A 222,411-nucleotide genomic window follows, 5' to 3' on the forward strand; every position below is an offset into this window, starting at 1 on the left:
CGATCTTCGGTCTCGCCGCCTCCCTGTTCATCCAGCGCCGCCGGGTCTGGGTGCGGGCCACCACCGGTGACGACGGCCTCACCGTCGTCGAGATGGCCGGCCTCGGCCGCAGCGAGTCCGCGAAGGTGCCCGAGGAACTGGGCGACCTCGCCGGGATCCTCTACGACCGCGCCCCCGGGGCGGCCGCCCCCGAGGACACCGACGACGACCCCTCCGATACCCCCGACCCCCAAGCCGTACCTGCCGAAGGGGCTGAGAAGTGACTCTCGCCGCCGCAACCGATCTGGCCGCCGCCACCAACGAGAACCTGGCCAGTATCAGCAACACGCTGATCTACTCGTCGATGGCCGTCTACACCCTGGCCTTCTTCGCGTACATCGCCGAGTGGCTCCTCGGCAGCCGCAGCAAGGTCGGCCGCACGGCCGCCGCGCTCACCCCGGCCAAGACAGCCAAGACCGCGGCACCCGCCGTCACCGTCACCAAGGGCGGCTCCACGGCCGTACTGGAGCGGCCGAAGGTCGTCGTACGGGCCGCCGCCGGGCAGCGCGACGTGCCGGACGGGCCCGGCGCGCACGGCGGCGACGAACAGGGCGACCTCTACGGGCGTATCGCCATCTCCCTCACCGTCCTCGCCTTCCTCGTCGAGTTCGGCGGGGTGCTCACGCGGGCCCTCTCGGTGCAGCGGGCGCCGTGGGGCAACATGTACGAGTTCAACATCACCTTCTCCACGGTCGCCGTCGGCGTGTACCTCGGGCTGCTCGCGCTGAAGAAGAACGTGCGCTGGCTCGGGCTGTTCCTGATCACCACGGTCCTCCTCGACCTCGGTCTCGCCGTCACTGTCTTGTACACCGCCAGTGACCAGTTGGTTCCCGCTCTTCACTCGTACTGGCTGTACATCCACGTCTCCACGGCGATCTTCTGCGGCGCGGTGTTCTACGTCGGGGCGGTCTCCACGCTGCTGTACCTGTTCAAGGACAGCTACGAGACCAAGCTCGCGAACGGCGGCACGCCCGGCCGCTTCGCCAACTCCGTCCTGGACCGGCTGCCGTCCTCGGCGTCCCTCGACAAGTTCTCGTACCGCGTCAACGCCGCCGTCTTCCCGCTGTGGACGTTCACGATCATCGCGGGCGCCATCTGGGCGGGCGACGCGTGGGGCCGCTACTGGGGCTGGGACCCCAAGGAGACCTGGTCCTTCATCACCTGGGTCGCCTACGCCTGCTACCTGCACGCCCGCGCCACGGCCGGCTGGAAGGGCCGCAAGGCCGCCTACCTGGCGCTGGTCGCCTTCGGCTGCTGGCTGTTCAACTACTACGGCGTCAACATCTTCGTCTCCGGCAAGCACTCCTACGCCGGCGTCTGAGCCGCCGCGCGGACCGGCGCCGCCCACGGGTGCGCGCCGGGTCCCGCGGGGTCAGGCTGGTGTCATGACCGGTTCGATAGAACAGGGCACCAGCCAGACTCACGGGAACACGCACATCCTGCACTTCCTGGTGCGGCTGCCCCGTCCGATGGCCGCCGTCTGGCCCTACCTGGCCACCGAGGACGGCCTCGCGTCCTGGTGCACCCCGGTCGAGGCGCTCGAACCCCGGCTCGGCGGCACGGCCGATCTGGGCGAGCTGGGCAGCGGGCGGATCACCGCCTGGGACGTGGACCGGGTCGCCGAGTACACGGGGGACCGGGGCCGCGTCCGGTTCCACCTGGAACGGGACGGTGAGAACGGGGCCGCGCTGCGCTTCACCCACGAGTTCCAGGGCGAGGCCGAGACGGAACAGCGCTGGCGGTCCCGCTTCGAGCGGCTGATCGCGCACTTGGAGGGCGGCTGACGGCGGCTGAGGGCGGCTGAGCCCGACCGCGGCGCGAACGGGGTCTCACTCCCCGATGTCCTCGTTCCACAGATCGGGACGGCGGGCGACGAAGTCACGCATCAGCCCGACGCACTCCGGATCGTCGAGGAGCACGATCTCCACGCCGTGCTCGGCCAGCCAGTCCTGCCCGCCCCGGAAGGTGACCGCCTCGCCGATCACCACCCGCGAGATGCCGAACTGCCGGACCAGCCCCGAGCAGTACCAGCACGGCGACAGCGTCGTCACCATGGTCGTGCCCCGGTAGGACCGCTGCCGCCCCGCCGCCCGGAACGCGGCCGTCTCCGCGTGCAGCGACGGGTCGCCGTCCTGCACGCGCCGGTTGTTGCCCCGCCCGAGCAGCGCCCCGTCGGCCCCGTACAGCGCGGCGCCGACGGGGATGCCGCCCTCGTCGAGCCCCGCCCGCGCCTCCGCGAGCGCGACCCCCAGCCACCGCCGCGCCTGTGCCTGATCCATGCCCTCACTGTCCTGTGCCCGGACGCCGACGGCAACGGCGCGAAAATCCCGAGCCCCGCGCCAGGCTCGCCGCTACGCTCGCCCGCACGCCCGTGCCCGGCGAGAGGAGCAGCCCGTGCGTCCCCTGCTCTACCTCGACGTCGACGGCCCGCTGAACCCGTACGCCGCCAAGCCCGAGCGGCGGCCGGACGGGTACACGACCCACCGGATGAAGCCCGAGGGCTGGCCGGCGCGGCACCGCGACACCCCCGCACACCGGGTCAAGCCGCTGAGGGTGTGGCTGCACCCCGGCCACGGGAGCCGGCTGCGGGACCTGGCGGAGCGGTACGAGCTGGTGTGGGCGACGACCTGGGGCGCGGAGGCCAACACCTTCATCGCGCCCGTCCTCGGGCTGCCCGAGCTTCCCGTCGTGGAGTGGCCCGGCACGGACGGCGGGCGGGTGGACGGCACGTTCTGGAAGACCGGGCCGCTGGTCGCGCACGCGCGGGGCCGGCCGTTCGCGTGGGTCGACGACGAACTCGGCCGGGCCGATCAGGACTTCGTCGCCGCGCGCCACGGCGCCCCCGCGCTGCTGCACCGCGTCGACGCCCGACTCGGGCTGCGGGAGCCGGACTTCGCCGCGCTGGCCGCCTTCGCGGCGGAGGCGCGGTGGTAATTCGGTGGCGGGCCGATCATCGGCCGTGTTGGGTTGTCGGGCCCGGACCGTCGCACGGACGCCGGGGGTGAGGAGTGCTGGTGGGACGTCTGGGGCGGGCCTGGCGAGTGGCCGAACTGCGGCAGCGGGGCGGGGTGCTGGCGGCCTTCGTGGCCGCCTGCTGCGAGGACGACGGGCGGGCGCGTGCGGCGCGGGACCTGGGGGCGCGCCTGGCCGCGTACGGGCCGGCCGACCGGTGGAAGGCCGAGGAGGCCGTGGCGACGCTGGAGCGGTGGGCCGGCGACCTCGCCGATCACCCGTACCGTCCGGCCGCGCCCCGCCCCGACGAGGCCGACCGGCAGACGCGCGACCACTTCAAGGACATCCAGCACGAGCGACTGACGACCGCGGCCCGCGACTGGCGGTCGGGGACGAAGCTCTCCCTCGACGTCTACCTCAGCCAGCTGCGCCGGGTGCGCGGCCTCGACCCCTGCGTCCGGGAGGACGTGTACTACCTCTACGGCCGCGGCACGATGGCCCTGGACCTCGGCGACCGCGCGACCGCGGCACGCGAGACGGCCCGTCTGCGGGCGCTGCGGGACGCGCACGCCTGCTAGGGCGCGGTGCCCGGTCCGCGCACCGCGAGCCAGATCCGGTCCGGCAGGACGCGTGCCGCCTCGTCGAGGTCGACGTCGCCCATGTCGGACAGCCAGCGGCGTGCGGTCGCGACGACGGGGCCGAGGACCAGGCTCTCGAACAGCGGCCCCGGAAGGTCGGCGAGCTCGCCGGACGCGACGCGCGGCGCCACCCACTGGGCGAGCGGCGACAGCCTGGCCTCCTGCGCGTCCCTCAGCTCCCTGGCCCGGGCCATGCCGTGCCGGTTGGTGTCGGAGGCGTGCAGGAACAGGGCCGCGTCCCGGTGCTCCCGGATGAAGTCGAAGTACGCCTCCGTCAGCGCGCGGATGCCGCCGCGGGCGTCGTCGTCTCCCGTGAGGGCGGTGACCATCCGGCCCAGCAGCACGCCCAGCCAGCGGTCGGCGAGCGCGGTGAACAGGCCGTCGAGGCTGCCGAAGTGGTGGTACAGGCTGCCGAGGCTGACCCCGCTGCGCTCCCGTACGGCCTTGACGGTGAACCCCTGGAGGCCCTCGGCGACGTACGCCTCGAGCGCGGCGTCCAGAAGCCGCTCGGCGGTGATCTCACCGCGCTGCTGCTTGGGGCTCATGGACGGCTGTCCCTCGGGGTGCGTCGTGACGGGTGGCCGGATCCGCATCCTAGTCCAGAACGGATTTCTAGAGAAGTTTTCTAGAAATGGGTTCCAATCCTGGTAGTCATGGGCTCACACTGTGTGCCTGCCACCGAGGCGCCCGGGGGGACGCCTCGGTGGCGCGGTCGTCCCGCCGCCGGGCGGGAACAGCAAGGGAGCCGAGAGATGACCGAAGTGGAACTGGTGGCCGCGGCACTGGCCGCGGGGGCGTCGGCGGGCCTCACGGACACCGCGCGCGGCGCCGTGACGGACCTGTACACCTCGCTCCGGGAGGCCGTACGGCGCTGCCTGGACCGGGGCGCGGTGCCCGGCGCGCGTGTCCTGGACGCGCCCGACGCGGACACCGGGGCTTGGCAGTCGCGGCTGGTCGCCGTGCTGTCGGACTCCGGGCTTGAACGAGATCCGGCCGTCCTCGCCCTGGCCCGTGCCCTGCTCGACGAGACGAGGAAGCCGGGCCGGATCACCGTGAACGCCTCGAACGCGCGCGGCGTGCAGATCGGCGACAACAACCAGCAGCACAACGCGTTCTGACCGGACCGCCCGCCATGTCCGACGACCAGCGCCGCACCGACGTCCGCGCCCCCGGCACCCGGGGCATGCAGGTCGGCGACCACAACACCCAGCACAACACGTTCGTGCTCACCGCCGGTGCCCTGGCGGTGGCCGCCGTCGTCGGCACGGCGGTGCTCACGTTCACGCTCCAGCGGTGGGACGACGACAAGCCCACGCCGGGCCCCACCGCCACCCTCTCCGCGCGGCGTCCCACTCCTCCCGAGGAGCCCTCACGGACCCCCACGCAGACCCCCACCACGGCGCCGCCGTCCACGCCGGCCGTGACGGACGACCCCGGCGAGGGCCCGTCCGGCAGCCCCTCCTTCGATCCGGCGACGCTGGACGACGAGGACACCGACCGCACGCCGGTCACGGTGGCCGCGCTGCTGCCGGCCTCCTTCACCGACGCCAAAGGCGTGCGCTACACGAGGAACAGCGGGTCGGTCATGACCTGCGGCAGCCTGAGCTGGAACAGCGAGGCGACGGCCGCCCTCGCCTCCGCCGGCTGTGTCGACAGCCCGGTGGTCAGCGGCACGTACGTCGACACAGCCCAGAACGTCCTCGTGGCGGTGGAGGTGATGGCGCTGCCCGACCAGGCCACCGCCGTCGCCGCCCACGCCCGGCTCAAGGACGACAACACCGGGGGCTGGCGCTACCGATGCCCGGTCAGCGGCACCGGATCCGACGTGTGCGGGAAAGACGCTCTCTCCCGCGCCACCCAGTTCGGGTACACCGCGTGGAAGCACCGGTACCTGATCTCGGCGGTGGCCGTCTACGTCGATCTGCGGCAGGACGACAGCGTCAAGTCCTGGCTGGTGTCGGCGTCCCAGCGGGGCTCCACCGCGGCCGGCCCGGAGAACCACCCGGCGAACAACCCCTGAGCGCGGCCCCGGTCACGGCTCGTCGCGCCGGGTGCCGTCCTCGTCCTCGTCGGGCGTCTTCCCGTCCTCGCCCAGGGACTTCAGGAAGTCCGGGTTGTCGTCGGGTGCCACCCACTGCTGCCGCCGGCGGTCCCGTACGCCCGACCAGCCGTCGGCGGCCGGACTGCGCCTCTTGCCCGCGATCAGCCACGAGATCGAGCCGACCAGCGGGAAGACGAGCACGAGGATGGCCCACAGCGGCTTGGGCATGTGGCGGATGTCCTTTTCCTCCGTGCTGATGCAGTCGATGAACGCGTACACGCTCAGCGCCAGTGGCACGAGGAACATCAGCACCCGGAGCATGGGCCCTCTCCAGTGGAACGGTCGTCGGGCCGGGGGCGCGGCCCCCGGGTTCAGGGCCAGGGTAGCCGCTCGGGGATACTTGACCCCATGGCTTACGACGATCTTCGATCCCTGCTCAGGGCCCTCGAGCGGGAAGGCGACCTCAAGCGCGTGAAGGCGGAGGTCGATCCGTACCTGGAGGTCGGGGAGATCGTCGACCGGGTGCAGAAGTCCGGCGGCCCCGCGCTCCTCTTCGAGAACGTGAAGGGCTCCTCGATGCCCCTCGCGATGAACGTCTTCGGCACGGACCGCCGGCTGCTGAAGGCCCTGGGCCTGAAGTCGTACGCGGACATCTCCGACAGGATCGGCGGGCTGCTCAAGCCCGAACTGCCGCACGGGTTCGTTGGGGTGCGCGAGGCGTTCGGCAAGCTGGGCGCGATGGCGCACGTCCCGCCGAAGAAGGTCAAGGACGCCCCCGTCCAGGAGGTCGTGCTCACCGGCGACGACGTCGACCTGGACCGGCTGCCCGCCCTGTTCACCTGGCCCAAGGACGGCGGCTCCTTCTTCAACCTGGGGCTCACGCACACCAAGGACCCGGAGACGGGCATCCGCAACCTCGGGCTCTACCGGCTCCAGCGGCACGACAAGCGCACCATCGGCATGCACTGGCAGATCCACAAGGACAGCCGCAACCACTACCAGGTGGCGGCCCGCAGCGGCGAGCGCCTGCCCGTCGCGATCGCCTTCGGCTGCCCGCCCGCCGTGACGTACGCCTCCACCGCCCCGCTGCCCGGCGACATCGACGAGTACCTGTTCGCCGGGTTCGTCGCGGGCAAGCGGATCGAGATGGTGGACTGCAAGACCGTTCCGCTGCAGGTGCCCGCGCAGGCCGAGGTCGTCCTAGAGGGCTGGCTGGAGCCGGGCGAGATGCTGCCCGAGGGGCCGTTCGGCGACCACACCGGCTTCTACACCCCGCAGGAGCCGTTCCCGGCGCTCACCATCGACTGTGTGACGATGCGCAGGCGGCCGCTGCTGCAGTCCATCGTGGTGGGCCGCCCGCCCACCGAGGACGGGCCGCTGGGCCGTGCGACGGAACGCTTCTTCCTCCCCCTGCTGAAGATCATCGTGCCGGACATCGTGGACTACCACCTGCCCGAGGCCGGCGGCTTCCACAACTGCGCGATCGTCTCGATCGACAAGAAGTACCCCAAGCACGCCCAGAAGGTCATGCACGCCGTGTGGGGCGCCCACATGATGTCCCTGACCAAGCTGATCGTGGTCGTGGACTCCGACTGCGACGTCCACGATCTGCACGAGGTCGCCTGGCGGGCCCTGGGGAACACCGACTACGCCCGGGACCTCACGGTCGTCGAGGGTCCCGTCGACCATCTCGACCACGCCTCCTACCAGCAGTTCTGGGGCGGCAAGGCGGGCATCGACGCCACGCGGAAGTGGCCCGAGGAGGGCTACACCCGCGACGGCGGCTGGCCGGACATGGTGGAGTCCGACCCGGAGACGGCGGCGAAGGTCGACCGCCGCTGGAAGGAGTACGGCCTGTGAGCAGCGCCTCCGCCGCGATTCCGCAGCCCGGACGCACCAAGGCGTTCCTGCGCCTGGTCATGATCGAACACTCGGTGTTCGCGCTGCCCTTCGCCTACATCGCCGCGCTGACCGCGATGTTCGAGTGGGACCGCAACATCCACTGGGGCCGGCTGCTCCTGGTGACGATCTGCATGGTCGGGCTGCGCACCTTCGCGATGGCCGTGAACCGGATCATCGACCGCGAGATCGACGCCCGCAATCCCCGTACCGCCCACCGCGAGCTGGTCACCGGCGCGATGTCGGTGCGGCACGCCTGGACCGGCGCCCTGATCGCCCTCGTCGTCTTCCTGGGGTCGGCGGCGCTGCTGAACCCGCTGTGCCTGGCGCTCGCCCCGATCGCGGTCGTACCGATGGTGGTCTACCCGTACGGCAAGCGGTTCACGAACTTCCCGCAGGCCATCCTGGGTCTCGCCCAGGCGATGGGCCCGATCGGCGGCTGGCTGGCCATCACCGGCTCCTGGTCGTGGGACGCGGTGATCCTGGGTCTCGCCGTCGGCGTCTGGATCGGCGGCTTCGACCTCATCTACGCCTGCCAGGACGTGGAGACGGACCGCGAGATCGGCGTCCGGTCGGTGCCGGCCCGCTTCGGCATCCCGGCGGCGATCTGGGGCGCCCGCGTCTGCCACACCGTCACCACCGCCCTGTTCGTCTGGTACGGCGTCGCGACCGGCGCCGGCGCGTTCTTCTGGCTGGGCGCGCTGATCGTGGCCGGTGCCTTCGTCTACGAGCACTCGATCGTGCGCCCGCACGACCTGTCCCGGCTGAACCGGGCGTTCTTCAGCGTCAACGGGTTCATCGGGATCGCCCTGTTCGTGTGCGCGCTGCTGGACCTGCTGGTGCGCGGGCTGACCGTCTGACCCCGCCCGTCAGACGGGCAGTTCCCCGCGGGGGCCGGTGTCCCGGCGGCGCAGCACGAACGCCGCCGCCACACCGGCCACCAGCCCCACCAGGTGCCCCTGCCAGCTGACGCCGGACTGGGTCGGGGCGAGGCCCGCCAGCATGGAGCCGCCCCACAGGGCGGCCACCAGCACGCCGACGAGCACGCCGAGCGGGCGGCGCTCCACGAAGCCGGTGACCAGCAGGAAGCCGAAGAGGCCGAAGATCAGGCCGGAGGCGCCCGCCGTGTTGGTGCCGGACGGCGATATCAGCCACACGCCCAGTCCGTCGGCGACCACGACGAGGGCGCACACCGCGGTGAACCGGCGGATGCCGCCGAGCGCGGCGAGGAAACCCAGGACCAGCAGCGGCACGGTGTTCGCCGCGACATGGGCGAAGCCGAAGTGGACGAACGCCGCCGGGACCACGTCCACCAGCTCGGACGGGGTCCGCGGGACGATCCCGAAGCCGTCCAGCGCGTGTCCGCTCACCACGTCGACGAGCTCCAGCAGCCACAGCAGCGCGACCCAGCCCAGCATGAGCTTGGCCGCGGACAGCACACGCTCCCCGCGCGACCCCGCGCGCACCGCGTCCCGCACACCTGTCATGGCAACCCCACCGTCCGACTCGTCCCCGAACGGGAACGCCTGGGCCCCCTTGGTCGGTTCCCACCCCGTGCCGCCGGATAGGCTCGGTGTCGTGAACCCAGCCAAGCCAGGAGAGACGGCCCGAACGCCTTGGATCGTAGGGGTGTCCGGCGCTTCCGGCACCCCATACGCCGCCGCGGTGCTGCGTGCGCTCCTCGACGCGGGGGAGAGCGTCGACCTGGTGGTCAGCCGGGCCTCGCGGCTCACCCTGCTCGATGAGACCGGGATCTCCTTCCGGGACGCCCACTGGCGTGACGACCTGCGCGAATGGCTCGCGCGAGGCGCCGACGGCAAGCCCGGCACCTTCGAGACGGACCTCACCGACGTGCGGTACTGGCCGGCGGGGGACCTGGCCGCGGGGCCGTCCTCCGGGTCGTACGCCACGAAGGGCATGCTCGTCGTGCCCGCCTCGACCGCCTGTGTGGCCGGTGTCGCGCTCGGGCTCTCCAAGGACCTGCTCCAGCGCGCCGCCAGCGTCACGCTGAAGGAGGGCCGCCGGCTCGTCGTCGCCGTTCGGGAGACCCCTTTGAACGGGCAGACGCTGCGGCACCTCGTCACCCTCGACGACGCGGGCGCCGTCGTCGTACCCGCCTCGCCCGCCTTCTACGCGGGGGCCACGCACATCCAGGACCTGGTGGACTTCGTGGCCGGACGCGTCCTCGACGCGGCGGGGGTGGAGCACCGGCTCTACCGCCGCTGGAAGGGCGAGCTCGGCGGTGGCGCCCGCCCCGCCTGAGCGGGCCATCACCTCAGGCAGCAGTACGGCAGCAATCACGTCAGACCTCTTCAGCGGAAGGCTTCGAATCGCATGGACGCGGTGGACAGGCAGCTCATCCAGGCCCTGAGGGAGAACGGCCGGGCCTCCTACGCGGAGCTGGGGCGCCTCGTCGGACTGTCGGGACCCAGCGTCACCGACCGCATCAACCGGCTGGAGGCGGCCGGCGTCATCACCGGGTACCGGGCCACCGTCGACGCCTCCTCGCTGGGCCTCGGCGTCACCGCCCTGATCGGCATCTCGCTGACGGACGCCACCGACCACGAGGACGTGGCGACCCGCCTCAAGGACCTCTCCGAGGTCGAGGACTGCTGGTTCATCGCCGGGGACGACTCGTACATGCTCAAGGTGCGGGCGACCGACGTGGACGGGCTGGAGAAGATCATCCGGCGGCTCAGCGCGACCGAGGGCGTCTCCCGGACCCGCACCACCATCGTGCTCTCCACGAAGTGGGAGAACCGGGTCGGAGAGCTGCCCGAAGAGGTCTGAGGGCGCAGGCGTAACGTGGGGGCGAGCTTCGTGGAAAGGTGTTGGCATGGACGTCGGGCTCAAGCGCGAGCTGGAGGAGAAGGTCCGCTCCGGTGAGCGGCTGTCCCGCGAGGACGGCATCGCGCTGTACGAGTCGGACGACCTGGCGTGGCTCGGCGGCCTCGCCCACGAGGTGCGCACCCGCAAGAACGGCGACGTCGTGCACTTCAACGTCAACCGGCACCTCAACATGACGAACGTCTGCACGGCCTCGTGCGCGTACTGCTCCTTCCAGCGCAAGCCGGGGGAGAAGGACGCGTACACGATGCGCATCGAGGAGGCGGTCAAGCTCGCCAAGGCGATGGAGGGCGAGAACCTCACCGAGCTGCACATCGTCAACGGCCTGCACCCGAACCTGCCGTGGCGCTACTACCCGCGCTCGCTGCGGGAGCTGAAGGCCGCGCTGCCGGACGTGTCGCTGAAGGCGTTCACGGCGACGGAGATCCACCACTTCGAGACGATCTCCGGGCTGTCCGCCTCCGAGATCCTCGACGAGCTGATCGACGCCGGGCTGGAGTCCCTGACCGGCGGCGGCGCGGAGATCTTCGACTGGGAGGTCCGGCAGCACATCGTGGACCACCGCACCCACTGGGAGGACTGGTCCCGGATCCACCGCCTGGCGCACGAGAAGGGGCTCAAGACCCCGTGCACCATGCTGTACGGCCACATCGAGGAGCCCCGCCACCGCGTCGACCACGTCCTGCGGCTGCGTGAACTCCAGGACGAGACCGGCGGGTTCCAGGTCTTCATCCCGCTGCGCTACCAGCACGACTTCGTGGACGTGAAGGACGGCAAGGTCCGCAACCGCCTCCAGGCCCGTACGCAGATGGCGACCGGCGCCGAGGCGCTGAAGACGTTCGCCGTCTCGCGGCTGCTGTTCGACAACGTCCCGCACGTGAAGGTCTTCTGGGTGATGCACGGCGTGCAGACCGCCCAGCTGGCCCTCCAGCACGGGGCGGACGACATGGACGGCTCGGTCGTCGAGTACAAGATCACGCACGACGCGGACAACTTCGGCACGCCGAACAAGCTGACCCGCGACGATCTGCTGGACCTGATCCGGGACGCCGGCTTCCGCCCGGTGGAGCGCAACACGCGCTACGAGATCATCCGGGAGTACGACGGCCCGGACCCGGCGCGGCGTGAGGCTCCGCAGCCGATGAGGCTCTGATCGGCCGCGTGGCGGGCGCGGGTGCGTGGGGGCTTGTCGCGCCCCACGGCGGAGCCGCACATCGATGCGGTCCCGCGCCCCGGAGTGGGTACTCGTGGCCGTATGGCTGGGAAGGCACCCGAGGAGGGCTTCACGGCGGAGCCCTTCGTTCCTGAGCGAGGTGGGCTGCCCGCGCTTCGGCGGGCCGCCGCGGACTGCCGGGGCTGCCCGCTGCACCGGGACGCCACGCAGACGGTTTTCGGTGCCGGTGACGCCCACGCGCGGGTGATGCTCGTGGGGGAGCAGCCCGGGGATCAGGAGGACCGGCAGGGGAAGCCCTTCGTGGGGCCCGCCGGGAGGCTTCTCGACCGGGCGCTCGCCGAGGCCGGGATCGACCCCGGCCAGGCGTATGTCACCAACGCCGTCAAGCACTTCAAGTTCACCCGCGCCGAGCCGCGCAAGCGCCGTATCCACAAGGCGCCGACACTGCGGGAGGCGACGGCGTGCGGGCCGTGGCTGGCCGCCGAACTGGCCGTCGTGGAGCCGGAGCTGATCGTGGTCCTCGGCGCCACCGCCGGGAAGGCGCTGCTCGGCTCCTCGTTCCGGGTCACGCGGGTGCGCGGGACGGTGCTGGAGGAGGAGATCTACGGGCGCAGGGAGCGACTGGTGCCCACGGTCCACCCCTCGTCCGTGCTGCGCGCGGACGACCGGGAGGCGGCCTACGACGGGCTCCTGTCCGATCTGAAGGTGGCGGCACGCGCGCTGGGGTAAGGGTTACGATGCTTTGGTGTCCCTTACCTTCACCCTGGATCCCGCCCTCACCCCCGAGCTGCGCGACGGCGTCCTCCAGCTGTGGACCGACGTCTCCAACGCGGGCGGCTCCGTCGGGTTCGTGCCGCCGGTGACGACCGAGGCGGTGCGGCCTGAGCTGGTCAAGCACCTGGTCGCGATGGCGGAGGGCCGTACCCGGCTGCTCGTCGGGCACGACGAGGACGGACGGACCGCCGCGGCCGCCTTCCTCACCCACAACACGCACCGGCTCATGAGGCACTGGCTGTGGCTGTACACCGTGATGGTGCACCCCCGCCACCAGGGCAAGGGCTACGGCCGCGACCTGCTCGCCGCCGCCGAGGGCGCCGCTCGCGGCATCGACGGCATCGAGGCGATCCGGCTCACCTGCCGGGGCGGCCTCGGCCTGGAGAGGTTCTACGGCTCCTGCGGCTACAAGGAGGTCGGCCGCGTCCCCGGCGCGATCCGTGTCGCGCCCGGCGACGACCGCGACGACGTCATCATGCTGCTGCCGCTCGGCTGAGGGCCCCCTGCAAGATCGGGACCAGGCCGTGCTTCACTGGACGATGCCTTTGGGAATGTTCGTACCCGTTGACGGAAGAGTGGATTGAGATGCTCCGCTACACGCTGATGCGCCTCGGGGTCTTCGTGGGCTGCTTCGTGGTCGTCTGGGGCCTCGTCTACAGCGGCATCGTCCCGCGCGGCTTCGGCGCCTCCAACGGCATCTGGATGATCCTGCTCGCCCTCCTGCTCTCGGCCCCGATCAGCTTCGTGGTCCTGCGCAGGGAACGCGACCGCGCCTCCGCCGGCATCGTGCAGCGCGTCGACCGGATGAAGTCCAACCTGGAGGCGAACCGCAGCCAGGAGGACGACGTCGACGACGCCGCCCGCGCACAGGGCTGAGCCAGAGCGCGCGGCCCCGATCGCGACATGACCGCCACGGACACCCGCCTCCCGTTACCGCGCACCGCGTGGTGGCGGGAGACCGCGGTCGTGGCGGCGGCGGGCGTGCTGTGTCTGCTCGGCGGCACGATCCGGGTCGACGACACGCTCTCGGCGCCGCCCGCCGCCGCCTGGCTGGTCGCCGTCGCGTCCTGCGCGGTCCTCCCGGTGCGGCGCCACTCGCCCCTGACGGCACTGGCGGCCACGACCGCCGTGGGCGTCCTGGTCCAGCCGCTGGGACTGCTGCTGACCCCACCCATCGTGGCCCCCGCTCTCGTCGCGGCCTACGCGTACGTGCTCGCCGCCCCCGCTGAACGGCGCGCGGCCGGCGCCGTGTCCCTCGCCGCCGTCGCCGCGCTGCTGGGCGCCTCCGTGCCCCTGGCCGGAGACCTGTCGTGGAGGGACGCGGGCAGGATGGCCTCGGTCGCCGCGTCCCCGCTGGTGGCCGGTGTCCTCGGGCAGGCGGTACGCGACCGGCGGGCCTATCTGGCGGCCGTGGAGGAGCGGGCCGCGCGCGCCGAGGAGAGCCGGGAGCGCGAGGCACGCCTGCGGGTGGGCGAGGAGCGGGTGCGCATCGCCCGGGAGCTGCACGACCTCGTCGCCCACCAGATCACCCTGGCCAACGCCCAGGCCCAGGTCGCCGCCCAGTTCTTCGACACCCGCTCGGAACAGTCCCGCGCCGGTCTGCGGGACGTCGTCGAGACCACCGCGCACGCCCTCGACGAACTGCGGGCGACGGTCGGCCTGCTGCGCCAGAGCGGCGACACCGCCGCACCCGACGGCCCGGCGCCCGGCCTGTCGGAACTCCCGCAGCTCCTGGAGTCCTTCCGCCGGGCCGGACTGGAGGTGGCGGTGCGCGAAGAGGGAACGTCCCGGCCGCTGCCGCCCGGCATGGACCTCACCGCGTACCGCATCGTGCAGGAGGCGCTGACCAACGTGACCAGGCACGCCCGTACAGGCAGGGCCCGGGTGACCCTCAGCTGGCACCGCGACCGGCTCACCGTCACCGTCGCCGACGACGGGCCCGACGGCACCGCGCCCCCGGCGGCGGACCGCCCGCCCGGATACGGCCTGATCGGGATGCGGGAACGGGCCGCGGCGGTCGGCGGCCACCTCACCGCGCACCGGCGCCCCGAGGGCGGCTTCCTCGTCACCGCCGGACTCCCGCTGCCCCGGCGCCGGGAACCGGCCGTCGGCCCACAGGGGAGCGGACCGGCCGACGGGAGCCCGGCATGACGTACCGGGTGCTGCTCGCCGACGACCAGGCGCTGCTGCGCGGCGCCTTCCGGATGCTGCTGGAGAACGCCGGCGACATCACCGTGGTCGGAGAGGCAGGCGACGGCCGGGAGGCGGTACGGCTCACCCGGGAGCTGCGCCCGGACGTCGTCGTCATGGACATCCGGATGCCGGAGGTGGACGGCCTCGCCGCCACCACGGAGATCTGCGCCGACCCTGACCTGCGGGACACCCGCGTGCTGATCCTCACCACCTACGAGACCGACGAGCACGTCGCCCGGGCGCTGCGCGCGGGCGCCGGCGGGTTCATCGGCAAGGGCATCGGCGCGGAGGAACTCGCGGACGCCGTACGGACGATCGCCGCGGGGGACACCCTGCTGTCCCCGGCGGCGACGCGCTCCCTGGTCGCCCGGTTCCTGGCGACTCCGGACGACCCGCCGGCGGGCGAGTCGGAGCGGCTGGCCCTGCTCACCCCGCGCGAGCGCGAGATGGTCGCCCTGGTCGCGACCGGCCTGTCCAACCAGGAGATCGCCGAGCGGATGTTCCTCAGCCCCTTCACCGTGCGCGCCCATGTGCAGCGGGCCATGACCAAGCTGGAGGCCCGCGACCGGGCCCAACTGGTCGTCGTCGCCTACCGGACGGGCCTGGCACGGGCCATCCCGGACGCTCCTCAGTCGGGCAGCGTCAGCGCCGAGTAGGCCGGGTGGGCCGGGGGCGGGGGCAGGGCGGTGAGGCTCCGCAGTCTCGTGTCGCGCCGCTCCAGGGCCTCGGCCGTGCTGGGGAACAGGGTCGTCCCGCCGCCCCCGGCCAGCGCCTGGTTCGCGGTGACGTACGGGCGGGTGCCCTGCTCGTAGACATAAAAGGCGGCGGTGTGGTCCGTGTGCGTGACCAGGGCGCGGGCGAGCATGTAGGCGCCGGCCAGGGCCAGTCCGGTGCCCTGTCCGGTGAGGAACGAGGGCGCGTGGGCCGCGTCGCCGACCAGGGCGACGCGGCCCCGGGACCAGCGGGGCATCCGGATCTGCCCGGCCGTGTCCACGAACAGGTCGTCGGCGTCGCGCAGGGCGTCCAGCATGCGGGGGACCTCCCAGCCCGCGTCCGCGAAGACGGCGGCGAGCGCCTCCCGGTGCGGCGGGGCGCCGGGCGGCGTGGGGCGGTGGAAGGTGAGGAAGGCGTGCAGCGCCTCGTCGCCGGCCCCGGCCGCGTAGAGGGCCGCCGCCCGCCCCGGCGCGTTCCACATCGTCAACTCGTGCGACAGGCCGAGGGTGTTGGGCATGGTGTAGATGCCGAAGACGTGACCCAGGTAGTGGTGGAAGCGTTCCTCGGCGCCGAAGACGGCCCCCCGGGTCGCCGAGTGGACGCCGTCGGCACCGACCACCAGGTCGAACGTACGCCGCCGTCCGTCCCGGAACGTGACGTCCACCCCGTGCGCGCGGTCGTCGAGGGTGTCGGCGCGGTCGCCGAACAGGAACTCCACGTCGTCACGGACCCCCGCGTACAGCGCCGCGGTGAGGTCGCCGCGCCGCACCTCCAGGTGCCCGGCGCCCCCGGCCACGGCACGCGCCGGGACCGAGGCCACCTCGGTGCCGTCGGCCCGCAGGAACGTGGCGCGCCGCAGGTCGACGTGCGCCTCCCGCAGCCGCGGCAGGATCCCGGTCCGGCGGGCGACCTCCACCGCCGTACCGCGCAGATCGACCGGATAGCCGCCGTCGCGCGGGCCGCCGGACTTCTCCACGACGGTGACGGCGTGTCCGCCGCGGTGCAGCCAGTGGGCCAGGGCGAGTCCGGCGACGCCGGCTCCAGAGATCAGAACGGTGCGCCGCGCGGTCATGAGCGGACTCCCTTCCGGGTGAGACGGAGGACGATCAGGGCCAGGGCGGCGGTCAGTCCGGCGACCGCGAACCCGGTCGCGAAGGCCGACTCGGACGGCACCCCGGACACCGGGTCGGCACCGGCGCCGAGCAGTGCGGCGGCGAGCTGGGCGCCGACGGCCACCCCGATCACCCGGGTCACCACGAGCAGACTCGTCGCGATACCGGTGTCCCGGGCCGGGACGGCGGTGACGGTGCCGGACAGCAGCGCGGTCGTGGCGGCGCCCGCCGCGACCGCGGTCAGCAGCTTCGCCAGGACGAGTTGCCAGGACTCGGAGTGCCGGAAGGCCAGGGCGGTCATCGTGGCGGCGGTGACGACCGTGCCCGCGACGACCACGGCACGCGGTCCGAACCGCCGGGCCGCGACCCCGCCGACCGCGTCGCTCGCCGCACCTGCCAGCGCGCCGGGCAGCAGGAACAGACCGATGGCGGTGGTGCCCGCCGCGAACCCGTAGCCGTCGCCGGGCACCGCGAGCAGCTGCGGGACCAGGAACGCGACCATGCCGAACGCGGTCGTGACGACCAGGGTGAGCAGGACGGCCTGCACCATCGCGGGCCGGGCCAGCAGCCGCAGGTCGACCATCGGCGCGGCCGCCCGGCGTTCGACTGCCACCCAGCCGGCCGCGAGCCCGGCCACGCCCACCGCGACGGCCCCGGCCGCGAGCGGCGGCAGACTGCCGTCGGCCACGGTCACGAGTCCGACCATGAACGCCAGCAGAGTGCCGGTCAGCAGCAGCACACCGGGCCAGTCGATCCGGTCGTCCGACGCGGCCGGCGGATCGTCCGGCACGGTCCGGGCGACGACGTACGCCGCCACGGCGACCACGATCGTCGGCAGCGCGAACATCCAGTGCCAGGACAGGAGTTCGGCGATCGGTCCGGCGACCAGCGTGCCGACCGTACCGCCGCCCGTGAAGAGCGCGACGACGACGCCGACGGCCGCCTGCGACCGGTGCGCCGGGAGATGGGTGCGCACCAGGATGAAGGAGAGGGGCAGCGCGCCCACCATGGCGCCCTGCAGCAGCTGGCCGAGCAGCAGCACCGGCAGGCCGGGCGCCAGCGCGGCGAGCAGCCCGCCGGCCGACACCAGCGCCATCAGCCGGAGAAGCACCCGCTTGCCGCCGTAGCGGTCGCCGAGCTTGCCCGCGACGGGCGTGAGGACGGCGCCGGTCACCAGTAACGTGTTGGCGACCAGCGCCCCTTGGGAGGGTGTGACGCCCAACTCCCGCTGGAGCAGCGGCAGCGCGGGCTCCACCACGGACTGCAGGGCGCCGAGGGCGAGCGCGAGGACGCCGAGCGCGCCGATCGGCAGTCTGCCGAGGCGCACCGGGCCGGGCGGGTCGAGGACGGTCGTGGTCATGGGAGTCCTGTTCGCAGTCGGGAGACGCGCGGTTCTCGCGCACCTCCCACGCTCCCGCCGAGCACTTCGGCGGGCATCGTCCGCCGTGCCCGTCGTCGTCTGGTGCGTCCGGACCAAGTGCCGCCGCCCGTAGTGCGCACGCACCAGACGTCCGGGGAGGGGGAGCCCCTGGCACTACCGTCCGGTAACGCCCCGGTACACCCCCCTTACGCTGTTCCGGACCCATGGTGTGGGATGGCTTGACTCACGCCGGAGATCACGCCGGAGATCACGACGGAGATCACGCCGGGCCCGCACACGCGCCCGGCACAGCAACGCAAAGGGGGAACTGTGGCACGAGGGCGCGCGAAGGCGAGCGCACGACGCGTGGCCGAGGCGGTCGCCTCGGGCACCGATCCACGCAGGGCCGCACAGGAGGAACTGCGCCGGCAGGCGGGCGGTCGGGGAGCCCGGCAGGACGGCGGCGGCGAGTACGAGGCCCAGGGCTGGAACATCGACCCGGAGGACTTCCCGGCCGCCCGGGAGCAGGGCGGCTCGACCGCGACGGTCATGCGGCAGAAGACGGTGCCGCTGGACGAGGCCGGCGAGGCCCTCGGCCGCAGCGAACAGCAGCGCCAGGGCGGCGAGGTGGTGCACGCCATCTGCCCGATGGTGCTGCCGAAGGGCCGCTCGTTCCTCTCCATGCTGCCGGTGCTGACCCTGCTCGTCCTGGGTGCCGTCGGCGCCTCGATCGTGGGCGCCGCCGGGGCCGACGTGCTGACCAACCCCCTGTTCGGCGTGCACTACTGGGTCGTCTCGCTCGCCGCGGTCGCCTTCGTGTGGTGGCGGCAGGGCATGGTCATGGTGCCCGACGGCTCCCAGGCGCTGATCACCCGGTTCGGCAAGCTGGAGAAGGTCGTCGGACCGGGCCGGGTCGTGCTGCTGAGCCCCTGGAAGCGGGTGTCGTACATCGTCAACACCACCCGTGAGTACCCGTTCAACGCGCCGGTGCGCGAGGCACCGACCCGGGGCGGGGTGAAGGCGTCGATCGACCTGTTCATCCAGTTCCGGATCAGCGACCCCACCGAGTTCGTGTACACGCTCGGCGCGGTGCGCGGCTTCGAGGAGAAGCTGAGCAACGCCGTCAGCGAGACGATCCGCAGCCTCATCTACGAGCAGGAGGCCGCCGGCATCTACGACATGGTCGGCGAGGACACCGGCCGGCTCCTGGAGCAGCTCAACCAGCAGTTCCGCCCGGCCGTCGAGCTGACGAACGCCAACATCACCCACGCCGAGCCGTCCGACCAGCGCTACCGCATGGACCTCGCGGCACCCGAGATGGTCCGGATGGCCAAGGAGGCGTACACCCACGAGTACGCGCTCCAGCTGCGCAAGGAGCAGGACGAGGGCGACCTGAGCCGGGAGCTCGCCTCCAGCCAGGAGACGCTCTCCGCGATCCAGGCCGACATCGCCCAGTACCAGGCCCAGATGGACACGGCCGTGGAGCGCGAGACCAACCGCGCCGAGGCCCTGGCCCGCCAGCGCTACGTCCAGGCCGAGTCGGAGGCGAAGGCCAACGCGGCCCTCCTGGAGGCGCAGGCCCTCGACATCCGCGCGGTGACCGCGGCGGAGGCTCCGGAGATCCTGGAGTACCGCTACCAGCAGCAGGTCCTGGACACCCTGGAGGAGGTCGCCGACCATCTGCCCCGCCTGGTGCGCATCGGCGGCACCGCCGACGGCGCCGGCATCGACTTCCTGGAGCTGGCCCGCGAACTGATCGGCGAGCGCGGCACGGAGCTGTTCAGCGACGCCGACATGGCCGCCGTCCGGGCCCGGCTCGGCGAGGTGTCCGAGCGGATCGCCGCCCGCGAGGAGGAGATCGGCGCGCTGCTGGCCGCCGACCGGCCCACCGTGCCCGAAGTGCCCGCCGTACCCGGACCGGGCCCGTCGACCGACGACACCGAGCTGTCCGACGACACCGAGCTCTCCGAGGAGGCCGCCCAGTGAGCACCGCCCGAACCCACCGCCGGTCGGTCATCTCCGAGGCCGTCGCCCCCTGGACCGACATCGCCCGGCTGCTGCGCGGCGGCGAGGCCGACACCCTGATCCCGGTCATCATCCCCCGGCACCGCCGCCGGGTGTGGTGGATGCTGCCGCTGTGGCTCGGCGTCTACGCCCTGCTCATGGGTGTGACGCTGTCCCTGCACGCGGGCGACGCCGAGTCGTCCCCGGGGGACTTCGCCTACGGCACCCTGGCCGGCCTGTCCTACGCGGGCGGCGCCGTGCTGGTGCTGATCGGCGTCCTGTGGTGGTGGCGTTCCTCCATCGTCGAGATCGAGCAGGGCACCAACGGCGTCCTGACCCGCTACGGCGCCGTCGTCCGCACCCTCGACGCCGGCCGGCACTACCTGTGGCACCCGTGGTCCCGGGTCGACTTCGTCGTCGACACCGCCACCGAGATCCCGTACTCGGCACCCGTGATGGCCTGCCCGACGCAGGAGAACGTGCCGCTGCGCTCCATCGAGTTCTTCCTGAAGTTCCGCATCACCGACGCCGTGCTGTTCGTCCGCACGATCGGCGCGGGCAACTTCGACCTGGTGCTCTCCAGCGCCGTCCAGGACGCCATCCGCCAGCGCGCCCGCAAGATGCGCACCGAGCGGGCGTACGACCTGCGCGGCTCGGACGTCGCCGACATGCAGGAACTGCTCAACCGCCAGCTGTCCGGCTACGGCGTGCGCATCACCGGCTCCAACATCCCGGACGTGCAGCTGCCGACGCAGTACCAGCAGCACCTGGCCACCCGGGAGCGGGTCGCCAAGGAGCGCACGGCCTACGAGCAGGAGTGGGGCCTGGTCCGCAAGCGCCGCATCGACCAGCTCGGCATGGACATCGAGCGCGCCAAGAAGGTGCGCGACGCCCGGATCGTCGAGGTCAAGGCCGCGCTGAACCGGGCCCGCGAGGAGGTCGCCCAGCTGCTGGAGGAGCAGGAGACCAACGCCCAGCGGGTGCGGTTCGAGATCGAGACGCGGGGCCGCAGCGGCCTGATCGCCGCCGAGAACGAGGCCCGCGCGCAGCGCGCCCTCGCCAAGGCGTACCGCGACAACCGGGCCGTGCTCCAGTACGAGCTGGCGCGGCGCCGTCTGGAGGTGGGCGCGAAGCTCGCCGGGCGGGCCCCGCAGCCGGTGGTCGTGCGCACCGACGGCTCCAGCGCCGACACCTCGGCGCTGTCGACGCTGCTCACCGCGCAGCTGCTGCCCAGGCTGGCGGCGCTGCCGGCCGCCGAGGCGCAGCCCTGGGCGGACCGGGTGGCCCGGCTCGCCGAGGAGCGGGCCGGCGACGAGTAGGACGGCTGGTCGGCCACGGGCCGGGCGGGATCTCCCTCCCGGCCCGTACGCTGAGCGCCATGGGTGCCGTGAAGACCAAACGGATGCCACGGGCCGTCCGTGAGCAGCAGATGCTGGACGCCGCCGTGCGGACCTTCGGCCGGCGCGGGTACATGGCCGCGTCGATGGACGAGGTCGCCGAACTCGCGGGCGTCTCCAAGCCGTTGGTGTACCTCTACCTGAACTCCAAGGAAGACCTCTTCACCGCCTGCATCCGGCGGGAGTCCGCCGCGCTCGTCGCGGCCGTCAGGGCGGGTGTGCGGCCCGACCTGCCTGCCGACCGGCAGCTCTGGGACGGACTGCGGGCGTTCTTCACCCACACCTCGCACTACCCGGACGCCTGGTCCGTGCTGCACCTCCAGGCCCGCACGCACGGCGAGCCGTTCGCCTCCGAGGTGGCCGCGATGCGCGCGGACATCGTCGCGTTCGTCACGCAGTTGATCCTGGTCGCCGCCCGCGAGGCGCACCGCGATCCCGATTTCCCGGAGAGCGAGGTCGCCGGGGTCGCCGAGGCCCTGGTGGGGGCCGCCGAGTCGCTGGCCGACTGGGCCAACACCACCCCGGGCGTGAGCGCGCGCCAGGCGGCGGCCACGCTGATGAACTTCGCGTGGGCCGGCCTGGGCGACCTCCGGGAGGGGCGGCGCTGGACGCCGCCCGACGCCGCTCAGGAGGCGAGCGGGTAGACCTCTCCGGTCAGGTGGAGGCGGCCCCCGCCGCGCAGTTCGAACCGCCCGTCCCCGGCGCCGTACGTCACGGTCGCCGGCAGCAGCACCGGCGCCCGGAAGCCTGCCCGTACCCGCACCGCGTCCGGTGTGCCGTGCTCGGCCAGGCAGCGGGCGACCGTCCACATGCCGTGCGCGATGGCGCGCGGGAAGCCGAACAGGCGGGCGGTGAGCGGGTGCAGATGGATGGGGTTGCGGTCCCCGGAGGCCGCTCCGTACCGCCGACCGGTGTCCGCGGGGACCGTCCACTCGGCGGCCCCGGGCAGCGGCTCCGGCTCCGCGGCCGGCCCGGAGGGTGCCGTGCCGTCCGTGCGGTGGCGGGCGAGGTAGTGGCTGGCCGACTCCCACACGAGGCGGTCGCCGGAGTGGACCTCGGTGACCACGACGGCCTCGGTGCCCCGCCGGTGCGGCACCAGCCGTTCGACCCGCACGCCGACCTCGTACGTGCCGGACGCGGGCAGCGCGGTGTGCCGGGTGACCTCGATGGACGTGTGGACGAGCCCGAGCAGGGGCAGCGGGAACCCCCGCGCGCTCATCAGGCGCATGGCCAGCGGGAAGCCGAGCAGATGCGGGTAGGTGACGGGCAGCGTGCCGCCGTCCGCCGGGAAGCCGCACACCCGCTCGTACGCCGCGAGCCGCGCCGGATCGACGCGGACGCCGGGAAGCACGAGCCGGGTGCGGGGGAACTCCGCGTCAGGGTGCGGCCGTTTGAACGGGGACAGCACGGCGCCCCGGGCGAGCAGGGCGGGCAGCCGGGGCGCACCGGTCAGGACGGTCGTCATCACGCCCCCAGCAGGCTCTGGCCGCACACCCGGACGACCTGGCCGTTGACGGCTCCCGACGCCGGGTGCGCGAGCCAGGCGGTCGTCTCGGCGACGTCGGACGGCAGGCCGCCCTGCGCGAGGGAGTTCATGCGCCGGCCCGCCTCGCGGATGAACAGGGGGACCGCGGCGGTCATCTTCGTCTCGATGAAGCCCGGCGCGACCGCGTTCACGGTCACCCCGTGTTCGGCGAGCGCGCGCGGCGCGAGGGCGCGCACGAGGCCCGCGACACCGGCCTTGCTGGCGCCGTAGTTGGTCTGCCCGGCGTTCCCGGCGAGACCGGCGATCGACGCCGTCGCCACGATCCGCCCGCCGGCCCGCAGGGCCCCGGCCGCGAGCAGCGCGTCCGTGGTGCGCAGCACGCTGGCGAGGTTGACGTCCAGCACCGCGTTCCAGCGTTCGGCGGGCATGTTGACCAGGCGCCGGTCGCGGGTGATGCCGGCGTTGTGGACGAGGACGTCCAGCCCGTCCGGCAGCGCCGCCGCGATCCGTTCACCGGCGTCGGGCGCGGTGATGTCCAGGGCGAGGGCGGTGCCGCCGAGCCGGTCGGCCACGCGCCGGGCGTCCTGCCCGGCCTGCGGGACGTCGAGGACGACGACCCGGGCGCCGTCCCGGGCCAGGGTCTCGGCGACCGCCTCGCCGATGCCGCGGGCGGCGCCGGTGACCAGGGCGGTGCGTCCGGCGAGGGGGCGGTCCGGGTCGTCGGGCGGGGTGACCTCCTGCGGGCCGACCTCGACGACCTGGCCGCTGACGTAGGCGGACTTGGGGGACAGGAGGAAGCCGAGGGTGGACGCGGCGGCGCGGGCGTCGGTGAGCCGGACCAGGTTCACCGTCCTGCCCCGGCCGATCTCCTTGCCGAGGGAGCGGGTGAAGCCCTCCAGGGCCTGCTGGGCGGCGGCCTGGTGGTGGTCGGCGGGGTCGAGGGGCGCGCCCAGGACCACGATCCGCCCGCTCGCCGCGACCGACCGCACCACCGGGTGCAGGGCGGCGTGCACCTCGGCCAGCGTGTCGACGTCCCGGACCCCGGTGGCGTCGAGCACGACGGCGGCCGGGTGCTCGGCGGGGGCGGTGGTGAGGCCGAGGTCCGCTGCCGCGAGGTCCAGGTCGGACTTGCCGGCCGTCAAGAGCAGCCGCTCGCCGTCGAGTCCGGGCCGGTCGGGCGACCAGCGGCGCAGCGGGGCGGGCTGGGGAAGGCCCAGGCGGCGGGTGAGGAACCGGCCGGGGGCGGTCCCCGTGAAGCTGAGATAGCGGTCGGCCATGCGGGACTCCCAGTGCGCTCCGGAACTGACTCGGGAGTAAGGTTACCGGAGGTAAGTCACCGTGGACGTGAGGAGTGAGGCACATGAGCGCCCTGTTGGCCCCGGCGGTCCGGCGCGTCGCGATCATCGGCGGCACGCGCATCCCGTTCGCCCGCTCCGACGGCCCCTACGCCACCGCCTCCAACCAGGACATGCTCACCGCCGCCCTCGACGGCCTGGTCGAGCGGTACGGCCTCGAAGCGCCGGGAGCAGTCGGCGAGTTCGTCGCCGGGGCCGTCCTCAAGCACAGCCGCGACTTCAACCTCGCCCGGGAGACCGTCCTCGGCTCACGTCTCGATCCGCGCACCCCGGCGTACGACGTCCAGCAGGCGTGCGGGACCGGCCTCCAAGCGGTCGTGGCCGCCGCCAACAAGATCGCGCTCGGGCAGACCGAGGCGGCCGTCGCGGGCGGCGCCGACACGGCGAGCGACGCGCCGCTCGGGGTCAACGACCGGCTGCGCCGCATCCTCCTGGAGGCCCGCCGCGCCCGGTCCCTCGGCGGCCGGGTCAAGGCCCTGGCCGCGGTGCGGCCCTCCCACCTCGTCCCCGACATCCCGCGCAACGCCGAGCCCCGCACCGGCCTGTCCATGGGCGAGCACGCCGCCGTGACCGCCCGCGCCTGGGGCATCACCCGCGAGGCCCAGGACGAACTGGCGGCGACGAGCCACCGGCGGCTGGCCGCCGCCTACGAGCGGGGCTTCTTCCAGGACCTGGTGGTGCCCTTCCGCGGGCTCGACCGCGACCAGAACCTGCGCCCCGGCTCCACTCCGGAGAAACTCGCCGCGCTGAAGCCGGTGTTCGGCCTGGACGGGCCCGCCCCCACGATGACGGCGGGCAACTCGACGCCGCTGACCGACGGAGCCGCCGTCGTGCTGCTGGCGAGCGAGGAGTGGGCGGCCGCCCGGGACCTGGAGCCGCTGGCGTACCTCACCGCCTACGAGACGGCCGCCGTGGACTTCCCGCACGGCGACGTGGCCGACGGCGAGGACGGACTGCTCATGGCACCGGCCCACGCCGTCCCGCGCATGCTGGAGCGGGCCGGACTCGGCCTCGGCGACTTCGACCTCGTCGAGGTGCACGAGGCGTTCGCCTCCCAGGTGCTGGCCACGCTCGCGGCGTGGGAGAAGCGGGGCCTGGACCCCGTGGACCGCGCCCGGCTGAACGTCGCCGGCTCCTCCCTGGCGACCGGCCACCCCTTCGCGGCGACCGGCGCGCGGATCGTGGCGACGCTGGCCGCGCTGCTGGCCGAGCGCGGCGGCCCGGGCCGGGGGCTGATCTCGGTGTGCGCCGCGGGCGGGCAGGGCGTGACGGCGGTCCTGGAACGAAGCTGAGGGCCCCTCACATAACCCGCGAGGTTGCACATACCCGTCCCCGGACCGCCGCCGAACCCGCACAACGTCCCCACGACCGCGCCGTACGATCGCGTGCCTAACCAGCGGTAACCCGTTCCGCAGGCCTCGGCAGGTGAACACCACGGTGCGCGAGGCACGTACCTCATGCAGCAAGCGATTTCCCCCCGCTGCACGCCCGCAGGAGCCGCCCGTGTCCACCCCGCTTCCCTCCTTCGCCCCTTCGGCCGCCTTCGACGACGCCCCGGGCCCGGCCCTGGTGCGGCCGGAGACCCGGCGGCTCAACGGCGCCGTACGGGAGGCGTACGTTCCGCCCTTCGCCCCGCCCGTCACCCACGGCTCGCTGGCCGACCTGCCCTTCGACAACGCCGACGCGGTGCCGGACGCCGTGGTCCTCAGCCGCCGGGACGCCGACGGGCGCTGGACGGACGTGACGGCGGCGCAGTTCGCCGCGCAGGTGCAGGCCGTGGCGAAGGGGCTGATCGGCGAGGGGCTGATGCCCGGCGACCGGATCGCCGTCATGGCCCGCACCCGCTACGAGTGGACCCTCCTCGACTTCGCCGCCTGGGCCGCCGGACTGGTGGTGGTCCCCATCTACCCCACCTCCTCCGCCTTCCAGGCCCGCTGGATCCTCCAGGACTCCGGCGCCGTCGCCCTGATCACCGAGACCGTCGCCGAGGCGAACGCCCTCGGCCCCGAACTGGACCGCGTCCCCGACCTGCGCCGCCTGTGGGTGATGGACAAGGGGCACGTCGACCGGCTGGCGGAGGCCGGGGAGGAGCAGCCCGACGGCGAGGTCGCCGTACGGCGCGGCATGCTCGTGCCCGACACCCTGGCCACCCTCATCTACACCTCGGGCACCACCGGCCGGCCCAAGGGCTGCGCGCTGACCCACGGCAACTTCTTCGCCGAGGTCGACAACGCCGTCGAACTGCTCTACCCGATCTTCAGGGCGCGGACCAGCGACGAGGCGTCCGTGCTGCTCTTCCTGCCCATGTCCCACGTGTTCGGGCGGATGGTGGAGGTGGCCTGTGTGCGCGCCCGGGTCCGGCTGGGCCACGCCCCGAGCCTCAAGGCCGAGGACCTGCTGCCGGACCTCGCCGCGTTCCGGCCGACCTGCCTGCTGACCATCCCGTACATGCTGGAGAAGGTCTACAACTCCGCCCGCGCCAAGGCCGAGTCGGGCGGCCGGGCCTCCACCTTCGACCGGGCCGCGGGCGTCGCCGAGCGCTACGGCGAGGCGCAGGAGGCCCGCCAGTCCGGCACGGGCCCGGGCCCGGGGACCGCGCTCAAGGCGGCCCGCGCCATGTACGACCCGCTCGTCTACCGGCGCCTGCGCAACGCGATGGGCGGCCGGGTGAAGTACGCGATCTGCGGCGGCTCCCCGCTGGGCCGCCGGCTCGCGGCCTTCTACGCGGGCGCCGGCATCGAGGTCTACGAGGGCTACGGGCTCACCGAGACGACCGGCGCGGCCACCGTGACACCGCCCCTCAAGCCCCGCCTCGGCACGGTCGGCTGGCCGCTGCCCGGCACCCGGGTCCGGATCGCGGCGGACGGCGAGGTCCTGCTCTCCGGCGAGCACGTGCTGCGCGGCTACTGGGACCCGGCGGCGGGCGGCGTGGTCCCCGCGGCCGCCGACGGCTGGCTGGCCACCGGTGACATCGGCGCCCTGGACGACGAGGGCTATCTGACGATCACCGGCCGCAAGAAGGAACTGCTCATCACCGCGGGCGGCAAGAGCGTCGCCCCGGCCCCCCTGGAGAACTGGCTGCGCTCGCACCCGCTGATCTCGCAGTGCCTGGTCGTCGGCGACCGCCGCCCCTACGTCGCCGCGCTGATCACCCTCGACATGGACGGCGTCGGTCACTGGCGCCGGATGAACGGCCGGCACCCGGTCCCCGCCGAACTCCTCGTCGACGACCCGGAACTGCGGGACATCCTGCAGCGCGCCGTGGACGAGGCGAACAAGCTGGTGTCCCGGCCCGAGTCGATCCGCCGCTTCGCCGTCCTGCCGGTGGACCTCACCGAGATGGACGGGCACCTCACGCCGTCGATGAAGCTCCGCAGGGACGCGGTCATGCGGGACTTCGAGGCCGACGTGGAGGCCCTGTACGCGGGCTGAACCGCCCGCCCGACCGCTCGTGCCGCCCCCGCCCCCGCCGCGGTGGCCCCGGCCATCCGGACCCCCACACTCCCCCCCCGCTCGGAAGGCAGCAGTGAACGCTCGCACCCCCCACCATCCCGCCCTGCGCCGGGCCCGCACGGCCGTCGCGGCGTCCGCCGCCGCGCTGTCCCTCGCCGCCTGCGGTGTCGTCGACGGCATCGCGGGCTCCGACGGCTCCGAGGAGCCGCGCAAGGGCGACGACGTCACCGTCGGACTGCTCCTGCCCGACAAGGCCACCGCGCGGTTCGAACGGTTCGACCACCCACTGATCAAGAAGGAGGTCGCCTCCCTCACCCACGGCAAGGGCAAGGTCGTCTACGCCAACGCCGGGTCCAGCACGCAGCAGCAGAGCCGCCAGTTCCGGCAGCTGATCGAGGACCGGGTGGACGTGATCCTCGTGGACGCCGTCGACTCCCAGGCCATCGCACCGGACGTGCGCCGGGCCAAGGACGCCGGCATCCCCGTCATCGCCTACGACCGCCTGGCCGAGGGCCCCGTCGACGCCTACGTCTCCCACGACAACGAACTCGTCGGCGAGGTGCAGGCCCGCTCCCTCGTCCAGCGCCTCGGCTCCAAGGCGCTGACCAGCAAGGTCGTCATGATGCACGGCGACCCCGCCGACCCGAACACGGCCCGCTTCAAGCAGGGCGCGGTCACGGAGCTCAAGGGCGTCGTGAACATCGTCAAGGAGTACGACACCCGCAAGTGGGCGCCCGAGGCGGCCAAGGCCAACATGCGCAAGGCCATCGCGGCCGTCGGCGCGGACGGCATCGCCGCGGTCTACTCGGCCAACGACGGCATGGCGGGGGCCGCCATCGACGCGCTCAAGGAGGCGGGCGTCGGCCAGGTGCCGCCGGTGACCGGGCAGGACGCGAACCTGGACGCCATCCAGCGGATCGTCTCCGGGGAGCAGTACATGACGGTGTACAAGCCGTTCGAGCTGGAGGCGACCACCGCCGCCCGGATGGCCGTCTACAAGGTGCAGGGCCGCGGCGTCGCCTTCGACGCCCTGGCCCAGGACGTGGTCGACAGCCCCACCCGCGAGGACATCCCGGCCGCGCTGCTGACGGTGGTCGCGGTCACCCGCAAGAACATCGACGACACGGTCGTCCGGGACGGCGTGTACACGGTCGACCAGATCTGCACCCCCCGGTACGCGGCCGACTGCGCCGCGATCGGTCTCGGCTGACGGGACGCCGACGGGACGGGCCCGGCTCTCAGGCGGTGCCCTTGCGGGCGAGCAGGAAGGCCTGTGGGACCGTCTCGTCGAGGGCGGGGTCCGGCTCCCGGACCGTGCGCGAGTGCAGGGCGAAACCGGCCCGCGTCAGCAGCGCGGCCATGTCGTCCGGGCGGCGGCGCAGGAAGGTCAGCGCGACCGGATGCCCGAACGGCCGGTCGTGGTGCCGGTGTTCGTCCCCGGCCTGGAAGGCGACCAGCAGGGGAGCCCCCGGCGCCAGCACCCGGTGGAACTCGGCGAAGAGCTCCGGCAGCCGGTCCTCCGGGAGGTGGATGGAGGAGTAGAACGACACGGCTCCGGCCAGCGCCCCGTCCGGCAGGTCCAGCTCCAGCATCGAGCCCCGCTCGAACCGCAGTCCGGGGTTCTCCCTGCGGGCGATCGCGAGCATCGACTCCGACAGGTCGACGCCGAACACGTCCAGGCCCAGGGCGGCGAGACGGGCCGTCGTCCGGCCGGGCCCGCAGCCCAGGTCGGCCACCGGCCCGCGGCCGCTCACGAGTTCGGCGAACACCCGCAGCACGGCCCGCTCCAGGGGCCGCCGCGCCATCTCGTCCTCGAAGAGCCTGGCGTAGTCCTCGGCGATGGCGTCGTAGAAGGTGCGGGTGGCGGTCAGGAAGTCGGCTTCGGTCATGGTCCGCGACCCTAGGGGGTGTCTTGTCGATCAGGCCAGGCTCCTGATCGACAAGACACCCCCTGGCGCCAAGTGCCGGCCGGTGCGCCCTACTCGGGCCCCGGGCCCGGTCCCCTGCCGTCCGCACCGGTCCGGCCGGTGCCGCGCGCGCCGCCCAGGGCCGCGCCGGCCGCCACGCCCACCCCCATGCCCAGGCCGAGCCCGAGCGCCAGGTTGTCGAACACCGTCGTGCCGAGCACCACGCCGAGCGCCAGGCCCAGGGAGATCCCGAGGGACACACCGGTCGCCAGGGCCGTGTCCCGCTCCGGGCCGCCGCCGTTCTCACCGCTTGTCATCCGGCGATCCTCCCACGCGGCCCGCTCACGCCACTCCCATCGCCCGCAGCAGCGCGGCCGATCCCGCCGCCGCCAGCACCACGACCGGGAAGGGCGCGCCCCGCCACGCCAGGACACCGCCCACGAGCACGCCCGCTGGACGGGCCCAGCCGGCGAACCCGCCGCCCTCCGTCAGCGCTCCCGTGGCCAGCAGCGCCACGAGCAGCACCACCGCCCCGGCCGCCAGCAACTCCTGCACCCGCGCGGGCAGCGCGACCCGCCCGTGCAGCGCCGGGCCCACCAGCCGGAAGGCGTACGTCCCGGCCGCGAGCACCAGGATCACGGCGACCGTCGCCGTCGTGGAGGTCATGCCGCACCGCCCTTCCGGCCGTGGACCACCAGACCCGCGAGCGCCAGCAGCACGGGCACGCCCGCCGGGACGGCCGGGGTGACGGCCAGGGCGAGCGCGGCGCCGAGCAGCGCGGACCGGCGGACGGAGCGGTCCGTGCGCAGGGCCGGCAGCACCAGCGCCACGAGCACCGCAGGGAACGCGGCGTCGAGTCCGTACGTCGCCGTGTCGCCGAGCGCGGTGCCGGCGAGGGCGCCGGCCAGGACGCCGGTGTTCCAGGCGGCGAACAGGCCCAGGCCGTTCACCCAGAACGCGGCCCGGCGGCGGGCCGGGTCCGGCTGGGCCAGCGTGAACGCCACCGTCTCGTCGGTGACCAGGTGCGCCCCGGCCAGGCGGGCGAGCCGTCCCGGTCCCAGGACGTCCGCCACGGCGAGGCTGAAGGCGGCGGTGCGGGTGTTGAGGATCAGCCCGGTGGCCGCCGCGGCGAGCGGCCCGCCCCCGGCCAGCAGCAGCCCGACCGCGCTGAACTGCGCCGAGCCCGCGTAGACGACGAGCGACATGGCCACCGGCACCCAGAGCGGCAGCCCGCCGGCCACGGCGATCGCGCCGAAGGACACGCCCACGACCCCGCTCGCGAGCCACACGAGGGCGCTGTCGCGCACCAGGGGTGCCATCATCGGTGTTCGGAGCAGCGAACGCATGTTTCCCAGAATGAACAGACGGACCACCGTTCGTCAAGGCGAACAGGTGGACCGGCAGAGCGAACGACTGGAAGTGAGCCGATGGGTGAGCCCCTGACGTGGATCGCCGCCTCCCTGCGCCGCGAGCGCGCCCGCGCCGGGCTGTCCCTGTCCGAGCTGGCCAAACGGGCGGGCATCGCGAAGTCCACGCTGTCCCAGCTGGAGAGCGGCGGGGGGAACCCGAGCGTGGAGACGCTGTGGGCGCTCGGCGTGGCGCTCGGGGTGCCGTTCAGCGCGCTGGTGGAGCCGCCGGCCCCCGCGGTCCAGGTGATCCGGGCGGGCGAAGGGCCCACGGTGGCGTCCGAGCGCGCCGACTACGTGGCCACCCTGCTCTCCGCGAGTCCGCCGGGCGCGCGGCGGGACATCTACCACCTGCGCGCGGAGCCGGGCGCGGCCCGTGAGTCCGAGCCGCACATCCCGGGCAGCGTGGAGCACCTGATCGTCGGGGCGGGCCGGGTGAAGGCGGGGCCGCGCGGCGAGGAGGCCGAGCTGGGCCCCGGGGACTACATGACGTACCGGGGGGACGTGCCGCACGCGTACGAGGCGCTGGAGCCCGGGACGTTCTTCGTCCTCGTCATGCAGCACGTGTAGAGACGTCCGGCGGCAGGCGAAAGGCAGGAGCCCCGCCGCCTTGCGGCGCGGGGCTCCTTGGGTACTGCACTCAGTTCCGGATCAAAGCACCAGGCTCCGAGGACCGAATCAGACGGGGGTGACGTTCTCCGCCTGCGGGCCCTTCGGGCCCTGGGTCACGTCGAAGGAGACCTGCTGGTTCTCCTCCAGCGAGCGGAAGCCGCTCGCGTTGATCGCGGAGTAGTGAACGAAGACGTCGGGGCCGCCGCCTTCCTGGGCGATGAAGCCAAAGCCCTTTTCGGCGTTGAACCACTTCACGGTTCCGGTAGCCATAAGCCCTCCTTGGGCCCAAAGGGTTGCCCTGCTCCAGAACCCTGCAAGTGTGAAAACAAAGTGCCGCACAACTGCATACGTCTGAAAACGACGAGAGCCCGCGGTTACATGCTCCGCAGGCTCTGTACTGCAAGGGAAACCAAACTGCAACTTGCGGCGAGCCTAGCACGCAGGCAGCCGAAAGCAATAGAGGTCAAGATCACTTCACTCGGACGTTTGAAGATCCGTGTCAGTGGTTGACCGAAGCCGATGACCTGTTTGTCACGACCCTGAAGGCTGAACGGTACCCCATGGGGTCTAGTCTCGCGATGTGGACAATTCTCGCACCCGGCCCCGCGTGGGCCACATCCAGTTCCTCAACTGCCTGCCCCTGTACTGGGGGCTCGCGAGAACCGGCACGCTCCTCGACTTCGAGCTGACGAAGGACACCCCGGAGAAGCTCAGCGAGCAGCTCGTGCGCGGCGATCTCGACATCGGCCCGATCACGCTCGTCGAGTTCCTGCGCAACGCCGACGACCTGGTCGCCTTCCCCGACATCGCCGTCGGCTGCGACGGACCGGTGATGTCCTGCGTGATCGTCTCGCAGGTCCCCCTCGACCAGCTGGACGGCGCTCGCGTCGCCCTCGGCTCGACCTCCCGCACCTCGGTCCGGCTCGCCCAGCTGCTGCTCGCCGAGCGGTACGGCGTCCGGCCCGCCTACTACACCTGCCCGCCCGACCTCAGCCTGATGATGCAGGAGGCGGAGGCCGCGGTCCTCATCGGCGACGCGGCACTGCGGGCCAACCTGCTCGACGGCCCGCGCTACGGGCTCCAGGTGCACGACCTGGGCGCGCTCTGGAAGGAGTGGACCGGCCTGCCCTTCGTCTTCGCCGTGTGGGCGGCGCGCCGCGACTACCTGGACCGGGAACCGGACATCACCCGCAAGGTCCACGAGGCGTTCCTCGCCTCGCGCAACCTCTCCCTGGAGGAGGTCGGCAAGGTCGCGGAACAGGCGGCGCGCTGGGAGGCCTTCGACGAGAAGGTCCTGGAGCGCTATTTCACGACCCTCGACTTCCGCTTCGGCGGCCCGCAGCTCGAGGCGGTCGCGGAGTTCGCGCGCCGCGTCGGACCGACCACGGGATTTCCCGCGGACGTGAAGGTCGATCTGCTCCATCCGTGAACGCCCGGCGGCCGAAGCAGGCACCGGTGAGAAGTCACGGGTGAGGGCTTGTCGGCGGCCCTCCGCACCTCAGGAGGGCCGCGGAGGGCGTTTCGACGCCCCGCCCTTCACCCATGAGGCCCGCGCCCATCGGACTGATCCATGGGCGGCGGCGGTTCCGGTCAGCGCCGGGTGACGCGCACCCGATCCACACTAATCTGCTGCGAAGTCAGCGGGGGCGATGGGCCGTACGGGGGAGAGGTGGACGGCGATGCAGCCACTCGGCATGGACGAGCCCACGGCCGTCGGGCCGTACCGGCTCCTCGGCCGGCTCGGCTCCGGCGGCATGGGCCGGGTCTACCTCGGCCGCAGCGCGGGGGGCCGTACGGTCGCCGTCAAGATCGTGCACCCGCACCTCGCGCTCGACGAGGAGTTCCGCACCCGCTTCCGGCGCGAGGTCGAGGCGGCCCGGCGGGTGGGCGGGGCGTGGACGGCACCCGTGCTGGACGCCGACCCGGAGGCCGCGGTGCCCTGGGTCGCCACCGGCTACGCGGCCGGTCCGTCGCTGTCGGGCGCCGTCACCGACTCCGGCGCCCTGCCCGCGCCGTCCGTACGGGCCCTGGGGGCCGGACTCGCGGAGGCGCTGGCCGCGGTGCACGAGCTGGGCCTGGTGCACCGGGACGTGAAGCCGTCGAACGTGCTGCTGACCCTGGACGGCCCCCTGCTGATCGACTTCGGCATCGCGCGGGCCCTGGACGGCACCGCCTCCCTCACCTCCAGCGGCGTCTCCATCGGCTCGCCCGGCTACATGGCGCCCGAGCAGATCCTGGGCAAGGGCGTCACAGGGGCGGCCGACGTCTTCTCGCTGGGCGCCGTGCTCGCCTACGCGGCGGCCGGCGAGCCGCCGTTCTCCGGGGACACCTCGGCGGCCCTGCTCTACAAGGTCGTCCACGAGGAACCCGAACTCGACGCGCTGGACGACACCCTGCGCGAGCTGGTCGCCCGGTGCCTGGCCAAGGAGCCGGGGGCCCGCCCCACCCCGGTCGAGCTGGCCGCACGACTGGCCCCCGAGGGCGCGGCCCGGCTGGTGGCGGGCGGCTGGCTGCCCGGTCCGCTGGTCGAGCAGGTCAGCCGGGGCGCCGTACGGCTGCTGAACCTGGACGCCGCGCAGGACGCCCCGTCCGGGCCCGTGGAGTTCAGCCGGCCCGTCACCGTCGGCGAGTTCGGGCCCGCCCCGGTGATGCCCGCCCCGGTGCCCGCTCCCCGGGACGCGATGCCCACGCCCGCCGGCTCCACCGGGACGTCTGCGCCCGGCAAGCCGGGGGTGACCGTCGCCGCGCGCGGACGCCGGGTGAGCTGCACGGTGACCCTGGCCGTCGCCGGCGCCCTCGCGGCGGTCACGCTCGGGGCCGTCGCCGTCCTCGACGGGATGCCGGGCCGGGGCGCCGACGACCCGGACACCGGCGCGGGCTCCGACGCCGCCTCGTCCCGGGCGCCGGACAAGCCGCAGGGCTCCGTCCCCGCCCGCTACCTCGGCACCTGGGAGGGGAAGGCCACGGCCGTGGGCGGCTCCCTGCCCGCCGGCACCTTCCGGCTCACCGTGCACAAGGCCGAGGTCGGCGGGGAGTTGGGCAGGCTGCGCCAGACCGACCTGCTCGGCGGGGTCTGCAACGACGTCCTCACCCTGAAGGAGGTGACGGCGAAACAGCTCGTCGTCACGTCCGTGGGCGCGAAGGGCAACCACGCCGGCTGCAACCCCGAGCCGCACACCGTCCGCATCACCCCGGCGGGCGACGACCTCGTGTACCGCTCGGAGAGCTCGGCGGAGGGCGAGCCGGAGGCCCGTCTGTCGAAGACCGGCGGGGGGAGCCGCTGATGGAGGTGGGCACGCCGGTCGTCGTCGCCGTGGCCGCCCTGTGGGGCGCGCTCGCCGGAGCCCTGCTGCCCCGGGCCGCCTACCGTTTCTCCGCGCCCGACGAGGAACCGTGGCGGGCGCACTGCCCCGACGGTCACCCGGTGCCGGGATGGCTCGGCCCCGCCGGCTGCCGGCAGTGCGGGCCCCGCGCCCCGTACGGGCCGGGCGCGACCGTGCCCGTCCTCGTCACCGCCGTCGTCTGCGCCGCCCTCGCCGCCGCCACCGGCACCCGGCCCGAGCTGGGCGCCTGGCTGCTGCTGGCGCCCGGCGGCGTCCTGCTCACGCTCGTCGACCTGCGGGTGCGCCGCCTCCCCGACCCGCTCACCCTCTCCCTCGCCGGCGGCGCGCTCGCCCTCCTCGGCCTGGTCGCCGCCGTCCCCGAGCACGCCGGGCACTGGCCGACCGCCGTGGCCGCCTCCCTCGCACTCGGCGCCTTCTACTACGGCCTGCACCTGCTCAACCCCGACGGCATGGGCTTCGGCGACGTGAAACTGGCGCTCGGCGCGGGCGCGGTCCTCGGCTGGTACGGCTGGCCGACCGTCATGCTCGGCACCTTCGCCGGGTTCCTGTCCGGAGCGCTGTACGGCTGGGGCCTGGTCGCCCTGCGCCGGGCCGGCCGCAGCTCGGCGATCCCCTTCGGCCCGTTCCTGCTCGGCGGGGCGCTCGCAGGGGTGCTGATCGGGGCGTACGCGGCCTGACGTCGGCCGTGTCAGGGCCCTGGCGTACGCTGGTCCGGTCTGCCCAACCTTGACGAAAGGGACGCCCCCGGTGACCGAGAAGGCCGACCTCCAGTCTGTGCTCGACCGTGCCGCAGCCGGTGGGCGGATCACCCCGGAAGAGGCGCTCGACCTCTACCGCGACGCCCCGCTCCACGCGCTCGGCTCCGCCGCCGACGCCGTGCGCCGCCGCCGCTACGCGGGCACCGAGCACATCGCGACGTACATCATCGAGCGGAACATCAACTACACGAACGTGTGCGTCACGGCGTGCAAGTTCTGCGCCTTCTACGCCCCGCCGAAGGACACCGCCAAGGGCTGGACCCGCGACCTCGACGACATCCTGCGCCGCTGCGCGGAGACCGTCGAACTCGGCGGCACCCAGATCATGTTCCAGGGCGGCCACCACCCGGACTACGGCGTCGAGTACTACGAGAAGCACTTCGCGGCCATCAAGAAGGAGTTCCCGCAGCTCGTCATCCACAGCCTGGGGGCGAGCGAGGTCGAGCACATGGCCCGGATCTCCAAGGTGAGCGTGGAGGAGGCCATCCAGCGCATCCACGCCGCCGGCCTCGACTCCTTCGCCGGCGCCGGCGCGGAACTGCTCCCGGAGCGTCCCCGCAAGGCCATCGCACCGCTGAAGGAGTCCGGCGAGCGCTGGCTGGAGATCATGGAGACCGCCCACAACCTGGGCGTGGAGTCCACCTCCACCATGCTGATGGGCACCGGCGAGACCAACGCCGAGCGGATCGAGCACCTGCGGATGATCCGTGACGTGCAGGACCGCACGGGCGGCTTCCGCGCCTTCATCCCATACCTGTACCAGCCCATGAACAACCACCTGAAGGGCCGCACGCAGGCCACGATCTTCGAGTACCTGCGGATGATCGCGATCTCCCGGCTCTTCATGGACAACATCGCCCACATCCAGGGCTCCTGGCTGACCACCGGCCAGGACGCGGGCCAGCTGACGCTGCACTACGGCGCGGACGACCTCGGCTCGGTCATGCTGGAGGAGAACGTCGTCTCGGCGGCCGGTGCCCGGCACCGCTCCAACCTCCAGGAGATGATCGACATGATCCGCTCCGCGGGACGGGTCCCGGCCCAGCGCGCGACGACGTACGAGCACCTCGTCGTGCACGACGACCCGGCGAACGACCCCGTCGACAACCGCGTCATGTCCCACATCTCCTCGACGGCGATCGAGGGCGGGACGGCCCACCCCGAGCTGAAGATCCTCACCTCCAACTGACCTGCCCGTGCTGACCCTTCACGTCGCCGACGCCTCGCCCGGAACCGCCGTCCTGGTCGACGGCGCGCACCTCGCCGCCGTCGGCCCGTACGAGGACCTGGCCGCCGCCCACCCGGACGCCCGGCTGCGGAAGTGGCCCGGCATCCTCACACCCGGACTGCTCAACCCGTACGGCCCGGAGCTGCTGGAGCAGGCCTACCACCCCGACCCGCGCGAGGCGGACCGGCTCGGCACCGAGCCGCTGTTCGGCGAGCGCGCGCGGGACCTCCTCGGCGCGGGACCGTCCGCGCGGGCAGCCAGCGCCCGCCGCGGGGTCCAGCGCCTGCTGGCGCACGGCACGGTCGCGATCGCCGGTGAACTGCGCGGCCGTGAGGCCCTGGACGCGGTCCGCAGGGCCGGGCTCGCCCTGGCGGGACGCCCGGCCGCACTGCCCGGCCCCCCGGCGCTCTCCCCGGTGCCGCTCGTCCTGCTGCCGGCCCTCGCCGCCGGGAAGCCCGCGCGGTTCGCGGTGTTCGACGTGCCCGACCGCGCGGCCCTCGTCCGGCAGGGCGCGTCCACCTGCGTGGCCACCGTCGTGGCCGGCCGCCTGGTGCACCGCCGGCGCTGACCGCGCGGCCGTCCGGGAAGCCGCCGCGGGCGGACGGGGGAGCGGCTGCAAGAATGGGCCCGTGACGCGCGCATCCCTGGACAAGCAGCCGCATGAAGTCGCCTCGATGTTCGACGGCGTCGCGGAACGGTACGACCTGACCAACGACGTCCTCTCCCTCGGGCAGGACCGGCGATGGCGCAAGGAGGTCGCGAAGGCGGTCGACGCGCGGCCCGCGCAGAAGGTCCTGGACCTGGCGGCCGGCACCGGCACGTCGTCCCTGCCCTTCGCCCGCACCGGCGCCTACGTCGTCCCCTGCGACTTCTCCCAGGGCATGCTCCGGGTCGGCAAGCGGAACAACACCTGGCTGCCGTACACGGCGGGCGACGCGACCCGACTGCCGTTCCAGGACGACACGTTCGACGCCGTGACGATCTCCTTCGGGCTGCGCAACGTCCAGGACTTCGACACCGCGCTGCGCGAGATGTACCGGGTGACCCGGCCCGGCGGGCGCGTCGTCATCTGCGAGTTCTCGCACCCGACGTGGGCGCCGTTCCGCACCGTCTACACCGAGTACCTGATGCGCGCCCTGCCGCCGGTCGCCCGCGCGGTGTCCTCCAACCCGGACGCGTACGTCTACCTCGCCGAGTCCATCCGCGCCTGGCCCGACCAGCCGGCGCTCGCCGAGCGGCTGCGCACGGCGGGCTGGTCCAAGGTGGCCTGGCGGAACCTGACGGGCGGCGTCGTCGCCCTGCACCGCGGGTTCAAGCAGAGCTGACCATGGCGTAGGGGTCGCCGGGCTCGTCGAGCGCGCGGTGCCCGCCGCCCGACGGCGGGCGCGGCATGCGCGGCTCGCGCACGCCTCCGCCGCCCTCTCCCTCACCGAAGTCGAACCAGACGGCGACCGTCGAGTCCCGCGGCACCGGGGTGCCGGGCTGCGGATACTGACGGACGACGTAGTCGACGACGACGAGACCGAAGTCCGGCCGGTCGGGTGCGGTCAGGGACAGGCCGTGGGACTTGGCCGCCTCGCGGGCGTCCATGGCCATCAGCCCGACGAGTCGCGGGACCCGCACCTCGGGTGTCGTGGGTGTTGTGTGCACGGATGTCACCCCCAGCGGTACTCGAAGGGTAGACCGCAGGGGTGCCGTCCGGAAGCGTCACGTGGCTTTCTGTGACAGTCGGCTACTCTCCGTGTCCGGCTGGGGGGTTCAGGTCGAGCCGGTAGCAGTGCCCCCGCCGGTCGTCCGGCGTGGCGAACACCTCCGCGAGCCGCATGCCCAGCCGCCGTGTCACCGCTATCGACCGCTCGTTGCGGGCGTCCACCATCGCGACGACCCCCGGCACCCCGGCGGCCCGCACCCGCTCCAGCGTCTCCCGCGCGGCCGCCGTGACATACCCCTTGCCCCAGTGCTCCCGGGCCAGCCGCCAGCCGATCTCGATCTCCCCCGTGGGGCCCCACTCCCGCTCCCAGGGCTGGGCGCCGGTGAAGCCGACGACGCGGCCGTCCTCGTCGAGCACCGTCCACAGGCAGAAGCCGCGCTCGGCGTCGTGCCGGCGCTGGCGGGCGGTGAGCTCCTCGTAGGCGGAGAATTCGGCGGCCCGGCCGCCGTGGAACTCCATGACGTCGGGATGGGCGAAGGCCCGGTGCCAGGCCACCGCGTCCTCGTCGGTGGGCACACGCAGCCGTACAACGGGCAGAGCTCGGTTCACAGGGCAGCCCTTCAGCCGGGTGATCAATTCTGCTGCATAGACTGCCCATGTCCAGTGCCCGTCGGCACGCAGATTCCGAACCTTGGGGAGTTCCCGCCGTGACCGAGCCCCTCTCCGAAAACACCGCCGATGTCATCGTCGTCGGAGCGGGCCCAGCCGGCTCCACCACCGCGTACCACCTCGCCAAGGCCGGACTCGACGTACTGCTCCTGGAGAAGACCGAGTTCCCGCGGGAGAAGGTCTGCGGCGACGGGCTGACCCCGCGCGCCACCAAGCAGCTCGTCGCCATGGGCATCGACATCTCCGAGGAGGCCGGCTGGCTGCGCAACAAGGGCCTGCGGATCATCGGCGGCGGCGTGCGCCTCCAGCTGGACTGGCCGGATCTCGCCTCCTTCCCGGACTACGGACTCGTCCGCAAGCGCGACGACTTCGACGAGCAGCTCGCCCGCCAGGCCCAGAAGGCCGGCGCCCGGCTCTTCGAGCGCTGCAACGTCGGCGCCCCCGTCATCGACGACCGCACCGGCCGGATCACCGGCGTCCACGCCAAGCTCGGCGAGGAGAAGCGCGAGGTCACCTTCCGGGCGCCGCTCGTCGTCGCCGCCGACGGCAACTCCTCCCGGCTGTCCCTGGCGATGGGCCTGCACCGGCGCGAGGACCGCCCGATGGGCGTCGCCGTGCGGACGTACTTCGAGAGCCCCCGCCACGACGACGACTACCTGGAGTCCTGGCTGGAACTGTGGGACCGCCGGGGCCCCGAGGACCGTCTGCTGCCGGGCTACGGCTGGATCTTCGGCATGGGCGACGGCACGTCCAACGTCGGACTCGGCGTGCTCAACACCTCCGAGTCCTTCAAGGAACTCGACTGGCGCGAGGTCCTGAAGGCGTGGTGCGCCTCGATGCCGGAGGACTGGGGCTACACGCCGGAGAACATGACCGGCCCGATCCGCGGCGCCGCCCTGCCCATGGCCTTCAACCGCCAGCCGCACTACACCAAGGGCCTGCTGCTCGTCGGCGACGCCGGCGGCCTGGTGAACCCCTTCAACGGCGAGGGCATCGCCTACGCCATGGAGTCCGGGCAGATCGCCGCCGACGTCATCGTCCAGGCGCACGCCCGCTCGACCCCCGCGGGCCGGGAGATGGCCCTCCAGCGCTACCCGCGGGTCCTCAAGGACACCTACGGCGGCTACTACACGCTGGGCCGCGCCTTCGTGAAGCTCATCGGCAACCCGAAGGTCATGAAGATCGCCACCCAGCGCGGTCTGACCCACCCGATGCTGATGAGGTTCACGCTGAAGCTCCTGGCGAACCTCACGGACCCGACCGGCGGCGACGCGATGGACCGCATCATCAACGGCCTGAGCAAGGTGGCCCCGAAGGCCTGACCGGCCCCGCCCGGGGGAGACCCCGGGCACGCGTAAGGGCCGCGGCCCCCGAGCGGCTGCGGCCCTTACGGCGATCTGTACGGCTCAGAGCACGCGGACCGCGCCCGACGCCGGGTAACCCGACAGGTCCTGGATGACGACGCCCTTGGAGGGGTTGGCCGCGTCCAGGTACTGGCCGTTACCGATGTAGACGCCCACATGGTAGGCGGAACCCTTGCCGCCCCAGTAGAGGATGTCGCCGACCTGGATCTGCGACAGCGGGATGTCGGTGCCGGCCATCGACTGGTCCTGGGACACCCGCGGCAGGTCGACGCCGACCTGCTTGAAGGCGGCCTGCACCAGGCTGGAGCAGTCCCACGCGTTGGGGCCGGTGGCACCCATGACGTACGCGTCGCCGACCTGGGCCCTGAGGAACGAGACGACCGTCGCGACGCTGCCGCTCGCCGGGGCGGAGACGCTCGCGGAGGCGGACAGGGTGGCGCGCTCCGTGCTGCGGGACGCGGCGGCCTCTGCGGCGGCCTTACGGGCCTCCTCGGCCTTCTTCTTCGCCTCGGCCTTCTTCTTGGCCTGAGCGAGGTCCTTCCTGGCCTCCTCGGCCGCCGCGGCGGCGGCCGCGTCACGCTCGGCCTCGAGCTCGTAGTTCGCCGCCGCCAGCTGCGTGGCGTCCGCGGACTGGGCGAGCTGGTCCGCCAGGTCCCCCGAGAGGGTGGGCAGTTCGATGGTCTGCGTGACCGGCTCGGCGGCGTTCGCCGTGGCCGCAGCACCAGCCGCTGCCATGCTGAGCACGCCACCGGCAACACCGGCACGCATCGCGATCGTGGTCGACGCGGTGCGGCGGGGCTTCCGGTGGCTGCGTATGTGAGCGGTGTGGGACATGGGTACAACCGGTATCAGGGGCTCCTCCATACCTTCAAGAAACGTGGGCTGCGCCACAGTTGTTCAACGGACGCCCCAAATTCCCGGCGGAGCGCCCTTTATTGACGCCGTAACGGACATAGCGGGCGGCCGTCACCCTGCCCGTGATCACGGGCTTTCATCATTAAGTCCGAATTGCCCCGCGCTTACCACTGGTTGGGACCGGTGGCCAAGCCCGGTTCTCACGGACCCCTGACAGGTGTGGCAGAGGTCACGCAACGGTCACGGGCTCGTGCGCGTCCGGTGCCCGGATCGCGCCGCCGGAGTTCGTGAACGCGCGCACGCGTCCACATCGGTCCCCCTCGCTCCCTCTGATGTGTGAACGCCGTCCTCTATCAAGTCTTCCGGTCCAACTCCAATTTGCATGCACAGGAAGCCTCTTGATATGGAGACGCCCCCTCTGAGCTGCATCGACGAGCGAAAATGTCACCTCTGGTGATCACTCGGACGCTTCACGTGCGAAGATCACCGCTCATCCGTGTTCATGATCGTTCGTCAGGTGGTGGAGATCACAAAGCTTGTGCAATACCCCGTGTCGCAGATCACAGACCGGCAGGCATAAGATGCGAGGCAGTTGGGCTTGTGACCTGCTTCACATGTTCTCGATCTTCGCCGGGACCAACGGTGTTCGTGGGACCGGTGGGGCGGCCGTGAGCCCAGTGCTAACCGCCAGCAGTCAGTGCCGACTGAGAGGAGCGAGGAGCGGTGAACGCGTATGCGCCCATCCTCGTACTGGGAGCCCTCGGGGCAGGCTTTGCGATCTTCTCCGTGGTCATGGCCACGCTGATCGGTCCGAAGCGGTACAACCGGGCCAAGCTCGAGGCTTATGAGTGCGGAATCGAGCCGACCCCCACGCCGGCCGGCGGCGGGCGCTTCCCCATCAAGTACTACCTGACGGCGATGCTCTTCATCATCTTCGATATCGAGATCGTCTTCCTCTACCCCTGGGCCGTCACCTTCGACTCCCTGGGGATCTTCGGGCTCGTGGAGATGCTGCTCTTCGTGCTCACCGTCTTCGTCGCGTACGCGTACGTATGGCGGCGCGGCGGCCTGGAATGGGACTGAGGGGCCTTTAGACATGGGACTCGAAGAAAAGCTGCCGAGCGGATTCCTGCTGACCACCGTCGAACAGGCCGCGGGCTGGGTGCGCAAGGCGTCCGTCTTCCCGGCCACCTTCGGCCTCGCGTGCTGCGCCATCGAGATGATGACGACCGGCGCCGGCCGCTACGACCTGGCGCGCTTCGGCATGGAGGTCTTCCGCGGATCGCCGCGCCAGGCCGACCTGATGATCGTCGCCGGCCGGGTCAGCCAGAAGATGGCGCCGGTGCTCCGGCAGGTCTACGACCAGATGCCGAACCCCAAGTGGGTGATCTCCATGGGGGTCTGCGCCTCCTCGGGCGGCATGTTCAACAACTACGCGATCGTCCAGGGCGTCGACCACATCGTCCCGGTCGACATCTATCTCCCGGGCTGTCCGCCACGGCCCGAGATGCTGATGGACGCCATCCTCAAGCTGCACCAGAAGATCCAGGGCTCCAAGCTCGGGGTCAACGCCGAGGAAGCGGCCCGTGAGGCGGAGGAAGCGGCGCTCAAGGCCCTGCCCACGATCGAGATGAAGGGGCTGCTGCGGTGAGCGACGCCAACGGCACCAACGGGGCGAACGGGTCGAACGGGGTGAACCCCGAGAAGGACCTGTCCGCCTCCAACCTCCCCGGCCAGCGTGGCCAGGGCGGCGAGGAGATCCGCGTCCAGCGCGGCATGTTCGGCGCCGAGAGCGGCGGCGACACCTCCGGTTACGGCGGCCTGGTCCGCTCGGTCCGCCTCCCGGGACCGGCGAGCCGCCCCTACGGCGGCTGGTTCGACGAGGTCGCCGACGAGCTCGAGGGCGCGCTGGAGGAACAGGGCCTGCTGCCCGACAACGCCATCGAGAAGACGGTCGTCGACCGCGACGAACTCACCTTCCACATCGAGCGCGAGCACCTGCTCCGCGTCGCCCGCACCCTGCGCGACGACCCGGCCCTGCGCTTCGAGCTGTGCACGGGCGTGAGCGGCGTCCACTACCCGCACGACAAGGGCCGCGAGCTGCACGCCGTCTACCACCTGCGCTCGATCACCCACAACCGGCTGATCCGCCTGGAGGTCAGCGTCCCCGACAGCGACCCGCACGTCCCGTCGCTCGTCTCCGTGTATCCGACGAACGACTGGCACGAGCGCGAGACGTACGACTTCTTCGGCATCGTCTTCGACGGTCACCCCGCCCTGACGCGGATCATGATGCCGGACGACTGGCAGGGCCACCCGCAGCGCAAGGACTACCCCCTCGGCGGCATCGCCGTCGAGTACAAGGGCGCCCAGATCCCGGCTCCGGACCAGCGGAGGTCGTACTCGTGAGCACTCAGTCAGCATCCGCCCGCGAAACCACCGAGGGCACCGTCTACACCGTCACCGGTGGCGACTGGGACGAGGTCGTCGAGTCCGCGGCCAAGGCCGACGACGAGCGCATCGTCGTCAACATGGGTCCCCAGCACCCGTCCACCCACGGAGTGCTGCGCCTGATCCTGGAGATCGAGGGCGAGACGGTCACCGAGGCCCGCTGCGGCATCGGCTACCTCCACACCGGCATCGAGAAGAACCTCGAATACCGGACGTGGACGCAGGGCACGACGTTCGTGACGCGCATGGACTACTTGACGTCCTTCTTCAACGAGACCGCCTACTGTCTCGCCGTCGAGAAGCTCCTCGGCATCGAGGACCAGATCAGCGAGCGCGCCAAGATCATCCGGGTGCTCCTGATGGAGCTGAACCGGCTCTCCTCCCACCTGGTGTGCATCGCCACCGGCGGCATGGAGCTCGGCGCCACCACGATCATGATCTACGGATTCCGTGATCGTGAAATGATTCTCGACATCTACGAGCTCATCACGGGCCTGCGGATGAACCACGCGTACATCCGCCCCGGCGGACTCGCGCAGGACCTGCCGCCCGGCGCGGTGGACCACATCCGCGAGTTCGTGAAGAAGATGAAGAAGAACCTCCCGGAGTACGACAAGCTCGCCACCGGGAACCCCATCTTCAAGGCCCGTATGCAGGACGTCGGCTACCTCGACCTGGCCGGCTGCATGGCCCTCGGCGCCACCGGCCCGATCCTGCGCTCCACCGGCCTCCCGCACGACCTGCGCAAGACGCAGCCGTACAGCGGCTACGAGACCTACGACTTCGAGGTCCCCACCGCCGACTCCTGCGACTCCTACGGGCGCTTCCTGATCCGCCTGGAGGAGATGCGCCAGTCGCTCCGGATCGTCGAGCAGTGCCTGGACCGGCTGGAGCCGGGCCCGGTCATGGTCGCCGACAAGAAGATCGCCTGGCCCGCCCAGCTCGCCCTGGGACCCGACGGGCTCGGCAACTCCCTCGACCACATCAAGAAGATCATGGGCACCTCCATGGAGGCCCTGATCCACCACTTCAAGCTGGTCACCGAGGGCTTCCGCGTCCCGCCGGGACAGGTGTACGCGGCCGTCGAGTCGCCCAAGGGCGAGCTCGGGGTGCACGCCGTCTCCGACGGAGGCACCCGCCCCTTCCGGGTCCACTTCCGCGACCCGTCCTTCACCAATCTGCAGGCCATGGCGGCGATGTGCGAGGGCGGCCAGGTCGCCGACGTCATCGTCGCCGTCGCGTCCATCGACCCCGTGATGGGAGGCGTCGACCGGTGACCACCTCATCTTCCGAGCGGGGCGTCAGCCTGGGCATGCCCGAACTGCCCGCCCCCGGCTACCCGGACGACGTGCGCGCCCGGCTGGAGGCCGACGCCCGCGAGGTCGTCGCCCGCTACCCGGACTCGCGGTCCGCCCTGCTGCCGCTGCTGCACCTCGTGCAGGCGGAGGAGGGACACGTCACGCGCACCGGGATGCGGTTCTGCGCGGACGTGCTCGGCCTGACCACGGCCGAGGTCACCGCCGTCGCGACCTTCTACACCATGTACCGCCGCAAGCCCTCCGGCGACTACCAGGTGGGCGTGTGCACCAACACGCTGTGCGCGGTCATGGGCGGCGACGCCATCTTCGAGGAGCTCCAGGAGCACCTGGGCGTCGGCAACGGCGAGACCACCGGCGACGGCAAGGTCACCCTGGAGCACATCGAGTGCAACGCGGCCTGCGACTACGCCCCGGTCGTGATGGTCAACTGGGAGTTCTTCGACAACCAGACCCCCGACAGCGCCAAGCGGCTCGTCGACGACCTGCGCGCCGGCCGTGACGTGGCGCCCACGCGCGGGGCCCGCCTGTGCACCTTCAAGGAGACCGCCCGGATCCTCGCCGGCTTCCCCGACGAGCGGCCCGGTGCCGTCGAGGAGGGCGGCAGCGCCGGGGCGGCGTCGCTGGTGGGCCTGCGCCTCGCCAAGGGAGAGGCCGCGCCCGCGCGCGTGGTCCACCCGCGCGACGGCGGCCCGCACGACGAGCAGCAGGACAGGACCGTGCACCACCCGTCGCCGGCTGAACACCTCAGCTCGCACGACGCGCCGCAGGATTCGTCCGCGTCCGACCCGGCCCACCCGGCAGGGCCTGTCGCCGAGGAGGGGGAGTGATGACATTGGCACCGGAGCTGAAGGAGAACAGTCCCGAGAAGCTGCTCGCACCCGTGCTGTCGGCCTTCTGGGACGAGGACCGGTCCTGGACGCTCGACGTCTACCGCAGGCACGACGGGTACGAGGGGCTCCGCAAGGCGCTCGCCATGTCGCCGGACGACCTGATCGCCTACGTCAAGGACTCCGGTCTGCGCGGGCGCGGCGGCGCGGGATTCCCCACCGGGATGAAGTGGCAGTTCATCCCGCAGGGAGACGGAAAGCCGCACTATCTCGTTGTCAACGCCGACGAGTCGGAGCCTGGGACCTGCAAGGACATCCCGCTCCTCTTCGCGAACCCGCACAGCCTCATCGAGGGCATCGTGATCGCGTGCTACGCCATCCGGTCGTCGCACGCCTTCATCTATCTGCGGGGTGAAGTCGTCCCCGTCCTGCGGCGGTTGCACGAGGCCGTGCGCGAGGCCTACGCGGCGGGCTTCCTCGGCAAGGACATCCTGGGCAGCGGACTCGACCTCGAACTCACCGTGCACGCCGGTGCCGGCGCGTACATCTGCGGTGAGGAGACCGCACTGCTCGACTCGCTCGAAGGCCGCCGTGGTCAACCGCGACTGCGTCCTCCCTTCCCGGCCGTGGCAGGTCTCTACGCCTGCCCCACTGTGGTGAACAACGTCGAGTCGATCGCGTCGGTTCCCGCCATCCTGAACCGGGGCAAGGAGTGGTTCCGCTCGATGGGCAGCGAGAAGTCCCCGGGCTTCACGCTGTACTCGCTCAGTGGTCACGTCGCCAGCCCCGGACAGTACGAGGCCCCGCTCGGCATCACCCTGCGCCAGCTGCTCGACATGAGCGGCGGCATGCGGCCCGGGCACCGGCTGAAGTTCTGGACACCGGGCGGCTCGTCCACGCCGATGTTCACCGACGAGCACCTCGACGTCCCCCTCGACTACGAGGGGGTGGGCGCCGCCGGCTCCATGCTCGGCACCAAGGCGCTCCAGTGCTTCGACGAGACGACCTGCGTGGTCCGCGCCGTCACCCGCTGGACCGAGTTCTACGCCCACGAGTCCTGCGGCAAGTGCACGCCCTGCCGAGAAGGCACGTACTGGCTCGTGCAGTTGCTGCGCGACATCGAGGCCGGCAAGGGCGTGATGAGCGACCTCGACAAGCTGAACGACATCGCCGACAACATCAACGGCAAGTCCTTCTGCGCCCTCGGCGACGGCGCCGCCTCGCCGATCTTCTCCTCGCTGAAGTACTTCCGCGAGGAGTACGAGGAGCACATCACGGGCCGTGGCTGCCCCTTCGACCCGGCCAGGTCGACGGCCTGGGCCGACCACCGCACGGAGGTGAACGCATGACTGTGACCACCAGCGCTCCCTCCGGAGGGGGAGAGGCGGCGGTCCCGCCGGAGGACCTCGTGACGCTGACGATCGACGGCGCCGAGATCAGCGTGCCCAAGGGCACCCTGGTCATCCGGGCCGCCGAGCAGCTCGGCATCGAGATCCCGCGCTTCTGCGACCACCCGCTCCTCGACCCGGCCGGCGCCTGCCGCCAGTGCATCGTGGACGTCGAGGGTCAGCGCAAGCCGATGGCGTCCTGCACGATCACGTGCACCGACGGCATGGTCGTCAAGACGCACCTCACCTCGCCGGTCGCGGAGAAGGCCCAGAAGGGTGTGATGGAGCTCCTGCTCATCAACCACCCGCTGGACTGCCCGGTCTGCGACAAGGGCGGCGAGTGCCCGCTGCAGAACCAGGCCATGTCGCACGGCGCCGCGGAGTCCCGCTTCGAGGGCCGCAAGCGCACCTACGAGAAGCCCGTCCCGATCTCCACGCAGGTGCTGCTCGACCGCGAGCGGTGCGTGCTGTGCGCCCGCTGCACCCGGTTCTCCAACCAGGTCGCGGGCGACCCGATGATCGAGCTGGTCGAGCGCGGCGCCCTCCAGCAGGTCGGCACCGGCGAGGGCGACCCGTTCGAGTCGTACTTCTCCGGCAACACCATCCAGATCTGCCCCGTCGGCGCGCTCACCTCGGCGGCGTACCGATTCCGCTCCCGGCCCTTCGACCTGGTCTCCTCGCCGTCGGTGTGCGAGCACTGCTCGGGCGGCTGCGCCACCCGCACCGACCACCGGCGCGGCAAGGTCATGCGGCGCCTCGCGGCGGACGACCCCGAGGTCAACGAGGAGTGGATCTGCGACAAGGGGCGCTTCGCCTTCCGCTACGCCCAGCAGCGCGACCGGCTGGACACCCCGCTGGTACGCAACGCCGAGGGCGACCTCGAACCGGCGTCCTGGCCGGAGGCGCTCCAGATCGCCGCCCAGGGGCTGCTCGCCTCGCGCGGCCGGACCGGTGTGCTGACCGGCGGCCGACTCACCGTCGAGGACGCCTACGCGTACAGCAAGTTCGCGCGCGTGGCCCTCGACACCAACGACATCGACTTCCGCGCGCGGGCGCACAGCGGCGAGGAGGCCGACTTCCTCGCCGCGCAGATCGCCGGCCGCGGCCGTGACCTCGACGGCAGCGGAGTCACCTACACCTCCCTGGAGAAGGCGCCCGCCGTCCTGCTGGCCGGGTTCGAGGCCGAGGAGGAGGCACCCGGCGTCTTCCTGCGGCTGCGCAAGGCGTGGCGCAAGCACGGCCAGCGGGTCTTCTCCCTGGCCACGCACGCGACCCGGGGTCTGGAGAAGGCCGGCGGCACCCTGCTTCCCGCCGCTCCCGGCACCGAGACGAAGTGGCTGGACGCGCTGGCCGCCGGCACCGGCCTGGAGGGCCCGGGCGCCGAGGCGGCCGGGGCGCTGCGCACCGAGGGCGCCGTGATCGCCGTAGGCGAGCGGCTGGCCGCCGTCCCGGGCGGGCTCACGGCCGCCGTACGGGCCGCGGCCGCCACCGGCGCCCGGCTGGTGTGGATCCCGCGCCGGGCCGGGGAGCGGGCCGCCGTCGAGGTGGGCGCGCTGCCGTCGCTGCTGCCCGGCGGGCGTCCCGCGACCGACCCGCGCGCGCGGGACGAGGTCGCCGCCCTGTGGGGCGTCGCCGAACTCCCCTCCCGCTACGGCCGCGACACCGGCCAGATCGTGGAGGCCGCCGCGCGCGGCGAGCTCCAGGCCCTGCTGGTCGCGGGCGTCGAGGTCGCCGACCTGCCGGACCCGGCACGCGCGCGTGAGGCGCTCGCCGAGGTCGGCTTCGTGGTGTCGCTGGAGCTGCGGCCCAGCGAGGTGACCGAGCTCGCCGACGTGGTGCTGCCGGTGGCCGCCGTCGCCGAGAAGGCCGGCACCTTCCTCAACTGGGAGGGCAGGGTGCGCTTCTTCGAGGCCGCGCTGAAGCCCGACCAGATGACCCGCCGCCCGGCGCCGACCGACGCGCGCGTCCTGCAGATGCTGGCCGACGCCATGGACGTGCACCTGGGGCTGCCCGATCTGCGCACCACGCGCGCGGAGATCGACCGGCTCGGCCCCTGGGACGGTCCGCGGGCCGACCAGCCGCTGGAGATCGCCGCCCAGCTGCCGCGTCCGGCGGCCGGTGAGGCCGTCCTCGCCGGGCACCGGCTGCTGCTCGACCAGGGCCTGCTCCAGCAGGGCGACGAGGCGCTCGCCGGCACCCGGCACGCCGCCCACGCGCGCGTGTCGGCCGCCACGGCCGCCGAGGCGGGCGTGAAGAACGGCGACGCGCTCGCCGTCACCGGTCCCGCCGGCACCGTCGAACTGCCGCTGCAGATCACGGAGATGCCCGACCGGGTGGTGTGGCTGCCGCTGAACTCGGTCGGCGGGGGCGTCGCCTCCGACACCGGGGTGCTGCCCGGCTCACTCGTCCGCATCGGCCCGGCGACCCTCGCGTCCGAGGCCCCAGAGGAGGTGGAGGCATGAGCCCTTTCCTCGCCGCTGAAGACCTCTCGATGTTCGGCCGCGACCCCTGGTGGCTGGTCGTCGTCAAGGCGGTGTTCTGCTTCGCCTTCCTGATGGTGACCGTGCTGTTCTCGATCGTCTGGGAGCGCAAGGTCGTCGCCTGGATGCAGCTGCGCATCGGCCCCAACCGGCACGGCCCCTGGGGCATGCTCCAGTCGCTCGCCGACGGCATCAAGCTGATGCTCAAGGAAGACGTCATCGTCAAGCGCGCCGACAAGGTCGTGTACGTCCTCGCGCCGATCGTCGCGGCCATCCCGGCCTTCATGGCGATCGCGGTGATCCCCTTCGGCCCGGCCGGCAACGAGATCTCGATCTTCGGCCAGCGCACCACGATGCAGCTCACCGACCTGCCGATCGCGATGCTCTACATCCTGGCGGTCGCCTCGGTCGGCATCTACGGCATCGTGCTCGCGGGCTGGAGCTCCGGGTCGACGTACCCGCTGCTCGGCGGTCTGCGCTCCTGCGCGCAGATGATCTCCTACGAGATCGCGATGGGCGCCGCGTTCGCCTCCGTGTTCCTCTACTCCGGGTCGATGTCCACCTCGGCGATCGTCGAGGCGCAGCAGGACCGCTGGTACATCGTCCTGCTGCCGGTGTCGTTCCTGATCTACATCGTGACGATGGTCGGCGAGACGAACCGCGCCCCCTTCGACATGCCCGAGTCCGAGGGCGACCTGGTCGGCGGCTTCAACACCGAGTACTCGTCCATCAAGTTCGCGATGTTCATGCTCGCCGAGTACGTGAACATGGTGACGGTCTCGGCGGTGTCCGTGACGCTCTTCCTGGGCGGCTGGCGGGCCCCGTACCCGATCAGTTCCTTCTGGGAGGGCGCGAACCACGGCTGGTGGCCGCTCCTCTGGTTCGTCATCAAGGTGCAGCTGCTGCTGTTCTTCTTCATCTGGCTGCGCGGCACACTGCCCCGCGTCCGCTACGACCAGCTGATGAAGCTCGGCTGGAAGGTCCTCATCCCGGTCTCCGTCGTCTGGCTGATGCTCGTCGCGACCGTGCGGACCCTGCGCAACGAGAACTACGACTTCGCGGACATCGCCCTGTACGTCGGCGGCGGAGTCATCGCGCTGCTGCTGCTCTCCGTCGTCGCGGACCTGTTCCGCGAGCGGGGGAAGGGCGCCGCGCAACCCGCCGAGGAACCCGCCGCGTTCGACCCGATGGCCGGTGGCTTCCCCGTACCGCCGCTGCCCGGACAGGAGCTGCCGCCCGTCCCGCGGCGCCGACCGCGCCGGGAGCGGGAGCTGATTGTCAGTGGCGGGTCCGATACTCACAGTGACGGATCTCTGGATGGAAAGGAGGCGTCCGATGGCTGAGGAGCCGAAGGAGACCGGGCAGACGAAGCCCGGCTTCCAGAACCCCGTGGCCGGCTTCGGCGTGACCTTCAAGGCCATGTTCAAGAAGCGGCTGACCGAGCAGTACCCGGAGCAGCAGAAGACCACCGCTCCGCGCTTCCATGGACGGCACCAGCTCAACCGCCATCCGGACGGCCTGGAGAAGTGCGTCGGCTGCGAGCTGTGCGCCTGGGCCTGCCCCGCCGACGCCATCTACGTGGAAGGCGCCGACAACACCGACGAGGAGCGCTACTCGCCCGGTGAACGGTACGGCCGCGTCTACCAGATCAACTACGCCCGCTGCATCCTGTGCGGCCTGTGCATCGAGGCGTGCCCCACGCGTGCGCTCACGATGACCAACGAGTTCGAGCTGGCGGACTCCAGCCGCGCCAACCTCATCTACACCAAGGAGCAGCTGCTCGCCGGTCTGGAGGAGGGCATGGTCGACTCGCCCCACTCCATCTACCCCGGCACCGACGAGCAGGACTACTACCGCGGTCTGGTGACGGAGGCCGCGCCGGGCACGACCCGGCAGGTCGCGGTCTCCAAGGGCGAGGTCCCGCAGGAGGGTGCCTCGACCTTCGGCGAGGACGAGCCGGCCTCGGGGAAGGTGACCGGCCGATGAGCGCTCAGATCGCCGCCGCCTACTCCACCTCCACCGGCGAGGCCGTGCAGTTCTGGATCCTCGGCACCGTCGCCGTGCTCGGCGCCCTGTGCACCGTCTTCCTCAAGAGGGCCGTGCACAGCGCGCTCTGCCTCGCCGGCACGATGATCGTCCTCGCGGTGTTCTACCTGGCCAACGGCGCCTACTTCCTGGGCGTCGTACAGATCGTCGTCTACACCGGCGCGATCATGATGCTGTTCCTCTTCGTGGTGATGCTGGTCGGCGTGACGGCCGCGGACTCCCTGAAGGAGACCATCAAGGGCCAGCGCTGGCTGGCCCTTCTGTGTGGCCTCGGCTTCGGCATCCTGCTGTTCGCCGGCATCGGGAACGCCTCGCTGCGCCAGTTCGACGGCCTCACGCAGGCCAACGCGAACGGCAACGTGGAGGGCCTGGCCACCCTCATCTTCACGAGGTACGTCTTCGCGTTCGAGATCACCGGCGCCCTGCTGATCACCGCCGCGGTCGGCGCCATGGTGCTCACGCACCGCGAGCGCACCGAGCGCGCCAAGACCCAGCGGGAGCTGGCCGAGGAGCGCGTGCGTGCCGGCAAGCACGTCCCGCCGCTCCCGGCGCCCGGCGTCTACGCCCGGCACAACGCCGTGGACATCGCCGGTCTGCTGCCCGACGGGACCCCGTCCGACCTCACCGTCAGCAAGACGCTGCGCGAGCGCGGGCAGATCCGGGACGTGTCCTCCGAGGCGCTCAACGACCTGCGGGCGCTGGAGCAGCGTGCGGCGGAGCGCCTGGAGCGGACCGCGATCGAGCCGTCCACCTTCAAGCGTCCGGAGGAGGCGTCCAAGTGAATCCGGTCAACTACGTCTACCTCGCGGCCCTGTTGTTCACGATCGGCGCCACCGGTGTGCTGATCAGGCGCAACGCGATCGTCCTCTTCATGTGCGTCGAGCTGATGCTCAACGCCTGCAACCTCACGCTCGTGGCGTTCTCCCGGATGCACGGCAATCTGGACGGCCAGATCATCGCCTTCTTCACGATGGTCGTGGCCGCCGCGGAGGTCGTCGTCGGGCTCGCGATCATCGTGTCGCTGTTCCGTTCCCGCCACTCGGCCTCGGTCGACGACGCCAGCCTGATGAAGCTCTGAGGGGTCGGAAGAAATCGTGGAGAACCTGATTGCGCTGCTGATCGCGGCGCCCTTGCTCGGAGCGGCCGTCCTGCTGTGCGGTGGCCGGCGGCTCGACGCCGTCGGCCACTGGATCGGCACGCTCCTGTCGTTCGTCTCCTTCGCCTTCGGTGTGGTCCTCTTCGCCGACCTGCTCGGCAAGGGCGCCGAGGAGCGGACCCTGACGAGCCATCTGTTCAGCTGGATCCAGGTCGAGGGCTTCCAGGCGGACGTCGCGTTCCGCCTCGACCAGCTGTCGATGACGTTCGTCCTGCTGATCACCGGCGTCGGCTCGCTGATCCACGTGTACTCGATCGGGTACATGGAGCACGACGAGCGCCGCCGCCGCTTCTTCGGCTATCTGAACCTGTTCCTCGCGGCGATGCTGCTGCTCGTCCTCGCCGACAACTACCTGCTGCTGTACGTCGGCTGGGAGGGCGTCGGTCTCGCCTCGTACCTGCTGATCGGCTTCTGGCAGCACAAGCCCAGCGCCGCCACGGCCGCGAAGAAGGCCTTCCTGGTCAACCGCGTCGGCGACATGGGCCTGTCCATCGCGATCATGCTGATGTTCTTCTGGTTCGGCACCTTCGCGTTCGGGCCGCTGCTCGGCGGCGAGGGCGAGGCCGGTCTCGCCGGGAACGCGAGCGAGGGCAAGCTCACCGCCATCGGCCTGATGCTGCTGCTCGCCGCGTGCGGCAAGTCCGCCCAGGTGCCGCTGCAGTCCTGGCTCGGGGACGCGATGGAGGGCCCGACCCCGGTCTCGGCCCTCATCCACGCCGCGACGATGGTGACCGCGGGCGTCTACCTGATCGTCCGCTCCGGCGCCATCTTCGACGCGGCGCCCGACGCGCAGCTGGTCGTCACGATCGTCGGAGCCGTCACGCTCCTGTTCGGTGCGATCGTCGGTTGCGCGAAGGACGACATCAAGAAGGCGCTGGCCGGCTCGACCATGTCGCAGATCGGCTACATGGTCCTGGCCGCGGGCCTCGGTCCCATCGGCTACGTCTTCGCGATCATGCACCTGGTGACGCACGGCTTCTTCAAGGCCGGGCTCTTCCTCGGCGCCGGTTCCGTCATGCACGGCATGAACGACGAGGTCGACATGCGCAAGTACGGCGGCCTGCGCAAATACATGCCGGTCACGTTCATCACCTTCGGCCTCGGCTACCTCGCCATCATCGGCTTCCCGGGCCTGTCCGGCTTCTTCTCCAAGGACAAGATCATCGAGGCGGCGTTCGCCAAGGGCGGCACGGAGGGCTGGATCCTCGGCGCCTGCGCGCTGCTGGGCGCGGCCCTCACGGCGTACTACATGACGCGCGTGATGCTGATGACGTTCTTCGGGGAGGAGCGCTGGCGGCACACGAAGACCGCGTCGCCGGCCGAGCCCAGCGCGGAGCCCGCCGCCGAGACCCACGGCGAGCACGCGGAGCCGCACCCGCACGAGTCGCCCAAGGTCATGACGATCCCCATGATCGTCCTGGCGGTCGGGTCGGTGGCGGGCGGTGCGTTCTTCAGCATCGGCGACCGCTTCGTGCACTGGCTCGAGCCCATCACCGGGCACGCGCACGGCAATCCGCCGATCAGCGCGGGCACCGTCACCGGTGCGACCGTCGCGTGCATGGTCGTCGGCGTCGCCCTCGCCTGGGCCCAGTACGGCAGGCGCCCGGTCCCGGCGGTCGCCCCGCGCGGGTCGCTGCTCACCCGGGCCGCCCGGCGCGACCTGTACCAGGACGACTTCAACCACGTCGTCCTCGTCCGCGGCGGCGAGCACCTCACCCGCTCCCTGGTCTACGTCGACCACACCCTGGTCGACGGTGTCGTCAACGGCACGGCGGCCTCGGTCGGCGGCCTGTCCGGACGGATGCGCAGGCTCCAGAACGGCTTCGCGCGCTCGTACGCGGTCTCGATGTTCGGCGGTGCGGCGATCCTCGTCGCCGCGACCCTGCTGATGAGGGCGGTCTGATACCGATGTCCTTTCCCCTGCTGACAGCCACGGCGGCGCTCCCGGCGATCGGGGCGATCGCCACGGCCGCCGTGCCGGCCGCCCGGCGCACCGCCGCCAAATGGCTGGCGCTGTTCTTCTCCCTCGGCACACTCGCCCTCGCGATCGCCGTCCTGGTCCGGTTCGACCCGGACGGCGACCGCTACCAGCTCACCGAATCGCACTCCTGGATCTCCGACTTCGGGGTCCGCTACGAACTCGGCGTGGACGGCATCGGGGTGGCGCTCGTCGCGCTGACGGCGCTGCTGATCCCGTTCATCGTCCTCGCGGGCTGGCACGACGCCGACCCGCTGGAGACGGGCAGCAGGAGGTGGCGGCCGACGCAGGGCTTCTTCGCCCTGATCCTGGCCGTCGAGGCGATGGTGATCCTCTCCTTCGAGGCCACCGACGTCTTCCTCTTCTACATCTTCTTCGAGGCCATGCTCATCCCGATGTACTTCCTCATCGGAGGCTTCGGGGACCGTGCCCACGAGCACGGGGAGAAGGTGGCGTCGACCCAGCGGTCGTACGCCGCGGTGAAGTTCCTCCTCTACAACCTGGTCGGCGGACTGATCATGCTGGCCGCGGTGATCGGCCTGTACGTCGTCGCCGGGAACTTCAGCCTCCAGGAGATCGCCGAGGCCCGCGCCAACGGCTCGCTGGACATGGCGACGAACACCGAACGCTGGCTGTTCCTCGGCTTCTTCTTCGCCTTCGCGGTGAAGGCGCCACTGTGGCCGCTGCACACCTGGCTGCCGAACGCGATGCAGGAGGCCACCGCCCCGGTCGCCGTCCTCATCACGGCGGTCGTCGACAAGGTGGGCACCTTCGCGATGCTCCGCTTCTGCCTCCAGCTCTTCCCGGAGGCCAGCAAGTGGGCCACGCCGGCCATCCTGGTGCTGGCGCTGATCAGCATCGTCTACGGGGCGCTGCTCGCGGTCGGCCAGCGGGACATCAAGCGCCTGATCGCCTACGCGTCGATCTCGCACTTCGGCTTCATCATCATGGGCATCTTCGCGATGACCAGCCAGGGCCAGTCCGGGGCGACGCTCTACATGGTCAACCACGGCATCTCGACGGCCGCGCTGATGCTGGTCGCCGGATTCCTGATCTCGCGGCGCGGCTCGCGGCTCATCGCCGACTACGGCGGTGTGCAGAAGGTCGCCCCGGTGCTCGCCGGCACCTTCCTGATCGGCGGCCTCGCGACCCTCTCGCTGCCGGGTCTCGCGCCGTTCGTCAGCGAGTTCCTGGTCCTGGTCGGCACGTTCACCCGCTATCCGGCGATCGGCATCATCGCCACCTTCGGCATCGTGCTCGCCGCGCTCTACACCCTCGTCCTGTACCAGCGGACGATGACGGGCCCGGTGAAGCCGGAGGTCTCCGCGATGCCGGACCTGCGGGTGCGGGAGATCGCGGTCGTCGCCCCGCTGATCGTCCTGCTGGTCTTCCTGGGCGTCTACCCGAAGCCCGTCACGGACATCGTGAACCCGGCGGTCAAGCAGACCTTGTCCGACGTACAGAAGAAGGACCCCCAGCCCGAGGTGGAGGCGGCCAAGTGAGCGCATCAGCCGTCCACAGCCTGTGGACAACCGCGGCCGACCCGATCTCGAAGATCGACACGCCGAAGATCGAGTACGGACAGCTCTCGCCCACCCTGATCGTCGTCGGCGCGGCGCTCGTCGGGGTGCTGATCGAGGCCGTCGTCCCGCGCAGGTCCCGCTACTACGCGCAGGTGTTCACCGCCGTCGTGGCGCTCGTCGCCTCCTTCGCGGCGGTCGTGGCGCTGGCCGCCGGCGGGTACGCCACGACCAAGTCGGGCATCGCCGCCATGGGCGCGATCGCCGTCGACGGACCGGCCCTGTTCCTGCAGGGCACGATCCTGCTGACGGCCCTCGTCGGCCTGTTCACCTTCGCCGAGCGCCGGCTCGACCCGGCGGCGCACGGCAACCGCGTCGACTCCTTCGCCGCCCAGGCCGCGTCCGTGCCGGGCAGCGACAGCGAGAAGGCCGCCGTGAAGGCGGGGTTCACCACCACCGAGGTGTTCCCGCTGCTGATGTTCGCCGTCGCGGGCATGCTGATCTTCCCGTCGGCCAACGACCTGCTGACGCTGTTCATCGCGCTGGAGGTCTTCTCCCTCCCGCTGTACCTGATGTGCGCGCTCGCCCGCCGCAAGCGGCTCATGTCGCAGGAGGCCGCGGTCAAGTACTTCCTGCTGGGAGCCTTCGCGTCCGCGTTCACCCTGTTCGGCATCGCTCTGCTGTACGGCTACGCGGGCTCGGTGTCCTACGGCACGATCGCGCGGGTCGTCGACGGCACCGCCACCGACGTCAGCCCGGCCCTGGCGAACACCACGGGCAACGACGCGCTGCTGCTCATCGGCTCGGCGCTGATCGTCATGGGTCTGCTGTTCAAGGTGGGCGCGGTGCCGTTCCACATGTGGACGCCGGACGTCTACCAGGGCGCCCCGACGCCGGTGACCGGGTTCATGGCCGCGGCGACGAAGGTGGCCGCGTTCGGCGCGCTGCTGCGCCTCCTGTACGTCGTGCTGCCCGGCCTGCGCTGGGACTGGCGGCCGGTCATGTGGGCCGTGGCGATCGTCACGATGCTGGGCGGCGCGATCATCGCGATCACCCAGACCGACATCAAGCGGCTGCTGGCGTACTCGTCGATCGCGCACGCCGGCTTCATCCTCGCCGGTGTCATCGCGACCACGCCGGACGGGGTGTCGTCCGTCCTCTTCTACCTGGGCGCCTACTCGTTCGTGACGATCGGCGCGTTCGCGGTGGTGACGCTGGTGCGCGACGCCGGCGGCGAGGCGACGCACCTGTCGAAGTGGGCCGGTCTGGGCCGCCGCTCGCCGCTGGTCGCGGCGGTCTTCGCGGTGTTCCTGCTGGCCTTCGCGGGCATCCCGCTGACCTCCGGCTTCGCCGGGAAGTTCGCCGTGTTCAAGGCGGCGGCCGAGGGCGGGGCGGCCCCGCTGGTCGTGATCGGTGTGATCTCGTCCGCGATCGCCGCGTTCTTCTACATCCGGGTCATCGTGCTGATGTTCTTCAGCGAGCCGACACCCGAGGGACCGACGGTCGCGGTGCCGTCCCCGCTGACGATGACGGCGATCGGCGTCGGCGTGGCCGTCACCTTGGTGCTGGGTGTGGCGCCCCAGTACTTCCTGGACCTGGCGAGCCAGGCGGGCGTCTTCGTGCGCTGACCGAGCCCCGCGCGGACGGCCCGGCTTCCCTCGAGGGAGCCGGGCCGTTCCCGTGCCGAGGGGGTGAGCCTGTGGATAACTCGGGGGACTGTCGGCGCGGACCCCTATCGTGGAGGCAGTGGTCGAGGGACGACGGGCGGGGGACACGGCGATGGGTGCGACGGGCGTGATCAGCGAGATGCCAGCGGTGACCGAGGCGGACCGGACAGGCGACAGCGAGGCACTGGCCGCGCTCCACCGCGTCTTCGGATACGAGGCCTTCCGGGGCGAGCAGGAAGCCGTCATCGAGCATGTCGTGGCCGGTGGCGACGCCGTCGTGCTCATGCCGACCGGCGGCGGCAAGTCGCTCTGCTACCAGATCCCCTCCCTGGTCAGACCGGGCACGGGCGTGGTCGTCTCCCCGCTGATCGCCCTCATGCAGGACCAGGTGGACGCCCTGCGGGCGCTCGGCGTGCGCGCCGGGTTCATCAACTCCACGCAGGACTTCGACGAGCGCCGCGTGATGGAGGCGCAGTACGCCGCCGGCGAGCTCGACCTGCTCTACCTCGCCCCCGAGCGCCTCCGGCTCGACGCGACGCTGGACCTGCTGTCCCGCGGCAAGATCTCCGTGTTCGCCATCGACGAGGCGCACTGCGTGTCCCAGTGGGGCCACGACTTCCGCCCCGACTACCTCTCCCTGTCCCTGCTGGGCGAGCGCTGGCCGGACGTGCCGCGGATCGCGCTGACGGCGACGGCCACCCACGCCACCCACCAGGAGATCACCCAGCGGCTCGGCATGCCGGACGCCCGGCACTTCGTGGCCAGCTTCGACCGGCCCAACATCCAGTACCGGATCGTGCCCAAGGCCGACCCGAAGAAGCAGCTGCTGAGCTTCCTGCGCGAGGAGCACGCGGGCGACGCGGGCATCGTGTACTGCCTGTCCCGCAAGTCCGTCGAGGCGACCGCCGAGTTCCTCTCCCGCAACGGCATCGAGGCGATCCCGTACCACGCCGGCCTCGACGCGGGCACCCGCGCGGCGCACCAGTCCCGGTTCCTGCGCGAGGAGGGCCTGGTCGTCGTGGCGACCATCGCCTTCGGCATGGGCATCGACAAGCCGGACGTACGGTTCGTCGCCCACCTCGACCTCCCCAAGTCCGTCGAGGGCTACTACCAGGAGACCGGCCGGGCCGGGCGGGACGGCCTGCCCTCCACGGCCTGGATGGCCTACGGCCTCAACGACGTCATCCAGCAGCGCAAGATGATCCAGCTCGGCGAGGGGGACGAGGCGTTCCGGCGCCGCGCGGCCGCGCACCTGGACGCGATGCTGGCGCTGTGCGAGACGGTCCAGTGCCGGCGCGCCCAGCTGCTCGCCTACTTCGGCCAGGACCCCGACGCGGGCGCCTGCGGCAACTGCGACACCTGCCTGACGCCGCCCGAGACCTGGGAAGGCACCGTGGCCGCGCAGAAGGTGCTGTCGACGGTCGTCCGGCTGCAGCGGGAGCGGGGGCAGAAGTTCGGCGCCCTGCAGATCGTCGACATCCTGCTCGGCCGGCGCACCGCCAAGGTGATCCAGTTCGACCACGACCAGCTCTCCGTGTTCGGCATCGGCGAGGAGCTGACCGAGGGCGAGTGGCGCGGCGTCATCCGGCAGCTGCTGGCCCAGGGCCTGCTCGCCGTCGAGGGCGAGTACGGCACGCTGGTGCTGACCGAGGACAGCGGCTCGGTGCTGCGGCGGGAGCGGGAGGTGCCGCTGCGCAAGGAGCCGAAGCGACCCGCGTCCTCGCGGTCGGCGTCCGGATCCGGCCGCGGCGAGCGCAAGGCCAAAGCCGCCGTCGCCGAGCTGCCGCAGGAGCTGGTCCCGGCCTTCGAGGCCCTGCGCGCCTGGCGGGCCGAGCAGGCCCGGGAGCAGGGCGTCCCGGCCTACGTCATCTTCCACGACGCCACGCTGCGCGAGATCGCCACGGTGTGGCCGACCTCGGTGGCCGAGCTGGCCGGGATCAGCGGCGTCGGCGAGAAGAAGCGGGCGACGTACGGGGAAGGGGTGATCGAGGTCCTGGCCGGCCTGGCCGCACCGGCACCCGAGGCCGCCGCGCAGCCCACGTCGTCGGCCCCGGACGATCCCGACGACTGGCCGACGGAGGAGCCGGAGCCCGACGGCTGGGAGTGAGGACGAACGCCCAGGACGCGGCCGTCAGGACAGCGTCAGGAGTCCCGGCGCGAAGGTGATCAGCAGGGGGACCAGCGGGACCAGGGCCGCCAGGGTCGTGGTGAGGGCGCGGTCGCGGCGGCCCAGGCGCGGGCGCGGCTGCAGGAGGCGGTCGACGCGTTCGCCCAGCAGCCGGTGGGTGGAGGCGCAGGACAGCACGCCCCGGTGCTGGTTGAGCTCGATCAGGGCCAGGGCCGTCGTCAGATGGCCGCAGCGGCGGGATGCCGTGTCGTCGGCGGCCAGTTCGACCAGACGGTGCGTCTGGTCGCAGAAGTGGGCGAACAGCGGGACACGGGGGAAGCCGGTGGCGAGCGCGGTGGACAGGTGCAGCAGCCAGTCGTGGTGGGCGCGGGCGTGGCCCCGCTCATGGGTGAGGACGGCGTCGAGCTGGTGGCCGGTGAGGCGGTGCAGGGCACCCGTCGTGACGATCAGCTGCGGCGGGCTGCCCGGCATCCACCAGGCGTCCGGGTACTCGTCCTCCAGCACCAGCAGCGGGCCGCGCGTGGAGCCGAGGCCGGCCGGCAGATCGGGGGCGCGCTCGCGCAGCTGGGCCCGGGCCCGGCCGCGCCGCCTGCGCGCCTCGACCAGCTCCCGCCCGAGCATCGCCGTCGTCCATGCAGCCCCGCAGGCCAGCAGGAGGGTGAGGAGCGCGGCCCAGGCCGGGGCGGCGGAGAGGTCGTACGCCTCCGTCACGGACGCCGGCGCCGGGGCGAACAGCTGGGCGCGGGCGGTGCCGAAGACGGCGGCGGTGCCCAGGGCGAGCGCCGTCAGGCAGCACAGCAGCACGGTGGCGACGAGGCACTGCCACACCCACAGCGCGACCACGGGGTCCCGTTCCGGCCAGGCGGCCCGGGTCAGGACGCGCGGGACGGGAATGGCGGCCGTCAGGCCGACGATGCTCAGCAGGAGCAGGCAGACGGTCATGCCAGGGGCTCCGGATCCTGGTGAGGGACAGCGCGCGGACGTCGGTGCGGGGCGGTGGGACGCGGGCGCCCCGAGGGGCGCGCTCCCCACCGCCAGCCAGTATGACGGTGCGGCCCGCGGGAGTCAGCGGGAAAGCACCGACGGATCCGCGGGCGTGCTTCGCCCACCGGACCGCCCGCCATGCTCGGCCCACCCCGGCGGCCGCGCCTCAGCCGGCCACGATCCGCCCGGTGACCTCGCCCAGGCCCACCCGCACCCCGCCCGGGCCGGGGGCCCACGCGGACAGGGTGACGACGTCGCCGTCCTCCAGGAACGTGCGCTTGCCGTCGGGGAGTTCGAGCGGGTCGCGGCCGTTCCAGGTCAGCTCCAGGAGGGAGCCGCGCTCACGCTCGGTGGGGCCGCTGACCGTGCCGGAGCCGTACAGGTCGCCGGTGCGCAGGGAGGCGCCGTTCACCGTCATGTGGGCGAGCTGCTGGGCGGCGGTCCAGTACATGGTGGAGAAGGGCGGCTCGGAGACCACGTGGCCGTTGATCGCCACGGAGATACGCAGGTCGTAGCCGCCGGGTTCGGCCGCGTCGCCGGAATCGTCGAGGTACGGCAGCAGCGGGTGCGTGCGCTCCGGCGGCGCCGTCCTCGCCTCGTCCAGGGCGTCCAGCGGGGTGATCCAGGCCGACACCGACGTGGCGAAGGACTTCCCGAGGAAGGGGCCGAGGGGCACGTACTCCCACGCCTGGACGTCACGCGCCGACCAGTCGTTGAGCAGGCACAGGCCGAAGACGTGCTCACGGAAGTCGCCGAGCGGGACCGGTGTGCCCATCGCGGACGGCCTGCCCACGACGAAGCCGACCTCGGCCTCGATGTCCAGGCGGACGGACGGGCCGAAGACGGGGGCCGGGTCGGTGGGGGCCTTGCGCTGGCCCGAGGGCCGCACGACGTCCGTGCCGGAGACGACGACCGTGCCGGACCGGCCGTGGTAGCCGATCGGCAGGTGCTTCCAGTTGGGGGTGAGGGAGTCCTCGGCGTCCGGGCGGAAGATCTGGCCGACGTTCCGGGCGTGGTTCTCGGAGGCGTAGAAGTCGACGTAGTCCGCGACGTCGAACGGCAGGTGCAGCGTCACGGAGGACAGCGGGTGGAACAGGTCAGCGATGGCCTCCTGGTGCGCCGGGACCGTCACCCAGGCGGTCAGCGCCCGCCGTACGTCCGACCAGGTGGTGCGGCCCGCGGCGAGGAGCGCGTTCAGCGACTCCTGGGCGAGCAGCGGGGCGTACGGCGAGTCGAGCGCCTGGGCCGCCCCGCCCGCGTCGAGGACGTGGTCGCCGAGACGGACGCCCACCCGGCGCGCGGAGTCCGGGCCCGGGAGGGAGAAGACGCCGTACGGAAGGTTGTGCGCGCCGAAGGGGTCGCCCTCGGGGAGATCGAAGGGGGGCATGGGGTACTGCCTCACTCTCATACGCTCCGTAAGCCATGTGGTCGGGCCCACGTTACGGGTGAGGTGGCGGTCTTGGGCAGGGTGAATCCTCCGGGCAGGCGATGGGCCACCCCCAGGCAGCCGCGGTGGGCCGTCCCCCTGGCACCCCCCAGGTCGCCGCGGTGGGCCGCCTCCCGCCGCCCCCTCGTCGCGTCCCCCTCGCCGGGCGAGCGGGCCCAACTCGGCGTCCGCATCGCCCTCGAGAATCCCGCAGGGGCGAAACCGCCATAAACGGGCGCGAGTTGTGCGGGCTCGGACACAACTGGGACCGGAACCGCTGTCAACTCATGTGAACAGAGCAGCCGTCCGGTTCAGGTCGAGTCGATGGGGCTTCCTGTCCGTATTCTCTGATCATGGCCGCACCGATCGCATATTCACTCATCGCCACTGACCTGGACGGGACGCTCCTCCGAGGTGACGACACGCTCTCCGACCGGTCCCTCGCGGCACTCGCGCAGGCGGCGGTGGCCGGTGCCCAGCACCTCGTGGTGACGGGACGGCCGGCACCCAGGGTGCGGCCCCTCCTGGACCTCATGGGCAGCAGGGGACTGGCGGTGTGCGGGCAGGGCGCGCAGCTGTACGACGCCGGGCGGGACCGGCTGCTGTGGTCCATCACCCTGGAACGGGACCTGGCGGAGACCGCCCTCGGCAAGATCGAGGCCGAGGTGGGGCAGGTGTACGCGGCGGTCGACCAGGACGGTGTCGACGGGCTCACGCTCATCGAACCGGGCTATCTGATGCCCCACCCCACCCTGCCGGCCGTGCGGGTGCGGCACCGCGACGACCTGTGGTGCGAGCCGATCAGCAAGGTGCTGCTGCGCCATCCGACGCTGTCCGACGACGAGTTGGCGGCGACGGCCCGCGCGGTGGTGGGTTCGCTGGCGACGGTCACCATGTCGGGGCCGGGCACCGTCGAACTCCAGCCATGCGGCATCACGAAGGCGACGGGCCTCGCGCTCGCCGCCGAGCACCTCGGCCTGGGTCCCCACGAGACCATCGCCTTCGGGGACATGCCCAACGACATCCCCATGTTCGACTGGGCCGCGCACGGGGTGGCGATGGCCAACGCGCATCCCGAACTCAAGGCGGTCGCGGACGAGGTCACCTTGTCCAACGAGGACGACGGCATCGCCGTCGTCCTCGAGAGACTGTTCGCCTGCAGCCTGGCCGAGTTCCCCTACTAGAGGTCCCTCGACCAGAAAGTGAGAGCCGGTACGGCTCAGTAGGGGCCGTTCACGTTGTCGATCGAGCCGTAGCGCGCGGCCGCGTAGTTGCAGGCGGCCGTGATGTTCGCGACCGGGTCGAACGGGTCGTACGCGGTGCCCGGCACGTGGTACGTCGCGAAGGTCGGGTCGATGACCTGGAGGAGACCCTTGGACGGGGTGCCCGCCACGGCGTTGGAGTCCCAGTTGTTGATGGCGGCCGGGTTGCCCGAGGACTCGCGCATGATGTTGCGGTGGATGCCCTCGTAGGAGCCGGGGATCCCCTTCTGCGCCATGATGTCCAGCGCTTCGCGGATCCAGCCGTCGAGGTTGTCGGCGTACGTCTTCACGGAGGCCTGGGTGGCCTGGGCGACGGCGGACTTCTTGACGGGGGCGGACGCCGTGTTCGCCTCGGCCTTCGTCGGCGCGGCCTTCTTCGTGGACCGGACCTTCAGGTCGACACCCGGGTGGATCAGCCGCGGGTCGTCACCGATGGCCTTGCGGTTGTCCTTGTAGAGCTGCCGCCAGCCGCCCTGGGCGTCGTAGCGGTCGGCGATCCCGTACAGGGTGTCGCCCTTCTTGGTGGTGTAGCTGACGGAGCCGACCTTGGCCACGGTGGGGACCTTGGCGGGCTCGGCGGCGCTCGCGGTGGTCGCGCCCAGCAGGGGGAGCGCGAGAGCGGCGGTACCGGTTCCGGCGGCGATGACGCGCCGGGTGAACGGGCTGGTACGGGTACGGCGGTGCTTGCCTCGGGACATGGCGCTGTTCGTTCCTCTCCGGCGCCTGCGAGGTGAGCTGTCGGGTTCGGGCGGGAGATGCCCGGTCATGCCGTCGTACGACGACGTGACTTCACCCCTAGCCGTGCCGGCGCGCCATCGAGGCGTGCGGTACGGCGACTTACCTGGGTCCCCCGCTCCTGCCGTGCGAGTGCGTTGCGTAGGTGGATGACTCGGGCGGCGGCAGGATTCGGCGTCCGCCCGACAGAGCGGGAACGTATGCGAGAGCACATGTCCGGAACAAGTGCCGCAATCACCTGACGTGCTAATTGACCATGGTCTGAGGTGTATGGGGCGCTTGATCCTTTGCGGTTGCCAATTCTCAACTCGCTTTTCTGGCAAGGGGTCGACGGGCTTCGGTGGGGGAGGGGGTGACGCCGGCTCGCGTGACCCAACTCACGGCGATCACAACAGCCGCAAATCGGGCAATGACTCCAACTCCCCTGTTATTGCCTGGCCGTGAAGGGGGTGACGTCAACGCGCCTATCTGTACCTTCCGTCCGTGGAGTCCGTTTTGGGCGGGCGGAGCAAAAGGTGCGAAAGGGTGGCGGCGCGTCCGGGTCGTCGGCGCGGCAGGAACCTCGCCCTTCGTCTCGTTCGTTGAGGGGGTGCGGAGGCGTCCGGACGGCGGGGCGGGGTAGGCGGAGGCGGGGGTGCTGTGCCGGCCCGCGGTGCGGCCCCGACAGGGGCGAACCCGGTTTCGATTCGAGAGGGAGTGGGGAGCGGTCGGCTACACACAGTGACGTAACGATAGATCGGTGAATATCCACCCTTATCGGGTGATCAAAAAACATACCGACCGTGAACCGATGTCGCCCGTGGTGGACGGGTGGGCGGCATCGGTGATCGAAACGTGACCGGATACGCTGACTTGAGTGATGGCAGCGACCTATCGACAAACCGTGTAACCAGCCGAAAGACACCAGCAGACAGGAGACCCCTCGTGACCGTCGTCGGGCCGTTCGGGCTGAGCGTGCGGGACCAGGCTCTGGAAGCCGATGTCCAGGCCGGATTGGCGGCTGTCGAGGAGGGACTGCTCGAAGCCACCAAGAGTGAGGTCCCCTTCATCACCGGAGCCGCCCAGCACCTGGTGCGGGCGGGCGGGAAGCGCTTCCGGCCGCTGCTCGTGATGCTCGCCGCGCGCTTCGGGGACCCGTATGCCCCGGGGATCGTGCCGTCGGCCGTGGTGGTGGAGCTGACCCATCTGGCGACGCTGTACCACGACGACGTGATGGACGAGGCCGAGGTCCGGCGCGGGGTCGACAGCGCGAACACCCGCTGGGGGAACTCCGTCGCGGTCCTCACCGGCGACTTCCTCTTCGCGCGCGCCTCGCACATCCTGGCCGACCTCGGGCCCGAGGCCGTCCGGGTGCAGGCCGAGGCGTTCGAGCGGCTCGTCACGGGCCAGATCCTGGAGACGGCCGGGCCGCAGGACGGCCGGGACCCCGTGGAGCACTACCTCGACGTGCTGAGCGGGAAGACCGGGTCGCTGGTGGCGGTCTCCTGCCGCTTCGGCGCGATGATGTCGGGCGCCGACGAGACCGTGGTCGACGTGCTCACCCAGTACGGGGAGCGGCTCGGCGTCGCCTTCCAGCTGGCGGACGACGTCCTGGACATCGCGAGCGACTCCCACGAGTCCGGGAAGACGCCCGGCACCGATCTGCGCGAGGGCATCCCGACCCTGCCGGTGCTGCGGCTGCGGGAGCGGGCGGAGCGCCTCGGGCTGCCGGAGGACATCGCCCTGTGCGAGCTGCTGGACTCCGACCTGAGCGACGACGCCCGGCTCGCCGAGGCACTGGCCGCCCTGCGGGAGCACCCGGCACTGGAGCAGGCCCGGCGGGACACGGTCCGCTACGCCGAGGACGCGCGCGCCGCGCTGGCACCCCTGCCGCAGAACGACGCGAAGGCCGCCCTGATGGAGCTGTGCGACGCCGTGGTGCACCGCGCCGGCTGAGCCCCCTCGGCCGGCCCCCGGCCGCCGTCACTCTCCCCGTGTCACCCCTCGACCCCTACGGGTCGGGGGACGTCCACCCCTCCGGCGTCATACCGCAGGTGTACACGGAGTTGGCTCCGCAGGTTGACGAAACTCCCTGGCCGATTTGGTCAGATGGACATCACGGAAAACACCACTCCTCACCGATTCGGGTGAGAATGGCGGCTCAGGGGTGGACCTTGCCGGGTCGTGAGACTCGCGGGCGACAGACGAACGGGCGGCCGCCGCCGACGACGGAGGTAGGGCACACATGGCACCGTACGAAGTCGACGACAGTACGACCGCGGGGGAGGGCGACGACCCGCGCGCGGGCCGGCGCAAGGCCGCTCGGTACGTCGTCCCGGTCACGGTGGTGGGGATCGCGGCGGCGACGATCGGGCTGGTCCCGGCGCTCGCCGACGCCGGGGACCCGGACCTGCCGGACCTCACCGCGCAGCAACTGATCGAGAAGATCGCCAAGTCGGACGTCCAGCAGCTGTCCGGCACGTTCAAGATCACCACGGATCTGGGGCTGCCCGACCTGGGCGGTCTTGAGTCGGGTCTCACCTCCGGCCTCACCGGCTCGGGCGCGGGCGACGGCTCGTCCGCCGACCCCTCGGCGAAGCTGACCGAGCTGGCCTCCGGCACGCACACCCTGCGGATCGCCGTCGACGGCGACGACCGGCAGAAGCTGTCCCTGGTGGACAAGGCCTCCGAGTACAGCCTCATCCACAACGGCAAGGACGTCTGGGGCTACGACAGCAAGTCCGACGAGGTCTTCCACGCCACCGCAGACGAGGCCGGGCGGGAGCAGGGCAAGGGGCACGGGAAGCGCGACGAGGTTCCCGCCACCCCCAAGGAGCTCACCGAGGAGGCCCTGAAGGCGGTCGACGACACGACGTCGGTCACCGTCGACGGCACCGCGCACGTCGCCGGCCGGGACGCCTACCGGCTGCTCATCGAGCCGAAGCAGTCGGGCACCACGGTCGGCGCGATCACCGTGGCCGTGGACGCGAAGACCGGGCTGCCGCTGAAGTTCACGCTGACCCCGTCCGGCGGTGGCGCCGCCGTGGTCGACGCCGGCTTCACCCAGGTCAGCTTTGCCAAGCCGGCCGCCTCCACCTTCGACTTCACCCCGCCCAAGGGCGCGAAGGTCACGGAGGAGGGCGACCTGGACAAGGGTGCCCGGCGGCACGGCGAGGGCAGGTCCGAGGAGGACTTCCGCAAGGAGCTGGAGAGGGAGTTCGGCTCCGGGAAGCCCAAGGGCCCGAAGGGCCGCGAGGACGGTCCCGTGGTCATCGGCGAGGGCTGGAACACGGTGGCGGTCTTCGACACCGGCGGCGAGGGCGTTCCCTCGGGCTCCGAGGTCGGCGGCGACCTGGGAGGCTTCCTCGACTCCCTGGGCGACAAGGCCAACGGGAAGTTCGGCTCGGGCACGGTGTTCTCGACGCGCCTGATCAATGCCCTCGTCACCGACGACGGCAAGGTCTACGTCGGCGCGGTCGACAAGGCCACGCTCGTGAAGGCGGCCGACTCGGCCAAGTGACGCCACGAGCGGCCCGGCACCCGTGCCGGGCCGCTCTCGCACGGCATCACCGAGCGGCGCTCAGTCCGTCTGGTACGGGAAGCGGGCGAGCGGCGCGTCCTGGGCGAAGAAGGTCTTGGCCCGGCTCAGGGCCCCGGCGTCCCGCAGCACGTCCCCGGGCTTGCTGCCGTTGCCGAGCAGCACCCCGCCGAAGCGCATCCCCATGTAGGCGGCCGAGTTGTTGAGGGTGCCGATCAGCGGGTCGGCGACCACCGGCTCCTCGTGGGCGAGCGCGGTCACGCCCCAGAGCGTGCGCCCGGCCAGCGTGTCCTTGAAGTCGAGGCCGGGCGTGCGCAGCCAGCCCGACCAGTGGTCGAGGTAGCGCTTGACGTGCGCGGACACCGAGTACCAGTACAGCGGCGAGACGATCACGACGTCCGTGGCCGCGAGGGTGGCGTCTAGCAGGACGGCCGTGTTCCCCTCCGTCGGCCGCACATGGTCGCTGTCGTGGCGCAGGTCCTCGAAGTCGGGCAGCGGATGTGCCGCGAGGTCGATCCAGCGCTGTTCCACGCTCTCGGGCAGTTGCTCGGCCGCCCGGCGGGCCAGCAGCTCGGTGTTGCCGTCGGGGCGGCTGCTGCCGAGGACGAACAGGAAGCGGCGGGTCATGGGTCCCCCAGTGGGCACGCACGGAAACAGGGCGTAAAGCAATTAAGCGCCTCTGCATTATATGCGTACGCATGTAGCTGGCGTCCAGGGACCGAGCGGGCCCTCGGCCGCCTCCGCCACCGCGAGCAGTGCCGCCTCCCGCCCGTGCGCGGCCACCAGTTGGAGCCCCACAGGGCATCCGTCCGGCCCGAACCCGGCGGGAATGCTGATCGCCGGATGCCCACTCAGGTTGAACGCCCAGGTGAGCGCGGTGGAGTACCGCTCACCGGGACCCTCGTGGCCGTGCGGCGGGGTGGGGGCCGTCGGCGTCAGGAGCAGATGCGTCCGCCGGAAGAGGGCGGCGAGCCGTCGGTCGTTGCCCGCACGCAGGCGCCCGGCGGCCTCGGGGGAGAGACCGGCCTCGGACCCGCGCAGCGCGAGCCACGCCGGGGCCGGGTCGTCGAGGCGGAACGCGTCCCCCGCCTCCAGGAGCCGCACCACTCCGGCTTCGTGGAGCCGTACGGCGGCCGCGTGCGCCACCGCCACGACCTCCGGGTCGGGAGAGGCGAAGCCCAGGTCGGGGGACCAGAGGGCGGCCGGGGCGGACGCGCCAGCAGAGGGGGAGGGGGAGCAAGGCGCCGGCGAGGGTGCGTCGGCCGACACCACGGCCCAGTAGGCCGCCGCGTCCGCGGCGCTGCGCGCGAGCACGCCCGGCGCCATGAGCCCCGTGGAATCCGCGGTGGGGAAGCGCCCGTTGGTCGCCTTCAGCCCGACGACCCCGCACCAGGCGGCCGGAACGCGTACCGAACCGGCGCCGTCGTTCCCCGTGGCCAGCGGCACCAGCCCGGCCCCGACCGCCGCCGCCGAACCGGCCGACGAGCCGCCCGGCGTACGGTCGGCGCGCCAGGGGTTGACCGTACGGCCGTACCGCCCCGCCCCCCAGGTCTGCCACGGGGTGCCCGGTCCCGGCACGGACGTCGCGCCCACCGGTACGCAGCCCGCCACGAGCAGCGGCGCCGCCGTGCGCAGTCCGCCGCGGCCCTTCACCCCGATCGGCACCCCGGCCAGCGGCGGCCGTTCGCCCGCCCCGATCCGGGCGTCCACCGCGCGTGCCCACGCCCGCGCCCGCTCGTCCCACACCTCGGCGAAGGCGGACAGAGCGGGGTCGATCCGCTCGATCCGGTCGAGGGCGTCCGCGATCACGTCGACCGCGCGCACCGCGCCCGCACGGACGGCCGAGGCGATCGTCACGGCCGAGCGCGCCGAGAGGGGGCCGGGTTCCTCGGAGGTGGCGGGGCTCGACGGAGGGGACACGGGTCAGCGCCCGTGCCCCGTCAGCCGCGCCAGCGCCTCCGGCTGCCGGGGCGGGCGCGCTCCGTGCGGTCCGCCCGGAACCCCCAGCCGCCAGTCCGGCATCCACGGCACCCGGTACACGTCGATCACCGACTCGATCACCCGGATCCGCTCGGCGAGCGGACGCGGCAGCCGGCCCGGAGCGTCCGCGACCAGGACCACGCCTTCCAGGTCCAGCCCCGGTGGCGTCGCCCCGCGCCGGAAGAGGTCGAGGGCACCCGGCACGGCGGCCAGTCCGGACGCGTGGGTGCGCGCGACGAGCAGCACGGAGCGCGGGTCGTCCGGTCCGGGCCAGTCACGCCCGCAGTCCCGGCCGCCGTACACCGTCGCGAGGGTGGTGACGCCCGCCCCGCCGTGCAGACCGATCCACGCGAAGCGCCGGGGGGTGCCGGGCGGGGGCGGTGGAGGGGACGGCGGGTCGTCGGGCAGGGGGACCGGTCCGCGGAGCCAGATGTCCGGGCCCCGGCCGGACGGCCCCCGCTGTGGGCGCATGTCGGTGCGCATGCCCGTGCTCCTCCCTCGTCGCTCCACGGCCCGGCGTGAGGCATGAGAAGGCCGTGACGTGGCACAAGCTCCTGGAACGAGTCTGTGACGTCACGGTGACGCCCGCGCCGCCCGCGGCCGGAGAGACTCGACAGTACGTGTACGGCGTCGGTACGTGTACGGCGTCTCCGACGTTGATGACGTGTCCGACCTGAACGACCGCCTGCCCGGCGCATGCGAGTGAGGAAGCGATGTCTCGTCTCAGCCGCGCGATGAAGCGGGAACAGAAGCGTGCCGCGTTCGCCGAGGGATCCCTGGCGCCGGCGCCGATCGACGTGCGCGTCCCCGCCGCCGGGCCCGGCGCGGGCACCTGTGCGTCGATCGGCGGGGTGCCCGTCACCGCGGCGCCCGGCGAGGAGATCCAGCGGGCCGTGCTGACCCACCTCCAGCGGATCGCCGTGGCCGCCGGGCACCCGGTGTACGCGAGGGTCCACGACGAGCGCATCGGGTACGTGGTGCCGCTGTGCGTCGAGCAGGACGGTTCGAGCCGCTACACCGCCGAGCCCCTGCGCACGGAACCCCCGCGCCCGGCGGAGGCGCCCTTGCGGCCCGCCGAGTCGGTGAGGCCCGCCGAGCCCGCGCGTCCCGTCGAGCCCGTCCGCCCGGCCGAGCCTGTGCGGGAGCAGGATGCCGGGCTGCCCGACGAGGACCGGGCCACCCAGGTCCTGCGTCCGTCGCGGGCGCCCGAGGAGGACGCGCCTCCCACGTTCCGGCTGCGTACGCTGTCCGGCCGGACGGACGACGGGGCGCCCGGCACGGTGGCGCCCCCGCTGGGGGAGTTCGGACCGCCGCCGTCGATGGAGGCACCGGCATCGAACGCACCGGCTCCTGGCGCGACGGCTTATGGGGTGTCTGCTCCTGGGGTGTCGGCCCCGAACGCGCCGGCTCCTAACGCCCAGGCTTCGAACGCACCGGCTCCGAACGCGCCGGGTCCTGGCACGCCGACTCCTGGCGCGTCGGCCTCGAACACACAGGCTCCTGGCGCGCCGTCCCCGAACGCCTCGTCCCCCGCCGTCCCCTCGCCGGACGCCATCGCCATGGACCCGCGGCCGCTGCCGACCGCGTCTGCCGTGTCGGAGCCGCAGCCGCCGCGGGCCGTGCCCGCCGCCCCGCACGCGGTCCCGCTCCGCGTCTCCGACCCCGACCCGCAGCCCGCCCCGCCCCGCGGCTACGACGCCGTCGCCGAGACCGTGCTGGGCGACGGCACGCAGCCCGGTGCCTCCGCCGACGCCTCGCCCTTCGCGGAACCGATGGCGCGGGTGTACGACGCCGTGGGCGCTGGACGGACCGGTGAGGCGGCCGAGCTCGTGCGGCGGACCGTGGCCGAGGCGTCGGCCCTGCTGGGCACCGACCACGCCGAAGTGCTCCGGATGCGCGAACTCGCCGCCTATATCGCCTACTTGGCCGGAGAGCCCGAGCGCGCCTTCGGTCTGTCCCTCGACGTGGCGTGGGCGTACCGCCGGGCCGGGGACGCGGAGGCGGCGTACAGCGGCCTCACGGGGGCGGCCACGGCCTGGCGGGCCGTCCGCGACCCGGCCCTCGGCCAGGACCTGGGCCGGAACCTCCTCGGCCTGTGGAGCGACCTCGTGGCCGAGGGCGGTCCGGCCGCCGAGGAGGCCGAGGAACTGGAGTCGGCCCGGGCCCGTATGGACCGGCTGGCGGCACGAGCGGCCCGGGCCGGGGGAACGACCGGCTAGTCCGACAGCTCCCACACCGCGTGGGCGAGGGCGTCGCTGTTGCGGTCCAGGGCGGTGTCGTCGATGTTGGACGTCGTGTCGCAGGACGAGTGGTAGCAGCGGTCGAAGGACCGTCCCGCCGTGCCGCCCCACTTGGCGGCCTGCGCGGCGGTCTTCGTACGGCTGGCCCCGGTGAACAGCCCGCCCACCGGCACACCCGCGCTCTTGAACGGCGCGTGGTCGGAGCGGCCGTCGCCCTCGGTCTCGATCTCCGTCGGGACGCCGAGACCGGCGAAGTAGTCCTTGAACGTCTTCTCGATCGCCGGGTCGTCGTCGTAGACGAAGTAGCCGGGGTTCGGGGAGCCGATCATGTCGAAGTTCAGATAGCCGCTGATCTTCGCGCGGTTGGCGCTGGACAGGTTGTTGACGTAGTAGCGGGAGCCGACGAGCCCCAGCTCCTCCGCACCCCACCAGGCGAACCGCAGATGCTTGGCGGGCCGGTAGGCGGCCCGGGACACGGCGAGCGCGGTCTCCAGGACCGCCGCCGAACCGGAGCCGTTGTCGTTGATGCCGGGTCCTGAGGTGACGCCGTCGAGATGCGAGCCGGCCATGAGCACCTGGTTCGTGTCGCCGCCGGGCCAGTCGGCGATCAGGTTGTAGCCGGTGCGGCCGGACGCCGTGAACTGCTGGACGGTCGTCGTGTAGCCGGCGGCGTCCAGCTTGGCCTTCACGTAGTCGAGGGACGCCTTGTGGCCGGGGCGGCCGTGGGCGCGGTTGCCGCCGTTGGCGGTGGCGATGGACTGGAACTGGGCGAGGTGCGCCTTCACGTCGGCCACCGGGATGTCGGGCGCGGCGGCGAGGGCCTCGGCCCCCGGCGCCGCGCCTGCTATGGATCCGCCGGTGAGCAGGAGGGCGACCGCGACGGCACCAGCAGCCGTCGCGCGCCCGGAGACGGAGAGCTTCATGTGGGGGGCTCCCGAAGTCCAGGGGGATCCTGTGGGATGGCCACAGGGGATCCGGGTGAATGGGGTGCCTGGATGGTCAGGCGGAATCTGACTTTCCGTCAAGAGTGCCGTTCGGACAGGAAGCCCACCGGTCCGCGAGTCACTGCACGCAGAACTCGTTGCCCTCCGGGTCGGTCATCGTCACCCACTCGCCGCCCGGCTCCTTCACCCGCCGCAGGACGTTCGCCCCCAGCTTCTCCAGCCGTTCCACCTCGGCCTCGCGCCGCCCGGACGCCGCGTGGACGTCCAGGTGGAGCCGGTTCTTCACCGACTTCGCCTCCGGCACCCGCTGGAACAGCAGCCGGCGCCCCAGACCGGTCCCGCTGTCCTCGTCGTACGGGTCGTCCGGATGCCGTACGGCCACCAGGTCGCGGAACGCGAGCCGTCCGTGGAACTCGACGGTGGCCTCCCTGGGCAGCGCGCCCAGCTGCAGCAGCCGTTCGATGAGCGCGTTGTTGTCCTCGACCTCGTAGTGCAGCGCGGCGGCCCAGAAGTCGGCCTGGGCCTGCGGATTGGCGCAGTCGACGACGAGTTTCCAGTGCAGCGGCGCGGGTTCGCTCCCCGGTTCCTGAGTCATGCGACCACTTCTAGGGGGCCGCCGTCCTGAGCGCAACGGATATCGCCAGTCGGCGTAAAGCAGGCGTTTGGGCGTGGGCAGTCGTGTGAAGGGGGCGACCGGGCGGGCCGTCAGGCGTCCACGGCCGCCGAGGCCGGCTTCTCCGCGGTCCGCGGCGCGCGGTCGATGGCGGCCGCCACCCTGGCCCGCCGCGCGGAGCGCCACGCGTCCGCCGTGAGCAGCGTGAGCGCCAGCCACACCAGCGCGAACCCGGCCCACCGCTCGACCGGCATGGCCTCGTGGAAGTACAGGATGCCGAGCAGGAACTGGAAGACCGGCGCCAGGTACTGGAGCAGGCCCAGCGTCGACAGCGGCACGCGGATCGCCGCCGCGCCGAAGCAGACGAGCGGCAGGGCCGTGACGACGCCGGTGGCCGCGAGCAGGGCCATGTGCCCGGCGCCCTCCGTCGTGAACGTCGCCTTTCCCTGCGTCGACAGCCACACCAGGTAGGCCACGGCGGGCAGGAACTGGATGGCCGTCTCGGCGGCCAGCGACTCCACCCCGCCGAGATTGACCTTCTTCTTCACGAGCCCGTACGTGGCGAACGAGAAGGCGAGGGTGAGGGAGATCCACGGCGGCCGGCCGTAGCCGACCGTCAGGACGACGACGGCGGCGAAGCCGACCCCGACCGCCGCCCACTGCACGGGCCGCAGCCGTTCCTTCAGCAGCAGCACGCCCATGGCGATGGTGACGAGCGGATTGATGAAGTACCCGAGGGACGCCTCGACCACATGGCCCGAGTTCACGGACCAGATGTAGACGCCCCAGTTGACCGTGATCACCGCGGCGGCCACCGCGACCAGCGCGAGCCGCCGGGGCTGCCGCAGCAGCTCGCCCGCCCAGGCCCAGCGCCGCACGAAGGCGAGGGCAACCGCGACGAACACCAGGGACCATGCCATCCGGTGGGCGAGGATCTCGACGGCTCCGGCCGGCTTGAGCAGCGGCCAGAAGAGGGGGACGAGCCCCCACATGCCATAGGCCGCGATTCCGTTCAGCAGCCCTATGTGCCCCTCGCCCCTGGACTTCCCGGCCACGGTCCCTCCTTCGCGCTCTCACCCCGGGCACGGCGCCTGCCGCGACCTGCTCGAAGGTAACGCCGAACACCCCTGCCTGTCATGCCCGTATCGCCATACGGTCATGACAGGCAGGGGTTTCGGCAAGGGCTACGGCAGGGGCGGGCCGGAGGGGGCGCCGGCGAGAGCCGGAGTAGACCTCCGAGCGGGCCCGAGGGTCGGACCTCCGAGCGGGTCCGAGGGGCTCAGTCCTTGAGCGCGGCGGCGATCGCGTCGGCGAGCGGTGTGGTCGGGCGGCCCGCCAGGCGGGAGAGGTCACCGCTGTCGACGACGAGCTCGCCCTGGGCGATCGATGCGTCCACGCCCGCCAGGATCGCGGCGAACGGGGCGGGGAGCCCGGCGCCGGTCAGGATGCCGGTCAGCGCCTCGGCGGAGACGGGGTTCTCGGCGATCTCCCGGCCGGTCTGCCGGCTCAGCTCCGCCGCGTACTCGCCCATGCTCCAGGCGACGTCGCCGCCCAGCTCGTACGTCTTGTTCTCGTGTCCCTCGCCGGTCAGCACGGCGACGGCGGCGGCCGCGTAGTCGGCACGGGCGGCGGACGAGATACGGCCGTCACCGGCGGCGTGCGTGACGGCGTCGTGCGCCAGGACGGGAGCGAGGTTCTCGGTGTAGTTCTCGTGGTACCAGCCGTTGCGCAGCAGCACGTACGGCAGGCCCGACGCGAGCAGCATCTCCTCGGTGGCCCGGTGGTCGTCGGCGAGGGCGGCGGTCAGGGTGCCGGGCGCGCTGGTGTAGGCGAGGAGGGCGACACCGGCGGCCTCCGCGGCCTCGATGACCGTCCGGTGCTGGGCGACCCGGTCGTTGCCGACCTCGCTGCCCGAGATCAGCAGCACCTTGTCACCGGCGGCGAAAAGCCCGTCGAAGGTCTCCGGCGCGTTGTAGTCGGCGACGGCGACGCGTACGCCGCGTGCGGCGAGGTCGGCCGCCTTCTCGGGGGTGCGGGCGACGGCGCTGACCTGCTCGGCCGGCACCTTCTCCAGCAACTGCTCCACGACGTGGCGGCCCAGGTGCCCGGTGGCTCCGGTGACGACGATGCTCATGATCAGAACTCCTTGCGGGGTGCGGTGTCCTCAACCCTAGGAGGAGCGCTAACTGAAGGAAAGTACCCACTTTGAAGTAAGGTACGGGTATGGCAGTAAGTACCGGGTCGACCGTACCGAACACATCGCGCGGGTCCCGTATGGCTCCCGGCAAGTACACGGACGGCGAGGAGATGTGCCCGTACCGGCTGGTGCTGGAGCACGTCACCAGCCGCTGGGGCGTCCTCGTCCTGATGGAACTGCTCGACCGCCCGTACCGCTTCAGCGAACTGCGCCGGACGATCGGGCGCGTCAGCGAGAAGATGCTCACCCAGACGCTCCAGACCCTGGAGCGCGACGGCCTGGTCCACCGCGACGCCAAACCGGTGATCCCGCCGAGGGTCGACTACTCCCTGACCGATCTCGGCCGCGAGGCCGCGGAGCAGGTGCGCGCCCTCGCCCTGTGGACCGAGCGCCGGATGGACGACGTCGAGCGGGCGCGGGCCGCCTACGACAACCGGAAGAGCGAGGCGGCGGCCGAGCGGGACTGAGGCTCCGGGCGGCGGCGCCCGCCCGCGAGACCTACGCGCGGGACGCCGCCGAGCGGCCGAGGGTGGCCGGGAGTCGCGCGCGTCGCGTTCCCCGCCTGCCCTCGGCTCCTGCCTCGGATCGGCTCCTGCCTCGGATCGGGGACGGTCAGCCCACGACCGTCCAGGTGTCCCCGCCCGCCAGCAGCGCGGCCAGGTCGCCCTTGCCGTTCTGCTCGATCGCGGTGTCGAGCTGCTCGGCCATGAGCGTGTCGTACACCGGCCGCTCCACCGAGCGGAACACACCGATCGGCGTGTGGTGCAGGGTGTCCGGGTCGGCCAGCCGGGACAGCGCGAACGCCGTGGTCGGGGACGCGGAGTGGGCGTCGTGGACCAGGATCCGCGACTCGTTCTCCGGCGTCACCGCCACGACCTTCAGGTCGCCCGTGGCGGCGTCCCGCACGACACCGCGCGGACCTCCCCCACTCTCGGCTTCGCTCGAGCTGGAGGTGCCCCCACCCCCGAAGCGGATCGGCTGCCCGTGCTCCAGCCGGATCACCGCCTCCTCCGCCTGCTGCTTGTCCTTCAGCACCTCGAAGGCGCCGTCGTTGAAGATGTTGCAGTTCTGGTAGATCTCGATGAGCGCCGTTCCCTGGTGGGCGGCCGCCTCCCGCAGCACCTGCGTGAGGTGCTTGCGGTCGGAGTCCACCGTGCGCGCCACGAACGACGCCTCGGCGCCGAGGGCGAGCGACACCGGGTTGAAGGGCGCGTCCAGCGAGCCCATCGGCGTCGACTTGGTGATCTTGCCGAGCTCGGACGTCGGGGAGTACTGCCCCTTCGTCAGGCCGTAGATCCGGTTGTTGAACAGCAGGATCTTGAGGTTGACGTTGCGCCGAAGGGCGTGGATCAGGTGGTTGCCGCCGATCGACAGCGCGTCGCCGTCACCCGTGACCACCCACACCGACAGGTCGCGCCGTGAGGTCGCGAGCCCTGTCGCGATCGCGGGCGCCCGCCCGTGGATGGAGTGCATCCCGTACGTGTTCATGTAGTAGGGGAAGCGGGACGAGCAGCCGATGCCCGAGACGAAGACGATGTTCTCCTTGGCCAGGCCCAGTTCCGGCATGAAGCCCTGCACCGCGGCGAGGATCGCGTAGTCACCGCAGCCGGGGCACCAGCGCACCTCCTGGTCGGACTTGAAGTCCTTCATGGACTGGCGGGCCGTGGCCTTGGGGATGAGCGAGAGCGCCTCGATCGTGCCCGTGCCTTCCGGGGACGTCTCAGGCATCGATGGCCTCCTTGAGAGCCTTGGCGAGCTGTTCCGCCTTGAACGGCATGCCGTTGACCTGGTTGTACGAGTGGGCGTTCACCAGGTACTTCGCGCGGACCAGGGTGGCGAGCTGGCCGAGGTTCATCTCGGGGATCACCACCTTCTCGTACCGTGCGAGCACCGCGCCCAGGTTGCTGGGGAACGGGTTCAGGTGGCGCAGGTGGGCCTGCGCGATCGCCTCGCCCGCGGTGCGCAGCCGGCGGACCGCGGCCGTGATCGGGCCGTACGTCGACCCCCACCCCAGCACCAGGGTGCTCGCCTCGTGCGGGTCGTCGACCTCCAGGTCCGGGACCTCGATGCCGTCGATCTTGGCCTGGCGGGTGCGGACCATGAAGTCGTGGTTGGCGGGGGCGTACGAGATGTTGCCCGAGCCGTCCTCCTTCTCGATGCCGCCGATGCGGTGCTCCAGACCGGGCGTGCCCGGGACGGCCCACGGTCGGGCGAGGGTCTGCGGGTCGCGCTTGTACGGCCAGAAGACCTCGCTGCCGTCGTCCAGGGTGTGGTTCGGCCCCTGGGCGAACTGCACGGTCAGATCCGGCAGCTCGTCCAGGTCCGGGATGCGCCAGGGCTCGGAGCCGTTGGCCAGGTAACCGTCCGACAGCAGCATCACCGGCGTGCGGTACGTCAAGGCGATCCGGGCCGCCTCCAGGGCCGCGTCGAAGCAGTCCGCCGGGGTGCAGGGAGCGACCACCGGCACCGGCGCCTCGCCGTTGCGCCCGTACATCGCCTGCAGCAGGTCCGCCTGCTCGGTCTTGGTCGGCAGACCCGTCGACGGCCCGCCGCGCTGGATGTCGATGACCAGCAGCGGCAGCTCCAGCGACACCGCGAGCCCGATGGTCTCGGACTTCAGGGCCACACCCGGCCCGGACGTCGTCGTCACCGCGAGCGAACCGCCGAAGGCCGCGCCGAGCGCCGCGCCGATACCGGCGATCTCGTCCTCGGCCTGGAAGGTGCGCACACCGAAGTTCTTGTGCCGGCTCAGCTCGTGCAGGATGTCCGAGGCCGGGGTGATCGGGTACGAGCCCAGGTACAGCGGCAGGTCGGCCTGCCGGGACGCGGCGATCAGGCCGTAGGACAGGGCGAGGTTCCCGGAGATGTTCCGGTAGGTGCCGACCGGGAACGCCTTCGTCGCCGGGGCGATCTCGTACGAGACGGCGAAGTCCTCCGTCGTCTCGCCGAAGTTCCACCCCGCGCGGTAGGCGGCGATATTGGCCGCCGCGATATCGGGCTTCTTGGCGAACTTCGACTTCAGGAACCTTTCCGTGCCCTCGGTCGGCCGGTGATACATCCAGCTCAGCAGGCCCAGCGCGAACATGTTCTTGCTGCGCTCGGCCTCTTTACGGCTGAGATCGAATTCCTTCAGCGCCTCGACGGTCAGGGTCGTCAGAGGCACCGGGTGAAGGCTGTAACCGTCGAGGGAACCGTCCTCCAGGGGCGAGGTGTCATAGCCGACCTTCTGCATCGCCCGTTTGGTGAACTCGTCCGTGTTGACGATGATCTCCGCGCCCCGCGGAAGATCACCGATATTCGCCTTGAGGGCCGCGGGATTCATCGCGACCAGCACGTTCGGCGCGTCGCCGGGCGTCAGGATGTCGTGGTCGGCGAAGTGCAGCTGGAAGGACGACACACCCGGCAGGGTGCCGGCAGGGGCCCGGATCTCCGCCGGGAAGTTCGGCAGGGTCGACAGGTCGTTGCCGAAGGACGCCGTCTCCGAGGTGAACCGGTCGCCGGTGAGCTGCATACCGTCGCCCGAGTCCCCGGCGAAACGGATGATCACCCGATCCAGCCGGCGTACGTCCTTCGTCGTTCCCGCCGGTTTGCGCTGCTCTCCCACGACGGCTTCGTCGGCCTGCTCCGCTGGGCTACTGACCTGGCTGGTCACTGAACTGGACCTCCCTCGAGGCGGCTGTCTGGGCTGGCCTTCCCGCAAGCCTTCCCAGGATCAACCCTACGTCCGCAAAGGTCGCTCTCCCGGGGCCATTCGCATGACGGACTTGATGATGAAAACGTGCCCTGCCTTTGCTCCCCATGATTCACACGCCCCCCGGCGCTGGACTTGAAGACGCTTTGAGTTCTTTGTTCGGTTGCCGAATCCCTGTCGGCCGATTGCCCCGCCCGGAGTGGGCCGGCCGGACGATCGGCGCGGGCCGACCGGATGGGAGTGGGTCGGCCGGATCGGCATGGTCGGCCGTATCGGCGTGGGCCGACGGGCCGCGTCAGAGTTCGATCAGGAGTTCAGATAGGTGAGGACCGCGAGGACCCGCCGATGGTCCCCGTCGCTCGGGGACAGCCCGAGCTTGAGGAAGATGTTGCTGACGTGCTTCTCGACGGCTCCGTCGCTCACGACCAGCTGCCGGGCGATCGCCGAGTTGGTCCGGCCCTCCGCCATCAGCCCGAGCACCTCCCGCTCGCGCGGGGTGAGCCCGGCGAGCACGTCCTGCTTGCGGCTGCGGCCCAGCAGCTGGGCGACGACCTCCGGGTCGAGGGCCGTACCCCCCTGGGCCACCCGCACCACGGCGTCCACGAACTCCCTGACCTCCGCCACGCGGTCCTTCAGCAGATAGCCGACCCCGCGGCTGGAGCCGGCCAGCAGCTCGGTGGCGTACCGCTCCTCCACGTACTGCGAGAGGACGAGTACCCCGAGTCCGGGATGCGCCTTGCGCAGCTGCACGGCAGCCCGCACCCCTTCGTCCGTGTGCGTCGGCGGCATCCGGACGTCCGCCACCACCACGTCCGGCAGCTCGCCCTGCGCGTCCAGCTCCGTGATGGTCTTGATCAGCGCCGCACCGTCCCCGACCCCCGCCACCACGTCGTGCCCGCGGTCGGTCAGCAGCCGCGTCAGTCCCTCCCTCAGCAGCACCGAATCCTCGGCGATGACCACCCGCACCCTGTCCTCCACGATCCTCGGCCCCCCGTGCCCCTGGGATTCGGCCGAGCAACCCCCCGGCCCTGACGTCCTCGCGATCTCAGTATCCCGCTTGAGGCTCGCTCGCAGGGGGCCTGTGGACAACCGGCCTCGGGAACAACGGGCCTGTGGACAACTCGCGGACGCGGTTCGGGGCGCGCGCGGCCGGGGGAGGCGCACGCGGACGCCGGGCGCCCGTTCGGGACGGCCGGCGGAGGGTGCTCGGTGCTTCGTACTCGTCACACGGCGGATCCGGCCCCGCGCCAACGGTAGCCGGATCCCTCGCTCATCTCCCCGCTCGATATGCGGGGACGTTTCTATACGGTCCGTTCTGCACGGTCGACGGTCCGTTGTGCATGGCACACGGTCCGCTCCGTACGGTCCACGGCCCGCTCTACACGGTCCGCCACGGCAGTTCCGCCGTCACGCGGGTCGGCCCGCCCTTCGGGGAGTCGACCACGAGGATCCCGTCGACCGCGTCGAGCCGCTCCGCGAGCCCCGCGAGGCCCGAGCCGGACGACACGTCGGCGCCGCCGACCCCGTTGTCCACGACCTGGAGCATCAGCCGGTTCTCCACCCGCCACACGTCTACCGACGCCCAGGTGGCCCGCGCGTGCTTGCTGATGTTCTGCAGCAGCTCGGAGACCGTGAAGTAGGCGATGCCCTCGATCGCCGGCACCGGACGCCCTTCCAGATCGACCTGGACCTCCACCGGCACGGTGCAGCGCGAGGCCACCGCCGACAGGGCCGCGTCCAGCCCGCGGTCGGTCAGGACCGCCGGGTGGATGCCTCGGGCCAGGTCACGCAGCTCCTGCAGGGCCGTCTTCACCTCGCCGTGCGCCTCGTCGACCATCTTCGCCGCGGCCTGCGGGTCGTCCGTCAGCTTCTCCTTGGCGAGCCCCAGGTCCATCGCCAGGGCCACCAGGCGGGCCTGCGCCCCGTCGTGCAGATCGCGCTCGATACGGCGCAGATCGGCGGCGGCCGTGTCCACGACGGTCCCGCGGTCCGACTCCAGCTCCACCACGCGCGTCGCCAGCCGCGACGGCCCGAGCAGGCCGTGCACCATCACCCGGTCGACCGTCGTCAGCGCCCGCACGATCCACGGCGTCGCCAGGGTGAAGACGAGCCCGACCAGCGCGGTGACCGTGATCTCGAACGGGTTGTCGAGATAGATGTTGTGCGTCTCGTCGCCGAACAGCTGCAGACCGTCCTGCCCCGTCCAGGTCGGGAAGACCCAGAACCACAGCGGATACGTCAGCAGCGCCCACCCGTACGTCCAGAAGCTCACCGCGACGGCGAAGGAGAACACCGCCCACGGGAAGTTCACCACCGCGTACAGCAGCGCCCGCCAGGACGTGCCGCTCTTCAGCACCGCGCCGATCCACGCCATGAAACCGCCCCGGCGGGTCCGCAGCGGCTCCGGGTCGCCCACGTCCAGGTGGAGCAGCGCCCGCGCGCGGGTCCGCTCCAGCACACCGAAGCCCCGGCAGCCGGCGAGGGCCGCCGCCAGCACCGGCACGCCCAGGAACGTCACCAGCAGGCCCGCGCCCAGCGACACCATCGTGACGGCGTACACGAACAGCATGATGCTGATCGGCAGCCCCAGCAGGACGTATCCGAACTCCCGCCAGCTGCGCGCCTCGAACGGCGCGCGCAGGACGGCCGGCAGCCGGTGCCGCCGCTCGCCGTGCTCGGGAAGCCCGCGCTCGGGGTAGCCGAGCCCGTGCCCGTAGCCCTGTCCGTAGTCCGTGGCCATCGGCGTCGTCCGTTCTCCTCGTCCCGTCAGCCCCGTCCGGGGCTGTGCCGTCGTACCTCCACCCTCCTCGACCGCGGTTCCGCGGACCATGGAGACCGTCGGCGTCTTGAGCGGGGGGTTTTCCCTACCCCTGGGCGGCGGCACGCGGCCGCCACGGCAGCTCGGCCGTCACCGTCGTCGGACCGCCGTCCGGCGAGTCGACGACGAACAGCCCGTCCACGGCACCCAGCCGGTCCGCGAGTCCGCGCATACCCGTGCCGCCGTCCAGACGCGCGCCGCCGCGCCCGTCGTCCCGCACCTGGATGAGCAGCCGGTCGGCCCGCCGCCACACGTCCACCGACGCCGACGCGGCCGCGCTGTGCTTGCTGACGTTCTGCAGCAGCTCGGAGACGGTGAAGTAGGCGATGCCTTCGATGGCCTCCGCCGGTCTGGCCGGCAGGTCCACGGTCACCTTCACCGGCACCGTGCACCGCGACGCGACCGAGGACAGGGCGGCGTCCAGGCCCCGGTCGGTCAGCACCGCCGGGTGGATGCCGCGCGCCAGGTCACGCAGCTCCTGGAGGGCGAGCTTCACCTCGCCGTGCGCCTCCGCGACCATCTCCGCCGCCGCGTCGGGGTCCTCCAGCAGCTTCTCCTTGGCCAGGCCCAGCCCCATGGCCAGGTTGACCAGCCGGGCCTGCGCCCCGTCGTGCAGGTCCCGTTCGATGCGGCGCAGATCGGCGGCCGCCGTGTCGACGACGACGCCGCGGTCCGACTCCAGCTCGGCGATACGGCGTTCCAGCTCGTCGGAGGGCGACAGCAGGCCGCGCACCATCGCCCGGTCCGCGTTCGACAGGCCTCGCGCGATGAACGGCAGCACCGGCCAGAGCACGAACAACGACGTCAGGGTGATGACGAAGGTGAGGATGCCCCAGGGCAGCCGGATGAAGTCGTACAGGACCGTCCGCCAGCCCACCGGGTCCTTCAACGCCAGCCACAGCTGCGGGAAGAAGCCGTCCCGCCCGCCGCGCAACGGCAGCCGGCTCGGCTCGTCCACCCGCACCCCGAGCAGTGCACGCGCGCGTGCCCGCTCCAGCTTGCCCAGCTGCCGGGCACCCATCAGCCCCGCCGCGAGCAGCGGGAACCCGATCACCGTCAATGTCAGGACGGCACCGGTGAGCAGCACCGTCATCACGTAGACGAAGCCCAGCAGCGACAACGGGAAGTTCGCCAGAAGGTGGGCGATCTCCTTCCAGGTGTGCCGGTCGTAGGCGAAACGGACGGGCGGCAGCGGCGGCTGCGTGGTCCCGGAGGGCACAAAGGCGCCGCGGGAGGAGCGAGGGCGTTCGGTCATACGGGTCAGCGTGCCGCGCCCGCCGCCGTCGCGCCATGGAGTGGACCGCCTCCGCGTCCTGGGGAAAACCCCACCTCCGGGCGGAAGCACGGACCTGCAACGAGCGTGGCGGCGCCCCGTGAGGCACGGTCCTCACGTCCCGATGGGAACCAGAGGCGTGACGGGCTGCTTACGGTGTCTTTAGCAGGGCCTAGACTCCCGTGCGTACAGATCGTCGAACAGCGTCGGCAGCGGGGTTCACGGCACTGTTCACGAGATCACGGTCGCAGGACACCGGCCCGGACGGACGGGTCGGACAAGCCCGGTCCTGGGACATCGGTCACGAGGTCAGGGAGCGAGGGACGGACGTGTCGGAACAGACCGTCGTCGTCGCGGCGGATGCGTATGACGTCGTCGTCTCGGCGGACTACTTCCAGTCCTACTCGGTCGTCGGACTGCTCGCCGTCGTCGGCGTGCTGTTCGTCGCCGTCGCCTTCGGCGCGGGCCGCCTGCTGCGTCCCGTGGTCCCCACGCCCGAGAAACTCCTCACCTACGAGTGCGGCGTCGACCCCGTCGGCGAGGGCTGGGCCCACACCCAGGTCCGCTACTACGTGTACGCCTTCCTCTACGTGATCTTCGCGATCGACTCGATCTTCCTCTTCCCCTGGGCGACGGTCTTCGCCGCCCCGGGCTACGGCGCCACCACGCTCGTCGAGATGTTCGTCTTCCTGGGGTTCCTGGCCGTGGGCCTGCTCTACGCATACAAGAAGGGCGTCCTGGCATGGACGTGACGCCAGACACCAACGAGCAGCCGGTACTGCTGCCGGAGCCGAAGCGGCTGGGCGCGCTCTCCCGCCTGGCCCCGGAGCCGATGAAGGTCATCCTCAACTGGGGCCGCCGCTACTCGCTCTGGGTCTTCAACTTCGGCCTGGCCTGCTGCGCCATCGAGTTCATCGCCGCGTCGATGGCCCGCCACGACTTCATCCGGCTCGGCGTGATCCCGTTCGCCCCCGGCCCCCGGCAGGCCGACCTGATGGTCGTCTCGGGCACGGTGACCGACAAGATGGCACCGGCCGTGAAGCGCCTGTACGAGCAGATGCCCGAGCCGAAGTACGTCATCTCCTTCGGAGCCTGCTCGAACTGCGGCGGCCCCTACTGGGACTCCTACTCCGTCACCAAGGGCGTCGACCAGATCATCCCTGTCGACGTCTACGTCCCCGGCTGCCCGCCCCGCCCCGAGGCGCTCCTCCAGGGCATCCTCAAGCTCCAGGAGAAGATCGCCCAGGAGTCGCTGGGCGACCGCTACGCGACCCACCGCCCGTCCACGGCCGCCCTCCAGAGCGGCCTGGTACGGGGACCGGAGACCCCGGGCACCCGGGCGGCCGACGGCGGCGCCGGCACCGACGCCGGGGAGGCAGGGCGATGACGACGGTCGGTTGGCTGCCCACCCCGGTCGAGGAGCTGTTCGGCCCGGAGGCCACGGCCGAGGAGTCCTACGACGTCCTCACGGTCGACGTGCCGTCGGCGGCCTGGATCACCGCACTGGAGACGGCACGCGACTCCCTGGGCTGCACCTACTTCGACTGGCTCAGCGCGGTCGACGAACCCGGCACCGGCTTCCGCGTCGCCGCCCACGTGGCCGCCCTCGCGCCCATCCGCCGTCTCCTCGTCCGCACCACTGTTCCGCACGAGTCGCCCGTCCTGCCCTCCGCGGTCGGCGTCTACGCCGGCGCCGCCTGGCACGAACGCGAGACGCACGAGATGTTCGGCGTGGACTTCACCGACCACCCCGGCCTCGACCACCTCCTCCTTCCGGAGAACTTCGAGGGCCACCCCCTCCGCAAGGACTTCGTCCTGGCCGCCCGCGTCGCCAAGGCCTGGCCGGGCGCCAAGGAGCCCGGCGAGTCCGAGCACGGCGGCCCGAAGCGCCGCCAGATGCTCCCGCCCGGCGTCCCCGACCCCAACGAGTGGGGCCCGCTGAAGGGCCAGCTCCCGCCCGCCCCGGCCCGCACGGCCCGGGCCGCGGGACGCACCGCCGGAGAACGCCCCGTACGCCGCACCCGCTCCGCCGCCGAGGGCTCCGCGAGCCAGGCGGGCACGACTCCGGACGCCGTGGCGGGCACGGCGGGCGCGGCAGCGGGTGACACTCCCGCCGCCGGCACCCGGCCCCGTCGCACCCGTACGGCGGCCCAGGGCTCCGCCAGCCAGACCGCCCCGGCGACGGAGGCCGCACCCGGCAGCACCGGACCCTCGGCCGAGCCAGCCACCGCCGAGGCCCCGACCGAGCCCGGCACCTCCGAGACCCCGGCCGAGACAGGCATTGCCGAGCCCTCGACCGTCGAGCCCGGTCCTGCCGCGCCCCCGGCCCGACGGTCCCGGAGCGCGAGCGAGGGCTCGGCCTCCCAGCGCACCCCGGCCACCTCCCGGCGCTCCCGCAGCGCCTCGGAGGGCTCGGCCAGCCAGCAGCGTCCGGCACCCGAAGCGCAGGCCCCGGCGACACCGGCACCGGGCCCGGCTCCGGCGCCGGAGGACGGACCGGCTACGGCTGCCGCCGCCCCGGACGACGCCACCACCTCGGGTACGGCGGCTGCCCCGGACGACGCCACCACCTCGGGTACGACGGCTGCCCCGGACGCGGCTGCCCCGGACGCGGCAGCCCCCGGCACCGCCACCCCCCGGACTCCGCGCAGCCCGGACGCCCCTTGGCACCACGCCCGCCCGGCCTTCGAGGAACCGTCCCCCGAGGCAGAGAAGCCGACCGGACGCCGGCCCGCCGAACCGCAGCCCTCCGAACCGCAGCCCGTCGAACCACAGCCCTCCGAACGGCAGCCCTCCGAACCCCAGCCCGCCGAGCCCGAGGGCGAGCAGCAGGACGACCGGGAGGGCCAGGAGGGCCGGGTCCGCCCGGACGACCAGGAAGACCGGGAAGGCGAGGAGAACAGGGAAGACCAGGAGAACCGGGAAGGCCAGGAAGACCAGGAAGGTCAGGAAGACCGGCGCGCCCCCCGACCCGACGAAGGCACCGACCCCGCAGGAGGCCCGCGGTGAACGACGCACTCGACGTCACCCTGCGACTCCTGATCGTCTTCGTCGTCTTCCTCACCTTCCCCCTGCTCGTCGGCCAGACGGAGCACAAGGTGATGGCTCATATGCAGGGCCGCCTCGGCCCCATGTACGCCGGCGGCTTCCACGGCTGGGCCCAGCTCGTCGCGGACGGCGTCAAGTTCGCGCAGAAGGAGGACGTGGTCCCGGCCGGCGCCGACCGCCGTATCTTCCAGCTCGCGCCGGCCGTGGCCCTCCTCCCGTATCTGCTCGTCCTCCTGGCGATCCCCATCGGCCCGGGCGAGGGCGCGGTCGGCGAGGTCGTCGACGCGGGGATCTTCTTCGTCCTGGCGGTCATGGGCGTGGGCGTCCTCGGCTCGCTCATGGCCGGGTGGGCCTCTGCCAACAAGTTCTCCCTCCTCGGCGGCCTGCGGACCGCCGCCCAGCTCCTCGCCTACGAACTCCCGATGCTGCTGACCGCCGCCTCCGTCGCGATGGCGGCCGGCACGGTCTCCCTGGTCGGCATCCTCGACGCGTTCGAGTGGTGGTGGCTGCCCTGGCAGATCGTCGGCGCGATCGTCTTCTTCGTCGCCGGCCTCGCCGAACTCCAGCGCCCGCCCTTCGACATGCCGGTCGCCGACTCGGAGATCATCTTCGGCGCCTACACCGAGTACACCGGTCTGCGCTTCGCTCTCTTCCTCCTCGCCGAGTACGCCGGGATCGTCGTCCTGTGCGGGCTGACCGCCGTCCTGTTCCTGGGCGGCTGGCACGGCCCCTGGGGCGCCGACGGTCTCGGCTGGGTCTGGACCCTGCTGAAGACGGCCGTCCTCGCGTTCATCGTGATCTGGCTGCGCGTCACCTACCCCCGACTGCGCGAGGACCAGCTGCAGAAGCTCTCCTGGACCCTCCTCGTCCCTCTCTCCCTCGCCCAGATCGCCCTCACCGGCATCGTCAAGGTGGTGATCCAGTAGTCATGGCCCCCATTCCCGGCAGTGGCCTGGCCAAGGGCCTGGCCGTCACCCTCCGCACGATGACGAGGAAGTCCGTCACCGCGCAGTACCCGGACACCCAGCCGGCCCTGCCGCCCCGCAGCCGCGGAGTGATCGGCCTGTTCGAGGAGAACTGCACGGTCTGCATGCTGTGCGCCCGTGAGTGCCCGGACTGGTGCATCTACATCGACTCCCACAAGGAGACGGTCCCGCCGGCGGCACCGGGCGGCCGTGAACGCAGCCGCAACGTCCTCGACCGCTTCGCCATCGACTTCTCCCTGTGCATGTACTGCGGTATCTGCATCGAGGTGTGTCCTTTCGACGCCCTGTTCTGGTCCCCCGAGTTCGAGTACGCGGAGACCGACATCCGTGACCTCACCCACGAGCGCGACAAGCTGCGCGAGTGGATGTGGACCGTCCCCGCCCCGCCCGCCCTGGACCCCGGCGCGGAGGAGCCCAAGGAGATCGCCGCCGCCCGCAAGACGGCCGAGAAGCTGGCGGCCGCTCAGGCTGAACCGCGGACGGACCCTCAGGAGGGACAGCCGTGAGCCTCGCCGCAGCCGCCGTCACCGCCCACGCGGCCGGCACCCACGCCCTGGCCGCTCACGCGGCCCCGTCGAACGGTTCGCACGGCTTTCTCTCGCCGACGGGCGTCGAGATCACGTTCCTGCTCGTCGGCCTGGTCACCTTCGGCGCCGCCCTCGTCACCGTCACCACCCGGCAGCTGGTGCACGCCGCCCTGTGGCTGGTGGTGGCGCTCGGCGGACTCGCCGTCGAATACCTCCTGCTGACGGCCGAGTTCATTGCCTGGGTGCAGGTCCTCATCTATGTAGGATCCGTCGTCGTCCTCCTTCTGTTCGGTCTGATGCTGACCCGGGCTCCCATCGGCCGCTCCCCGGACGCCGACTCCGGGAACCGCTGGGCCGCCCTGGCGGTGGCCGCCGTCGCCGCGGTCACGCTCGTCTGGGTGGTCGTCGACGCCTTCCGCACCACCTGGATCGACCTGGACGGCCCAGCCGCCGGCTCCACCGAGGCCACCGGCGAGAGCCTCTTCCAGAACTGGGTCCTCCCCTTCGAGGGCCTGTCCGTCCTCCTCCTCGCCGCGCTGGTCGGCGCGATCGTCCTGTCCCGCAAGGCGAAGGCCGAGCCGGGCTCTCCCTCTGTGAACTCCGGAGCCGCGACCGGGAGTTCCCCATCCGTCCCGGATTCCCGTAATCACCCGATCGGGCGAAACGGGGCTTCCGAGGGAACCGGTTCGGGAGCGTCCGAGGGAACCACGCCGGCAGAGCAGGAAGGCGCCCGCTGATGCATCTCGCCTATCCCGCCGTGCTGTCGGCCCTGCTGTTCTGCACGGGCCTCTACGGCGTCCTCGCCCGCCGCAACGCGATCCTGGTCCTGATGTCGGTCGAGCTGATGCTCAACGCCGTCAACCTCAACCTGGTCGCCTTCGACATCTGGCTCAGCCGGGCCGCCGAGGACACCCTGCACTCCGGTCAGGCCCTGACCCTCTTCACGATCACCATCGCCGCCGCCGAGATCGGTATCGGCCTGGCGATCGTGCTCGCCGTCCACCGCAATCGCGGCACCTCGGACATCGATCGGCTCCGCGACACCGCCGAGGGCCACGACCCCGATCACGACAGCCCCGCCGCCGGGCAGGCCGAGAAGGCTGAGGCCACCGCGTGACCACGACCACCCTCGCCGTACTCGTCCCCCTCCTCCCCTTCCTCGGTGCCGCGGCCGGCCTGCTCCTGGGCCGTACGACCCCGGGGTTCGCCCGGCCCCTCGCCGTCCTGCCCACCCTCGCGTCGCTGGTGCTCGCCGTTGTCGTCGCCCTGCGCCAGGGCGGGGGACAGGCGATCACCGCCGCCACCGAGCTCACGCCCACCGGCTCGGTGCCGATCGAACTCGCCCTGGACGTCGACGGCTTCGCCGCGCTCGTCGTCGTACTCGTGACCGTCGTCGCGACCTGCGTGCAGGTGTACTCCACGGGCTACCTCCGCGAGGACCCCCGCTACGCGTCGTACGCCGCGCTCGTCTCCCTGTTCACCTCCGCGATGCTGCTCGTCGTCTACTCCGGTGACCTGATGGTGCTGCTGGTCGGCTGGGAGATCATGGGCATCTGCTCGTACTTCCTGGTCGGCCACTACTGGGAGACCCCCGAGGCCCGAGCCGCCTCCATCAAGGCGTTCCTGGTGACAAAACTCGGCGACGTCCCCTTCCTCATCGGCCTGTTCGCACTCGCCACCGACGCCGGGTCCTTCCGCATCACGAAGATCCTCGGCACCGTCGCAAGCGGCGGCCTCGACCACCCGACCGTCATCGCGCTGCTGCTCCTCGCGGGAGTGGCGGGCAAGTCGGCGCAGTTCCCGCTGCACACCTGGCTGCCCGACGCGATGGCCGGTCCGACGCCGGTCTCCGCACTCATCCACGCCGCGACGATGGTCGCCGCCGGCGTCTACTTCGTAGCCCGCCTCCTTCCGGTCTTCGAGGCCTCACAGGCCGCGATGGTCGTACTCGCCGTCATGGCCGCCGTCACGATGGTCGGCTCCGGCCTGGCCGCGCTCGCCCAGGACGACATCAAGCGGGTCCTCGCCTACTCGACGATCGGCCAGCTCGGGTACATGACGGGCGCCCTGGCCGTCGCCGACCGTGGCGCCGCCGTCTTCCACCTCCTCTCGCACGGAGCCTTCAAGGCCCTGCTCTTCCTCGCGGCCGGCGTGATCATCCACGCTGCCGGCACCAATTCGCTGGCCGCCATGTCCCGCATGGGCCATCTGCGCGACCGCGTCCCGGACGCCTTCTGGACGATGACCGTGGCGCTCCTCGCGCTCGCCGCGATCCCGCCGTTCAGCGGCTTCTTCTCCAAGGAGTCCGTCCTCGGCGCGGCCGAGCACGTCGCCACCGGCCACACCGAACACGCCCCCGGCGCCGCGGGCTGGACCGTCCTGATCGCCGGAGTGGTCACCGCCCTGCTCACGGCCGCGTACGCGACCCGCCTGTGGCTGCTCGCCTTCCGCGGCCGGGGCGCCGAGGCCCCCGATCACGGCAGGCAGCCGCTGACGATGACTGTGGTGCTGTGGGTGCTGGCCGTGCCCTCCCTGGCCGTCGGCGGATTCGCCTACCGCGTGCTCCCCGACTGGTTCGACGGCGACGACCTCGCCCCCACCCTCACCACGTCCGTCCTCGGCACCGGTGTCGCCCTCATCGGCGGCATCGTCACCTACGCGGCCTGGCGGCACACGACCTCGCTGGCCATGGGCGTACCGCTGGGCGCGGTCGCCGCGCACCCCGAGGGCGACGCCGGACAGGTCGAGGCCGAGGCCATCGCCAGTCACACGCCCGTGTACGGGGGAGTGGCCTACGCACTCGACCCGGCGGACCCCGGCAGGCTGCTGCTCGGCCCGCTGCACCGCCACGCCGCCGTCGGCTTCCACCTCGACGCGGTCTATCGGACGCTCTTCGTCCGCCCGGTCCAGGGCGGCGCTGCCCTCGTCCGGTTCCTCGACCGCGAGGTCGTCGACACCTACGTACGCGGCGCCGGCGCCCTTCCACGCTGGCTCGGCATCGCCGTGCGGCGCGCCCAGACCGGCAATGTGCAGACCTATGTGAGCGCGCTGCTCGCCGGCACCGTCGTCCTCGCGGTCGCCGCCGTCCTCGTCGCCACGGGAGCGTGAGCAGGCGTGATCGATATCAACGAGTCCGTGATGCAGTTCCTTCTGGCGTTCATCGTCGTCGGGCCGCTCCTCGGCGCGGCCGCCGCCCTCCTGCCGGCCCCGCCGAGGCTGAAGGGGAAGTCACCCGAGCAGGCGGTGCTCCGGCACGGTGTGACCGTGACCGGCGTGGTGCTCGTCGCGGCGATCGTCCTCGCGCTGGGCTTCGACCACGACCAGCCGTCGAAGATGCAGGCCAGCACGGACATCAGCTGGATCCCGGCACTCGACGTGCGCATCCACCTCAGCGTCGACGGCATCTCCCTCCCCCTTCTGGTCCTGACCGCGCTGCTGACCTTCCTCTGCGCGCTCTACTCGTACTTCAAGATGCCTTCCGGGCCCACCCCGAAGGCGTTCGTCGCCCTGCTGCTCCTGCTGGAAGGCGGCACCCTCGCCACCTTCGCCGTCCTCGACCTGCTGCTCTTCTTCCTCGCCTTCGAGACGGTCCTCATCCCGATGTACTTCCTCATCGCCCGCTGGGGCGGCGACGGCCGGGCCGCGGCCGCCTGGAAGTTCATCCTCTACACGCTGCTCGGCTCGGTCGTGATGCTGCTCGGCCTGCTCCTGATCGGCCTCAAGGCGGGCACGTTCGACATGGTGGCACTCGCCACTGACAACGGCCGGTCACTGACCGCGTCCGTGCAGGTCGTGGCAGTTCTGGCGATCGGTCTGGGGCTTGCGGTCAAGACGCCGATGTGGCCCCTGCACAGCTGGCTGCCCGACGCCCACACCGCGGCGCCGACCGTGGGCTCGGTGCTGCTGGCCGGCGTCCTGCTGAAGATGGGCACGTACGGGTTCGTGCGGATCCTGCTGCCTATCGCCCCGGACGGCTTCGCCGACTTCGCGCCCTACCTCGCCGCGTTCGCCGTCGTCGGCATCATCTACGGATCGCTGGCCTGCCTGGCCCTGGCCAAGCAGGGCGCGAAGGGCGACCTCAAGCGCCTCATCGCCTACTCGTCCGTCGGCCACATGGGCTTCGTCCTCCTCGGCATCGCCACGATGACCCCGACCGGCGTGAACGGCGCCCTGTTCGCCAACATCGCCCACGGCCTCATCACCGGCCTGCTGTTCTTCCTGGTCGGCGCGCTGAAGGACCGTACCGGCACGACCGACCTCGACACCCTCGCCGAGGAGACCGGCGCGGCCCTGTACGGCAAGGCCCCCCGCCTGGGCGGACTGCTCGCCTTCGCGGCGGTCGCCTCGCTGGGACTGCCCGGCCTCGCCGGGTTCTGGGGCGAGATGCTCGCCCTGTTCGGCGCGTTCGATCCCGCCGCCGGCCTCAGCCGCCCGGCCTTCCTCACCTTCATGGCGATCGGCGCCTTCGGCACCCTGCTCACCGCCGCGTACCTGCTCGTCGTGGTGCGCCGCGTGTGCATGGGCGCGGTCCCGCGGGACGCCCCGCGACTCGCCGACGTCCACAGCTACGAGTTCGCGGCCTGGACCCCGCTGGTCGCCCTCACCGTCGTCGCCGGTCTCTGGCCCAAGACCCTCCTCGGCCTCACCGACCCGGCCGTGCAGCAGCTCCTCGCAGGAGGCACCCGATGAGCTCCCCGGCCCAGCCCCTCGCCGAGTCGCTGGTCCAGTCCGTCGACTGGCTCGCCATCGCGCCCCCCACCGTCGTGGCAGCCGTGGCCCTCGCGGTCCTCGTCGCCGACCTGTTCGTCCCCGAGGGCAGGAAGGCACTGCTCGGCTGGGCGTCCGTGGCGGGACTCGCCGCCGCCGCGCTCCTGCTGCTGCCCCTCCTGGACGGCGACCGCTCCACCTTCTGCCTCACCGGCACCCCGGACGTGTGCAGCTACACCGCCGACCGCTTCACCCTCGTCATCCAGTTCCTCGTCCTCGGCGGCGCCCTCCTCGCGGCCCTCCTCTCGGTCACCGCTCTGAAGGACGCCAGGAAGGACCTGCCAGAAGGCGAGTACTGGTTCCTGCTGCTGTCCTCCGCCGCCGGAGCCGCGCTGCTGCCCGCCGCCCGCGACCTGGCGACCCTCGTCGTCGCCCTGGAGGTCGCCTCGCTGCCCGCGTTCGCCCTGGTCGGCCTCCGCCGCGGCGACCGCCGGTCCTCCGAAGCGGCCCTGAAGTTCTTCCTGTCGTCGGTCACCGCCACCGCGGTCAGCCTCATGGGCATCAGCTTCGTGTACGCCGCGACGGGCACCCTCCACCTCACCCGGCTCGCCGACCGCATCCAGGGCGTCGACGGCCAGCTCCAGACCCTCACCCAGACCGGCGTCGTCCTCACCCTGGTCGGCTTCGCCTTCAAGACGGCCGCCGTGCCCTTCCACTTCTGGGTGCCGGACACCTACGTCGGCGCGCCTCTGCCGGTCGCCGCCTATCTGTCGGTCGTCGGCAAGGCGGTCGGCTTCACCGGCCTGATCCTCGTCACCGTCGTCGCGCTGCCGTCGTACGCCGACGTCTGGGGCCCGGCGCTCGCCGCACTCGCCGCGCTCACCATGACCGTCGGCAACGTCGGTGCCCTTCGGCAGCAGGCCACGCGCGCGTACAGCGCGGTACGCCTGCTCGCCTGGTCCTCCGTCGGCCAGGCCGGCTATCTCCTCGTACCGATCGCCGCCGCCGCGTACTCCGGAGACGCCGAGCGGTCCATCGGCTCCACCGTGGCCTACGCGCTCATGTACGGCGCCGTGAACCTGGGCGCCTTCGCGGTGGCCGCACTGGTCGGCCGTACGAAGACCCTGAACCGGATCAGCGACTACCGCGGCCTGTACGCCCGCAACCCGCTCTCCGCCCTGGTCCTGGCCTTCTTCCTGCTGTGCCTCGCAGGGCTGCCGCCCGGGATCATCGGACTCTTCGCCAAGGTCACCGTCTTCTCCGCCGCCGTCGACGCGGGTCTGGGCTGGCTGGCCGTGGTGATGGCGGTCAACGTCGTAATCGCGCTGTTCTACTACCTCCAGTGGACGGCCCTGCTGTTCCGCGCCCCCGAGGGCGAAGAGGCCAGGCACCTCCCGGTCGCGCCGGTGACGGCGGCGATCGCCCTCACCGGCGTCATCGCCGTCGCTCTCTCCGGGGCACCCCAGCTCGTCCTGCGCTTCACCGACACCGGGCTCTTCTGACCCGCGGCGCCGGCACGCGCGCGTGGCCACGCCGGCACGCGCGCGTGGCCACACACCGGGGCCTCACCCGGACGGCCCTGGGGTGGTGGCGACGACCAGGGAACCCGTGACCTTCGCCTGGCGTTGACCAGTACAGAAGGGTCCACTGGACGTGACACCACGGCACCGGTGGCGTCGCAGACGACCAGTGAAGGTTCCCCTGCCGCACCACTTGGAGGGCGTACCGTGCACCGCCGGCACAACGGGCTCAGGACCGCAGTCCTCCTCGGGGGACTGTCCGCGCTCATCATCGTCATCGGCAGTTTCTTCGGCCGGATGGGGCTCGTCGTCGCGGTCCTGATCGCCCTCGGGACTAACGCCTACGCGTACTGGAACAGCGACAAGCTCGCCCTGCGCGCGATGCGGGCCCGCCCAGTCAGCGAGTTCGAGGCACCCGGGCTGTACCGGATGGTCCGCGAGCTCTCCACCCAGGCCCGCCAGCCGATGCCCCGTCTCTACATCTCCCCGACAGAGGCGCCGAACGCGTTCGCGACCGGCCGCAACCCCCGCAACGCAGCGGTGTGCTGCACCGAGGGCATCCTGCGCCTCCTCGACGAGCGGGAGCTGCGCGGTGTCATCGGCCACGAGTTGAGCCATGTGTACAACCGCGACATCCTGATCTCGTCGGTCGCCGGTGCGCTCGCCTCGGTGATCATGTTCCTGGTCAACTTCGCCTGGCTGATCCCCATCGGCCGCTCGGACGACGACGACGGACCCGGCATCCTCGGCCTGCTGCTGATCATGATCCTGGGGCCGCTGGCCGCCTCCCTCATCCAGCTGGCCATCAGCCGGTCGAGGGAGTACGAGGCGGACGCGTCCGGAGCCCAGCTCACCGGAGACCCGCTCGCTCTGGCCAGCGCCCTGCGCAAGCTGGAGACGGGCACCAAGCAGCTGCCGCTGCCGCCCGAGCCCCGCATCGAGACCGCCAGCCACATGATGATCGCGAACCCGTTCCGCCCCGGACAGGGGTTCGCGAAGATGTTCTCCACCCACCCTCCGATGGCAGAGCGCATCGCCCGACTCGAGAAGATGGCAGGCCACCTGTGAAGACCATCCTGAACGTCATCTGGCTCGTCCTGAGCGGCTTCTGGCTGTTCCTCGCCTACATGGTGGCGGGCCTCGTCCTGTGCATCACCATCATCGGCATCCCGTTCGGCATCGCGGCGTTCCGTATCGGCGTCTACGCCCTGTGGCCCTTCGGGTACACCACGCTCGAGCGGCATGACGCGGGAGCCCCCTCATGCGTCGGCAACGTGCTGTGGTTGGTCCTCGCGGGCTGGTGGCTGGCCATCGGTCACATCGTCACGGGCCTCGCCCTGTGCGTGACGATCATCGGCATCCCGTTCGGCATCGCCAACTTCAAGCTGATCCCGGTGTCGCTGTTCCCGCTCGGACGCGAGATCGTGCCGACGGACCGGCCGTTCGCGACGACCTGGTAGCGGGAGGGACGGCAGCCCGCCCGTCCACGGTCCGGGTGCGCCGCCCGCCCACAGTCAGACGGCGCCGACTGTCCACAGCCAGCCACTCAGGGGCGACTGTCGACTGTCCACAGTCCGCCGGTTGTCCACAGCCCCGGCCGGTTGTCAGTGGCGGCTTGCATCATGAACGCATGACCGAGAACGAGCAGTTGCTGACGAGGGTGGCGGCCGAGGCGCGCAACGCCCGACCGTGGGGTTGGCCTTCACTCCCCGAGCCGGTGAACGCGGCCACCTTGGCCCGCGCCGAGGCGGCCCTCGGCTTCAGCCTGCCCCCGCTCCTCGCCGACCTCTATCTCCGCATAGGCGACGGTGGGTTCGGTCCGGAGTACGGGCTGTTGCCCCTGCTCGACAACCCTCCCGCCGGCGAGCCCGCCGCCGTCCCGCAGTACCTCGCCAACCGGGAGGCCGCCCGCAGGAACCTGGACTGGCCGTGGCCCGAAGGAGTCCTGCCGATATCCCACTGGGGCTGCGCGATGTACGCCTGCGTGGACTGCCGCAGCCCCGAGGCCCCCGTCCTCCTCTTCGAGCCGAACGCCGACGACGCCGCCCACGCCTGGTACGTGGACGCCCCGAGCCTCGCCGACTGGCTGCGTGCCTGGCTCGACGGCACCGGCTGGTACGAGGAGACGAACGACGACATGGACCTGACCCCGTGGGCGGACTTCCCCCTGCGCACGGGCTCCGCGCACCCCACCACCTGAGGACCACCCACCGGGGGCGAGCCCAACCCTTGCCTCAGCCCCCTGCCCCGGCCCCCGGGGCCAGCCTGGGGTGCCCAGCACCGGGGTGCCTCCCCGCCGGCACGCCTAGCCCCGCGTGCCTTGGCCCTGGCTCGACCGCCGCCGCACCCACCACCGCACCCCGAACACGGCCACCCCCACCGCCAGCACACCCGCGCCCACGACGACCGAGACCACCGGAAGGGAGAAGGCGAGCACCACACACCCGACCAGCCCCACTGCCGGCACGACACGGGAACGCCAGGCCGCGTCGAGCGTCCAGGCCGAGGCGTTGGCCACCGCGTAGTACGCGAGCACACCGAAGGAGGAGAAGCCGATCGCACCCCTCACGTCCACCGTGGCGGCGAGGACCGCGACCACCGCGCCGACGGCCAGCTCAGCCCGGTGCGGCACCTGGAAACGGGGATGCACGGCGGCCAGGACTCCGGGCAGATGCCGGTCGCGGGCCATGGCCAGCGTCGTACGGGAGACACCCAGGATCAGCGCGAGCAGCGACCCCAGCGCCGCGACGGCCGCACCGGCCCGCACGACGGGGGCCAACCCCGGCGCTCCGGCCGCGCGCACGGCGTCGGTCAGCGGCGCACCCGCAGCCCCCAGCCCGTCAGCCCCCAGCCCGTCAGCCCCGAGCACGGAGAGGACCGCCACCGAGACGAGCGCATAAACCACCAGCGTCATGCCCAGGGCGAGCGGGATCGCCCGGGGGATCGTGTGGGCGGGGTCCCGTACCTCCTCACCCAGGGTCGCGATCCGCGCGTACCCGGCGAACGCGAAGAAGAGCAGGCCGGCCGCCTGGAGGACACCCCTCACGCCGCCCGTGGCCCCGGCCCCCAGGTGTGCGGCGTCCGACCGGCCGGAGCCCAGGCACACGACCACCACACAAGCCAGAACAGCCAGGACGACCGCCACGATCGCCCGCGTCAGCCAGGCGGACTTCTGCACGCCGCCGTAGTTCACCGCGGTCAGTGCCACCACGGCCGCGACCGCCACCGCGTGCGCCTGATCAGGCCAGACGTACGCCCCGACCGTCAACGCCATCGCCGCACAGGAGGCAGTCTTGCCGACCACGAAGGCCCAGCCCGCGAGGTACCCCCAGAACTCCCCCAGCCGCTCACGCCCGTACACGTACGTCCCGCCCGAGGCCGGGTAGCGGGCGGCCAGCCGTGCCGACGACATGGCGTTGCAGTACGCGACGACGGCGGCGACCGCGAGCCCGGCGAGGAGCCCGGAGCCTGCCGCGCGGGCGGCCGGGGCGAGTGCCGCGAAGATCCCGGCCCCGATCATCGAGCCGAGTCCGATGACGATGGCGTCCCCGACTCCGAGCGAACGCCGCAGCTCGGCAGAGGCGGGGGTGGACGGAGTCATGGCCCGACCCTACTGATCGCCGCAACCGGCAGGCGCCGCCAATACGTCCTGCTCACCAACGGAGCAGCAACAGTGTGCGAACGAGCGCGCCGGAGATCACAGTGCCTGGAGAAGTGCAGGCATGGCGCGGAGGGGCAGGTTCAGAGGTATGACGATCATCAGCTGGATCTTCCTAGGGCTGTTGGCCGGAGCCATCGCCAAGTTCCTGCTGCCGGGCCGGGACCCCGGCGGCTTCATCGGCACGACGCTCATCGGCGTCGCGGGCGCGTTCATCGGCGGCTGGATCTCGGCCCGCTGGCTGGACCACCCGATCAGCAAGGACTTCTACGACGGCGCCACATGGGTGTCGGCGATCGGCGGTTCCCTGGTGCTGCTGATCGCATACCGGATCTTCTTCGGCCACTCACGCGATTGATGCGCCGGCGTGGGCGCGAGCAGGGCGCCGCATGTACCCGGCCCGGACGAGAGAAGGGTGAGCCCCTCACGGGAGCTCACCCTTCCGACCTCGGAGCTGTGCGGCCGCACGAGCGTGCCTCTCACTCCGTCGGCTCAGCCGATCACCGGGACTGCACGATCACCGATGGTGCAGATCACCGGTAGTTCACGAACTGCAGCGCGAAGTCGAAGTCCTTGCCCTTCAGCAGGGAGATCACGGCCTGGAGGTCGTCCCGGCTCTTGGAGCTGACGCGCAGTTCGTCACCCTGGACCTGGGCCTTCACGCCCTTGGGGCCCTCGTCGCGAATGATCTTCGCCACCTTCTTCGCGTTGTCCTGGGAGATGCCCTCCTCGATGGACGCGAAGATCTTGTACTCCTTGCCCGAGAGCTGCGGCTCGCCCGCGTCCAGGGCCTTCAGCGAGATGCCGCGCTTGATCAGCTTGGACTGGAAGACGTCGAGGACGGCCTTCACCCGGTCCTCGGAGTTCGCCTCCAGCAGGATCTTCTCCCCGGACCACGAGATCGAGGCACCCACGCCCTTGAAGTCGTAGCGCTGCGAGATCTCCTTGGCGGTCTGGTTGAGGGCGTTGTCGACCTCCTGCCGCTCGACCTTCGAGACGATGTCGAAACTGGAGTCGGCCATGTCCTGTGGCTCCTTGTATCGGGGTGCGAATGGGTGCGTGTCGGCGGGCGTGGGGGTGGCCGCCGAGCCCGGGTCGGACCTCGGGCCGCATCCCGACAAGCCTAGCCACCCCGGGTCCCCCGGGTGGCGATCAATCGGGTGGCGAAGCACCCCTCGGCATCGGGTATTGTTTACGTCGTTGCCAGGGAGCACCGCCGCAGAGCGGTTCGAACGGCAGCAACCCAGGCGGTGTGCCCGAGCGGCCAAAGGGAGCAGACTGTAAATCTGCCGGCTCAGCCTTCCCAGGTTCGAATCCTGGCGCCGCCACGCTGAGAGAGACCCCCTCCGAACTGCCGAAACGCAGAGCGGAGGGGGTCTCTTCGTATGCGAACAGTGCCGTTCGAACAAGAGTCGAAATGCGCGGCTTGTCTCACCTGATCTCGGGTGAGTCCCAGGCCTGATCAGCGCGTGTCCCCCAGGCGTCCCCCGGGGGACGGGCCGCTTCCATCCCATTCCCGCAGGCCAGCCTCGATCTGGTGGTTTGCTCGGTCCTGGGCTTGCGCCAGAACCTTCGCGTAGACGCGTAGCAGCACGGCGACCGAGTGCCCGGCCCGACGTGCGACCTCCATCGGGTCCACTCCGCTGTAGAGCCAGAACGAGACCCCGGCGCACCGGAGGTCGTACGGTCGCCGGGCGAGTGGCGATGCCTCCTGTTCCGGCGTCAGCGCGTCGCCTCGGGCGCTTGCCCACACCTCGCCGTATCCCGTGTCCTGAATCACACCACCACGGTTCGTGCGGAAGAGACGGCCGTCCGGAGCTGTGCCGTAACGCTCAATGTGCCAACGGAGCATCGCGACGAAGTGGGGAGGTATGGGCACCACACGCGAGTCTCGCTGTGCTCGTGCCTTGAGGTGGCGGTCTTGGTGGGCCCGACCGTCGTCCGTCCAGTCGCGGCCAGCGTGGACGATCCCGCCACGAAGGGTGAGCTTGCCCCACCCCCTCTTCGGCAAGTGACACTGGGACGCTTTCAGCCCAACCGCCTCGGCGGGGCGCATAGACGCGTAGTACAGGCAGCCGAAGAACGCCTCAAGGTGCGCACCCCGCTCGCCCTGCCCGCGTACGGCTTCAAGCAGAGCCCGCACCTGGCGAGGGTTCGCGACGCTCGCTGGGTCGACCTCTTCGGTTGATTTCGGCGCCGACCACTTCACGGTGGACAGCGGGTTGACCGGAACGCTGAAGTAGCGCCGTTCGACCGCGAGCCCCAAGACGTCGCTGAGGCATGCCCTCTTGCGCCGCGCTGTGCGCGCGCCGGCGGAGGAACCATTGAGCAGTGTCGACAGGGCGTCCAAAGCCAGGCGTAGCGTGGCGGGGTCTTCGAGAGCGGCGACGGGCAGGGAGTTCTTCTCCAGCCAGAGGAGCGCTTCCATGACGTCGCTGGGGTGCTCTTGGGGCCAGCGGCTCTTGTTGTACGCCCAGCTATAGAGGGCGGTGCGGAGTAGGCGGGGTGAGGGTTGCCCGACGGTTGTTTTCACGAGTGCGGGGGTGATAGTGGCGAGGGCGTCGGCGTCGTTGCGGCGCGACTTGGCGGGGAGCTTGTCCCACCTGCGGTCGATGTAGGCGCGCGTGTGCTCGTACCAGGTCACGGAGCCGTGCAGCGCACGGAGTTCGGAGGCGGGGAGGCCCGTCTCCACGTCGAACTGTTCGCCCTTGCGCAGGGCGGTCATTAGCTCGGAACGACGGCCGTCAGCCTGGGCTTTGACGGTGTAGCTCTTGGAATGCTTCTGGGGGCCAACGAGCCACCGGACGCGGTAGGGCTTGGGGCGGTCACGGCGGGTTTCGATGCTGTAGATCCGGACGTCGTAGGTGAGGGGCATGGCTCTCCGGGCAGTAAGAAGCCCGCCCCGACCGGGGCGGGCTTGAGGGGAGATGTCGTCAGGCGGCGTGCTCTTCGCAGCGCTCCCACCAGGCGTCGAGGTCTGTGCGGTTGACGCGAATTTGGCCGTTGGGGAGCTTGTGAATGCGGGGTGCCTGCCCACGTGCGCGCATGCGGTAGAAGGCGGCGCGGCTCATCTTGATCTCGGCGAGCACTTCGGGGAGCTTCAGCTTCTGGGGGCTGGGCATTGCACTCCTTCGGGAAGGTGCGTTCCGGGGGTGGGAGAGTTGGCGCGACATGCCTCTGAGTCGCGACTCATCGGCACTCAACGGCGCTCAGAGGGGTCTTGAGACGCGATGAGTCGCGACTCAGGCAAATGTGGTTCGGACACGTTCAGCGTGATCCCGGTGTAGGTGACCACCTGCCGGCCGTACGCGTCACGGGGTCGGGAGCGGCTGAGCTGGGGGACTACGGAGAGCAGATTGCGGCCGAACACCTGCTTCGTGCCGGGGCGGACGCCGTTGTCCTCTGCCCAATCCCGCCAGACCGTCCACAGCGCATCCACGGGCACGCTGCACGTGGGCCCGGTGGTGCAGCGTTCACGGACGAACGCGGACGTGGGCGAGGCGGTGTCCTGCATGGTGGTGACCGCCTCACGGCTGGAAGCCGGTTCGGTGATCCTGCCCGTCTGCTGAAGCCGGGCGAGACCTTCCAGAGCCCAGTTGAGGATGCCGGGCATCTCGGCGACGAGCCGGTCGAAGAGGGTGGGGTCTTCCTTGCCCAGCCACGACACCCGCATGTTGAGCAGCACGAACCGCTTGGCGATGACGCCGGAGGAGTCGCCGAAGTGCGGCAGTTCGTTGGACAGGATCACCAGCCGTGTGGGCAGCTTGCCTGTCCATACGGGGCGGTACTTGCGGTCGATGTCGATCGTGTCCTCACCCGAGATCGTCAGCAGCCGTTCGACGACTTGGCTGTTGTCGTTGCCGGAGAGCCGGGCATCGGAGATGACCGCGAGCGGCTTGCCGATCAGGGTGGACAGACCGAAGTTCGTCCCGAGTCCGGCCAGGGTCGGTCCGGCAAGGTTCTCCTTGCCGACCAGCTCTTTAAGGACGCGGGCGATGGTGCCCTTGCCGGAACGGGACGGGCCGACCATGAGCAGGATCTTCTGCTGGTCGGTCCGACCGGACAGCACGTAGCCGAACCACTGCTGAAGCGCGGTGATGGCGTCGGGGTCCTCGGGCCAAATCTGCGACAGGAAGTGGTGCCACGTGGGCGCAGTCGCGGCGGGGTCGTAGGGGAAGGGGACGGAGACGAGGTTGAAGAACCCGGGGCTGTGCGGCAGCAACGCGCGGTCCCGGATGCGCAGCAGTCCGTTCTCACACGCCACGATCGGGCCGTCGTCCGGCTCGCCCTCGTTGTCGAGCCACACGGGTGCGTCCACGTCGGTGGGCAGCAGGGTGATGGCTCCGAGGGCGTCGAACAGGTTGCTGATCTTCTGCTTGGTGGGGGCCCAGGCGCGTTCCTCGGTCTCGCCGTCCTTGGTCGGGGCCTGGTAGACGACATGTTCCAGGCGCTCATACATGGCTTTGCGTACCTGGGCTTCGTCCAACTCGCGCCAGCAGGTACCCGTCCAGCGCATCCACGAGCCGCGCCAACGCCGGTACACCAGCTGTCCGCCCTCGCCCTGCCAGTCCGGCAGCAGTCGGCGCGCGACGGCGAGCGGGTTGGAGGGCGCGGGCAGTTCTTCCGCCCGCGGGTCAGAGTCAAAGGCAATGGGGACGCCCTTGCGGGCGGCGCCTGTCGGCTCGCCCACGGCCGTGCTGGGCGCGGCCTGTACGGCGTCCTGCGGGCCGTTGGCAGGGGTGTCGGGCCGGTGCATCATGCTGCGGCTCCCTGGCCGGTGGTGAGGCCGTTGGCGACGGCGCGGCGGGCGTAGTCCTCCGGCACGCCCACGGCGACGGCGGCGGCCACGATCTCTTCCCCGAGCGCTTCCAGGTGGCACGGTCCGGGGCATGCGGTGTGCTGCACGGCGAGGAACCGGGCCACGCCGAACGCCTGCGACCCCGCCCCCGATTCGGTGCGGGCCCGTACGAGGTTCAGGCCGCGTTCGAGACCGGTGCGCACGAACCGCTCGTTGTGGCGGCACCCGGTGGCCGCGTGGCGGCTCCAAGGGGCGCGCGGGGTGGAAGACACCACCTTCCCCCGGGCGGGGGTGGTGTCTTCCTTCACGGTCAGGGCGCGCACGGCCGACGGCAGGTCGCGCAGGCTTCCGGTGCCGTGGCCAAGCCAGCGGGCGTACTGCATGTGCGACTTGATGTCGACGCCGGGGCGCACGGCGTTGGCGGAGCGCATCACGCCCCGGTAGATCCAGTGCTGTCCGCGCGTGGTCGGCACCGTCCGGGTGACGGGCAGGGTCTCGCGTGCCCAGGCAACGGCGTCCGGGGTGTCGAGGTCGACGACGGTCAGTCCGGCGCCGCCGGGGTGGTAGCCGACGGCGACGGCCTCACGCCATGCCGGGGCCCATGCGGGCGAGGTGAGGACACGGGTGTCGAGGGTGGCGGCGGCCCACGCGTGGCAGGGTGCCGGGCACTGGCAGGGGCCCGCGCCCTTCATGTGCGGCCGTCCGCCGCAGGCGCCGCCCGCACAGCGGGCGCAGTTGCCGAACGGCACCTTTCCCGCGCGCAGCGGCAGCGGCTGCACGCCGTGCGCGGCGAGTTCCAGGGCGATGGACAGCGGCTCAGTCGGGGCGGGCGGGGTTCGGTCTCGCCGATGGTCGGTGGGTTGGGCCATGCTGGGTGTCTCCAGTCCTGTTGCAGGGTGCTGGGGGACAAGGGCGGCCCCGGTTCTTTGGCGAGATGGGGGGCCGCCCTTGGCGTGTCTAGTACGGCGGTTCGGCCCCGGCGGGGACGGCGGCGCTGAGGCGGCGGATGACCGCGTGCAGCTTGGCGTCCAGCACGGCCCACGGGTCGGGGGTAAAGGAGTTGAGCGTGACGGCGGCGGCGATGATGACGTCGCACAGTTCGTCGGCGACGTCCGCCGGGGTGTGGGTGGTGCCCTTGCGGGGGTTCTGGCCGGTCATGCCGATGTAGGCGGCGGACGCCTCCCCGGCTTCCTCGGTGACCTTCATCAGGCGCATCGCCTGTTCGTGCCGGCCGGTGCCGTTGGCTTCGTTCAGCAGTGCGGCGAGACGGCCACTGACGGGCCACAGAAGCGAACTCATGCGGTGTCCTCCGATGCGAGGGCGGGAGTGGGGCCGGGGTGGGGTTCGGCGGTGACGTAGAGGCGCATGCGCTGTCCGTCACGTGCGGGGTATCGGCGGAAACCGCCGACGTGGAAGGCGGCGGCGAGGGTGGCCGCGATCTGGTCGGCGTCGCCGGGCGGGCAGATCACGCGGATCTCGAACACGGTGGTCCCTCCGGTCAGCCGTTGAAGGTGCTGCGCTTGATCACGGCCTTGCGGATGTGGACCGTGCTTCCGTTGCGTCCGCCGCTGAGGGCGCGGGCGGGCATGCGCCAGGCGAGGACGGCGAGGGCGATCCACATCGCGGCGCCGGAGGTGAACCCGGCGGCGGCGTTGATGACTTCGCCGATGCCGTAGCCGACGCCGGCCGCGAGGGCGCCGCCCCCGAGACCGGCCCCGAGGAAGCGCTGCGCGATCGGGTCCACGAGGGGCAGCGGGGTGAGGTCGCGCGGCTCCGGCATGGGCATCGGGGGCGGGGCGAGGTGCTTGGGCATGGGGACCATGCGCCCGTAGGCGTCGGGCACCCAGACCACGGGGCCGCGTTCGGCGGCGAGTTCGACAGCCGCCGGGGCGGGCGCGTACAGGTCCAGCGATGCCGGGTCGTGCGCCGGGGCGGTGGGCGTGTCCGGCCGCAGGGCCGGGAGGTGCTCGTTCACGGGTCGGTCCCCTCTCACTTGCCGAGGGCGGAGAGGGCGTCGGCGGACGCCTGCACGAGGTTGTGGATGGGCTCGTACGCGCCGGTCCCGGCGGTGAAGAACCCGAACAGGAACAGGACGAGGGCGGCGCCGCCCCCGGTGGACTTGGTCTTGACGGCGAGGGCGGACGCGGCGCCGAACAGCAGCACGGCGGAGACGTTCAGGATCATTGGGAAGCCTTCCGGTCAGGGAGTGTCGGTGCCCGCGCGGAAGATGCGGGCCCAGCGGTTGTAGAGCCAGCGGCCGACGCGTATGCGTTTGCCGGTGGCGTGGCAGCGGCGGCAGTCCTTGCCGCGCTTCAACCGGCCTTTGCGGTCGTGCTTGAGGGCGTGGCCCATGCCCCGGCATTTGCGGCAGTTGCCGAACGGCGAGGCGGCACACACGGCGACGTAACACAGCGTGGCACCGAGCATGAGGGTGATAGCGAGCAGGGCAAGGCTCATGAGGGGCCCTTCCAGGCGGTTTCCCGGGGTTTCCGCAGGTGGGCCGCTATCCGCTAGCGGCCTGATCAGATCGGGTTTGAGGCGCTAGCGAGGCCGCTAACGTTAGCGGGGTGTGCCGCTATCGCTAGCGGCCCCGGATGCTCAGCCCGCGTCCCGCTTTCCGTCACGCTCCGCAATCGCGGTGGTGATGTGGGAGCGGTCGATGCCGCGCCGGTTGACGACCTTGCCCTTGATCCGGCGGCCCACCTGGATCGTGGCCACGCCGTGGGGCTTGAGGGCGGCGGCCAGGCCCTCGGGGTCCCATCCGCCGTAGACGTCCTCGCGCAGTTCGGCGAGCCGGGCGGCGACGGTCTCGGACCACACCTTGGGCTCATCGGCCGGGACCACGGCGAGGATGTCGGCGAGCAGGTCGTAGGCCGGGCCGGTGACGGTCTCGGGGGCCTCCCCGAGTGCGTGGCCGGAGAGCAGTCCGGCTTTCTCCCGTGCCTTGCGGGCGCGGGCGGCGATGGCTTCGGCGCCGGGAGCGTCCACGAACACGCCGGAGACGATGCGGGCGTCCGAGCCCTCGCCCACGAAGTAGTGGATGCCCTTGTCACCCCAGGCGAACATGGTCGCCCGCACCCCGCGCTTGTAGGAGGACGTGCCGAGCACCATGTCGTTCTCGGTCTGGCCCATGACCTTCAGGCACCAGCGGGCCGCAGCGTTCGCGCTGATCCCGGTGGGCAGCGACTTGGCGTCCGGGCGCTGGGTGGCCAGCAGCAGCACGATCCCGGTAGCCGGTCCCCGCTTGACCAGGTCGGTGGCGATCTCCTCCAGTTCCTTGCCGTGCTCGGGGTGCTCGAACAGCACCTGGCACTCATCCACGCCGACCACGATGGGGTGCAGGCCCAGGGAGCGCTTGTCGGCAAGGGCGCTGGTCACCTTGGACTCGGGGCAGATGTCCCGGGGCAGGGACCGGATCACCTTGGTGCGGCGCCGCAGTTCCTCCCGCAGGGCGCGGAAGTCGGCGAGGACGTAGGCGATTTCCTCGTCGTCGTCACCGGCCGCGTGGCGGTGCGAGACGTTGTTGCCGACCGGGTCGAGGTCGCCGGTGCCCTTCATGTCGTAGGTGTGCAGCTCGGCGCGCGGGTCGAGGGCGGCGATGAGCAGCAGCAGCCTGAGCAGGAACGTCTTGCCCATGCGAGGGATGGCGCCGATGACTCCGGCGATGTACATCAGGGTGATGTCGACCCAGCGTCCGCGCTGGTCGGTGCCGTAGGCGACGGGCTTGAACAGGTCGACCGTGCCGGCCTTGGCCAGCGGCCAGACCGGCTTCTTCGCCTTGGTCAGGTCCTGGTCGCCGACCCACAGCACGAGGTGCCCGGTGTGCTCCTCGGCCACCGCTTCGGGCCACACGCAGCCCAGCGGGCGGCGCAGGCCGGACGCGAGCCGGTCGCGGCGCTCGATGACGTCGGTCACGGTCACGCCGTAGGGAAGGTTGCCCGACGCACGCCAGCCGGGGCCGTCGCGGGTGATGGGGGCGGTGAACTCGAACCCGTCCCGCCCCTTGGCCTGCGCCTGGTTGATGGCCGGGATGCCCAGCGCCCCCAGCGCCCGCAGCACGATGTCCGACGTGAGCTTGGTCGCCTTGGGCAGCTCCACCGCGCGGTGGATGACCGGGTCATCGGCCTTGCGGCCGGCGAACCCGAGCGCCATCACGACCGCGCTCACCGACACCGCCTGAAGCCAGTCGGGGGCGAGCACGTACATGGCAAGCGCGGCGCCCAGTCCGACGAACATGGCCAGCACCGTAACGAGGGTGCGCAGGCGCACGCGGCCGTCGCGCTGCCGGGACAGCTTCAGGTACTCGGCGGCGTCCTCGCGGCGCACGGCGGCGAGGCGGACCGGTTCGCCCTCGCGGTCGGCCACCCACCGCATCGTGCCGCCCACGAACTTCGCGGCCCCGGTCGGGGCTTGGAGGGTGAGGCGGGCGGCGTAGACCGGAGCCCGCAGTGCGTGGTAGCCGACCGAGTGCGCGTAGTGGCGGGCCACCCATCCGGTAGCGGTCTTGAGTTCGGCGAGCGAGCGCAGCCACTCGGGAACGACCGCCCGGCGGTGCGCTCCGGCGAGCCGACCGAGGTAGCCCGGACCGGTCGCCCTGGGGGTCGGCTGGTCGACCATCACGGGCGCGGTCGGGTCGGCCGACTCCGTGCCCGACCCATCGGGCTCCGAGTCGGGCGACTGGTCGGCGCCGGGGTCGGCGATCGGGTCGGTCGACTCGGTACGGGCCAGCCGTGCCTTGTCGAGGTCGACCACCTCGCCCCCGGAGTCGGGTCGGGAGGCGGCGGCCATCTCGGCTTCCAGCCGGTTGAAGAGTTCGCTGTCGTCGTCGGGGTGCTTCACTGAGAGTCCTTCCGAACAGGAGGGGTGACGGGGCCCGGACGCTGTCTTGGTCGGTTGTGACCGGGCCCCGTCGGCTACAGGTCGAACAGGCCGCACTGTGCTTCGGGCGCGGCGGGTAGGCGCTTCCTGGCGAGCCGCGCGGCGGCGGCGTGGCAATCGGTGCACCACGCGCGCAACTCGCCGACCGGGAGGCGGGCGGCGGCGACTTCGGTGGCGAGCGGGTCGGCGGACGCGGCCATGAGCCGCACCCGGTGCCCGTGCTTGCTGGTGTAGTGGTCGTGCTCGTGTGGGCACCTTCCGTCGCCCTTGGTGTGGGGGTTGCCGCACTCGCCGCCGCACTGGCAGCGGTAGCCGGCCACCTCCATCACCGTGCGGAACAGCGCGGCGCCGACGATGGGCTGTGACCTCATGCCGCCGCTCCCGCGCCCTCGGCGAGCGTGTGGACGGGGTGCAGGGCGCGGCCATCGGTCCGCTCGGCGAGCAGAGCGTCACGAACGGTGCGGGCGGGGCGGGCGCCGCAGTGCAGCGCCTTGCGCAGCGCCTCGGCGTTGATCCCGGCGTCCGGCCAGTCGGCCGTGATAGCGCGTGCCTCGGCGAGCAGTTCGGCCAGGGTGCGCTGCGACGCCGTCGTCTTGCCCTTCGCGGGCCGCTTGCGCGGCGCCTTGCGCGTCTCCGGCTTCTGCGGCTCCGGGGCCTGCTCCGGAGCCGGGGCGGTTGGCACGTCGACTCCGGCGGGGGTGAGTTCGCCCATGCGCAGCATGACGCGCTCACGCCGGGGCGTCTTCCACCGCCAGGCGATGACGCCGTAGCGCTCGTGCAGGTCCGCGCGGGACAGCAGCCGTTCCCGTTCCAATGCGAGCGCGCGGGTGTAGGAGGTGACCTCCCACAGCGTCATGCGCCGCCACAGCGCGAACGTCTGTGCCGGAGCGAGCAGCCAGCGAGAGAACCGGATCTTTTCCATGCGGCGGCCGATGGCGGCGCCGATGCGGACGGCGTAGACGTGGGCGCCGATCTCGGAGAACACCACCCACAGCAGCGGCATCGTGCCGTGTGCCACCTTCGCGGACAGCGAGTTGCCGGCCGCGATGTTCAGCCAGCACGTGACCAGGGTCAGCACCCAGGGTACGAACCGCACCCACGCCAACGCCATGTCCAGCCGGATCAACAGCAGGTTGGCCAGGGTGAACACGGGGATGGCGATGTCGATCGCGATGGGCAGCGTGTGCGGGTTGCTGAACCCCCACCGGGCTGCGGCCAGGGACACCGCGTCGAAGGAGGAATACAGGCCCAGGGCGCCGACCGCAGCGGCAGCGATCGCGCCGACTCCGGCAAGGCCCATCTCAGGGCGGGTCAGCGGCGGCACCGCCGGACGTTCGGCGACGGGCGTTGTCTCGGTGGTCACTCCGTCACCCCCTGGCGGCGGTTCTCGGCGCGGCTGCGCTGGTTCGGCTGCGTGCGCGGGCCGTCGACCCACGGGAAAGGGCGGATGCTGTCGGCGGCGGTGAAGACGCGGATGGCGGCGCCCGCCGGGGCGTCGAGCAGGGGGTAGACCCTGCCGCGTTCCAGCGAGGCCAGGAGGCGGGCGGCATGGTGCTCACAGCCGTCCGCTCCGGCGTTGTGGTCGTCCAGCACGGTCACGACGGCCGGGCCGTCGCACGGCGTTGGGTCCTCGGGGTGAGCGGAGGGGCAACGAGTGGTGTCCGTCATGCCGCACCACCCGTCACGTCGGCCGTGCGGTTGGCCAGCGTCCGCCGCTCAGCCAGCACCCGGCGGCGGGCACGGCGGATACGGCGGGTGTCCAGCGCGGTCGGGGTGCGGTCGATGGTGATGATCTGCGCGTCGAGCAGGTCGACGTCCGCCAAGATGAGCGGAAGTTCCCGCTCGATCGCGTTCAACTCGGCAGCCGTCGGCTCGCGGTCGAAGTCGTCGGCGGTAACAACCGCCTGAGCAGCACCGATGTGCTTCATGGGTCGTGGTTCCTCTCACGAAGGAACGGCCCGACAGCGGCTCCCGGGAGGCACCCCGGGGGCCGCGCGCCGCAGATGGGAATGGGATGACGCTGCACCTCAGGTGCAGCGGGAAGAGCGGCCATGAACGAGGGGCCGCAGTGCCCCGGACCGGGCTCGAACCGGTCGGGCTGCCGTACGGGGCACGCCGGTCTTCTCCGCCTTGTTTCCGACCCCTTCGGGCAGGCGGACCACGGGTTACCGGCAGTTCCCTGTGTGAAGTTCTCAAAGATCAAGCGCTTCCTTCGAGCCCGTTTCACGGAGCCCTCCGGGCGTTTATGCAGTACCTGTTTTACAGGTACTGCATGGGGGTTCGTCAAGTGCAGTGACGGAACCTCTGGGCTTTGCGCCGGGACTTCTTGGCGCACAATCAGAATCGCCCCAGGTCAGGGGAGTTCGTTACCCCCTACGTGGACAGCTCCCGATCAGCCCACTACCGTCAAGAGCTCCCTAGATGTCCCTCGAAGGGGTGCAGATGTCCAACGAGCGGTTGCGGTCTGCTCTGTTGGCCCGGGGCATGACCGTTCAGAGCCTCGCGGAAGAGATCAAGGTCAACGCAAAGACCGTGGAGCGCTGGATCACGCAGGGAAAGGTGCCGTACCGCCGTCACCAGTACGCAACGGCAGCGGTGCTCAAGGTGGACGTGACGACGCTGTGGGAGGACTCCCGAACTCAGGACTCCGCAACTGACCTGAGCAAGGCCGAGATCGTGACTGTCTACCCCCATCGGCACGTTGTGCCGTCAGACCTCTGGCGCGAGATGTGCGAGCGCGCAACGGAGTGCATCGACATCCTCGTGTACGCCGGGATCTACCTGGCGGAAGACCCGCTCTTCTTCTCGACTTTGAAGGAGAAGGCCGAAAGCGGTGTACGCATCCGTGTCCTCATGGGCGACCCAGAGTGCGAAGCCGTCACCCGGCGCGGAATCGACGAAGGGCATCGCATCATGGGCGGCAAGATCCGCAACGCGCTGCTTAACTACCGCCCGCTGTTCACCAGCCACCCTGAGATCACCTTCCGCCTGCACGACACGGTGCTCTACAACTCGATCTACCGCGCTGATGACGAGATGTTGGCCAACACGCACGTGTACGGCATCGGCGCCTATATGGCGCCGGTATTCCACCTGCGGCAACTCCCGGGGGGCGGTCTGTTCGACACCTTCGCCAATAGCGTTGATCAGACCTGGGAAGGCGCCAGGCTAGTAACCGAACACGACATCACGGGAGCTTGAGCATGGGACGCATCGACTACCTGCACGACCCCGACGCCCCGCCGGCCAACTCCGTTGTGCCATCCGTCGTCGCGTTCGTACAGAACGACGCTGGACAGGTGCTGATGATTCAGAGGTCCGACAACGGCCGTTGGGCGCTACCGGGCGGTGGGCACGACGTGGGGGAATCCATCAGTGACACCGTCGTGCGCGAAGTCTGGGAAGAGACTGGGATCAAGGCGGAAGTCGTCGACATGTCCGGGATCTACACCGACCCCGGTCACCGGATGCAGTACGACGACGGCGAGATCCGGCAGCAGTTCAGCATCTGTTTCCGCGCCCGCCCGGTCGGCGGTGAGGTGCGGACGAGCAACGAGACGACGCAGGTCCGCTGGGTCGACCCAGCGGACCTGCTGAAGCTCGACATTCACCCCACGATGCGGCTCCGGATTGAGCACGCGATGGACCGGACGCGCCCTGCCCCCTATATCGGCTGACGCTTCGCGGCGGCGACCTGGTCGAGGACGCGCGACGTGCACGCGAGGATCTCGGGTTCAGCGCGACGGATGAACGTCCCGATCAGGCTGTCAGGCCCGTACCGTCCGGCGATCTCGTTGACTCGGTCGACAGGGTTCGTAGGCGTACCGTCCGGCGTGGTGTTCATGTCGCAGTAGCAGAGCGCGTCATTGAGGTGCGCCGCTTCCCGCGGGAACTCCTTCTCCAGCTCCTCACGCAAACCGCGCGCTTCCGCCTCCATCCAGGCGCAGGAGTGGTGGGCCACGAGGTTCACGACTCGTGGCTCAGCATCCGCGGCGTCACGGAGGTACCGGGCACCGTCGAGAGGGTGGAACCCCGTCTTGGCAAGGTCCGGCGAGTAGCCGATGTCGTGTAGGACGGCCGCAGCCTCCAACAGCTCCGCATCCTGTCCGAGGACGGGCGCGATGGTCCGCGCCCGCTCGGCGACACCCAAGCAGTGTGCCCACCGTCGCGGCAGTGGCTCGGCGAGCAGGGACTCAGCGAGGGGATAAGCCCACTCTGTCAGCTCCGACAAGCTAGGAACGCTCCTCTCGATTCGGCACGGCTCGCACTGTCCGTACCCTGCCCTGTCCTGCACTCGCCAGCACGCCAGCGGCTTCCAGCTTGTCCAGTGCCTTCGTCACGGTGGGGCGGGAGACCCCGAACCTGCCCATCAGGTCCGACGCGCTCAGAAAGGTTGCGCCCACCTTGAACCCTTCGGTGGGGATGAGGTCAGCGATGCGCTCCTCCAACGGCCGTCGGTCGACCTGCTCACCCTCACGTACGACGCGCCACCGGCCGCCCCGCACCGGCTCGGCAACCCCGTCCTTCTCCAGCACCTTGAAGGCGCGAAGCACCACTCCGCGTGAGACGTCGTGATCCCGCATGAGGTCAGCGGCAGGCGGAAGGTGCGTCATCTGCGCATCCGACTCGATCTGAGCCTTCACCACTTCCGCGACCTGCAAGTACGTATCTCGCGGACTGGCCTGCGGCACGTGGCCTCCCCTTCATGGTTCCTTGGGCTTCTGCCCAATCGTGGCATGTCGGTTGGCAGTGTCCATAGGTCTCGCCTCAGACAGAGAAACCGCACCTGCCGTCCGACGGTGACGCTGCGGCCGTCGTTACGGCTCCGGACGCTCCCCATCCACGATCCGCGGAGAACTGGATGGGCTTAGGGCGAGTGCCGAGGACGTTCTACAACTCCGAACATCTTACTCAGCTTCAATTCTTCTCTCGCGACATTGAATTCAACCCTCGTTCGAACATTCTCCCTCGCGATCAGTGCGCGCATGGCGTCCCTCTCGCGATCCGTTAGCGTCTTCGAGGAGAGGGATATTTCGAATTTTGATCGTGTCCTCTCGGACTGGGAAAGTTCTAGTACTGCGAGATTCTCGGCTAGCTCGTCATTGCCGGTTTCGAGTATTTGCGTGCAGACTCGAATGCATTCGATGGACGATCTGACCTCTTCGAGTGTCCTATTTAGTCGATGATGTACGGCGAATGCCGTATCTCCAGCGCCAAGTGCAGCGTTGAGCAGCAGTGCGAATTCGGTAATTCCGGACGCGAACGAATTCTCCCGGAATCGATTATCTCGAAGCTGCCAGGGGGTTATGTGGAGCCCCAGGAGGAATTCGTAGAGTTTTGCTGCATCGCTAGGCTTCTTGAAGCGCAGGAAGGCGTACAGCACCGTTGAGGCGTCTCCGGTGCTACCGGCGGCACATAGGAGCCGCATGGCTTCCGTCACATCTTCGACGCTTCGGAGGGCTCCGAAGCGCGCGAGAGTTCTGTCGGCGAGGAGTGGGTGACCTTTTGCGAGGCGCAACTCGGCGACCAAGGCAGGAATGTTCGCTGGCGAAAAAGTTTCAGCTAGAGAGTCCTCGACCTGCTTAAGGAAGCGATGCCATTTCCTCTGGCTTATCTCCTTGAGTGCGAGGAGGACGGTCGCTGGTGGTTTGTCGGCACATGCTCTTACGAGTGGCTCTGCTGTGCCTCGGGAGCTGGCATCGCGTAGCGCCGCCTCGATAGATGCACTGGGGGTCTCTTCTTCCACCGTGTGTTCGGGTGTGAAAAGTGCGTCCAGCAGCAATGAGACCAGACGATTACTCTCTGCTTCGGGGTCTGGGCCATTTGTGGCGCGGCTGGCAAAGAACCGAACCAGACTGCTCAATTGCAGCGCGTTGGGCTGTTTCTTGCCGGAAAGTATGTCCGACACTAGATTTCTATTTAGCGTTGCAGGCAGATCCATCTTTTCGATACCGGAGCTAATTTCCCGAAGTCCCGGAGTGCCTGCTAGGTGGTAGAGCTTGTGCAAGTCGGACAGAACTTGACGCGCTGGACCGGGGGGAACTGCCTCTTCCGTTGGCATGCCCACGCCTTTAGATCCTCGTCGTCCCACAGTCCCTCATCCCCCGCTGACACGAAGTGGCACGGTCTGTCCCGAAGCGGTGAGGCTACTGGAACTTCGCGCGGCTGACCAGCAGCTTTGCTCCATCTCAAAGCGCTTGTGGCACTGACTCGCAACTCACTCTGCGGGGTCCCGCTCAATGGACTGAGCGGGCCGCCTGAGGCGACGCGCTGTTGTGCAGCCACACGCGGAAGTGAGGATGTGGGGATGAGTAAGAGGCGGAAGCCAACGAGTGGGCGGAAGATGCGTCGTCGGGATGTGCTCCTGGCGGCCATCGGCGGTCTTTGCTCAGGCCTGGTCCGTGGGGTCATCGATCTGTTGACGTAGACCGAGGGGTGCCAACTTGGGACTTGAGCCAGTCGTCGATTCCCCCAGCGGTCCCCCAGGGCGGCGAAGGTTGGGCGTAAGCGCTGATCAGCGCGGCTGAGGCTGGCCCGCTGTAAATCTGCCGGCTCAGCCTTCCCAGGTTCGAATCCTGGCGCCGCCACACGACCGAAAGGGTCTGTGATCAGCAGCAATGCTGATCACAGACCCTTTCGTCATTCTTGCGCCGAGCGGCCCGCGCCAGCCCGAGCGGGGCAGGCGTGGGGCACCGTTCCGGCTGCTGACCGCCGTCCCTGAGGGTGGCCTCGATCTGTGCGTCGGCGTCGGCGACCACAGCGGGCCATCAGGGATTGCCGGGGCCGGCCGTTGCCATGGCCTCGGTCACCGCCTGCCGCAGTGCGCGCTGCGTGATCCAGCTGTTCTTCCTGCCGATCAGGCAGGCCACGGCGCGGCCCACCCATTCCGGGTCACCGAGGAGGTGCGGCTTCCCCTCGTCGATGAGCCGCCGCAGCAGACCCTCCAGCCGGAGGGCGTCCACCGCCCGGTACGCGCGCGTGTGCTGGTCGAAGCGCAGCTGGTCGTCCTCGTACGGGTGGCGAAGGGTCATGTGCATCCAGCCTCCCTCACGCCCGGCAACCAGTCCTTTGGGCGTGTACATGCCCCGGTGATTCGTGTTCCAGGAGTGCTTGTCCCAGGTGAGCCAGATGCCGGTCATGATCCGTGACCACGGGATCAACCGTCCCTCGGAGTCCGGCTCGTGCTGGTGGAGACCGTCCGGGCGGAACTCCACCCAGTAGGTGCCAGGACGTGTGGCGTCTCCAACTGCCCAATGCCCGCTGACCAGTTCCAACGGCCCCAGGTGTGTACCGTCCGCCTCCACGCGGGGCATTGAATCACGCGTTCTGTGACCTGTTGCGCCCATGCCCGCCACTGCCTTCGGGCCGCGTACGGGCACACTGGCCCCATGGCCACGCCACGCAGACGCTGTCCCGAATGCCGTCGAGAGATCGCCGTCGTCGGCGGGCGGTTCGCTCGGCATGATCCCCCCGGTGCGCGGCAGAGCGGGGAACTCGTGTCGTGTCCGGGATCCCGGAGGCAGACACAACTCGGTGCCGCTCAGCCCGCCTTGGACGGGTACGTCGTGCCCGACTTCCCCGGGCAGTTGCCGTTGTTCTGAGCGGCACCGAAAAGGCGTGTCTCAGTTGCCCGCCACGGACTTCACGGCCACCGACAGGGGAGCGGAGCCGCTGATCAGTTCGAGCGTCAGGCCCGCGGTCGCCGGAGTGTCGAGCAACTCCGCCAGGACGGCGGCCACATCGTCCCGGGGGATCGGGCCGCGGCCGGTGCGGGCCTCCAGGCGGACCAGGCCCGTTCCGGCGTCGTTCGTCAGCATCCCGGGCCGCAGGATCGTCCAGTCCAGGGCCTTCTGGGAGCGGACGTACTCGTCGGCCGCGCCCTTGGCGCGCAGGTAGACGTCGAAGATCTCGTCGCCCTCGTGCGCCGGGTCGGCGCCCATCGAGGAGACGACCAGGAAGCGGCGTACGCCCGCCCGGACCGCCGCATCCGCGAAGAGCACTGCCGCGCCCTTGTCCACGGTGTCCTTGCGGTCGGACCCGCTGCCCGGGCCCGCGCCGGCCGCGAACACCGCCGCGTCGGCGCCCTGGAGACACGCCGCGACCTCCTCGACGGACGCCGACTCCAGGTCCAGCACCACGGGTTCGGCACCGGCCTCCCGCAGATCGTCGCTCTGTTCGGCCTTGCGGATGATTCCCGCGACCTCGTCACCGCGCGCGGAGAGCAACTGCTCCAGCCGCAGCGCGATCTGACCATGACCACCAGCGATGACAATGCGCATGCCTTCGACCGTACGCCCGGCCGACCTCATCCGCCGCACGACTCCGGCCTGTCACCCGCAACGGCGAAGCGTCATGAGGGGACCGTACGGGTCACGACAGCTCCCCGCGCCCCTGCCTCGGCAGCCCGAGTTCGGCCGTCGCGGCCGAGTCGCAGTACTCCCGTACGGCGCTCGTGCGGGCCACCACACGGCCGCGGTGCACCACGATCCGGCTGTACGCCAGGGACAGCGCCGACGCGAGGCGCTCGCCGCGCACCGCCAGCAGTTCGGCCGGGAAGCCCGCCTCCACGCGGACCTCCGGCAGGCCGAGCGCCGCTCGCGCCGACGCGCTGACGCAGTCGTACGCGTCCTCGGGGCGCAGCCCGTGGCGCGAGGCGAGCAGATAGGCGGCCTCGAACGGGTCCCCGCGGCCCACGGGGTTGGAGACGTCCTGCAGGGCGCCGCTGCCGGCGGCGACCCGGACCCCGGCGGCGCGCAGGAGCCGTACGGGCGCCGTGCCGCGGCGTTCCGCGCCCCCGCAGCCGCCCTGGGGAAGGCACACCACCGTGATTCCGGCCGCGGCGAGCTGGTCGGCGGTGCGGGCGGCCACGTCGGCGGGCAGGCGGCCCAGGCCCCCGCAGGGGCTCAGCGTGACTCCGGGCCGCAGGCCGCCCGCCATGGCGGCGAGACGGGACAGCCGTGCCGGGTCGGTGGCGTCGGTGTGCAGGTCGACGGGGCAGCCGTGCTCGGAGGCCACCTCCAGGACGGCCTCGACGTATCCGGTCGGGTCGGGGTCCAGGTCGGGGCAGCCGCCGACGACCGAGGCGCCCATCTTCAGCGCGTCCCGCAGCACGGCGAGCCCGTCCGCCCCCGCCACACCGGTCAGCAGCCGGGGCATCGCGACGGTCGTCAACTCCGTGAGCCCGCGCAGCGAACGCCGTGCCTGGAGGACGGCGGCGAGCGCGTTCAGCTCCTGGACGTCGCCCACGCGAACGTGGGCCCGCAGCGCGGTCGCGCCGTGGCCGAGCTGGAGCAGCGCGGCCTCGGTGGCCCGGCGCTGGACGTCCTCCGCGGCGTACGACACGGGTCCGTCCCGGTCGTCGGCGGAGAGGGCGGTGTCGGCGTGGGCGTGCGGTTCGGCCGGGGCCGGCAGGAGCAGGTATCCGCCCAGGTCCACACGGGACCCGCACGCGCGTGTGCCGTCCCCGGTCAGGCTCCCGGCCGTCCCCACCGCCTCGATGCGCCCGCCGCTCAGCCGCACGTCGACGGTGCGGCCGTCGGTGAGGTGTGCGCCGCACAACAGGAGGGAGCCCGGGTCGGCGGGTCCCGGCGAGGAGGACGAGGGGGGCGGCTGGGGCTGGCTGTCGGGCATCGCGCTCCAGGGGCTCGGGCTGCGCATCGGCGCTGCGGGACCCTGCCGGGGCACTGCGCCGGGCATGCAAGATCACGCAGAGTGAGTCGAGCCTAGGGTGGCCGTGCGGCCCTGGCGCGTAGGAGCGCAATAGTCGTACCGGCGTGGTCCGTCGTGGAGCGGGGTCGCGGCACGGTCCCAGGGCGGGCGTTCGGCCCGGTGTTCGGGTGTGGGCGGGGGCCGCGAAACGGATTTGGGCGAACGGCGGCAGACCGTGTAATGTCTTCATCGCTCGCCCCAATAGCTCAGTCGGCAGAGCGTCTCCATGGTAAGGAGAAGGTCAACGGTTCGATTCCGTTTTGGGGCTCTGGTGTGAAGAGTTCCCGCCGCAAGGCGGGGCCTCATCGCATCACAGCGGTGTAGCTCAGTCGGTAGAGCAAGCGGCTCATAATCGCTGTGTCACCGGTTCAAGTCCGGTCACCGCTACTGACAGTAGCCGATTGCGGGGTCGGTCCTTCGATCGGCTACTCTTTCTTGCGTTGAATCAGTCCATCCGTTCGTCTTAGGAGCACTCACGTGGCTGCCACCGACGTCCGCCCGAAGATCACGCTGGCCTGCGTGGAGTGCAAGGAGCGGAACTACATCACCAAGAAGAACCGGCGTAACAACCCGGACCGACTGGAGATGAAGAAGCACTGCCCGCGTTGCAACGCGCACACCGCGCACCGCGAAACGCGATAAATCAGGCTCGTACGTGAGGCCGTCCCCGATCGTGGGGGCGGCCTCACGTCGTTTCCGCCCCGGTTACCGGCTGGTTCCGGCCGGTCGGGCATCGGATCAGGACACACGCGGCAGCATCAGGACCCGCAACGCCGCGTCAGGACGCACGCAGCAGCATCAGGACTCGCACAGCCGCGTCAGACGCACGCAGCAGCATCCAGACGCACGCGGCCGCGTCGGCACATTCGCAGCAGACACCAGGAGGTTCCGGGCCATGGCGCTCGACCAGTCCTTCGTGGGGCGGAGCTACCCGCCCACCGAGCCCTACGAGGTGGGGCGGGAGAAGATCCGTGAGTTCGCGGTGGCGGTGGGGGACGCCAACCCGGTCTACACGGACCCGGAGGCCGCCAAGGCGCTCGGTCACCCCGATGTGATCGCCCCGCCGACCTTCGTCTTCGCCATCACCTTCGCGGCCGCCGGGCAGGTCGTCGCCGACCCGCAGCTGGGCCTGGACTACAGCCGGGTGGTGCACGGCGACCAGAAGTTCGCCTACACCCGCCCGGTGCGGGCCGGCGACCGGCTTACCGTGACCTCGACGATCGAGGCCGTCAAGACCATGGCGGGCAACGACATCCTGGACGTCCGCGGCGAGGTCCACGACGAGGCCGGCGAGCACGTCGTGACGGCCTGGACGAAGCTCGTGGCACGCGGAGCCGAGGAAGGGCAGGGCTGAGACCGATGACGGCGAAGATCGCGTATGACGATGTCGAGGTCGGCACCGAGCTGCCCGCCCAGAGTTTTCCCGTGACCCGCGCCACGCTGGTGCAGTACGCGGGCGCCTCGGGCGACTTCAACCCGATCCACTGGAACGAGAAGTTCGCCAAGGAGGTCGGGCTCCCGGACGTCATCGCGCACGGCATGTTCACCATGGCCGAGGCGATCCGGGTGGTCACCGACTGGACCGGCGACCCGGCGGCGGTCGTCGAGTACGGCGTCCGCTTCACCAAGCCCGTCATCGTCCCGAACGACGACAAGGGCGCCACGATCGAGGTCAGCGGCAAGGTCGCGGCCAAGCTCGACGACAACAAGGTCCGTGTGGACCTGACCGTGATGAGCGCCGGGCTGAAGGTGCTCGGCATGTCCCGGGCGGTCGTCCGGCTGGCGTGACGCACGCACGCGTGTGAGTGAGGGGCGTCCCGCCTGGTGGGGCGCCCCTTTCCCGTTCGTCCGCGCATGCCTGCAGAGACCCTTGACTTAGTTAGTGATTGAGTACTAACTTTGGAGCATGGTCAGGATGAGTGCGGAGGAAAGGCGCGAGAGCGTCGTGCGGGCGGCCATGGCCGAGTTCGCGCGGGGCGGCTACTACGGCACGTCCACCGAGTCGATCGCCAAGCGGGTCGGCGTCTCGCAGCCGTATCTCTTCCGGCTCTTCCCGGGCAAGCGGGCGATCTTCCTGGCCGCCGCCGAGCAGTGCGTGGAGGACATCCACCGGATGTTCGCCGAGGCCGCCGATGGCGTGGAGGGCGAGGAGGCCCTGCGTGCCATGGGTGAGGCCTATCACCGGATGGTCTCCGAGCGGCCCGAGCGGCTGATGATGCAGATGCAGATGTTCCTCGCCGTGGCCGCCGCCGAGCAGGAGGGCGACCATGAGTTCGGTGAGGCCGTGCGGGCCGGCTGGATGCGCCTGTGGGACACCGTGCATCTGCCACTGGGGGCGGACGTCCAGGAGACGACGACGTTCATGGCGTACGGAATGCTCATCAACTGCCTGGTGGCCATGGGCTTCCCTCCTGAGCATCGGGTCTGGGCGGGCATGGAGTCCGCCCGGAGGGGCGAGAGCGGGAACGGGTCGTAGGGGAGGGCGGCGGGGATCGCCGTGCTCTTTTGCGGCCGCAAAAGTTAGTGATCAATAACTATCAAGCGGAATCGCATACTCCTGGGGGAGCGATGTCACACCGGACCGATCACAACGCGGAGGCGATGAGCCCGCGCGGGGCCGTCTGGGCCCTGGTCATCACGAGCATCGCCGGATTCATGGCGGCACTCGACAACCTCGTCGTCACCACCGCGCTGCCCTCCATCCGGGCGGACCTGGGCGGCGGACTGCACGACCTGGAATGGACGGTCAGCGCCTACACGCTCACCTTCGCCGTCCTGCTGATGTTCGGCGCGGCGCTCGGGGACCGCTTCGGCCGCCGCCGGCTCTTCCTCGTCGGAATCACGATCTTCACCGCCGCGTCCGCCGGCGCGGCCCTGGCACCCGGCATCGACTCCCTGATCGCCGCCCGCGCGGTGCAGGGCGTCGGCGCCGCGATCATGATGCCGCTCACCCTCACCCTGCTCACGGCGGCCGTGCCCGCGGCCCGGCGCGGGATGGCGTTCGGTATCTGGGGCGCGGTCAACGGCCTCGCGGTCGCGTCCGGGCCGCTCATCGGCGGCAGCCTCACCGAGCACATCTCCTGGCAGTGGATCTTCTGGCTGAACGTCCCGCTGGGCATAGCCCTGCTGCCGCTCGCCCGGCTGCGCCTCGCCGAGTCGCACGGCACCGGCGCCCCGCTCGACATCCCCGGCACCCTGCTGGCCAGCGGTGGCCTCTTCGGCATCGTGTACGGGCTGGTGCGCGGCCCCTCCGACGGCTGGACCGGGCGCCTGGTCCTGACCGGCCTGTTCGCGGGCGGGGCGCTGCTCGCCGGGTTCGTCCTCCACAGCGCCCGGGCCCGCAACGCCATGCTGCCCATGCGACTGTTCCGCTCCCGTGCCTTCGCCGGGATCAACGCGGCCAGCCTGCTGATGTTCCTCGGGATGTTCGGGTCGATCTTCCTGCTCAGCCAGTACATGCAGGGCGTGCTCGGCTACTCGCCGACCGAGGCGGGTCTGCGGATGCTCCCCTGGACCGGCATGCCCATGCTGGTCGCGCCCGTCGCGGGCATCCTGGCGGACCGCATCGGAGGCCGGCCCGTGGTCGCCACAGGGCTGTTCCTCCAGGCCGCCGGTCTCGCCTACATGGCGTCCGTGGTCACCGTCGACGTCTCCTACGCCGCCCAGCTGCCCGGCCTGATCATCAGCGGGGTCGGCATGGCGCTGTTCTTCGCACCCGCGTCCCACCTGGTCATGTCCAGCGTCCGCCCCGCGGAACAGGGCATCGCGTCCGGTGCCAACAACGCCCTGCGCGAGGTCGGCGGCGCGCTCGGCATCGCGATCATGGGCTCGATCTTCGCGGCCCAGGGCGGCTACGAGACCGGCCAGACCTTCGTCGACGGGCTGCGGCCCGCCCTGGTCACCGGCGCCGCCGTGGTGGCACTCGCCGGTGCCGCCGCCCTGTTCGTCCCGGGCCGCCGGCACGCCGTCGAGGCCGCCGCCGACGAGGCCGGGAGCCTGCCGGAGCGCGAGCTCCAGCCGGCCTCCAGATGAGCTCGCCCCACCCCGCGTCCGTCCACCGAGAAAGAGAGGACCAGCTGTGCCCACGCTTCCCTGGACCACGCCGAACCCCGTTCCGCCCGGCACCGACGTGCACGTCTTCGCCTCCCGCTTCGAGACCCGCACCCTGTGGGGAGCGTTCGCCTTCTTCCTCCGCACGCCGGGCGTGTGGCGGCAGGTGAGCCGGGCGCCCGGGGCGTACGGCGCCACGCTGAAGGCCGAGGTGTTCAAGAAGACCTTCTGGACCCTGTCCGCCTGGGAGTCGCCGGCCGCGCTGAAGGACTTCGCCCGCTCCGGCCCGCACGCCCCGACCGCCCGGGGACTGTCCGGGCAGATGCGGGACGCGACGTTCGCGCGCTGGGAGGTGCCGGGCGACGCTCTCCCGCTGGACTGGACCGAGGCGCGGCGCCGGCTCACCTGACCGGCACGCGCGCGTGGAGCCCGTCACGGCCCCGGCATCCACAGGGGTGCCGGGGCCGTCGGCACCGTCTCGTAGTCTTGGGCGCGTGCAGGTACTCCACGACGCCCCCCTCGCCCCCCTCACCACCTTCCGGCTGGGCGGCCCGGCCACCCGCCTGGTCACCGCCACCACCGACGCCGAGGTGATCGACGTCGTGCGCGAGGCGGACGCCGCGGGGACCCCGCTGCTGGTCATCGGCGGCGGGTCGAACCTGGTCATCGGCGACAAGGGTTTCGACGGCACCGCCCTCGTCATCGCCACGCGGGGCGTCGAGCTCGACGGCACCACCCTGGAGCTGGCCGCGGGCGAGGTGTGGACCGACGCCGTCGCCCGCACCGTCGAGGCCGGGCTCGCCGGCGTCGAGTGCCTCGCCGGCATCCCCGGCAGCGCGGGCGCCACCCCGATCCAGAACGTGGGGGCGTACGGCCAGGAGGTCTCCGCGACCATCACCGAGGTGATCGCCTACGACCGCCGGGCCGGCGAGACCGTCACGCTGACGAACGAGGAGTGCGCCTTCTCGTACCGCCACAGCCGCTTCAAGTCCGATCCCGAGCGCTATGTCGTCCTGCGCGTCCGGTTCGAGCTGGAGGACGCGGACGGGCTCTCCGCGCCGGTCCGGTACGCCGAGACGGCCCGCGCCCTGGGCGTGGAGGTCGGCGACCGGGTGCCGCTGGCCGCCGCGCGGGAGACCGTCCTGAAGCTGCGCGCCGGGAAGGGCATGGTGCTCGACGCCGACGACCACGACACCTGGTCGGCCGGGTCGTTCTTCACCAACCCCATCCTGACCGACGAGCAGTTCGCGGCGTTCCGCGCGCGCGTGGACGAGCGTCTCGGCGAGGGCGTGGAGCCGCCCGCGTACCCGGCGGGGGAGGGGCACACCAAGACCTCCGCGGCCTGGCTCATCGACAAGGCCGGCTTCACCAAGGGCTACGGCAGCGGCCCGGCCCGTATCTCCACCAAGCACACCCTCGCCCTCACCAACCGGGGCGATGCGACCACCGAGGACCTGCTGGCGCTGGCCCGCGAGGTCGTCGCCGGGGTCCGCGAGGCGTTCGGGATCACGCTGGTCAACGAGCCGGTGACGGTCGGCGTCAGCCTCTAGAGGCGCTGCCCGCAAGGGCGTCAGTACGCCACCCCCACGCCCTGCTTCACCGTCCTCGCGTCCTGGGTCATCGCCAGCATCGCGTGCGCCACGTCCGCGCGGCCGATGAAGCGGCCCCGGGCCGGGGTACCGCCGATCACCGTGCGGTACCCGCCGCCGACCGGCTTGTCCTGGAGCCGGGGCGGCCGGACCGACGTCCACTCCACCGAGCTGCGGGCCAGTTCCGCCTCCATCTCCCGCAGGTCGTCGTAGACGCTCCTGAGGACCCGGGAGACCACGGCGTGCATCGTCCGGTCCAGCGGGCCGTCCTGCGGCGCGGCCGGCCCGAGCGGCGCCGCGCTCACCACCAGCAGCCGGCGCGTGCCCTCGGCCTCCATGGCCCGCAGCACCGTACGCGTCAGACGCGCGGTGACCCCGGCGTCCTTGCGGGTGCGGGCGCCGAGGCCGGACAGGACCGCGTCCCGGCCGGACACCGCGGGACGCACGGCCTCCGGGTCGGTCAGATCCGCGCGGAACACCTCCAGCCCCGCCCCCGTGACCGGCAGTCGTGCGGGATCCCGTACGACCGCCGTCACCTCGTGCCCGGCGGCGAGCGCCTGGCGGACGATCTCCTGACCGATGCCTCCGGTGGCACCGAACACCGTGAGCTTCATGGCTCTCCCCGATCTCGAGACGATTGGTGGGTAAGTGTTCACTCACCCCCGCTCCGTCTCTAGAGTGGGTAAGTACTCACCCACTCGTCAACCCCCGGTAAGGTCCGCTTCGTGGAATCCGTGCAGAAGCCCGCCCGCGTCCGCATCCTCGACGCCGCCCATGACCTGCTGCTCACCGTCGGTCTCGCCCGGGCCACCACCAAGGAGATCGCCAAGGCGGCCGGATGCTCCGAGGCCGCGCTCTACAAGTACTTCGAGAGCAAGGAGGAGCTGTTCGTCCGGGTCCTCGGCGAGCGGCTGCCCCGGCTGACCCCGCTGCTCGGCACCCTCACGGCCGAGCCCGGCACCGGCACCCTGGAGGACAACCTGGCCCGCATCGCCGAGCAGGCCGCCCTCTTCTACGAGCAGAGCTTCCCGATCGCCGCCTCCCTGTACGCCGAGCCCCAGCTCAAGCGGCGGCACGACGAGGCGCTGCGCAAGATCGGCGCCGGCCCGCACGTGCCCATCGAGGCCCTCGACGCCTATCTGCGTGCCGAGCAGGCCGTGGGCCGCGTCCACGCGGGGGCCGACACCTTCGCGGCCGCCTCCCTGCTCCTCGGCGCCTGCGCCCAGCGCGCGTTCGCCTACGACGCCGGCCCGGAGGACGCCCGCCCGCCCGCGGCCGCCTTCGCCGCCCGGCTCGCACGGACCCTGCTGGACGGAATCTCCGTTGCGGCGGACGCCGCCCGCCCATGACCCTGACGCCATGAGGCATCGCACATGCGGCTGAGGCTGACCGAGTTCCGGCCCCGGACAGGGCCGCACGTCCACCGCGTCGTCCAGCCGAGGACACCCCTGCGCCACACCTCGCTGACCGCCCCCGACCCCATCGGCCTGCTGCTCGGCGACCACGACGGCCTGAGCCGGCTGGCCGCCCTGTTCTCCTTCGCCTCCCGCTCCCCGCACACGATCGTCCACGTGCCCCTGCGCGACGGCGTCCCGCCCGACGAGGGCCACGGCGAGCGGATCGACCTCGTCCTGGCCCACCGCACCCTCGGCCTGCGCCCCAGCCACTGGCCCGGACTGCGCCGCGGTCTGCGCCAGGGCACCCCGCTGACCGTCCGCACCGACGAGGCGCGCACCGCACGGGACGCGCGCGCCTGGCAGGAGAGCCGGGACCGCGACGACCTACGGCACACCACCCACGCGCGCACGCTCTTCCTGTTCGGCGGCCGGGAGGTGTTCGCCGAGTCCGCCGAGGACTGCGCCTACGCGGCCGGCTTCGGGCCCCGCCAGAAACGCGTCGCCGAAGGGCACGTCGCGTTCATGACGGGGCTGCCGCTGGTCCAGCCGCCCGGCGGCGGGCACCCCTTCGAGGTGCTGGTCTGCTTCAAGCCGTATCCGCCCTACGCCCACTTCAGACGGCCGAGCCGACCAGCCAGTCGTCCACGTCCGCCAGCAGCTTCTTCTTCGTCTCCTCGGGCGCGGCCGAGGCCCGTACGGACTGACGGGCCAGCTCCGCCAGCTCCGCGTCGCTGAAGCCGTGGTGATGCCGGGCGATCTCGTACTGGGCGGCGAGCCGTGAACCGAAGAGCAGCGGGTCGTCGGCGCCCAGGGCCATCGGCACCCCCGCCTCGAACAGGGTGCGCAGCGGGACGTCCTCGGGCTTCTCGTACACACCGAGGGCGACGTTCGACGCCGGGCACACCTCGCAGGTCACGCCCCGGTCGGCGAGGCGCTTCAGCAGCCGAGGGTCCTCCGCCGCGCGCACCCCGTGGCCGATCCGGTGCGCGTCCAGGTCGTCCAGGCAGTCCCGGACCGAGGCGGGCCCGGTCAGTTCGCCGCCGTGCGGCGCCGACAGCAGGCCGCCCTCCCGCGCGATGTGGAAGGCGCGGTCGAAGTCACGGGCCATGCCCCGGCGCTCGTCGTTGGACAGGCCGAAGCCGACGACACCCCGGTCGGCGTAGCGCACGGCGAGCCGGGCCAGCGTGCGCGCGTCCAGCGGGTGCTTCATCCGGTTCGCGGCGACCAGGACGCGCATCCCCAGCCCCGTGTCCCGCGCCGCGGTGTCGACCGCGTCCAGGATGATCTCCAGCGCCGCGATCAGCCCGCCCAGCCGGGGCGCGTACGACGTCGGGTCGACCTGGATCTCCAGCCAGCCGGAGCCGTCCCGCAGGTCCTCCTCGGCGGCCTCCCTGACCAGGCGCTGGATGTCCTCCGGCTGCCGCAGGCACGAGCGCGCGGCGTCGTACAGGCGCTGGAAGCGGAACCAGCCCCGCTCGTCCGTGGCCCGCAGTTTGGGGGACTCACCTCTGGTCAGCGCGTCGGTCAGGACCTCGGGCAGACGCACCCCGTACTTGTCGGCCAGCTCCAGCAGGGTCGTCGGCCGCATCGAGCCGGTGAAGTGCAGGTGCAGATGGGCTTTCGGCAGCTCAGAGACATCACGTACACGCTCCATTCCCAGATCCTGCCGCACGCCCGAGCGGTCCCGGTAGCGGTTTCCCCTTTAGTGGTCTTGCTCGCACAAACAAATGAGGGCACCTCCGGAGATCCGGAGGTGCCCTCGGGCGGACGGGGGACGTCAGTCCTGGGCCTCCGCCAGCAGCTTCTGGATACGGCTCACGCCCTCGACGAGGTCCTCGTCGCCGAGCGCGTACGACAGGCGCAGATAGCCCGGCGTGCCGAACGCCTCACCCGGGACGACCGCGACCTCGGCCTCCTCCAGGATCAGCTCGGCCAGCTCGACGCTGCTCCGCGGGCGCTTGCCGCGGATCTCCTTGCCGAGCAGGGCCTTCACCGACGGGTACGCGTAGAAGGCGCCCTCGGGCTCGGGGCAGACCACGCCGTCGATCTCGTTGAGCATCCGCACGATCGTCCGGCGCCGGCGGTCGAACGCCTCGCGCATCTTCGCGACGGCCTCCAGATCGCCGGAGACGGCGGCGATGGCGGCGGCCTGTGCCACGTTGGAGACGTTGGACGTGGCGTGCGACTGGAGGTTGGTCGCGGCCTTGACGACGTCCTTCGGGCCGATGACCCAGCCGACCCGCCAGCCCGTCATGGCGTAGGTCTTGGCGACGCCGTTGACGACGACGCACTTGTCGCGCAGCTCGGGGAACAGGCCCGGCAGGGAGACCGCGGCGGCCTCGCCGTACACCAGGTGCTCGTAGATCTCGTCCGTGAGGACCCACAGGCCGTGCTCGAGGGCCCAGCGGCCGATCGCCTCGGTCTCGGCCTCGGTGTAGACGGCGCCGGTCGGGTTGGACGGCGACACGAAGAGGACGACCTTCGTCTTCTCGGTGCGGGCCGCCTCCAGCTGCTCCACGGAGACGCGGTAGCCGGTCGTCTCGTCGGCGACGACCTCCACGGGGACACCGCCCGCGAGCCGGATCGACTCCGGGTACGTCGTCCAGTACGGCGCCGGGACGATGACCTCGTCGCCCGGGTCGAGGATCGCGGCGAAGGCCTCGTAGATGGCCTGCTTGCCGCCGTTGGTGACGAGGATCTGCGAGACGTCAGGCTCGTAGCCGGAGTCGCGCAGCGTCTTCGCGGCGATCGCGGCCTTCAGCTCGGGAAGACCGCCGGCCGGGGTGTAACGGTGGTACTTCGGGTTCTTGCAGGCCTCTACGGCTGCCTCGACGATGTAGTCGGGGGTGGGGAAGTCGGGCTCACCGGCGCCGAAGCCGATCACCGGACGGCCGGCGGCCTTGAGGGCCTTGGCCTTGGCGTCCACGGCGAGGGTGGCGGACTCGGAGATCGCGCCGATTCGGGCGGAGACCCGGCGCTCGGTCGGAGGGGTTGCAGCGCTCATGGCCCCATCGTTTCAGACAGGAAACGCGCCCGGCACACGGGTTTCACGGACTGAACATCCACTGAACATCCGTCCGGATCCCGCCCTCGGCCAGCGCGATCTTGTGTCCGCCGACGGCCGCTCGTCCGGCGATCCTCCGGCGGCCACGTCCCCATCGGCCACTTTCTGTTCGACGGGGCGCCCGGGACCACGTACACTCTCACCTCGTTGGCCTTCAGCAGCCGCCGTCGCACGGTGCACAGCGAGCATCCGCGCGGATGCGGTACGTTGGGGGACACACAAAGGGTCGTAGCTCAATTGGTAGAGCACTGGTCTCCAAAACCAGCGGTTGGGGGTTCAAGTCCCTCCGGCCCTGCTACACACACCTTCGCCAGGATGTGTGCGCATGTACGTACAGCAATGCACCGCCGTGCGGCTCAAACCGGGCGCGGCACGGCCACGACCCGGAATCAGGTGAGGACGAGTGACGGACGCCGTGGGCTCCATCGACATGCCTGATGCCGAGGACGAGGCGCCGGAGAAGAAGACGCGTAAGGGCGGCAAGCGCGGCAAGAAGGGCCCGCTGAAGCGGCTCGCGCTGTTCTACCGCCAGATCGTCGCGGAACTCCGGAAGGTCGTCTGGCCGACGCGCAATCAGCTGACGACGTACACCACTGTGGTGATCATCTTCGTCGTCATCATGATCGGTCTCGTGACCGTGATTGACTATGGGCTCGACCACGCAGCCAAGTACGTCTTCGGCTGAGCACAGAGCGAAGGGCGCCGCGGGTTACCGGCGCCCCTTTCGCATGTTCCACCCCTATGTATCCAGGAAGAAGCAGCCACCGTGTCTGACCAGAACCTGAACGACGCCGTCGAGCCGGACCAGTCCGTGGACGACGAGCTCGACATCGTCGAGGGCGCGGACGAGGACCTGGACGAGGTCGAGGCTGCCGACGCCGAGGCGGGCGAGCCCGCCGAGGAAGCCGCGGTGACCGCCGAGGACGCTTCGGACGACTCCGAGGAAGCCTCCGCCGACGCCGAGGACGCGGACGAGGCGACCGAGGAGGAGGCCGAGCCCGTCGACCCCGTCGCCGCCCTCCGCGAGGAGCTCCGCACCCTGCCCGGCGAGTGGTACGTGATCCACACCTACGCCGGCTACGAGAACCGCGTGAAGACCAACCTGGAGCAGCGCGCCGTCTCGCTGAACGTCGAGGACTACATCTTCCAGGCCGAGGTGCCGCAGGAAGAGGTCGTCCAGATCAAGAACGGCGACCGCAAGACGATCAAGCAGAACAAGCTGCCGGGCTACGTCCTGGTCCGCATGGACCTGACGAACGAGTCCTGGGGCGTCGTCCGCAACACGCCCGGCGTCACCGGCTTCGTGGGCAACGCCTACGACCCGTACCCGCTGACCCTGGACGAGATCGTCAAGATGCTCGCCCCGGAGGCCGAGGAGAAGGCCGCCCGCGAGGCCGCCGAGGCCGAGGGCAAGCCGGCGCCGCAGCGCAAGGTCGAGGTGCAGGTGCTCGACTTCGAGGTCGGCGACTCGGTCACCGTCACCGACGGCCCGTTCGCCACGCTGCAGGCCACGATCAACGAGATCAACGCCGACTCGAAGAAGGTCAAGGGTCTCGTCGAGATCTTCGGCCGCGAGACGCCGGTCGAGCTGAGCTTCGACCAGATCCAGAAGAACTAGCTTCTTCAGGAAGAGCTTCCGAACAGGTCAGACCGGCTGTCCCGCAGCCTGTCTGACCTGCTCGGTTTCAGGCCGCGCATCTATACCCGTTATCGTTGTGCGGTATGCCTGCGTCCAGGAACGCCATCTGGGGGCAGGTAGGACCCGAAGAGAGGAACCGGAGAGCAATGCCTCCCAAGAAGAAGAAGGTCACGGGGCTCATCAAGCTCCAGATCCAGGCCGGTGCCGCGAACCCGGCCCCGCCGGTCGGCCCCGCGCTGGGTCAGCACGGCGTCAACATCATGGAGTTCTGCAAGGCCTACAACGCCGCGACCGAGTCGCAGCGTGGCTGGGTCATCCCGGTGGAGATCACGGTCTACGAGGACCGCTCCTTCACCTTCATCACCAAGACGCCCCCGGCCGCCAAGATGATCCTCAAGGCCGCGGGCATCGAGAAGGGCTCCGGCGAGCCGCACAAGACCAAGGTCGCCAAGATCACCGAGGCGCAGGTCCGCGAGATCGCCCAGACGAAGCTGCCCGACCTCAACGCCAACGACCTGGACGCCGCGTCGAAGATCATCGCCGGCACCGCGCGTTCCATGGGCGTCACGGTCGAGGGCTGACCTCCACCCCCCGTACGACAAGCAGAACGTGGGAGGGCCTGCTCGGCCCCGACCACGACTCCTAAGAACACACAGGAGCAGTAGTGAGCAAGCGCAGCAAGTCTCTCCGCGCTGCGGACGCCAAGATCGACCGGGAGAAGCTCTACGCCCCGCTCGAGGCCGTCCGTCTCGCCAAGGAGACCTCCACGACCAAGTTCGACGGCACCGTCGAGGTCGCCTTCCGCCTGGGTGTCGACCCGCGCAAGGCCGACCAGATGGTCCGTGGCACCGTGAACCTTCCGCACGGCACCGGTAAGACCGCCCGGGTCCTGGTCTTCGCGACCGGTGACCGTGCCGAGGCCGCGCGTGCCGCGGGCGCCGACATCGTCGGTGCCGACGAGCTCATCGACGAGGTGTCGAAGGGCCGTCTGGACTTCGACGCCGTCGTCGCCACCCCGGACCTCATGGGCAAGGTCGGCCGTCTCGGCCGCGTCCTCGGCCCCCGTGGTCTGATGCCGAACCCGAAGACCGGCACCGTCACGCCGGACGTCGCCAAGGCTGTCAACGACATCAAGGGCGGCAAGATCGAGTTCCGCGTCGACAAGCACTCGAACCTGCACTTCATCATCGGCAAGACGTCGTTCGACGACACCAAGCTGGTGGAGAACTACGGCGCGGCCCTGGAGGAGATCCTCCGTCTGAAGCCGTCCGCCGCGAAGGGTCGCTACATCAAGAAGGCCGCCATCAGCACCACGATGGGCCCCGGCATTCCGGTCGACTCCAACCGCACCCGCAACCTCCTCGTCGAGGAGGACCCGGCCGCGGTCTGAGCCTTCCAGCTCACCGAAGTCGGACACGGGCCCCGCACCTTCTGGGTGCGGGGCCCGTTCCCTGTCCCCACCCGCTGTGTCCGTGCCCTGGGTTAACGTGCCTTCACGGGAACCGCACGGGGGGACGCATGACGAGCACGAGGGCACACCGGCCGGCGTCGTGGACCGCCCTGCCGGCCGCGCTGGCGGCTCTGGCCGCCTGCACCGCCCCCGACGGCTCCGCGGGCCCCGAGCGCACCGCGCCCGCCCCGGCCGTGACGGCCGCCCTGCGCCAGGCCGAGCGGTCCACCGACCGCGCCGCGTCCTCGTACGTGGAGTCCACGACCACCATGGGCTCCGCGCTCTCCATGACGGCCCGCGGCACCCTCGCCTGGCGCGGCCCTCTCACCGGCACCCTGCGCATCCGGTACACGGGCGGCAGCACGGCCGAGACGATGCGCCGCCTGGGCACGACGTCGATGGAGGCCCGCTACCTCCCCGACGCGTACTACGCGCGGATGGGCGAGCTGTTCGCCGGCAAGACCGACGGCAGGCACTGGATCCGGTACGCCTACGACGACCTGGAGCGCCTCGCGGGCAGTTCCGGCGCCGACCTCGCCGACCGGATGCGCGACACCGCGCCGCACACCTCGGTGAAGCGGCTCCTCGCGTCCTCGGACGTCCGCAGGGTCGGCGAGGAGACCGTGCGGGGCACGCGGGCCACGCACTACTCCGGCACGGTGCCGGGGGAGGGCGCGGACGCGCAGACCGTCGACATCTGGGTCGACGACCGGCACCTGCTCGTCAAGAAGGTCGAGAAGGGCCGCACGGCCACGGGGGCGCTGACCCAGACCGCCTACTACCGCGGCTACGGCGTCGGGGTCACGGTCCGCAAGCCACCGGCCGGGGACACCGCCGACCTGCAGGAACTCCTCGGGAGCGGGCCGCGGAGCTGATGCCGTAAGGGGCGATTTGCCTGACGGCGACGGCGTCCCGTACTCTCCTACAGAAGCCAAAGACCGCTGGTCGTTGCCGTGCGCTCGGATGAGGGTGCGGTGGCCGAAGGATCCGCTGATTAGCGGACGACCCGCGCAGGTGTCAGTGGAAGAACTCCCGGAGTGCGCACAGCCTGTGTGCAATACCGGTCGAGTCCGCCCCGTGCGCCTGCGCCGGGGCGTTTCGTTTTCCCCAGTCCTCCTTCGGGTCCGCGCGGTCAGAATCACCCGGAAGGAGGCCGAGACTCTATGGCGAGGCCCGACAAGGCTGCCGCAGTGGCGGAGTTGACGGAGCAGTTCCGCAACTCCAGCGCTGCCGTGCTGACCGAGTACCGCGGTCTCACCGTGGCGCAGCTCAAGACGCTGCGTCGTTCGCTCGGTGAGAACGCCCAGTACGCCGTGGTGAAGAACACGCTGACCAAGATTGCGGCCAACGAGGCCGGGATCTCGACGCTGGACGACCTGTTCAACGGTCCGACGGCTGTCGCCTTCGTCACCGGTGACCCGGTGGAGTCGGCTAAGGGTCTGCGCGACTTCGCCAAGGACAACCCGAATCTCGTCATCAAGGGCGGTGTCCTTGACGGCAAGGCGCTGTCCGCCGACGAGATCAAGAAGCTTGCGGACCTCGAGTCCCGCGAGGTTCTGCTCGCCAAGCTGGCGGGCGCTCTGAAGGGCAAGCAGACGCAGGCTGCTCAGGTCTTCCAGGCGCTCCCGTCGAAGCTCGTCCGCACCGTGGACGCGCTTCGTGCCAAGCAGGACGAGCAGGGCGGTGCCGAGTAATTCGGCTCGCACGATGACCGCCGCCGCCTGAGGCGGAGGTCGTAGCGGGCCAACGTACGCCCGCCAGCACATGTACATCCGGCACCTGCCGAATTAGTGGAAGGAAAGCCATCGTGGCTCTCACCCAGGACGAACTGCTCGCCGAGTTCGAGGGCATGACCCTCATCCAGCTCTCCGAGTTCGTGAAGGCGTTCGAGGAGAAGTTCGACGTCACTGCCGCTGCCGCCGTCGCCGTTGCCGGCCCGGCCGGTCCGGCCGCCGCCGCCGAGGCCCCGGAGGAGAAGGACGAGTTCGACGTCATCCTCACCGGTGCCGGCGACAAGAAGATCCAGGTCATCAAGGTCGTGCGTGAGCTGACCTCCCTCGGCCTGAAGGAGGCCAAGGACCTGGTCGACGGTGCGCCGAAGCCGGTTCTGGAGAAGGTCAACAAGGAGGCCGCGGACAAGGCCAAGGAGTCCCTCGAGGGCGCCGGCGCCTCCGTCGAGGTCAAGTAAGACCTTCACGAACGCAGCGGCCCGCTAGGGCTGTAACGCGAGCGTACCGAGGAGCGATCATCCATTCGGGTGGTCGCTCTTCGGCGTTCCCGGGGTGTGGCCGCGGTTGCCTTGCACCGCGTTCGTCGGGGGGTATGGTGATCTTCGTCGTGTCCCTGGTCGGCCCGGGGTTCGGGTATGAGGGCCTTGACGAACCGCACGCAGCGCGCAATTCTCAGGACGCGTCGTCACAAGGATCCGTATCCGAGGCATGGATCGGCGACGAAGAGGGCAGTATCAACGTGCGTTGAAGGCAGGCATGGCGCAGGCGTTGAGAACAATGAGGGTCTCTGAAAACCGGGACTGGACATCAGTGTGCCAAGTGGCTACACTGACCCTTTGCGCTGCCTGTTAGCTGTCCCCTGCCCGTCACCAGGGGTCTGCCCTCGCCTCAGTATCGCCGACCGGACATCTCCGACCTGGCCCAACAGCCGGATCGGACGAGGTCTGTCCCGATGTGGGAGTGAGGGGCCGGTACGCGCGTAGTGAGTCCGAGCCCTCGGAAGGACCCCCTCTTGGCCGCCTCGCGCAACGCCTCGACCGCGAATACGAACAACGGCGCCAGCACCGCCCCGCTGCGCATCTCTTTTGCAAAGATCAAGGAGCCCCTCGAGGTTCCGAACCTGCTCGCGCTGCAGACCGAGAGCTTCGACTGGCTGCTCGGCAACACCGCCTGGCAGAGTCGGGTCGAGGCGGCTCTGGAGTCCGGTCAGGACGTCCCCACCAAGTCCGGCCTCGAGGAGATCTTCGAGGAGATCTCCCCGATCGAGGACTTCTCCGGGTCGATGTCGCTGACGTTCCGCGACCACCGTTTCGAGCCCCCGAAGAACAGCATCGACGAGTGCAAGGAGCGCGACTTCACGTACGCGGCCCCGCTCTTCGTCACCGCCGAGTTCACGAACAACGAGACCGGCGAGATCAAGTCCCAGACGGTCTTCATGGGCGACTTCCCGCTCATGACCAACAAGGGCACCTTCGTCATCAACGGCACCGAGCGTGTCGTGGTGTCGCAGCTGGTCCGCTCGCCCGGCGTCTACTTCGACTCCTCCATCGACAAGACGTCCGACAAGGACATCTTCTCCGCCAAGATCATCCCGTCCCGTGGTGCCTGGCTCGAGATGGAGATCGACAAGCGCGACATGGTCGGTGTGCGCATCGACCGCAAGCGCAAGCAGTCCGTCACCGTCCTCCTGAAGGCGCTCGGCTGGACCACCGAGCAGATCCTCGAGGAGTTCGGCGAGTACGAGTCGATGCGCGCCACCCTGGAGAAGGACCACACCCAGGGCCAGGACGACGCGCTGCTCGACATCTACCGCAAGCTGCGTCCGGGCGAGCCCCCCACGCGTGAGGCCGCGCAGACGCTGCTCGAGAACCTCTACTTCAACCCCAAGCGCTACGACCTCGCCAAGGTCGGCCGCTACAAGGTCAACAAGAAGCTGGGTGCGGACGCTCCGCTGGACGCGGGCATCCTGACCGTCGAGGACGTCATCTCGACGATCAAGTACCTGGTCAAGCTGCACGCGGGCGAGACCGAGACGGTCGCCGACAGCGGTCAGAGCATCGTCGTCGAGACCGACGACATCGACCACTTCGGCAACCGTCGTCTGCGCAGCGTCGGCGAGCTCATCCAGAACCAGGTCCGTACGGGTCTGGCTCGTATGGAGCGCGTCGTGCGCGAGCGCATGACCACCCAGGACGTCGAGGCGATCACGCCGCAGACCCTGATCAACATCCGGCCGGTCGTCGCCTCCATCAAGGAGTTCTTCGGCACCAGCCAGCTGTCGCAGTTCATGGACCAGAACAACCCGCTGTCCGGGCTGACGCACAAGCGTCGTCTGTCCGCGCTCGGCCCGGGTGGTCTGTCCCGTGAGCGGGCCGGCTTCGAGGTCCGTGACGTCCACCCGTCGCACTACGGCCGCATGTGCCCGATCGAGACGCCCGAAGGCCCGAACATCGGTCTGATCGGTTCGCTCGCCTCGTACGGCCGCGTCAACGCGTTCGGGTTCGTCGAGACCCCGTACCGCAAGGTCGTCGACGGTCAGGTCACCGACGAGGTGGACTACCTGACGGCCGACGAGGAGGACCGCTTCGTCATCGCGCAGGCCAACGCCACGCTCAACGACGACATGCGGTTCGAGGAGGCCCGGGTCCTGGTCCGCCGTCGTGGCGGCGAGGTCGACTACGTCCCCGGTGACGACGTCGACTACATGGACGTGTCGCCGCGCCAGATGGTGTCGGTCGCGACCGCCATGATCCCCTTCCTCGAGCACGACGACGCCAACCGTGCCCTCATGGGCGCGAACATGATGCGTCAGGCCGTGCCGCTGATCAAGAGCGAGGCCCCGCTCGTCGGCACCGGCATGGAGTACCGCTCCGCCGTCGACGCCGGCGACGTCGTCAAGGCCGAGAAGGCCGGTGTGGTCCAGGAGGTCTCCGCGGACTACATCACCACCGCCAACGACGACGGCACGTACATCACGTACCGCCTGGCCAAGTTCGCCCGCTCCAACCAGGGCACCTCGGTCAACCAGAAGGTCATCGTCCACGAGGGCGACCGGATCATCGAGGGCCAGGTCCTGGCCGACGGTCCGGCCACCGAGAACGGCGAGATGGCCCTCGGCAAGAACCTGCTCGTGGCGTTCATGCCGTGGGAGGGTCACAACTACGAGGACGCGATCATCCTGTCGCAGCGCCTCGTGCAGGACGACGTCCTCTCCTCGATCCACATCGAGGAGCACGAGGTCGACGCCCGTGACACCAAGCTCGGCCCCGAGGAGATCACCCGGGACATCCCGAACGTCTCCGAGGAGGTCCTCGCCGACCTCGACGAGCGCGGCATCATCCGCATCGGTGCCGAGGTCATCGCCGGTGACATCCTCGTCGGCAAGGTCACGCCCAAGGGTGAGACCGAGCTGACGCCGGAGGAGCGCCTGCTCCGCGCGATCTTCGGTGAGAAGGCCCGTGAGGTCCGTGACACCTCGCTGAAGGTGCCCCACGGCGAGACCGGCAAGGTCATCGGCGTGCGCGTCTTCGACCGCGAGGAGGGCGACGAGCTTCCCCCCGGTGTGAACCAGCTGGTGCGCGTCTACGTCGCGCAGAAGCGCAAGATCACCGACGGTGACAAGCTCGCCGGCCGTCACGGCAACAAGGGCGTCATCTCCAAGATCCTGCCGATCGAGGACATGCCGTTCCTGGAGGACGGCACCCCGGTCGACATCATCCTCAACCCGCTGGGTGTCCCGTCCCGAATGAACCCGGGACAGGTCCTGGAGATCCACCTCGGCTGGCTCGCCAGCCGCGGCTGGGACGTCTCCGGCCTCGGCGAGGAGTGGGCGCAGCGCCTCCAGGCCATCGGCGCCGACCAGGTCGCCCCCGGCACCAACGTCGCGACCCCGGTCTTCGACGGTGCGCGGGAGGACGAGCTGGCGGGTCTGCTGCAGCACACCATCCCGAACCGGGACGGCGAGCGCATGGTGCAGCCGACCGGTAAGGCGCGGCTGTTCGACGGCCGCTCCGGTGAGCCGTTCCCGGACCCGATCTCCATCGGGTACATGTACATCCTGAAGCTGCACCACCTGGTCGACGACAAGCTGCACGCCCGTTCGACCGGCCCCTACTCGATGATCACCCAGCAGCCGCTGGGTGGTAAGGCCCAGTTCGGTGGCCAGCGGTTCGGCGAGATGGAGGTGTGGGCGCTGGAGGCGTACGGCGCCGCCTACGCCCTCCAGGAGCTGCTGACCATCAAGTCCGACGACGTCACCGGCCGCGTGAAGGTCTACGAGGCCATCGTCAAGGGCGAGAACATCCCCGAGCCCGGCATCCCCGAGTCCTTCAAGGTGCTCATCAAGGAGATGCAGTCGCTCTGCCTGAACGTGGAGGTGCTGTCCAGCGACGGTATGTCCATCGAGATGCGTGACACCGACGAGGACGTCTTCCGCGCTGCGGAGGAGCTCGGCATCGACCTGTCCCGGCGCGAGCCGAGCAGCGTCGAAGAGGTCTGACGGGAGTCCGGCGGGGCCCTCACCCACAGGGCCCCGCCGACCCCCAGGCCCCCGTTTCAGACCACAGACTTACAACCCTGAGAGGGATTGACGCATAGTGCTCGACGTCAACTTCTTCGATGAGCTCCGGATCGGTCTGGCCACCGCTGACGACATCCGTCAGTGGAGCCACGGCGAGGTCAAGAAGCCCGAGACCATCAACTACCGCACCCTCAAGCCCGAGAAGGACGGCCTCTTCTGCGAGAAGATCTTCGGCCCCACCCGGGACTGGGAGTGCTACTGCGGCAAGTACAAGCGTGTCCGCTTCAAGGGCATCATCTGTGAGCGCTGCGGCGTCGAGGTGACCCGCGCCAAGGTGCGCCGTGAGCGGATGGGCCACATCGAGCTGGCCGCCCCCGTCACGCACATCTGGTACTTCAAGGGTGTCCCGTCGCGCCTCGGCTACCTGCTGGACCTGGCGCCCAAGGACCTCGAGAAGGTCATCTACTTCGCGGCGTACATGATCACGTACGTCGACGAGGAGCGCCGCACCCGCGACCTGCCCTCCCTGGAGGCGCACGTCTCGGTCGAGCGCCAGCAGATCGAGAACCGCCGGGACGCCGACCTGGAGGCCCGCGCCAAGAAGCTCGAGACCGACCTGGCCGAGCTCGAGGCCGAGGGTGCCAAGGCCGACGTGCGCCGCAAGGTGCGCGAGGGTGCCGAGCGCGAGATGAAGCAGCTGCGCGACCGTGCGCAGCGCGAGATCGACCGCCTGGACGAGGTGTGGACCCGGTTCAAGAACCTCAAGGTCCAGGACCTCGAGGGTGACGAGCTCCTCTACCGCGAGCTGCGTGACCGCTTCGGCACGTACTTCGACGGCTCGATGGGTGCCGCGGCGCTGCAGAAGCGCCTGGAGTCCTTCGACCTCGACGAGGAGGCCGAGCGCCTCCGCGAGATCATCCGCACCGGCAAGGGCCAGAAGAAGACCCGTGCGCTCAAGCGCCTGAAGGTCGTCTCCGCGTTCCTGCAGACCAGCAACAGCCCCAAGGGCATGGTGCTCGACTGCGTGCCGGTCATCCCGCCGGACCTGCGTCCGATGGTGCAGCTGGACGGTGGCCGCTTCGCGACCTCCGACCTGAACGACCTGTACCGCCGTGTCATCAACCGCAACAACCGCCTGAAGCGGCTTCTCGACCTCGGCGCGCCCGAGATCATCGTGAACAACGAGAAGCGCATGCTCCAGGAGGCCGTCGACGCGCTCTTCGACAACGGCCGTCGTGGCCGGCCGGTCACCGGTCCGGGCAACCGTCCGCTGAAGTCGCTGTCCGACATGCTCAAGGGCAAGCAGGGCCGCTTCCGTCAGAACCTGCTCGGCAAGCGAGTCGACTACTCGGCGCGTTCCGTCATCGTCGTCGGCCCGCAGCTGAAGCTGCACCAGTGCGGTCTGCCCAAGGCCATGGCGCTGGAGCTCTTCAAGCCGTTCGTGATGAAGCGCCTGGTCGACCTGAACCACGCGCAGAACATCAAGAGCGCCAAGCGCATGGTGGAGCGCGGCCGCACGGTCGTGTACGACGTCCTCGAAGAGGTCATCGCCGAGCACCCGGTTCTGCTGAACCGTGCTCCCACCCTGCACCGCCTCGGCATCCAGGCCTTCGAGCCGCAGCTGGTCGAGGGCAAGGCCATCCAGATCCACCCGCTCGTCTGCACCGCGTTCAACGCGGACTTCGACGGTGACCAGATGGCCGTGCACCTGCCGCTGTCCGCGGAGGCGCAGGCCGAGGCCCGCATCCTGATGCTGTCCTCGAACAACATCCTCAAGCCCGCCGACGGCCGTCCGGTGACGATGCCGACCCAGGACATGGTCCTCGGTCTGTTCTTCCTCACCACCGACGGCGAGATGCGGGACGTGAAGGGCGAGGACCGCTCCTTCTCCTCCGTGGCCGAGGCGATCATGGCCTTCGACGCCGGCGAGCTCTCGCTCCAGTCGAAGATCGACATCCGCTTCCCGGTCGGCACCATCCCGCCGCGCGGCTGGACCCCGCCGGCGCAGGAGGAGGGCGAGCCGGAGTGGCAGCAGGGTGACTCGTTCCGTCTGCGGACGACCCTGGGCCGCGCGCTCTTCAACGAGCTGCTGCCCGAGGACTACCCGTTCGTCGACTACGAGGTCGGCAAGAAGCAGCTTTCCGAGATCGTCAACGACCTCGCCGAGCGCTACCCGAAGGTCATCGTGGCGGCGACGCTCGACAACCTGAAGGCGTCCGGCTTCTACTGGGCGACCCGTTCCGGCGTCACCGTGGCCATCTCCGACGTCGTCGTTCCCGAGGCGAAGAAGGAGATCGTCAAGGGCTACGAGGCGCAGGACGAGAAGGTCCAGAAGCAGTACGAGCGCGGTCTGATCACCAAGGACGAGCGCACGCAGGAGCTCATCGCGATCTGGACCAAGGCGACCAACGAGGTCGCCGAGGCGATGAACGACAACTTCCCGAAGACCAACCCGATCTTCATGATGGTGAACTCGGGTGCACGAGGCAACATGATGCAGATGCGTCAGATCGCCGGTATGCGTGGTCTGGTGTCGAACGCGAAGAACGAGACGATCCCGCGTCCGATCAAGGCGTCGTTCCGTGAGGGCCTGTCCGTGCTGGAGTACTTCATCTCCACGCACGGTGCCCGTAAGGGTCTGGCGGACACCGCCCTGCGTACCGCCGACTCGGGTTACCTGACCCGTCGTCTGGTGGACGTCTCGCAGGACGTCATCATCCGCGAGGAGGACTGCGGCACCGAGCGCGGTCTGAAGCTGCGGATCGCCAACCGCGGCGCCGACGGTGTGCTGCGCAAGGCGGACGACGTCGAGACCAGCGTCTACGCCCGCATGCTCGCCGAGGACGTCGTCATCGACGGCAAGGTGATCGCGCCGGCCAACGTGGACCTGGGCGACGTGCTCATCGACCAGCTGGTGCACCACGGTGTCGAGGAGGTCAAGACCCGTTCGATCCTGACCTGCGAGTCCCAGGTCGGCACCTGCGCCATGTGCTACGGCCGCTCGCTGGCCACCGGCAAGCTGGTCGACATCGGTGAGGCGGTCGGCATCATCGCCGCCCAGTCCATCGGTGAGCCCGGTACCCAGCTGACGATGCGTACCTTCCACACCGGTGGTGTGGCCGGTGACGACATCACCCAGGGTCTGCCGCGTGTCGTCGAGCTCTTCGAGGCCCGTACCCCGAAGGGTGTCGCCCCGATCTCCGAGGCCACCGGCCGCGTGCGGATCGAGGAGACCGAGAAGACCAAGAAGATCGTCGTCACCCCGGACGACGGCAGCGACGAGACGGCGTACCCGATCTCGAAGCGTGCCCGTCTCCTGGTCAGCGAGGGCGAGCACGTCGAGGTGGGTCAGAAGCTCACCGTGGGTGCCACCAACCCGCACGACGTGCTGCGCATCCTGGGTCAGCGTGCCGTCCAGGTCCACCTGGTCGGCGAGGTCCAGAAGGTCTACAACTCGCAGGGTGTGTCGATCCACGACAAGCACATCGAGATCATCATCCGGCAGATGCTCCGCCGTGTGACGATCATCGAGTCGGGCGACGCCGAGCTGCTGCCCGGCGAGCTGGTCGAGCGCTCGAAGTTCGAGACCGAGAACCGTCGTGTGGTCCAGGAGGGCGGTCACCCGGCCTCCGGCCGGCCGCAGCTCATGGGTATCACCAAGGCCTCGCTGGCCACGGAGTCCTGGCTGTCGGCGGCGTCCTTCCAGGAGACGACGCGAGTCCTCACGGACGCGGCGATCAACGCCAAGTCCGACTCGCTCATCGGCCTCAAGGAGAACGTCATCATCGGTAAGCTCATCCCGGCCGGTACGGGTCTGTCCCGCTACCGCAACATCCGGGTCGAGCCGACCGAGGAGGCCAAGGCCGCGATGTACTCGGCCGTCGGCTACGACGACATCGACTACTCGCCGTTCGGCACCGGCTCCGGCCAGGCCGTTCCGCTGGAGGACTACGACTACGGTCCGTACAACCAGTAAGCGAGCGATCGTGTGAAGGGCGGTCACCCCTCGGGGTGGCCGCCCTTCGGCGTGTCCGGGGCCGGCTCGGGGGTCTCTCAGGGGATCTCTCGGCAACTCTCAGGGTGCGACCCCGATGCCCGGACCGCCGGTTCGGCGCATGATGGAGGGACTCCGACCGTTACGGGGGAGGTGCTCCATGACTCAGCCGTCGTGGCCGCCGTGGAAGCCCTGGCAGGGGCCCGGACCGCAGCCGTGGCAGAAGGGCGCGGGCGGTGCGCCGCAGCCCTGGGCCCAGGCCGCCGCCCCCGCGATGCTCGCCTCGCACGCCGACCGTGAGCGCGCCGTGGACGTGCTCAGGGCCGGGTTCGGCGAGGGGCGCCTGGAGAAGCCCGAGTTCGAGCAGCGGGTCGCGAGGGCCTACGCGGCCCGTACGGTGGGGGAGCTGGCCCTGCTGGTGGCCGACCTGCCCCAGGGGCCCATGCCGCTGCCGGCGCCCGTCACGCCGGTGCCGCGGACCTTCCTGCCGTACGACCGGCCGCGGACCAACGGCAAGGCGGTCGGTTCGGCCGTCTGCGGGGTGCTCTGCCTGATGAGTTTCGGCCTGGCCGGCATACCGGCCGTCGTGCTGGGGCACTCGGCCCGCGCCGAGATACGGCGCACGGGGGAGAGCGGTGACGGGCTCGCCCTGACGGGGCTCGTTCTCGGCTGGCTGTCGAACGCGGCGTGGGCGGCGCTGCTGACGCTGATGATCGTGGCCGCGGCCGTGTCCGCGTGACGGTGGGCGGGTGCGCGGTGAGAGGGCTGTGACGTGGCCGGATCGACCGGACGAAGATCGTCTACGCCGTGTGGTCTTGACATCGGCCGTATGGCGATGCGGGCGAGACCCATTTGTTTTGACCGCAGCGAATGCGATAGGTACGCTCAGACCTTGTGCCTGGGGTGTGCCCTGGCTCTTGTGCGTGCCTTCAGACCGTACAGCGAGCTGTGAGCGGCCACCGTGATCTGTGCTCTTTTCGCCTCGCGGCGGGAGTCCGCCGGATTCGACACACCCGACCGCGTGGGTCGGTGACGTTCCAGGTTAGCTTCACCATTCGGCACACAGAAACCGGAGAAGTAGTGCCTACGATCCAGCAGCTGGTCCGCAAGGGCCGGCAGGACAAGGTCGAGAAGAACAAGACGCCCGCACTCGAGGGTTCCCCTCAGCGTCGTGGCGTCTGCACGCGTGTGTTCACGACCACCCCGAAGAAGCCGAACTCGGCCCTGCGTAAGGTCGCGCGTGTGCGTCTGACCAGCGGGATCGAGGTCACCGCTTACATTCCGGGTGAGGGACACAACCTGCAGGAGCACTCCATCGTGCTCGTGCGCGGCGGCCGTGTGAAGGACCTGCCGGGTGTTCGCTACAAGATCATCCGCGGCTCCCTCGACACCCAGGGTGTCAAGAACCGCAAGCAGGCCCGCAGCCGCTACGGCGCCAAGAAGGAGAAGTAAGAATGCCTCGTAAGGGCCCCGCCCCGAAGCGCCCGGTCATCATCGACCCGGTCTACGGCTCTCCTCTGGTGACCTCCCTGATCAACAAGGTGCTGCTGAACGGCAAGCGCTCCACCGCCGAGCGCATCGTCTACGGCGCCATGGAGGGTCTGCGTGAGAAGACGGGCAACGACCCGATCATCACGCTGAAGCGCGCGCTTGAGAACATCAAGCCGACCCTCGAGGTCAAGTCCCGCCGTGTCGGTGGTGCGACGTACCAGGTTCCGATCGAGGTCAAGCCCGGTCGCGCCAACACGCTCGCGCTGCGCTGGCTGGTCGGTTACTCCCGCGCCCGTCGCGAGAAGACCATGACCGAGCGTCTGCTCAACGAGCTCCTCGACGCCTCCAACGGCCTGGGTGCCGCTGTGAAGAAGCGCGAGGACACGCACAAGATGGCCGAGTCCAACAAGGCCTTCGCGCACTACCGCTGGTAGTCGCTACCCACATCGAGACCGAGAGAAGACTGAAGCCTTATGGCTACCACTTCACTTGACCTGGCCAGGGTCCGAAACATCGGGATCATGGCCCACATCGACGCGGGCAAGACGACCACCACCGAGCGGATTCTGTTCTACACCGGTGTGTCCTACAAGATCGGTGAGGTCCACGACGGCGCTGCCACCATGGACTGGATGGAGCAGGAGCAGGAGCGTGGCATCACGATCACGTCTGCTGCCACCACCTGTCACTGGCCGCTCGAAGACAACGACTACACCATCAACATCATCGACACCCCGGGGCACGTCGACTTCACCGTCGAGGTGGAGCGATCCCTGCGTGTGCTCGACGGTGCTGTGACGGTGTTCGACGGTGTCGCCGGTGTCGAGCCGCAGTCCGAGACGGTGTGGCGTCAGGCCGACCGTTACGGCGTCCCCCGCATCTGCTTCGTCAACAAGCTGGACCGTACCGGCGCCGAGTTCCACCGCTGCGTGGACATGATCTCGGACCGCCTGGGCGCCCAGCCGCTCGTCATGCAGCTCCCGATCGGCGCCGAGGCCGACTTCAAGGGCGTCGTGGACCTGGTCCGCATGAAGGCGCTCGTGTGGTCCGCCGAGGCCGCCAAGGGCGAGATGTACGACGTCGTCGACATCCCGGCCACGCACACCGAGGCCGCCGAGGAGTGGCGCGGCAAGCTGGTCGAGGCCGTCGCGGAGAACGACGAAGAGATCATGGAGCTGTACCTCGAGGGCCAGGAGCCCACCGAGGAGCAGCTGTACGCCGCGATCCGTCGCATCACCATCGCGTCCGGCAAGTCCAGCGACACCACGGTCACCCCGGTGTTCTGTGGCACCGCGTTCAAGAACAAGGGCGTCCAGCCCCTGCTCGACGCGGTCGTGCGCTACCTGCCGACCCCGCTCGACGTCGAGGCCATCGAGGGCCACGACGTGAAGGACCCCGAGCTGGTCGTCAAGCGCAAGCCGTCCGACGACGAGCCGCTGTCCGCGCTGGCGTTCAAGATCATGAGCGACCCGCACCTCGGCAAGCTCACCTTCGTCCGGGTCTACTCGGGCCGCCTGGAGTCCGGCACCGCCGTGCTGAACTCCGTCAAGGGCAAGAAGGAGCGCATCGGCAAGATCTACCGCATGCACGCGAACAAGCGTGAGGAGATCGAGTCGGTGGGCGCCGGCGACATCGTCGCCGTCATGGGCCTGAAGCAGACCACCACCGGTGAGACGCTGTCCGACGACAAGCAGCCGGTGATCCTGGAGTCCATGGACTTCCCGGCGCCGGTCATCCAGGTCGCGATCGAGCCCAAGTCCAAGGGTGACCAGGAGAAGCTGGGTGTCGCCATCCAGCGTCTCGCGGAGGAGGACCCCTCCTTCCAGGTTCACTCGGACGAGGAGACCGGCCAGACCATCATCGGCGGTATGGGCGAGCTGCACCTCGAGGTGCTGGTCGACCGTATGCGCCGTGAGTTCAAGGTCGAGGCGAACGTCGGCAAGCCGCAGGTCGCCTACCGCGAGACGATCCGCAAGGCCGTCGAGCGCGTCGACTACACGCACAAGAAGCAGACTGGTGGTACCGGCCAGTTCGCCAAGGTGCAGATCGCGATCGAGCCGATCGAGGGCGGCGACGCCTCGTACGAGTTCGTGAACAAGGTCACCGGTGGCCGTATCCCGAAGGAGTACATCCCTTCGGTCGACGCCGGTGCGCAGGAGGCCATGCAGTTCGGCATCCTCGCGGGCTACGAGATGACCGGCGTGCGCGTCACGCTGATCGACGGTGGCTACCACGAGGTCGACTCCTCCGAGCTCGCGTTCAAGATCGCCGGCTCGCAGGCCTTCAAGGAGGCCGCGCGCAAGGCCAGCCCCGTGCTGCTCGAGCCGATGATGGCCGTCGAGGTCACCACGCCCGAGGACTACATGGGCGAGGTCATCGGTGACATCAACTCCCGCCGTGGCCAGATCCAGGCCATGGAGGAGCGGGCGGGTGCTCGCGTCGTGAAGGGCCTCGTGCCCCTCTCGGAGATGTTCGGTTACGTCGGCGACCTGCGCAGCAAGACGTCCGGCCGGGCCAGCTACTCCATGCAGTTCGACTCCTACGCCGAGGTTCCGCGGAACGTCGCCGAGGAGATCATCGCGAAGGCCAAGGGCGAGTAACGCACCGCGTTCACACGCTTTAGGCTTGACTCCGGAGCCTCAGGGGGCATTCCACCGCAACAGCGGGCGGAATGCCCCCGGGCCCGGGCTTTCCAGCAAAGATCACCTGGCGCCGATGAAGCAAGGCGTTCAGAACCACTCCACAGGAGGACCCCGTGGCGAAGGCGAAGTTCGAGCGGACTAAGCCCCACGTCAACATCGGCACCATCGGTCACATCGACCACGGTAAGACGACCCTCACGGCCGCCATTACCAAGGTGCTGCACGACGCGTACCCGGACCTGAACGAGGCCTCGGCCTTCGACCAGATCGACAAGGCTCCCGAGGAGCGCCAGCGCGGTATCACCATCTCCATCGCGCACGTCGAGTACCAGACCGAGACGCGTCACTACGCCCACGTCGACTGCCCCGGTCACGCGGACTACATCAAGAACATGATCACGGGTGCGGCGCAGATGGACGGCGCCATCCTCGTGGTCGCCGCCACCGACGGCCCGATGCCGCAGACCAAGGAGCACGTGCTCCTGGCCCGCCAGGTCGGCGTTCCGTACATCGTCGTCGCCCTGAACAAGGCCGACATGGTGGACGACGAGGAGATCCTGGAGCTCGTCGAGCTCGAGGTGCGTGAGCTCCTCTCCGAGTACGAGTTCCCGGGCGACGACGTTCCCGTCGTCAAGGTCTCGGCGCTCAAGGCGCTCGAGGGCGACAAGGAGTGGGGCCAGTCGGTCCTGGACCTGATGGCCGCCGTCGACGAGGCGATCCCGCAGCCCGAGCGTGACGTCGACAAGCCGTTCCTGATGCCGATCGAGGACGTCTTCACCATCACCGGTCGCGGTACGGTCGTCACCGGCCGTATCGAGCGTGGTGTCCTCAAGGTCAACGAGACCGTCGACATCATCGGCATCAAGACCGAGAAGACCACCACCACGGTCACCGGCATCGAGATGTTCCGCAAGCTGCTCGACGAGGGCCAGGCCGGTGAGAACGTCGGTCTGCTGCTCCGCGGCATCAAGCGCGAGGACGTCGAGCGCGGCCAGGTCATCATCAAGCCCGGTTCGGTCACGCCGCACACCGAGTTCGAGGCCCAGGCCTACATCCTGTCCAAGGACGAGGGTGGCCGCCACACGCCGTTCTTCAACAACTACCGTCCGCAGTTCTACTTCCGTACGACGGACGTGACCGGCGTCGTGACCCTCCCCGAGGGCACCGAGATGGTCATGCCGGGTGACAACACCGAGATGAAGGTGGAGCTCATCCAGCCCGTCGCCATGGAAGAGGGCCTGAAGTTCGCCATCCGTGAGGGTGGCCGGACGGTCGGCGCCGGCCAGGTCACCAAGATCAACAAGTAATCTTGTCGGTCTGACCTGGTAGCTCCAGCGCGAGCACCTGAAGGGGCCCGCACGACTTCGGTCGTGCGGGCCCTTTCGCATGCCCGGAGACAGGTCCGGACGCGGTCCGTCAGGGAGTGCGGCGCAGCCCGTCGACCAGGACCGCGGCCAGCCGGCGGGCGTCGTAGCCGGGGTCGTTCTCGGCGCCGATGCAGAGGTTGCCGACGCCGCGCAGCAGGGTGAGGGCCTGGACGTCGTCGCGGATCTCGCCGGCGGCGACGGCCGCGGACAGCAGGTCGGCGCAGACGGGCACCAGGCGGTCCAGGAAGTAGTCGTGCAGGGCGGTGAAGCCGGACTGGTCGGAGCGCAGCACGGCGGCGAGGCCGTGCTTGGTGACCAGGAAGTCCACGAACAGGTCGATCCACCGCCGCAGAGCCGCGTGCGGGGTCGCGGCCTCGGCGAGCAGCGCGGGGCCGGCCTCGGCGCAGGCGTCCACCTGGTGCCGGTAGACGGCGATGATCAGGTCCGCGCGAGTCGGGAAGTGCCGGTAGAGGGTGCCCGTGCCGACGCCGGCCCGGGCGGCGATGTCACGCACCGGGGCGTCCACGCCCGAGGTGACGAAGACCGCGGCGGCCGCGTCGAGCAGCGTCTCCTTGTTGCGCCGGGCGTCCTTCCGCCGGGACGGGGCCGCGCTCGTGCCGCGCTGCTCGCTCTCGCTCACCGCGTCGCTCCTCGCTCTCTCACCGGGTCTCCGCATGGTCTCACGCAGGCGGGAACCAGCCGTCGCACGCCGGCGCTTGCAGAAACGGAACAACGTTCCGTATCGTGGGAGGCGTACCGGAACGCTGTTCCGTTTCCAGTGTAGGAGGCTCCCATGCAGTACCGCACGCTCGGCCGCACCGGCGTCCAGGTCAGCACCCTCGCGCTCGGCGCCATGAACTTCGGCGCCATCGGGCGCACCACCCAGGACGAGGCCACCGCCATCGTCGACGCGGCCCTGGAGGCCGGCGTCAACCTCATCGACACCGCCGACTTCTACGGCGAGGGCGAGTCCGAGGAGATGGTCGGCAAGGCCATCGCGGGCCGCCGCGACGACATCGTGCTGGCCACCAAGGCGACCATGCCGATCGGGGAGGAGCGCAATCATCGGGGCAGCTCCCGCCGCTGGCTCTACAAGGCCCTCGACGACAGCCTGCGCCGCCTCGGCGTGGACCACGTCGACCTGTTCCAGATCCACCGCTGGGACCCCACCACCAGCGACGAGGAGACCCTGTCGGCCCTCACCGACCTCCAGCGCGCCGGGAAGATCCGCTACTTCGGCTCCTCCACCTTCCCCGCGTACCGCATCGTGCAGGCGCAGTGGGCCGCCCGCGAGCTGCGGCTCGGCCGGTACGTCACCGAGCAGCCCAGCTACTCGATCCTCCAGCGCGGCATCGAGTCGCACGTCCTGCCGGTGACCCAGGAGTACGGCCTCGGGGTGCTCGTGTGGAGCCCGCTCGCCTCGGGCTGGCTGTCCGGCGCGGTCCGCAAGGGACGTGAGGTGACCACGAGCCGGTCGCGGATGCTGCCCGAGCGGTTCGACCTCTCGGTCCCCTCCAACCAGGCCCGCAGCAAGGCCGTGGAGCGGCTGGCCGAGGTCGCCGACCAGGCCGGTCTCACCCTGATCCAGCTGGCCCTGGGATTCGTGAACGCGCACCCCGCCGTGACCGCCGCGCTCATCGGCCCCCGCACGCTCGACCACCTGCGCTCGCAGCTCGCCGCAGCCGACACCGTGCTCCCCTCCGACGTCCTCGACGCGATCGACGAGATCGTCGCCCCCGGCACGGATCTGGCCCCGCAGGAGAAGTTCGACACGCCGCCCGCCCTGCTCGACGCGTCCCTGCGCCGCCGCTGACCGGGACGGACGGCCCTGATGTCCAGCACCCCCCGGCCGAGCTTCGGGATCATGACCGCACCCTCCCAGGTCGGCTACGACGACGTCGTGCGCGTCTGGCGCGAGGCGGACGCGCTGCCGGAGATCGAGCACGCCTGGCTCTTCGACCACCTCATGCCCATCTTCGGCGACCCCGAGGGCCCGGTGTTCGAGGGCTGGACGCTGCTCGCGGCCCTCGCGGCGCAGACCGAGCGGCTCCGGCTCGGCGTGATGGTGACCAGCAACCGGTTCCGCGCGCCCGCGCATCTGGCCAAGATCGCGACGACCGTCGACGTCGTCTCCGGCGGCCGGCTCGACTTCGGCATCGGGGTCGGCTCACGGCCCCACCCGCCGGAGGCCCGGCGCGAGTACCCCGCCCACGGGCTGCCCTTCCTGGAGCCGGCCCAGGCGGTGGAGAGCCTCGCCGAGGCGTGCACGGTGATCCGCCGGCTGTGGACCGCGGAGGAGCCGTTCGACTTCCACGGCACCCATCACCGGCTGACCGGCGCCTTCGCCGGCCTCAAGCCCGTGCAGCGACCGCACCCGCCGATCCTCGTCGGCGGCCGCGCGGCCACGACCCTGCGGGTGGCCGCCGAGCACGCGGACCTGTGGAACATCCCCGGCGGCGGGGACATCGAGGACGTGGCCGGCCGCAGCCGGCTGCTGGACCGCCACTGCATCGAGATCGGGCGTGACCCGGCCTCGCTCGTCCGCTCGGTCCACCTGCCCGTGGACGTCGGCCGGCCCGCCGCCGTGCGGGCGTCCGTCGGGCAGGCCCTCGACGCCGGCTTCCGGCACATCGTGCTCGGGCTGCCGGTGCCGTTTCCCGAGGGCATCGCCCCATGGGTGGCGGAGGAGGTGATCCGTCCGTCGGCGGGATGAGCGCGGGCTGAACACCTCGCGCGTGCACGGGTATTGACGTGCCGCTCGGCCAGACCATACCGTCCGCCCCATCCCTAATGTTTCGGTAGCGTGTTCGAAACATTCGAGAATGACGACGGGAATGGAAGCCCTCGTATGAGACCCCTTCGCTTCGCCACCGCGGCCCTCGCCACCGCAGCACTGGCCCTGCCGCTCCTGGGCGGTTCGGCGTCCGCCGCCTCGCCGGCCGGTCCCAAGGCGCCACTGCACTCCCACGCTTCACCCGACAAGCTGCGCGCGGCCGCCCCCGAAGGTTTCGTGATCGGCACGGCGGTGGCCGGCGGCGGTCACCACCTGGAGCAGGACTACCCGGACCCCTTCACGTACGACCAGGAGTACCGGAAGGTCCTGGGGCGGGAGTTCAGCTCGGTCTCGCCCGAGAACCAGATGAAGTGGGAGTACATCCATCCCGAGCGCGACCGCTACGACTTCGGGCAGGCGGACGCGATCGTCGAGTTCGCCCGCAGGAACCACCAAGTGGTGCGCGGCCACACGCTGTTGTGGCACAGCCAGAACCCCGGGTGGCTGGAGAAGGGCGACTTCACCAAGGAGGAGCTGCGCGGCATCCTGCGCGAGCACATCACCAAGGTGGTCGGCCGGTACAAGGGCAGGATCCAGCAGTGGGACGTGGCGAACGAGATCTTCGACGACCAGGGCAACCTGCGCACTCAGGACAACATCTGGATCCGTGAGCTCGGCCCCGGCGTCGTCGCGGACGCGTTCCGCTGGGCGCACAAGGCGGACCCGAAGGCGAAGCTGTTCTTCAACGACTACAACGTCGAGAGCGTCAACGCGAAGAGTGACGCGTACTACGCCCTGGTGAAGGAGCTGCGCGCGCAGCGGGTGCCGGTGCACGGCTTCTCCGTGCAGGGCCACCTGAGCACGCGCTACGGCTTCCCCGGCGACCTCGCCGACAACCTGCGCCGGTTCGACGCGCTCGGTCTGGAGACCGCGGTCACGGAGCTGGACGTCCGCATGGACGTGCCGGAGGGCTCGCTCCCGACCCCGGCCCAGGAGAAGCAGCAGGCCGAGTACTACCAGCGGATGCTGCGGGCGTGCCTGGAGGTCGACGGCTGCAACTCGTTCACCATCTGGGGCTTCACCGACAAGTACTCGTGGGTCCCGGTGTTCTTCCAGGGCGAGGGCTTCGCGACGGTCATGACGGACGACTTCGACCGCAAGCCGGCGTACTACGCGCTGCGCGACACCCTGAAGGACGCCCGTCAGGACGGCTGCGGCAAGGGCGGCCCGAAGGGCCCGAAGCACCGCGAGCACTGAGTCCTCCGAACCACCGCCCCGGCCCGGTCGTCCGCCACCGGTCCGGGGCGGTTCCATGCTCACGCGGGTGGCGCGGTGGCTTCCGTGCGCATCCGAACCGTGTCCACAGTCCGCACACGATGTCCAGATAGCGGACATTCGGGCCCGCCCCTTGGTATCCGCGAAACACAGGGGTAACACTGACAGGGTTGGGCGCCCTGTCGTATACGAGATCTGTGTACGGACGAGGGCGCCGACGTCCCGCGCGCGGCAACGGCGCCGAGCGCCCCCACCGGTGCCGTACCGGTGAAGCCGTGCCAGAAAGGGACCTGCCCCGTGACCTCGCGACCCGACCCCAAGACCTCCCTCGACCGTCTGCGCGCCGAGGTGGAGCGCCGCAACCCCGCGGAGCCCGAGTTCCACCAGGCCGCCCGAGAGGTCCTGGAGACGCTCGCGCCCGTGCTCGCCGCGCGGCCCGAGTACGCGGAGCCGGGGCTCGTGGAGCGGCTGGTCGAGCCGGAGCGGCAGATCATGTTCCGGGTCCCGTGGCAGGACGACCAGGGGCGGGTCCACGTCAACCGCGGCTTCCGCGTCGAGTTCAACAGCGCCCTCGGCCCGTACAAGGGCGGTCTGCGCTTCCACCCCTCGGTGAACCTCGGCATCATCAAGTTCCTGGGCTTCGAGCAGATCTTCAAGAACGCGCTCACCGGGCTCGGCATCGGCGGCGGCAAGGGCGGCAGCGACTTCGACCCGCAGGGCCGCAGCGACGCCGAGGTCATGCGCTTCTGCCAGTCCTTCATGAGCGAGCTGTACCGGCACATCGGCGAGTACACCGACATCCCGGCCGGTGACATCGGTGTCGGCGGCCGGGAGATCGGCTATCTGTTCGGCCAGTACCGGCGCATCACCAACCGCTGGGAGGGCGGCGTCCTCACCGGCAAGAGCGCGGGCTGGGGCGGCTCGCTGATCCGCCCGGAGGCCACCGGGTACGGCAACGTGCTCTTCACCGAGGCCATGCTGCGCGCCCGCGGCGAGGACCTGGAGGGGCAGACCGCGGTCGTCTCCGGCTCCGGCAACGTGGCGATCTACACCATCCAGAAGCTGGCCGCCCTCGGCGCCAACCCGGTCACCTGCTCCGACTCCAGCGGCTACGTCGTCGACGAGAAGGGCATCGACCTGGAGCTGCTGCGCCAGATCAAGGAGGTCGAGCGGGGCCGGGTGAGCGCGTACGCCGAACGCCGGGGCGCCTCCGCCCGGTTCGTGCCGGACGGTCGTGTCTGGGAGGTCCCGGCGGACGTGGCGCTGCCGTCGGCCACGCAGAACGAACTGAACGCCGTCGACGCCGACGCCCTGATCCGCAACGGCGTGAAGGCGGTCTCCGAGGGCGCGAACATGCCCACCACGCCCGAGGCCGTGCAGCTGTTCCAGCGGGCCGGCGTGGCCTTCGGGCCCGGCAAGGCGGCCAACGCCGGCGGGGTCGCCGTCAGCGCGCTGGAGATGACCCAGAACGCCTCCCGTACCTCGTGGAAGGCCGACCAGGTCGAGCGCGAGCTGGCGCGGATCATGAGCGACATCCACACCACCTGCGCCGAGACGGCCGAGCGCTACGGTGCCGCGGGCGACTACGTGACCGGCGCGAACATCGCCGGCTTCGAGCGGGTGGCGGACGCGATGCTGGCCCAGGGCGTCATCTGACACGCCGGGGGAGGCGCGCGCACGGCGGCCCAGGGTTTGACCTGCGTCACGCTCGGGGTATTCTCTCCGGCTCGATTGGCCAGGCCCCTGCCCCGTATGGCAGACTAGCGGGGTTGCTCGGTCGAGTGTTGATGCTGCGCGCCTCCCGCCGGGAGGACCGGAAGCGAGTCCCACAGTACTCGTCGCCCTAACTGCCATCACGGCAGCGCTGGGGCGGACGTACGGGAATCTTTCGGGAAGTGTCAGTGCGGCACCGGCCAGGCACCCGGTGGGCCTCCTAGCTCCCGGCTTGCGGTTCCGGAAGGGCCGTGTTCCCACGCAGGGATGTTCGAACAAGGGACATCTGTGTCAGCGGGAGCGCGACACGCCCGACCGCGTGGGTCGGAGGAGGTCAAGGGAACACCGGGTTCCAGAGCGTATGAGAGACAGGACTACTGAGTAGCCATGGCGGGACAGAAGATCCGCATCCGGCTCAAGGCCTACGACCACGAGGTCATCGACTCTTCGGCGAAGAAGATCGTCGAGACGGTGACTCGCACTGGTGCGTCGGTCGCGGGCCCGGTGCCGCTGCCCACTGAGAAGAACGTGTACTGCGTCATCAAGTCGCCGCACAAGTACAAGGACTCGCGCGAGCACTTCGAGATGCGCACGCACAAGCGCCTGATCGACATCCTCGACCCGACCCCCAAGACCGTTGACTCTCTGATGCGACTCGACCTCCCGGCCGGTGTCGACATCGAGATCAAGCTCTGAGGCCGGTGATCTGAACGATGGCTAAGCAGATCAAGGGCATCCTGGGCGAGAAGCTCGGCATGACGCAGGTGTGGGACGCGAACAACCGCGTCGTCCCGGTCACCGTCGTCAAGGCGGGCCCCAACGTCGTCACCCAGGTCCGTACGAACGACGTCGACGGCTACGAGTCGGTCCAGATCGCCTTCGGCGAGATCGACCCGCGCAAGGTGAACAAGCCCCTCAAGGGCCACTTCGCCAAGGCCGACGTCACCCCCCGTCGCCACCTCGTCGAGATCCGCACCGCTGACGCCTCCGAGTACACGCTCGGCCAGGAAGTCACGGCCGAGGTCTTCGAGGCCGGCGTGAAGGTCGACGTCACCGGCAAGAGCAAGGGCAAGGGCTTCGCCGGTGTCATGAAGCGTCACAACTTCAAGGGCCTCGGCGCCGGTCACGGCACCCAGCGCAAGCACCGCTCGCCCGGTTCCATCGGTGGCTGCGCCACCCCGGGCCGTGTGTTCAAGGGCCTCCGCATGGCGGGTCGCATGGGCAACGAGCGGGTCACCACCCAGAACCTGACCGTCCACGCCGTTGACGCGGAGAAGGGTCTGCTGCTCATCAAGGGCGCGGTTCCCGGTCCGAACGGCGGCCTCGTCCTGGTCCGCACCGCGGCCAAGGGGGCCTGAGGTAACCGATGAGCACTGTTGACATCCTTTCGCCTGCTGGCGACAAGGCCGGTTCCGTCGAGCTCCCCGCGGAGATCTTCGACGTAGAGAAGATCAGCGTTCCGCTGCTCCACCAGGTCGTCGTCGCCCAGCTGGCCGCTGCCCGTCAGGGCACGCACAAGACCAAGACCCGTGGCGAAGTCCGTGGTGGCGGCAAGAAGCCGTACCGCCAGAAGGGCACCGGTCGCGCCCGTCAGGGTTCGACCCGCGCGCCGCAGTTCGCCGGTGGTGGCGTCGTGCACGGTCCCGTGCCGCGTGACTACTCGCAGCGGACCCCGAAGAAGATGAAGGCCGCGGCCCTGCGCCACGCCCTCACCGACCGGGCCCGCAACAACCGCATCCACGTCGTCTCCGGCGTGATCGAGGGCGACAACCCGTCCACGAAGGCCGCGAAGAGCCTGTTCGGCAAGATCTCGGAGCGCAAGAACCTGCTCCTGGTCGTCGAGCGCGCCGACGAGGCCGCGTGGCTGTCCGCCCGCAACCTGCCCCAGGTCCACATCCTGGAGCCGGGCCAGCTGAACACGTACGACGTTCTCGTCTCGGACGACGTGGTCTTCACCCAGGCCGCGTTCGAGTCCTTCGTGTCGGGCCCGAAGGCCGATGACACCGAAGGGAGCGAGGCCTGATGGCTATCCGTCACCCCGCTATTGCCTCCAAGGCCGCGAAGAAGGCCAAGGCCGCTCGCGTCGCCAAGGCGCGCCGCCACGCCGCCGAGGGCAAGAACACCGTCGTCACCCCGGTCAGCAAGGCGTACACGGACCCCCGTGACGTCCTGCTGAAGCCGGTCGTGTCGGAGAAGAGCTACGCGCTCCTCGACGAGAACAAGTACACGTTCATCGTCGACCCGAACGCCAACAAGACCCAGATCAAGCAGGCCGTCCAGGCGGTCTTCGACGTCAAGGTCACTGGGGTCAACACGATCAACCGCGCCGGCAAGCGCAAGCGGACCCGCACCGGGTTCGGCCAGCGTGCCGCCACCAAGCGCGCGATCGTGACCCTCGCCGAGGGCGACCGTATCGACATCTTCGGCGGTCCGACCGCGTAAGCGGGTCGGATCGTCCGATATCGGACGAGGACTGAGAAATGGGAATCCGCAAGTACAAGCCGACTACGCCGGGCCGCCGTGGCTCCAGCGTCGCCGACTTCGTCGAGGTCACGCGGTCCACGCCGGAGAAGTCGCTGGTCCGCCCCCTGCACAGCAAGGGCGGCCGTAACAACGCCGGTCGTGTGACCGTTCGCCACCAGGGTGGCGGACACAAGCGCGCCTACCGCGTGATCGACTTCCGTCGTCACGACAAGGACGGCGTGCCGGCGAAGGTCGCGCACATCGAGTACGACCCCAACCGCACCGCGCGCATCGCGCTGCTGCACTACGCCGACGGCGAGAAGCGCTACATCCTCGCCCCGCGCAACCTGCAGCAGGGTGACCGCGTCGAGAACGGTCCCGGGGCCGACATCAAGCCGGGCAACAACCTGGCGCTCCGCAACATCCCGGTCGGTACCACGATCCACGCGATCGAGCTCCGTCCCGGTGGCGGCGCCAAGTTCGCCCGCTCCGCCGGTGCCTCCGTGCAGCTGCTCGCGAAGGAGGGCCAGATGGCCCACCTCCGCATGCCGTCCGGTGAGATCCGCCTGGTCGACGTGCGCTGCCGCGCCACCGTCGGCGAGGTCGGCAACGCCGAGCAGAGCAACATCAACTGGGGCAAGGCCGGCCGCAAGCGCTGGCTGGGCGTCCGCCCGACCGTTCGCGGTGTGGCGATGAACCCGGTTGACCACCCGCACGGTGGTGGTGAGGGCAAGACCTCCGGTGGTCGCCACCCGGTCTCCCCGTGGGGTCAGAAGGAAGGTCGTACTCGTGCTCCCAAGAAGGCGAGCAACAAGTACATCGTCCGCCGCCGCAAGACGAACAAGAAGCGCTAGGAGCGGGTTTAGATGCCGCGCAGTCTCAAGAAGGGGCCCTTCGTCGACGACCACCTGATCAAGAAGGTGGAAGCCCAGAACGAAGCCGGCACCAAGAACGTCATCAAGACCTGGTCCCGTCGCTCCATGATCGTGCCGGCCATGCTCGGCCACACGCTCGCGGTGCACAACGGCAAGACCCACATCCCGGTGTTCGTCACCGAGTCGATGGTCGGCCACAAGCTCGGCGAGTTCTCGCCGACGCGCACCTTCCGGGGCCACGTCAAGGACGACCGGAAGTCGAAGCGCCGCTAGTAGCGGATCGCATTCAGACACGTAAGAAACTGAAGGGACAACCATGGAAGCCAGGGCCCAGGCGCGGTACATCCGCGTCACGCCCATGAAGGCCCGCCGCGTGGTGGACCTCATCCGTGGCATGGACGCCACGGAGGCCCAGGCTGTTCTGCGATTCGCTCCGCAGGCAGCCTCCGTGCCGGTCGGCAAGGTGCTCGACAGCGCCATCGCCAACGCCGCGCACAACTACGACCACACGGACGCCTCCTCGCTGTTCATCAGCGAGGCGTACGTCGACGAGGGCCCGACCCTGAAGCGGTTCCGGCCGCGCGCCCAGGGCCGTGCCTACCGGATCCGCAAGCGGACCAGCCACATCACCGTGGTCGTCGCCAGCAAGGAAGGAACCCGGTAATGGGCCAGAAGGTTAACCCGCATGGGTTCCGGCTCGGTGTCACCACGGACTTCAAGTCCCGGTGGTACGCCGACAAGCTGTACAAGGACTACGTCAAGGAAGACGTCGCCATCCGTCGGATGATGACGTCCGGCATGGAGCGCGCCGGCATCTCGAAGGTGGAGATCGAGCGCACCCGTGACCGCGTCCGTGTGGACATCCACACCGCTCGCCCGGGCATCGTCATCGGCCGCCGCGGCGCCGAGGCCGACCGCATCCGCGGTGACCTGGAGAAGCTGACCGGCAAGCAGGTCCAGCTGAACATCCTCGAGGTCAAGAACCCGGAGACGGACGCTCAGCTGGTGGCCCAGGCCGTCGCCGAGCAGCTCTCCTCCCGCGTCTCCTTCCGCCGTGCCATGCGCAAGAGCATGCAGTCGGCGATGAAGGCCGGCGCCAAGGGCATCAAGATCCAGTGCGGTGGCCGCCTCGGTGGCGCCGAGATGTCCCGCTCGGAGTTCTACCGCGAGGGCCGCGTGCCCCTGCACACGCTCCGCGCGAACGTGGACTACGGCTTCTTCGAGGCCAAGACGACCTTCGGCCGCATCGGCGTGAAGGTCTGGATCTACAAGGGCGACGTCAAGAACATCGCCGAGGTCCGCGCCGAGAACGCCGCTGCCCGTGCGGGTAACCGCCCGGCGCGCGGCGGTGCCGACCGCCCGGCCCGTGGTGGCCGCGGTGGCGAGCGGCGCGGTCGTAAGCCGCAGCAGGCTGCCGGCGCCGAGGCCCCCAAGGCCGAGGCTCCCGCCGCCGCTCCGGCTGAGAGCACCGGAACGGAGGCCTGACCGTCATGCTGATCCCCCGTAGGGTCAAGCACCGCAAGCAGCACCACCCGAAGCGCAACGGTATGTCCAAGGGTGGAACGCAGGTTGCGTTCGGCGAGTACGGCATCCAGGCGCTGACCCCGGCCTACGTGACGAACCGCCAGATCGAGGCGGCTCGTATCGCGATGACCCGCCACATCAAGCGTGGCGGCAAGGTCTGGATCAACATCTACCCGGACCGTCCCCTCACCAAGAAGCCGGCCGAGACCCGCATGGGTTCCGGTAAGGGTTCGCCGGAGTGGTGGATCGCCAACGTCAAGCCCGGACGCGTCATGTTCGAGCTGTCGTACCCCAACGAGAAGATCGCCCGTGAGGCCCTGACTCGCGCAGCCCACAAGCTGCCGATGAAGTGCCGGATCGTCAAGCGCGAGGCAGGTGAAGCGTGATGTCGGCCGGTACCAAGGCGTCCGAGCTGCGCGAGCTGGGCAACGAGGAGCTTCTGGCGAAGCTCCGCGAGGCCAAGGAAGAGCTGTTCAACCTCCGCTTCCAGGCGGCCACGGGTCAGCTCGAGAACCACGGTCGGCTGAAGGCCGTCCGCAAGGACATCGCGCGGATCTACACCCTGATGCGCGAGCGTGAGCTGGGCATCGAAACGGTGGAGAACGCATGAGCGAGAGCAACGTGACTGAGAACAAGGAAGCTCGCGGTTTCCGCAAGACCCGTGAGGGTCTGGTCGTCAGCGACAAGATGGACAAGACCGTCGTCGTCGCCGTCGAGGACCGCGTCAAGCACGCGCTGTACGGCAAGGTCATCCGCCGTACCAACAAGCTCAAGGCGCACGACGAGCAGAACGCCGCGGGTGTCGGCGACCGCGTCCTCCTCATGGAGACCCGGCCGCTGTCCGCCACGAAGCGCTGGCGTGTCGTCGAGATCCTCGAGAAGGCCAAGTAATTCCTGCGGGACAAACCCGGCAGGTCAGTTCCGCCAGGCTCCGGGAGCCGCTCACTGAGCGGCTCCCGGGGAACCGGCAGACAAACAGGAGATAGACGTGATCCAGCAGGAGTCGCGACTGCGTGTCGCCGACAACACTGGTGCGAAGGAGATCCTTTGCATCCGTGTGCTCGGTGGCTCCGGTCGCCGCTACGCGGGCATCGGTGACGTCATCGTCGCCACCGTCAAGGACGCGATCCCCGGTGGCAACGTGAAGAAGGGTGACGTCGTCAAGGCGGTCATCGTTCGCACCGTCAAGGAGCGCCGCCGTCCGGACGGCTCGTACATCCGCTTCGACGAGAACGCCGCCGTCATTCTGAAGAACGACGGCGACCCTCGCGGCACCCGTATCTTCGGCCCCGTCGGCCGTGAGCTGCGCGAGAAGAAGTTCATGAAGATCATCTCGCTCGCGCCGGAGGTGCTGTAAGCATGAAGATCAAGAAGGGCGACCTGGTCCAGGTCATCACCGGTAAGGACAAGGGCAAGCAGGGCAAGGTCATCGCGGCCTTCCCCCGCGAGGACCGTGTCCTGGTCGAGGGTGTCAACCGGGTCAAGAAGCACACCAAGGCCGGCCCGACCGCCAGCGGTTCGCAGGCCGGCGGCATCGTCACGACCGAGGCGCCGATCCACGTCTCCAACGTCCAGCTGGTCGTTGAGAAGGACGGCAACAAGGTCGTCACGCGTGTCGGTTACCGCTTCGACGACGAGGGCAACAAGATCCGCGTTGCCAAGCGGACGGGTGAGGACATCTGATGGCTACCACCACGACTCCGCGTCTCAAGACGAAGTACCGCGAGGAGATCGCGGGCAAGCTGCGTGACGAGTTCAAGTACGAGAACGTCATGCAGATCCCCGGCCTCGTCAAGATCGTGGTCAACATGGGTGTGGGCGACGCCGCCCGCGACTCCAAGCTGATCGAGGGCGCCATCCGCGACCTCACCACGATCACCGGTCAGAAGCCGGCCGTCACCAAGGCCCGTAAGTCCATCGCGCAGTTCAAGCTGCGTGAGGGTCAGCCGATCGGTGCCCACGTCACGCTCCGTGGCGACCGCATGTGGGAGTTCCTGGACCGCACCCTGTCGCTCGCGCTGCCGCGCATCCGCGACTTCCGCGGTCTGTCCCCCAAGCAGTTCGACGGCCGTGGCAACTACACCTTCGGTCTCACGGAGCAGGTCATGTTCCACGAGATCGACCAGGACAAGATCGACCGCGTCCGGGGTATGGACATCACCGTGGTCACCACGGCGACCAACGACGCTGAGGGCCGCGCGCTCCTTCGTCACCTCGGCTTCCCCTTCAAGGAGGCGTGAGCGAGATGGCGAAGAAGGCTCTGATCGCTAAGGCTGCTCGCAAGCCCAAGTTCGGTGTGCGTGGCTACACCCGCTGCCAGCGCTGCGGCCGTCCGCACTCCGTGTACCGCAAGTTCGGCCTGTGCCGCGTGTGCCTTCGTGAGATGGCTCACCGTGGCGAGCTGCCGGGCGTGACCAAGAGCTCCTGGTAATCCCCGCTTTCAGGGATAACCAAGGCTCTCGGTAAGCAGACAGGGCGGCAGGACGCCCAGCCCGCATGCCTTAGGCTTGTGGGGTTGGGCGTCTGTCGCCGCCCGTACGACTTACTACGCCGTAGGTCCACCGCGCCGCACCCGTCCCGTCTCGGATCGGGGAGAGGGATGGCGCACCAGGAAACCCCGGCGAGAGAGGCCGAAGGCCAATTCATGACCATGACTGATCCGATCGCAGACATGCTTACGCGTCTGCGGAACGCGAACTCGGCGTACCACGACACCGTGGCGATGCCGCACTCGAAGATCAAGTCGCACATCGCGGAGATCCTCCAGCAGGAGGGCTTCATCACGGGCTGGAAGGTCGAGGACGCCGAGGTCGGCAAGAGCCTCGTTCTCGAGCTGAAGTTCGGCCCGAACCGTGAGCGCTCCATCGCGGGCATCAAGCGGATCTCCAAGCCCGGTCTCCGGGTGTACGCGAAGTCCACCAACCTGCCGAAGGTGCTCGGCGGCCTGGGCGTGGCCATCATCTCCACGTCCCACGGTCTCCTCACCGACAAGCAGGCCGGCAAGAAGGGCGTGGGTGGGGAAGTCCTCGCCTACGTCTGGTAGCAGAAGGGAACGGAGGAAACAGCTATGTCGCGCATCGGCAAGCTCCCCATCGCGGTTCCCGCCGGCGTGGACGTCACCATCGACGGCCGTACGGTCAAGGTCAAGGGCCCCAAGGGCGAGCTGACCCACACCGTCTCGGCGCCGATCGAGGTCGCCAAGGGCGAAGACGGCACCCTGTCGGTGACCCGCCCGAACGACGAGCGTCAGAACAAGGCCCTGCACGGCCTGTCCCGCACGCTGGTGGCGAACATGATCACCGGCGTGACCCAGGGTTACGTGAAGAAGCTCGAGATCAGCGGTGTCGGTTACCGCGTGACCGCCAAGGGTTCGAACCTCGAGTTCGCGCTCGGTTACAGCCACCCCATCACGGTCGAGGCCCCCGAAGGCATCACCTTCAAGGTCGAGGCGCCCACGCGTTTCTCGGTCGAGGGCATCGACAAGCAGAAGGTCGGCGAGGTCGCGGCCAACATCCGCAAGCTGCGCAAGCCCGACCCGTACAAGGCCAAGGGCGTCAAGTACGAGGGCGAAGTCATCCGCCGCAAGGTCGGAAAGGCGGGTAAGTAAGCCATGGCATACGGACAGAAGATCCTCAAGGGCGACGCCTACAAGCGCGCCGCGATCAAGCGCCGCCACATCCGGATCCGTAAGCACATCAACGGAACGGCGGAGCGTCCGCGTCTGGTCGTTACCCGCTCGAACCGCCACATCGTGGCCCAGGTGATCGACGACATCAAGGGTCACACCCTGGCGTCCGCGTCCACCCTGGACACCTCGATCCGCGGTGGCGAGGGCGACAAGTCCGCGCAGGCCAAGCAGGTCGGCGCCCTGGTCGCCGAGCGCGCCAAGGCCGCCGGTGTCGAGGCTGTCGTGTTCGACCGTGGTGGCAACCAGTACGCCGGGCGCATCGCCGCCCTGGCGGACGCCGCCCGCGAAGCCGGGCTCAAGTTCTGAGCCTGCCGTAGCTAGCGGAAACAGAGAGAGGTAAATCCAATGGCTGGACCCCAGCGCCGCGGTGGCGGTGCCGGTGGCGGCGAGCGGCGGGACCGGAAGGGCCGTGACGGCGGCGCAGCTGCCGCCGAGAAGACCGCGTACGTTGAGCGCGTTGTCGCGATCAACCGCGTCGCCAAGGTTGTGAAGGGTGGTCGTCGCTTCAGCTTCACCGCGCTGGTCGTGGTGGGCGACGGTGACGGCACCGTGGGTGTCGGTTACGGCAAGGCCAAGGAGGTGCCGGCCGCCATCGCCAAGGGTGTTGAGGAGGCCAAGAAGCACTTCTTCAAGGTCCCCCGTATCCAGGGCACCATCCCGCACCCCATCCAGGGTGAGAAGGCTGCCGGCGTCGTGCTGCTCAAGCCCGCGTCGCCCGGTACCGGTGTTATCGCCGGTGGTCCGGTGCGCGCCGTGCTCGAGTGCGCCGGTATCCACGACGTGCTGTCGAAGTCGCTCGGCTCCGACAACGCCATCAACATCGTGCACGCGACCGTGGAGGCCCTGAAGGGCCTGCAGCGTCCCGAGGAGATCGCGGCCCGCCGTGGTCTGCCGCTCGAGGACGTCGCCCCCGCGGCCCTGCTGCGTGCGCGTGCCGGGGCGGGTGCGTAATCATGGCGCAGCTGAAGATTACGCAGGTCAAGTCCTACATCGGCAGCAAGCAGAACCACCGCGACACCCTGCGCTCCCTTGGTCTCAAGGGCATCAACACGCAGGTCGTCAAGGAGGACCGCCCCGAGTTCCGCGGCATGGTGCACACCGTCCGCCACCTCGTGACGGTCGAGGAGGTCGACTGATCATGGCGGAGCAGAACCCGCTCAAGATCCACAACCTCCGTCCGGCCCCCGGTGCCAAGACCGCGAAGACCCGTGTCGGTCGTGGTGAGGCGTCGAAGGGTAAGACGGCCGGTCGTGGTACCAAGGGCACCAAGGCCCGTTACCAGGTTCCGGAGCGCTTCGAGGGTGGCCAGATGCCCCTCCACATGCGTCTCCCGAAGCTGAAGGGCTTCAAGAACCCGTTCAAGACCGAGTACCAGGTCGTCAACCTGGACAAGCTCGCCTCCCTCTACCCCGAGGGCGGCGAGGTCACGGTCGCGGACCTGGTCGAGAAGGGTGCCGTTCGCAAGAACAGCCTCGTCAAGGTGCTCGGCCAGGGCGAGATCTCCGTGGCGCTGCAGGTGACGGTCGACGCCGTCTCCGGCTCCGCCAAGGAGAAGATCACCGCCGCCGGCGGCAGCGTCACCGAGCTCGTCTGATTGCATCAGGCGTCTCGATGACTTGAGCGATCCCGACCGGGGATACCCCACAAATGGGGTATCCCCGGTTGGTCGTTCCTAGGGGGGCGGTCTCGCCGGTAAGGTGGCCTGCACTGCCCACTTTCACGGGTGCGTCACATGAGGCACTCTGAGCGGCAGTTGACCGTTAGCTAAGTCGTTCCCTATCAGTCGAACCTCAGACCGTCACCCTTGACGCAGTTGCGCGGGGGTCGCAGGAGGCACCGTGCTCACCGCGTTCGCCCGGGCGTTCAAGACGCCCGACCTGCGCAAGAAGCTGCTCTTCACGCTCGGCATCATCGTGATCTACCGGATCGGTACCCACATCCCGATCCCCGGCGTCGACTACCGGGCCGTTCAGGTCTGTATCGACCAGGCGAGCACGAACCAGGGCATCTTCGGCCTGGTCAACATGTTCAGTGGCGGCGCGCTGCTGCAGATCACGATCTTCGCGCTCGGCATCATGCCGTACATCACGGCGAGCATCATCCTGCAGCTGCTGACCGTCGTGATCCCGCGTCTGGAGGCCCTGAAGAAGGAGGGCCAGGCGGGTACCGCGAAGATCACGCAGTACACCCGCTACCTCACGGTCGCGCTCGCCATCCTCCAGGGCACCGGCCTGGTCGCCACCGCCCGCAGCGGCTCGCTGTTCCCGCAGTGCGCCGTCGCCGGCCAGATCGTCCCGGACCGCTCCATCTTCACGACCATCACGATGGTCATCACCATGACCGCCGGTACGGCCGTCGTCATGTGGCTCGGTGAGCTCATCACCGACCGCGGCATCGGCAACGGCATGTCGATCCTGATGTTCATCTCGATCGCCGCGACCTTCCCGGCCGCGCTGTGGGCCATCAAGCAGCAGGGCGACCTGGCGGACGGCTGGATCGAGTTCGGCACGGTGATCCTCGTCGGCCTGGTCATGGTCGGCCTGGTGGTCTTCGTCGAGCAGGCGCAGCGCCGCGTACCCGTCCAGTACGCGAAGCGCATGATCGGCCGCCGTTCCTACGGCGGTACGTCCACGTACATCCCGCTCAAGGTGAACCAGGCGGGTGTGATCCCCGTCATCTTCGCGTCGTCGCTGCTCTACATCCCGGCACTGATCGTGCAGTTCTCCGGATCGAACGCCGGATGGGCCGCCTGGATCCAGCAGAACCTGGCCAGTACGTCGGCCCCGGTTCACATCGCTCTGTACTTCCTGCTGATCGTCTTCTTCGCGTTCTTCTACGTGGCCATCTCGTTCAACCCCGAGGAAGTCGCGGACAACATGAAGAAGTATGGTGGCTTCATCCCGGGCATCCGGGCTGGCCGACCGACCGCTGAGTACCTGTCGTACGTACTCAACCGGATCACGTGGCCGGGCTCGCTGTACTTGGGTCTGATCGCTCTCGTGCCGACGATGGCGTTGGCTGGTTTTGGGGCAGACCAGAACTTCCCGTTCGGCGGGACCAGCATCCTCATCATCGTGGGTGTGGGTCTTGAGACGGTGAAGCAGATCGAGAGCCAGCTCCAGCAGCGCAATTACGAAGGGTTCCTCCGCTGATGCGAATCGTCCTCGTCGGGCCGCCGGGTGCCGGTAAGGGAACGCAGGCCGCGTTCCTGGCCAAGAACCTGTCGATCCCGCACATCTCCACGGGCGACCTGTTCCGCGCCAACATCAGCCAGCAGACGGACCTCGGCAAGCTCGCGAAGTCCTACATGGACGCGGGCAACCTGGTTCCGGACGAGGTCACCATCGGGATGGCCAAGGACCGCATGGAGCAGCCGGACGCCGAGAACGGCTTCCTGCTCGACGGCTTCCCGCGCAACGTGTCGCAGGCCGAGGCGCTCGACGAGATGCTCCGCTCCGAGAGCATGAAGCTCGACGCGGTGCTGGATCTCGAGGTCCCCGAGGACGAGGTCGTCAAGCGGATCGCCGGGCGGCGGATCTGCCGCAAGGACTCCGCGCACGTCTTCCACGTCACGTACAGCCGGCCGAAGCAGGAGGGCGTCTGCGACGTCTGCGGCGGCGAGCTGTACCAGCGGGACGACGACTCCGAGGAGACGGTCCGCAAGCGGCTCGAGGTCTACCACACGCAGACCGAGCCGATCATCGACTACTACAAGGCGCAGGGGCTGGTCGTGACCATCTCCGCCCTCGGCAAGGTCGAGGAGGTCACGGCTCGCGCCATGCAGGCGCTGAAGCGTGACGAGGACGCCAAGTAGGAGTCACCAGCTCGTACGGCGCAGCCGCGGTTCCCGGTCAGGGGGCCGCGGCTGCTGCGTGGGGCGGGGTGTGGCTCCGCCCTTATGGTTGAGAAAAGTCCCGCAGTCCGGTCCGAGAAAGGCCCCGCCGCCATGGTGCAGATCAAGAACCCCGAGCAGATCGCCAAGATGCGCGAGGCGGGGCTGGTCGTCGCCGCCATCCACGCGGCCACCCGGGAGGCCGCGGTGCCCGGGGCCAGCACCAAGGATCTGGACGAGGTCGCGCGCAAGGTGCTCGCCGAGCACGGTGCCAAGTCGAACTTCCTGGGGTACGGCGGCTTCCCGGCGACGATCTGCACGTCCGTGAACGACGTGGTCGTCCACGGCATCCCCTCGGAGGACGTCGTCCTCAAGGACGGCGACATCATCTCCATCGACTGCGGTGCCATCGTCGACGGCTGGCACGGCGACGCCGCCTACACGGCGTTCGTGGGCTCCGGGCACGCCCCCGAGCTGGTGGAGCTGTCCCGGGTGACCGAGGAGTCGATGTGGGCCGGCATCGCGGCCATGAAGCCGGGCAACCGCCTCGTGGACGTCTCCCGTGCCATCGAGACGTACATCCGCCGCCAGCCCAAGCCGGGCGGCGGCCGCTACGGGATCATCGAGGACTACGGCGGCCACGGCATCGGCACCGAGATGCACATGGACCCGCACCTGCTGAACTACGTGGAGCGCCGGCGCGGCAAGGGCCCCAAGCTGGTCCCCGGCTTCTGCCTGGCCATCGAGCCGATGGTCTCCCTGGGCACCCCGAAGACCGAGGTCCTCGAGGACGACTGGACGGTCATCACGACGGACGGCACCTGGTCCTCGCACTGGGAGCACTCGGTCGCCCTGACCGAGCAGGGCCCGCTGGTCCTCACGGCCCCGGACGGCGGCAAGGCCAAGCTGGCGGAGCTGGGCGTGACGGCGGCGCCCGATCCGCTGGGGTGACCGACGGCCTGAGGCCAGGACGCCGGTCGGAGGCCGGCGCAGCCGCGCGAAGCTTGTGAGGCGCCCTGGGCGCCGAGCCCGCGAGGGCGGCGTCGAGAAGGGCCAGCCGGCGGCAAGGCCAAGCTGGCGGAGCTGGGCGTGACGGCGGCGCCCGATCCGCTGGGGTGACCGACGGCTGAGGCCCGGACGCCGGTCGGATCCGCTTGCGTAAGGATCACCCCTGTGGGGCAGACTTCCCCGATTCGTCTTTCCGGGTGCGCTGACGTAGACTGACTCGTCGGCTCTCGTGTACCCGCATGTCCGCATGCGCTCGCAGAGAGTCGATCAAGGTAGTCGATTCGAAGGGCGAAGCGTGGCCAAGAAGCAAGGTGCCATCGAGATCGAGGGCACTGTCGTCGAGTCTCTTCCGAACGCCATGTTCAAGGTCGAGCTCCAGAACGGCCACCAGGTCCTGGCACACATCAGCGGCAAGATGCGTATGCACTACATCCGCATCCTCCCTGACGACCGGGTCGTGGTGGAGCTGTCTCCGTACGACCTGACGCGTGGCCGGATCGTCTACCGCTACAAGTAGATCTTGCCCGGGCCCCGGTTCTTCCGGGGCGTTGGCACTGACCCGGAGAACCTCACCCCATGAAGGTCAAGCCGAGCGTCAAGAAGATCTGCGACAAGTGCAGGGTGATCCGCCGTCACGGTCGGGTCATGGTCATCTGCGACAACCCGCGCCACAAGCAGCGCCAGGGCTGACGCACGACCACACCCCTCTGCACCGCTATCGCAGAGATTCGCGCGACGCGAGCTGAATTGTTCATACGCAGAGCCCTGGCGAGCTGTCGCCAGACACCCCCGGTTCGGAGGCCGGGGACCCAGTTCGTACCTGGTACGGCGGCTGGGAACCGGTTCTGCGGAAGACCTCCGACAACCACCAGGAGCCATTGAATGGCACGCGTTTCCGGTGTTGACATCCCGCGCGAAAAGCGCGTGGAGATCGCCCTCACCTACGTGTTCGGCATCGGCCGGACCCTTTCGCAGCAGACGCTGGCCGCCACCGGCGTCGACCCGAACACCCGCGTTCGCGACCTCTCCGAGGAGCAGCTCGTCGCGATCCGCGAGTACGTCGACAACAACATCAAGACCGAGGGTGACCTCCGTCGCGAGATCCAGGCCGACATCCGCCGCAAGGTCGAGATCGGTACCTACCAGGGTCTGCGTCACCGTCGCGGCCTGCCCGTCCGCGGTCAGCGCACCAGCACGAACGCCCGTACCCGCAAGGGCCCGCGTCGCGCCATCGCCGGCAAGAAGAAGCCGGGCAAGAAGTAGTCCGCAGCGGACACCGTCCAGCGGTCTTCGCTGTAGGACCGACCACCTCCCGTAGGAGTAATAGATGCCCCCCAAGGGTCGTCAGGGCGCTGCCAAGAAGGTGCGCCGCAAGGAAAAGAAGAACGTCGCTCACGGCCACGCGCACATCAAGAGCACGTTCAACAACACGATCGTCTCGATCACGGACCCGTCCGGCAACGTGATCTCCTGGGCCTCCGCCGGCCACGTCGGCTTCAAGGGCTCCCGGAAGTCCACGCCGTTCGCCGCGCAGATGGCCGCCGAGTCGGCTGCCCGCCGCGCCCAGGAGCACGGCATGCGCAAGGTCGACGTGTTCGTGAAGGGCCCGGGTTCCGGTCGTGAGACCGCGATCCGCTCCCTGCAGGCCACGGGCCTCGAGGTCGGCTCCATCCAGGACGTCACCCCGACCCCGCACAACGGCTGCCGTCCGCCGAAGCGCCGCCGCGTCTGATCGTCTGACGCACGCGCTTCACCGGGCTTTTCGGGCGGTACGGCTCCTCGGGGCCGTATCGCCCGTACCCTTGCAGTACCCGTCCCTCTTGCCGGGGGCGGTTTCCGTCGGGCGTCAAATAGCGGGCGTCCACGAAAGAAGGATCTGATCCACACATGCTGATCGCTCAGCGTCCCTCGTTGACCGAAGAGGTCGTCGACGAATTCCGCTCCCGGTTCGTGATCGAGCCGCTGGAGCCGGGCTTCGGCTACACCCTCGGCAACTCCCTGCGCCGCACCCTCCTCTCGTCGATCCCCGGCGCTGCTGTCACCAGCATCCGCATCGACGGTGTCCTGCACGAGTTCACCACCGTGCCGGGCGTCAAGGAGGACGTCACCGACCTGATCCTCAACATCAAGCAGCTGGTCGTCTCCTCGGAGCACGACGAGCCCGTCGTGATGTACCTGCGCAAGCAGGGCCCGGGTCTGGTCACCGCCGCCGACATCGCGCCCCCGGCCGGTGTCGAGGTGCACAACCCCGACCTCGTCCTCGCCACGCTCAACGGCAAGGGCAAGCTGGAGATGGAGCTGACGGTCGAGCGCGGCCGCGGTTACGTCTCCGCCGTGCAGAACAAGCAGGTGGGCCAGGAGATCGGCCGTATCCCGGTCGACTCCATCTACTCGCCGGTGCTGAAGGTCACGTACAAGGTCGAGGCCACGCGTGTCGAGCAGCGCACCGACTTCGACAAGCTGATCGTCGACGTCGAGACCAAGCAGGCGATGCGTCCCCGTGACGCCATGGCCTCCGCCGGTAAGACCCTGGTCGAGCTGTTCGGTCTCGCCCGCGAGCTGAACATCGACGCCGAGGGCATCGACATGGGTCCGTCCCCGACGGACGCGGCGCTGGCGGCCGACCTCGCGCTCCCGATCGAGGAGCTCGAGCTGACCGTCCGCTCGTACAACTGCCTCAAGCGCGAGGGCATCCACTCCGTGGGTGAGCTCGTGGCGCGTTCCGAGGCCGACCTGCTCGACATCCGCAACTTCGGTGCGAAGTCGATCGACGAGGTCAAGGCGAAGCTCGCGGGTATGGGCCTGGCGCTCAAGGACTCGCCTCCCGGGTTCGACCCCACCGCCGCCGCGGACGCCTTCGGGGCGGACGACGACGCGGACGCCGGGTTCGTGGAGACCGAGCAGTACTGAGAGCTCGGGCTTTCCGGTCCGTACTCGGGTGCGGGTGTGCTGTGGTTTCTCGCGCAGTTCCCCGCGCCCCTTCCGGGCACGGCCCCTTTCGGGGCCTGTGCCCGGATCTCCGACGGGCGACCGCCCGCTCGGATACTGACCCCGGTACCTGATACGGCCGGGGCAGACACACAGGAGAAAGAACATGCCGAAGCCCACCAAGGGTGCCCGTCTGGGCGGCAGCGCCGCGCACGAGAAGCTCCTCCTCGCGAACCTGGCGAAGAGCCTCTTCGAGCACGGCCGGATCACCACCACCGAGGCGAAGGCCCGCCGTCTGCGGCCGTACGCCGAGCGTCTGATCACCAAGGCGAAGAAGGGCGACCTTCACAACCGCCGTCAGGTGCTCCAGGTCATCACGGACAAGGGCATCGTCCACACGCTCTTCACCGAGATCGGCCCGCGGTACGAGAACCGTCCGGGTGGCTACACCCGGATCACCAAGGTCGGTAACCGCCGTGGCGACAACGCGCCCATGGCTGTCATCGAGCTGGTCGAGGCGCTGACGGTCGCCCAGGAGGCCACCGGTGAGGCCGAGGCCGCCACCAAGCGTGCCGCCAAGGACGCCGACGCCGCCGAGACCAAGGTCGACACGACCAAGGCCGACGAGGCTCCCGCCGAGGAGTCGAAGGACGCCTAGTCCGGGGCTGTTCGATCGCGGGTCCGTCCCTTCCGGGGGGCGGGCCCGCTTTCGTGTCGCTGAGAGGATCTACGGGTGAGTGACGAAGTGGAACCCGGGTACGTACGGCTGCGCCTCGACCTGTCGTACGACGGCACCGAGTTCTCCGGGTGGGCCAAGCAGGCCGGCGGGCGTCGGACCGTGCAGGGGGAGATCGAGGACGCGCTGCGGACCGTCACCCGGTCCGGGGGCACCACGTACGAGCTGACCGTCGCGGGGCGGACGGACGCCGGGGTGCACGCGCGCGGGCAGGTCGCCCACGTGGATCTGCCGCGCGCGGTGTGGGCCGAGCACAGCGAGAAGCTGCTCAAGCGGCTCGCCGGGCGGCTGCCCAGGGACGTGCGCGTGTGGGCGCTGCGCGAGGCGCCCGCCGGGTTCAACGCCCGGTTCTCCGCGGTGTGGCGGCGGTACGCCTACCGCGTGACCGACAACCCCGGGGGCGTCGATCCGCTGCTGCGCAACCACGTCCTGTGGCACGACTGGCCGCTCGACGTGGACGCCATGAACGAGGCGGCCCAAGGGCTCCTCGGGGAGCACGACTTCGCCGCCTACTGCAAGAAGCGGGAGGGCGCGACGACCATCCGCACTCTCCAGGAGCTGAGCCTGGTGCGCGGGGACGACGGGATCGTCACCGCGACCGTGCGGGCGGACGCCTTCTGCCACAACATGGTGCGCTCGCTCATCGGGGCGCTGCTGTTCGTGGGGGACGGGCACCGGCCCCCGGACTGGCCCGGCAAGGTGCTCGCCGCCGGTGTCCGGGACTCCGCCGTGCACGTCGTACGGCCGCACGGGCTGACCCTCGAAGAGGTCGGCTATCCGGCGGACGAGCTGCTGGCCGCGCGGAACAAGGAGGCGCGCAACAAGCGGACGCTGCCCGGCGCCGGCTGCTGCTGAGCTCAGTCCCGGTCCAAGGTGGCCAGCGTGTCGGCGAGGGCGCCGGCGGCGGAGTCGGCGTCGCGGCCGTCGCCGCGCGCGACGGCGGCGAGCTCCACGTGCAGGAACAGGGCGTGCCGGCGCTCGGCCGTCCTGCCCTGCACGTTGGCCGTGCCCTCCAGCGGGCAGCGGGCCGACCAGCCGCGGCAGACCCGCAGGCCGTCGGCCTCCAGCCGGTCGGCCAGGGCGGTGGCCTCGCCGGGTGCGCTGCCGGCCGCGCCGCCGGACACGATGGCCTCGTAGGGGCGCTCGCGGGTCCGGGAGAAGCCGTGCAGCTGCAGGCCGGGCACCCCGCGCTTCTGCAGTTCCTCGACGACCGTGTGGAAGGCGCTGTCCTCGCGGTGCGCCACGTCCGCGGAGCCGGAGCGGCCGGCCCTGCGGTGGGCGCCGGCCAGGACCAGCGCGCCGGACGGGGTGTCCTCCAGCAGCCGGACGCCCAGTTCCTCGGTGTCGCGGTCGGAGACCGGATGGGGCACCTGGACGTTCCAGCGCAGGGTCGAGTCGGCGTTCAGGTAGAGGCGTCCCCAGTGCGCGGCGTCGCCGTCGGGCTCGGTCGCGGCTATCTCGTCGTAGCGGCGGCCGGAGTCGGTGTCGGTGAGGCGGGTCACGGAGAGGCCGAGCGGGGAGAGCCGGCGCTCGGCCTCCGCCGCGTCACCGTCGAGCAGCGCGCCCACCCCGTCCGCCAGCCGCTCGCGCTCGTCGGTGCCGGGCGGGCTGTAGTGGCCGTCGGGTGCGAAGTCCGCCGTGTACGTGAGGACGCGGCTGCGCAGATCGACGAGTTCGCGGGCCTGCGGAGCCGACGGTTCCGTGCGGTCGGCGGATGCCGAGTCGCAGGACGCGAGTGCGAGGGTCAGAACCGCCGGGGCAAGAATGCGAGTGAAACGTGATGCTCTTGTGATGAATGACGGCGATTGAGATGTGAGTGGCATGTGAGTATGTCGCGGTGACATTCCGTAAGTCTCTCCGTATAGGTCGCTCGGTGGCGGTTCTGGGGGCTTTGGCGGGCCTCGTGACCGCCTGTTCCTCCTCCGAGCCGTCCGGGGCCCAGGTGAAGCCGGGGGGCCGCTCGTTCACCGTCGCCGCCGCGGGTGATGTGCTCATCCACCCCGAGCTGGTCGACCAGGCGGCCAAGGACGCCAAGAAGACCGGTGAGGGGCGGGCCGGGCTGGACTTCGGACCGCTGATGGCGGGTGTGAAGCCCATCATCAGCAAGGCCGACCTGGCCATCTGTCACATGGAGACGCCCGTCGGCACTCCCAAGGGACCCTTCGAGGGGTACCCCGAATTCCTGGTCCCCCCGCAGATCCTCACAACCCTCAAGGACGTGGGGTACGACACCTGCTCGACGGCCTCCAACCACACCTTCGACCACGGCCTCAAGGCCGTGAAGCGCACCCTGGACGCGATGGACAAGGTGGGTCTGGGACACACCGGGTCCGCGCGTACGCCCAAGGAAGCAGAGCAGATCAACATCCGGGACGTCAACGGCGTCAAGGTCGCTCACCTGGCGTTCTCGTGGGAGTCGTTCCTGAACCCCACGCCCGAGAAGCAGAAGTGGGCGTTCAACCGGCTCGGTACCGACGAGATCAAGAAGGCCGAGGCTCGCGCCCGAAAGAAGGGCGCCGAGGTCGTGATCCTCTCCGTCCACTGGGGTCTGGAGCACTACAACGAGCCCAGCGTGCCGCAGCTGGAGCTGGCCGAGCGGATCACCAAGGAGACCGGGGTCGACCTGGTGATCGGCCACCACGCGCACGTCGTGCAGCCCATCCAGAAGGTCAACGGCACCTGGGTCGCCTACAGCCTGGGCAACCAGGTGGCCCGTCACTCCTCGCCGACCGGCCTCACGGAGGAGGGCGCGATCGGCTGGTTCGAGTTCAAGGAGACGTCGGACGGCGGCTGGAAGGTCGACGCGCGCTACCGGACCACGCTGGTCGACATCCCGCCGGAGCTGGAGGCGGGGGAGAAGGCCCCCGAGGGCGCGGTCGTCGACCACCGGCTCGTGGACGTGCAGAACGCGCTGGACCACCCCGGTGACCTGTCCGAGGACCGGATGGCCCGCTACCGGCTGGCCGCCGACCGGACGCGCGGCTTCCTCTACAACCGCGGCGCACCCGGCGGCGACGGCCTCGAGCAGTTGTCCCTGGGGAAGTGACAAGGGACACAGCAAGCACTTTCGCGCCGGAGCCCAACCTCCGCGCGTGTCGGAAGTCTTTTAGAGCGACGGCGTCTCATGCCCGCGTCAGCGGTGGCTCCTGCGAGCGCCTGAGTAGTGAAGAGGCGAAGGAAACCACCGGTGACTCCAACCCAAGCTTCCGCGCGTCCCGGACGCGGCGGTCGGCGGCGCATGCGCAGACGCGCGGACATGCCGCTGCTGGGCGGCGTTCGACCGCCGATCGCGCTGCTGTGCCTGCTGATCGTCGCCCTGGCCGGGCTGACGGCGAAGGTGCTGGGCCCGGCCGGCGACCCCGTCGTGCCGAAGGCGGTGCTGGGCTCGCAGCAGCACTTCGCGGAGGACGGCGCCATCGCCCTGCGCGCGTCGATCGACGAGCGGGTCACCGATCTGAACCGCACCGCGGCCGTGCTGAACGCCGCCGGGTCCGCGGACCCGGAGCAGGTGCTGTCGGACCTGAGCAACACGTACCAGAAGTGGACCGGCACCACCGTCCTGGACCTGGAGAGCGGCAAGGTGCTCGCCGCTAGAGGAGAAACGATTCCTCTGGCCTGGCTGGACAAGGACGTGCTCCGGGGCGACAACGCCCTCACCCCGCGCATGGTCCGGCTGAAGACCGGCGACGTGCGGCTGATGACCATGGCGCTCCTCGACTGGAAGGACCGCCCGCAGCAGCTCCTCATCGCCTCCAACAGCCTGTCCGTGCCCGCCATCAACCTGGGCCCGTTCCGCTCCATGGCGGTCGTCGCCCGGGGCGGCGAGGTCCTCGCCACGGCCGGTTTCGAGCAGGCCGAGGCGCTGAACTCCGACGCCGAGCGCGACGAGCTGACCTTCCTCCAGAAGCAGATGGGCCGTCTCTCCGAGGAGGCCGCCAAGGAGACCGAGCAGGACCCGGTCAGCGCCAAGGAGCCCGGCTCACGCGGCTACCCCGGTGTCAGCGGGACCCTGCTCGGCGACTCCTACAACGGCCGGATCGCCACCGCCGGCTACGCCTCCCTCGCCTCCGCCGATCCCGAGCAGCGCAAGAGCGTCGGCGCCGGCCTCGGCCTGACCGTCGTCGCCATGCTGCCCGTCGTGCAGGAGGAGGCCGCCGGCCAGGAGCGGGAGCTGTACGGGCTGATCGCGGCGGGCGTGCTCGTCGTCGTCGGCCTGCTCGCGGCCGCCCTGCTCTGGCGGGCCGTGCAGCGCCCCCTGCTCGCCCTCTTCCTGGAGTCCCGCCGGCTCGCCCGCGGCGATCTGACCCGGCCCGTCGCCGTGCCCCGCTGGGGCGAGGCCGCCCGGGTCGGCGCCGCCCTGGAGCGGCTGCGCGCGCAGCTGGCCGGCGGGGACGTGGAGCCCTCCACGCAGCGCACCCCCCGCCGCGGCCGGCTCGGGCTGCGGGTGCCGCTCGGCCTGACGGCCGTCCTGCTCCTGCTGTGGTGCGTCCCGGTCGGGCTGCTGCTCAACCGCACGGACGCCTCGGTCAGCGTGCCCAGCACCATGGTCAACGACCAGCGCGACCGCACCGACCTGGTCGCCGACCGGGTCCGCCGGGCGCTGAACGAGGCGCAGGCCGACCTCGCGTCCATGACCCGGCTGATCGACCCGGCCGACCCCGACGCCGCCTCCGGCGCGCTGTCCGACGCCCTGCGCAAGCACACCCGCTACGCCTCCCTCTACGTCATCGACCGGGGCGGCGAGGTGATCGCGCGGGCCGGCGCCGATCCGCACGCCGCCTGGGGCGACGACGAGGAGACCAAGGGCGAGGACGCCCGCCTGATCCGGGTGACCGGCGAGGGTGGCAAGAAGCCGGTCGTCCAGGCCGCGGCCGCCGTACCGGACCACAAGGGCATGACGCTGGTCGGCGAGATCCGCGTCGAGTTCCTGAACTCGCTGCTGGCCCGGCCGGGCCTCGGCGAGGTCCGCGTGGTCGACGCCGAGGCCAGGACCATCGCCGCGAGCGACGGCTTCCTCGCCTTCGAGGACCTGCCGCGCGACGCGCTCACCGACCTCGTACGGGCCGGCGGCGTCAAGGTCGGCGCCGGACCCGTGGAGAACGGGCTGCTCATCCGCGAGGGCCGCTCCGTCACCGTCGCCGCGGCGGCCCCCTTCTCCGGCGGCGGTGTGGCCTCCGACGTCGGCTGGACCGTCGTGAGCTGGCAGAACGCCAAGCACTTCGAGATCGCCGCGTATGAGCGCGAGGACCGCAGCGTGCTCGCCGGGATGCTCGGGCTCGCCCTGATCGTGGTCTGCCTGGGCTGGATCCACCTGGTCGTGGTCCGGCCGCTGCGCGCCCTCGCGAGCAGCGCCGAGAAGCTGGCCGACGGCGACCTCAAGACCGTGCTGTACCCCCGCTACCACGACGAGGTGGGGGCCGTCGTCCGCAGCCTCGAACTGGTCCGCCAGCAGTTGCAGGCCCGCAGGCAGAACCAGGCGCGCCGGAGTGCCGAGCCCCGGCTCGGCGCCGGAGGAAGGTGACCGGACGTGCTCTACCTCTACTTCGTGCTGCTGATCGGCGGGGTCTTCCTGCTGGTCGCCGGCATCATCGAGCAGCGCAGGCACTACGCCGCCCTGCACACCATCCCCTCGCGGGTGCTGGTCAACGGCATCCGCGGCAAGTCCTCCATCACCCGGCTGTGCGCGGGCGCCCTGCGCGGCGGTGACCTGGTCACCGTGGCCAAGACGACGGGCACCGCGGCCCGCTTCATCCACCCGGACGCCACGGAGGAGCCGGTCTACCGCAAGTTCGGCATCGCCAACGTCGTCGAGCAGATCGGCATCGTCCGCAGGGCCGCCACCTACCGCCCCGACGCCCTTGTCATCGAGTGCATGGCGGTCATGCCGGCGCTGCAGGAGGTCAACCAGAGCAAGCTGATCCGCTCCACGATCGGCGTGCTGTGCAACGTCCGCGAGGACCACCTCGCCGAGATGGGCCCGACCCTGGACGACGTGGCGCGCTCGCTGTGCCGCTCCATGCCGGAGAACGGCATCTGCGTCACCGCCGAGAAGGAGCGCTTCCACATCCTGCAGGAGGAGGCGGACGCCCGGAACTGCAAGCTGATCTACGCCGACCCGGAGACCGTCAGCGACGAGGAGCTGCGCGGCTTCAGCTGGTTCACCTTCAAGGAGAACGTGGCGATCGCCCTGGTCGTCGCCGAGCTGCTGGGCGTCGAGCGCAAGGTCGCGCTGCAGGGCATGTACGACGCCCCGCCGGACCCGGGCGTGCTCTCCGTGGAGCGGTATGTCGCCCCCGACGGCAAGCGGCTCTCCTTCGCCAACGTGTTCGCGGCCAACGACCCCGAGTCGACGCTGATGAACATCAACCAGCTGCTCGACCTCGGCGCGATCCGCCGCCCGCTGAACGTCGTGATCAACTGCCGCCCGGACCGGGTGGAGCGCAACGGCCAGATGGGCGAGATCATCCCGGACCTGCAGCCGGACAACGTCTTCGTCATCGGCCACCCGTCCAAGAGCGCCATCGACGCCATCCCCGCCGACTGGCGCGACCGCGCGGTCGACCTCGGCGGCGAGCGCCGCGCGGCGGACGAGTTCATGCCGACGCTGCTGGGCCGGATGGCCGACGGCTCCTCCCTGGTCGCCATCGGCAACATCCACGGACAGGGCGAGGAGCTGCTGGAGTACCTGGCCGAGCTCCCCGCCGACGAGAGCGCGGTGGAGGAGGCCCCGGAGGCGGTGGTCAGCGCACCGCAGCAGGCCCAGCGCCTCGACCCGTACGCCTCCTACCCGACGGCCTACGAGGAGCGGTACCAGGCCACGCAGACCCAGGAGATCCCGGTGGTCCGCATCCCGCAGCAGCCGGCCGCGTCGCACGGGGACACCGCGGCGGCCTACGCCGGCGCTCCCGGTCAGCAGCGGGCGGACGGCTGGGGCGCGCGGGACGGGGCGTACGCGGCGCAGGGCGGACACGGCCAGGCGGCGGCGCCGTACGGGCAGCAGCCACCGGCGCAGCGGCAGCCGCGGCAGCCGCGGCAGCCCGGCCCCGGTCAGGGGCACGGCGCGGAGCCCGCGCCCGAGCCGCAGGCGTCCGCCTGGTTCCAGGCCCCGCCGGTGCGCCGGCCGAGCGCACCGCAGCAGCAGCCCGCGCGTCCGCAGCTGCCGCAGGGCACCGGCCCCGACGGGCACCCCGGGCAGCCCTACGGCACGGGCCGGGCGCCACGGCAGCCGCACCCCGACGAGCACCAGGGCAGGCCACCGCGCCCGCCGGCCGGCGACGGCGGACACCCCCCGCGCGCCTGACCCCGCGGGGCCGCTGCCGCGCAGGCCGCCCGCCCCGCCCACGAACCCGCACCCCTCTGTCCGGAGACCCCGTTGACCACCGCCGCCCTGACCCCCGAGATGGCCGCCCTGGGCATCGCCATCGGCCTGTTCTTCTCGCTGCTGTGCTATCTCACGACCAACCTGTCGCCCGGCGGAATGATCACGCCCGGCTGGATCGCGCTGACCCTCATCGAGGACCTCCAGCGCGCGGCCATGGTGGTCGGCGTCACCGCCCTCACCTACGGCGGCACCAAGATCATGCAGCGGCTGGTGATCCTCTACGGCAAGCGGCTGTTCGCCGCGGTGGTGCTGCTCGGCGTGCTCCTGCAGGCCACGGTGATGATCGTGCTCTCGCTGGAGTTCCCGCTGCTCTACGGCAACCAGACCCTCGGCTTCATCGTGCCGGGCCTGGTCGCCTACCAGATGGTGCGCCAACCGAAGGGGGCCACGCTGCTGGCCACCGGAACGGTGTCCCTGATGGCCTACATCGTCGTCGCCGCCGGCCTGCTGCTCGGCGTCATGCCGACCGTCTGAGATCCGAGGAGCAAACGATGGCAGGGAAGAAGAAGTCGAGGCCCGTCGTCACCGGCCTGGTGCTGCTGGCGCTGGTCGGCACCTCCGGCTACCTCACGGTGGAGCTGCGCAAGCAGGAGGACCCGGGCATCACCGAGGTGCGCAACGTGGGCGTCCTGGAGGGCGGCCGCAGCACGGGGGAGAGCGAGGGCAAGGCGACCTGGTCGCGGCTGGAGAACCCGGCGCGCTCGGTGCTGCGCGGGGCCGACGGCCAGATCAAGGCCGTCTTCACGGACGGCGCCCGCATGGCGACGCTGACCGGCCCGGCCCGCACCTTCCAGGAGCCCGCGTCCACCGCGTCCAAGGTCAGCACCACGGACTGGGTGCGGCTGATGCCGGAGAAGTGGACCAAGGGCGCCGAGAACAAGAAGTGGTTCAAGGACTGGTACGCCGAGTACAAGGACAGCAAGGAGGACGACGTCTTCGCGTTCGCCTTCCAGTACGTGGCGGGCGCCCCGGACAAGAAGGACGAGCAGGGCGTCGTCTACGCCGGTGACGCCAACTTCGGGCCGCTGAACACCACGGGCGCCGAGGGCGGCGACCTGCGTCTGGAGCAGTCCGACTTCTACGACTTCCTCCAGGTGCCCTACCCGTTCCGGGACGGCACCGTCGGGCAGCCGGAGGCGAAGCGCGCCAGGTCCATCGACTGCTCGGGCTTCATGCGCATGGTGCTGGGCTACCGGGCCCGCTTCCCGCTGATGTCCTCCGACGCCTCAGGCGACGGCCTGCCCCGCACCGCCAACGGCATGGCCCGGTCCAAGGTGGGCGTCGACATCCTGCCGCTGACCGGGATCTCCGCGAAGGACCGGCCCTCCGCGATCGACCAGCTCCAGCCGGGCGACCTCGTCTTCTTCAAGCTGGACACCCGCACCGGCGAGCGTCTGGACCACGTCGGCATGGTCCTCGGCCACGACACCGAGGGGCACCTGATCTTCGTGTCCAGCCGCGAGGAGGTCAACGGGCCCACCATCGGCGACGTCGGCGGTGTGTCCCGGCTCGACGGCAACGGCTACTACGCGAAGACGCTGCGCAGCGCCAAGCGGCTCTAGGCCGGGCCGGGGTCCCCGGCCCGGTGGAGCCCGCCGGTACGGCGGCCGGTCACTCTCCGGCCGCCGCCGACGCCTGCGCCTCGCCGCGCCGGCGGATCTGACGGAACGTGAACTCGGCGAGGTCGTCACCGGCCTTGAAGGCGGCGGTGTCCTTGTCCGTCATGTTCCGGCCGCTGGTGAAGCCCGTGATGGTGAAGTAGGCGTACCGGCCGTAGGAGTTGGAGGTCGAGCGGCAGACCGCCGCCGTGCAGAAGTCCTTGACGCCCTTGCCGGACAGCGAACGGACGATGTCCTTCTTGGTGTCGACCTTGCTCTTGGCCTTCTGGGCCTTCGCCTCGGTGTCGAAGACGGCCACGCCGACGGTCACCGCGATGCCGTCCTTGAGGTAGGAGACCCGCATGAAGCGGGTGCAGCCGCCCTCGGCGAGGATCTTCGGCAGCCCGCCCTTGGTGGCGGCCGAACAGTTCTTCGTGTCGTCCGTCGCGCCCTTCTTGTAGACCGTCTCCCCCATGGTCAGCTGGGTGCCGGGGAAGAGGATCTGGGCGCCGAGCGGGGCCGTGTCCTTGTCCTTGCCGGAGATGAAGTCCTTGGGGTCCAGCGGCGGCGGGGCGCTGGTCGGCGCGAACGACGGGACGGCCGCCGACTCGCCCGGCAGGTCCGCCGTCGAGGGCAGGCCGGAAGCCGGTGCGCCGGACGCCGAGTCGTTCCCGTTCGCCGACACCACCGCCACGGCCACGGCCGCACCGATGGCGACGGTGGCCAGTGCGCCACCGCCGATGAACAGCAGCCGGCGCCGCTTGTTGCGGGTCTCCGACGCCTCGGCCAGCGCGGCCCAGTCCGGGGTCTGGTCGGTGCCGCCGTTCCACGGCTGCTGGGAATGCGGTTTCCAGGGATCCCACTGGGACGGGGGTCCCCCCTGCTGCCCGTAGCTCATGGGGCGCATCTTAGACGGACCTCGGGTGTGCCGGTCCGCCCCAAAGGGCCCTTCGCCACCTAGCGTTCAGGGGGTGAGCGAGCGCAAAAGCGACATCTCCGGGTGGTTGGTACGACGGGCGTCCTGGCCGCTGTGGGTCGCGCTGGTCGCCGTGCTGGGGGCCCTCGTGGCGCGCACGGCCCGGCTGACCTCGCGCGGAGGGATGGACAACGCCATCGTCGTACGCGCGGCGAAGGCGTGGCTGGACGGCGGCTCGCCGTATGACGACCCCCACTTCCTCTATCTGCCGAGCGCGGTGCTGGCGGCGGCCCCGCAGGTGCTGGTTCCGCAGGACGTGCTGTGCGTGCTGGCGCCCCTCGTGGTGACCGGGTGCCTGGTGGGCGGGTGGGTCTGCGCGCTGCGGCTGCACGGCGTCCCCCTGCGCAGCCGCTTCGCGGTCCTCGGCCTGCTCGCGCTCGCGGCGGGCTTCGCCCCGTTCGCCCATCTCGTCTGGCTGGGTAACTGGACGGCGACCGCGGCCCTGGCCCTGCCCCTGGTGCTGCTGCTCGCGGAACGCGGGCGGTGGGTGGCCGCGGCGGCGGTGCTCGGCGCGGCGGTGGCGCTGAAGCCGCTGCTCGCGCCGATGGCCCTGCTGTTCGTGTTCGCCCGGCGGTGGCGGGCCCTGGGCGTGCTGGTCGCGGTGCCGGTGGCGGCCTCGGCCGGCGCGGCCCTGACACTGCCGGACCCCGCCGGGTTCTTCACCCGGACCGTGCCGTTCCTGCTCAGCGGCGACGACCGGTTCGTCCGGCTCTACGAGGCGTCCCCGGCGGCCGTGCTGCCCCGGCTGGGGGTGCCCGGGGCATTGGCCGGGGCGCTGGCGTTCGCGCTCGCCGCGGCGGGCCTGGTGTGCGCCCGACGGCGCTGGCGCGGCGGCGGGGGCCCGCTGCGGTACGCCGAGACCGGGGCGCTGCTGATGCTCTCGGCCTTCCTGGTCTCCAGGCCGTCGTACGACCACTATCTGCTGGTCCCGCTGCCGCTGCTGCTGGCGGGGCTGCCGTACGCGGCGTCGGTGACCCGCACGGTCTGGTTCTGGATGGCCCTGGTGCCGCAGCTGCCCGGGGTGACCTGGCCCTATCTGGAGGCGGGGGAGCGGCGGGCCTTCCGGGACGCCGTGACGCTGTGCGCCCTCGCGGTGACGGTGGGCCTGCACTCCTGGCGGCGGGCCGGCCTGGAGGCGGCGCCCGCCGTGCCCGTCCCGCCCTCGCGCGGGGCCGCGGCGCCGAGCAGCGCGTCCGGCGTGTGACGGGCGGACCCCGGGGGTCGACTACTCTGGACCCGGAACAGCGACGCCGGCCGTGGGCAACCCGTTTTGACCCGGCTGGGGCGCCGCAGGTATCCTGCATGTTCGTTGTGTATTGGCTTGCTCATTCTCACGGGACGGGCCCTTACACCGGTCCACCGGGCCGATGACCAGCAACCCCACGTACGCGGTATGCGTCGCCGCAGTGGCTCAGGCTGTCGTGATCGTTTCGGTGACCTGTTCAGGACCATTCACTCGAAGCGAAGGCTACGAACCGTGCGTACGTACAGCCCCAAGCCCGGCGATGTGACGCGCCAGTGGCACGTCATCGACGCTCAGGACGTCGTCCTGGGTCGTCTCGCCACCACTGCCGCGACGCTCCTCCGGGGCAAGCACAAGCCGATCTACGCGCCGCACGTCGACGCTGGTGACTTCGTCATCATCATCAACGCCGACAAGGTGCACCTCTCCGGCAACAAGCGGACCCAGAAGATGGCGTACCGCCACTCCGGCTACCCGGGTGGTCTGCGCTCCGTCCGTTACGACGAGCTCCTCGACAAGAACCCCGAGAAGGCCATCGAAAAGGCCGTCAAGGGCATGCTCCCCAAGAACACGCTGGGCCGTCAGATGCTCTCGAAGCTGAAGGTCTACAAGGGTGACCAGCACCCGCACGGCGCGCAGCAGCCGCAGCCGTACGAGATCACCCAGGTCGCGCAGTAAGTCCGGCCACCCCCTAAGACTGAAGAGAATCTGAGGAGAATCGTGGCCGAGACCACTGCCGAGCAGCCGCTCGAAGAGCTTGACATCGACAGCTACACCACCGAGTCCGAGGTTCCGGTGGAGGGCGAGTACACCTCCGAGTCCCTCGCCTCGCGCTTCGGTGAGCCCCAGCCGGCCGCCGGCCTGGGCCGTCGCAAGAACGCCATCGCCCGTGTCCGGATCGTCCCGGGCACCGGCAAGTGGAAGATCAACGGTCGCACCCTCGAGGACTACTTCCCGAACAAGGTGCACCAGCAGGAAGTCAACGAGCCCTTCAAGGTGCTCGAGCTCGAGGGCCGTTACGACGTCGTCGCCCGCATCTCCGGTGGCGGTGTCTCCGGTCAGGCCGGTGCGCTCCGTCTCGGTGTCGCCCGCGCGCTGAACGAGGCCGACGTCGACAACAACCGCGGCCCGCTGAAGAAGGCCGGCTTCCTCAAGCGCGACGACCGTGCGGTCGAGCGCAAGAAGGCCGGTCTCAAGAAGGCCCGCAAGGCCCCGCAGTACAGCAAGCGCTAAGCGCCAGCTGCCTCTGCACGTACTCCGGTACTCCGAACGCCCCGGCGGCACGCCACTGTGCCACCGGGGCGTTCGTCTTATCACCGGGCGCGGGCGTATAACGGCACAAGACGTTCAAAGGCTTGTGCGATCCGATGCCCAGGCATGGAATGCCTGGAAGCGGGAGCCACCGGCGGCAGGCGGCAGGTCGGGCCGGATCCGCTTCCCGGTTGTGAAGTTTCCTCAGGAGGACAAGTGGGACGACTCTTCGGCACGGACGGCGTGCGGGGTGTCGCCAACGCGGATCTGACGGCCGAGATGGCCCTCGGTCTCTCCGTGGCGGCGGCGCACGTACTGGCCGAGGCGGGCACCTTTGAAGGCCACCGGCCGACCGCGGTGGTCGGGAGGGACCCGCGCGCGTCCGGGGAGTTCCTGGAGGCCGCCGTGGTCGCCGGCCTCGCGAGCGCCGGGGTGGACGTCCTGCGCGTCGGTGTGCTGCCGACGCCCGCGGTGGCGTATCTCACGGGCGCGCTCGGCGCCGACCTCGGTGTCATGCTCTCCGCCAGCCACAACGCCATGCCCGACAACGGGATCAAGTTCTTCGCCCGCGGCGGCCACAAGCTCGCCGACGAACTGGAGGACAGGATCGAGTCGGTGTACGACTCGCACCGGCACGGCGAGCCGTGGGAGCGGCCGACCGGCGCGGGCGTCGGCCGGGTGCGCGACTACGACCAGGGCTTCGACGACTACGTCGGGCACCTCCTCGGCGTGCTGCCCCACCGCCTGGAGGGCCTGAAGATCGTCCTCGACGAGGCGCACGGTGCCGCGGCCGGGGTGTCACCGGAGGCGTTCCGGCGGGCCGGCGCCGAGGTCGTCACCATCGGGGCCGAGCCGGACGGGCTCAACATCAACGACGGCTGCGGATCCACCCACCTGGACAAGCTGAAGGCCGCCGTCCTCGAGCACGGCGCCGACCTCGGTGTCGCGCACGACGGCGACGCCGACCGCTGCCTGGCCGTGGACCACACCGGTGACGAGGTCGACGGCGACCAGATCCTCGCCGTGCTCGCGCTGGACATGCGGGAGCGGTCCGTGCTGCGGTCCGACACCGTGGTGGCGACCGTGATGTCCAACCTGGGCTTCAAGCTGGCGCTGGAGCGCGAGGGCCTGAAGCTGGTGCAGACGTCCGTCGGCGACCGGTACGTGCTGGAGGAGATGAAGGAGCACGGCTACGCCCTCGGCGGCGAGCAGTCCGGGCACGTCATCATCCTCGACCACGCCACCACCGGCGACGGCACGCTGACCGGACTCCTGCTCGCGGCCCGCGTCGCGCAGACGGGACGTTCGCTGCGGGAACTGGCCGGAGTCATGGACCGGTTGCCGCAGGTGCTGATCAACGTCCCCGACGTGGACAAGTCGCGGGTGAGGACGTCGGCGGAGCTCGCGACGGCCGTCACCGAGGCCGAGCGCGAACTCGGTGCCACCGGCCGGGTGCTGCTGCGTCCGTCGGGCACCGAACCGCTGGTCCGCGTGATGGTCGAGGCGGCCGACATCGAGCAGGCGCAGTCCGTGGCGGGGCGGCTGGCCGACGTCGTGAAGTCCGCGTTGGGGTAGTCGGCCGTGCCGGGTCGGGGCGGGGGGTTTCCATCCGTCGCGGGCTGACCGTTGTCCGTGGTCGGTCGCGCGGTTCCCCGCGCCCCTGACGGCGCTGTCCTACGCGGCGACTTCGCGTCGGCGTTGCTTCGACCACAGCCATTTCTGGGTCAGCAGGGTGAGGGTGCCCGCCAGGGTGATGCCCAGGAGATTCAGGAGCAGTTGCTCAGTCGAGAGCCAGGTCTGCCTGCCGTCGCCGTAGATCAGGGCCACCGACGCGTTGGCGGCGGCGGGGACCGTCGTCACCGAGATGGCGACGCCGACCAGGGCGCCGGACTTGGCGGACGTCAGGGAGAGAGTGCCCGCGGCGCCGGCCAGCACCGCCACGACGAACGAGAACCAGTCGGGGGCGTAGATGAATCCGGTGTTGGGCCGGTCCGCCTCCAGTCTGGCCTCGGTGAACAGGCCCACGGCGTCCATGAAGAAGCTGAAGCCGACCGTCACCGTCATCGCCACCGCGAAGCCCACCAGCAGCGCGATCAGCGAGCGCAGCGCCAGACGGGGCGCCCGCTGGACGATGGCCGTGGAGATCCCCGCGAGCGGGCCGAACTCCGGCCCGACCGCCATCGCGCCGACGATCAGGATCGCGTTGTCGAGCACGACACCGCAGGCCGCGATCATCGTCGCGAGGGACAGGAAGGCGAGGTAGGTGACGGAGAGGGTCGACTCCTCGTGCGTCGCCTCCGTCAGGTGCTCCCACAGCACCGCGTCCGCGCCCTCGCCCGGCGCGTCCGCCTCGGCCTCGTCGGCGCGCTTCGACAGGGACAGGTCGATGTTCTCGACGGCGATGGAGCCCTGCTTGTCGAGGCCCAACTCCTGGAGTCGGCTCAGGAGTTCGTCGCCCGCCTCACGCGCCACGTCGCAGGTGACCACGTCCCCGGCGGGGTTGCGGGCGGCGCCCGGCAGCACGACGAGATGCGTGGTGCCGACGGTGCTCTCGATCAGGCGGACCACGTCGTCCGTCGTGTCGGACGGTGTGATCAGGCGCAGGTGCAGCATGGCGGCAGAGTAGCCGTCACAGCTTGCGCAGGCTCAGGCGCTGCACCTTGTGGTCCGGGCCCTTGCGGACGACGAGGGTGGCGCGGCCGCGGGTGGGGGCGATGTTCTCCACCAGGTTGGGCTTGTTGATGGTCCGCCACATCGTGCCGGCGTAGTCCAGGGCCTCCTCCTCGGACACCTGGGTGTACTTGCGGAAGTACGACGACGGGTTCTGGAAGGCCGTCTCCCGCAGGCGCTTGAAGCGGTGCAGGTACCAGCTCTCGATGTCCTCGGTGCGGGCGTCGACGTACACGCTGAAGTCGAAGTAGTCGGCGAGACCGACGCGGGTGCGGCCGTCCTTGCCCGGCAGGGCGGGCTGGAGCACGTTCAGGCCCTCGACGATCAGGATGTCGGGGCGGCGGACCGTGAGCCGCTTGTCCGGGACGATGTCGTAGATCAGGTGCGAGTAGACGGGGGCGGTGACCTCGTCCTTGCCCGCCTTGATGTCGGCGACGAAACGGGTGAGCGCCCGCCGGTCGTACGACTCCGGGAAGCCCTTGCGGGACATCAGGCCGCGCGCCTGCAGCTCCCGGGTGGGCAGCAGGAAGCCGTCCGTGGTGACCAGTTCGACGCGCGGGTGCTCGGGCCAGCGCGACAGCAGTGCCTGGAGCAGGCGGGCCACGGTGGACTTGCCCACCGCGACCGAGCCGGCGACCCCTATGACGAAGGGTGTGCCGGACTGGGAGCCCTGCTCCCCGAGGAAGGTGTTCAGCGCGCCGCGCAGGCCGTCGGTCGCACCGACGTAGAGATTGAGCAGGCGGGAGAGCGGGAGATAGATGTCCCGCACCTCATCGAGGTCGATGACGTCACCGAGACCGCGCAGCTTCTCGACCTCCTCCGCCGTGAGCGGCAGCGGGGTCTTGTCACGCAGCGCGCTCCACTCCGAGCGGGTGAGGTCCACGTAGGGAGTCGCCTCCGGCCGCTGCCGGTGGGCGCTCCGGGGCATCGAGGAGACCGGAGAGATCACAGTCCATTGTTACGGCAGTACGAACGGACGGCAGGGTGGGATCCGTCACTCGGCGCCGATCCGGCTGCCTCCGGTCGCGGGAGCGTTCGTACCACCGTAGGAATTTCCGAAATCGGGCACGATTCGCCCCTTCGCGCTCAGGGTTCGGCCCTAAGCTGCCGCGCATGTGCGGAATCGTGGGATACGTAGGGTCGCAGCCGGCGCTCGACATCGTCATGGCCGGACTGAAGCGGCTGGAGTACCGGGGGTACGACTCGGCCGGGGTTGCCGTCCTCGCGGACGGCGGGCTGGCGGCCGGGAAGAAGGCCGGGAAGCTCGTCAACCTGGAGAAGGAGCTGACCGAGCGGCCGCTGCCGACCGGCACGACGGGCCTCGGGCACACCCGCTGGGCCACCCACGGCGGGCCGACGGACGCCAACGCCCACCCTCACCTCGACAACGCCGGGCGGGTCGCCGTCGTCCACAACGGCATCATCGAGAACTTCGCCGCCCTGCGCGCCGAGCTGACCGAGCGCGGCCACGACCTGGCTTCCGAGACCGACACCGAGGTGGTCGCCCATCTGCTCGCCGAGGAGTTCTCGGCGACGGCCGACCTCGCCGAGGCCATGCGGCTGGTGTGCCGCCGGCTCGAGGGCGCCTTCACACTGGTCGCCGTGCACGCCGACGAGCCGGACGTCGTGGTGGGCGCGCGGCGCAACTCGCCGCTCGTGGTGGGCGTCGGCGAGGGCGAGGCGTTCCTCGCGTCGGACGTCGCCGCGTTCATCGCCCACACGCGCTCGGCGATCGAGCTGGGCCAGGACCAGGTGGTCGAGCTGCGCCGGGACGGGGTGCGGGTCACCGGCTTCGACGGGCGGCCCGCCGACGTGCGGTCCTACCGGGTCGACTGGGACGCCGCCGCCGCGGAGAAGGGCGGCTACGACTACTTCATGCTCAAGGAGATCGCCGAGCAGCCCAAGGCGGTCGCCGACACCCTGCTGGGGCGCATCGACGCGGCCGGCTCGCTCCGGCTGGACGAGGTGCGGATCGGCGCCTCCGAGCTGCGCGAGGTCGACAAGGTCGTCATCGTCGCCTGCGGCACGGCCTTCCACGCCGGGCTCATCGCCAAGTACGCCATCGAGCACTGGACGCGCATCCCGTGCGAGGTGGAGCTGGCGAGCGAGTTCCGGTACCGGGACCCGATCATGGACCAGCAGACCCTGGTCGTCGCCATCTCCCAGTCCGGGGAGACCATGGACACCCTCATGGCGCTGCGGCACGCCCGCGAGCAGGGCGCCCGGGTGCTGGCGATCTGCAACACCAACGGGTCGACGATCCCACGCGAGTCCGACGCCGTGCTGTACACGCACGCCGGGCCGGAGGTGGCTGTCGCCTCGACGAAGGCGTTCCTGACGCAGCTGGTCGCCTGCTACCTGGTGGCGCTGTACCTGGGGCAGGTGCGGGGCACCAAGTGGGGCGACGAGATCCGGGCGGTCATCCGGGACCTCTCGCAGATCGCCGGCGCGGTCGACCGGGTGCTGGAGACCATGGAGCCGGTACGGGAGCTGGCGCGGAGCCTCGCCGCGAAGAACACGGTGCTGTTCCTCGGCCGGCACGTGGGCTATCCGGTCGCCCTCGAAGGCGCCCTGAAGCTGAAGGAGCTGGCCTACATGCACGCCGAGGGCTTCGCGGCGGGCGAGCTGAAGCACGGGCCGATCGCCCTGATCGAGGACGACCTGCCCGTCGTCGTGGTCGTGCCGTCGCCGCGGGGCCGGTCCGTCCTGCACGACAAGATCGTCTCCAACATCCAGGAGATCCGGGCCCGGGGCGCGCGCACCATCGTCATCGCGGAGGAGGGCGACGAGGCGGTCGTGCCGTACGCCGACCACCTCATCCGCATCCCGGCGACCCCGACGCTGCTCCAGCCGCTGGTGGCCACCGTCCCCCTGCAGGTCTTCGCCTGCGAACTGGCCACGGCCCGCGGCAACGAGGTGGACCAGCCCCGCAACCTCGCGAAGTCGGTGACGGTGGAGTAGGCGTCGGGAACCCCCCCCGGCGCGCGGGCGCACCCGCTGCCTACGCTCGTGGCCTTCCTCCTCGACACGATGGTCGCCTCGGACCTGCGGGGGAGGGGCGTCGGGACCGAGCTCGTGGCCGTCGCCGCCGAGGGGGCGCGCACGGCGGGCTGCCAGTGGCTGCACGTCGACTTCGAGGAACGGCTGCGCCCCTTCTACTTCGAGGCGTGCGGGTTCAGGCCGACCGACGCGGGGCTGATCGCCCTGCGCTGACCCGCCGCCCGCTCACCCCACCACGTCCCGCCACGCCTCCGGGACGCCCTCCGCGACGTCGTGGGCGGCCAGCGGGGCGCCGTCCGCCGCGAACCGGGCCGACAGACCGTGCAGATAGGCCCCGGCGCTCGCCGCGTCCAGCGGGGCGAGGCCCGCCGCCAGGAGGGAGCCGGCGAGGCCCGACAGGACGTCACCGCTCCCCGCCGTGGCCAGCCAGGAGGTGCCCGTCGGGTTCACCCGGACCGGGCCGGTCCCCCCGGCGCCGGCCACCAGGGTCGTGGACCCCTTCAGCAGCACGGTCGCCGTGTAGCGCGCCGCCAGCTCCCGGACCGACGCCAGCCGGGCCGCCTCGACCTCCTCGCGGGTGACGCCGAGCAGTGCCGCCGCCTCCCCGGCGTGCGGGGTCATCAGGGTCGGCGCCGTCCGCGCCCGTACCGCCTCCGGATCGGCCAGCCGCAGCCCGTCGGCGTCGATCAGCACCGGCACGTCCGTCGACAGGACCTCCGCGACCGTCGCCGCGTCGTCCCCGGCGCCCGGCCCGACCACCCAGGCCTGGACCCGCCCGGCCTTCCGCGGCCCCCGGTCCGACACCAGGGTCTCCGGGAACCGGGCGATCACCGCGTCGGCGGCCGGGCCGACGTACCGCACCGCGCCGGCCCCGCCGCGCAGGGCCCCCGACACCGCGAGTACGGCGGCCCCCGGATAGCGCACCGAACCGGCCGCGATGCCGACCACGCCCCGGCGGTACTTGTCGGACTCCGCCGCCGGCACCGGCAACAGCTGGGCCACGTCCGCGTGTTGCAGCGCCTCCAGCTCCACCGCGTCGTGCGGCAGGGCCAGCCCGATGTCGACGAGCCGCACCACACCCGCGTGTTCGCGGGCCGGGTCGATGAGCAGCCCCGGCTTGTGCGTGCCGAACGTGACGGTGAGGTCCGCCCGCACCGCCGTCCCGCGCACCTCGCCCGTGTCGGCGTCCACGCCGCTCGGCAGGTCCACCGCCACCACCGGCACCCGGGCCCGCTCCGCCGCGTGCGCGAGCGCCGCCGCCTCCGGGCGCAGCCCGCCCTTGCCGCCGATCCCGACGATGCCGTCCACGACGAGGTCGGCGCGCCCGACCAACTCCCCGCCCGCGTCGGCGCCGGCGCTGCGGCCGCCCGCCCTGCGCAGCGCGGCCAGGCCACCGGGGTGCGCCCGCTCCGGGGACAGCAGCACCGCGGTGACGCCCGCCCCGCGCCGGGCCAGCCGGGCGCCGGCGTACAGGGCGTCACCGCCGTTGTCGCCGCTGCCGACCAGCAGCACGATCCGGCGGCCGTACACCCGGCCCAGCAGGTCCGCGCAGGCCGCGGCGAGTCCGGCCGCCGCCCGCTGCATCAGCGCGCCCTCCGGGAGCCGTGCCATCAGCTCCCGTTCGGCCGCCCTCACCGTCTCCACGCCGTAAGCAGTCCGCATACGACCGAGTCTGACGCACCGGGCGCCGCCCGGCGCACCGAATCAGCCCTCGGCGATCACCACCGCCGAGGCGACCCCGGCGTCATGGCTGAGCGACACGTGCCAGGACCGCACGCCGAGTTCGGCCGCGCGGGCCGCCACCGTGCCGCGCACCCGCAGCCGGGGCCGCCCGCTGTCCTCGACGTAGACCTCGGCGTCGGTCCACAGCAGGCCCGCCGGGGCGCCGAGCGCCTTCGCCAGGGCCTCCTTGGCGGCGAAGCGCGCGGCGAGCGAGGCGATGCCCCGGCGTTCACCGCCGGCCAGCAGCAACTCGCTCTCCAGGAACAGCCGTTCGGCCAGGCCGGGCGTGCGGCGCAGCGCCGCGTCGAACCTGTCGATCTCGGCCACGTCGATGCCGACCCCGATGATGCTCATGGCGAGCACCTTACGGTTCCTCCTTCGGGTGACCCCGCCGCGCGGCGCCCCCCACCGGGCCCCGCGCACACGCTTCCCTGTGCGCATGATCAGCGGACGTATCGCCTGCCGGAGCATCGCCGTGATGCTCGCGGCGGCCTCCCTGCTGCCCGTCGGCAGCGCCTCGGCGGACCCCGAGCCCCCGGCCACCGGACCGGGTGCCGGCCTCGTACCGGGTGTCCCCCTCGACATGCTCCAGCTCGCCCCGGCCGACACCGCGGACCAGGCCCTTGCGCCGAAGGTGTACGAGCCCAGCGCCGAGGAGGACGCCGTCGAGCCGAAGGACGCCCCCGACGCGACGCACGATCTCGTCGAGTACGTCACTCCGATGGACGCCCTCGGGGGCGTGAAGTGCAGCGACGAGGACGGGCCGTACCAGCGGGAGGCCGAGCGGTGGCTCGGGCGGAAGGCCGACGGCGAGCAGTCGCCCGCCGACTGCCGGGCCATCCGCCGCTTCCAGGTCAAGCACAGGATCAAGCCGGCGATCGGCTTCGCCGGTCCCGTCACCTGGGCCACCATGCGGCTGGAGTCGGCGCGCAAGAACCCCAACGCCGCGAAGAAGTGCCCCGTGCGGGCGTACCGGGTCGCCTGCGTGGACCTCGACCGGCAGATCGCCTGGGTGCAGACGGGCCGCAAGGTCGTCTTCCAGCCGGTGTCCGTGCGCAGCGGACGCAAGGGCTACGGCACCCGCACCGGATGGCACCGGATCTACTGGCGGCACAAGAACCACGTGTCGACGCTCTACAACAGCCCGATGCCGTACGCGCAGTTCTTCGACGGCGGCCAGGCCTTCCACGGCGTCTACGGCGGCATCTTCACCGAGGTCGGCTCCATGGGCTGCGTCAACATGCGCCTGGACGACGCCCGCGCCCTGTGGAAGCTGCTGAGGAACGGCGACCGCGTCTACGTGTGGGGCCACCGCACGGAGGGCTGAGAGACACCCCCAGGGGCCCGGCACGGCGGCGCCGCCGGGCCCCTCTGAGACACTGGGGGCGCGATGAGAGAGACAGCACCACAGCGGACCGCGCCCGCGCGTGCCCGCGCCGAGATCGACCTGGCCGCCCTGCGGGCCAACGTGCGGACCCTGCGCGGCCGCGCCCCCGGCGCCGCCCTGATGGCCGTGGTCAAGGCGGACGCGTACGGCCACGGGGCGCTTCCCTGCGCCCGCGCCGCGCTGGAGGCCGGGGCGACCTGGCTGGGCACGGCCACCCCGGAGGAGGCGCTCGCGCTGCGGGCCGCCGGCATCCAGGGCGTGCGGATGATGTGCTGGCTGTGGACGCCCGGCGGACCCTGGCAGGAGGCGATCGAGGCCGACCTCGACGTCTCCGTCAGCGGCATGTGGGCGCTGCGCGAGGTCACCGCGGCCGCCCGGCGGGCCGGGACGCCCGCGAGGGTGCAGCTCAAGGCCGACACCGGCCTCGGGCGAGGCGGCTGCCAGCCCGGGGACGACTGGGCCGAACTGGTCCGCGAGGCGCTGCGCGCCGAGGCCGACGGGCTGATCCGGATCACCGGGCTGTGGTCCCACTTCGCCTGCGCCGACGAGCCGGGCCACCCCTCCATCGCCGCCCAGCTCGACCGCTTCCGGGAGATGACCGCGTACGCCGAGGAGCGGGGCGCGCGCCCCGAGGTGCGGCACATCGCGAACTCCCCGGCCACGCTCACGCTCCCCGAGAGCCACTTCGACCTGGTCCGCACCGGCATCGCGGTCTACGGCATCTCGCCGAGCCCCGAGCTGGGCAGCGCCGCCGACCTGGGGCTGCGTCCGGTGATGACGCTCTCGGCGTCGCTGGCCCTGGTCAAGCAGGTGCCCGGCGGGCACGGCGTCAGCTACGGGCACCACTACGTCACGCCGGGCGAGACCACCCTCGGTCTCGTCCCGCTCGGCTACGCCGACGGCGTCCCGCGGCACGCCTCCGGCGCCGGGCCCGTCCTGGTCGGGGGCAAGTGGCGGACGGTCGCCGGGCGGGTCGCGATGGACCAGTTCGTCGTCGACCTCGGCGGGGACGAGCCCGCGGCTGGCGAGCGGGCGGTGCTGTTCGGACCCGGCGACGGCGGGGAGCCCACGGCCGAGGACTGGGCACAGGCCGCGGGGACCATCGCCTACGAGGTGGTCACACGCATCTCCGGGCGCGTTCCCCGCGTCTATGTGGACGAGAGCCGGTAGCCGCGGCCGCCGGTTCCGCGCGAACCGCGGTGTGTGCCGCCACGCGGTTGCTACCAGTGAGTACATTCATGTGAAAGAGGAACGAGAGGGGTAACCCGTAGCGGGACCCCGCTCGCACCACGGGCACCGTCCACCACCGTCGTCACACCGGCACCGGACCCAGCGAAGAGGAGCGGTACGTGAGCGAGAGCAGCGCGGAGGCCGCCGTCGCGGCCGTCGCCTCCGCCACGGGGGCGGCCGCGAGCTGGCGCAGGGCGACCGGTCTCGCCGGCGCCGCGATAGGCGTGATCGCGGCCGGCGCGGCCGCCGGTGTCGCCATAGAGCGGATGACCGTGGGCCGGGGCATGCGCCAGAAGGCGCGTCTCGCCCTGGACTCGGCGGGACCGTACGGCTCGCTGCGCGGCATGCCCGGCAAGGCGTACGCCGACGACGGCACCGAGCTGTACTACGAGGTCGACGACGTCGACCCCGAGTCCGCACCCGCGCTCAGCCCCCGCCGGCGCCGCCTGTTCGGGCGCAAGGCGCCGGCCCCCGTCACCGTCGTCTTCAGTCACGGCTACTGCCTCAGCCAGGACTCCTGGCACTTCCAGCGGGCGGCGCTGCGGGGCGTCGTGCGCACCGTGCACTGGGACCAGCGCAGCCACGGGCGGTCCGGGCGCGGGGTGGCCCAGACGCAGGAGGGCCGGCACGTCGACATCGAGCAGCTGGGCCGGGACCTGAAGGCCGTCATCGACGCGGCGGCGCCCGAGGGGCCGCTCGTGCTGGTCGGGCACTCCATGGGCGGGATGACCGTGATGGCGCTCGCCGACCAGTACCCCGAGCTGATCCGCGAGCGCGTCGTCGCCACCGCCCTCGTCGGTACGTCGTCCGGGCGGCTCGGCGAGGTCAACTTCGGGTTGCCCGTCGCGGGGGTGAACGCCGTGCGCCGTGTGCTGCCGGGCGTCCTCAAGGCGCTGGGACAGCGGGCGGAACTGGTCGAGAAGGGGCGGCGGGCCACCGCCGACCTGTTCGCGGGCATCATCAAGCGGTACTCGTTCTCGTCGCGGGACGTGGACCCGGCCGTCGCCCGGTTCGCCGAGCGGATGATCGAGGGGACGCCGATCGACGTGGTCGCCGAGTTCTACCCGGCCTTCGCCGACCACGACAAGACCGAGGCGCTCGCCCTGTTCACCGACATGCCGGTCCTCGTACTGGCCGGTGTGGGCGACCTGGTCACGCCGAGCGAGCACAGCGAGGCCATCGCCGACCTGCTGCCCGAGGCCGAACTGGTGCTGGTGCCGGACGCCGGGCACCTGGTCATGCTGGAGCACCCGGAGGTGGTCACCGACCGCCTCGCGGACCTGCTCACCCGCGCGGGCGCCGTGCCCGCAGGGGCTACGGTTAGTGGCTATGGAAGCACCAGCAGCACCGCACAACGCGGGTGACCTTCAGCTGACCGTCACCTCCCCCGAGCAGATGCGGGAGCTCGGCCGGCGACTCGCCAAGCTGCTGCGCGCCGGCGACCTCCTGATGCTCAGCGGGGAGCTCGGCGCGGGCAAGACGACCCTGACCCGGGGGCTCGGCGAGGGCATGGGGGTCCGGGGCGCGGTGACGTCCCCGACCTTCGTGATCGCCCGGGTGCACCCGTCGCTCGGCGACGGCCCGCCGCTCGTCCACGTCGACGCCTACCGGCTGTCCGGCGGCCTGGACGAGATGGAGGACCTCGACCTGGACGTCTCGCTGCCCGAGTCCGTGGTCGTCGTGGAGTGGGGCGAGGGCAAGGTCGAGGAGCTGACCGAGGAGCGCCTCCAGGTCGTGATCCACCGGGCCGTCGGCGACACCACCGACGAGGTGCGGCAGGTGACGGTGACCGGGCTCGGCGAGCGCTGGGCGGCCGTCGACCTCAGCGTGCTGTCCGCCTGACGCCCCCGCGGGCCGGGGCCGGTCGCGAGCCCGTTCCGACAAGGTGTCGGGAAAACGTTGCGTTCGCGGTCGTGGGCGTGGTCACATGGTAGCCAGCCCGTGGTTAGGTCTGCCTAACCACGCCCGCCCCCGGCCTCAGGAGGCGTCCATGCCGGCACCGGAGAACACGACCCACGGCGAAACGCGGCCGCGGCCGTACTCGCCGACCCATGGCGTCCCGCTGTCCGTGCGCGACCTGCTGGCGGCCAACGCCGCCGCGTGGCTCGTCTCGACGCCCCCGCGCGCACCCGAGCCCGCCGAGCCCGCTGAGCCCCGGCCCGAGGCGGCCTAGGGGGTGTCCGGCCTGATCGACAAGACACCCCCTAAGCCGGTCAGGGGACCACGACCACCGGACGGCCGATCGTCGCGAACTCCCACATGGCGGTGCCGTCGCCGCGCGACTCGCGGATGCCGCCCGTCCGGGCGGTCGGGTCCGGTTGCGGGGTGCCGCCCGGCACGGTCGCGCTGAAGCCGATCGTCACGCCGTCCACCGTCGCGAACCGCACCACGTGCTCCACCGGCAGCCCGTCGGTTCCCGTGACCGAGCTGGAGCGGGACCCGACCGTGTAGGTGCCCGGTGCCGGGTCGACCGATCCGGGGGTCACCCGGAACGTCCGCTTGACCTTGTCGGCGTTCCCGACCAGCCACACCCGGTCGTCGTGCAGCGAGTAGACGACCCGCTCCCCGGTGCCGGACAGGACGGGCAGCGCCTCGGGGTCGCGGTCGTCCCGGGGGGCGTTCGAGGTGCTCACGCCGAGCGAGCCGGCGGGGCGCTCGCCCAGGTCGGGCGGGACGTTCGCGGCGGCCTGGAAGGTGAGGAAGCCGACCGCCGCGAGGGCGGCCGCCGTCAGGCCCACGACGAATCCGGAACTGCTGCCCGCCACCGTCACCACCTCAGCGTTCGCTCGCTCCACGTGATCACGCCGACCGTAGCAGTCACCCCCCGCCCGACCGGGGCGGCACTTCCGGAGCCCCGGGCGCCGTAGGCTGTTTGCGTGCTCTTGCTCGCTCTGGATACCGCCACCCCCGCCGTCACCGTCGCGCTGCACGACGGCACGGACGTCATCGCCTCCTCGAGCCAGGTGGACGCGCGCCGGCACGGAGAGCTGCTGCTGCCGGCCGTCGACCGGGTCCTCGCCGAGGCCGGTCTGAAACTGGACGCCGTCACCGGCGTCGTCGTGGGCGTCGGCCCCGGCCCCTACACCGGGCTGCGGGTCGGCCTGATGACCGCCGACACCTTCGGGCTCGTCCTCGGCGTCCCCGTGCACGGCGTGTGCACGCTGGACGGCCTCGCCTACGCCGCCGACATCGAGAAGGGCCCCTTCGTCGTGGCGACCGACGCCCGGCGCAAGGAGGTCTACTGGGCCCGGTACGCCGACTCCCGCACCCGGCTGACGGACCCGGCCGTGGACCGGCCCGCCGACATCGCCGCCGAGGTGGCCGGACTGCCGGCCGTCGGCGCCGGCGCGCTGCTCTACCCCGACACGTTCCCGCGCGCCCACGAGCCCGAGCACGTGTCGGCGGCCGCCCTGGCCGCCCTGGCCGCCGAGCGGCTGGCCGCGGGGGAGGAGCTGCCCGCGCCGCGGCCGCTGTACCTGCGCCGCCCCGACGCCCAGGTCCCCAAGAACTACAAGGTGGTCACCCCCAAGTGACCGGACCTGTGACCGACCCCGGCGGCGCCGAGGGCGCCGCGCTGCGCGAGATGCGCTGGTGGGACATCGACCCCGTGCTGGAGCTGGAGAAGGAGCTCTTCCCCGAGGACGCCTGGTCCCGGGGCATGTTCTGGTCCGAACTCGCCCACTCCCGCGGGGCCGAGGCCACCCGCCGCTACGTCGTCGCCGAGCAGGACGGGCGCCTCGTCGGCTACGCCGGGCTCGCCTCCGCCGGCGACCTGGCCGACGTGCAGACCATCGCCGTCGCCCGCGACCACTGGGGGACCGGCCTCGGCGGGCGGCTGCTGGCCGAACTGCTGCGTGCGGCCACCGAGTTCGAGTGCGCCGAGGTGATGCTGGAGTGCCGGGTGGACAACGTCCGCGCGCAGAAGCTCTACGAGCGCTTCGGCTTCGAGGCCATCGGCTTCCGGCGCGGCTACTACCAGCCGGGGAACGTGGACGCCCTGGTGATGCGACTGACCACAGCGCCCGACAGCGGCAGCGCCGCGGGTGACGACTCCGTACAAGGAACTGAGATCAATGGCTGACTCGCGGGACGAACCCCTCGTTCTGGGCATCGAGACCTCGTGCGACGAGACCGGCGTCGGCATCGTCCGCGGCACCACGCTCCTCGCCGACGCCGTGGCCTCCAGCGTCGACGAGCACGCCCGCTTCGGCGGTGTCGTGCCCGAGGTGGCCTCCCGGGCCCACCTGGAGGCCATGGTCCCGACGATCGACCGGGCGCTGAAGGAGGCGGGCGTCAGCGCCCGCGACCTCGACGGTGTCGCCGTCACGGCCGGTCCCGGCCTCGCGGGCGCGTTGCTGGTCGGCGTGTCGGCGGCCAAGGCGTACGCCTACGCGCTCGGCAAGCCGCTGTACGGCGTCAACCACCTCGCCTCGCACATCTGCGTGGACCAGCTGGAGCACGGGCCGCTTCCGGAGCCGACGATGGCGCTGCTCGTGTCCGGCGGGCACTCCTCGCTGCTGCTGTCCTCCGACATCACCTCCGACGTGCGCCCGATGGGCGCGACCATCGACGACGCGGCGGGCGAGGCGTTCGACAAGATCGCCCGCGTGCTGAACCTCGGCTTCCCCGGCGGCCCGGTCATCGACCGCTACGCCCGCGAGGGCGACCCGGAGGCGATCGCGTTCCCGCGCGGTCTGACCGGCCCGCGCGACCCGGCGTACGACTTCTCCTTCTCCGGTCTGAAGACCGCCGTCGCCCGCTGGATCGAGGCGAAGCGGGCCGCGGGCGAGGAGGTGCCCGTGCGCGACGTCGCGGCCTCCTTCCAGGAGGCGGTCGTCGACGTGCTGACCCGCAAGGCCGTACGGGCCTGCAAGGACGAGGGCGTCGACCATCTGATGATCGGCGGCGGCGTGGCCGCGAACTCCCGGCTGCGGGCGCTGGCCCAGGAGCGCTGCGAGGCGGCCGGCATCCGGCTGCGGGTGCCCCGGCCCAAGCTGTGCACGGACAACGGCGCGATGGTCGCCGCGCTCGGCGCCGAGATGGTCGCGCGCAACCGGGCGGCCTCCGACTGGGACCTGTCGGCGGACTCCTCGCTGCCGGTGACGGACCCGCACGTGCCGGGTACCGGGCACGACCATGTGCACGAGGTCGGCAAGGAGAACCTGTACTCGTGACCGTCGCCCTGATGTGGGAGGCGCGGGCGGTGCCCGGGCGGGGCGCGGACCTGCTCGCCTGGGCCCGGGCGCAGGAGCTGCCCCGGCCGCCCCTGCGCCGGGAGACCTTCCGGGCTCCGCGGGACCGGGTCCTGGTCGTCACGTGGTGGGACGCGGACGCCGACACCGAGGTGCCGGAACTGCCGGAACCGGACGGTGAGCTGGTCACGCGGGCCGTGCACCGGTGGCGGTTCGAGTCGCTCGGTACCGAGGGTTCCGGCCGGTCCGGCGACTGAGGGCGACGCCGCGCGGGACGGTCCAGCTCGAAGATTTCGTATTCGGGCTCGAATGTTCCGGGGCGCGGACTGGGTCCGAAGGGGTTCGTCACCGGGCCGGGCGGGGTTACGATCGCCGCCATGACAGCCCGTGAGACCGCCGCATCCCCGACGGCCGAGCCGGAGAACCGGCCGGCACCGCCGACGGCGCCGACGACCGGCCGGTCCGGGCGCACGGCCACGCTCGCCGAGATCGCCCGCGAGGCCGGCGTCTCGGCCCCGACTGTTTCGAAGGTCCTCAACGGCCGCGCGGACGTCGCCCCGGGCACCCGCAGCCGCGTCGAGGAACTGCTGCGCGCCCACGGCTACCGCCGCCGCCGGGCCGAGACCGGCCGCTCGCCCCTGATCGACCTGGTCTTCCACGAGCTGGAGAGCGCGTGGGCGATGGAGGTCATCCGGGGTGTCGAGAACGTGGCCCGGGACGCGGGGCTGAGCGTCGTCCTCAGCGAGAGCGCGGGGCGCCACACTCCGGGCCGGACCTGGGCCGACCAGGTCGCCGCCCGCCGCCCGCACGGCGTGATCCTCGTGCTGTCCGGCCTCGACGAGTCCCAGCGGGCGCTGCTGACCAGCCGTTCCATCCCGTTCGTGGTGATGGACCCGGCGGGTGACCCGGGCGCCGACGTGCCGTCCATCGGCGCGACCAACTGGCAGGGCGGCCTGGCCGCCACCCGCCATCTCATCGAGCTCGGGCACCGGCGGATCGGCGCCATCACCGGGCCGTCCCGGATGATGTGCAGCCGCGCCCGCCTCGACGGCTACCGCGCCGCCCTGGAGACCGCCGGACTGACGGTCGACCAGGACCTGGTCAGGACCGGCGACTTCCATCACGAGACCGGCTACCGGCAGGGCCTGGAACTGCTGCGCCGCCCGGACCGGCCCACCGCGGTCTTCGCGGGCAACGACCTGCAGGCGCTCGGCCTGTACGAGGCCGCGCGGGAGCTCGGGCTGCGGGTGCCGGAGGACCTGAGCGTGGTCGGGTTCGACGACCTGCCGGTCGCGCGCTGGGTCGGGCCGCCGCTGACGACCGTGCGGCAGCCGCTGACGGAGATGGCGGAGGCGGCGGCCAAGCTGGTGCTGGACCTCGCCAGGGAGCAGCCCACGGCGACCAGGGTGGACCTGGCGACGAGCCTGGTGGTGCGCAGCAGCACGGCTCCCGCGCCCCAGCAGTGACACCGGGCGCGAAACTTTCGGCTCCTGGCTGAGAGAAGTCTGAGAATTTCGCGAGAAAAGCCGCCCTGGACTCCCTGGCCGTAATAATTCGGACGTACGTTCCTCTTCATGAGGGGACGCGGGCGGGGAACGGACGGGGACGACGGGGGACGCGGGGGCCGGCGGGCTTCCGGGTGGAGGAAGGCGGGGATCGCCCTCGCGGCCTTACTGGCCCTGGCGATCGGGGCGGCGGCCTGGGCCTACCGGCATCTCGACGACAACATCACCGGTGTCGACATCGACCAGGCGCTGGGCGACGACCGCCCGCCCCGGACGATGACGACCCCGATGCCGTCGGCGTCACCGCTGCCGACGGAGGCGCTGAACATCCTGGTCCTCGGCTCGGACTCGCGCAGCGGCGCCGCCAACAAGAAGCTCGGCGGGGGCGACAGCGGGGGCGCCCGCTCGGACACGGCGATGGTGTTCCACATCGACGCCGGCCGCACCACGGCCACGGTCGTGAGCATCCCGCGCGACACCCTGGTCACCCGGCCGTCCTGCCCCCTGCCGTCGGGCGGGTCGACCCGGCCGGCGTACCAGGCCATGTTCAACAGCGCCTACGCGCTGGGCGGTCCGGTCTGCGCGGTCAAGACGGCCGAGTCCCTGACCGGCGTGCGGATGGACCACTACGTGGAGCTGGACTTCTCCGGGTTCGCGAAGCTGGTGGACGCCCTCGGCGGGGTCACCGTCACCACGGACGAGGACATCCACGACGAGGACAGCCATCTGGACCTCGCGGCCGGCACCCACCACCTGAACGGCAAGCAGGCACTGGCGCTGGCCCGCACCCGGCACGGCATAGGCAACGGCAGCGACCTGGGCCGCATCGAACTCCAGCAGAAGCTGGTGAAGGCCCTCCTCGACCAGATCTCCGGCACCGACCTGCTCACCGACCCCGCCAGGCTCTACCGGGTCGCCGACGCGGTGACCGGCGCCCTGACCACGGATACGGGACTCGACTCGCTGAGCGAGCTGACCGGCCTCGGGCAGAGCCTGCGGGGGCTGACGTCGGACGGCGTCAAGACCCTGACCATGCCCGTGGTGCCCGCGCCGGCCAACCACAACCGGGTGGTGGCGGACGAGCCGGAGGCGACCGAACTGTGGAAGTCGCTGCGCTGAGAAAAGATTGCTCAGGAAATCCCGCGGGACGTGTCGATCCGGGGCCCGGCCGTTCGACGCAGGGGTGAGAGGCCGGGAAAGGCCCGGCCACCGCAGCACGAGGAGTCACCATGCCCCGATACCTGTCGCTCGTGAAGATCGACGAGGCGTCCGCTCCCGCCGAGGGCCCGAGCCCCGAACTGATGCGGCGCATGGGCGAGCTGATCGAGGAGGTCACCAAGGCGGGCGTCATGCTCGACACCGCCGGGCTGCTGCCGTCCGCGCAGGGCACCCGCGTGCACTGGGAGGGCGGCCGGATCTCCGTCACCGACGGGCCCTTCACCGAGGCCAAGGAGGTCGTCGGCGGCTACGCGATCATGCAGTGCAAGGACAGGGCCGAGGCCATCGAGTGGACCACCCGGTTCCTGAAGGTGCACGAGGAGTTCTGGACCGTCACCTGCGAGGTGCGGGAGATCGCCGAGGGGTGACCGCGCCCGCTGGGCCGTCGGACGGGCAGGGTGTTCGATGGTGGGCTGTGGAGACACCGCGCACCAACGACCCCCTGCCCGCCCTCGAAACCGTGTTCCGGCTGGAGTTCCCCCGTGTCGTCGCCGCCGTCACCCGGGTCGTCCGGGACGTCGGCATCGCCGAGGAACTCGCCCAGGACGCCCTGGTCGCCGCGCTGGAGAGGTGGCCGCGCGACGGCGTGCCCGACCGGCCGGGCGCCTGGCTCACCGCCACCGCCCGGCACCGCGCCGTCGACCTGGTCCGGCGCCGGGAGAACTACGCCCGCAAGCTCCGGGAGATCGGCCGGAACCTGGAGGACGTGCCGCCGCCGGAGCCCGCCGACCCCGACGCCATCGACGACGACCTGCTCCGGCTCGTCTTCACCACCTGCCATCCCGTGCTGTCCCCGGGGGCCCGCACCGCCCTCACCCTGCGTCTGGTCGGCGGTCTGACCACAGCCGAGATCGCCCGTGCCTACCTGGCCCCCGAGGCCACCGTCGCCCAGCGTGTGGTCCGCGCCAAGCGCACCCTGGCCACCCGGAACGTCGCCTTCGAGGTGCCGTACGGGCCCGACCGCGAGGCACGGCTCGGCTCCGTCCTCGACGTCATCTACCTGATCTTCAACGAGGGGTACGCGGCGACCGCGGGCGATGACTGGCTGCGCCCCGCGCTGTGCGAGGACGCGCTGCGGCTGGCCCGGCAACTGGCCGCGCTGATGCCGAAGGAGCCCGAGGTGCACGCCCTGGCCTCGCTGCTGGAGTTCCAGGCGTCCCGCACGGCCGCCCGCACCGCCCCCGACGGCACGCCCGTGCTGCTGCGCGACCAGAACCGGCGCCGCTGGAACCGCATGCTGATCGCCCGGGGCATCACCGCCCTGGACCGGGCGGGCGCGACGGCCACGGGCGCCCCCGGCCCGTACGCCCTCCAGGCCGCCATCGCCGCCTGCCACGCGCACGCGTACCGCTACGAGGACACCGACTGGCCGACCATCGCCACGCTGTACCGGCTGCTCGCCGCCCGGGCGCCGTCGCCGGTGGTCGAGCTGAACCGGGCGGTCGCCGTGTCGATGGCCGAGGGTCCCGGGCCCGCCCTGGAGATCGTCGACGCCCTCGCGGGCGAACCGGCGCTGCGGGACTACCACCTGCTGCCGAGCGTGCGCGGCGACCTGCTCCTGCGCCTCGGCCGTACGGCGGAGGCCCGGGCGGAGTTCGAGCGCGCGGCGGCACTGACGCGCAATGAGCCGGAGCGGGAGATGCTGCTCAGGCGGGCGGCGGACGCAACTCCTCAGGACGCTGCGGGTCGATGAGCCTACGGGACAGCCCTTGGGCGGGGTGCCCCACCAGCATCGTCGGTGCCCCCGCCACCCGGGTCAGGAAGACGGTGGCCGCGTTCGGGCCCTGCGGCTTGACCTTGCGGCGCAGTTCCTCCGGCTCGACCGCCGACCCGCGCTTCTTCACCGTCAGCGTGCCCACCTGGCGCTCCCGCAGCAGCGCCTTCAGCCGCTTCAGGTTGAACGGCAGCTGGTCGGTGATCTCGTACGCGCCGGCGTACGGCGTGGGGCGCAGTTCGTCCGCCGTGATGTACGCGATCGTCGCGTCGACGAGCCCGCCGTCCAGCGCGTCGGCGACCTCGGCGACCAGATGGGCCCGGATGACGGCGCCGTCCGGCTCGTACAGATAGCGTCCGACGGGCCGCACCGCCGGGTCGGGCAGGCCGCGGGAGAGCAGTGGGCGCGGGCCCGGCAGCAGGGTGGCGCGGACGGTCCCGGGGGCCGTCCCGAACCACAGCACCGCCTCCTTGACGTCCCCGCCGTCCGAGATCCACTCGGCCTCCGCGTCGCCGGGGACCGCCTCGTGCGGGATGCCGGGCGCGACCTTCAGGGCGGCGTGGGGCGCGGTGCGGGCCGCCTCGACGGCCCAGGACAGCGGCGGCGAGTACGCCTCCGGGTCGAAGATGCGGCCACGTCCGCCGCGCCGGGCCGGGTCGACGAACACGGCGTCGAAACCGGCGGTGTCGACCTCGGTGACGTCCGCCTCGCGCACCTCGACCAGGTCCTCAAGCCCGAGCGCCGCCATGTTGGCTCGCGCCGCCGCCACCGTCACCGGGTCCCGGTCGACGGCCAGCACCCGGATGCCGGCCCGCGCGAGCGCGATCGCGTCGCCGCCGATGCCGCAGCACAGGTCCGCGACCGAGCCGATGCCCAGCTCCCGCATCCGGGCCGCCCGGTACGCCGCCACGCTCGCACGCGTCGACTGCTCGACGCCGTTCGGCGTGAAGTACATGCGCCCCGCGTCCCCGGTGCCGAACTTCGCCGCCGCCCGCTGGCGCAGCCGGGCCTGCCCGAGGGCCGCGGACACCAGCCCGGCCGGGTGCTCGCGGCGCAGCCGCGTGGCGACGGCGAGTTCGTCGGCGGGGGCGGTGTCGCGCACGGCGTCGAGGAGGGCGCGGCCCTCGGGGGCGAGCAGGGCGGTGAAGGCGTCGAGGTGGTCGTTCACCGGGTCATTGTCGGCCAGTCGGAGGATGGTCCGCTCCACGGCGGCGCTGTCGGCCCGGTCCGGGCGGGGGTGCCTGTCAGGATCCGGCTCCATGCGACTAGTAGGACAAAATGACAAAAAGGGGCTCCTGGGGATCGCGTCCTGGAGCCGTCCCGTCGCGCGCGCGGTCCGCCGGGCGCGGTTGCGGGGAGTCGTCGCCGGGCTCGCGGTGGCCGCCGTCGCCTCGGGCTGCGCGCAGGGCGCTCTCTCCGGCCCTGCGGGCGGCGCCTCCCCGGCCGCCGGAGCCGCGCCGAGCGGCTCGGCCGCACCGGCGTCGCCCCCGCCGGCCACCCGGACTCCGGTCACCCCCCGGACCCCGGCCGCCACCCCCACCCCGGACGGCAGGAAGCCGCAGTCCGCCCAGCAGGCCCACGCCGCCCGGGTCGCCGCGGCCCGGCGCTGGCGGCTCGCCAGCGTCCCCCTCGTGCCCCCGCCGCCGCCCGCCGTCAAGCCCCGGATCGCCACCCGCGAGGGCTTCGAGGTCGACGGGCACGAGGAACTGGGCCTCCCGCCGGTCTTCACGACCGTCCCCACGGACCGGAAGGTCGTCTTCCTGACCATCGACGACGGCGCCGAGAAGGACCCGGCGTTCCTGCGCATGATGAGCGACCTGAAGGTGCCGTACTCCGCCTTCCTCAGCGACTACGTCATCAAGGACGACTACGGCTACTTCCGGCGACTCCAGCGGGCGGGGGCCGTCCTGAACAACCACACCCTCCACCACCGCTATCTGCCGGCCCTGTCCTACCGGCGCCAGCAGTACGAGATCTGCGGCATGCAGGACGTCATGAGGGAGCGCTTCGGCGAGCGCCCCGCCCTGTTCCGGCCGCCCTTCGGCAACTACAACCGCGACACCCTGCGCGCGGCCCGGTCCTGCGGCGTGCGGTACGTCCCCCTGTGGAACGAGGAGGTGTTCGTCGACCGCTGGGACTACCGGGAGGAGGACCGGCGGATCCGTCCGGGTGACATCGTGCTCAGTCACTTCCGGGGCCGGGACGAGTGGAAGGGCACAATGCCCGACATGATCCGCCGGTTCCTGGACAAGGTCACGGCCGAGGGCTTCGCGGTGGCCCGGCTGGAGGACTACCTGTGACGCCGCCGCCGGGGACACGCGCGTCCGTCGCCGTGGCCCTGGCGACCGCCCTGCTCGCCGGATGCGCCGCCGGGACCGCCGCCACCGGCCCCCGCGCCGGAACCGGCCACGAGGCGACGCGCTCGGCGAAGAACGCCACGCACACCGCGCAGCCGTACCGCCGCTGGGGCCTGCGCGCCCCGCTGCCCGCGCCGCCCCCGCCGCCCGCCCGGCGGGCTCCGCACCGCCCCGGCGGCCCGCCGCCCGTCCTGCACCGCGTCCCCACCCGCGACCGGGTCGTCTTCCTCACCTACGACGACGGCGCGGAGAAGGACCCCCGCTTCGTCGACATGGTCCGCGAACTGCGGCTGCCCGTCAGCATGTTCCTCACGGACAGCGTGGTCGGCCCCGGATACGGGCACTTCGCGCGGCTGCGCGCGGTCGGCGCGTCCCTGCAGAACCACACCCTCGACCACGCCGCCCTGCGCGGACTGCCCTACGCCGGCCAGCGCGCCGAGATCTGCGGCCAGCAGCACAAGCTGCACGCCCGCTTCGGCGTCCGCCCCCGGCTCTTCCGGCCGCCCTACGGCACCTACGACGCCACCACGCTGCGCGCCGCCGCCGACTGCGGGGCCGCCGCCGTCGTGCTGTGGCGCGTGAGCATGGCGGGCGACGGACGGCTGACGTACGCGAAGGGGCCCGCACGGCTGCGCCCCGGCGACGTCGTCTCCGTGCCGTCCGGCGAGCCGGGCGGGCTGTCGCTGCGGGAGCGCACCACCCTGCTGCTGCGGGCGGTCCAGGAACGGGGGCTCACCGTGGGCCGCCTGGAGGACTACGTCTGACGTCCCGTACGCGACCTCGGACGTTCCGAGGGGGACCCTCCGCGGCGCGCCGCGCCACGGCGAATTGGCACTCCGCTTGACCGAGTGCTAATCGCGGTCATAGTCTCGGGTCTGGCACTCCCCACTGGAGAGTGCCAACCACGCGACGGGCAGGTCCGGCACCCGCGACGACGGATCGACCTGGTCGCCACCTCAGACAGTTAACCCCGTGAGATCTCCGAAGGGGGAGGTCGGATCGTGACGACCACCAGCTCCAAGGTTGCCATCAAGCCGCTTGAGGACCGCATCGTGGTCCAGCCGCTCGACGCCGAGCAGACCACCGCCTCTGGCCTGGTCATCCCGGACACCGCGAAGGAGAAGCCCCAGGAGGGCGTCATCCTCGCCGTCGGTCCGGGCCGCTTCGAGAACGGCGAGCGTCTTCCGCTCGACGTGAAGGTCGGCGACATCGTGCTGTACAGCAAGTACGGCGGCACCGAGGTGAAGTACAACGGCGAGGAGTACCTCGTCCTCTCGTCCCGCGACGTGCTCGCGGTCATCGAGAAGTAAGACGCCTCGAAGCTCTTGCTTTCAGCTGCGCCCCTGGCCCCCGAGACCACATGAGAACGGGCGCCCGGGGCGCAGTGTCTTTTTTTGAGAACCCACAGAATCCGAGAGGGCTCCCGCTGTCATGGCGAAGATCCTGAAGTTCGACGAGGACGCCCGTCGCGCCCTCGAGCGCGGCGTCAACAAGCTTGCCGACACGGTCAAGGTGACGATCGGCCCCAAGGGCCGCAACGTCGTCATCGACAAGAAGTTCGGCGCCCCCACCATCACCAACGACGGTGTGACCATCGCCCGTGAGGTCGAGGTCGAGGACCCGTACGAGAACCTCGGCGCCCAGCTGGTGAAGGAGGTGGCGACCAAGACCAACGACATCGCGGGTGACGGCACCACCACCGCCACCGTGCTCGCCCAGGCGCTGGTGCGCGAGGGCCTGAAGAACGTCGCCGCCGGTGCCTCCCCGGCGCTGCTGAAGAAGGGCATCGACGCCGCCGTCGCCGCCGTCTCCGAGGAGCTCCTCGCGACCGCGCGCCCGATCGACGAGAAGTCCGACATCGCCGCCGTCGCCGCGCTGTCCGCCCAGGACCAGCAGGTCGGCGAGCTCATCGCCGAGGCGATGGACAAGGTCGGCAAGGACGGTGTCATCACCGTCGAGGAGTCCAACACCTTCGGTCTGGAGCTGGACTTCACCGAGGGCATGGCCTTCGACAAGGGCTACCTGTCGCCGTACTTCGTGACGGACCAGGAGCGCATGGAGGCCGTCCTGGAGGACCCGTACATCCTCATCAACCAGGGCAAGATCTCCTCCATCGCCGACCTGCTGCCGCTGCTGGAGAAGGTCATCCAGACCAACGCCTCCAAGCCGCTGCTGATCATCGCCGAGGACGTCGAGGGCGAGGCCCTGTCGACCCTGGTCGTCAACAAGATCCGCGGCACCTTCAACGCGGTCGCGGTCAAGGCCCCCGGCTTCGGTGACCGCCGCAAGGCGATGCTGCAGGACATGGCGACCCTCACCGGCGCCACGGTCATCTCCGAGGAGGTCGGCCTCAAGCTCGACCAGGTCGGCATCGACATCCTCGGCTCCGCCCGCCGCGTCACCGTCACCAAGGACGACACCACGATCGTCGACGGCGCCGGCAAGTCCGAGGACGTCCAGGGCCGCGTCGCCCAGATCAAGTCCGAGATCGAGAACACCGACTCCGACTGGGACCGCGAGAAGCTCCAGGAGCGCCTCGCGAAGCTGGCCGGCGGCGTGTGCGTGATCAAGGTCGGCGCCGCCACCGAGGTGGAGCTGAAGGAGAAGAAGCACCGTCTGGAGGACGCCATCTCCGCGACCCGCGCCGCGGTCGAGGAGGGCATCGTCTCCGGTGGTGGCTCCGCGCTCGTCCACGCCGTGAAGGTCCTCGAGGGCAACCTCGGCAAGACCGGCGACGAGGCCACCGGTGTCGCCGTCGTCCGCCGCGCCGCCGTCGAGCCGCTGCGCTGGATCGCCGAGAACGCCGGCCTGGAGGGTTACGTCATCACCTCCAAGGTCGCCGAGCTCGAGAAGGGCCAGGGCTTCAACGCCGCCACCGGCGAGTACGGCGACCTGGTCAAGGCCGGCGTCATCGACCCGGTCAAGGTGACGCGCTCCGCCCTGGAGAACGCCGCCTCCATCGCCTCCCTCCTGCTCACGACCGAGACCCTGGTCGTCGAGAAGAAGGAAGAGGAGGAGCCGGCCGCCGCCGGTGGCCACGGTCACGGCCACGCCCACTGAGTGAGCGGCTCCTAGAACCACGCCGAGGGCCCGGCATCCCCGTCACGGGGGTGCCGGGCCCTCGCCGTACCTCGCCCCGGAACCGTCGCGCGGCCCACGGCGACCTACAGGGCGACGGCCGGACAACAGGGGGTGCGATGAGCCAGGTGCTCTACGGCGAACGGTCGAGGAACCCGTTCGCGCGGACCGTGGAACTGACCGGGGACGGGCTGCGCAGGGGCGGCCGTACGACACCGCTCGCCGAGCTGAACCTCGGCGCCATGGCGGAGGCGTTCCTGCGGGGGCGGTGGCTCGGCGGCGGAGGCACGGAACGGCCCCTCGAGCGGCTGCCGCAGGACGCCGGGACCGTCCCCGTCACCCGGGTCACCGGCACCAGCACACCGCTGAAGGTCCGCCGGGGCGCCGAGTTCGCGCGGGCCCTCGGCGAACTGGCCGTGCGGGAGTGCGGCGGACCGGTCGCCGTGGCCACCCTCGCCGAACGGGCGCGCGCGGAGGACGTCCCCCTGTGGATCGCGCGCCGGTACGCGCCGGGTCCCGCCGGGCCGGTGGCCGTCGCCGTGGACCGGCACCTGGTCCGCGTCGACGTCTGGGGCCCGCACGCCCCCGCCGTACGGCTGCGCGCACCCCACGGCTACCTCGGGGACGCCTCCTCGCCGGGCGCCGGCCTGGTGCTGACCGTCGGCGACCAGTACGCGCGACTGTCCCTGCGCAGGACGCTGCGCAAGTCCAAGCGCAGCGTGGAGATACAGCTGCCCGGCCGGGAGTGGACCCTGCGGCGCGCCGACGCGACCAGCTCCTGGCTGCTGCGGGACGGCGGCCGGGTCGCCCTGCTGGCCCGTCCGCCCCGCCGCCCCGACCTCGCCCCCGGCACGGTCCTGGCCCCCCTGCCGGCCGTGCGCCACGAGAGCCCCGACCCGCTGGACGCCGTCATGGCCCACGCGGTGGCGGCGTCCTTCGGCCTGGGCGACACCACGGGCTCGGCCCGCTTCCGCGCCCGGCCACGCCCCGGCGACGACGGCGACGCCACCTGGGAACTGCCCTGGTTCAGCAACCTGGGCATCGGCGGCGAAGACAACGACTCGGGCGCCGCCGACGGCTGGGGAGGCGACGGCGGCGACGGCGGAGACGGAGGCGGGGGAGACGGCGGCGGAGACGGGGGAGGCGGCGGCGACTGACGGACTCCGCCCGGCCCCGGGGCGACAAAGGCCCCGCTCCCTCGTCAGGACGGGAACGGGGCCTTCCCCTTCGCGGTCATTCGCCGAGTACCCCCAACTGCTCCATCAGTCCCGCGCGGTCGTAGATCCAGTGGCTCTCGCAGATACGGCCGTCGCGGAAGCGCTGCCAGGTCATGCCCTGCATGCTCACGTCCTGGCCGGTCGGCGGGATGCCGAGGAAGTCGCCCTTGTGGTGGCCGGTGACGGTCCAGCGGCTGCACACCCGGTCGTCCTCGGCCATCTGGTCGTGGACGGTGAACGCGATGTCGAAGGCGCCGTACCAGCCCTCCAGCACCGCGCGCATCTCGTCCCGGCCCTTGACGGGGCGCGGGTAGGACGGGTCGTGGTCCACGTAGTCGTCCGTGACGTGCTCCAGGATGCGCTCCGGGGGCCTGCGGCCCATCTCCGTGAAGAAGGTCCGCGCGGCAAGGACGTTCAGATGCTCGTCACGCACCACGTCCAGGTCCGTGAAGACCGGCGGCCCGTCGCACAGCGCCACCATCTCCTCGTAGATCCGTCCGGTCTCGGGGAGGTGCGAGTTGCGCATCGCCTCGTCGTACGACGGGAACTCCACGATCTCCACGAAGTGCGAGCCGTCGGACCGGTCGCGGCCGATGACGTCGTGCGTGGCCGTCCGCTTCCCCTTGGTCTGCTCGACCCACCTGTCCATCAACCGGTTCATCTCGTCGAACCGGTCCGTCCTGCAGTCGATGAGCTGTACGAAGGTCATGACGCCGGCGCCTCCCGGTCCCCCTGGGTGCGGCTGGACAATCTCATTGTCCTCCGCGGCCGGACCGCTCTCTACCGCGGACCGTACTTGCGGCCCGTCCGCGAGGAGATCGTGCCGAGCATGCCCCGCGGCACCAGCTTGGCCGCGCCCAGCAGCACCTTGTAGCGCGGGTCCGGGATGGACAGCGCCCGCCCCCGCGCCAGGTCCTCCAGCGCGGCCGCCGCCACCTTGTCGGCGTCCAGCCACATCCACCCGGGGATGTTGTCCGTGCCCATGCCGGCGCGCTCGTGGAACTCGGTCCGTACGAACCCCGGGCACAGCGCCATCAGCCGCACCCCGCTCCCGGCCAGGTCGCGCGCCGCGCCCTGGGTGAACTGCACGACCCACGCCTTGGACGCGCCGTACGTCCCGCGCGGCACGAACGCCGCCACCGAGGCGACGTTCACGACACCGCCCCGCCCCCGCTCGCGCATCGCCGCGGCCGCCGCCGACGTCAGCCGCAGCACCGCCTCGCAGTGCACCTTCAGCATCCGCAGCTCGTCGGCCATGGACACGTCGAGGTAGCGGCCCTTGTTGCCGAAGCCCGCGTTGTTGATCAGCAGGTCGACCGGGTTGCGGCGGTCGCCGAGGCGGGCGGCGACCGCCTCGATGCCGGTGTCCTCGGCGAGATCCGCCGTCAGCACCTCCGCCTCGACGCCGTGCCGGTCGTGCAGCTCGGTGGCCTGCTCGCGCAGCCGCTTGGTGTCCCGGGCCACCAGGACGAGGTCATGTCCGTCGGCGGCCAGCCGTCGCGCGAACGCGGCGCCCAGGCCCGCGGTCGATCCCGTGATCAATGCCGTTGTCATGGCGCAAGGTTAGTGACCCGGACCGCCCCGTTCCGCTCCTTGTCCGCCCAGTGGGCCACCGGCTCCGGCCACCTCAGGCGGCAGCCCGCCCCCGTCCTCCGGTGTGCAGGGCCGCGTCAGGAGCCGTACTTCGCCACGTACTTCTCGGCCGTCTCCACCGCCTCCGGGTGCAGCCACTCGGCCGCCGCCAGGACGCGCGGCAGCAGCGACCGCTCGGTGGTGACCGCCCGGAACTGGAACGCCACCGTCACCTCGTGGTCCGGCCGCCGGACGACCTCGATCGCGTCGCCCGCCCGGATCTCGCCCGGCTCGATCACCCGCAGATACGCCCCCGGCGCGGCCTGCGCGGTGAACCGCCTGACCCACTGCCGTTCACCCAGATGGCCCTGGAAGGTGCGGCAGGGGATACGGCCGCTCGTGACCTCCAGCAGCAGATCGGGCCCCACCCGCCAGCGCTCGCCGATCAGCGCCCCGGAGACGTCCAGACCGGACGTCGTGAGGTTCTCGCCGAACACGCCGTTGCGCAGCGGGCGCCCCAGCTCGCGCTCCCAGGCGTCGAGGTCCTCCCGCGCCACCGCGTACACGGCCTGGTCGTCGCCGCCGTGGTGCTGCCGCGAGCACACCGCGTCCCCGGCCAGCCCGCTCCCGCCGACGCCCTTCGGGCCGGGTGCCGTCACCCGCACCGGGCCTTCGACGGGGCGCTTGTCGATGCCGGTCATCCCCTCGGGGTGGTCCGTGTACGGCACCGCCTCGGAGCGGCCGAGATTCACTGACAGAAGCTTCATGGCGGCACGGTAGGCGACCGGCGGTCAAAGTGTCGACGCGATATTCGGCGTACTCCCCAAGCGCGCCTTATGCTCGATGACGTGCTCGAAGCCCGTCATCTCCGCGTCCTGCGCGCCGTCGCCACCACCGGTTCCTTCTCGGCGGCCGCCCGCGAGCTGGGCTGCACCCAGCCCGCCGTGAGCCAGCAGATGAAGGCGCTGGAGACGGCCGTCGGCACGCCGCTGCTGATCCGCACCGGCCGCGTGATGCGGCTGACCCAGGCCGGCGAGGCGCTCGTGCGGCACGCCACCGGCATCCTCGCCGGGCTCACCGCCGCCGAGGAGGAGGTCGCCGCCATCGCGGGCCTGCGCGCCGGACGGGTCCGGCTCGTCTCCTTCCCCAGCGGCAGCTCCACGCTCGTCCCGACCGCCCTCGCCGCCCTGCGCGCCGCCCACCCCGGCACCCGCGTCTCCCTGGAGGAGGCCGAGCCGCCGAAGTCGGTCGAGATGCTGCGCGAGGGCGAGTGCGACGTGGCCCTGGCCTTCCGCTACGAGAGCGCGGCCGGCGCCGAGGAGTGGGACGACCTCGTGGTGCGCCCGCTGCTCACCGATCGCCTGGTCGGGCTGGTCCCGGAGCGGCACCGGCTCGCCCGCGCGGGATCACCGGCCTCGGTGGCCATCGGCGATCTGGCGGCCGAGCCGTGGATCGCCGGGTGCCCGCGCTGCCGGGGCCAGCTCGTCGAGGTGTGCGCGAGCGCCGGCTTCACACCGCGCATCGACTTCGCCACCGACGACTACCCGGCGGTGGTCGGCCTGGTCGGCGCCGGTCTCGGCGTCGCCGTCCTGCCGCAGCTCGCCGTGGAGTCCGTACGGCCGCGCGGTGTGCGCATGGTCGCGCTGGAACCGGCGGTCCGCCGCGAGATCGTCGCCCTCACGCTGCCGGACCTCGCCCAGGTGCCGGCCGTGGCCGCGACCCTGGACCAGCTCGCCCGCGCCGCCGGGGGCCCGGTGGAGTCCCGGGCATGAGGAAGGGCACGCCATGCGTGCCCTGATTGGAGAAACGTTCCTTCAGTGGTCGGGACCCGCGTCCCCGCCGGTGGTCGACGCCGACACCAGCCGGTTGCGTGCCCGCCCCATGAGCTCCTCGCGCTCGTCCTCGGTCAAGCCGCCCCATACGCCGTACGGTTCGCGTACCGCCAGCGCGTGCGCCGCGCACTGTGCGCGCACGGGGCACCTCATGCAGACCTCCTTGGCCGAGTTCTCTCGAGCGCTCCGGGCCGCCCCGCGCTCGCCCTCCGGATGGAAGAAGAGCGAGCTGTCCACCCCGCGACATGCAGCCAGCAGCTGCCAGTCCCACAAGTCCGCGTTCGGTCCGGGAAGGCGGGAGAAATCTGCCATTGCGTGACCCCTTGTAGCCGTTCTGGGCGGATACGGTGTCTACGACCGTACATCTACGATCTAAGAAGATGAAAATATGACTCATTGCGAATCTAGCCCCAAACGCCGTGAAACAGGAAGAAAAAGGGCTAAATGGGGCACGGCTTGTGATGAAACGGGGAGGGTCCGCCCCGCATGTCTGCCCTGTGTCCGTCCCCTCACGTAGAGTGCCGAAGACGGCACATGCCCCCGTAACTCTTTCGAGTGACCGTCGTTGAGAGGGCGGAGGCGGTTGAAAGAAGAAGCGCTCGGGCAGGCGTCCGAGACGGTCGACCGCACAGGTGACATTTCGTACCAGCCTGGAGGCTCAAGGTGACGTGCATCAGCTGCGGAGGGCGGCCATGACATCCGTCCTCGTCTGCGACGACTCCCCGCTTGCCCGAGAGGCGCTCCGCCGCGCGGTCGCGACCGTGCCCGGTGTCGAGCGCGTGACGACGGCGGCCAACGGCGAGGAAGTCCTCCGCCGCTGGGGCGCCGACCGCTCGGACCTGATCCTGATGGACGTGCGCATGCCCGGTCTGGGCGGCGTGGAGACCGTACGGCGGCTGCTGTCCGCCGACCCCGGTGCGCGCATCATCATGCTCACCGTCGCCGAGGACCTGGACGGCGTGGCCCTCGCGGTCGCCGCCGGTGCCCGCGGCTATCTGCACAAGGACGCCTCGCGCGCCGAGCTGCGGGCCACGGTCACGCAGGCGCTGGCCGACCCGACCTGGCGGCTCGCCCCGCGCCGGCTGCGCTCCGCCGAGATGGGCGCCGCGCCGACGCTGACCGCGCGGGAGATCCAGGTGCTGGAGGGCATGAGTCACGGCCGCTCCAACGCGGAGATCGGCCGCGAGCTGTTCCTCTCCGAGGACACGGTCAAGACGCACGCCCGCCGGCTGTTCAAGAAGCTCGGCGCCTCGGACCGGGCCCACGCGGTGGCGCTCGGGTTCCGGTGGGGCCTGGTGCGCTGAGCGTCCCCGCCGTGGGGCCCGCGTCGTGCCGGCCGGTGGCCCCGGGTTCGTCGTGGCTGGTCGCGTGCGCGCGGCCCGGCCGCACCATGTCTCGGCCCGCGCCCCCCAGGGGCGCGGCTTCGAGGCCGGACAACGGGTCCGATCGGTGCCCGTCGCTCGTTTCGCCGCGGATGCCGCATCCTTGAGGTGTGGAGTCTCTCGGGGACGAGTCGGTCGAGCGGAAGGGGAGGGCGCAGGAGATGAGTTCCGGCGCACCTGCTCATAACGCTTCGGTGCACAACGACGGCGGCGATGCCGCGCGCGCCGCGGCCGCAGGGCACCATGGACCGATGCGCGACGACGAGGCGGCCCACGCCGCAGGGGCGATCGGTGCACTCGTCCATCGCGCGGTGGACGGGGACGAGCAGGCCACCCACGACCTTCTCGCGCATGTCCACCCGCTGGCCCTGCGGTACTGCCGCACGCGGCTGTCGCGCCTGCCGGGGGACGCCCGGCACTTCGTCGAGGACCTCGCCCAGGAGGTCTGCGTCGCCGTCCTGCTGGCGCTGCCGCGCTACAAGGACACCGGCCGCCCCTTCGAGGCGTTCGTCTTCGCCATCGCCGCGCACAAAGTCGCTGACCTGCAGCGTGCGGCGATGCGGCACCCCGGTTCCACGGCCGTCCCCTCGGACGAGATGCCCGAGCGGCCGGACGACTCGCTGGGCCCCGAGGAGCGCGCGCTGCTCAGCAGCGACGCCGAGTGGGCCAAGAAACTCCTGGCCAACCTGCCCGAGAACCAGCGGGAGCTGCTGCTGCTGCGGATCGCCGTGGGGCTGACCGCGGAGGAGACCGGCCAGATGTTGGGAATGTCACCCGGCGCCGTCCGGGTCGCCCAGCACCGGGCCCTGAGCAGACTGCGGGCACTCGCCGAGCAGTAGTCCCACCGGGTGAACGGGCGTTGCCGGGATTCCGTACGAACCTACGAAGCCGGCAGCCGCCCTGAACTGTGGAATGTGACGCCTCGGCTTCCCGTTAGCATGGACATCCGCACCGATCAAGGCCATTTGGGGAAGGTGTCATGACTGCCAACGTCGACGGAGTGCCCGCCAAATTCGCGACACTCGGGCTTACCTACGACGATGTGCTGCTGCTGCCGGGCGCCTCCGAGGTCCTGCCCAACGCGGTCGACACCTCGTCCCGCATCTCCCGGAACGTACGGGTCAACATTCCCCTGCTCTCCGCCGCCATGGACAAGGTCACCGAGGCCCGTATGGCGATCGCGATGGCCCGCCTGGGTGGTGTCGGCGTGCTGCACCGCAACCTGTCCGTCGAGGACCAGGTCAACCAGGTCGACCTGGTGAAGCGGTCCGAGTCCGGCATGGTCACCGACCCGATCACGGTGCACCCGGAGGCGACCCTCGGCGAGGCGGACGCGCTGTGCGCCAAGTTCCGCATCAGCGGCGTCCCGGTCACCGACCCCGCCGGCAAGCTGCTCGGCATCGTCACCAACCGCGACATGGCCTTCGAGACGGACCGCTCCCGCCAGGTGCGCGAGGTCATGACCCCGATGCCGCTGGTCACGGGCAAGGTCGGCATCTCCGGCGTCGAGGCCATGGAGCTGCTGCGCAGGCACAAGATCGAGAAGCTGCCGCTCGTCGACGACGAGGGCACCCTCAAGGGCCTGATCACGGTCAAGGACTTCGTCAAGGCCGAGAAGTACCCCAACGCCGCGAAGGACGCCGAGGGCCGCCTCCTCGTCGGAGCCGCCGTCGGCGCCAGCCCCGAGGCGCTGGAGCGGGCGCAGGCGCTCGCCGAGGCCGGGGTCGACTTCCTCGTGGTCGACACCTCGCACGGGCACAACAGCAACGCCCTCAGCTGGATGTCGAAGATCAAGTCCAGCGTCTCCGTCGACGTGATCGGCGGCAACGTCGCGACCCGCGACGGCGCGCAGGCCCTGATCGACGCCGGTGTCGACGGCATCAAGGTCGGTGTCGGACCGGGCTCCATCTGTACGACCCGTGTCGTCGCCGGTATCGGCGTCCCGCAGGTCACCGCCATCTACGAGGCGTCCATCGCCGCCCGCCCGGCCGGCATCCCGCTGATCGGCGACGGCGGCCTGCAGTACTCCGGTGACATCGGCAAGGCGCTCGCCGCCGGCGCCGACACCGTGATGCTGGGCTCGCTGCTCGCGGGCTGCGAGGAGTCCCCGGGCGAGCTGCTCTTCATCAACGGCAAGCAGTTCAAGTCCTACCGCGGCATGGGCTCGCTGGGCGCCATGCAGTCCCGCGGCCAGGGCAGGTCGTACTCGAAGGACCGCTACTTCCAGGCGGAGGTCTCCTCCGACGACAAGCTCGTGCCCGAGGGCGTCGAGGGCCAGGTGCCCTACCGCGGCCCGCTGGCCAACGTGCTGCACCAGCTCGTCGGCGGTCTGCGCCAGACCATGGGCTACGTCGGCGCGGCCACCATCGACGAGATGGAGTCCAAGGGCCGCTTCGTCCGCATCACCTCGGCGGGCCTGAAGGAGAGCCACCCGCACGACATCCAGATGACGGTCGAGGCGCCGAACTACAGCAACAAGTAGCCGGCCCCCGCGACAGGGCGGCTCCGGACGTATCCGGGGCCGCCCTCGTCGTGCCCGTCGGCGATACTGGAAGACGCTGCAACGCATCAGGGAAAGGCCACAGACGTGACTGAGATCGAGATCGGGCGCGGCAAGCGCGGCCGCCGGGCGTACGCCTTCGACGACATCGCCGTCGTCCCCAGCCGCCGTACGCGGGACCCGAAGGAGGTCTCGATCGCCTGGCAGATCGACGCCTACCGCTTCGAGCTGCCGTTCCTGGCCGCCCCCATGGACTCGGTCGTCTCCCCGGCCACCGCCATCCGCATCGGCGAGCTCGGCGGCCTCGGCGTGCTGAACCTCGAGGGCCTGTGGACCCGGTACGAGGACCCGCAGCCGCTGCTCGACGAGATCGCCGAGCTGCCCACGGAGGCCGCCACGCGCCGCCTCCAGGAGGTGTACGCCGCTCCGATCAAGGAGGAGCTGATCGGGCAGCGCCTCAAGGAGGTGCGGGACTCCGGCGTGGTCACGGCCGCCGCGCTCTCCCCGCAGCGCACCGCCCAGTTCTCCAAGGCGGTCGTCGACGCGGGCGTCGACATCTTCGTCATCCGCGGTACGACGGTCTCCGCGGAGCACGTGTCGTCCTCGCACGAGCCGCTGAACCTGAAGCAGTTCATCTACGAGCTCGACGTCCCGGTGATCGTCGGCGGCTGCGCCACGTACACCGCGGCCCTGCACCTGATGCGCACCGGCGCGGCGGGCGTCCTGGTCGGCTTCGGCGGCGGCGCCGCGCACACCACACGCAACGTCCTCGGCATCCGCGTCCCGATGGCCACGGCGGTCGCGGACGTGGCGGCGGCGCGGCGCGACTACATGGACGAGTCCGGCGGCCGGTACGTCCACGTCATCGCGGACGGCGGTGTCGGCTGGTCCGGTGACCTGCCCAAGGCGATCGCCTGCGGCGCGGACGCCGTGATGATGGGTTCCCCGCTGGCCCGCGCCACGGACGCGCCGGGCCGCGGCTGCCACTGGGGCATGGAGGCCGTGAACACGGAGCTGCCGCGCGGCCAGAAGGTCGACCTCGGCACGGTCGGCACGATCGAGGAGGTCCTGACCGGCCCCTCGCACACCCCCGACGGCTCCATGAACTTCTTCGGCGCCCTGCGCCGCGCCATGGCCACGACCGGCTACAGCGAGCTCAAGGAGTTCCAGCGGGTCGAGGTCACGGTGGCGGACTCCCAGCACCAGCGCTAGAGCCTTTCGTTTGGATCAGACCCCGCGAGCCCGGCATGATCCAAACGAGAGGCGCTAGCCGCACCACGCGAGGGGCCGGTCATCGACCGGCCCCTTTCGTATGCCCCGGCCTCCTCACAACCGGTGCGCCGCCCCCGTCGGGGCCGCGCCCCGGGTGTCGAGGAGGAGCTGGGCCTTCACCGACAGGCCCTGGAGGTCGTAGGTGCGGTGTTGCTGGAGGAGGATCGTCAGGTCGGCGTCGGCGGCGGCCTCGTAGAGGGAGTCGGCGCGGGGGACCGGGCGGTCGAGGACGCTCCAGGACGGCACGTACGGGTCGTGGTAGCTGATGGACGCGCCCAGTTCCAGCAGGCGGACGGCGACCTCCTGGGCGGGGGTGGACTGCTGGTCGGCGAGGTCCGGCTTGTAGGTGACGCCGAGGAGGAGGATGCGGGCGCCGCGCGCGGACTTGCCGTGCTCGTTGAGCAGGGTGGCGGCGCGCTGCACGACGTAACGGGGCATCTGGCTGTTGACCTGCTGGGCGAGTTCGACCATGCGCAGGGAGCGGCCCGTGTGGGCGGTCAGGCTCTGCGGGACGGCGTGTCCGCCGACGCCGGGGCCGGGGCGGAACGCCTGGAAGCCGAACGGCTTGGTCTCCGCGCAGCGCACGACGTCCCACAGGTCGACGCCCAGGTCGTGGCAGAGCACGGCCATCTCGTTGACCAGGGCGATGTTCACGTGCCGGAAGTTGGTCTCCAGCACCTGCACGGTCTCCGCCTCGCGCAGACCCCGCGCGCGGACCACCTTGTCGGTGAGGCGGCCGTAGAAGGCGGCCGCCGACTCGGTGCAGGCGGGGGTGAGCCCGCCGATCACCTTGGGGGTGTTGGCGGGGTGGAAGTCGCGGTTGCCGGGGTCGACGCGGCTCGGCGAGTAGGCCAGGTGGAAGTCGCGGCCGGCGCGCATCCCCGAGCCCTCCTCCAGCAGGGGCCGCAGAACCTTCTCGGTGGTGCCGGGCGGGACCGGCGACTCCAGGATGACGGTGGAGTGCGGCCGCAGCCGGGCCGCGAGGGCGCGCGCGGCGGCCTCCATCTCGCTCAGGTCGAGCGTGCCGTCCGCCCCGAGCGGCGTCGGCGAGCAGATCACGGCGGTGCGGACCCGGCCGAGCTCGGCGGGGCTGGTGGCGTGCCGGAAGCCCCCCGAGAGCATCCGGCGCAGTTCGGCGGGACTGAGAGAGGCGGCCTCCGGACCGGTGCGGTAACCGAGTGTGGGGATGCCGGCGGCGACGGCGGCCTTGGCCAGGGGCAGGCCGTACGGGCCTAGTCCGATGACGGCGAGATCTGCGGGCATACGTGGGCCGTCCTTCCCAGTAACCGACGTGGGGCTGGTGCGCAACCCCGGTGGACAGAACGAGGGAGCGCAATGTCAGACTAGGAGTAAATATGACCGATTTGCCGCATTGAATGATCGCGTTTCCGGGAGTGTTGTCCACAGGCTGGGGGTACGTGGTGGCTGAACTCGGGCAACCCGGTCAGAATTCTGAGCAGGGGGATACGAGACGGGCTTCGCCCGACGGGTGCGGCTTACGCGACCGATCATCGGGAGGCAGCGGTGAGGACAGCGACACTGGGGCCGGAGGAGCGGGCCGCGTCACTGGCGGCCATGGCCGAGCGCGAGCTGGACCTGCTGGTCGTGGGCGCCGGAGTGGTCGGCGCGGGCACGGCACTCGACGCGGTGACCCGCGGCCTGTCCACAGGACTGGTCGAGGCCCGCGACTGGGCGTCCGGCACCTCCAGCCGGTCCAGCAAGCTCATCCACGGCGGGCTGCGCTATCTGGAGATGCTCGACTTCGCGCTCGTCCGGGAGGCCCTGAAGGAGCGCGGGCTGCTCCTGGAGCGGCTGGCACCGCACCTGGTGAAGCCGGTGCCGTTCCTGTACCCGCTGCAGCACAAGGGCTGGGAGCGCCTGTACGCCGGCTCGGGCGTCGCCCTCTACGACGTGATGTCGATGGCCCGGGGCCACGGCCGGGGCCTGCCCCTGCACCGGCACCTGACCCGCCGTCACGCCCTGCGCGTGGCCCCCGCCCTGAAGAAGGACGCGCTGGTCGGCGCCCTCCAGTACTACGACGCCCAGATGGACGACGCCCGCTACGTGGCCACCCTGGTGCGCACCGCGGCGGCCTACGGCGCGAAGATCGCCAACCGCGCGCGGGTCACCTCCTTCCTGCGGGAGGGCGAGCGCGTCGTCGGGGCCCGTGTGCAGGACGCCGAGGGCGGCGGCGAGTACGAGATCCGCGCCAAGCAGGTCGTCAACGCCACCGGGGTCTGGACGGACGACACCCAGTCGATGGTCGGTGAGCGCGGCCAGTTCCACGTCCGCGCGTCCAAGGGTGTCCACCTCGTCGTGCCCAAGGACCGCATCCACTCCACGACCGGCCTGATCCTGCGCACCGAGAAGTCCGTGCTGTTCGTCATCCCCTGGGGGCGGCACTGGATCGTCGGCACCACCGACACCGACTGGGACCTCGACAAGGCCCACCCGGCGGCGTCCAGCGCCGACATCGACTATGTGCTCGACCATGTGAACGCGGTGCTGGCGATCCCCCTGACCAGGGACGACGTCGAAGGCGTGTACGCGGGGCTGAGGCCGCTGCTCGCCGGTGAGTCCGACGCCACCAGCAAGCTGTCGCGCGAGCACACCGTCGCCCACCCCGTCCCGGGCCTCGTCGTCGTGGCCGGCGGCAAGTACACGACCTACCGCGTGATGGCCAAGGACGCCGTGGACGCGGCGGTGCACGGCCTCGACATGCGGGTCGCCGAATGCGTGACGGAGGACATCCCGCTGGTGGGCGCCGAGGGCTACCGCGCCCTGTGGAACGCGCGTGCGCGCATCGCGGAGCGGACGGGCCTTCATGTGGTGCGCGTGGAGCACCTGTTGAACCGGTTCGGGTCGCTGACCGAGGAGATCCTGGAGCTCATCGCCGCCGATCCGACCCTCGGCGAACCGCTCCAGTCCGCCGACGACTACCTGCGCGCCGAGATCGTCTACGCCGCCTCCCACGAGGGCGCCCGTCATCTGGACGACGTCCTCACCCGGCGCACCCGCATCTCCATCGAGACCTTCGACCGGGGCACCCGGTGCGCCCGCGAGGCCGCCGAGTTGATGGCGCCGGTGCTGGGCTGGGACAAGGAGCAGATCGAGCGCGAGGTGGAGCACTACCAGAAGCGTGTGGAGGCCGAACGCGAGTCCCAGCGCCAGCCCGACGACCTGACCGCCGACGCGGCCCGCCTGGGAGCGCCGGACATCGTGCCGCGGTAGGGGAGGGAGAGGCGGCCGCCGAGCGTCGCGGGGGAGGCGTCCGCCGACCCGAAGTCCCCCTGCCTCCCGGCCCCTTGGGCGGCCCGGCCACCCCGGCCGGCGCCGCCCCGCCGTACGGGGCGGACCCGCGCCGCGCGGCGGTCCGGAGCCCTCGGCTCCCCGGTGCCCGGGTGGATTCGAACAAGTTGCGCCACGAGGGGCACCCTGGGCGCCGGGCGGTTGTCGGGTGAGGGACAATGGAGGCTCTGTCAGGGCGGGTTGTATGAGGGGACGCATGTCGGAGGCGGAGCGGGCGGGCACATCTCGTCAGGAGACTCGTCAGGACGACCACGAGCGTCTCCTCGCGGGGCGGTACCGGTTGGGAGGCGTGCTCGGCAGGGGCGGCATGGGCACGGTCTGGCGTGCCGTCGACGAGACGCTCGGGCGGACCGTCGCCGTCAAGGAGCTGCGCTTCCCGTCGAACATCGACGAGGAGGAGAAGCGGCGGCTCATCACCCGCACCCTGCGCGAGGCCAAGGCGATCGCCCGGATCCGCAACAACAGCGCGGTCACGGTGTACGACGTGGTCGACGAGGACGACCGGCCCTGGATCGTCATGGAGCTCGTCGAGGGCAAGTCGCTCGCCGAGGTCATCCGGGAGGACGGCCTGCTGGAGCCGAAGCGGGCGGCCCAGGTCGGCCTCGCCGTGCTGGACGTCCTGCGCTCCGCGCACCGCGAGGGCATCCTGCACCGTGACGTGAAGCCGTCCAACGTGCTGCTGGAGTCCGACACCGACCGGGTCGTGCTCACCGACTTCGGGATCGCCCAGGTCGAGGGCGACCCGTCCATCACGTCGACCGGCATGCTCGTCGGCGCCCCCTCGTACATCTCCCCGGAGCGGGCGCGCGGCCACAAGCCCGGCCCCGCCGCCGACCTGTGGTCCCTAGGCGGTCTGCTGTACGCGTCCGTCGAGGGCGCGCCGCCGTACGACAAGGGCTCCGCGATCGCGACGCTCACGGCCGTGATGACCGAGCCGCTGGAGGAGCCGAAGAACGCCGGGCCGCTGCGGGACGTCATCTACGGCCTGCTCACCAAGGACCCCGAGAAGCGGCTCGACGACGCCGGTGCGCGGAGGATGCTCAACGCCGTCATCCACGCCCCGCAGACCGACTCGGCAGCCGACGCGCCGGACGCGACCAAGGTCGTACCGCTGCCGTCGCAGTCCGACGCGCCCTCGCGCAAGGGCCGTTCGGGAGCCGGTGCCGCGGGCAAGAAGGCCGAGGAGGCCGGGGAGCGGCTGCGCGGAGCGCTGCGCTCGGTGCGCAAGGCCGCGGTGGGGGCCGGAGCGGCCGGTGCGGCGCGCACCGCGTCCGGTGAGGGGGAGGCCGGGGCCGACGCGGCCACCGGATCGCCCTCGGCGGCTGGCGACACCTCCGCGGCCACCTCCGCGGCCACGTCTTCGGCCACCTCCGCGTCCCCCGGCGCGAACGCCGCCGAGAAGGACGCCAGGACGGTCGGTGACGCCGGTTCGGGACCGAGCTCCGGCTGGCCCGTGATGACGCCGCCGGACCTGCCCGCGCGGCCCGTCCCGCGCGCCCCGCTGACCGACGTCGTACCGAAGCGGACGCTGCTGGTCATCGCGGTCGTCGTCCTGGTCGCCGTCCTCGGCGTGGTGCTGGCGCTGACGCTGGGCGACGACGGCGGCTCCGAGGCGTCGGGGAACGGCGGGGCCGGCCCGTCGGCGACCTCGAAGGGGACCCCCGACACCAAGCGCGACGACGACGAGGGCACGAAGGGCGGGGACGGCTCCACGTCCACGCCGGGCTCCGGCAAGGGCGGCGGGACCGAGCCGAGCGCCGGGTCGAGCGCGACCGCCGGCGGTGGCGGCGGGGACGGCGACGGTGACGGTCAGGGTTCCGGCGGCGCCGAGGTGGAGTCCACCCACAAGGGCGGCCAGGGGTACTCGATCGGGCTGCCGAAGGGCTGGAAGTTCCAGTCCACCGGCTCGGCCGGCGACCGGTTCACCGGGCCGAAGGGGCAGAAGCTGCTCGTGGCCTGGACGTCGACGCCCAAGGGCGACCCGGTGGCGGACTGGAAGAGCCAGGAGCGCTACATGGTGCGCTCCCAGTACAAGAAGATCCGCATAGAGCAGGTGGACTACCGGGGCTGGAACACCGCGGACTGGGAGTTCACCTACGTCGAGGGCGGCACCAAGTACCGCACGATCGACCGCGGTTTCGTCGTGAACGACCATTCCGGGTACGCCCTGATGTACACCGCGAAGGCCGCGGACTGGGACAGCGCTCTGCGCAAGGGCACATGGAAGGCGCTCACGGGCACGTTCGAGCCGAAGGCGTGAAGCGGGGGCTTCCCCTCCGGGGGGAGCCCGCGGGGGATTGCCCCGTGAGATACGGCAACCTCTCTTTGCGAGTTGCCTCCGGCACGTATCGTGAAA

The 222,411-nt window shown here is 71.0% G+C and carries 231 protein-coding genes, 5 tRNA genes, 1 pseudogene and 1 riboswitch (1 of these 238 only partly in view); of the genes and pseudogenes, 167 read left to right on the forward strand and 70 right to left on the reverse strand.

The features are described 5' to 3' along the window. The 3 genes from resB to ADL34_RS00270 form a co-directional block, all read left to right on the forward strand. Positions 1-263, forward strand: the 3' portion of a protein-coding gene (gene resB / locus ADL34_RS00260; RefSeq protein ID WP_062664288.1) for a cytochrome c biogenesis protein ResB. The gene continues 1,474 nt to the left of window position 1, outside the view; 263 of the gene's 1,737 nt are visible here — the last part of the coding sequence; the start codon falls outside the window, past its left edge; its stop codon occupies positions 261-263. Beyond that, the gene (gene ccsB / locus ADL34_RS00265; RefSeq protein ID WP_062664285.1) at positions 260-1,360 is read left to right on the forward strand and encodes a c-type cytochrome biogenesis protein CcsB; all 1,101 of its coding nucleotides are present in this window, start codon (positions 260-262) and stop codon (positions 1,358-1,360) included. The genes resB and ccsB overlap by 4 nt, the downstream gene beginning before the upstream one ends. 64 nt (positions 1,361-1,424) lie before the next feature. Further along, a complete protein-coding gene (locus ADL34_RS00270; RefSeq protein ID WP_062664283.1) occupies positions 1,425-1,823 on the forward strand; it encodes a hypothetical protein in 399 nt (132 codons plus the stop codon). Positions 1,824-1,868: 45 nt separating this feature from the next. Here ADL34_RS00270 and ADL34_RS00275 read toward each other — a convergent pair whose 3' ends face one another. After that, positions 1,869-2,318 (reverse strand): nucleoside deaminase, encoded by a 450-nt coding sequence (locus ADL34_RS00275; RefSeq protein WP_062664281.1) that lies wholly within the window; start codon positions 2,316-2,318, stop codon positions 1,869-1,871. Positions 2,319-2,433: 115 nt separating this feature from the next. On the opposite strand from ADL34_RS00275, the gene ADL34_RS00280 reads away from it, so the two are divergent. Both ADL34_RS00280 and ADL34_RS00285 read left to right on the forward strand, forming a co-directional pair. Continuing rightward, positions 2,434-2,973 (forward strand): hypothetical protein, encoded by a 540-nt coding sequence (locus tag ADL34_RS00280; protein WP_062664279.1) that lies wholly within the window; start codon positions 2,434-2,436, stop codon positions 2,971-2,973. 80 nt (positions 2,974-3,053) lie between these two features. After that, a complete protein-coding gene (locus ADL34_RS00285) occupies positions 3,054-3,569 on the forward strand; it encodes a hypothetical protein (RefSeq protein ID WP_159038879.1) in 516 nt (171 codons plus the stop codon). On the opposite strand, the gene ADL34_RS00290 is transcribed toward ADL34_RS00285, so the two are convergent. Continuing rightward, on the reverse strand, positions 3,566-4,174 hold the full coding sequence (locus ADL34_RS00290) for a TetR/AcrR family transcriptional regulator (RefSeq protein ID WP_062664275.1): 609 nt from the start codon (positions 4,172-4,174) through the stop codon (positions 3,566-3,568). The two genes, ADL34_RS00285 and ADL34_RS00290, sit on opposite strands and share 4 nt — an antisense overlap. Positions 4,175-4,381: 207 nt before the next feature. Here ADL34_RS00290 and ADL34_RS00295 point away from each other — a divergent pair, with 207 nt between their 5' ends. Both ADL34_RS00295 and ADL34_RS00300 read left to right on the forward strand, forming a co-directional pair. Continuing rightward, on the forward strand, positions 4,382-4,747 hold the full coding sequence (locus ADL34_RS00295) for an RIP homotypic interaction motif-containing protein (RefSeq protein ID WP_062664273.1): 366 nt from the start codon (positions 4,382-4,384) through the stop codon (positions 4,745-4,747). A gap of 14 nt (positions 4,748-4,761) precedes the next feature. Beyond that, a complete protein-coding gene (locus ADL34_RS00300) occupies positions 4,762-5,649 on the forward strand; it encodes a hypothetical protein (RefSeq protein WP_062664271.1) in 888 nt (295 codons plus the stop codon). Between the two features lie 12 nt (positions 5,650-5,661). Here the strand turns inward: ADL34_RS00300 and ADL34_RS00305 are convergent, their stop codons facing one another. Beyond that, on the reverse strand, positions 5,662-5,991 hold the full coding sequence (locus tag ADL34_RS00305) for a PLD nuclease N-terminal domain-containing protein (protein WP_062664269.1): 330 nt from the start codon (positions 5,989-5,991) through the stop codon (positions 5,662-5,664). A gap of 87 nt (positions 5,992-6,078) precedes the next feature. Between ADL34_RS00305 and ADL34_RS00310 the strand changes: the two genes are divergently transcribed. Together ADL34_RS00310 and mqnP are read left to right on the forward strand one after the other, a co-directional pair. Continuing rightward, positions 6,079-7,530 (forward strand): menaquinone biosynthesis decarboxylase, encoded by a 1,452-nt coding sequence (locus ADL34_RS00310; protein ID WP_062664267.1) that lies wholly within the window; start codon positions 6,079-6,081, stop codon positions 7,528-7,530. Beyond that, a complete protein-coding gene (mqnP, locus tag ADL34_RS00315; RefSeq protein ID WP_062664265.1) occupies positions 7,527-8,429 on the forward strand; it encodes a menaquinone biosynthesis prenyltransferase MqnP in 903 nt (300 codons plus the stop codon). Before ADL34_RS00310 ends, mqnP begins: the two co-directional genes overlap by 4 nt. 9 nt (positions 8,430-8,438) lie before the next feature. Here mqnP and ADL34_RS00320 read toward each other — a convergent pair whose 3' ends face one another. Next, positions 8,439-9,056, reverse strand: a complete 618-nt coding sequence (locus ADL34_RS00320) for a rhomboid family intramembrane serine protease (protein ID WP_062664263.1) — start codon at positions 9,054-9,056, stop codon at positions 8,439-8,441. Between the two features lie 91 nt (positions 9,057-9,147). On the opposite strand from ADL34_RS00320, the gene ADL34_RS00325 reads away from it, so the two are divergent. From ADL34_RS00325 to ADL34_RS00360, 8 genes are all read left to right on the forward strand, one after another. Further along, the gene (locus tag ADL34_RS00325) at positions 9,148-9,831 is read left to right on the forward strand and encodes a UbiX family flavin prenyltransferase (RefSeq protein WP_079033972.1); all 684 of its coding nucleotides are present in this window, start codon (positions 9,148-9,150) and stop codon (positions 9,829-9,831) included. A gap of 72 nt (positions 9,832-9,903) precedes the next feature. Continuing rightward, positions 9,904-10,359: an Lrp/AsnC family transcriptional regulator gene (locus ADL34_RS00330; RefSeq protein ID WP_062664259.1), complete on the forward strand. Its 456-nt coding sequence runs from the start codon at positions 9,904-9,906 to the stop codon at positions 10,357-10,359. Positions 10,360-10,405: 46 nt separating this feature from the next. Continuing rightward, a complete protein-coding gene (mqnE, locus tag ADL34_RS00335) occupies positions 10,406-11,569 on the forward strand; it encodes an aminofutalosine synthase MqnE (RefSeq protein WP_062664257.1) in 1,164 nt (387 codons plus the stop codon). 102 nt (positions 11,570-11,671) lie between these two features. Continuing rightward, complete coding sequence (locus tag ADL34_RS00340) at positions 11,672-12,319, forward strand: UdgX family uracil-DNA binding protein (RefSeq protein WP_062664255.1); 648 nt, start codon at positions 11,672-11,674, stop codon at positions 12,317-12,319. A gap of 16 nt (positions 12,320-12,335) precedes the next feature. Next, positions 12,336-12,860, forward strand: a complete 525-nt coding sequence (locus ADL34_RS00345) for a GNAT family N-acetyltransferase (RefSeq protein WP_062664253.1) — start codon at positions 12,336-12,338, stop codon at positions 12,858-12,860. Positions 12,861-12,949: 89 nt separating this feature from the next. Continuing rightward, positions 12,950-13,240, forward strand: a complete 291-nt coding sequence (locus ADL34_RS00350; RefSeq protein ID WP_062664250.1) for a DUF4229 domain-containing protein — start codon at positions 12,950-12,952, stop codon at positions 13,238-13,240. 27 nt (positions 13,241-13,267) lie between these two features. Beyond that, positions 13,268-14,515 carry a sensor histidine kinase gene (locus ADL34_RS00355; protein ID WP_062664248.1) on the forward strand — a complete coding sequence of 416 codons (1,248 nt, stop codon included), beginning with the start codon at positions 13,268-13,270 and terminating at the stop codon, positions 14,513-14,515. After that, entirely contained in the window at positions 14,512-15,213 is a 702-nt protein-coding gene (locus ADL34_RS00360; protein ID WP_062664246.1) for a response regulator transcription factor, read from the forward strand. The genes ADL34_RS00355 and ADL34_RS00360 overlap by 4 nt, the downstream gene beginning before the upstream one ends. Here ADL34_RS00360 and ADL34_RS00365 read toward each other — a convergent pair. Both ADL34_RS00365 and ADL34_RS00370 read right to left on the reverse strand, forming a co-directional pair. Further along, a complete protein-coding gene (locus ADL34_RS00365) occupies positions 15,186-16,343 on the reverse strand; it encodes an FAD-dependent monooxygenase (protein ID WP_062664244.1) in 1,158 nt (385 codons plus the stop codon). The two genes, ADL34_RS00360 and ADL34_RS00365, sit on opposite strands and share 28 nt — an antisense overlap. After that, entirely contained in the window at positions 16,340-17,743 is a 1,404-nt protein-coding gene (locus tag ADL34_RS00370) for an MFS transporter (protein WP_062664242.1), read from the reverse strand. The genes ADL34_RS00365 and ADL34_RS00370 overlap by 4 nt, the downstream gene beginning before the upstream one ends. A gap of 330 nt (positions 17,744-18,073) precedes the next feature. Between ADL34_RS00370 and ADL34_RS00375 the strand changes: the two genes are divergently transcribed. Genes ADL34_RS00375 through ADL34_RS00385 form a run of 3 tightly spaced genes read left to right on the forward strand, consistent with a single transcriptional unit; the run spans position 18,074 to position 21,788 of the window. Continuing rightward, positions 18,074-19,729 carry an SPFH domain-containing protein gene (locus tag ADL34_RS00375; RefSeq protein WP_062664240.1) on the forward strand — a complete coding sequence of 552 codons (1,656 nt, stop codon included), beginning with the start codon at positions 18,074-18,076 and terminating at the stop codon, positions 19,727-19,729. Then, complete coding sequence (locus tag ADL34_RS00380) at positions 19,726-21,066, forward strand: SPFH domain-containing protein (protein ID WP_062664236.1); 1,341 nt, start codon at positions 19,726-19,728, stop codon at positions 21,064-21,066. The genes ADL34_RS00375 and ADL34_RS00380 overlap by 4 nt, the downstream gene beginning before the upstream one ends. 59 nt (positions 21,067-21,125) lie before the next feature. After that, a complete protein-coding gene (locus ADL34_RS00385) occupies positions 21,126-21,788 on the forward strand; it encodes a TetR/AcrR family transcriptional regulator (RefSeq protein ID WP_062664234.1) in 663 nt (220 codons plus the stop codon). Here the strand turns inward: ADL34_RS00385 and ADL34_RS00390 are convergent. Then, entirely contained in the window at positions 21,770-22,609 is an 840-nt protein-coding gene (locus ADL34_RS00390; protein ID WP_062664441.1) for a MaoC family dehydratase, read from the reverse strand. The genes ADL34_RS00385 and ADL34_RS00390 overlap by 19 nt on opposite strands. Beyond that, complete coding sequence (locus ADL34_RS00395) at positions 22,609-23,907, reverse strand: 3-oxoacyl-ACP reductase (protein ID WP_062664233.1); 1,299 nt, start codon at positions 23,905-23,907, stop codon at positions 22,609-22,611. Before ADL34_RS00395 ends, ADL34_RS00390 begins: the two co-directional genes overlap by 1 nt. An 83-nt stretch (positions 23,908-23,990) precedes the next feature. Between ADL34_RS00395 and ADL34_RS00400 the strand changes: the two genes are divergently transcribed. The 3 genes from ADL34_RS00400 to ADL34_RS00410 all read left to right on the forward strand — a co-directional run bounded on the left by ADL34_RS00400 (position 23,991) and on the right by ADL34_RS00410 (position 28,648). Then, on the forward strand, positions 23,991-25,277 hold the full coding sequence (locus ADL34_RS00400) for an acetyl-CoA C-acetyltransferase (protein ID WP_062664231.1): 1,287 nt from the start codon (positions 23,991-23,993) through the stop codon (positions 25,275-25,277). 211 nt (positions 25,278-25,488) lie between these two features. Beyond that, positions 25,489-27,417, forward strand: a complete 1,929-nt coding sequence (locus ADL34_RS00405; protein WP_062664229.1) for an AMP-dependent synthetase/ligase — start codon at positions 25,489-25,491, stop codon at positions 27,415-27,417. Positions 27,418-27,511: 94 nt separating this feature from the next. Continuing rightward, positions 27,512-28,648: a sugar ABC transporter substrate-binding protein gene (locus tag ADL34_RS00410; RefSeq protein ID WP_079033971.1), complete on the forward strand. Its 1,137-nt coding sequence runs from the start codon at positions 27,512-27,514 to the stop codon at positions 28,646-28,648. Between the two features lie 28 nt (positions 28,649-28,676). Here the strand turns inward: ADL34_RS00410 and ADL34_RS00415 are convergent, their stop codons facing one another. The 4 genes from ADL34_RS00415 to ADL34_RS00430 all read right to left on the reverse strand — a co-directional run bounded on the left by ADL34_RS00415 (position 28,677) and on the right by ADL34_RS00430 (position 30,691). After that, complete coding sequence (locus ADL34_RS00415) at positions 28,677-29,327, reverse strand: class I SAM-dependent DNA methyltransferase (protein ID WP_062664227.1); 651 nt, start codon at positions 29,325-29,327, stop codon at positions 28,677-28,679. An 89-nt stretch (positions 29,328-29,416) separates the two neighbouring features. Continuing rightward, positions 29,417-29,662, reverse strand: a complete 246-nt coding sequence (locus ADL34_RS00420; protein ID WP_062664225.1) for a hypothetical protein — start codon at positions 29,660-29,662, stop codon at positions 29,417-29,419. A gap of 25 nt (positions 29,663-29,687) precedes the next feature. Then, positions 29,688-30,011 carry an AzlD domain-containing protein gene (locus ADL34_RS00425; RefSeq protein ID WP_062664223.1) on the reverse strand — a complete coding sequence of 108 codons (324 nt, stop codon included), beginning with the start codon at positions 30,009-30,011 and terminating at the stop codon, positions 29,688-29,690. Further along, complete coding sequence (locus ADL34_RS00430) at positions 30,008-30,691, reverse strand: AzlC family ABC transporter permease (protein WP_062664433.1); 684 nt, start codon at positions 30,689-30,691, stop codon at positions 30,008-30,010. Before ADL34_RS00430 ends, ADL34_RS00425 begins: the two co-directional genes overlap by 4 nt. 81 nt (positions 30,692-30,772) lie before the next feature. Between ADL34_RS00430 and ADL34_RS00435 the strand changes: the two genes are divergently transcribed. Then, positions 30,773-31,321: a helix-turn-helix domain-containing protein gene (locus tag ADL34_RS00435; protein ID WP_062664221.1), complete on the forward strand. Its 549-nt coding sequence runs from the start codon at positions 30,773-30,775 to the stop codon at positions 31,319-31,321. A gap of 108 nt (positions 31,322-31,429) precedes the next feature. On the opposite strand, the gene ADL34_RS00440 is transcribed toward ADL34_RS00435, so the two are convergent. After that, positions 31,430-31,633, reverse strand: a complete 204-nt coding sequence (locus ADL34_RS00440; RefSeq protein ID WP_003992177.1) for a cold-shock protein — start codon at positions 31,631-31,633, stop codon at positions 31,430-31,432. 310 nt (positions 31,634-31,943) lie between these two features. On the opposite strand from ADL34_RS00440, the gene ADL34_RS00445 reads away from it, so the two are divergent. The 6 genes from ADL34_RS00445 to ADL34_RS00470 all read left to right on the forward strand — a co-directional run bounded on the left by ADL34_RS00445 (position 31,944) and on the right by ADL34_RS00470 (position 38,018). Then, complete coding sequence (locus ADL34_RS00445; RefSeq protein ID WP_062664219.1) at positions 31,944-32,792, forward strand: menaquinone biosynthetic enzyme MqnA/MqnD family protein; 849 nt, start codon at positions 31,944-31,946, stop codon at positions 32,790-32,792. Positions 32,793-33,042: 250 nt separating this feature from the next. Further along, positions 33,043-34,647 carry a serine/threonine-protein kinase gene (locus ADL34_RS00450; protein ID WP_062664217.1) on the forward strand — a complete coding sequence of 535 codons (1,605 nt, stop codon included), beginning with the start codon at positions 33,043-33,045 and terminating at the stop codon, positions 34,645-34,647. Beyond that, entirely contained in the window at positions 34,647-35,384 is a 738-nt protein-coding gene (locus ADL34_RS00455) for a prepilin peptidase (protein ID WP_062664215.1), read from the forward strand. Before ADL34_RS00450 ends, ADL34_RS00455 begins: the two co-directional genes overlap by 1 nt. A 70-nt stretch (positions 35,385-35,454) precedes the next feature. Next, the gene (gene mqnC / locus ADL34_RS00460; RefSeq protein WP_062664214.1) at positions 35,455-36,654 is read left to right on the forward strand and encodes a cyclic dehypoxanthinyl futalosine synthase; all 1,200 of its coding nucleotides are present in this window, start codon (positions 35,455-35,457) and stop codon (positions 36,652-36,654) included. A gap of 7 nt (positions 36,655-36,661) precedes the next feature. Next, positions 36,662-37,261, forward strand: coding sequence for an imidazolonepropionase-like domain-containing protein (locus tag ADL34_RS00465; RefSeq protein WP_062664212.1), 600 nt, complete (start codon positions 36,662-36,664; stop codon positions 37,259-37,261). A gap of 61 nt (positions 37,262-37,322) precedes the next feature. Continuing rightward, on the forward strand, positions 37,323-38,018 hold the full coding sequence (locus ADL34_RS00470) for a demethylmenaquinone methyltransferase (protein ID WP_062664210.1): 696 nt from the start codon (positions 37,323-37,325) through the stop codon (positions 38,016-38,018). On the opposite strand, the gene ADL34_RS00475 is transcribed toward ADL34_RS00470, so the two are convergent. Beyond that, positions 38,005-38,343: a PASTA domain-containing protein gene (locus tag ADL34_RS00475; RefSeq protein ID WP_234374911.1), complete on the reverse strand. Its 339-nt coding sequence runs from the start codon at positions 38,341-38,343 to the stop codon at positions 38,005-38,007. The two genes, ADL34_RS00470 and ADL34_RS00475, sit on opposite strands and share 14 nt — an antisense overlap. An 82-nt stretch (positions 38,344-38,425) precedes the next feature. After that, positions 38,426-38,953 (reverse strand): GNAT family N-acetyltransferase, encoded by a 528-nt coding sequence (locus tag ADL34_RS00480; RefSeq protein WP_062664206.1) that lies wholly within the window; start codon positions 38,951-38,953, stop codon positions 38,426-38,428. A gap of 47 nt (positions 38,954-39,000) precedes the next feature. Between ADL34_RS00480 and ADL34_RS00485 the strand changes: the two genes are divergently transcribed. Further along, positions 39,001-40,335, forward strand: a complete 1,335-nt coding sequence (locus ADL34_RS00485) for a geranylgeranyl reductase family protein (protein WP_062664205.1) — start codon at positions 39,001-39,003, stop codon at positions 40,333-40,335. Positions 40,336-40,419: 84 nt separating this feature from the next. Here the strand turns inward: ADL34_RS00485 and ADL34_RS00490 are convergent, their stop codons facing one another. Next, the gene (locus ADL34_RS00490; protein WP_062664203.1) at positions 40,420-41,241 is read right to left on the reverse strand and encodes a C40 family peptidase; all 822 of its coding nucleotides are present in this window, start codon (positions 41,239-41,241) and stop codon (positions 40,420-40,422) included. A gap of 714 nt (positions 41,242-41,955) precedes the next feature. Here ADL34_RS00490 and ADL34_RS00495 point away from each other — a divergent pair. The 15 genes from ADL34_RS00495 to recQ all read left to right on the forward strand — a co-directional run bounded on the left by ADL34_RS00495 (position 41,956) and on the right by recQ (position 60,171). Then, positions 41,956-42,315 carry an NADH-quinone oxidoreductase subunit A gene (locus tag ADL34_RS00495; protein WP_030950624.1) on the forward strand — a complete coding sequence of 120 codons (360 nt, stop codon included), beginning with the start codon at positions 41,956-41,958 and terminating at the stop codon, positions 42,313-42,315. A gap of 13 nt (positions 42,316-42,328) precedes the next feature. Further along, positions 42,329-42,883, forward strand: coding sequence for a NuoB/complex I 20 kDa subunit family protein (locus ADL34_RS00500; RefSeq protein WP_030494814.1), 555 nt, complete (start codon positions 42,329-42,331; stop codon positions 42,881-42,883). Beyond that, positions 42,880-43,641, forward strand: a complete 762-nt coding sequence (locus ADL34_RS00505; RefSeq protein ID WP_062664202.1) for an NADH-quinone oxidoreductase subunit C — start codon at positions 42,880-42,882, stop codon at positions 43,639-43,641. Before ADL34_RS00500 ends, ADL34_RS00505 begins: the two co-directional genes overlap by 4 nt. Next, positions 43,638-44,960 carry an NADH-quinone oxidoreductase subunit D gene (locus ADL34_RS00510; protein ID WP_062664200.1) on the forward strand — a complete coding sequence of 441 codons (1,323 nt, stop codon included), beginning with the start codon at positions 43,638-43,640 and terminating at the stop codon, positions 44,958-44,960. The genes ADL34_RS00505 and ADL34_RS00510 overlap by 4 nt, the downstream gene beginning before the upstream one ends. Beyond that, on the forward strand, positions 44,957-45,829 hold the full coding sequence (gene nuoE / locus ADL34_RS00515) for an NADH-quinone oxidoreductase subunit NuoE (RefSeq protein WP_062664198.1): 873 nt from the start codon (positions 44,957-44,959) through the stop codon (positions 45,827-45,829). Before ADL34_RS00510 ends, nuoE begins: the two co-directional genes overlap by 4 nt. Beyond that, positions 45,829-47,178, forward strand: a complete 1,350-nt coding sequence (gene nuoF, locus ADL34_RS00520; RefSeq protein WP_062664196.1) for an NADH-quinone oxidoreductase subunit NuoF — start codon at positions 45,829-45,831, stop codon at positions 47,176-47,178. The genes nuoE and nuoF overlap by 1 nt, the downstream gene beginning before the upstream one ends. Beyond that, entirely contained in the window at positions 47,175-49,679 is a 2,505-nt protein-coding gene (locus ADL34_RS00525) for an NADH-quinone oxidoreductase subunit G (protein WP_062664193.1), read from the forward strand. Before nuoF ends, ADL34_RS00525 begins: the two co-directional genes overlap by 4 nt. Beyond that, a complete protein-coding gene (gene nuoH, locus ADL34_RS00530; RefSeq protein ID WP_062664191.1) occupies positions 49,676-51,040 on the forward strand; it encodes an NADH-quinone oxidoreductase subunit NuoH in 1,365 nt (454 codons plus the stop codon). Before ADL34_RS00525 ends, nuoH begins: the two co-directional genes overlap by 4 nt. After that, a complete protein-coding gene (gene nuoI, locus ADL34_RS00535) occupies positions 51,033-51,683 on the forward strand; it encodes an NADH-quinone oxidoreductase subunit NuoI (protein ID WP_062664189.1) in 651 nt (216 codons plus the stop codon). Before nuoH ends, nuoI begins: the two co-directional genes overlap by 8 nt. After that, a complete protein-coding gene (locus ADL34_RS00540; RefSeq protein ID WP_062664187.1) occupies positions 51,680-52,525 on the forward strand; it encodes an NADH-quinone oxidoreductase subunit J in 846 nt (281 codons plus the stop codon). Before nuoI ends, ADL34_RS00540 begins: the two co-directional genes overlap by 4 nt. After that, a complete protein-coding gene (nuoK, locus tag ADL34_RS00545) occupies positions 52,522-52,821 on the forward strand; it encodes an NADH-quinone oxidoreductase subunit NuoK (RefSeq protein ID WP_062664186.1) in 300 nt (99 codons plus the stop codon). Before ADL34_RS00540 ends, nuoK (ADL34_RS00545) begins: the two co-directional genes overlap by 4 nt. A 16-nt stretch (positions 52,822-52,837) precedes the next feature. Then, the gene (nuoL, locus tag ADL34_RS00550) at positions 52,838-54,802 is read left to right on the forward strand and encodes an NADH-quinone oxidoreductase subunit L (protein ID WP_062664184.1); all 1,965 of its coding nucleotides are present in this window, start codon (positions 52,838-52,840) and stop codon (positions 54,800-54,802) included. A 5-nt stretch (positions 54,803-54,807) separates the two neighbouring features. Continuing rightward, entirely contained in the window at positions 54,808-56,379 is a 1,572-nt protein-coding gene (locus ADL34_RS00555) for an NADH-quinone oxidoreductase subunit M (RefSeq protein ID WP_062664182.1), read from the forward strand. Continuing rightward, positions 56,376-58,025: an NADH-quinone oxidoreductase subunit NuoN gene (gene nuoN / locus ADL34_RS00560; protein ID WP_062664180.1), complete on the forward strand. Its 1,650-nt coding sequence runs from the start codon at positions 56,376-56,378 to the stop codon at positions 58,023-58,025. Before ADL34_RS00555 ends, nuoN begins: the two co-directional genes overlap by 4 nt. A 151-nt stretch (positions 58,026-58,176) precedes the next feature. Next, the gene (recQ, locus tag ADL34_RS00565; RefSeq protein WP_062664177.1) at positions 58,177-60,171 is read left to right on the forward strand and encodes a DNA helicase RecQ; all 1,995 of its coding nucleotides are present in this window, start codon (positions 58,177-58,179) and stop codon (positions 60,169-60,171) included. Between the two features lie 24 nt (positions 60,172-60,195). On the opposite strand, the gene ADL34_RS00570 is transcribed toward recQ, so the two are convergent. Together ADL34_RS00570 and fahA are read right to left on the reverse strand one after the other, a co-directional pair. Beyond that, positions 60,196-61,134, reverse strand: coding sequence for a M56 family metallopeptidase (locus ADL34_RS00570; protein ID WP_062664175.1), 939 nt, complete (start codon positions 61,132-61,134; stop codon positions 60,196-60,198). Positions 61,135-61,342: 208 nt separating this feature from the next. Continuing rightward, positions 61,343-62,563, reverse strand: a complete 1,221-nt coding sequence (fahA, locus tag ADL34_RS00575; RefSeq protein WP_062664173.1) for a fumarylacetoacetase — start codon at positions 62,561-62,563, stop codon at positions 61,343-61,345. 392 nt (positions 62,564-62,955) lie between these two features. On the opposite strand from fahA, the gene ADL34_RS00580 reads away from it, so the two are divergent. Next, positions 62,956-63,786 carry an HAD family hydrolase gene (locus tag ADL34_RS00580; RefSeq protein WP_062664171.1) on the forward strand — a complete coding sequence of 277 codons (831 nt, stop codon included), beginning with the start codon at positions 62,956-62,958 and terminating at the stop codon, positions 63,784-63,786. A 35-nt stretch (positions 63,787-63,821) separates the two neighbouring features. Here the strand turns inward: ADL34_RS00580 and ADL34_RS00585 are convergent, their stop codons facing one another. After that, the gene (locus tag ADL34_RS00585) at positions 63,822-64,562 is read right to left on the reverse strand and encodes a transglycosylase SLT domain-containing protein (RefSeq protein WP_062664169.1); all 741 of its coding nucleotides are present in this window, start codon (positions 64,560-64,562) and stop codon (positions 63,822-63,824) included. Between the two features lie 7 nt (positions 64,563-64,569). Beyond that, positions 64,570-64,757, reverse strand: a riboswitch (cyclic di-AMP (ydaO/yuaA leader). 766 nt (positions 64,758-65,523) lie between these two features. On the opposite strand from ADL34_RS00585, the gene ADL34_RS00590 reads away from it, so the two are divergent. Both ADL34_RS00590 and ADL34_RS00595 read left to right on the forward strand, forming a co-directional pair. Continuing rightward, positions 65,524-66,534 carry a polyprenyl synthetase family protein gene (locus ADL34_RS00590; protein ID WP_062664167.1) on the forward strand — a complete coding sequence of 337 codons (1,011 nt, stop codon included), beginning with the start codon at positions 65,524-65,526 and terminating at the stop codon, positions 66,532-66,534. A 289-nt stretch (positions 66,535-66,823) separates the two neighbouring features. After that, positions 66,824-68,098 carry a LolA family protein gene (locus ADL34_RS00595; protein WP_062664165.1) on the forward strand — a complete coding sequence of 425 codons (1,275 nt, stop codon included), beginning with the start codon at positions 66,824-66,826 and terminating at the stop codon, positions 68,096-68,098. A gap of 60 nt (positions 68,099-68,158) precedes the next feature. Here ADL34_RS00595 and ADL34_RS00600 read toward each other — a convergent pair whose 3' ends face one another. The 3 genes from ADL34_RS00600 to ADL34_RS00610 are packed head-to-tail and all read right to left on the reverse strand — an operon-like array spanning position 68,159 to position 70,579. Next, positions 68,159-68,743: a flavodoxin family protein gene (locus tag ADL34_RS00600; RefSeq protein ID WP_062664163.1), complete on the reverse strand. Its 585-nt coding sequence runs from the start codon at positions 68,741-68,743 to the stop codon at positions 68,159-68,161. 57 nt (positions 68,744-68,800) lie between these two features. Next, positions 68,801-70,036, reverse strand: coding sequence for an amidase family protein (locus ADL34_RS00605; RefSeq protein WP_234374912.1), 1,236 nt, complete (start codon positions 70,034-70,036; stop codon positions 68,801-68,803). Positions 70,037-70,039: 3 nt separating this feature from the next. Beyond that, on the reverse strand, positions 70,040-70,579 hold the full coding sequence (locus ADL34_RS00610) for a DUF6668 family protein (protein ID WP_062664159.1): 540 nt from the start codon (positions 70,577-70,579) through the stop codon (positions 70,040-70,042). Positions 70,580-70,809: 230 nt separating this feature from the next. Between ADL34_RS00610 and ADL34_RS00615 the strand changes: the two genes are divergently transcribed. Continuing rightward, the gene (locus ADL34_RS00615) at positions 70,810-72,315 is read left to right on the forward strand and encodes a tetratricopeptide repeat protein (RefSeq protein WP_062664157.1); all 1,506 of its coding nucleotides are present in this window, start codon (positions 70,810-70,812) and stop codon (positions 72,313-72,315) included. Here ADL34_RS00615 and ADL34_RS00620 read toward each other — a convergent pair. From ADL34_RS00620 to ADL34_RS00635, 4 genes are all read right to left on the reverse strand, one after another. After that, positions 72,312-73,259 carry a M28 family metallopeptidase gene (locus ADL34_RS00620; protein WP_062664155.1) on the reverse strand — a complete coding sequence of 316 codons (948 nt, stop codon included), beginning with the start codon at positions 73,257-73,259 and terminating at the stop codon, positions 72,312-72,314. The two genes, ADL34_RS00615 and ADL34_RS00620, sit on opposite strands and share 4 nt — an antisense overlap. A gap of 139 nt (positions 73,260-73,398) precedes the next feature. Next, entirely contained in the window at positions 73,399-73,875 is a 477-nt protein-coding gene (locus tag ADL34_RS00625) for a VOC family protein (protein ID WP_062664153.1), read from the reverse strand. 110 nt (positions 73,876-73,985) lie between these two features. After that, positions 73,986-74,948, reverse strand: coding sequence for an EamA family transporter RarD (rarD, locus tag ADL34_RS00630; protein ID WP_062664151.1), 963 nt, complete (start codon positions 74,946-74,948; stop codon positions 73,986-73,988). Between the two features lie 224 nt (positions 74,949-75,172). Beyond that, a complete protein-coding gene (locus ADL34_RS00635) occupies positions 75,173-76,027 on the reverse strand; it encodes an SDR family oxidoreductase (RefSeq protein ID WP_062664149.1) in 855 nt (284 codons plus the stop codon). A gap of 140 nt (positions 76,028-76,167) precedes the next feature. Here ADL34_RS00635 and ADL34_RS00640 point away from each other — a divergent pair, with 140 nt between their 5' ends. Then, the gene (locus tag ADL34_RS00640; RefSeq protein WP_062664147.1) at positions 76,168-76,557 is read left to right on the forward strand and encodes a winged helix-turn-helix transcriptional regulator; all 390 of its coding nucleotides are present in this window, start codon (positions 76,168-76,170) and stop codon (positions 76,555-76,557) included. Positions 76,558-76,702: 145 nt separating this feature from the next. Here ADL34_RS00640 and ADL34_RS00645 read toward each other — a convergent pair whose 3' ends face one another. The 5 genes from ADL34_RS00645 to ADL34_RS00665 all read right to left on the reverse strand — a co-directional run bounded on the left by ADL34_RS00645 (position 76,703) and on the right by ADL34_RS00665 (position 83,854). Next, positions 76,703-77,818: a 2-oxoacid:ferredoxin oxidoreductase subunit beta gene (locus ADL34_RS00645; RefSeq protein ID WP_062664144.1), complete on the reverse strand. Its 1,116-nt coding sequence runs from the start codon at positions 77,816-77,818 to the stop codon at positions 76,703-76,705. Beyond that, positions 77,811-79,742 carry a 2-oxoacid:acceptor oxidoreductase subunit alpha gene (locus ADL34_RS00650; protein ID WP_062664142.1) on the reverse strand — a complete coding sequence of 644 codons (1,932 nt, stop codon included), beginning with the start codon at positions 79,740-79,742 and terminating at the stop codon, positions 77,811-77,813. Before ADL34_RS00650 ends, ADL34_RS00645 begins: the two co-directional genes overlap by 8 nt. A 345-nt stretch (positions 79,743-80,087) precedes the next feature. Further along, entirely contained in the window at positions 80,088-80,747 is a 660-nt protein-coding gene (locus ADL34_RS00655; protein WP_283288202.1) for a response regulator transcription factor, read from the reverse strand. A 412-nt stretch (positions 80,748-81,159) separates the two neighbouring features. Further along, the gene (locus ADL34_RS00660) at positions 81,160-82,521 is read right to left on the reverse strand and encodes a sensor histidine kinase (protein ID WP_062664138.1); all 1,362 of its coding nucleotides are present in this window, start codon (positions 82,519-82,521) and stop codon (positions 81,160-81,162) included. A 124-nt stretch (positions 82,522-82,645) separates the two neighbouring features. Continuing rightward, positions 82,646-83,854 carry a sensor histidine kinase gene (locus ADL34_RS00665; protein ID WP_062664136.1) on the reverse strand — a complete coding sequence of 403 codons (1,209 nt, stop codon included), beginning with the start codon at positions 83,852-83,854 and terminating at the stop codon, positions 82,646-82,648. Between the two features lie 347 nt (positions 83,855-84,201). On the opposite strand from ADL34_RS00665, the gene ADL34_RS00670 reads away from it, so the two are divergent. The 13 genes from ADL34_RS00670 (at position 84,202) to ADL34_RS00730 (ending at position 96,860) form a co-directional block, all read left to right on the forward strand. After that, positions 84,202-84,624 carry an NADH-quinone oxidoreductase subunit A gene (locus ADL34_RS00670; RefSeq protein ID WP_055622584.1) on the forward strand — a complete coding sequence of 141 codons (423 nt, stop codon included), beginning with the start codon at positions 84,202-84,204 and terminating at the stop codon, positions 84,622-84,624. Next, positions 84,615-85,259 carry an NADH-quinone oxidoreductase subunit B gene (locus tag ADL34_RS00675; protein ID WP_062664134.1) on the forward strand — a complete coding sequence of 215 codons (645 nt, stop codon included), beginning with the start codon at positions 84,615-84,617 and terminating at the stop codon, positions 85,257-85,259. The genes ADL34_RS00670 and ADL34_RS00675 overlap by 10 nt, the downstream gene beginning before the upstream one ends. Further along, positions 85,256-86,881, forward strand: a complete 1,626-nt coding sequence (locus ADL34_RS00680) for an NADH-quinone oxidoreductase subunit C (protein WP_062664133.1) — start codon at positions 85,256-85,258, stop codon at positions 86,879-86,881. The genes ADL34_RS00675 and ADL34_RS00680 overlap by 4 nt, the downstream gene beginning before the upstream one ends. Next, a complete protein-coding gene (locus tag ADL34_RS00685) occupies positions 86,878-87,846 on the forward strand; it encodes a complex I subunit 1/NuoH family protein (RefSeq protein WP_062664132.1) in 969 nt (322 codons plus the stop codon). Before ADL34_RS00680 ends, ADL34_RS00685 begins: the two co-directional genes overlap by 4 nt. A 2-nt stretch (positions 87,847-87,848) precedes the next feature. Beyond that, the gene (locus tag ADL34_RS00690; RefSeq protein ID WP_062664131.1) at positions 87,849-88,412 is read left to right on the forward strand and encodes a NuoI/complex I 23 kDa subunit family protein; all 564 of its coding nucleotides are present in this window, start codon (positions 87,849-87,851) and stop codon (positions 88,410-88,412) included. After that, positions 88,409-89,170, forward strand: coding sequence for an NADH-quinone oxidoreductase subunit J (locus ADL34_RS00695; protein WP_063892238.1), 762 nt, complete (start codon positions 88,409-88,411; stop codon positions 89,168-89,170). The genes ADL34_RS00690 and ADL34_RS00695 overlap by 4 nt, the downstream gene beginning before the upstream one ends. Next, entirely contained in the window at positions 89,170-89,550 is a 381-nt protein-coding gene (gene nuoK, locus ADL34_RS00700; RefSeq protein WP_062664130.1) for an NADH-quinone oxidoreductase subunit NuoK, read from the forward strand. Before ADL34_RS00695 ends, nuoK (ADL34_RS00700) begins: the two co-directional genes overlap by 1 nt. Further along, positions 89,547-91,541, forward strand: a complete 1,995-nt coding sequence (locus tag ADL34_RS00705) for an NADH-quinone oxidoreductase subunit L (protein WP_062664128.1) — start codon at positions 89,547-89,549, stop codon at positions 91,539-91,541. The genes nuoK (ADL34_RS00700) and ADL34_RS00705 overlap by 4 nt, the downstream gene beginning before the upstream one ends. A 6-nt stretch (positions 91,542-91,547) precedes the next feature. After that, the gene (locus ADL34_RS00710) at positions 91,548-93,122 is read left to right on the forward strand and encodes an NADH-quinone oxidoreductase subunit M (RefSeq protein WP_062664127.1); all 1,575 of its coding nucleotides are present in this window, start codon (positions 91,548-91,550) and stop codon (positions 93,120-93,122) included. Next, positions 93,119-94,642, forward strand: coding sequence for an NADH-quinone oxidoreductase subunit N (locus ADL34_RS00715; RefSeq protein ID WP_062664124.1), 1,524 nt, complete (start codon positions 93,119-93,121; stop codon positions 94,640-94,642). Before ADL34_RS00710 ends, ADL34_RS00715 begins: the two co-directional genes overlap by 4 nt. Positions 94,643-94,867: 225 nt before the next feature. Then, complete coding sequence (gene htpX / locus ADL34_RS00720; protein ID WP_062664122.1) at positions 94,868-95,728, forward strand: zinc metalloprotease HtpX; 861 nt, start codon at positions 94,868-94,870, stop codon at positions 95,726-95,728. Then, the gene (locus ADL34_RS00725) at positions 95,725-96,120 is read left to right on the forward strand and encodes a YccF domain-containing protein (protein ID WP_062664121.1); all 396 of its coding nucleotides are present in this window, start codon (positions 95,725-95,727) and stop codon (positions 96,118-96,120) included. Before htpX ends, ADL34_RS00725 begins: the two co-directional genes overlap by 4 nt. Before the next feature lie 170 nt (positions 96,121-96,290). After that, the gene (locus tag ADL34_RS00730; protein ID WP_062664119.1) at positions 96,291-96,860 is read left to right on the forward strand and encodes an SMI1/KNR4 family protein; all 570 of its coding nucleotides are present in this window, start codon (positions 96,291-96,293) and stop codon (positions 96,858-96,860) included. A gap of 105 nt (positions 96,861-96,965) precedes the next feature. Here the strand turns inward: ADL34_RS00730 and ADL34_RS00735 are convergent, their stop codons facing one another. Continuing rightward, positions 96,966-98,261 (reverse strand): APC family permease, encoded by a 1,296-nt coding sequence (locus ADL34_RS00735; RefSeq protein ID WP_062664117.1) that lies wholly within the window; start codon positions 98,259-98,261, stop codon positions 96,966-96,968. 148 nt (positions 98,262-98,409) lie between these two features. Here ADL34_RS00735 and ADL34_RS00740 point away from each other — a divergent pair, with 148 nt between their 5' ends. After that, positions 98,410-98,676 (forward strand): GlsB/YeaQ/YmgE family stress response membrane protein, encoded by a 267-nt coding sequence (locus tag ADL34_RS00740; RefSeq protein ID WP_062664116.1) that lies wholly within the window; start codon positions 98,410-98,412, stop codon positions 98,674-98,676. A gap of 175 nt (positions 98,677-98,851) precedes the next feature. Here the strand turns inward: ADL34_RS00740 and ADL34_RS00745 are convergent, their stop codons facing one another. After that, positions 98,852-99,340, reverse strand: a complete 489-nt coding sequence (locus ADL34_RS00745) for a YajQ family cyclic di-GMP-binding protein (RefSeq protein ID WP_062664115.1) — start codon at positions 99,338-99,340, stop codon at positions 98,852-98,854. Between the two features lie 224 nt (positions 99,341-99,564). On the opposite strand from ADL34_RS00745, the gene ADL34_RS00750 reads away from it, so the two are divergent. After that, positions 99,565-99,646: transfer RNA gene (locus tag ADL34_RS00750), tRNA-Tyr, on the forward strand. A 134-nt stretch (positions 99,647-99,780) separates the two neighbouring features. On the opposite strand, the gene ADL34_RS00755 is transcribed toward ADL34_RS00750, so the two are convergent. The 14 genes from ADL34_RS00755 to ADL34_RS00820 form a co-directional block, all read right to left on the reverse strand. After that, complete coding sequence (locus tag ADL34_RS00755; RefSeq protein ID WP_062664113.1) at positions 99,781-101,193, reverse strand: tyrosine-type recombinase/integrase; 1,413 nt, start codon at positions 101,191-101,193, stop codon at positions 99,781-99,783. Positions 101,194-101,251: 58 nt separating this feature from the next. After that, entirely contained in the window at positions 101,252-101,440 is a 189-nt protein-coding gene (locus tag ADL34_RS00760) for a helix-turn-helix transcriptional regulator (RefSeq protein ID WP_062664112.1), read from the reverse strand. Between the two features lie 77 nt (positions 101,441-101,517). Beyond that, entirely contained in the window at positions 101,518-103,077 is a 1,560-nt protein-coding gene (locus ADL34_RS00765; protein WP_234374913.1) for a DNA primase family protein, read from the reverse strand. After that, entirely contained in the window at positions 103,074-103,985 is a 912-nt protein-coding gene (locus ADL34_RS00770) for a bifunctional DNA primase/polymerase (RefSeq protein WP_199835502.1), read from the reverse strand. Before ADL34_RS00770 ends, ADL34_RS00765 begins: the two co-directional genes overlap by 4 nt. Before the next feature lie 88 nt (positions 103,986-104,073). Beyond that, positions 104,074-104,415, reverse strand: a complete 342-nt coding sequence (locus ADL34_RS00775) for a MazG-like family protein (RefSeq protein ID WP_062664110.1) — start codon at positions 104,413-104,415, stop codon at positions 104,074-104,076. Further along, positions 104,412-104,600, reverse strand: a complete 189-nt coding sequence (locus ADL34_RS00780) for a hypothetical protein (RefSeq protein ID WP_062664107.1) — start codon at positions 104,598-104,600, stop codon at positions 104,412-104,414. Before ADL34_RS00780 ends, ADL34_RS00775 begins: the two co-directional genes overlap by 4 nt. 14 nt (positions 104,601-104,614) lie before the next feature. Then, positions 104,615-105,091: a hypothetical protein gene (locus ADL34_RS00785; RefSeq protein ID WP_062664105.1), complete on the reverse strand. Its 477-nt coding sequence runs from the start codon at positions 105,089-105,091 to the stop codon at positions 104,615-104,617. A gap of 14 nt (positions 105,092-105,105) precedes the next feature. Beyond that, a complete protein-coding gene (locus tag ADL34_RS00790; protein WP_062664103.1) occupies positions 105,106-105,300 on the reverse strand; it encodes a hypothetical protein in 195 nt (64 codons plus the stop codon). Between the two features lie 15 nt (positions 105,301-105,315). Beyond that, positions 105,316-105,573: a hypothetical protein gene (locus ADL34_RS00795; protein WP_062664101.1), complete on the reverse strand. Its 258-nt coding sequence runs from the start codon at positions 105,571-105,573 to the stop codon at positions 105,316-105,318. Positions 105,574-105,714: 141 nt separating this feature from the next. Then, positions 105,715-107,955, reverse strand: a complete 2,241-nt coding sequence (locus ADL34_RS00800; protein ID WP_199835503.1) for a cell division protein FtsK — start codon at positions 107,953-107,955, stop codon at positions 105,715-105,717. A gap of 74 nt (positions 107,956-108,029) precedes the next feature. Continuing rightward, complete coding sequence (locus ADL34_RS00805) at positions 108,030-108,365, reverse strand: hypothetical protein (protein WP_062664099.1); 336 nt, start codon at positions 108,363-108,365, stop codon at positions 108,030-108,032. After that, positions 108,362-109,357 carry a DUF2637 domain-containing protein gene (locus tag ADL34_RS00810; protein WP_420714238.1) on the reverse strand — a complete coding sequence of 332 codons (996 nt, stop codon included), beginning with the start codon at positions 109,355-109,357 and terminating at the stop codon, positions 108,362-108,364. The genes ADL34_RS00805 and ADL34_RS00810 overlap by 4 nt, the downstream gene beginning before the upstream one ends. Then, a complete protein-coding gene (locus ADL34_RS00815; protein WP_062664097.1) occupies positions 109,354-109,662 on the reverse strand; it encodes a hypothetical protein in 309 nt (102 codons plus the stop codon). The genes ADL34_RS00810 and ADL34_RS00815 overlap by 4 nt, the downstream gene beginning before the upstream one ends. Further along, on the reverse strand, positions 109,659-109,922 hold the full coding sequence (locus ADL34_RS00820) for a DUF6284 family protein (RefSeq protein ID WP_062664095.1): 264 nt from the start codon (positions 109,920-109,922) through the stop codon (positions 109,659-109,661). The genes ADL34_RS00815 and ADL34_RS00820 overlap by 4 nt, the downstream gene beginning before the upstream one ends. Positions 109,923-110,436: 514 nt before the next feature. Between ADL34_RS00820 and ADL34_RS00825 the strand changes: the two genes are divergently transcribed. Then, complete coding sequence (locus tag ADL34_RS00825) at positions 110,437-111,195, forward strand: helix-turn-helix domain-containing protein (RefSeq protein WP_062664422.1); 759 nt, start codon at positions 110,437-110,439, stop codon at positions 111,193-111,195. A gap of 2 nt (positions 111,196-111,197) precedes the next feature. Further along, the gene (locus ADL34_RS00830) at positions 111,198-111,671 is read left to right on the forward strand and encodes an NUDIX domain-containing protein (protein ID WP_062664092.1); all 474 of its coding nucleotides are present in this window, start codon (positions 111,198-111,200) and stop codon (positions 111,669-111,671) included. On the opposite strand, the gene ADL34_RS00835 is transcribed toward ADL34_RS00830, so the two are convergent. The 3 genes from ADL34_RS00835 to ADL34_RS35975 all read right to left on the reverse strand — a co-directional run bounded on the left by ADL34_RS00835 (position 111,659) and on the right by ADL34_RS35975 (position 114,001). Continuing rightward, positions 111,659-112,225 carry an HD domain-containing protein gene (locus tag ADL34_RS00835; protein ID WP_107115550.1) on the reverse strand — a complete coding sequence of 189 codons (567 nt, stop codon included), beginning with the start codon at positions 112,223-112,225 and terminating at the stop codon, positions 111,659-111,661. The genes ADL34_RS00830 and ADL34_RS00835 overlap by 13 nt on opposite strands. A gap of 1 nt (position 112,226) precedes the next feature. Then, on the reverse strand, positions 112,227-112,685 hold the full coding sequence (locus tag ADL34_RS00840) for a GntR family transcriptional regulator (protein WP_062664090.1): 459 nt from the start codon (positions 112,683-112,685) through the stop codon (positions 112,227-112,229). Between the two features lie 176 nt (positions 112,686-112,861). Continuing rightward, entirely contained in the window at positions 112,862-114,001 is a 1,140-nt protein-coding gene (locus ADL34_RS35975) for a hypothetical protein (RefSeq protein ID WP_159038880.1), read from the reverse strand. A 479-nt stretch (positions 114,002-114,480) separates the two neighbouring features. Between ADL34_RS35975 and ADL34_RS35980 the strand changes: the two genes are divergently transcribed. Next, a tRNA-OTHER gene (locus ADL34_RS35980) sits at positions 114,481-114,581 on the forward strand. Positions 114,582-114,761: 180 nt separating this feature from the next. On the opposite strand, the gene ADL34_RS00845 is transcribed toward ADL34_RS35980, so the two are convergent. Beyond that, positions 114,762-115,307 carry a hypothetical protein gene (locus ADL34_RS00845; protein ID WP_062664088.1) on the reverse strand — a complete coding sequence of 182 codons (546 nt, stop codon included), beginning with the start codon at positions 115,305-115,307 and terminating at the stop codon, positions 114,762-114,764. Positions 115,308-115,382: 75 nt separating this feature from the next. Here ADL34_RS00845 and ADL34_RS36510 point away from each other — a divergent pair, with 75 nt between their 5' ends. Then, a complete protein-coding gene (locus ADL34_RS36510; protein WP_079033677.1) occupies positions 115,383-115,595 on the forward strand; it encodes a hypothetical protein in 213 nt (70 codons plus the stop codon). A gap of 21 nt (positions 115,596-115,616) precedes the next feature. On the opposite strand, the gene ADL34_RS00850 is transcribed toward ADL34_RS36510, so the two are convergent. Together ADL34_RS00850 and ADL34_RS00855 are read right to left on the reverse strand one after the other, a co-directional pair. Next, positions 115,617-116,273 carry an SDR family oxidoreductase gene (locus tag ADL34_RS00850; RefSeq protein WP_062664086.1) on the reverse strand — a complete coding sequence of 219 codons (657 nt, stop codon included), beginning with the start codon at positions 116,271-116,273 and terminating at the stop codon, positions 115,617-115,619. A gap of 91 nt (positions 116,274-116,364) precedes the next feature. Continuing rightward, entirely contained in the window at positions 116,365-117,624 is a 1,260-nt protein-coding gene (locus ADL34_RS00855) for an amidohydrolase family protein (protein WP_062664084.1), read from the reverse strand. A gap of 273 nt (positions 117,625-117,897) precedes the next feature. Here ADL34_RS00855 and ADL34_RS00860 point away from each other — a divergent pair. The 9 genes from ADL34_RS00860 to ADL34_RS00900 all read left to right on the forward strand — a co-directional run bounded on the left by ADL34_RS00860 (position 117,898) and on the right by ADL34_RS00900 (position 123,302). Next, positions 117,898-117,970, forward strand: a tRNA-Thr gene (locus ADL34_RS00860). A gap of 46 nt (positions 117,971-118,016) precedes the next feature. Then, positions 118,017-118,089 (forward strand) — tRNA-Met (locus ADL34_RS00865). 90 nt (positions 118,090-118,179) lie between these two features. After that, entirely contained in the window at positions 118,180-118,344 is a 165-nt protein-coding gene (gene rpmG / locus ADL34_RS00870; RefSeq protein WP_003948671.1) for a 50S ribosomal protein L33, read from the forward strand. A gap of 253 nt (positions 118,345-118,597) precedes the next feature. After that, on the forward strand, positions 118,598-119,056 hold the full coding sequence (locus ADL34_RS00875) for a MaoC family dehydratase N-terminal domain-containing protein (protein WP_062664082.1): 459 nt from the start codon (positions 118,598-118,600) through the stop codon (positions 119,054-119,056). A gap of 5 nt (positions 119,057-119,061) precedes the next feature. Next, complete coding sequence (locus ADL34_RS00880) at positions 119,062-119,490, forward strand: MaoC family dehydratase (protein WP_062664080.1); 429 nt, start codon at positions 119,062-119,064, stop codon at positions 119,488-119,490. A 118-nt stretch (positions 119,491-119,608) separates the two neighbouring features. Continuing rightward, positions 119,609-120,178 carry a TetR/AcrR family transcriptional regulator gene (locus tag ADL34_RS00885; RefSeq protein WP_199835504.1) on the forward strand — a complete coding sequence of 190 codons (570 nt, stop codon included), beginning with the start codon at positions 119,609-119,611 and terminating at the stop codon, positions 120,176-120,178. 92 nt (positions 120,179-120,270) lie between these two features. After that, a complete protein-coding gene (locus tag ADL34_RS00890; RefSeq protein ID WP_062664078.1) occupies positions 120,271-121,734 on the forward strand; it encodes an MFS transporter in 1,464 nt (487 codons plus the stop codon). A 46-nt stretch (positions 121,735-121,780) separates the two neighbouring features. Continuing rightward, complete coding sequence (locus tag ADL34_RS00895; RefSeq protein ID WP_062664076.1) at positions 121,781-122,161, forward strand: DUF3291 domain-containing protein; 381 nt, start codon at positions 121,781-121,783, stop codon at positions 122,159-122,161. Between the two features lie 85 nt (positions 122,162-122,246). After that, on the forward strand, positions 122,247-123,302 hold the full coding sequence (locus ADL34_RS00900; protein WP_062664074.1) for a UDP-N-acetylmuramate dehydrogenase: 1,056 nt from the start codon (positions 122,247-122,249) through the stop codon (positions 123,300-123,302). Between the two features lie 20 nt (positions 123,303-123,322). Here ADL34_RS00900 and ADL34_RS00905 read toward each other — a convergent pair whose 3' ends face one another. Further along, positions 123,323-123,955, reverse strand: coding sequence for an NAD(P)-dependent oxidoreductase (locus ADL34_RS00905; protein WP_062664072.1), 633 nt, complete (start codon positions 123,953-123,955; stop codon positions 123,323-123,325). Positions 123,956-124,066: 111 nt separating this feature from the next. On the opposite strand from ADL34_RS00905, the gene ADL34_RS00910 reads away from it, so the two are divergent. After that, complete coding sequence (locus ADL34_RS00910; RefSeq protein WP_062664070.1) at positions 124,067-124,690, forward strand: TetR/AcrR family transcriptional regulator; 624 nt, start codon at positions 124,067-124,069, stop codon at positions 124,688-124,690. Between the two features lie 24 nt (positions 124,691-124,714). Continuing rightward, positions 124,715-125,368 (forward strand): annotated as a pseudogene (locus tag ADL34_RS34455) (hypothetical protein); the annotation flags it as partial. Here the strand turns inward: ADL34_RS34455 and ADL34_RS00915 are convergent. Both ADL34_RS00915 and ADL34_RS00920 read right to left on the reverse strand, forming a co-directional pair. Beyond that, positions 125,352-126,392: an adenosine deaminase gene (locus ADL34_RS00915; protein WP_062664068.1), complete on the reverse strand. Its 1,041-nt coding sequence runs from the start codon at positions 126,390-126,392 to the stop codon at positions 125,352-125,354. The pseudogene ADL34_RS34455 and the gene ADL34_RS00915 overlap by 17 nt on opposite strands. 123 nt (positions 126,393-126,515) lie before the next feature. Beyond that, a complete protein-coding gene (locus ADL34_RS00920) occupies positions 126,516-127,742 on the reverse strand; it encodes a pyridoxal phosphate-dependent aminotransferase (RefSeq protein ID WP_062664066.1) in 1,227 nt (408 codons plus the stop codon). Positions 127,743-128,024: 282 nt separating this feature from the next. Between ADL34_RS00920 and ADL34_RS00925 the strand changes: the two genes are divergently transcribed. The 15 genes from ADL34_RS00925 to tuf all read left to right on the forward strand — a co-directional run bounded on the left by ADL34_RS00925 (position 128,025) and on the right by tuf (position 146,574). Beyond that, positions 128,025-128,097 (forward strand) — tRNA-Trp (locus ADL34_RS00925). Positions 128,098-128,205: 108 nt separating this feature from the next. Further along, positions 128,206-128,487, forward strand: a complete 282-nt coding sequence (gene secE / locus ADL34_RS00930) for a preprotein translocase subunit SecE (protein WP_062664063.1) — start codon at positions 128,206-128,208, stop codon at positions 128,485-128,487. Positions 128,488-128,568: 81 nt separating this feature from the next. Next, complete coding sequence (gene nusG, locus ADL34_RS00935) at positions 128,569-129,420, forward strand: transcription termination/antitermination protein NusG (RefSeq protein WP_062664062.1); 852 nt, start codon at positions 128,569-128,571, stop codon at positions 129,418-129,420. A gap of 167 nt (positions 129,421-129,587) precedes the next feature. Further along, positions 129,588-130,022 (forward strand): 50S ribosomal protein L11, encoded by a 435-nt coding sequence (gene rplK / locus ADL34_RS00940; protein WP_055622551.1) that lies wholly within the window; start codon positions 129,588-129,590, stop codon positions 130,020-130,022. Positions 130,023-130,105: 83 nt separating this feature from the next. Further along, on the forward strand, positions 130,106-130,831 hold the full coding sequence (gene rplA, locus ADL34_RS00945; protein WP_062664059.1) for a 50S ribosomal protein L1: 726 nt from the start codon (positions 130,106-130,108) through the stop codon (positions 130,829-130,831). Positions 130,832-130,959: 128 nt separating this feature from the next. After that, the gene (locus tag ADL34_RS00950; RefSeq protein WP_062664057.1) at positions 130,960-131,766 is read left to right on the forward strand and encodes a hypothetical protein; all 807 of its coding nucleotides are present in this window, start codon (positions 130,960-130,962) and stop codon (positions 131,764-131,766) included. Between the two features lie 288 nt (positions 131,767-132,054). After that, positions 132,055-132,585 carry a 50S ribosomal protein L10 gene (gene rplJ, locus ADL34_RS00955; protein ID WP_055622549.1) on the forward strand — a complete coding sequence of 177 codons (531 nt, stop codon included), beginning with the start codon at positions 132,055-132,057 and terminating at the stop codon, positions 132,583-132,585. A gap of 110 nt (positions 132,586-132,695) precedes the next feature. Next, the gene (gene rplL, locus ADL34_RS00960; protein WP_107115549.1) at positions 132,696-133,079 is read left to right on the forward strand and encodes a 50S ribosomal protein L7/L12; all 384 of its coding nucleotides are present in this window, start codon (positions 132,696-132,698) and stop codon (positions 133,077-133,079) included. A gap of 554 nt (positions 133,080-133,633) precedes the next feature. Next, entirely contained in the window at positions 133,634-137,119 is a 3,486-nt protein-coding gene (rpoB, locus tag ADL34_RS00965) for a DNA-directed RNA polymerase subunit beta (RefSeq protein WP_062664055.1), read from the forward strand. Positions 137,120-137,216: 97 nt separating this feature from the next. After that, a complete protein-coding gene (locus tag ADL34_RS00970; protein ID WP_062664053.1) occupies positions 137,217-141,116 on the forward strand; it encodes a DNA-directed RNA polymerase subunit beta' in 3,900 nt (1,299 codons plus the stop codon). Between the two features lie 178 nt (positions 141,117-141,294). Continuing rightward, the gene (locus ADL34_RS00975) at positions 141,295-141,873 is read left to right on the forward strand and encodes a DUF1707 and DUF4190 domain-containing protein (RefSeq protein WP_079033968.1); all 579 of its coding nucleotides are present in this window, start codon (positions 141,295-141,297) and stop codon (positions 141,871-141,873) included. Positions 141,874-142,214: 341 nt separating this feature from the next. Beyond that, positions 142,215-142,586 (forward strand): 30S ribosomal protein S12, encoded by a 372-nt coding sequence (gene rpsL / locus ADL34_RS00980; RefSeq protein WP_003948652.1) that lies wholly within the window; start codon positions 142,215-142,217, stop codon positions 142,584-142,586. Between the two features lie 2 nt (positions 142,587-142,588). Beyond that, a complete protein-coding gene (rpsG, locus tag ADL34_RS00985; RefSeq protein WP_003992340.1) occupies positions 142,589-143,059 on the forward strand; it encodes a 30S ribosomal protein S7 in 471 nt (156 codons plus the stop codon). A 39-nt stretch (positions 143,060-143,098) separates the two neighbouring features. Beyond that, the gene (gene fusA, locus ADL34_RS00990; protein ID WP_062664051.1) at positions 143,099-145,225 is read left to right on the forward strand and encodes an elongation factor G; all 2,127 of its coding nucleotides are present in this window, start codon (positions 143,099-143,101) and stop codon (positions 145,223-145,225) included. Positions 145,226-145,380: 155 nt separating this feature from the next. Next, positions 145,381-146,574, forward strand: a complete 1,194-nt coding sequence (tuf, locus tag ADL34_RS00995) for an elongation factor Tu (RefSeq protein ID WP_030860906.1) — start codon at positions 145,381-145,383, stop codon at positions 146,572-146,574. Positions 146,575-146,683: 109 nt separating this feature from the next. Here tuf and ADL34_RS01000 read toward each other — a convergent pair whose 3' ends face one another. Beyond that, the gene (locus ADL34_RS01000) at positions 146,684-147,274 is read right to left on the reverse strand and encodes a TetR/AcrR family transcriptional regulator (protein WP_062664049.1); all 591 of its coding nucleotides are present in this window, start codon (positions 147,272-147,274) and stop codon (positions 146,684-146,686) included. A gap of 153 nt (positions 147,275-147,427) precedes the next feature. On the opposite strand from ADL34_RS01000, the gene ADL34_RS01005 reads away from it, so the two are divergent. From ADL34_RS01005 to truA, 35 genes are all read left to right on the forward strand, one after another. Then, on the forward strand, positions 147,428-148,447 hold the full coding sequence (locus ADL34_RS01005; protein ID WP_062664047.1) for an aldo/keto reductase: 1,020 nt from the start codon (positions 147,428-147,430) through the stop codon (positions 148,445-148,447). A gap of 18 nt (positions 148,448-148,465) precedes the next feature. After that, positions 148,466-149,347: an LLM class flavin-dependent oxidoreductase gene (locus ADL34_RS01010; RefSeq protein ID WP_062664045.1), complete on the forward strand. Its 882-nt coding sequence runs from the start codon at positions 148,466-148,468 to the stop codon at positions 149,345-149,347. Positions 149,348-149,482: 135 nt separating this feature from the next. Next, on the forward strand, positions 149,483-150,664 hold the full coding sequence (locus ADL34_RS01015) for an endo-1,4-beta-xylanase (RefSeq protein WP_062664043.1): 1,182 nt from the start codon (positions 149,483-149,485) through the stop codon (positions 150,662-150,664). A gap of 315 nt (positions 150,665-150,979) precedes the next feature. Continuing rightward, a complete protein-coding gene (gene gdhA, locus ADL34_RS01020) occupies positions 150,980-152,338 on the forward strand; it encodes an NADP-specific glutamate dehydrogenase (protein ID WP_062664041.1) in 1,359 nt (452 codons plus the stop codon). Positions 152,339-152,782: 444 nt separating this feature from the next. Next, complete coding sequence (gene rpsJ, locus ADL34_RS01025) at positions 152,783-153,091, forward strand: 30S ribosomal protein S10 (RefSeq protein ID WP_003948644.1); 309 nt, start codon at positions 152,783-152,785, stop codon at positions 153,089-153,091. A 17-nt stretch (positions 153,092-153,108) separates the two neighbouring features. Continuing rightward, positions 153,109-153,753 carry a 50S ribosomal protein L3 gene (gene rplC / locus ADL34_RS01030; protein WP_055622540.1) on the forward strand — a complete coding sequence of 215 codons (645 nt, stop codon included), beginning with the start codon at positions 153,109-153,111 and terminating at the stop codon, positions 153,751-153,753. Positions 153,754-153,761: 8 nt separating this feature from the next. Then, a complete protein-coding gene (rplD, locus tag ADL34_RS01035; RefSeq protein WP_062664039.1) occupies positions 153,762-154,418 on the forward strand; it encodes a 50S ribosomal protein L4 in 657 nt (218 codons plus the stop codon). Further along, positions 154,418-154,837 carry a 50S ribosomal protein L23 gene (rplW, locus tag ADL34_RS01040; RefSeq protein WP_062664037.1) on the forward strand — a complete coding sequence of 140 codons (420 nt, stop codon included), beginning with the start codon at positions 154,418-154,420 and terminating at the stop codon, positions 154,835-154,837. The genes rplD and rplW overlap by 1 nt, the downstream gene beginning before the upstream one ends. 38 nt (positions 154,838-154,875) lie before the next feature. After that, a complete protein-coding gene (gene rplB, locus ADL34_RS01045; protein ID WP_055622537.1) occupies positions 154,876-155,712 on the forward strand; it encodes a 50S ribosomal protein L2 in 837 nt (278 codons plus the stop codon). A gap of 12 nt (positions 155,713-155,724) precedes the next feature. After that, complete coding sequence (gene rpsS / locus ADL34_RS01050; protein WP_019753092.1) at positions 155,725-156,006, forward strand: 30S ribosomal protein S19; 282 nt, start codon at positions 155,725-155,727, stop codon at positions 156,004-156,006. Between the two features lie 43 nt (positions 156,007-156,049). Next, complete coding sequence (gene rplV, locus ADL34_RS01055) at positions 156,050-156,397, forward strand: 50S ribosomal protein L22 (protein ID WP_003998827.1); 348 nt, start codon at positions 156,050-156,052, stop codon at positions 156,395-156,397. Next, the gene (rpsC, locus tag ADL34_RS01060; RefSeq protein ID WP_014674374.1) at positions 156,397-157,218 is read left to right on the forward strand and encodes a 30S ribosomal protein S3; all 822 of its coding nucleotides are present in this window, start codon (positions 156,397-156,399) and stop codon (positions 157,216-157,218) included. Before rplV ends, rpsC begins: the two co-directional genes overlap by 1 nt. Before the next feature lie 5 nt (positions 157,219-157,223). Further along, the gene (gene rplP / locus ADL34_RS01065; protein ID WP_009190136.1) at positions 157,224-157,643 is read left to right on the forward strand and encodes a 50S ribosomal protein L16; all 420 of its coding nucleotides are present in this window, start codon (positions 157,224-157,226) and stop codon (positions 157,641-157,643) included. Next, positions 157,643-157,867 carry a 50S ribosomal protein L29 gene (gene rpmC, locus ADL34_RS01070; protein ID WP_007494763.1) on the forward strand — a complete coding sequence of 75 codons (225 nt, stop codon included), beginning with the start codon at positions 157,643-157,645 and terminating at the stop codon, positions 157,865-157,867. The genes rplP and rpmC overlap by 1 nt, the downstream gene beginning before the upstream one ends. Then, the gene (gene rpsQ / locus ADL34_RS01075) at positions 157,864-158,148 is read left to right on the forward strand and encodes a 30S ribosomal protein S17 (protein ID WP_039656223.1); all 285 of its coding nucleotides are present in this window, start codon (positions 157,864-157,866) and stop codon (positions 158,146-158,148) included. Before rpmC ends, rpsQ begins: the two co-directional genes overlap by 4 nt. A 97-nt stretch (positions 158,149-158,245) precedes the next feature. Next, entirely contained in the window at positions 158,246-158,614 is a 369-nt protein-coding gene (rplN, locus tag ADL34_RS01080; RefSeq protein WP_003998823.1) for a 50S ribosomal protein L14, read from the forward strand. A gap of 2 nt (positions 158,615-158,616) precedes the next feature. Continuing rightward, positions 158,617-158,940, forward strand: coding sequence for a 50S ribosomal protein L24 (gene rplX, locus ADL34_RS01085; RefSeq protein ID WP_033272457.1), 324 nt, complete (start codon positions 158,617-158,619; stop codon positions 158,938-158,940). Next, a complete protein-coding gene (rplE, locus tag ADL34_RS01090) occupies positions 158,940-159,497 on the forward strand; it encodes a 50S ribosomal protein L5 (RefSeq protein WP_007494758.1) in 558 nt (185 codons plus the stop codon). The genes rplX and rplE overlap by 1 nt, the downstream gene beginning before the upstream one ends. Before the next feature lie 5 nt (positions 159,498-159,502). Continuing rightward, positions 159,503-159,688, forward strand: a complete 186-nt coding sequence (locus ADL34_RS01095) for a type Z 30S ribosomal protein S14 (RefSeq protein ID WP_003948630.1) — start codon at positions 159,503-159,505, stop codon at positions 159,686-159,688. Between the two features lie 213 nt (positions 159,689-159,901). Next, a complete protein-coding gene (gene rpsH / locus ADL34_RS01100; RefSeq protein WP_053759511.1) occupies positions 159,902-160,300 on the forward strand; it encodes a 30S ribosomal protein S8 in 399 nt (132 codons plus the stop codon). A 24-nt stretch (positions 160,301-160,324) separates the two neighbouring features. Beyond that, positions 160,325-160,864: a 50S ribosomal protein L6 gene (rplF, locus tag ADL34_RS01105; protein ID WP_062664035.1), complete on the forward strand. Its 540-nt coding sequence runs from the start codon at positions 160,325-160,327 to the stop codon at positions 160,862-160,864. Between the two features lie 3 nt (positions 160,865-160,867). Next, a complete protein-coding gene (rplR, locus tag ADL34_RS01110) occupies positions 160,868-161,251 on the forward strand; it encodes a 50S ribosomal protein L18 (RefSeq protein WP_007494754.1) in 384 nt (127 codons plus the stop codon). Positions 161,252-161,290: 39 nt separating this feature from the next. Further along, positions 161,291-161,896 (forward strand): 30S ribosomal protein S5, encoded by a 606-nt coding sequence (rpsE, locus tag ADL34_RS01115; RefSeq protein WP_009190144.1) that lies wholly within the window; start codon positions 161,291-161,293, stop codon positions 161,894-161,896. A 2-nt stretch (positions 161,897-161,898) separates the two neighbouring features. Beyond that, positions 161,899-162,081, forward strand: coding sequence for a 50S ribosomal protein L30 (gene rpmD / locus ADL34_RS01120; RefSeq protein ID WP_003974250.1), 183 nt, complete (start codon positions 161,899-161,901; stop codon positions 162,079-162,081). 2 nt (positions 162,082-162,083) lie between these two features. Beyond that, a complete protein-coding gene (rplO, locus tag ADL34_RS01125) occupies positions 162,084-162,539 on the forward strand; it encodes a 50S ribosomal protein L15 (RefSeq protein ID WP_062664033.1) in 456 nt (151 codons plus the stop codon). Positions 162,540-162,783: 244 nt separating this feature from the next. Beyond that, on the forward strand, positions 162,784-164,097 hold the full coding sequence (gene secY, locus ADL34_RS01130) for a preprotein translocase subunit SecY (protein WP_062664030.1): 1,314 nt from the start codon (positions 162,784-162,786) through the stop codon (positions 164,095-164,097). Beyond that, positions 164,097-164,759, forward strand: a complete 663-nt coding sequence (locus ADL34_RS01135) for an adenylate kinase (RefSeq protein WP_062664028.1) — start codon at positions 164,097-164,099, stop codon at positions 164,757-164,759. Before secY ends, ADL34_RS01135 begins: the two co-directional genes overlap by 1 nt. Positions 164,760-164,891: 132 nt before the next feature. Beyond that, positions 164,892-165,728, forward strand: a complete 837-nt coding sequence (gene map / locus ADL34_RS01140; protein ID WP_062664026.1) for a type I methionyl aminopeptidase — start codon at positions 164,892-164,894, stop codon at positions 165,726-165,728. Positions 165,729-166,080: 352 nt separating this feature from the next. Further along, positions 166,081-166,302: a translation initiation factor IF-1 gene (gene infA / locus ADL34_RS01145; RefSeq protein WP_003948620.1), complete on the forward strand. Its 222-nt coding sequence runs from the start codon at positions 166,081-166,083 to the stop codon at positions 166,300-166,302. Positions 166,303-166,361: 59 nt separating this feature from the next. Continuing rightward, positions 166,362-166,475 (forward strand): 50S ribosomal protein L36, encoded by a 114-nt coding sequence (rpmJ, locus tag ADL34_RS01150; RefSeq protein ID WP_003974245.1) that lies wholly within the window; start codon positions 166,362-166,364, stop codon positions 166,473-166,475. 192 nt (positions 166,476-166,667) lie between these two features. Next, on the forward strand, positions 166,668-167,048 hold the full coding sequence (gene rpsM, locus ADL34_RS01155; RefSeq protein ID WP_004984507.1) for a 30S ribosomal protein S13: 381 nt from the start codon (positions 166,668-166,670) through the stop codon (positions 167,046-167,048). Between the two features lie 64 nt (positions 167,049-167,112). Then, entirely contained in the window at positions 167,113-167,517 is a 405-nt protein-coding gene (gene rpsK, locus ADL34_RS01160) for a 30S ribosomal protein S11 (protein ID WP_003956432.1), read from the forward strand. Positions 167,518-167,672: 155 nt separating this feature from the next. Then, complete coding sequence (locus tag ADL34_RS01165) at positions 167,673-168,695, forward strand: DNA-directed RNA polymerase subunit alpha (protein ID WP_003966937.1); 1,023 nt, start codon at positions 167,673-167,675, stop codon at positions 168,693-168,695. A 184-nt stretch (positions 168,696-168,879) separates the two neighbouring features. Next, positions 168,880-169,371, forward strand: coding sequence for a 50S ribosomal protein L17 (gene rplQ, locus ADL34_RS01170; RefSeq protein ID WP_062664024.1), 492 nt, complete (start codon positions 168,880-168,882; stop codon positions 169,369-169,371). Between the two features lie 75 nt (positions 169,372-169,446). Beyond that, entirely contained in the window at positions 169,447-170,304 is an 858-nt protein-coding gene (truA, locus tag ADL34_RS01175; protein WP_062664023.1) for a tRNA pseudouridine(38-40) synthase TruA, read from the forward strand. A gap of 2 nt (positions 170,305-170,306) precedes the next feature. Here the strand turns inward: truA and ADL34_RS01180 are convergent, their stop codons facing one another. Then, a complete protein-coding gene (locus ADL34_RS01180) occupies positions 170,307-171,272 on the reverse strand; it encodes a hypothetical protein (RefSeq protein WP_234374914.1) in 966 nt (321 codons plus the stop codon). Between the two features lie 38 nt (positions 171,273-171,310). Here ADL34_RS01180 and ADL34_RS01185 point away from each other — a divergent pair, with 38 nt between their 5' ends. The 5 genes from ADL34_RS01185 (at position 171,311) to ADL34_RS01205 (ending at position 178,392) form a co-directional block, all read left to right on the forward strand. Next, positions 171,311-172,495, forward strand: coding sequence for a CapA family protein (locus ADL34_RS01185; protein WP_062664413.1), 1,185 nt, complete (start codon positions 171,311-171,313; stop codon positions 172,493-172,495). 210 nt (positions 172,496-172,705) lie between these two features. Then, a complete protein-coding gene (locus ADL34_RS01190; RefSeq protein WP_079033977.1) occupies positions 172,706-174,970 on the forward strand; it encodes a HAMP domain-containing protein in 2,265 nt (754 codons plus the stop codon). A gap of 6 nt (positions 174,971-174,976) precedes the next feature. Next, positions 174,977-176,749 carry a poly-gamma-glutamate synthase PgsB gene (gene pgsB / locus ADL34_RS01195; RefSeq protein WP_234374916.1) on the forward strand — a complete coding sequence of 591 codons (1,773 nt, stop codon included), beginning with the start codon at positions 174,977-174,979 and terminating at the stop codon, positions 176,747-176,749. A gap of 72 nt (positions 176,750-176,821) precedes the next feature. After that, positions 176,822-177,304: a poly-gamma-glutamate biosynthesis protein PgsC/CapC gene (locus ADL34_RS01200; protein ID WP_062664017.1), complete on the forward strand. Its 483-nt coding sequence runs from the start codon at positions 176,822-176,824 to the stop codon at positions 177,302-177,304. A 17-nt stretch (positions 177,305-177,321) separates the two neighbouring features. Then, complete coding sequence (locus ADL34_RS01205; protein WP_062664015.1) at positions 177,322-178,392, forward strand: C40 family peptidase; 1,071 nt, start codon at positions 177,322-177,324, stop codon at positions 178,390-178,392. Between the two features lie 49 nt (positions 178,393-178,441). On the opposite strand, the gene ADL34_RS01210 is transcribed toward ADL34_RS01205, so the two are convergent. Then, positions 178,442-179,326, reverse strand: a complete 885-nt coding sequence (locus ADL34_RS01210; protein WP_062664411.1) for a hypothetical protein — start codon at positions 179,324-179,326, stop codon at positions 178,442-178,444. A 73-nt stretch (positions 179,327-179,399) separates the two neighbouring features. Here ADL34_RS01210 and ADL34_RS01215 point away from each other — a divergent pair, with 73 nt between their 5' ends. The 4 genes from ADL34_RS01215 (at position 179,400) to glmM (ending at position 183,473) form a co-directional block, all read left to right on the forward strand. Next, positions 179,400-180,608, forward strand: a complete 1,209-nt coding sequence (locus ADL34_RS01215; protein WP_234374917.1) for a glycosyltransferase 87 family protein — start codon at positions 179,400-179,402, stop codon at positions 180,606-180,608. A 273-nt stretch (positions 180,609-180,881) separates the two neighbouring features. After that, a complete protein-coding gene (gene rplM, locus ADL34_RS01220; RefSeq protein ID WP_010036634.1) occupies positions 180,882-181,325 on the forward strand; it encodes a 50S ribosomal protein L13 in 444 nt (147 codons plus the stop codon). 42 nt (positions 181,326-181,367) lie between these two features. Further along, positions 181,368-181,880 (forward strand): 30S ribosomal protein S9, encoded by a 513-nt coding sequence (rpsI, locus tag ADL34_RS01225; RefSeq protein WP_062664011.1) that lies wholly within the window; start codon positions 181,368-181,370, stop codon positions 181,878-181,880. A 234-nt stretch (positions 181,881-182,114) separates the two neighbouring features. Beyond that, on the forward strand, positions 182,115-183,473 hold the full coding sequence (glmM, locus tag ADL34_RS01230; RefSeq protein ID WP_062664010.1) for a phosphoglucosamine mutase: 1,359 nt from the start codon (positions 182,115-182,117) through the stop codon (positions 183,471-183,473). 99 nt (positions 183,474-183,572) lie between these two features. On the opposite strand, the gene ADL34_RS01235 is transcribed toward glmM, so the two are convergent. Together ADL34_RS01235 and coaA are read right to left on the reverse strand one after the other, a co-directional pair. Beyond that, the gene (locus ADL34_RS01235) at positions 183,573-184,511 is read right to left on the reverse strand and encodes a DUF389 domain-containing protein (protein WP_062664008.1); all 939 of its coding nucleotides are present in this window, start codon (positions 184,509-184,511) and stop codon (positions 183,573-183,575) included. Between the two features lie 16 nt (positions 184,512-184,527). Beyond that, entirely contained in the window at positions 184,528-185,496 is a 969-nt protein-coding gene (gene coaA / locus ADL34_RS01240) for a type I pantothenate kinase (RefSeq protein ID WP_062664006.1), read from the reverse strand. Positions 185,497-185,681: 185 nt separating this feature from the next. On the opposite strand from coaA, the gene glmS reads away from it, so the two are divergent. Then, positions 185,682-187,529, forward strand: coding sequence for a glutamine--fructose-6-phosphate transaminase (isomerizing) (glmS, locus tag ADL34_RS01245; protein ID WP_062664004.1), 1,848 nt, complete (start codon positions 185,682-185,684; stop codon positions 187,527-187,529). Positions 187,530-187,565: 36 nt separating this feature from the next. Continuing rightward, a complete protein-coding gene (locus ADL34_RS01250; RefSeq protein WP_324610552.1) occupies positions 187,566-187,781 on the forward strand; it encodes a GNAT family N-acetyltransferase in 216 nt (71 codons plus the stop codon). Positions 187,782-187,793: 12 nt separating this feature from the next. Here the strand turns inward: ADL34_RS01250 and ADL34_RS01255 are convergent, their stop codons facing one another. Further along, positions 187,794-189,230 carry a bifunctional ADP-dependent NAD(P)H-hydrate dehydratase/NAD(P)H-hydrate epimerase gene (locus tag ADL34_RS01255; protein ID WP_062664002.1) on the reverse strand — a complete coding sequence of 479 codons (1,437 nt, stop codon included), beginning with the start codon at positions 189,228-189,230 and terminating at the stop codon, positions 187,794-187,796. Positions 189,231-189,272: 42 nt separating this feature from the next. Continuing rightward, complete coding sequence (locus ADL34_RS01260) at positions 189,273-189,644, reverse strand: holo-ACP synthase (protein ID WP_062664409.1); 372 nt, start codon at positions 189,642-189,644, stop codon at positions 189,273-189,275. Between the two features lie 85 nt (positions 189,645-189,729). Between ADL34_RS01260 and ADL34_RS01265 the strand changes: the two genes are divergently transcribed. The 5 genes from ADL34_RS01265 (at position 189,730) to ADL34_RS01285 (ending at position 194,080) form a co-directional block, all read left to right on the forward strand. After that, a complete protein-coding gene (locus ADL34_RS01265) occupies positions 189,730-190,617 on the forward strand; it encodes a L,D-transpeptidase family protein (protein WP_062664408.1) in 888 nt (295 codons plus the stop codon). Between the two features lie 63 nt (positions 190,618-190,680). Then, complete coding sequence (alr, locus tag ADL34_RS01270; protein WP_062664000.1) at positions 190,681-191,847, forward strand: alanine racemase; 1,167 nt, start codon at positions 190,681-190,683, stop codon at positions 191,845-191,847. A 179-nt stretch (positions 191,848-192,026) separates the two neighbouring features. Then, complete coding sequence (locus ADL34_RS01275; protein WP_062663998.1) at positions 192,027-193,271, forward strand: alpha/beta fold hydrolase; 1,245 nt, start codon at positions 192,027-192,029, stop codon at positions 193,269-193,271. Next, on the forward strand, positions 193,237-193,749 hold the full coding sequence (gene tsaE, locus ADL34_RS01280; protein ID WP_062663996.1) for a tRNA (adenosine(37)-N6)-threonylcarbamoyltransferase complex ATPase subunit type 1 TsaE: 513 nt from the start codon (positions 193,237-193,239) through the stop codon (positions 193,747-193,749). Before ADL34_RS01275 ends, tsaE begins: the two co-directional genes overlap by 35 nt. Before the next feature lie 148 nt (positions 193,750-193,897). Then, the gene (locus ADL34_RS01285) at positions 193,898-194,080 is read left to right on the forward strand and encodes a hypothetical protein (protein WP_062663994.1); all 183 of its coding nucleotides are present in this window, start codon (positions 193,898-193,900) and stop codon (positions 194,078-194,080) included. A gap of 40 nt (positions 194,081-194,120) precedes the next feature. Here ADL34_RS01285 and ADL34_RS01290 read toward each other — a convergent pair whose 3' ends face one another. After that, a complete protein-coding gene (locus ADL34_RS01290) occupies positions 194,121-194,672 on the reverse strand; it encodes a hypothetical protein (RefSeq protein ID WP_199835506.1) in 552 nt (183 codons plus the stop codon). 111 nt (positions 194,673-194,783) lie between these two features. Here ADL34_RS01290 and tsaB point away from each other — a divergent pair, with 111 nt between their 5' ends. The 8 genes from tsaB (at position 194,784) to ADL34_RS01330 (ending at position 201,515) form a co-directional block, all read left to right on the forward strand. Beyond that, a complete protein-coding gene (gene tsaB, locus ADL34_RS01295) occupies positions 194,784-195,440 on the forward strand; it encodes a tRNA (adenosine(37)-N6)-threonylcarbamoyltransferase complex dimerization subunit type 1 TsaB (RefSeq protein WP_062663990.1) in 657 nt (218 codons plus the stop codon). 50 nt (positions 195,441-195,490) lie between these two features. Beyond that, positions 195,491-195,988 carry a ribosomal protein S18-alanine N-acetyltransferase gene (gene rimI / locus ADL34_RS01300; protein WP_062664406.1) on the forward strand — a complete coding sequence of 166 codons (498 nt, stop codon included), beginning with the start codon at positions 195,491-195,493 and terminating at the stop codon, positions 195,986-195,988. Next, a complete protein-coding gene (tsaD, locus tag ADL34_RS01305; protein ID WP_062663988.1) occupies positions 195,981-197,081 on the forward strand; it encodes a tRNA (adenosine(37)-N6)-threonylcarbamoyltransferase complex transferase subunit TsaD in 1,101 nt (366 codons plus the stop codon). Before rimI ends, tsaD begins: the two co-directional genes overlap by 8 nt. Continuing rightward, on the forward strand, positions 197,078-197,356 hold the full coding sequence (locus ADL34_RS01310; protein WP_062663986.1) for a hypothetical protein: 279 nt from the start codon (positions 197,078-197,080) through the stop codon (positions 197,354-197,356). The genes tsaD and ADL34_RS01310 overlap by 4 nt, the downstream gene beginning before the upstream one ends. A gap of 120 nt (positions 197,357-197,476) precedes the next feature. Further along, positions 197,477-198,565 carry a LacI family DNA-binding transcriptional regulator gene (locus tag ADL34_RS01315; RefSeq protein ID WP_062663985.1) on the forward strand — a complete coding sequence of 363 codons (1,089 nt, stop codon included), beginning with the start codon at positions 197,477-197,479 and terminating at the stop codon, positions 198,563-198,565. Between the two features lie 108 nt (positions 198,566-198,673). Continuing rightward, entirely contained in the window at positions 198,674-199,723 is a 1,050-nt protein-coding gene (locus ADL34_RS01320; protein ID WP_062663983.1) for an LCP family protein, read from the forward strand. 110 nt (positions 199,724-199,833) lie between these two features. Further along, positions 199,834-200,190 (forward strand): YciI family protein, encoded by a 357-nt coding sequence (locus tag ADL34_RS01325; RefSeq protein ID WP_062663982.1) that lies wholly within the window; start codon positions 199,834-199,836, stop codon positions 200,188-200,190. A 47-nt stretch (positions 200,191-200,237) separates the two neighbouring features. Beyond that, positions 200,238-201,515: an RNA polymerase sigma factor gene (locus tag ADL34_RS01330; RefSeq protein ID WP_062663980.1), complete on the forward strand. Its 1,278-nt coding sequence runs from the start codon at positions 200,238-200,240 to the stop codon at positions 201,513-201,515. Here ADL34_RS01330 and ADL34_RS01335 read toward each other — a convergent pair. After that, complete coding sequence (locus ADL34_RS01335) at positions 201,469-202,797, reverse strand: THUMP-like domain-containing protein (RefSeq protein ID WP_079033966.1); 1,329 nt, start codon at positions 202,795-202,797, stop codon at positions 201,469-201,471. The genes ADL34_RS01330 and ADL34_RS01335 overlap by 47 nt on opposite strands. Between ADL34_RS01335 and ADL34_RS01340 the strand changes: the two genes are divergently transcribed. From ADL34_RS01340 to ADL34_RS36310, 5 genes are all read left to right on the forward strand, one after another. Further along, positions 202,796-203,836 (forward strand): polysaccharide deacetylase family protein, encoded by a 1,041-nt coding sequence (locus tag ADL34_RS01340; RefSeq protein ID WP_079033965.1) that lies wholly within the window; start codon positions 202,796-202,798, stop codon positions 203,834-203,836. The genes ADL34_RS01335 and ADL34_RS01340 overlap by 2 nt on opposite strands. Then, positions 203,833-204,657, forward strand: a complete 825-nt coding sequence (locus ADL34_RS01345; protein ID WP_062663976.1) for a polysaccharide deacetylase family protein — start codon at positions 203,833-203,835, stop codon at positions 204,655-204,657. Before ADL34_RS01340 ends, ADL34_RS01345 begins: the two co-directional genes overlap by 4 nt. 237 nt (positions 204,658-204,894) lie before the next feature. Then, positions 204,895-205,203 (forward strand): co-chaperone GroES, encoded by a 309-nt coding sequence (groES, locus tag ADL34_RS01350; RefSeq protein WP_013001368.1) that lies wholly within the window; start codon positions 204,895-204,897, stop codon positions 205,201-205,203. 121 nt (positions 205,204-205,324) lie between these two features. Then, entirely contained in the window at positions 205,325-206,953 is a 1,629-nt protein-coding gene (gene groL / locus ADL34_RS01355; RefSeq protein WP_062663974.1) for a chaperonin GroEL, read from the forward strand. Positions 206,954-207,090: 137 nt separating this feature from the next. After that, entirely contained in the window at positions 207,091-208,128 is a 1,038-nt protein-coding gene (locus ADL34_RS36310) for a hypothetical protein (protein WP_062663972.1), read from the forward strand. A gap of 76 nt (positions 208,129-208,204) precedes the next feature. Here the strand turns inward: ADL34_RS36310 and ADL34_RS01365 are convergent, their stop codons facing one another. From ADL34_RS01365 to ADL34_RS01375, 3 genes are all read right to left on the reverse strand, one after another. Next, entirely contained in the window at positions 208,205-208,897 is a 693-nt protein-coding gene (locus tag ADL34_RS01365) for an ester cyclase (protein WP_062663970.1), read from the reverse strand. Positions 208,898-208,968: 71 nt separating this feature from the next. After that, a complete protein-coding gene (locus ADL34_RS01370) occupies positions 208,969-209,742 on the reverse strand; it encodes an SDR family NAD(P)-dependent oxidoreductase (RefSeq protein WP_062663968.1) in 774 nt (257 codons plus the stop codon). 116 nt (positions 209,743-209,858) lie between these two features. Next, on the reverse strand, positions 209,859-210,527 hold the full coding sequence (locus ADL34_RS01375; protein ID WP_062663966.1) for an MOSC domain-containing protein: 669 nt from the start codon (positions 210,525-210,527) through the stop codon (positions 209,859-209,861). Positions 210,528-210,608: 81 nt separating this feature from the next. Between ADL34_RS01375 and ADL34_RS01380 the strand changes: the two genes are divergently transcribed. Then, on the forward strand, positions 210,609-211,532 hold the full coding sequence (locus ADL34_RS01380; RefSeq protein WP_062664404.1) for a LysR family transcriptional regulator: 924 nt from the start codon (positions 210,609-210,611) through the stop codon (positions 211,530-211,532). Positions 211,533-211,574: 42 nt separating this feature from the next. On the opposite strand, the gene ADL34_RS01385 is transcribed toward ADL34_RS01380, so the two are convergent. Continuing rightward, on the reverse strand, positions 211,575-211,904 hold the full coding sequence (locus ADL34_RS01385) for a WhiB family transcriptional regulator (RefSeq protein ID WP_062663964.1): 330 nt from the start codon (positions 211,902-211,904) through the stop codon (positions 211,575-211,577). A 380-nt stretch (positions 211,905-212,284) separates the two neighbouring features. Between ADL34_RS01385 and ADL34_RS01390 the strand changes: the two genes are divergently transcribed. The 4 genes from ADL34_RS01390 (at position 212,285) to ADL34_RS01405 (ending at position 216,686) form a co-directional block, all read left to right on the forward strand. Next, on the forward strand, positions 212,285-212,896 hold the full coding sequence (locus ADL34_RS01390; RefSeq protein ID WP_003948568.1) for a response regulator transcription factor: 612 nt from the start codon (positions 212,285-212,287) through the stop codon (positions 212,894-212,896). Positions 212,897-213,225: 329 nt separating this feature from the next. Beyond that, entirely contained in the window at positions 213,226-213,813 is a 588-nt protein-coding gene (locus ADL34_RS01395; RefSeq protein WP_055622496.1) for a sigma-70 family RNA polymerase sigma factor, read from the forward strand. A gap of 140 nt (positions 213,814-213,953) precedes the next feature. Then, on the forward strand, positions 213,954-215,456 hold the full coding sequence (gene guaB, locus ADL34_RS01400) for an IMP dehydrogenase (RefSeq protein WP_062663962.1): 1,503 nt from the start codon (positions 213,954-213,956) through the stop codon (positions 215,454-215,456). 105 nt (positions 215,457-215,561) lie between these two features. Then, positions 215,562-216,686, forward strand: coding sequence for a GuaB3 family IMP dehydrogenase-related protein (locus tag ADL34_RS01405; protein WP_062663960.1), 1,125 nt, complete (start codon positions 215,562-215,564; stop codon positions 216,684-216,686). A 114-nt stretch (positions 216,687-216,800) separates the two neighbouring features. On the opposite strand, the gene ADL34_RS01410 is transcribed toward ADL34_RS01405, so the two are convergent. After that, positions 216,801-218,009, reverse strand: coding sequence for a nucleotide sugar dehydrogenase (locus tag ADL34_RS01410; protein WP_062663958.1), 1,209 nt, complete (start codon positions 218,007-218,009; stop codon positions 216,801-216,803). Positions 218,010-218,270: 261 nt separating this feature from the next. Here ADL34_RS01410 and ADL34_RS01415 point away from each other — a divergent pair, with 261 nt between their 5' ends. Further along, positions 218,271-219,977 (forward strand): glycerol-3-phosphate dehydrogenase/oxidase, encoded by a 1,707-nt coding sequence (locus tag ADL34_RS01415; RefSeq protein ID WP_062663957.1) that lies wholly within the window; start codon positions 218,271-218,273, stop codon positions 219,975-219,977. A gap of 274 nt (positions 219,978-220,251) precedes the next feature. Beyond that, the gene (locus ADL34_RS01420) at positions 220,252-222,315 is read left to right on the forward strand and encodes a serine/threonine-protein kinase (protein WP_062663955.1); all 2,064 of its coding nucleotides are present in this window, start codon (positions 220,252-220,254) and stop codon (positions 222,313-222,315) included. Positions 222,316-222,411: the final 96 nt, after the last annotated feature.

Source organism: Streptomyces sp. NRRL WC-3605, from assembly GCF_001509795.1.
In the GTDB taxonomy this organism is placed as follows: Bacteria; Actinomycetota; Actinomycetes; order Streptomycetales; family Streptomycetaceae; genus Streptomyces; species Streptomyces viridochromogenes.

Excerpts from the sequence above, each read along its gene's own strand:
- rplE (WP_007494758.1), top strand. The coding sequence starts at position 158,940 with ATGGCTACCACCACGACTCCGCGTCTCAAGACGAAGTACCGCGAGGAG.
- ADL34_RS00300 (WP_062664271.1), top strand. The coding sequence starts at position 4,762 with ATGTCCGACGACCAGCGCCGCACCGACGTCCGCGCCCCCGGCACCCGG.
- ADL34_RS00625 (WP_062664153.1), bottom strand. The coding sequence starts at position 73,875 with ATGACTCAGGAACCGGGGAGCGAACCCGCGCCGCTGCACTGGAAACTC.
- ADL34_RS00815 (WP_062664097.1), bottom strand. The coding sequence starts at position 109,662 with ATGACGGACACCACTCGTTGCCCCTCCGCTCACCCCGAGGACCCAACG.
- rpmC (WP_007494763.1), top strand. The coding sequence starts at position 157,643 with ATGTCGGCCGGTACCAAGGCGTCCGAGCTGCGCGAGCTGGGCAACGAG.
- ADL34_RS01315 (WP_062663985.1), top strand. The coding sequence starts at position 197,477 with ATGACAGCCCGTGAGACCGCCGCATCCCCGACGGCCGAGCCGGAGAAC.
- ADL34_RS00305 (WP_062664269.1), bottom strand. The coding sequence starts at position 5,991 with ATGCTCCGGGTGCTGATGTTCCTCGTGCCACTGGCGCTGAGCGTGTAC.
- ADL34_RS00490 (WP_062664203.1), bottom strand. The coding sequence starts at position 41,241 with ATGGAGGAGCCCCTGATACCGGTTGTACCCATGTCCCACACCGCTCAC.
- rpsJ (WP_003948644.1), top strand. The coding sequence starts at position 152,783 with ATGGCGGGACAGAAGATCCGCATCCGGCTCAAGGCCTACGACCACGAG.
- ADL34_RS00360 (WP_062664246.1), top strand. The coding sequence starts at position 14,512 with ATGACGTACCGGGTGCTGCTCGCCGACGACCAGGCGCTGCTGCGCGGC.
- rpsG (WP_003992340.1), top strand. The coding sequence starts at position 142,589 with ATGCCTCGTAAGGGCCCCGCCCCGAAGCGCCCGGTCATCATCGACCCG.
- nuoK (WP_062664130.1), top strand. The coding sequence starts at position 89,170 with ATGCATCTCGCCTATCCCGCCGTGCTGTCGGCCCTGCTGTTCTGCACG.
- rplD (WP_062664039.1), top strand. The coding sequence starts at position 153,762 with ATGAGCACTGTTGACATCCTTTCGCCTGCTGGCGACAAGGCCGGTTCC.
- ADL34_RS00775 (WP_062664110.1), bottom strand. The coding sequence starts at position 104,415 with ATGAGTTCGCTTCTGTGGCCCGTCAGTGGCCGTCTCGCCGCACTGCTG.
- ADL34_RS01420 (WP_062663955.1), top strand. The coding sequence starts at position 220,252 with ATGTCGGAGGCGGAGCGGGCGGGCACATCTCGTCAGGAGACTCGTCAG.
- ADL34_RS00595 (WP_062664165.1), top strand. The coding sequence starts at position 66,824 with ATGGCACCGTACGAAGTCGACGACAGTACGACCGCGGGGGAGGGCGAC.
- ADL34_RS00615 (WP_062664157.1), top strand. The coding sequence starts at position 70,810 with ATGTCTCGTCTCAGCCGCGCGATGAAGCGGGAACAGAAGCGTGCCGCG.
- ADL34_RS00425 (WP_062664223.1), bottom strand. The coding sequence starts at position 30,011 with ATGACCTCCACGACGGCGACGGTCGCCGTGATCCTGGTGCTCGCGGCC.
- glmS (WP_062664004.1), top strand. The coding sequence starts at position 185,682 with ATGTGCGGAATCGTGGGATACGTAGGGTCGCAGCCGGCGCTCGACATC.
- ADL34_RS00350 (WP_062664250.1), top strand. The coding sequence starts at position 12,950 with ATGCTCCGCTACACGCTGATGCGCCTCGGGGTCTTCGTGGGCTGCTTC.
- ADL34_RS00420 (WP_062664225.1), bottom strand. The coding sequence starts at position 29,662 with ATGACAAGCGGTGAGAACGGCGGCGGCCCGGAGCGGGACACGGCCCTG.
- recQ (WP_062664177.1), top strand. The coding sequence starts at position 58,177 with ATGGGTGCGACGGGCGTGATCAGCGAGATGCCAGCGGTGACCGAGGCG.
- ADL34_RS00385 (WP_062664234.1), top strand. The coding sequence starts at position 21,126 with ATGGGTGCCGTGAAGACCAAACGGATGCCACGGGCCGTCCGTGAGCAG.
- ADL34_RS01095 (WP_003948630.1), top strand. The coding sequence starts at position 159,503 with ATGGCGAAGAAGGCTCTGATCGCTAAGGCTGCTCGCAAGCCCAAGTTC.
- ADL34_RS00765 (WP_234374913.1), bottom strand. The coding sequence starts at position 103,077 with ATGATGCACCGGCCCGACACCCCTGCCAACGGCCCGCAGGACGCCGTA.
- ADL34_RS36310 (WP_062663972.1), top strand. The coding sequence starts at position 207,091 with ATGAGCCAGGTGCTCTACGGCGAACGGTCGAGGAACCCGTTCGCGCGG.
- ADL34_RS00310 (WP_062664267.1), top strand. The coding sequence starts at position 6,079 with ATGGCTTACGACGATCTTCGATCCCTGCTCAGGGCCCTCGAGCGGGAA.
- ADL34_RS01395 (WP_055622496.1), top strand. The coding sequence starts at position 213,226 with ATGCGCGACGACGAGGCGGCCCACGCCGCAGGGGCGATCGGTGCACTC.
- ADL34_RS00660 (WP_062664138.1), bottom strand. The coding sequence starts at position 82,521 with ATGGCCACGGACTACGGACAGGGCTACGGGCACGGGCTCGGCTACCCC.
- ADL34_RS00825 (WP_062664422.1), top strand. The coding sequence starts at position 110,437 with ATGTCCAACGAGCGGTTGCGGTCTGCTCTGTTGGCCCGGGGCATGACC.
- rimI (WP_062664406.1), top strand. The coding sequence starts at position 195,491 with ATGCGCTGGTGGGACATCGACCCCGTGCTGGAGCTGGAGAAGGAGCTC.
- ADL34_RS00500 (WP_030494814.1), top strand. The coding sequence starts at position 42,329 with ATGGGACTCGAAGAAAAGCTGCCGAGCGGATTCCTGCTGACCACCGTC.
- rplQ (WP_062664024.1), top strand. The coding sequence starts at position 168,880 with ATGCCGAAGCCCACCAAGGGTGCCCGTCTGGGCGGCAGCGCCGCGCAC.
- rpsS (WP_019753092.1), top strand. The coding sequence starts at position 155,725 with ATGCCGCGCAGTCTCAAGAAGGGGCCCTTCGTCGACGACCACCTGATC.
- rplO (WP_062664033.1), top strand. The coding sequence starts at position 162,084 with ATGGCGGAGCAGAACCCGCTCAAGATCCACAACCTCCGTCCGGCCCCC.
- ADL34_RS01370 (WP_062663968.1), bottom strand. The coding sequence starts at position 209,742 with ATGACAACGGCATTGATCACGGGATCGACCGCGGGCCTGGGCGCCGCG.
- ADL34_RS36510 (WP_079033677.1), top strand. The coding sequence starts at position 115,383 with ATGGCCACGCCACGCAGACGCTGTCCCGAATGCCGTCGAGAGATCGCC.
- ADL34_RS00395 (WP_062664233.1), bottom strand. The coding sequence starts at position 23,907 with ATGGCCGACCGCTATCTCAGCTTCACGGGGACCGCCCCCGGCCGGTTC.
- ADL34_RS00275 (WP_062664281.1), bottom strand. The coding sequence starts at position 2,318 with ATGGATCAGGCACAGGCGCGGCGGTGGCTGGGGGTCGCGCTCGCGGAG.
- ADL34_RS00950 (WP_062664057.1), top strand. The coding sequence starts at position 130,960 with ATGACGAGCACGAGGGCACACCGGCCGGCGTCGTGGACCGCCCTGCCG.
- ADL34_RS00845 (WP_062664088.1), bottom strand. The coding sequence starts at position 115,307 with ATGCCCCGCGTGGAGGCGGACGGTACACACCTGGGGCCGTTGGAACTG.
- ADL34_RS00620 (WP_062664155.1), bottom strand. The coding sequence starts at position 73,259 with ATGAAGCTCTCCGTCTCCGGGCGCGCGACGGCTGCTGGTGCCGTCGCG.
- ADL34_RS01260 (WP_062664409.1), bottom strand. The coding sequence starts at position 189,644 with ATGAGCATCATCGGGGTCGGCATCGACGTGGCCGAGATCGACAGGTTC.
- rplJ (WP_055622549.1), top strand. The coding sequence starts at position 132,055 with ATGGCGAGGCCCGACAAGGCTGCCGCAGTGGCGGAGTTGACGGAGCAG.
- ADL34_RS01190 (WP_079033977.1), top strand. The coding sequence starts at position 172,706 with ATGCCGCTGCTGGGCGGCGTTCGACCGCCGATCGCGCTGCTGTGCCTG.
- ADL34_RS01010 (WP_062664045.1), top strand. The coding sequence starts at position 148,466 with ATGTCCAGCACCCCCCGGCCGAGCTTCGGGATCATGACCGCACCCTCC.
- ADL34_RS01005 (WP_062664047.1), top strand. The coding sequence starts at position 147,428 with ATGCAGTACCGCACGCTCGGCCGCACCGGCGTCCAGGTCAGCACCCTC.
- rplK (WP_055622551.1), top strand. The coding sequence starts at position 129,588 with ATGCCTCCCAAGAAGAAGAAGGTCACGGGGCTCATCAAGCTCCAGATC.
- rplP (WP_009190136.1), top strand. The coding sequence starts at position 157,224 with ATGCTGATCCCCCGTAGGGTCAAGCACCGCAAGCAGCACCACCCGAAG.
- ADL34_RS01265 (WP_062664408.1), top strand. The coding sequence starts at position 189,730 with ATGATCAGCGGACGTATCGCCTGCCGGAGCATCGCCGTGATGCTCGCG.
- ADL34_RS00600 (WP_062664163.1), bottom strand. The coding sequence starts at position 68,743 with ATGACCCGCCGCTTCCTGTTCGTCCTCGGCAGCAGCCGCCCCGACGGC.
- ADL34_RS00745 (WP_062664115.1), bottom strand. The coding sequence starts at position 99,340 with ATGGCCGACTCCAGTTTCGACATCGTCTCGAAGGTCGAGCGGCAGGAG.
- ADL34_RS00880 (WP_062664080.1), top strand. The coding sequence starts at position 119,062 with ATGACGGCGAAGATCGCGTATGACGATGTCGAGGTCGGCACCGAGCTG.
- ADL34_RS01365 (WP_062663970.1), bottom strand. The coding sequence starts at position 208,897 with ATGACCTTCGTACAGCTCATCGACTGCAGGACGGACCGGTTCGACGAG.
- ADL34_RS00365 (WP_062664244.1), bottom strand. The coding sequence starts at position 16,343 with ATGACCGCGCGGCGCACCGTTCTGATCTCTGGAGCCGGCGTCGCCGGA.
- ADL34_RS00805 (WP_062664099.1), bottom strand. The coding sequence starts at position 108,365 with ATGAGGTCACAGCCCATCGTCGGCGCCGCGCTGTTCCGCACGGTGATG.
- groL (WP_062663974.1), top strand. The coding sequence starts at position 205,325 with ATGGCGAAGATCCTGAAGTTCGACGAGGACGCCCGTCGCGCCCTCGAG.
- ADL34_RS00690 (WP_062664131.1), top strand. The coding sequence starts at position 87,849 with ATGGCCCCCATTCCCGGCAGTGGCCTGGCCAAGGGCCTGGCCGTCACC.
- ADL34_RS00850 (WP_062664086.1), bottom strand. The coding sequence starts at position 116,273 with ATGCGCATTGTCATCGCTGGTGGTCATGGTCAGATCGCGCTGCGGCTG.
- ADL34_RS00740 (WP_062664116.1), top strand. The coding sequence starts at position 98,410 with ATGACGATCATCAGCTGGATCTTCCTAGGGCTGTTGGCCGGAGCCATC.
- ADL34_RS00760 (WP_062664112.1), bottom strand. The coding sequence starts at position 101,440 with ATGCCCAGCCCCCAGAAGCTGAAGCTCCCCGAAGTGCTCGCCGAGATC.
- ADL34_RS01135 (WP_062664028.1), top strand. The coding sequence starts at position 164,097 with ATGCGAATCGTCCTCGTCGGGCCGCCGGGTGCCGGTAAGGGAACGCAG.
- rpmJ (WP_003974245.1), top strand. The coding sequence starts at position 166,362 with ATGAAGGTCAAGCCGAGCGTCAAGAAGATCTGCGACAAGTGCAGGGTG.
- ADL34_RS00430 (WP_062664433.1), bottom strand. The coding sequence starts at position 30,691 with ATGCGTTCGCTGCTCCGAACACCGATGATGGCACCCCTGGTGCGCGAC.
- ADL34_RS01325 (WP_062663982.1), top strand. The coding sequence starts at position 199,834 with ATGCCCCGATACCTGTCGCTCGTGAAGATCGACGAGGCGTCCGCTCCC.
- ADL34_RS00975 (WP_079033968.1), top strand. The coding sequence starts at position 141,295 with ATGACTCAGCCGTCGTGGCCGCCGTGGAAGCCCTGGCAGGGGCCCGGA.
- ADL34_RS00485 (WP_062664205.1), top strand. The coding sequence starts at position 39,001 with ATGTCCAGTGCCCGTCGGCACGCAGATTCCGAACCTTGGGGAGTTCCC.
- ADL34_RS00885 (WP_199835504.1), top strand. The coding sequence starts at position 119,609 with ATGGTCAGGATGAGTGCGGAGGAAAGGCGCGAGAGCGTCGTGCGGGCG.
- ADL34_RS00715 (WP_062664124.1), top strand. The coding sequence starts at position 93,119 with ATGAGCTCCCCGGCCCAGCCCCTCGCCGAGTCGCTGGTCCAGTCCGTC.
- ADL34_RS01340 (WP_079033965.1), top strand. The coding sequence starts at position 202,796 with ATGCGACTAGTAGGACAAAATGACAAAAAGGGGCTCCTGGGGATCGCG.
- ADL34_RS01015 (WP_062664043.1), top strand. The coding sequence starts at position 149,483 with ATGAGACCCCTTCGCTTCGCCACCGCGGCCCTCGCCACCGCAGCACTG.
- ADL34_RS00735 (WP_062664117.1), bottom strand. The coding sequence starts at position 98,261 with ATGACTCCGTCCACCCCCGCCTCTGCCGAGCTGCGGCGTTCGCTCGGA.
- rpsC (WP_014674374.1), top strand. The coding sequence starts at position 156,397 with ATGGGCCAGAAGGTTAACCCGCATGGGTTCCGGCTCGGTGTCACCACG.
- ADL34_RS00440 (WP_003992177.1), bottom strand. The coding sequence starts at position 31,633 with ATGGCTACCGGAACCGTGAAGTGGTTCAACGCCGAAAAGGGCTTTGGC.
- ADL34_RS00415 (WP_062664227.1), bottom strand. The coding sequence starts at position 29,327 with ATGACCGAAGCCGACTTCCTGACCGCCACCCGCACCTTCTACGACGCC.
- ADL34_RS00570 (WP_062664175.1), bottom strand. The coding sequence starts at position 61,134 with ATGACCGTCTGCCTGCTCCTGCTGAGCATCGTCGGCCTGACGGCCGCC.
- ADL34_RS00875 (WP_062664082.1), top strand. The coding sequence starts at position 118,598 with ATGGCGCTCGACCAGTCCTTCGTGGGGCGGAGCTACCCGCCCACCGAG.
- rpmD (WP_003974250.1), top strand. The coding sequence starts at position 161,899 with ATGGCGCAGCTGAAGATTACGCAGGTCAAGTCCTACATCGGCAGCAAG.
- rplV (WP_003998827.1), top strand. The coding sequence starts at position 156,050 with ATGGAAGCCAGGGCCCAGGCGCGGTACATCCGCGTCACGCCCATGAAG.
- rplR (WP_007494754.1), top strand. The coding sequence starts at position 160,868 with ATGGCATACGGACAGAAGATCCTCAAGGGCGACGCCTACAAGCGCGCC.
- ADL34_RS00585 (WP_062664169.1), bottom strand. The coding sequence starts at position 64,562 with ATGTCCCGAGGCAAGCACCGCCGTACCCGTACCAGCCCGTTCACCCGG.
- rplC (WP_055622540.1), top strand. The coding sequence starts at position 153,109 with ATGGCTAAGCAGATCAAGGGCATCCTGGGCGAGAAGCTCGGCATGACG.
- ADL34_RS01165 (WP_003966937.1), top strand. The coding sequence starts at position 167,673 with ATGCTGATCGCTCAGCGTCCCTCGTTGACCGAAGAGGTCGTCGACGAA.
- ADL34_RS00295 (WP_062664273.1), top strand. The coding sequence starts at position 4,382 with ATGACCGAAGTGGAACTGGTGGCCGCGGCACTGGCCGCGGGGGCGTCG.
- alr (WP_062664000.1), top strand. The coding sequence starts at position 190,681 with ATGAGAGAGACAGCACCACAGCGGACCGCGCCCGCGCGTGCCCGCGCC.
- ADL34_RS01180 (WP_234374914.1), bottom strand. The coding sequence starts at position 171,272 with ATGCCACTCACATCTCAATCGCCGTCATTCATCACAAGAGCATCACGT.
- ADL34_RS00390 (WP_062664441.1), bottom strand. The coding sequence starts at position 22,609 with ATGACGACCGTCCTGACCGGTGCGCCCCGGCTGCCCGCCCTGCTCGCC.
- ADL34_RS00555 (WP_062664182.1), top strand. The coding sequence starts at position 54,808 with ATGTCCTTTCCCCTGCTGACAGCCACGGCGGCGCTCCCGGCGATCGGG.
- ADL34_RS00680 (WP_062664133.1), top strand. The coding sequence starts at position 85,256 with ATGACGACGGTCGGTTGGCTGCCCACCCCGGTCGAGGAGCTGTTCGGC.
- ADL34_RS01205 (WP_062664015.1), top strand. The coding sequence starts at position 177,322 with ATGGCAGGGAAGAAGAAGTCGAGGCCCGTCGTCACCGGCCTGGTGCTG.
- ADL34_RS00795 (WP_062664101.1), bottom strand. The coding sequence starts at position 105,573 with ATGAGCCTTGCCCTGCTCGCTATCACCCTCATGCTCGGTGCCACGCTG.
- ADL34_RS00635 (WP_062664149.1), bottom strand. The coding sequence starts at position 76,027 with ATGAGCATCGTCGTCACCGGAGCCACCGGGCACCTGGGCCGCCACGTC.
- nuoH (WP_062664191.1), top strand. The coding sequence starts at position 49,676 with ATGAGCCCTTTCCTCGCCGCTGAAGACCTCTCGATGTTCGGCCGCGAC.
- ADL34_RS00665 (WP_062664136.1), bottom strand. The coding sequence starts at position 83,854 with ATGACCGAACGCCCTCGCTCCTCCCGCGGCGCCTTTGTGCCCTCCGGG.
- ADL34_RS00450 (WP_062664217.1), top strand. The coding sequence starts at position 33,043 with ATGCAGCCACTCGGCATGGACGAGCCCACGGCCGTCGGGCCGTACCGG.
- guaB (WP_062663962.1), top strand. The coding sequence starts at position 213,954 with ATGACTGCCAACGTCGACGGAGTGCCCGCCAAATTCGCGACACTCGGG.
- ADL34_RS01385 (WP_062663964.1), bottom strand. The coding sequence starts at position 211,904 with ATGGCAGATTTCTCCCGCCTTCCCGGACCGAACGCGGACTTGTGGGAC.
- coaA (WP_062664006.1), bottom strand. The coding sequence starts at position 185,496 with ATGCCCCGGAGCGCCCACCGGCAGCGGCCGGAGGCGACTCCCTACGTG.
- ADL34_RS01255 (WP_062664002.1), bottom strand. The coding sequence starts at position 189,230 with ATGCGGACTGCTTACGGCGTGGAGACGGTGAGGGCGGCCGAACGGGAG.
- ADL34_RS00755 (WP_062664113.1), bottom strand. The coding sequence starts at position 101,193 with ATGCCCCTCACCTACGACGTCCGGATCTACAGCATCGAAACCCGCCGT.
- ADL34_RS00330 (WP_062664259.1), top strand. The coding sequence starts at position 9,904 with ATGGACGCGGTGGACAGGCAGCTCATCCAGGCCCTGAGGGAGAACGGC.
- ADL34_RS00640 (WP_062664147.1), top strand. The coding sequence starts at position 76,168 with ATGGCTCCCGGCAAGTACACGGACGGCGAGGAGATGTGCCCGTACCGG.
- ADL34_RS01210 (WP_062664411.1), bottom strand. The coding sequence starts at position 179,326 with ATGAGCTACGGGCAGCAGGGGGGACCCCCGTCCCAGTGGGATCCCTGG.
- tsaD (WP_062663988.1), top strand. The coding sequence starts at position 195,981 with ATGGCTGACTCGCGGGACGAACCCCTCGTTCTGGGCATCGAGACCTCG.
- rplF (WP_062664035.1), top strand. The coding sequence starts at position 160,325 with ATGTCGCGCATCGGCAAGCTCCCCATCGCGGTTCCCGCCGGCGTGGAC.
- tsaE (WP_062663996.1), top strand. The coding sequence starts at position 193,237 with ATGGAAGCACCAGCAGCACCGCACAACGCGGGTGACCTTCAGCTGACC.
- ADL34_RS00370 (WP_062664242.1), bottom strand. The coding sequence starts at position 17,743 with ATGACCACGACCGTCCTCGACCCGCCCGGCCCGGTGCGCCTCGGCAGA.
- ADL34_RS00435 (WP_062664221.1), top strand. The coding sequence starts at position 30,773 with ATGGGTGAGCCCCTGACGTGGATCGCCGCCTCCCTGCGCCGCGAGCGC.
- rpsE (WP_009190144.1), top strand. The coding sequence starts at position 161,291 with ATGGCTGGACCCCAGCGCCGCGGTGGCGGTGCCGGTGGCGGCGAGCGG.
- ADL34_RS00915 (WP_062664068.1), bottom strand. The coding sequence starts at position 126,392 with ATGGAGCGTGTACGTGATGTCTCTGAGCTGCCGAAAGCCCATCTGCAC.
- ADL34_RS00290 (WP_062664275.1), bottom strand. The coding sequence starts at position 4,174 with ATGAGCCCCAAGCAGCAGCGCGGTGAGATCACCGCCGAGCGGCTTCTG.
- ADL34_RS01390 (WP_003948568.1), top strand. The coding sequence starts at position 212,285 with ATGACATCCGTCCTCGTCTGCGACGACTCCCCGCTTGCCCGAGAGGCG.
- fahA (WP_062664173.1), bottom strand. The coding sequence starts at position 62,563 with ATGCCCCCCTTCGATCTCCCCGAGGGCGACCCCTTCGGCGCGCACAAC.
- fusA (WP_062664051.1), top strand. The coding sequence starts at position 143,099 with ATGGCTACCACTTCACTTGACCTGGCCAGGGTCCGAAACATCGGGATC.
- ADL34_RS00355 (WP_062664248.1), top strand. The coding sequence starts at position 13,268 with ATGACCGCCACGGACACCCGCCTCCCGTTACCGCGCACCGCGTGGTGG.
- ADL34_RS00855 (WP_062664084.1), bottom strand. The coding sequence starts at position 117,624 with ATGCCCGACAGCCAGCCCCAGCCGCCCCCCTCGTCCTCCTCGCCGGGA.
- ADL34_RS00730 (WP_062664119.1), top strand. The coding sequence starts at position 96,291 with ATGACCGAGAACGAGCAGTTGCTGACGAGGGTGGCGGCCGAGGCGCGC.
- ADL34_RS01410 (WP_062663958.1), bottom strand. The coding sequence starts at position 218,009 with ATGCCCGCAGATCTCGCCGTCATCGGACTAGGCCCGTACGGCCTGCCC.
- ADL34_RS00610 (WP_062664159.1), bottom strand. The coding sequence starts at position 70,579 with ATGCGCACCGACATGCGCCCACAGCGGGGGCCGTCCGGCCGGGGCCCG.
- mqnE (WP_062664257.1), top strand. The coding sequence starts at position 10,406 with ATGGACGTCGGGCTCAAGCGCGAGCTGGAGGAGAAGGTCCGCTCCGGT.
- ADL34_RS00675 (WP_062664134.1), top strand. The coding sequence starts at position 84,615 with ATGGACGTGACGCCAGACACCAACGAGCAGCCGGTACTGCTGCCGGAG.
- nuoI (WP_062664189.1), top strand. The coding sequence starts at position 51,033 with ATGGCTGAGGAGCCGAAGGAGACCGGGCAGACGAAGCCCGGCTTCCAG.
- ADL34_RS00525 (WP_062664193.1), top strand. The coding sequence starts at position 47,175 with ATGACTGTGACCACCAGCGCTCCCTCCGGAGGGGGAGAGGCGGCGGTC.
- ADL34_RS01285 (WP_062663994.1), top strand. The coding sequence starts at position 193,898 with ATGCCGGCACCGGAGAACACGACCCACGGCGAAACGCGGCCGCGGCCG.
- nuoF (WP_062664196.1), top strand. The coding sequence starts at position 45,829 with ATGACATTGGCACCGGAGCTGAAGGAGAACAGTCCCGAGAAGCTGCTC.
- ADL34_RS01235 (WP_062664008.1), bottom strand. The coding sequence starts at position 184,511 with ATGCTGCACCTGCGCCTGATCACACCGTCCGACACGACGGACGACGTG.
- ADL34_RS00920 (WP_062664066.1), bottom strand. The coding sequence starts at position 127,742 with ATGAGCGCTGCAACCCCTCCGACCGAGCGCCGGGTCTCCGCCCGAATC.
- ADL34_RS00400 (WP_062664231.1), top strand. The coding sequence starts at position 23,991 with ATGAGCGCCCTGTTGGCCCCGGCGGTCCGGCGCGTCGCGATCATCGGC.
- rpsQ (WP_039656223.1), top strand. The coding sequence starts at position 157,864 with ATGAGCGAGAGCAACGTGACTGAGAACAAGGAAGCTCGCGGTTTCCGC.
- ADL34_RS00540 (WP_062664187.1), top strand. The coding sequence starts at position 51,680 with ATGAGCGCTCAGATCGCCGCCGCCTACTCCACCTCCACCGGCGAGGCC.
- ADL34_RS00645 (WP_062664144.1), bottom strand. The coding sequence starts at position 77,818 with ATGCCTGAGACGTCCCCGGAAGGCACGGGCACGATCGAGGCGCTCTCG.
- ADL34_RS00580 (WP_062664171.1), top strand. The coding sequence starts at position 62,956 with ATGGCCGCACCGATCGCATATTCACTCATCGCCACTGACCTGGACGGG.
- ADL34_RS00890 (WP_062664078.1), top strand. The coding sequence starts at position 120,271 with ATGTCACACCGGACCGATCACAACGCGGAGGCGATGAGCCCGCGCGGG.
- ADL34_RS00455 (WP_062664215.1), top strand. The coding sequence starts at position 34,647 with ATGGAGGTGGGCACGCCGGTCGTCGTCGCCGTGGCCGCCCTGTGGGGC.
- rplW (WP_062664037.1), top strand. The coding sequence starts at position 154,418 with ATGGCTATCCGTCACCCCGCTATTGCCTCCAAGGCCGCGAAGAAGGCC.
- ADL34_RS00770 (WP_199835502.1), bottom strand. The coding sequence starts at position 103,985 with ATGGCCCAACCCACCGACCATCGGCGAGACCGAACCCCGCCCGCCCCG.
- ADL34_RS00270 (WP_062664283.1), top strand. The coding sequence starts at position 1,425 with ATGACCGGTTCGATAGAACAGGGCACCAGCCAGACTCACGGGAACACG.
- ADL34_RS01335 (WP_079033966.1), bottom strand. The coding sequence starts at position 202,797 with ATGGAGCCGGATCCTGACAGGCACCCCCGCCCGGACCGGGCCGACAGC.
- ADL34_RS01375 (WP_062663966.1), bottom strand. The coding sequence starts at position 210,527 with ATGAAGCTTCTGTCAGTGAATCTCGGCCGCTCCGAGGCGGTGCCGTAC.
- rpsM (WP_004984507.1), top strand. The coding sequence starts at position 166,668 with ATGGCACGCGTTTCCGGTGTTGACATCCCGCGCGAAAAGCGCGTGGAG.
- ADL34_RS00320 (WP_062664263.1), bottom strand. The coding sequence starts at position 9,056 with ATGACAGGTGTGCGGGACGCGGTGCGCGCGGGGTCGCGCGGGGAGCGT.
- ADL34_RS00820 (WP_062664095.1), bottom strand. The coding sequence starts at position 109,922 with ATGAAGCACATCGGTGCTGCTCAGGCGGTTGTTACCGCCGACGACTTC.
- rpsH (WP_053759511.1), top strand. The coding sequence starts at position 159,902 with ATGACCATGACTGATCCGATCGCAGACATGCTTACGCGTCTGCGGAAC.
- rplB (WP_055622537.1), top strand. The coding sequence starts at position 154,876 with ATGGGAATCCGCAAGTACAAGCCGACTACGCCGGGCCGCCGTGGCTCC.
- ADL34_RS00830 (WP_062664092.1), top strand. The coding sequence starts at position 111,198 with ATGGGACGCATCGACTACCTGCACGACCCCGACGCCCCGCCGGCCAAC.
- rplX (WP_033272457.1), top strand. The coding sequence starts at position 158,617 with ATGAAGATCAAGAAGGGCGACCTGGTCCAGGTCATCACCGGTAAGGAC.
- ADL34_RS01320 (WP_062663983.1), top strand. The coding sequence starts at position 198,674 with ATGAGGGGACGCGGGCGGGGAACGGACGGGGACGACGGGGGACGCGGG.
- ADL34_RS00790 (WP_062664103.1), bottom strand. The coding sequence starts at position 105,300 with ATGATCCTGAACGTCTCCGCCGTGCTGCTGTTCGGCGCCGCGTCCGCC.
- map (WP_062664026.1), top strand. The coding sequence starts at position 164,892 with ATGGTGCAGATCAAGAACCCCGAGCAGATCGCCAAGATGCGCGAGGCG.
- ADL34_RS00340 (WP_062664255.1), top strand. The coding sequence starts at position 11,672 with ATGGCTGGGAAGGCACCCGAGGAGGGCTTCACGGCGGAGCCCTTCGTT.
- rpsK (WP_003956432.1), top strand. The coding sequence starts at position 167,113 with ATGCCCCCCAAGGGTCGTCAGGGCGCTGCCAAGAAGGTGCGCCGCAAG.
- ADL34_RS00905 (WP_062664072.1), bottom strand. The coding sequence starts at position 123,955 with ATGAAGCTCACGGTGTTCGGTGCCACCGGAGGCATCGGTCAGGAGATC.